The organism is Citrobacter sp. JGM124 (assembly GCF_018257795.1).
In the GTDB taxonomy this organism is placed as follows: domain Bacteria; phylum Pseudomonadota; class Gammaproteobacteria; order Enterobacterales; family Enterobacteriaceae; genus JGM124.
The window spans coordinates 57,672-288,357 of sequence record NZ_JAERJD010000005.1 but is presented as its reverse complement, the minus strand read 5'-3'; the positions used below and the strand labels follow the sequence as shown (position 1 = coordinate 288,357).

183 protein-coding genes, 2 tRNA genes, 2 pseudogenes, 1 riboswitch and 1 other annotated feature (2 of these 189 only partly in view) are annotated in these 230,686 nt (G+C 47.6%); of the genes and pseudogenes, 73 read left to right on the top strand and 114 right to left on the bottom strand.

All coding sequences use genetic code 11. The features are described 5' to 3' along the window. Both degP and dgt read right to left on the bottom strand, forming a co-directional pair. On the bottom strand, nucleotides 1-203 hold the 5' end (the start) of the coding sequence (gene degP / locus JK154_RS09130) for a serine endoprotease DegP (protein WP_211992202.1). The gene continues 1,234 nt to the left of window position 1, outside the view; 203 of the gene's 1,437 nt are visible here — the first part of the coding sequence; the start codon lies at nucleotides 201-203; the stop codon falls past the left edge of the window. Between the two features lie 140 nt (nucleotides 204-343). After that, complete coding sequence (gene dgt / locus JK154_RS09125) at nucleotides 344-1,858, bottom strand: dGTPase (protein WP_211992201.1); 1,515 nt, start codon at nucleotides 1,856-1,858, stop codon at nucleotides 344-346. Between the two features lie 238 nt (nucleotides 1,859-2,096). On the opposite strand from dgt, the gene mtnN reads away from it, so the two are divergent. Both mtnN and btuF read left to right on the top strand, forming a co-directional pair. After that, entirely contained in the window at nucleotides 2,097-2,795 is a 699-nt protein-coding gene (mtnN, locus tag JK154_RS09120; protein WP_211992200.1) for a 5'-methylthioadenosine/S-adenosylhomocysteine nucleosidase, read from the top strand. Continuing rightward, on the top strand, nucleotides 2,788-3,591 hold the full coding sequence (gene btuF / locus JK154_RS09115) for a vitamin B12 ABC transporter substrate-binding protein BtuF (RefSeq protein WP_211992199.1): 804 nt from the start codon (nucleotides 2,788-2,790) through the stop codon (nucleotides 3,589-3,591). Before mtnN ends, btuF begins: the two co-directional genes overlap by 8 nt. Before the next feature lie 191 nt (nucleotides 3,592-3,782). Here the strand turns inward: btuF and JK154_RS09110 are convergent, their stop codons facing one another. The 6 genes from JK154_RS09110 to JK154_RS09085 form a co-directional block, all read right to left on the bottom strand. Next, nucleotides 3,783-11,693, bottom strand: coding sequence for a hemagglutinin repeat-containing protein (locus tag JK154_RS09110; protein ID WP_211992198.1), 7,911 nt, complete (start codon nucleotides 11,691-11,693; stop codon nucleotides 3,783-3,785). Nucleotides 11,694-11,721: 28 nt separating this feature from the next. Next, on the bottom strand, nucleotides 11,722-13,380 hold the full coding sequence (locus JK154_RS09105) for a ShlB/FhaC/HecB family hemolysin secretion/activation protein (protein ID WP_211992197.1): 1,659 nt from the start codon (nucleotides 13,378-13,380) through the stop codon (nucleotides 11,722-11,724). A gap of 85 nt (nucleotides 13,381-13,465) precedes the next feature. Next, the gene (locus JK154_RS09100; RefSeq protein ID WP_211992196.1) at nucleotides 13,466-14,395 is read right to left on the bottom strand and encodes a fimbrial protein; all 930 of its coding nucleotides are present in this window, start codon (nucleotides 14,393-14,395) and stop codon (nucleotides 13,466-13,468) included. Between the two features lie 15 nt (nucleotides 14,396-14,410). Next, complete coding sequence (locus tag JK154_RS09095) at nucleotides 14,411-16,870, bottom strand: fimbria/pilus outer membrane usher protein (protein ID WP_211992195.1); 2,460 nt, start codon at nucleotides 16,868-16,870, stop codon at nucleotides 14,411-14,413. Continuing rightward, nucleotides 16,867-17,574, bottom strand: a complete 708-nt coding sequence (locus tag JK154_RS09090; RefSeq protein ID WP_211992194.1) for a molecular chaperone — start codon at nucleotides 17,572-17,574, stop codon at nucleotides 16,867-16,869. The genes JK154_RS09095 and JK154_RS09090 overlap by 4 nt, the downstream gene beginning before the upstream one ends. 86 nt (nucleotides 17,575-17,660) lie before the next feature. Beyond that, nucleotides 17,661-18,263: a fimbrial protein gene (locus tag JK154_RS09085; RefSeq protein WP_211992193.1), complete on the bottom strand. Its 603-nt coding sequence runs from the start codon at nucleotides 18,261-18,263 to the stop codon at nucleotides 17,661-17,663. Between the two features lie 2,205 nt (nucleotides 18,264-20,468). Between JK154_RS09085 and JK154_RS09080 the strand changes: the two genes are divergently transcribed. Then, the gene (locus JK154_RS09080; protein ID WP_211992192.1) at nucleotides 20,469-20,987 is read left to right on the top strand and encodes a hypothetical protein; all 519 of its coding nucleotides are present in this window, start codon (nucleotides 20,469-20,471) and stop codon (nucleotides 20,985-20,987) included. A 741-nt stretch (nucleotides 20,988-21,728) separates the two neighbouring features. Here the strand turns inward: JK154_RS09080 and erpA are convergent. Both erpA and clcA read right to left on the bottom strand, forming a co-directional pair. Continuing rightward, complete coding sequence (gene erpA, locus JK154_RS09075) at nucleotides 21,729-22,073, bottom strand: iron-sulfur cluster insertion protein ErpA (RefSeq protein ID WP_211992191.1); 345 nt, start codon at nucleotides 22,071-22,073, stop codon at nucleotides 21,729-21,731. A gap of 81 nt (nucleotides 22,074-22,154) precedes the next feature. Further along, on the bottom strand, nucleotides 22,155-23,591 hold the full coding sequence (gene clcA / locus JK154_RS09070) for a H(+)/Cl(-) exchange transporter ClcA (protein WP_211992190.1): 1,437 nt from the start codon (nucleotides 23,589-23,591) through the stop codon (nucleotides 22,155-22,157). A 177-nt stretch (nucleotides 23,592-23,768) separates the two neighbouring features. Here clcA and hemL point away from each other — a divergent pair, with 177 nt between their 5' ends. Further along, a complete protein-coding gene (hemL, locus tag JK154_RS09065; protein ID WP_211992189.1) occupies nucleotides 23,769-25,049 on the top strand; it encodes a glutamate-1-semialdehyde 2,1-aminomutase in 1,281 nt (426 codons plus the stop codon). 41 nt (nucleotides 25,050-25,090) lie between these two features. On the opposite strand, the gene fhuB is transcribed toward hemL, so the two are convergent. The 6 genes from fhuB to hrpB all read right to left on the bottom strand — a co-directional run bounded on the left by fhuB (nucleotide 25,091) and on the right by hrpB (nucleotide 36,326). Next, nucleotides 25,091-27,070, bottom strand: coding sequence for a Fe(3+)-hydroxamate ABC transporter permease FhuB (fhuB, locus tag JK154_RS09060; RefSeq protein ID WP_211992188.1), 1,980 nt, complete (start codon nucleotides 27,068-27,070; stop codon nucleotides 25,091-25,093). Further along, nucleotides 27,067-27,966 (bottom strand): Fe(3+)-hydroxamate ABC transporter substrate-binding protein FhuD, encoded by a 900-nt coding sequence (fhuD, locus tag JK154_RS09055; protein ID WP_211992187.1) that lies wholly within the window; start codon nucleotides 27,964-27,966, stop codon nucleotides 27,067-27,069. Before fhuD ends, fhuB begins: the two co-directional genes overlap by 4 nt. Continuing rightward, nucleotides 27,966-28,763, bottom strand: a complete 798-nt coding sequence (gene fhuC / locus JK154_RS09050) for a Fe3+-hydroxamate ABC transporter ATP-binding protein FhuC (protein WP_211992186.1) — start codon at nucleotides 28,761-28,763, stop codon at nucleotides 27,966-27,968. The genes fhuD and fhuC overlap by 1 nt, the downstream gene beginning before the upstream one ends. Nucleotides 28,764-28,808: 45 nt before the next feature. Continuing rightward, nucleotides 28,809-31,034: a ferrichrome porin FhuA gene (fhuA, locus tag JK154_RS09045; RefSeq protein ID WP_211992185.1), complete on the bottom strand. Its 2,226-nt coding sequence runs from the start codon at nucleotides 31,032-31,034 to the stop codon at nucleotides 28,809-28,811. Nucleotides 31,035-31,285: 251 nt separating this feature from the next. After that, nucleotides 31,286-33,808, bottom strand: coding sequence for a bifunctional glycosyl transferase/transpeptidase (gene mrcB, locus JK154_RS09040; protein WP_211992184.1), 2,523 nt, complete (start codon nucleotides 33,806-33,808; stop codon nucleotides 31,286-31,288). An 82-nt stretch (nucleotides 33,809-33,890) separates the two neighbouring features. Continuing rightward, nucleotides 33,891-36,326, bottom strand: a complete 2,436-nt coding sequence (gene hrpB / locus JK154_RS09035) for an ATP-dependent helicase HrpB (RefSeq protein ID WP_211992183.1) — start codon at nucleotides 36,324-36,326, stop codon at nucleotides 33,891-33,893. A 70-nt stretch (nucleotides 36,327-36,396) separates the two neighbouring features. Between hrpB and thpR the strand changes: the two genes are divergently transcribed. From thpR to panD, 9 genes are all read left to right on the top strand, one after another. Then, a complete protein-coding gene (gene thpR, locus JK154_RS09030) occupies nucleotides 36,397-36,936 on the top strand; it encodes an RNA 2',3'-cyclic phosphodiesterase (RefSeq protein WP_211992182.1) in 540 nt (179 codons plus the stop codon). Between the two features lie 115 nt (nucleotides 36,937-37,051). Further along, nucleotides 37,052-37,759: a DNA/RNA nuclease SfsA gene (gene sfsA, locus JK154_RS09025; protein ID WP_211992181.1), complete on the top strand. Its 708-nt coding sequence runs from the start codon at nucleotides 37,052-37,054 to the stop codon at nucleotides 37,757-37,759. Nucleotides 37,760-37,943: 184 nt separating this feature from the next. Further along, nucleotides 37,944-38,399, top strand: a complete 456-nt coding sequence (dksA, locus tag JK154_RS09020) for an RNA polymerase-binding protein DksA (protein ID WP_211992180.1) — start codon at nucleotides 37,944-37,946, stop codon at nucleotides 38,397-38,399. Between the two features lie 202 nt (nucleotides 38,400-38,601). Then, on the top strand, nucleotides 38,602-39,465 hold the full coding sequence (gluQRS, locus tag JK154_RS09015) for a tRNA glutamyl-Q(34) synthetase GluQRS (protein ID WP_211992266.1): 864 nt from the start codon (nucleotides 38,602-38,604) through the stop codon (nucleotides 39,463-39,465). A 76-nt stretch (nucleotides 39,466-39,541) separates the two neighbouring features. Continuing rightward, complete coding sequence (gene pcnB, locus JK154_RS09010) at nucleotides 39,542-40,936, top strand: polynucleotide adenylyltransferase PcnB (RefSeq protein ID WP_211992264.1); 1,395 nt, start codon at nucleotides 39,542-39,544, stop codon at nucleotides 40,934-40,936. Beyond that, nucleotides 40,933-41,412 carry a 2-amino-4-hydroxy-6-hydroxymethyldihydropteridine diphosphokinase gene (gene folK / locus JK154_RS09005; RefSeq protein WP_211992179.1) on the top strand — a complete coding sequence of 160 codons (480 nt, stop codon included), beginning with the start codon at nucleotides 40,933-40,935 and terminating at the stop codon, nucleotides 41,410-41,412. The genes pcnB and folK overlap by 4 nt, the downstream gene beginning before the upstream one ends. A gap of 40 nt (nucleotides 41,413-41,452) precedes the next feature. Next, nucleotides 41,453-42,247, top strand: coding sequence for a 3-methyl-2-oxobutanoate hydroxymethyltransferase (gene panB, locus JK154_RS09000; RefSeq protein WP_211992178.1), 795 nt, complete (start codon nucleotides 41,453-41,455; stop codon nucleotides 42,245-42,247). 13 nt (nucleotides 42,248-42,260) lie between these two features. Continuing rightward, nucleotides 42,261-43,115 carry a pantoate--beta-alanine ligase gene (gene panC, locus JK154_RS08995; RefSeq protein ID WP_211992177.1) on the top strand — a complete coding sequence of 285 codons (855 nt, stop codon included), beginning with the start codon at nucleotides 42,261-42,263 and terminating at the stop codon, nucleotides 43,113-43,115. A 121-nt stretch (nucleotides 43,116-43,236) separates the two neighbouring features. Then, a complete protein-coding gene (gene panD, locus JK154_RS08990; RefSeq protein ID WP_211992176.1) occupies nucleotides 43,237-43,617 on the top strand; it encodes an aspartate 1-decarboxylase in 381 nt (126 codons plus the stop codon). Between the two features lie 44 nt (nucleotides 43,618-43,661). On the opposite strand, the gene JK154_RS08985 is transcribed toward panD, so the two are convergent. The 3 genes from JK154_RS08985 to JK154_RS08975 all read right to left on the bottom strand — a co-directional run bounded on the left by JK154_RS08985 (nucleotide 43,662) and on the right by JK154_RS08975 (nucleotide 45,905). Beyond that, a complete protein-coding gene (locus JK154_RS08985) occupies nucleotides 43,662-44,099 on the bottom strand; it encodes a PTS sugar transporter subunit IIA (RefSeq protein ID WP_211992175.1) in 438 nt (145 codons plus the stop codon). A gap of 121 nt (nucleotides 44,100-44,220) precedes the next feature. After that, nucleotides 44,221-44,991, bottom strand: a complete 771-nt coding sequence (locus tag JK154_RS08980) for an ABC transporter permease (RefSeq protein WP_211992174.1) — start codon at nucleotides 44,989-44,991, stop codon at nucleotides 44,221-44,223. Continuing rightward, a complete protein-coding gene (locus JK154_RS08975) occupies nucleotides 44,988-45,905 on the bottom strand; it encodes an ABC transporter ATP-binding protein (protein ID WP_211992173.1) in 918 nt (305 codons plus the stop codon). Before JK154_RS08975 ends, JK154_RS08980 begins: the two co-directional genes overlap by 4 nt. 476 nt (nucleotides 45,906-46,381) lie before the next feature. Between JK154_RS08975 and can the strand changes: the two genes are divergently transcribed. Then, entirely contained in the window at nucleotides 46,382-47,062 is a 681-nt protein-coding gene (can, locus tag JK154_RS08970; protein WP_211992172.1) for a carbonate dehydratase, read from the top strand. 147 nt (nucleotides 47,063-47,209) lie between these two features. Here the strand turns inward: can and hpt are convergent, their stop codons facing one another. Together hpt and cueO are read right to left on the bottom strand one after the other, a co-directional pair. Continuing rightward, entirely contained in the window at nucleotides 47,210-47,746 is a 537-nt protein-coding gene (gene hpt / locus JK154_RS08965) for a hypoxanthine phosphoribosyltransferase (RefSeq protein ID WP_211992171.1), read from the bottom strand. 290 nt (nucleotides 47,747-48,036) lie between these two features. Continuing rightward, entirely contained in the window at nucleotides 48,037-49,632 is a 1,596-nt protein-coding gene (gene cueO / locus JK154_RS08960) for a multicopper oxidase CueO (protein ID WP_211992170.1), read from the bottom strand. A gap of 145 nt (nucleotides 49,633-49,777) precedes the next feature. Here cueO and JK154_RS08955 point away from each other — a divergent pair, with 145 nt between their 5' ends. The 3 genes from JK154_RS08955 (at nucleotide 49,778) to speD (ending at nucleotide 51,910) form a co-directional block, all read left to right on the top strand. Next, complete coding sequence (locus JK154_RS08955; RefSeq protein ID WP_211992169.1) at nucleotides 49,778-50,125, top strand: YacC family pilotin-like protein; 348 nt, start codon at nucleotides 49,778-49,780, stop codon at nucleotides 50,123-50,125. A 108-nt stretch (nucleotides 50,126-50,233) separates the two neighbouring features. Next, nucleotides 50,234-51,085: a polyamine aminopropyltransferase gene (gene speE, locus JK154_RS08950; RefSeq protein WP_211992168.1), complete on the top strand. Its 852-nt coding sequence runs from the start codon at nucleotides 50,234-50,236 to the stop codon at nucleotides 51,083-51,085. A gap of 30 nt (nucleotides 51,086-51,115) precedes the next feature. Continuing rightward, entirely contained in the window at nucleotides 51,116-51,910 is a 795-nt protein-coding gene (gene speD / locus JK154_RS08945; RefSeq protein ID WP_211992167.1) for an adenosylmethionine decarboxylase, read from the top strand. A gap of 33 nt (nucleotides 51,911-51,943) precedes the next feature. Here speD and yacL read toward each other — a convergent pair whose 3' ends face one another. From yacL to pdhR, 7 genes are all read right to left on the bottom strand, one after another. Next, entirely contained in the window at nucleotides 51,944-52,306 is a 363-nt protein-coding gene (gene yacL / locus JK154_RS08940) for a protein YacL (RefSeq protein ID WP_211992166.1), read from the bottom strand. A 126-nt stretch (nucleotides 52,307-52,432) separates the two neighbouring features. Next, entirely contained in the window at nucleotides 52,433-53,194 is a 762-nt protein-coding gene (locus JK154_RS08935; RefSeq protein WP_211992165.1) for a hypothetical protein, read from the bottom strand. A 387-nt stretch (nucleotides 53,195-53,581) separates the two neighbouring features. After that, on the bottom strand, nucleotides 53,582-56,179 hold the full coding sequence (gene acnB / locus JK154_RS08930) for a bifunctional aconitate hydratase 2/2-methylisocitrate dehydratase (protein ID WP_211992164.1): 2,598 nt from the start codon (nucleotides 56,177-56,179) through the stop codon (nucleotides 53,582-53,584). A gap of 268 nt (nucleotides 56,180-56,447) precedes the next feature. Then, nucleotides 56,448-57,872, bottom strand: coding sequence for a dihydrolipoyl dehydrogenase (gene lpdA, locus JK154_RS08925; protein WP_211992263.1), 1,425 nt, complete (start codon nucleotides 57,870-57,872; stop codon nucleotides 56,448-56,450). A gap of 212 nt (nucleotides 57,873-58,084) precedes the next feature. After that, entirely contained in the window at nucleotides 58,085-59,950 is a 1,866-nt protein-coding gene (gene aceF, locus JK154_RS08920; RefSeq protein WP_211992163.1) for a pyruvate dehydrogenase complex dihydrolipoyllysine-residue acetyltransferase, read from the bottom strand. 14 nt (nucleotides 59,951-59,964) lie between these two features. Continuing rightward, the gene (aceE, locus tag JK154_RS08915; RefSeq protein ID WP_211992162.1) at nucleotides 59,965-62,625 is read right to left on the bottom strand and encodes a pyruvate dehydrogenase (acetyl-transferring), homodimeric type; all 2,661 of its coding nucleotides are present in this window, start codon (nucleotides 62,623-62,625) and stop codon (nucleotides 59,965-59,967) included. Between the two features lie 120 nt (nucleotides 62,626-62,745). Further along, entirely contained in the window at nucleotides 62,746-63,510 is a 765-nt protein-coding gene (gene pdhR / locus JK154_RS08910) for a pyruvate dehydrogenase complex transcriptional repressor PdhR (RefSeq protein ID WP_211992161.1), read from the bottom strand. Between the two features lie 440 nt (nucleotides 63,511-63,950). Here pdhR and aroP point away from each other — a divergent pair, with 440 nt between their 5' ends. After that, nucleotides 63,951-65,321 carry an aromatic amino acid transporter AroP gene (gene aroP / locus JK154_RS08905; protein WP_211992262.1) on the top strand — a complete coding sequence of 457 codons (1,371 nt, stop codon included), beginning with the start codon at nucleotides 63,951-63,953 and terminating at the stop codon, nucleotides 65,319-65,321. A gap of 72 nt (nucleotides 65,322-65,393) precedes the next feature. On the opposite strand, the gene ampE is transcribed toward aroP, so the two are convergent. After that, nucleotides 65,394-66,248, bottom strand: coding sequence for a beta-lactamase regulator AmpE (ampE, locus tag JK154_RS08900; RefSeq protein WP_211992160.1), 855 nt, complete (start codon nucleotides 66,246-66,248; stop codon nucleotides 65,394-65,396). Beyond that, on the bottom strand, nucleotides 66,245-66,808 hold the full coding sequence (ampD, locus tag JK154_RS08895) for a 1,6-anhydro-N-acetylmuramyl-L-alanine amidase AmpD (protein WP_211992159.1): 564 nt from the start codon (nucleotides 66,806-66,808) through the stop codon (nucleotides 66,245-66,247). The genes ampE and ampD overlap by 4 nt, the downstream gene beginning before the upstream one ends. An 81-nt stretch (nucleotides 66,809-66,889) precedes the next feature. Between ampD and nadC the strand changes: the two genes are divergently transcribed. The 4 genes from nadC (at nucleotide 66,890) to hofC (ending at nucleotide 70,991) form a co-directional block, all read left to right on the top strand. Further along, nucleotides 66,890-67,780: a carboxylating nicotinate-nucleotide diphosphorylase gene (gene nadC / locus JK154_RS08890; protein ID WP_211992158.1), complete on the top strand. Its 891-nt coding sequence runs from the start codon at nucleotides 66,890-66,892 to the stop codon at nucleotides 67,778-67,780. A 187-nt stretch (nucleotides 67,781-67,967) separates the two neighbouring features. Beyond that, nucleotides 67,968-68,423 (top strand): prepilin peptidase-dependent pilin, encoded by a 456-nt coding sequence (gene ppdD, locus JK154_RS08885; protein ID WP_211992157.1) that lies wholly within the window; start codon nucleotides 67,968-67,970, stop codon nucleotides 68,421-68,423. A gap of 2 nt (nucleotides 68,424-68,425) precedes the next feature. Beyond that, the gene (gene gspE / locus JK154_RS08880) at nucleotides 68,426-69,799 is read left to right on the top strand and encodes a type II secretion system protein GspE (protein ID WP_211992261.1); all 1,374 of its coding nucleotides are present in this window, start codon (nucleotides 68,426-68,428) and stop codon (nucleotides 69,797-69,799) included. After that, nucleotides 69,792-70,991, top strand: coding sequence for a protein transport protein HofC (gene hofC, locus JK154_RS08875; protein WP_211992156.1), 1,200 nt, complete (start codon nucleotides 69,792-69,794; stop codon nucleotides 70,989-70,991). The genes gspE and hofC overlap by 8 nt, the downstream gene beginning before the upstream one ends. A 36-nt stretch (nucleotides 70,992-71,027) precedes the next feature. Here the strand turns inward: hofC and JK154_RS08870 are convergent, their stop codons facing one another. Continuing rightward, nucleotides 71,028-72,071, bottom strand: a complete 1,044-nt coding sequence (locus tag JK154_RS08870; protein WP_211992155.1) for a GMP reductase — start codon at nucleotides 72,069-72,071, stop codon at nucleotides 71,028-71,030. 348 nt (nucleotides 72,072-72,419) lie between these two features. On the opposite strand from JK154_RS08870, the gene coaE reads away from it, so the two are divergent. Genes coaE through yacG form a run of 3 tightly spaced genes read left to right on the top strand, consistent with a single transcriptional unit; the run spans nucleotide 72,420 to nucleotide 74,005 of the window. After that, nucleotides 72,420-73,040, top strand: a complete 621-nt coding sequence (gene coaE / locus JK154_RS08865) for a dephospho-CoA kinase (protein ID WP_211992154.1) — start codon at nucleotides 72,420-72,422, stop codon at nucleotides 73,038-73,040. After that, a complete protein-coding gene (gene zapD / locus JK154_RS08860) occupies nucleotides 73,040-73,783 on the top strand; it encodes a cell division protein ZapD (RefSeq protein ID WP_211992260.1) in 744 nt (247 codons plus the stop codon). Before coaE ends, zapD begins: the two co-directional genes overlap by 1 nt. Nucleotides 73,784-73,792: 9 nt before the next feature. Then, on the top strand, nucleotides 73,793-74,005 hold the full coding sequence (gene yacG / locus JK154_RS08855) for a DNA gyrase inhibitor YacG (protein ID WP_211992153.1): 213 nt from the start codon (nucleotides 73,793-73,795) through the stop codon (nucleotides 74,003-74,005). Here yacG and mutT read toward each other — a convergent pair. The 3 genes from mutT to secM all read right to left on the bottom strand — a co-directional run bounded on the left by mutT (nucleotide 73,996) and on the right by secM (nucleotide 77,848). After that, the gene (gene mutT / locus JK154_RS08850) at nucleotides 73,996-74,385 is read right to left on the bottom strand and encodes an 8-oxo-dGTP diphosphatase MutT (RefSeq protein ID WP_211992152.1); all 390 of its coding nucleotides are present in this window, start codon (nucleotides 74,383-74,385) and stop codon (nucleotides 73,996-73,998) included. The genes yacG and mutT overlap by 10 nt on opposite strands. A 188-nt stretch (nucleotides 74,386-74,573) precedes the next feature. Next, nucleotides 74,574-77,279, bottom strand: coding sequence for a preprotein translocase subunit SecA (gene secA, locus JK154_RS08845; RefSeq protein ID WP_211992151.1), 2,706 nt, complete (start codon nucleotides 77,277-77,279; stop codon nucleotides 74,574-74,576). Nucleotides 77,280-77,341: 62 nt separating this feature from the next. Beyond that, complete coding sequence (gene secM / locus JK154_RS08840; RefSeq protein ID WP_211992150.1) at nucleotides 77,342-77,848, bottom strand: secA translation cis-regulator SecM; 507 nt, start codon at nucleotides 77,846-77,848, stop codon at nucleotides 77,342-77,344. Nucleotides 77,849-77,870: 22 nt separating this feature from the next. On the opposite strand from secM, the gene JK154_RS08835 reads away from it, so the two are divergent. Continuing rightward, nucleotides 77,871-78,386, top strand: a complete 516-nt coding sequence (locus JK154_RS08835; protein WP_211992149.1) for a DciA family protein — start codon at nucleotides 77,871-77,873, stop codon at nucleotides 78,384-78,386. A gap of 8 nt (nucleotides 78,387-78,394) precedes the next feature. Here the strand turns inward: JK154_RS08835 and lpxC are convergent, their stop codons facing one another. From lpxC to ascF, 19 genes are all read right to left on the bottom strand, one after another. Then, nucleotides 78,395-79,312, bottom strand: coding sequence for a UDP-3-O-acyl-N-acetylglucosamine deacetylase (gene lpxC, locus JK154_RS08830; protein ID WP_211992148.1), 918 nt, complete (start codon nucleotides 79,310-79,312; stop codon nucleotides 78,395-78,397). A gap of 101 nt (nucleotides 79,313-79,413) precedes the next feature. Continuing rightward, nucleotides 79,414-80,565, bottom strand: a complete 1,152-nt coding sequence (ftsZ, locus tag JK154_RS08825) for a cell division protein FtsZ (protein ID WP_211992147.1) — start codon at nucleotides 80,563-80,565, stop codon at nucleotides 79,414-79,416. A gap of 62 nt (nucleotides 80,566-80,627) precedes the next feature. Further along, complete coding sequence (gene ftsA / locus JK154_RS08820) at nucleotides 80,628-81,884, bottom strand: cell division protein FtsA (protein ID WP_211992146.1); 1,257 nt, start codon at nucleotides 81,882-81,884, stop codon at nucleotides 80,628-80,630. A gap of 2 nt (nucleotides 81,885-81,886) precedes the next feature. After that, the gene (ftsQ, locus tag JK154_RS08815; protein ID WP_211992145.1) at nucleotides 81,887-82,726 is read right to left on the bottom strand and encodes a cell division protein FtsQ; all 840 of its coding nucleotides are present in this window, start codon (nucleotides 82,724-82,726) and stop codon (nucleotides 81,887-81,889) included. Between the two features lies 1 nt (nucleotide 82,727). Further along, nucleotides 82,728-83,648, bottom strand: a complete 921-nt coding sequence (locus JK154_RS08810; protein ID WP_211992144.1) for a D-alanine--D-alanine ligase — start codon at nucleotides 83,646-83,648, stop codon at nucleotides 82,728-82,730. Continuing rightward, the gene (gene murC, locus JK154_RS08805) at nucleotides 83,641-85,116 is read right to left on the bottom strand and encodes a UDP-N-acetylmuramate--L-alanine ligase (RefSeq protein ID WP_211992143.1); all 1,476 of its coding nucleotides are present in this window, start codon (nucleotides 85,114-85,116) and stop codon (nucleotides 83,641-83,643) included. The genes JK154_RS08810 and murC overlap by 8 nt, the downstream gene beginning before the upstream one ends. Before the next feature lie 69 nt (nucleotides 85,117-85,185). Next, nucleotides 85,186-86,250 (bottom strand): undecaprenyldiphospho-muramoylpentapeptide beta-N-acetylglucosaminyltransferase, encoded by a 1,065-nt coding sequence (murG, locus tag JK154_RS08800; protein WP_211992142.1) that lies wholly within the window; start codon nucleotides 86,248-86,250, stop codon nucleotides 85,186-85,188. Next, nucleotides 86,247-87,488, bottom strand: a complete 1,242-nt coding sequence (gene ftsW, locus JK154_RS08795) for a cell division protein FtsW (RefSeq protein ID WP_211992141.1) — start codon at nucleotides 87,486-87,488, stop codon at nucleotides 86,247-86,249. The genes murG and ftsW overlap by 4 nt, the downstream gene beginning before the upstream one ends. After that, entirely contained in the window at nucleotides 87,488-88,804 is a 1,317-nt protein-coding gene (murD, locus tag JK154_RS08790; RefSeq protein WP_211992140.1) for a UDP-N-acetylmuramoyl-L-alanine--D-glutamate ligase, read from the bottom strand. Before murD ends, ftsW begins: the two co-directional genes overlap by 1 nt. 2 nt (nucleotides 88,805-88,806) lie before the next feature. Then, on the bottom strand, nucleotides 88,807-89,889 hold the full coding sequence (mraY, locus tag JK154_RS08785) for a phospho-N-acetylmuramoyl-pentapeptide-transferase (RefSeq protein WP_211992139.1): 1,083 nt from the start codon (nucleotides 89,887-89,889) through the stop codon (nucleotides 88,807-88,809). Then, nucleotides 89,883-91,241 carry a UDP-N-acetylmuramoyl-tripeptide--D-alanyl-D-alanine ligase gene (murF, locus tag JK154_RS08780; RefSeq protein WP_211992138.1) on the bottom strand — a complete coding sequence of 453 codons (1,359 nt, stop codon included), beginning with the start codon at nucleotides 91,239-91,241 and terminating at the stop codon, nucleotides 89,883-89,885. The genes mraY and murF overlap by 7 nt, the downstream gene beginning before the upstream one ends. Continuing rightward, nucleotides 91,238-92,725, bottom strand: coding sequence for a UDP-N-acetylmuramoyl-L-alanyl-D-glutamate--2,6-diaminopimelate ligase (gene murE, locus JK154_RS08775; RefSeq protein ID WP_211992137.1), 1,488 nt, complete (start codon nucleotides 92,723-92,725; stop codon nucleotides 91,238-91,240). The genes murF and murE overlap by 4 nt, the downstream gene beginning before the upstream one ends. Beyond that, complete coding sequence (locus tag JK154_RS08770) at nucleotides 92,712-94,481, bottom strand: peptidoglycan glycosyltransferase FtsI (protein WP_211992136.1); 1,770 nt, start codon at nucleotides 94,479-94,481, stop codon at nucleotides 92,712-92,714. Before JK154_RS08770 ends, murE begins: the two co-directional genes overlap by 14 nt. 15 nt (nucleotides 94,482-94,496) lie before the next feature. Further along, nucleotides 94,497-94,877: a cell division protein FtsL gene (ftsL, locus tag JK154_RS08765; protein ID WP_211992135.1), complete on the bottom strand. Its 381-nt coding sequence runs from the start codon at nucleotides 94,875-94,877 to the stop codon at nucleotides 94,497-94,499. Continuing rightward, a complete protein-coding gene (gene rsmH / locus JK154_RS08760; RefSeq protein WP_211992134.1) occupies nucleotides 94,874-95,812 on the bottom strand; it encodes a 16S rRNA (cytosine(1402)-N(4))-methyltransferase RsmH in 939 nt (312 codons plus the stop codon). Before rsmH ends, ftsL begins: the two co-directional genes overlap by 4 nt. 5 nt (nucleotides 95,813-95,817) lie before the next feature. Beyond that, on the bottom strand, nucleotides 95,818-96,276 hold the full coding sequence (mraZ, locus tag JK154_RS08755) for a division/cell wall cluster transcriptional repressor MraZ (RefSeq protein ID WP_211992259.1): 459 nt from the start codon (nucleotides 96,274-96,276) through the stop codon (nucleotides 95,818-95,820). Nucleotides 96,277-96,920: 644 nt separating this feature from the next. After that, nucleotides 96,921-97,925 carry a catabolite repressor/activator gene (gene cra / locus JK154_RS08750; protein ID WP_211992133.1) on the bottom strand — a complete coding sequence of 335 codons (1,005 nt, stop codon included), beginning with the start codon at nucleotides 97,923-97,925 and terminating at the stop codon, nucleotides 96,921-96,923. A 653-nt stretch (nucleotides 97,926-98,578) separates the two neighbouring features. Beyond that, a complete protein-coding gene (ascB, locus tag JK154_RS08745) occupies nucleotides 98,579-100,009 on the bottom strand; it encodes a 6-phospho-beta-glucosidase (protein ID WP_283093668.1) in 1,431 nt (476 codons plus the stop codon). An 11-nt stretch (nucleotides 100,010-100,020) separates the two neighbouring features. Continuing rightward, nucleotides 100,021-101,460: a PTS cellobiose/arbutin/salicin transporter subunit IIBC gene (ascF, locus tag JK154_RS08740; protein ID WP_211992131.1), complete on the bottom strand. Its 1,440-nt coding sequence runs from the start codon at nucleotides 101,458-101,460 to the stop codon at nucleotides 100,021-100,023. Between the two features lie 249 nt (nucleotides 101,461-101,709). Here ascF and JK154_RS08735 point away from each other — a divergent pair, with 249 nt between their 5' ends. Further along, nucleotides 101,710-102,708 (top strand): LacI family DNA-binding transcriptional regulator, encoded by a 999-nt coding sequence (locus JK154_RS08735; RefSeq protein WP_211992130.1) that lies wholly within the window; start codon nucleotides 101,710-101,712, stop codon nucleotides 102,706-102,708. An 80-nt stretch (nucleotides 102,709-102,788) separates the two neighbouring features. Here JK154_RS08735 and ilvN read toward each other — a convergent pair whose 3' ends face one another. Both ilvN and ilvI read right to left on the bottom strand, forming a co-directional pair. Beyond that, nucleotides 102,789-103,286: an acetolactate synthase small subunit gene (gene ilvN, locus JK154_RS08730; RefSeq protein ID WP_211992255.1), complete on the bottom strand. Its 498-nt coding sequence runs from the start codon at nucleotides 103,284-103,286 to the stop codon at nucleotides 102,789-102,791. Between the two features lie 2 nt (nucleotides 103,287-103,288). Beyond that, the gene (gene ilvI / locus JK154_RS08725) at nucleotides 103,289-105,013 is read right to left on the bottom strand and encodes an acetolactate synthase 3 large subunit (RefSeq protein ID WP_211992257.1); all 1,725 of its coding nucleotides are present in this window, start codon (nucleotides 105,011-105,013) and stop codon (nucleotides 103,289-103,291) included. Between the two features lie 851 nt (nucleotides 105,014-105,864). Between ilvI and leuA the strand changes: the two genes are divergently transcribed. Genes leuA through leuD form a run of 4 tightly spaced genes read left to right on the top strand, consistent with a single transcriptional unit; the run spans nucleotide 105,865 to nucleotide 110,554 of the window. Further along, complete coding sequence (gene leuA, locus JK154_RS08715) at nucleotides 105,865-107,442, top strand: 2-isopropylmalate synthase (protein ID WP_211992129.1); 1,578 nt, start codon at nucleotides 105,865-105,867, stop codon at nucleotides 107,440-107,442. Next, nucleotides 107,442-108,533: a 3-isopropylmalate dehydrogenase gene (gene leuB, locus JK154_RS08710; RefSeq protein ID WP_211992128.1), complete on the top strand. Its 1,092-nt coding sequence runs from the start codon at nucleotides 107,442-107,444 to the stop codon at nucleotides 108,531-108,533. Before leuA ends, leuB begins: the two co-directional genes overlap by 1 nt. A gap of 2 nt (nucleotides 108,534-108,535) precedes the next feature. After that, nucleotides 108,536-109,936 (top strand): 3-isopropylmalate dehydratase large subunit, encoded by a 1,401-nt coding sequence (leuC, locus tag JK154_RS08705; protein ID WP_211992127.1) that lies wholly within the window; start codon nucleotides 108,536-108,538, stop codon nucleotides 109,934-109,936. 12 nt (nucleotides 109,937-109,948) lie between these two features. Then, the gene (gene leuD / locus JK154_RS08700) at nucleotides 109,949-110,554 is read left to right on the top strand and encodes a 3-isopropylmalate dehydratase small subunit (RefSeq protein WP_211992126.1); all 606 of its coding nucleotides are present in this window, start codon (nucleotides 109,949-109,951) and stop codon (nucleotides 110,552-110,554) included. A gap of 50 nt (nucleotides 110,555-110,604) precedes the next feature. Here the strand turns inward: leuD and JK154_RS08695 are convergent, their stop codons facing one another. Beyond that, complete coding sequence (locus JK154_RS08695; protein WP_211992125.1) at nucleotides 110,605-111,783, bottom strand: MFS transporter; 1,179 nt, start codon at nucleotides 111,781-111,783, stop codon at nucleotides 110,605-110,607. A gap of 109 nt (nucleotides 111,784-111,892) precedes the next feature. Further along, nucleotides 111,893-112,072, bottom strand: a complete 180-nt coding sequence (gene sgrT / locus JK154_RS08690) for a glucose uptake inhibitor SgrT (protein WP_211992124.1) — start codon at nucleotides 112,070-112,072, stop codon at nucleotides 111,893-111,895. An 86-nt stretch (nucleotides 112,073-112,158) separates the two neighbouring features. Here sgrT and sgrR point away from each other — a divergent pair, with 86 nt between their 5' ends. From sgrR to JK154_RS08665, 5 genes are all read left to right on the top strand, one after another. Then, entirely contained in the window at nucleotides 112,159-113,817 is a 1,659-nt protein-coding gene (gene sgrR, locus JK154_RS08685; protein ID WP_211992123.1) for an HTH-type transcriptional regulator SgrR, read from the top strand. A 35-nt stretch (nucleotides 113,818-113,852) separates the two neighbouring features. Beyond that, nucleotides 113,853-113,954: riboswitch (TPP riboswitch) on the top strand. A 32-nt stretch (nucleotides 113,955-113,986) separates the two neighbouring features. Further along, on the top strand, nucleotides 113,987-114,970 hold the full coding sequence (gene thiB, locus JK154_RS08680; protein WP_211992122.1) for a thiamine ABC transporter substrate binding subunit: 984 nt from the start codon (nucleotides 113,987-113,989) through the stop codon (nucleotides 114,968-114,970). Then, entirely contained in the window at nucleotides 114,946-116,556 is a 1,611-nt protein-coding gene (gene thiP / locus JK154_RS08675; protein WP_211992121.1) for a thiamine/thiamine pyrophosphate ABC transporter permease ThiP, read from the top strand. The genes thiB and thiP overlap by 25 nt, the downstream gene beginning before the upstream one ends. Continuing rightward, the gene (thiQ, locus tag JK154_RS08670; protein WP_211992120.1) at nucleotides 116,540-117,271 is read left to right on the top strand and encodes a thiamine ABC transporter ATP-binding protein ThiQ; all 732 of its coding nucleotides are present in this window, start codon (nucleotides 116,540-116,542) and stop codon (nucleotides 117,269-117,271) included. The genes thiP and thiQ overlap by 17 nt, the downstream gene beginning before the upstream one ends. A 140-nt stretch (nucleotides 117,272-117,411) precedes the next feature. Continuing rightward, a complete protein-coding gene (locus JK154_RS08665) occupies nucleotides 117,412-118,077 on the top strand; it encodes a hypothetical protein (protein WP_211992119.1) in 666 nt (221 codons plus the stop codon). A 347-nt stretch (nucleotides 118,078-118,424) separates the two neighbouring features. On the opposite strand, the gene JK154_RS08660 is transcribed toward JK154_RS08665, so the two are convergent. Beyond that, nucleotides 118,425-119,177: a glycosyltransferase family 25 protein gene (locus tag JK154_RS08660; protein WP_211992118.1), complete on the bottom strand. Its 753-nt coding sequence runs from the start codon at nucleotides 119,175-119,177 to the stop codon at nucleotides 118,425-118,427. A gap of 812 nt (nucleotides 119,178-119,989) precedes the next feature. On the opposite strand from JK154_RS08660, the gene polB reads away from it, so the two are divergent. The 3 genes from polB to rluA all read left to right on the top strand — a co-directional run bounded on the left by polB (nucleotide 119,990) and on the right by rluA (nucleotide 126,223). Next, nucleotides 119,990-122,347 carry a DNA polymerase II gene (gene polB, locus JK154_RS08655; RefSeq protein WP_211992117.1) on the top strand — a complete coding sequence of 786 codons (2,358 nt, stop codon included), beginning with the start codon at nucleotides 119,990-119,992 and terminating at the stop codon, nucleotides 122,345-122,347. 175 nt (nucleotides 122,348-122,522) lie between these two features. After that, entirely contained in the window at nucleotides 122,523-125,429 is a 2,907-nt protein-coding gene (gene rapA, locus JK154_RS08650) for an RNA polymerase-associated protein RapA (RefSeq protein WP_211992116.1), read from the top strand. A gap of 134 nt (nucleotides 125,430-125,563) precedes the next feature. Continuing rightward, nucleotides 125,564-126,223: a bifunctional tRNA pseudouridine(32) synthase/23S rRNA pseudouridine(746) synthase RluA gene (gene rluA / locus JK154_RS08645; protein WP_211992115.1), complete on the top strand. Its 660-nt coding sequence runs from the start codon at nucleotides 125,564-125,566 to the stop codon at nucleotides 126,221-126,223. Nucleotides 126,224-126,273: 50 nt separating this feature from the next. Here rluA and djlA read toward each other — a convergent pair whose 3' ends face one another. Then, complete coding sequence (gene djlA / locus JK154_RS08640) at nucleotides 126,274-127,083, bottom strand: co-chaperone DjlA (protein WP_211992114.1); 810 nt, start codon at nucleotides 127,081-127,083, stop codon at nucleotides 126,274-126,276. A 183-nt stretch (nucleotides 127,084-127,266) separates the two neighbouring features. Here djlA and lptD point away from each other — a divergent pair, with 183 nt between their 5' ends. The 6 genes from lptD to apaH are packed head-to-tail and all read left to right on the top strand — an operon-like array spanning nucleotide 127,267 to nucleotide 134,038. Next, the gene (lptD, locus tag JK154_RS08635; protein WP_211992113.1) at nucleotides 127,267-129,681 is read left to right on the top strand and encodes an LPS assembly protein LptD; all 2,415 of its coding nucleotides are present in this window, start codon (nucleotides 127,267-127,269) and stop codon (nucleotides 129,679-129,681) included. 54 nt (nucleotides 129,682-129,735) lie between these two features. After that, nucleotides 129,736-131,028 carry a peptidylprolyl isomerase SurA gene (gene surA / locus JK154_RS08630; protein ID WP_211992112.1) on the top strand — a complete coding sequence of 431 codons (1,293 nt, stop codon included), beginning with the start codon at nucleotides 129,736-129,738 and terminating at the stop codon, nucleotides 131,026-131,028. Next, the gene (gene pdxA / locus JK154_RS08625) at nucleotides 131,021-132,010 is read left to right on the top strand and encodes a 4-hydroxythreonine-4-phosphate dehydrogenase PdxA (RefSeq protein WP_211992111.1); all 990 of its coding nucleotides are present in this window, start codon (nucleotides 131,021-131,023) and stop codon (nucleotides 132,008-132,010) included. The genes surA and pdxA overlap by 8 nt, the downstream gene beginning before the upstream one ends. Then, entirely contained in the window at nucleotides 132,007-132,831 is an 825-nt protein-coding gene (rsmA, locus tag JK154_RS08620; protein ID WP_211992110.1) for a 16S rRNA (adenine(1518)-N(6)/adenine(1519)-N(6))-dimethyltransferase RsmA, read from the top strand. Before pdxA ends, rsmA begins: the two co-directional genes overlap by 4 nt. Before the next feature lie 3 nt (nucleotides 132,832-132,834). After that, entirely contained in the window at nucleotides 132,835-133,212 is a 378-nt protein-coding gene (gene apaG / locus JK154_RS08615) for a Co2+/Mg2+ efflux protein ApaG (RefSeq protein ID WP_211992109.1), read from the top strand. Between the two features lie 4 nt (nucleotides 133,213-133,216). Beyond that, nucleotides 133,217-134,038: a bis(5'-nucleosyl)-tetraphosphatase (symmetrical) ApaH gene (gene apaH / locus JK154_RS08610; RefSeq protein ID WP_211992108.1), complete on the top strand. Its 822-nt coding sequence runs from the start codon at nucleotides 133,217-133,219 to the stop codon at nucleotides 134,036-134,038. 76 nt (nucleotides 134,039-134,114) lie between these two features. On the opposite strand, the gene folA is transcribed toward apaH, so the two are convergent. From folA to ribF, 10 genes are all read right to left on the bottom strand, one after another. Beyond that, nucleotides 134,115-134,594 (bottom strand): type 3 dihydrofolate reductase, encoded by a 480-nt coding sequence (gene folA / locus JK154_RS08605; RefSeq protein WP_211992252.1) that lies wholly within the window; start codon nucleotides 134,592-134,594, stop codon nucleotides 134,115-134,117. A 289-nt stretch (nucleotides 134,595-134,883) separates the two neighbouring features. Next, nucleotides 134,884-138,114 carry a carbamoyl-phosphate synthase large subunit gene (carB, locus tag JK154_RS08600; RefSeq protein ID WP_211992107.1) on the bottom strand — a complete coding sequence of 1,077 codons (3,231 nt, stop codon included), beginning with the start codon at nucleotides 138,112-138,114 and terminating at the stop codon, nucleotides 134,884-134,886. Between the two features lie 15 nt (nucleotides 138,115-138,129). After that, on the bottom strand, nucleotides 138,130-139,278 hold the full coding sequence (gene carA, locus JK154_RS08595; protein WP_211992106.1) for a glutamine-hydrolyzing carbamoyl-phosphate synthase small subunit: 1,149 nt from the start codon (nucleotides 139,276-139,278) through the stop codon (nucleotides 138,130-138,132). Nucleotides 139,279-139,742: 464 nt separating this feature from the next. Further along, nucleotides 139,743-140,564: a 4-hydroxy-tetrahydrodipicolinate reductase gene (dapB, locus tag JK154_RS08590; RefSeq protein WP_211992105.1), complete on the bottom strand. Its 822-nt coding sequence runs from the start codon at nucleotides 140,562-140,564 to the stop codon at nucleotides 139,743-139,745. 154 nt (nucleotides 140,565-140,718) lie between these two features. Beyond that, nucleotides 140,719-141,636: a ribonucleoside hydrolase RihC gene (gene rihC, locus JK154_RS08585; RefSeq protein ID WP_211992104.1), complete on the bottom strand. Its 918-nt coding sequence runs from the start codon at nucleotides 141,634-141,636 to the stop codon at nucleotides 140,719-140,721. 73 nt (nucleotides 141,637-141,709) lie between these two features. Next, entirely contained in the window at nucleotides 141,710-142,660 is a 951-nt protein-coding gene (gene ispH / locus JK154_RS08580) for a 4-hydroxy-3-methylbut-2-enyl diphosphate reductase (protein WP_211992103.1), read from the bottom strand. Continuing rightward, on the bottom strand, nucleotides 142,661-143,110 hold the full coding sequence (fkpB, locus tag JK154_RS08575; protein ID WP_211992102.1) for an FKBP-type peptidyl-prolyl cis-trans isomerase: 450 nt from the start codon (nucleotides 143,108-143,110) through the stop codon (nucleotides 142,661-142,663). Between the two features lie 3 nt (nucleotides 143,111-143,113). Further along, on the bottom strand, nucleotides 143,114-143,620 hold the full coding sequence (gene lspA, locus JK154_RS08570) for a signal peptidase II (RefSeq protein ID WP_211992251.1): 507 nt from the start codon (nucleotides 143,618-143,620) through the stop codon (nucleotides 143,114-143,116). Further along, nucleotides 143,617-146,433 carry an isoleucine--tRNA ligase gene (gene ileS, locus JK154_RS08565; RefSeq protein ID WP_211992101.1) on the bottom strand — a complete coding sequence of 939 codons (2,817 nt, stop codon included), beginning with the start codon at nucleotides 146,431-146,433 and terminating at the stop codon, nucleotides 143,617-143,619. Before ileS ends, lspA begins: the two co-directional genes overlap by 4 nt. Nucleotides 146,434-146,465: 32 nt before the next feature. Beyond that, complete coding sequence (gene ribF / locus JK154_RS08560; protein ID WP_211992100.1) at nucleotides 146,466-147,398, bottom strand: bifunctional riboflavin kinase/FAD synthetase; 933 nt, start codon at nucleotides 147,396-147,398, stop codon at nucleotides 146,466-146,468. 328 nt (nucleotides 147,399-147,726) lie between these two features. On the opposite strand from ribF, the gene rpsT reads away from it, so the two are divergent. Further along, nucleotides 147,727-147,990 (top strand): 30S ribosomal protein S20, encoded by a 264-nt coding sequence (gene rpsT / locus JK154_RS08555; protein WP_039897887.1) that lies wholly within the window; start codon nucleotides 147,727-147,729, stop codon nucleotides 147,988-147,990. Between the two features lie 144 nt (nucleotides 147,991-148,134). Here the strand turns inward: rpsT and nhaA are convergent, their stop codons facing one another. The 3 genes from nhaA to dnaK form a co-directional block, all read right to left on the bottom strand. Further along, nucleotides 148,135-149,298 (bottom strand): Na+/H+ antiporter NhaA, encoded by a 1,164-nt coding sequence (nhaA, locus tag JK154_RS08550; protein ID WP_211992250.1) that lies wholly within the window; start codon nucleotides 149,296-149,298, stop codon nucleotides 148,135-148,137. A 312-nt stretch (nucleotides 149,299-149,610) separates the two neighbouring features. Next, entirely contained in the window at nucleotides 149,611-150,741 is a 1,131-nt protein-coding gene (gene dnaJ, locus JK154_RS08545; RefSeq protein ID WP_211992099.1) for a molecular chaperone DnaJ, read from the bottom strand. An 86-nt stretch (nucleotides 150,742-150,827) separates the two neighbouring features. Further along, nucleotides 150,828-152,744: a molecular chaperone DnaK gene (gene dnaK, locus JK154_RS08540; protein WP_211992098.1), complete on the bottom strand. Its 1,917-nt coding sequence runs from the start codon at nucleotides 152,742-152,744 to the stop codon at nucleotides 150,828-150,830. 295 nt (nucleotides 152,745-153,039) lie between these two features. Between dnaK and satP the strand changes: the two genes are divergently transcribed. Then, nucleotides 153,040-153,606 (top strand): acetate uptake transporter, encoded by a 567-nt coding sequence (satP, locus tag JK154_RS08535; protein WP_211992097.1) that lies wholly within the window; start codon nucleotides 153,040-153,042, stop codon nucleotides 153,604-153,606. A gap of 116 nt (nucleotides 153,607-153,722) precedes the next feature. Here satP and JK154_RS08530 read toward each other — a convergent pair whose 3' ends face one another. The 3 genes from JK154_RS08530 to tal all read right to left on the bottom strand — a co-directional run bounded on the left by JK154_RS08530 (nucleotide 153,723) and on the right by tal (nucleotide 156,811). Next, nucleotides 153,723-155,033 (bottom strand): MFS transporter, encoded by a 1,311-nt coding sequence (locus JK154_RS08530; RefSeq protein WP_211992096.1) that lies wholly within the window; start codon nucleotides 155,031-155,033, stop codon nucleotides 153,723-153,725. A 128-nt stretch (nucleotides 155,034-155,161) separates the two neighbouring features. Then, nucleotides 155,162-155,746: a molybdopterin adenylyltransferase gene (gene mog / locus JK154_RS08525; protein WP_211992095.1), complete on the bottom strand. Its 585-nt coding sequence runs from the start codon at nucleotides 155,744-155,746 to the stop codon at nucleotides 155,162-155,164. A 111-nt stretch (nucleotides 155,747-155,857) separates the two neighbouring features. Continuing rightward, nucleotides 155,858-156,811 carry a transaldolase gene (gene tal, locus JK154_RS08520; protein WP_211992094.1) on the bottom strand — a complete coding sequence of 318 codons (954 nt, stop codon included), beginning with the start codon at nucleotides 156,809-156,811 and terminating at the stop codon, nucleotides 155,858-155,860. A gap of 306 nt (nucleotides 156,812-157,117) precedes the next feature. On the opposite strand from tal, the gene yaaA reads away from it, so the two are divergent. Next, the gene (gene yaaA / locus JK154_RS08515; protein ID WP_211992093.1) at nucleotides 157,118-157,891 is read left to right on the top strand and encodes a peroxide stress protein YaaA; all 774 of its coding nucleotides are present in this window, start codon (nucleotides 157,118-157,120) and stop codon (nucleotides 157,889-157,891) included. 72 nt (nucleotides 157,892-157,963) lie between these two features. Here yaaA and thrC read toward each other — a convergent pair whose 3' ends face one another. The 4 genes from thrC to JK154_RS08490 all read right to left on the bottom strand — a co-directional run bounded on the left by thrC (nucleotide 157,964) and on the right by JK154_RS08490 (nucleotide 163,690). After that, nucleotides 157,964-159,250, bottom strand: coding sequence for a threonine synthase (thrC, locus tag JK154_RS08510; RefSeq protein ID WP_211992092.1), 1,287 nt, complete (start codon nucleotides 159,248-159,250; stop codon nucleotides 157,964-157,966). Between the two features lie 3 nt (nucleotides 159,251-159,253). Then, on the bottom strand, nucleotides 159,254-160,183 hold the full coding sequence (gene thrB / locus JK154_RS08505; RefSeq protein ID WP_211992091.1) for a homoserine kinase: 930 nt from the start codon (nucleotides 160,181-160,183) through the stop codon (nucleotides 159,254-159,256). Nucleotide 160,184: 1 nt separating this feature from the next. Next, nucleotides 160,185-162,647, bottom strand: a complete 2,463-nt coding sequence (gene thrA / locus JK154_RS08500) for a bifunctional aspartate kinase/homoserine dehydrogenase I (RefSeq protein ID WP_211992090.1) — start codon at nucleotides 162,645-162,647, stop codon at nucleotides 160,185-160,187. Between the two features lie 25 nt (nucleotides 162,648-162,672). Continuing rightward, nucleotides 162,673-162,793 (bottom strand) — a sequence feature (Thr leader region). Nucleotides 162,794-163,003: 210 nt separating this feature from the next. Beyond that, nucleotides 163,004-163,690: a tRNA/rRNA methyltransferase gene (locus JK154_RS08490; RefSeq protein WP_211992089.1), complete on the bottom strand. Its 687-nt coding sequence runs from the start codon at nucleotides 163,688-163,690 to the stop codon at nucleotides 163,004-163,006. 485 nt (nucleotides 163,691-164,175) lie between these two features. Here JK154_RS08490 and arcA point away from each other — a divergent pair, with 485 nt between their 5' ends. Then, on the top strand, nucleotides 164,176-164,892 hold the full coding sequence (arcA, locus tag JK154_RS08485; protein WP_211992088.1) for a two-component system response regulator ArcA: 717 nt from the start codon (nucleotides 164,176-164,178) through the stop codon (nucleotides 164,890-164,892). 151 nt (nucleotides 164,893-165,043) lie between these two features. Here arcA and JK154_RS08480 read toward each other — a convergent pair whose 3' ends face one another. Both JK154_RS08480 and creA read right to left on the bottom strand, forming a co-directional pair. Then, on the bottom strand, nucleotides 165,044-166,621 hold the full coding sequence (locus tag JK154_RS08480; protein WP_211992087.1) for a hypothetical protein: 1,578 nt from the start codon (nucleotides 166,619-166,621) through the stop codon (nucleotides 165,044-165,046). 310 nt (nucleotides 166,622-166,931) lie between these two features. Continuing rightward, nucleotides 166,932-167,408, bottom strand: a complete 477-nt coding sequence (creA, locus tag JK154_RS08475) for a protein CreA (protein WP_211992086.1) — start codon at nucleotides 167,406-167,408, stop codon at nucleotides 166,932-166,934. A gap of 192 nt (nucleotides 167,409-167,600) precedes the next feature. Between creA and robA the strand changes: the two genes are divergently transcribed. Then, nucleotides 167,601-168,470, top strand: a complete 870-nt coding sequence (gene robA / locus JK154_RS08470) for an MDR efflux pump AcrAB transcriptional activator RobA (RefSeq protein ID WP_211992085.1) — start codon at nucleotides 167,601-167,603, stop codon at nucleotides 168,468-168,470. Here the strand turns inward: robA and gpmB are convergent. Further along, on the bottom strand, nucleotides 168,467-169,114 hold the full coding sequence (gene gpmB, locus JK154_RS08465; RefSeq protein WP_211992084.1) for a 2,3-diphosphoglycerate-dependent phosphoglycerate mutase GpmB: 648 nt from the start codon (nucleotides 169,112-169,114) through the stop codon (nucleotides 168,467-168,469). The two genes, robA and gpmB, sit on opposite strands and share 4 nt — an antisense overlap. A 51-nt stretch (nucleotides 169,115-169,165) precedes the next feature. On the opposite strand from gpmB, the gene yjjX reads away from it, so the two are divergent. Beyond that, nucleotides 169,166-169,684 carry an inosine/xanthosine triphosphatase gene (yjjX, locus tag JK154_RS08460; protein WP_211992248.1) on the top strand — a complete coding sequence of 173 codons (519 nt, stop codon included), beginning with the start codon at nucleotides 169,166-169,168 and terminating at the stop codon, nucleotides 169,682-169,684. 2 nt (nucleotides 169,685-169,686) lie between these two features. On the opposite strand, the gene trpR is transcribed toward yjjX, so the two are convergent. Together trpR and sltY are read right to left on the bottom strand one after the other, a co-directional pair. After that, a complete protein-coding gene (gene trpR, locus JK154_RS08455) occupies nucleotides 169,687-170,022 on the bottom strand; it encodes a trp operon repressor (RefSeq protein WP_211992083.1) in 336 nt (111 codons plus the stop codon). A 55-nt stretch (nucleotides 170,023-170,077) separates the two neighbouring features. Beyond that, nucleotides 170,078-172,012, bottom strand: a complete 1,935-nt coding sequence (gene sltY, locus JK154_RS08450; RefSeq protein WP_211992082.1) for a murein transglycosylase — start codon at nucleotides 172,010-172,012, stop codon at nucleotides 170,078-170,080. Nucleotides 172,013-172,284: 272 nt separating this feature from the next. Here sltY and ettA point away from each other — a divergent pair, with 272 nt between their 5' ends. Continuing rightward, nucleotides 172,285-173,952, top strand: a complete 1,668-nt coding sequence (gene ettA, locus JK154_RS08445) for an energy-dependent translational throttle protein EttA (RefSeq protein WP_211992081.1) — start codon at nucleotides 172,285-172,287, stop codon at nucleotides 173,950-173,952. Between the two features lie 883 nt (nucleotides 173,953-174,835). On the opposite strand, the gene nadR is transcribed toward ettA, so the two are convergent. From nadR to serB, 3 genes are all read right to left on the bottom strand, one after another. Further along, entirely contained in the window at nucleotides 174,836-176,065 is a 1,230-nt protein-coding gene (gene nadR, locus JK154_RS08440) for a multifunctional transcriptional regulator/nicotinamide-nucleotide adenylyltransferase/ribosylnicotinamide kinase NadR (RefSeq protein ID WP_211992080.1), read from the bottom strand. A 147-nt stretch (nucleotides 176,066-176,212) separates the two neighbouring features. Further along, a complete protein-coding gene (radA, locus tag JK154_RS08435) occupies nucleotides 176,213-177,595 on the bottom strand; it encodes a DNA repair protein RadA (RefSeq protein WP_211992079.1) in 1,383 nt (460 codons plus the stop codon). Nucleotides 177,596-177,606: 11 nt separating this feature from the next. Beyond that, nucleotides 177,607-178,584 (bottom strand): phosphoserine phosphatase, encoded by a 978-nt coding sequence (gene serB / locus JK154_RS08430; RefSeq protein ID WP_211992078.1) that lies wholly within the window; start codon nucleotides 178,582-178,584, stop codon nucleotides 177,607-177,609. A gap of 105 nt (nucleotides 178,585-178,689) precedes the next feature. On the opposite strand from serB, the gene JK154_RS08425 reads away from it, so the two are divergent. Next, entirely contained in the window at nucleotides 178,690-179,319 is a 630-nt protein-coding gene (locus tag JK154_RS08425; RefSeq protein ID WP_211992077.1) for a YtjB family periplasmic protein, read from the top strand. A gap of 90 nt (nucleotides 179,320-179,409) precedes the next feature. Further along, a complete protein-coding gene (gene lplA, locus JK154_RS08420) occupies nucleotides 179,410-180,426 on the top strand; it encodes a lipoate--protein ligase LplA (RefSeq protein ID WP_211992076.1) in 1,017 nt (338 codons plus the stop codon). Between the two features lie 99 nt (nucleotides 180,427-180,525). On the opposite strand, the gene deoD is transcribed toward lplA, so the two are convergent. From deoD to JK154_RS08355, 13 genes and pseudogenes are all read right to left on the bottom strand, one after another. After that, nucleotides 180,526-181,245 (bottom strand): purine-nucleoside phosphorylase, encoded by a 720-nt coding sequence (gene deoD, locus JK154_RS08415; protein WP_211992075.1) that lies wholly within the window; start codon nucleotides 181,243-181,245, stop codon nucleotides 180,526-180,528. Nucleotides 181,246-181,303: 58 nt separating this feature from the next. Beyond that, the gene (gene deoB / locus JK154_RS08410; RefSeq protein ID WP_211992074.1) at nucleotides 181,304-182,527 is read right to left on the bottom strand and encodes a phosphopentomutase; all 1,224 of its coding nucleotides are present in this window, start codon (nucleotides 182,525-182,527) and stop codon (nucleotides 181,304-181,306) included. Nucleotides 182,528-182,576: 49 nt separating this feature from the next. Next, entirely contained in the window at nucleotides 182,577-183,899 is a 1,323-nt protein-coding gene (gene deoA / locus JK154_RS08405) for a thymidine phosphorylase (RefSeq protein WP_211992073.1), read from the bottom strand. A 59-nt stretch (nucleotides 183,900-183,958) separates the two neighbouring features. Beyond that, nucleotides 183,959-184,738, bottom strand: coding sequence for a deoxyribose-phosphate aldolase (gene deoC, locus JK154_RS08400; protein WP_211992072.1), 780 nt, complete (start codon nucleotides 184,736-184,738; stop codon nucleotides 183,959-183,961). 339 nt (nucleotides 184,739-185,077) lie between these two features. Then, a complete protein-coding gene (locus JK154_RS08395; RefSeq protein ID WP_211992071.1) occupies nucleotides 185,078-186,355 on the bottom strand; it encodes a NupC/NupG family nucleoside CNT transporter in 1,278 nt (425 codons plus the stop codon). 157 nt (nucleotides 186,356-186,512) lie between these two features. Then, nucleotides 186,513-187,295: a TatD family hydrolase gene (locus JK154_RS08390; RefSeq protein WP_211992247.1), complete on the bottom strand. Its 783-nt coding sequence runs from the start codon at nucleotides 187,293-187,295 to the stop codon at nucleotides 186,513-186,515. A gap of 137 nt (nucleotides 187,296-187,432) precedes the next feature. Further along, a pseudogene (locus JK154_RS08385) lies at nucleotides 187,433-188,374 on the bottom strand (patatin-like phospholipase family protein); the annotation flags it as partial. 239 nt (nucleotides 188,375-188,613) lie between these two features. Continuing rightward, nucleotides 188,614-188,775 (bottom strand): DUF1328 family protein, encoded by a 162-nt coding sequence (locus JK154_RS08380; protein ID WP_211992069.1) that lies wholly within the window; start codon nucleotides 188,773-188,775, stop codon nucleotides 188,614-188,616. A 139-nt stretch (nucleotides 188,776-188,914) separates the two neighbouring features. Continuing rightward, nucleotides 188,915-189,529, bottom strand: coding sequence for a molecular chaperone OsmY (gene osmY / locus JK154_RS08375; protein ID WP_211992068.1), 615 nt, complete (start codon nucleotides 189,527-189,529; stop codon nucleotides 188,915-188,917). Between the two features lie 323 nt (nucleotides 189,530-189,852). Further along, on the bottom strand, nucleotides 189,853-191,442 hold the full coding sequence (prfC, locus tag JK154_RS08370; RefSeq protein WP_211992067.1) for a peptide chain release factor 3: 1,590 nt from the start codon (nucleotides 191,440-191,442) through the stop codon (nucleotides 189,853-189,855). Nucleotides 191,443-191,535: 93 nt separating this feature from the next. Beyond that, nucleotides 191,536-192,219, bottom strand: a complete 684-nt coding sequence (gene yjjG / locus JK154_RS08365; protein WP_211992066.1) for a pyrimidine 5'-nucleotidase — start codon at nucleotides 192,217-192,219, stop codon at nucleotides 191,536-191,538. A gap of 19 nt (nucleotides 192,220-192,238) precedes the next feature. After that, a complete protein-coding gene (rimI, locus tag JK154_RS08360) occupies nucleotides 192,239-192,682 on the bottom strand; it encodes a ribosomal protein S18-alanine N-acetyltransferase (protein WP_211992065.1) in 444 nt (147 codons plus the stop codon). Next, nucleotides 192,651-193,070: a DNA polymerase III subunit psi gene (locus JK154_RS08355; RefSeq protein ID WP_211992064.1), complete on the bottom strand. Its 420-nt coding sequence runs from the start codon at nucleotides 193,068-193,070 to the stop codon at nucleotides 192,651-192,653. The genes rimI and JK154_RS08355 overlap by 32 nt, the downstream gene beginning before the upstream one ends. A 107-nt stretch (nucleotides 193,071-193,177) precedes the next feature. On the opposite strand from JK154_RS08355, the gene rsmC reads away from it, so the two are divergent. Both rsmC and JK154_RS08345 read left to right on the top strand, forming a co-directional pair. After that, nucleotides 193,178-194,209 carry a 16S rRNA (guanine(1207)-N(2))-methyltransferase RsmC gene (rsmC, locus tag JK154_RS08350; RefSeq protein WP_211992063.1) on the top strand — a complete coding sequence of 344 codons (1,032 nt, stop codon included), beginning with the start codon at nucleotides 193,178-193,180 and terminating at the stop codon, nucleotides 194,207-194,209. Nucleotides 194,210-194,330: 121 nt separating this feature from the next. Next, nucleotides 194,331-194,417: transfer RNA gene (locus tag JK154_RS08345), tRNA-Leu, on the top strand. Nucleotides 194,418-194,467: 50 nt separating this feature from the next. On the opposite strand, the gene JK154_RS08340 is transcribed toward JK154_RS08345, so the two are convergent. Then, on the bottom strand, nucleotides 194,468-194,752 hold the full coding sequence (locus tag JK154_RS08340) for a DUF1435 domain-containing protein (protein ID WP_211992062.1): 285 nt from the start codon (nucleotides 194,750-194,752) through the stop codon (nucleotides 194,468-194,470). A gap of 221 nt (nucleotides 194,753-194,973) precedes the next feature. On the opposite strand from JK154_RS08340, the gene JK154_RS08335 reads away from it, so the two are divergent. The 4 genes from JK154_RS08335 (at nucleotide 194,974) to JK154_RS08320 (ending at nucleotide 198,251) form a co-directional block, all read left to right on the top strand. Further along, on the top strand, nucleotides 194,974-196,038 hold the full coding sequence (locus JK154_RS08335) for a GGDEF domain-containing protein (protein ID WP_211992061.1): 1,065 nt from the start codon (nucleotides 194,974-194,976) through the stop codon (nucleotides 196,036-196,038). Nucleotides 196,039-196,448: 410 nt separating this feature from the next. Next, nucleotides 196,449-197,225, top strand: coding sequence for a threonine/serine exporter ThrE family protein (locus tag JK154_RS08330; RefSeq protein WP_211992060.1), 777 nt, complete (start codon nucleotides 196,449-196,451; stop codon nucleotides 197,223-197,225). After that, nucleotides 197,216-197,689 carry a threonine/serine exporter gene (locus tag JK154_RS08325; protein ID WP_211992059.1) on the top strand — a complete coding sequence of 158 codons (474 nt, stop codon included), beginning with the start codon at nucleotides 197,216-197,218 and terminating at the stop codon, nucleotides 197,687-197,689. Before JK154_RS08330 ends, JK154_RS08325 begins: the two co-directional genes overlap by 10 nt. A gap of 109 nt (nucleotides 197,690-197,798) precedes the next feature. Then, on the top strand, nucleotides 197,799-198,251 hold the full coding sequence (locus JK154_RS08320) for a MarR family transcriptional regulator (protein ID WP_211992058.1): 453 nt from the start codon (nucleotides 197,799-197,801) through the stop codon (nucleotides 198,249-198,251). Between the two features lie 236 nt (nucleotides 198,252-198,487). Here JK154_RS08320 and JK154_RS08315 read toward each other — a convergent pair whose 3' ends face one another. The 4 genes from JK154_RS08315 to JK154_RS08300 form a co-directional block, all read right to left on the bottom strand. Further along, nucleotides 198,488-199,285, bottom strand: coding sequence for a CDP-diacylglycerol diphosphatase (locus tag JK154_RS08315; protein WP_211992057.1), 798 nt, complete (start codon nucleotides 199,283-199,285; stop codon nucleotides 198,488-198,490). 95 nt (nucleotides 199,286-199,380) lie between these two features. Beyond that, a complete protein-coding gene (hldE, locus tag JK154_RS08310; RefSeq protein WP_211992056.1) occupies nucleotides 199,381-200,808 on the bottom strand; it encodes a bifunctional D-glycero-beta-D-manno-heptose-7-phosphate kinase/D-glycero-beta-D-manno-heptose 1-phosphate adenylyltransferase HldE in 1,428 nt (475 codons plus the stop codon). A gap of 49 nt (nucleotides 200,809-200,857) precedes the next feature. After that, a complete protein-coding gene (gene glnE, locus JK154_RS08305; RefSeq protein ID WP_211992246.1) occupies nucleotides 200,858-203,710 on the bottom strand; it encodes a bifunctional [glutamate--ammonia ligase]-adenylyl-L-tyrosine phosphorylase/[glutamate--ammonia-ligase] adenylyltransferase in 2,853 nt (950 codons plus the stop codon). Between the two features lie 25 nt (nucleotides 203,711-203,735). Then, on the bottom strand, nucleotides 203,736-205,034 hold the full coding sequence (locus tag JK154_RS08300) for an inorganic triphosphatase (RefSeq protein ID WP_211992055.1): 1,299 nt from the start codon (nucleotides 205,032-205,034) through the stop codon (nucleotides 203,736-203,738). Nucleotides 205,035-205,267: 233 nt separating this feature from the next. On the opposite strand from JK154_RS08300, the gene JK154_RS08295 reads away from it, so the two are divergent. From JK154_RS08295 to JK154_RS08285, 3 genes are all read left to right on the top strand, one after another. Beyond that, complete coding sequence (locus tag JK154_RS08295; protein WP_211992054.1) at nucleotides 205,268-205,888, top strand: TIGR04211 family SH3 domain-containing protein; 621 nt, start codon at nucleotides 205,268-205,270, stop codon at nucleotides 205,886-205,888. A gap of 200 nt (nucleotides 205,889-206,088) precedes the next feature. Continuing rightward, entirely contained in the window at nucleotides 206,089-207,333 is a 1,245-nt protein-coding gene (locus JK154_RS08290; RefSeq protein WP_211992053.1) for a multifunctional CCA addition/repair protein, read from the top strand. A 262-nt stretch (nucleotides 207,334-207,595) separates the two neighbouring features. After that, nucleotides 207,596-208,456, top strand: coding sequence for an N-acetylmuramoyl-L-alanine amidase-like domain-containing protein (locus JK154_RS08285; protein WP_211992052.1), 861 nt, complete (start codon nucleotides 207,596-207,598; stop codon nucleotides 208,454-208,456). Between the two features lie 307 nt (nucleotides 208,457-208,763). Here JK154_RS08285 and folB read toward each other — a convergent pair whose 3' ends face one another. After that, nucleotides 208,764-209,129: a bifunctional dihydroneopterin aldolase/7,8-dihydroneopterin epimerase gene (folB, locus tag JK154_RS08280; RefSeq protein ID WP_211992245.1), complete on the bottom strand. Its 366-nt coding sequence runs from the start codon at nucleotides 209,127-209,129 to the stop codon at nucleotides 208,764-208,766. Nucleotides 209,130-209,235: 106 nt separating this feature from the next. On the opposite strand from folB, the gene plsY reads away from it, so the two are divergent. Next, the gene (gene plsY / locus JK154_RS08275) at nucleotides 209,236-209,871 is read left to right on the top strand and encodes a glycerol-3-phosphate 1-O-acyltransferase PlsY (protein WP_211992051.1); all 636 of its coding nucleotides are present in this window, start codon (nucleotides 209,236-209,238) and stop codon (nucleotides 209,869-209,871) included. A gap of 75 nt (nucleotides 209,872-209,946) precedes the next feature. On the opposite strand, the gene tsaD is transcribed toward plsY, so the two are convergent. Continuing rightward, nucleotides 209,947-210,960, bottom strand: a complete 1,014-nt coding sequence (gene tsaD / locus JK154_RS08270; protein WP_211992050.1) for a tRNA (adenosine(37)-N6)-threonylcarbamoyltransferase complex transferase subunit TsaD — start codon at nucleotides 210,958-210,960, stop codon at nucleotides 209,947-209,949. Between the two features lie 243 nt (nucleotides 210,961-211,203). Between tsaD and rpsU the strand changes: the two genes are divergently transcribed. The 3 genes from rpsU (at nucleotide 211,204) to rpoD (ending at nucleotide 215,320) form a co-directional block, all read left to right on the top strand. Further along, nucleotides 211,204-211,419: a 30S ribosomal protein S21 gene (rpsU, locus tag JK154_RS08265; protein ID WP_001144069.1), complete on the top strand. Its 216-nt coding sequence runs from the start codon at nucleotides 211,204-211,206 to the stop codon at nucleotides 211,417-211,419. Nucleotides 211,420-211,576: 157 nt separating this feature from the next. Beyond that, nucleotides 211,577-213,322 carry a DNA primase gene (dnaG, locus tag JK154_RS08260; protein ID WP_211992049.1) on the top strand — a complete coding sequence of 582 codons (1,746 nt, stop codon included), beginning with the start codon at nucleotides 211,577-211,579 and terminating at the stop codon, nucleotides 213,320-213,322. 153 nt (nucleotides 213,323-213,475) lie between these two features. Continuing rightward, nucleotides 213,476-215,320: an RNA polymerase sigma factor RpoD gene (gene rpoD / locus JK154_RS08255; RefSeq protein ID WP_211992048.1), complete on the top strand. Its 1,845-nt coding sequence runs from the start codon at nucleotides 213,476-213,478 to the stop codon at nucleotides 215,318-215,320. Nucleotides 215,321-215,436: 116 nt separating this feature from the next. Here rpoD and mug read toward each other — a convergent pair whose 3' ends face one another. Continuing rightward, complete coding sequence (gene mug, locus JK154_RS08250) at nucleotides 215,437-215,943, bottom strand: G/U mismatch-specific DNA glycosylase (RefSeq protein WP_211992047.1); 507 nt, start codon at nucleotides 215,941-215,943, stop codon at nucleotides 215,437-215,439. A gap of 124 nt (nucleotides 215,944-216,067) precedes the next feature. On the opposite strand from mug, the gene JK154_RS08245 reads away from it, so the two are divergent. The 6 genes and pseudogenes from JK154_RS08245 (at nucleotide 216,068) to JK154_RS08220 (ending at nucleotide 224,139) form a co-directional block, all read left to right on the top strand. Next, a tRNA-Ile gene (locus tag JK154_RS08245) sits at nucleotides 216,068-216,144 on the top strand. A gap of 592 nt (nucleotides 216,145-216,736) precedes the next feature. After that, nucleotides 216,737-217,306 (top strand): TetR/AcrR family transcriptional regulator, encoded by a 570-nt coding sequence (locus JK154_RS08240; RefSeq protein WP_211992046.1) that lies wholly within the window; start codon nucleotides 216,737-216,739, stop codon nucleotides 217,304-217,306. Nucleotides 217,307-217,436: 130 nt separating this feature from the next. Beyond that, nucleotides 217,437-218,559: pseudogene (locus JK154_RS08235) on the top strand (efflux RND transporter periplasmic adaptor subunit). Further along, entirely contained in the window at nucleotides 218,559-221,669 is a 3,111-nt protein-coding gene (locus JK154_RS08230; protein ID WP_211992045.1) for an efflux RND transporter permease subunit, read from the top strand. The pseudogene JK154_RS08235 and the gene JK154_RS08230 overlap by 1 nt, the downstream one beginning before the upstream one ends. Further along, a complete protein-coding gene (locus tag JK154_RS08225) occupies nucleotides 221,669-223,030 on the top strand; it encodes a TolC family protein (RefSeq protein ID WP_211992044.1) in 1,362 nt (453 codons plus the stop codon). The genes JK154_RS08230 and JK154_RS08225 overlap by 1 nt, the downstream gene beginning before the upstream one ends. Before the next feature lie 515 nt (nucleotides 223,031-223,545). Then, nucleotides 223,546-224,139: a hypothetical protein gene (locus JK154_RS08220; RefSeq protein ID WP_211992043.1), complete on the top strand. Its 594-nt coding sequence runs from the start codon at nucleotides 223,546-223,548 to the stop codon at nucleotides 224,137-224,139. A 143-nt stretch (nucleotides 224,140-224,282) separates the two neighbouring features. On the opposite strand, the gene JK154_RS08215 is transcribed toward JK154_RS08220, so the two are convergent. The 6 genes from JK154_RS08215 to fecA all read right to left on the bottom strand — a co-directional run. After that, nucleotides 224,283-225,233: a hypothetical protein gene (locus tag JK154_RS08215; RefSeq protein ID WP_211992042.1), complete on the bottom strand. Its 951-nt coding sequence runs from the start codon at nucleotides 225,231-225,233 to the stop codon at nucleotides 224,283-224,285. A gap of 47 nt (nucleotides 225,234-225,280) precedes the next feature. After that, nucleotides 225,281-226,048: a Fe(3+) dicitrate ABC transporter ATP-binding protein FecE gene (gene fecE, locus JK154_RS08210; RefSeq protein WP_211992041.1), complete on the bottom strand. Its 768-nt coding sequence runs from the start codon at nucleotides 226,046-226,048 to the stop codon at nucleotides 225,281-225,283. Continuing rightward, nucleotides 226,049-227,005, bottom strand: coding sequence for a Fe(3+) dicitrate ABC transporter permease subunit FecD (gene fecD / locus JK154_RS08205; RefSeq protein WP_211992040.1), 957 nt, complete (start codon nucleotides 227,003-227,005; stop codon nucleotides 226,049-226,051). Beyond that, a complete protein-coding gene (gene fecC / locus JK154_RS08200; protein WP_211992039.1) occupies nucleotides 227,002-228,000 on the bottom strand; it encodes an iron-dicitrate ABC transporter permease FecC in 999 nt (332 codons plus the stop codon). The genes fecD and fecC overlap by 4 nt, the downstream gene beginning before the upstream one ends. Beyond that, nucleotides 227,997-228,899: a Fe(3+) dicitrate ABC transporter substrate-binding protein FecB gene (locus JK154_RS08195; protein WP_211992038.1), complete on the bottom strand. Its 903-nt coding sequence runs from the start codon at nucleotides 228,897-228,899 to the stop codon at nucleotides 227,997-227,999. Before JK154_RS08195 ends, fecC begins: the two co-directional genes overlap by 4 nt. A 61-nt stretch (nucleotides 228,900-228,960) precedes the next feature. Then, nucleotides 228,961-230,686: the 3' portion of a TonB-dependent Fe(3+) dicitrate receptor FecA gene (fecA, locus tag JK154_RS08190; protein ID WP_211992037.1), read on the bottom strand. Its footprint extends 596 nt past the window's final position; 1,726 of the gene's 2,322 nt are visible here — the last part of the coding sequence; its start codon lies beyond the right edge, outside the window; the stop codon is at nucleotides 228,961-228,963.

The window sequence follows — 230,686 nt, the reverse complement described above, 5'->3', positions numbered from 1 at the left end:
CGTTGTGAATTGGCCGGCGCATTACCTTCAATAGTGATACTGACGACAGATGGCATGACCGTTTCAAGCATCGGGGCCAGGCTTGGTACTGGCTGCGCCGCAGTGACAGCAGCATTGCTTTCTGCCGCTAAAGCAGACATAGGGCTCAATGCCAAGCCCAAACTCATTGCCAGTGCACTCATTGCTAATGTGGTTTTTCTCATGGATTCACTCTCAAATTTCAAGTCAATAACTCTTGTTGTTCACATTACTCTAAGAGTGATATTTAATACCGAAGTTCAGATATTAACCCACTGGAAAAAGTAAAAAAATATTGTCTGTCTTTACAAAAGGAACAGACGATTTATTCAACAGCCATCAAGCGCCGATACTCATCCCACGCATATAAATCAGTCATTCCACTCACATAATCTTGTATCAAGCGTGAACGGTAATAATATTCCCAAATACCAAAATCGTCCGCCGATGGCATCAGTTTAGCCACGGCTTCAACATATGCAACCTTATGTTTTATAGATAATTTATGGAACAACCTTGTTTCTATTGGATGTTTCGATAATCTGTCATGGCGAACTAAAAGGGAAAACTGTGCTTCTGAAAGCTCAAGTAAAGGGCTGTAAATATCCAGTAAGCCTTTGATCACCCTGTAGCCCTGGAGTTCAAGCTGTTCCACTTCCGGGTGATTAAAGACATGATGTATTGCCACCTGCTTATAAATCCCCAGTAACTGAGAAAATGGGCTGTCGTCTTCCAGTAATGCCTGATTAAACTCACCAGAATAGATGTGTTCAAGATTATCAATAAAACGTTGTGCCGCGTAGGGTACGAGCTGATTTAGGGTATTAACCCGTAAGTACATGAAAAACTGATCGACATCGCTATGGGGAATGGTAAACGTGCGCGATTTTGCCCAGGCTGCATGGATGACCTGCTCAAACAAATCTCCAGGCTGATGGTTTTGCCAGGCATTGTGCAGGTGCTGATACAGCTGTTCAACGCTAAAGATACGCTTTTCTACCGCATCTTCTAAATCCGCCACACAGTAAGAAATATCGTCAGCGGCTTCCATTATCCAGGTTAATGGGAAACGGTTAAATTCATCAAGTTCAAGTGCTGCACGCAGCTTTTCAATATAACGTTCTTCTGAAAGATAAAAGCCAGGTTTCTTCATCAGATAACTCCGGCTTTCAGGGATCGGGCCCGCAAACCACGCAGGACGAGTATATTTCAGAATACAGCCTACCTGGGCCCAGGTTAAATTAAGTCGAAGCAAACTGTGGACAAGACGGACGCCCTGAGCATTACCTTCAAACTGGCAGAGATCCTGACGCACCTTAGCACGCAGAGTATTTAATGCGGTTTCCCCCTCCCTCAGGCATAACAGGGGCACCTCACAGCGATCGTTTGGTGTCATTATGTCGTTATGCCGCAGCGGATTTAAACGCTGACAAAACCAGTCCCTAATGGCTGACTCACCAAAATGACCAAAAGGTGGATTACCGATATCGTGCATCAGGCAAGCCATTTCAACAATACTTTCAAACGGGTCTGTCAGTTCAGCCAGCCCATATTCCAGCAGTAGCTGATGCTCTTTCAAACGACTGAGGATCTCTTTCGCGATATAACGCCCTACTTGTTGAACTTCCAGCGAGTGTGTCAGTCGGGTGCGTACTGAAGCATTACGCTCCAGCGGAAAAACCTGTGTTTTCTGCTGTAAGCGACGTATTGCAGGGGAGTTCACAATACGCCCACGATCACTTTCAAACAGACGTGCAATATCATGCTCACTCTGTAACCCTTCAGGTGAACGAAAGCAGCGATGCCAGTTTATTTTTACCCGAAAATCTATGTCACCCATGCCCACTCCTGCTAGCGTGAAAGGAGGTTAAATACACTGATTTATCCCTGAATAGCCCAATGTTTTGTCGATTGATTTTAAAAAATAACTAAAAAAATCAAATTATTAAAATCAATACTGACACGCTTCAACTAAAAACATGGTATTTTTCACAGGTCACCCGCAATCTGCGGTTACATGCCATGTTAGACTATTGCCTAAAATGACATCATTTTCTATCACATTAGCGAGTATATCTATGAAAGTAGGCATTATTGGAGCCATGGAAGAAGAAGTGACGCTACTGCGTAGCAAAATTGAAAATCGTCACACTCTGAACCTTGCCGGGTGTGAAATCTATACCGGTACACTTAATGGTGTCGAGGTTGCACTCCTGAAGTCTGGTATTGGTAAAGTCTCAGCCGCCATGGGTGCAACATTACTACTTGAGCACTGTAAACCTGATGTAATTATCAATACGGGGTCTGCTGGTGGTCTGGCTCAGAGCTTGAAGGTGGGGGATATCGTCGTTTCTGATGAAGTACGCTACCATGATGCCGATGTTACTGCTTTTGGTTATGAAATCGGTCAGATGGCCGGCTGCCCGGCAAGCTTTGTCGCCGATACTAAACTTATTGCTGCAGCGGAATCCTGTATTAGTGAGCTCGGCTTAAATGCAGTACGGGGATTAATTGTCAGTGGTGATGCATTTATCAATGGTGCAGAGATGCTGGCCAAGATTCGCCATAACTTTCCAAATGCTATCGCTGTAGAAATGGAAGCCACCGCTATCGGTCACATTTGTCATAATTTTGGCGTACCTTTTGTGGTCGTTCGCGCCATTTCCGATGTGGCTGACCAGGAGTCTCATCTCAGCTTTGAAGAGTTTCTCTCCCTGGCTGCGAGCCAATCCACTCTGATGGTCGAAAAACTGGTGCAGAACCTGGCCCATGGTTAATTCTGTTTGCAGGCGTCTGGCTGGCGCCTTTCTCGTTATGTTCCTCCCGGGACAATTACTGGCCGCACCAAGGGTTATCTCGCTCTCTCCCGGTAATACTGAGCTCGCTTTTGCCGCGGGTATCACGCCGATAGCCGTCAGCACTTATTCAAACTACCCCCCGGAAGCGGAAGGTATTGAACAAGTGGCAAACTGGCAAGGACTCAACTTTGAACGTATCGTGGCACTTAAACCCGATATTGTGCTGGCATGGCGTGGAGGGAATCCTCAGCGACAAGTCTCTCAGATAGAGGCGCTGGGCAGCAAAGTTATCTGGCTGGACTTAAAGAGCGTCGCTGATGTTGAAGCCGCACTACGCCAACTGGCACCTTTCAGCCCAACGCCAGAAAAAGCCAATCAGGCGGCGGATCAGTTAGCGCAGGAATTTGCCGAGCTCAAAGCTCGCCATAAGACCAGCAAGCCGAAAAAAGTATTCCTGCAGTTCAGCCAACAGCCTCTCTTCACGACGAATAATGACTCCATCCAGAATGAAATTGTCAGTATGTGCGGTGGGGAGAATGTGTTTGCCAATAGCCGTGTACCCTGGCCGCAAGTCAGCCGTGAACAGGTATTAGTCCGTAAACCACAGGCAATTATTATCGCCGGTGACAGCAGAAAAGCTGAGGCCGTAGAAAAAAACTGGAAAGAGCAGTTATCGGTTCCAGTGATTGCCATTGATGATGATGAATTTACGCGAAGCGGGCCACGAATTATTTTGGCAGCAAAACAGCTGTGCGAGGCGCTGGATAAGCTTTAACAATGTAAAGACGCTGGCAGGGAGAAGGAATTGATGATTAAGCAGGAGTGATCGCAATACTGCTACTAAGGGATAACATTGACGCAAAATACCCATCGGGTCCTTTATAGCTTATCGCTACACCTACACATAAAATATGGCTAGAAGGGTTATTTGCCATTGTTCTAACAGGCAAATAACCCTGACTACATTTAGCTTATAACCGTCTCTTCAAGTAACTGCATCCATTTTTTATTTTCTATAGATGCCGTTTTATCAACATTAGGTGGAACAAATCCAGGCAGGCTGTTTGAGCTGCCAGGCGAAGCCACCACCGGTTTTACCGGCTGCACTTCTGGCCACTTCTTCACTCCACCATTATGATCTTTCGACGGGGTGTTTGCGCCATTATTTCCCTTGCCATCACCTTTTGGTGAAACAAATCCAGACAGGCTGCTTGAACTGCCTGGGGAAGTCACCACCGGTTTTGCCGGCTGCACTTCTGGCCACTTCTTCACTCCACCATTATGATCTTTCGACGGGGTGCTCGCGCCATTGCTTCCCTTGCTATCACCTTTTGGAGGAACAAATCCAGACAGGCTGCTTGAACTGCCTGGGGAAGTCACCACCGGTTTTACCGGCTTCACTTCTGGCCACTTCTTCACTCCGCCATTACCATTATGGTCTTTCGACGGGGTACCGCTTGAGCCATGGCTCCCCTTCCTGTCACCTCTTGGTGGAACAAATCCAGACAGGCTGTTTGAACTCCCTGGTGAAGTTACCACTGCTTCTGGCAGCTTAACTTCTGGCCATTTAGTTACTGGTTTCTCCGGTGTTGGTTTTTTCTCCGGTGTCGGTTTCTTCTCTGGTGTTGGCTTTTTATCCGAAGTTGGTTTTTTCTCCGGGGTTGATGTTGATTGATTTTTCGAGCCTGAATCAGATTTCTTCTTACTCGTGTCTATTCCGAGAGTAAATGAAATATCATTCCCAGCAACAACGACATCTTTTTTAACTTCGCTCAAATTATTTTTATCTGTATTTAAATCACCATTTACATTCTGGCTAACAGTATTACCAACGGAAATTGTTGCTTTCTGATCTTCTTGATAATCAATTTTGTCACTTGTATTAACGTAACCATTAACCGTAGGGCTACCTTTTAATGTTAAGCCGCCACCACCTCCGGCAGAAATTCCCTCTTGATTAACCGTATCGCTCAGACTGTTAGCATTGATATCGCCAGCAACATTAACGGTACCCTCCCCTGATTGAGAGATAATATTCCCCCCTGTAATATTAAGATCATTACCCGTTTTAATATTCAACTCGCCGGTAGTATTTATACCAGACTGCTCTGTTGTTGTTTTAGATTCATAATTCTCATAGCCTTGTCCATAGCTACCCGATGCTGTAGGGATAACACCAGAAGTTGAAACAGCTGCACCAATCGATGCCCCCCACTGCTCATTATTATCACCTCGATTAACCTCATCCTGAACGCTGGTAATATTTAAATTACCACCGACATCAATATCTGCAGAATCACTCTTAATATTAGCGCCAGTGAGAGACATATCACCACCAGTTTTAATATTAACTTTATCACCGGAAATCTGACTGTTTGTATGTGAAGTACCGGATTCAACTGAAGAGAGTTGTGAACCACTGTAATCAAGAGACACACCAACACCGGCACCAGTCATACCCGCAGAGGCACCAAGACTAACCCCGGCAGAATGTGATTCGGATGATGACGATTCGGTATATCCATTTTTCGCTGAATTTACGGATAAATCACCACCGATATCCATATCGATATTATTCCCTTGCATATCAACGCCATTCAACTCAGCATTATTCTTGGTATTAATTTCGATATTATTACCTTTAATAGTACTAATATTCTCACTCGATGTCGTTGACTGCGTTGTTTCAGAAGTCTGATCCCATCCGATGCTTACCGAGCCTCCGAGAGCATCACCAAAATACATATTAGAACCAGTACCAGCAAGCTCTAAACCTGTTAATAACCCATCAGTTTGTTTATCATCGACCGCTTGCTCAATTTTATTTGCTGTTTTATCTACACCATCAATCCAATCGGAATGTCCTTCCCCCTTAATACCAACAAATGTTTCTTCATGGGTAACAGTTTTACTGGTGACATCCTCATATTTAGTTGATTTTAGTTCATCAGCATCAATCTTAACTGTGTCGCCCGCCAAGTCAGCGCCACCGATATCAACAGTTTTATCAGCCTGAATAGTAAGATCACCACTAAAATTCAGTGATGCATTATTATTTTTAACACTGTTCTCAGTCGTTGTTGTTGTTTCGGTCTTAACACCTATTTTAAAACCACCCGTTTCTGTTGTCGGAGCCGCACCAGGACGGACATGGCCAGCATTAGAGATTTCAGATTCTTTGTTATCATGAGCACCTTTCTGAGAAACAGTTTCAGTATCACCCGCACTGTATGATTCATGGTTAACTGATTGGCCAAAACCATTAGCCCCGGCAGATACTAAGAAACCAGATGATGATTCAATAACTTCTGAATGGGTATAATCCTGGGTTGCCTGAAGATCGACATTTCCACCGGCAGTAATAGAACCAGATGTACCACTGTACTCCCCACCTTTCATCACGATATCGTTGGAGGAATTAATATTTAAATTACCTCCCGCTTTAACTGAAGACTCAACACTGGTCGCTGATGCCGTTGTTGTTTCTTTGCTATTAGTGGTTAACAGACCGGATGTCGAGTACTCACTATCATAAGTGGAATTAGTTTCGTATATATTATTAAAATTAACATCACCATCTTTTGCAGTAATGGAAATATCTTTATCTGATTCGATATCTACAGCATTAACATTGACATTATTACCACTTATATCAATATTGCCCCCTGCCGATACACCGTCATCATAGAGATGAGCAACTTTCTTACCGGTCTCGTCATAACCCATACCAGCCGTTAAGGTCACATCCCCTTCTTTGGCGTCAACCTTCATATCATTACCAGCCTTCAACGAAGCACCGGAATTATGAATATCTCCTTTTTCAGAGACAAGAGACAGATCGCCCCCGGCTTTAATGCCACCATTTTGGCCTACCGAAGAGTTCACAATATTGGATTCAGCATGTATATCAATGTTTCCGCCACTTTGAATCGAGCCATTAACATTATTGACTTCAGTTGCATTGATATCGATATTGCCGCCAGCAGAAACAGAAGCTGAGGCATTATTTGAATCATTGTTTATCTGCTCAATGGTCGATGGTGCTAAATAAATTCGAGGAGCAAGAACCTGAACACCATCAACTTCTTCAGTAACGAACCAGATAATATCTTTATCCAGATTTTTAACCTGTTCCTCTGTTAAAGGCTGCCCAACAACAAAATCATCAGCGCCGTTGACATCCCCCGCATTATCCATTAACTGTTTCGTTAAATCTGCGCCTTCAAGTCCATCACGTGTTAAGAAAAATGTTCCGACGGAATCATCAATTTCACGACGAATAACCTCACTAATGAAATAATTATCACCTAAAACAATTACAGGTTTGTCTGATTCATAACCTACTTGCTTAAAGAAGTAATCTGAACCATAAAATGCATTTTGATCGATAAATTCAGGGCGCGTCTCATAAAGCACATAAATATTATCCTGAGGGTTAGGGTTAGGTTGTAAATTAGCCGCACCACCTAAAATATTATGATTAGGTGCAAATAACCCGGGCATGTTGATCATATCTTCATAAGTGCCGGAAGTTGTAATACCTGACGGGCTGTCCAGCCATGCAATTTCTTTTTTACTGGTTGAAACTTCATAAGCTGAACTATTGCTTTGAATCTCCTTATCATCTACCTTTTCAGTAACGACATGAGCATTACTTTCTTTATCCAGTGCTAATTCTTTATCCAGGCCATTATTAAAACTGCCGTCTTTATGAACTAAACTGCCGCCAGCAGCAATAGAGCTATTTTGCTCCGAAACAGCATAGAACTTAAGGTTATGATATTTTGCCTGCCCGGATTCAGCATCAATTTGGTTTAACTCCCCCCACTCTTTATATAAATCCTCTTGACTCTTGGCCTTCCATGTACTACCAAACAGTTGGTTCATGAATTTATCGAGAACATTAATTTTACCTTCACTTACATCCACATTTTTTGTGGCTTTTAAGAAACCATCACTAGATTCCGGGTTTAAAATAAAATCAATGAAGCCATATAATGTATCAAATTCTCTTTTCTTACGGCCACCACTGCTCCCTAAACTATTTTCCCAGTGATATGTAAGCGTTAATGGAGGATCAAGTTTTGCATTTAAAATATAGTCATAACCGATATCCATACTAATCGCTTTATTTGTCAAATCACCACGAATAAACATATCGCCACCTGATTGAATCTGCCCCCCTTGATTCAATACCTGCTGACCGCTCTGATATTTATTATCTTTATTAATGTTAATATTTTTCTTAGCAGAAATACTTGCCTTATCTTTAATTTCGATATGGCCAATTGGTGATGGAACAGAACCAGACAGTTGGAAATATTCCGTCGAGAACCAACCACTCCCTTTTTGACTGTATTGGCTATTTATAATTTGAGGATTCTTATAACCCCACTCTGAACTATCCGCATCAATAGTTGTAATATTTTCTAAGTTTTTAGCTTCAATATTAATATCATTTTCAGAACGAATCTGGCCGCCAATATTCTTGACATTATAAGCAGTGATATTGATATCATTCATGGCCATAACACTCGCTTTCTCTCTATTAGAGAAAGTACCGTTATCAGTAACTATATTAACATTTTTACTGGAGAAAATTAAAGCACCGGAGGAGTTAGTAATATCACTGTCGGATTGCAACAGAATGTTGTTACCACTCAAAACACCTTTATTATTAGTTATACTCCCCGTAGCAACCAGCTGAATAGCGGCAGGTGACTCTAATACCTCATCAATTGTGAGCGAACCATTACTTTCTAAAGTTAACACGCCATTTTTATTTCTAACGCTAAAACTGCCAGAATCTACGTTATAAACATAGTCACTATTAATTTTGAAATAGACTTCATTAGCCGCTACAATTGTACCGCCATTATTATCAATGCTTTTATATACATTAATACTTACTTTATCATTTGAGTCTATCTTAGAATTATTATTAGAAATACTATCAGCTTTTATAGAAATGCTTTTATCAGCTTCTATTTTGGAATCGCTACTATTAGTTATTTTACCAGATGCCGTCAAGTCAATATTTTCAACTGCATATAAAATAGATTTATCATTATTTATAATATCAGCATTAATTTCTAAATTACCAACTGACATCACTGAGGAACGATCCCCCGCAGAATCCGTAGACACGTTATCGAATCGATTAACATTAAGGTAAATATTATCTGCATCGATGAAAGAGTCCTCATTTTTCAAATAGATGACATCATCAGCTTTGATATTATTTGAAGCTTCGATATGACCATTCAGCTCATTTAATATTTCACTCACTTTCTGAAATAGAATATCTTTGCCAGCAAAGATTACACCACCTTGATTAAGCAACTTGCCAATATTGATGAAAAATACATTGCTATCTGAAGAAATCTCCCCCTTATTATTAATGTCATTAACTTCATCAAAAACCATATCATTATTTGATGAAATCAAACTTCCGGTTTCATTATCTAAAGATTTGATATTTTTAAAAGAAAGCTTACCATTTTCTGATTTGATTTGTGCTTTAGCAGCATTTCTTATTTCATTAACATTCTCAATGGTTAAATCACCATCAGAATAAATACCACTGGCATTATCATTATCACCTGAGTTATCCAAATGATTAACATTATCAATTTTTATACTACCGGAAGATATAATAAAACCATTATCATTAGTGACATTGTTCACATTAGAAATAACAGTTTCACGACCAGAATTAATGCTTCCTGAATTCAAGAGAGATTCAGAGTTTGAAATCAGCAAACTATCTGTTGATGTTATTTTTGCAGCATTAGTGTTATCAATACTTTGAATATTACTTAACTCAACATTCCCGCCCTGAATAACGGCACCTTCACCATCATTTTTTAAAGTGCCCGTGTTTTCTATTATTAGATCCTTGCTTGACAAAATAGAGCCTTTATTACTGACCGACTCTAAATTATCTAATTTTACATTTTCACCTTGCAATGAACCACTATTGCTAATATTCGTAGATCCATTTCCAGAAAGTAAAAGATCATCCCCTGCCATGATGCTGCCATCATTATCTAATGAATTTACAGAAGATAAAATAACACTATTTTCTGCAGCGATTCTTTTTTTATTATCAATTAACTTAGAATCAATAGAAATATCATTATTAGACAGTAATTCACCACTATTGGTTAAACGCCCACTCTCTTGCTTGATATTTATATTGTTACCCTGTATAACGCCAGAGTTATCAATATTGCCTTTTGCTGTAATTATTAACCCACCATCTTTTGATGTCATTCTCCCATCATTTTTTACAGTTCCGGCATCTAAAATCAGACTGTCACCCGTGATAGAACCTGAATTGACAAAATTGGATAAGTTGATGCTTATGTTTTTTTGAGTACCAATAGTGCCTTTATTATTTAGCTCACCAGAAGTTATAAACATATCACCGGCTGCTGAAATAGCACCATCATTATTGAAAAGATCTTTGATATTAAAGACGATGCTATTTTTTTGGGAGATTAGTACTCCATTTTCATTGTTTAGCTTCCCTGCATTAATTTTAATATTACCAGAATCATTAATTACAGTAGCAGTTGAAGTCACTGTGGCATTATTAATTACATTTCCACTCTTGTCATACACAATATAATCACCATCATGTAAAACAATTTTTGCATCTGGTATTTTTTCACCATTACTATTTATCGCATACAGTGAACCTTTTATATTATAATCACCTTTAACATTGATGATTATAGAGTCAACTTGTGCTGAATGATCCGATTTATTAACGAAAATGCCCGCTGCTTGCTGCAAAAAAGAATCAGCTAATATAGTAACCTTCCCACTATCTGATACTAAATCGGAAGACAACAAAAGATGATTATTAGCTTCAATATTTATATCATTTTTTGCTAAAACTGCAGCTGTTCCGTTTTTACTCCCGCCAAGGCTGACATTATTTCCTTTTAATGAAACAGAATCATTTTTTGATTGTAACGATGTTAACTTAAGATCACCATTGGCTGAAATATCTAAAGATGCCTGAGATACGATACTACCAAGGTGATGTACACCAACACCGCTATCAGTACTAATTAGTTCAACTCTATTACCATAAATAGAGCCTAACTCACTCCCATCAATAGCAACAAGAGGTCGAGAATCATCCTGCCCATCAATCGCCTGATGTTTACGGGTTGATGTATTATATTTATTAGCTCCTGCTAACAATTTAACATCAGCAGCACCGGCAATCTGACCATCCAGTTGAATAGCTCGGCTGACTATATCAAAATGAGATAATCCATCAGTAGAGATTCCATTCCCAGATATTTGTACTTGGCCTTTTTTTACATTGAGTAAAAATTGCCCATTTTCTTGTTCAATACGCCCAGTGCTCAATGTAAGATTATTGGCATTTAGTGTTTTAACTCCATTGACCTGAATACCATTTTCATTAGCAATGATCAGATCAGCACTCTTACCAAATACTTCCATGGTGCCATTTAACTGAGTTCCCTTAACGCCACCAACTTCATTAATAATCACATTGGCTTCATTATTTAGGTTATTATTTTTAATAACATAACCACCAATCTGACTTACACCATCATTTTGACTATTATTAAAAATAACGCCATTTTTATCGACATTAAACTCTTGGTACTTATTATGTGAAACACCATTGGCATTTGGATCTACAATATTAATGGTTGTTGTACCATTAGCTGATTTATCTATATTGAGATTGCCTGCATTATTATCTGGCACAATAGCTGAAAACACATCGATAGGTAATATTGATGTGGCAATCGCTAAGTAAACGGGTGAGAATTTAAAGGCTTTTTTTCTAAAAGAATATGCCCGACTATTTGAATCAGATTGCTTCATTTTATATATCCTTATATTTAATTGATGTTTAAAAATTCAAACCAACACGATAATATATTGCAACATTATCAACATCTCTGTTTCGTAAACTTTTAGGCTTTGTAATTGGCCATCCTGCCGATAATGAGGATGACAGGTACTTCTGATTCAGCTTTAACCCTACAGAGCCACCAGAGATAAATTCTCCTTCGCAACTATTTACATACTTGCTGCAATTATTTTTGACATAACCGACATCATATCCGACAAAAGGAACTATACTCACCCCGCTAAATTTATTTATATAAACTGGAAATTTCACTGTGTTTGAAATATAACCACCTTTATTACCTGAAATTGAATCTTCTTTAAAACCCCTAACCGAGTATTCATCACCAATGGAAATATTTTGATCACTCACCAGAACATCTTTCGAATACTGAAAAGATGCGGTCAGGTCATAATTAACACTAAAAATATCAAACTGATGGATTTTTTTAGACCAACTGAGTAACCCATTAATTTTATGAAAATCTATATCAAAACCAAGTAAATCCGGGTCATTAACCCATGCACTGCCAAACCAGGGAGTTCCCTTCGTCAAAGAAAGATCCCAATAAGTGCCGCCATCCCAAATAGTGGTTACATCATTAATACCAAAAGTGATGTTACTATAACGCTTACTGCTAACATCAATGACTAACTCATGAATTCTGTTCAAATTATTTTTAACATCTATCGATGTGTAAGCAGATAATTTATGGTTGTTATTTCTAAATAAAACACGATTTATTCTATTAGAATAACGCTCAGAGTTCCCATCACTATTATAACCACCAAAATTACCGCCGATTATTTTTTTATATTCGGAGCGATAATAAGAAGTATCAAATGACCAATAGCCTACAGGAATAGAATATGATAAGGACCATGATTTTTGTGAGTCCGATTTTTGTTTTAAATCATTATAGCCATAATAAAAGCTTAAAATATCATTAAAACCGATAAAATTATTGAGCCCCATAGTCCCACTATATTGGTTCCAGCCTGACTCTTTTCGTCCAGAGTTATTAAGTTTCAATCCTAAATTTAAAATATCATACTCCATACCTGAGAAGTTTAAATTGGAATAGCCCTCCTCATCATCCGGGATGATTTTTATTTTGGTACCATAGGAAATTCTCAATAAATTATCTAATGCCTGATCAATATCCGAGACGTTCAGCACTTCATTTTTATGGAATGGAAATGCATCATATATCCTCATTTTTTGTGATAATGTAGGATCCTTATCTTCAACAAGAGCTTTGTTAATCTTTCCCCAAAGAACCTTTAACGTTATTTTTTGTGTCCTTAAATTCCCCTCTTTGATGGTCAGTAATGTAGTTGAATATCCTTTTCCTATGTAAAAGTCAGTAAGTTCTTTAACTAACTCTAAAATATCAGATTTACCTAATTCTTTGTTTTCGAATTTTTTTATTATTGCATTTCTTTGTTTCGAGTTTGCATACTTGTCATCGTTATCAATTAAAATCTCCTTAATAAAAAACTTTCTGCCGTTTGCAACAGCAGGGTTAGAAAGTAAGTCTTCATCAACAATATTTTTATTGTTGTTCATTATTTCATTATTGATCCATTTTTCCTTGTTAACATTTTCAAGTGTACGCTCTCGGATCATTCTATCCAGCTCACGAGTCGAGTCAGACATATTTCCCGGCTCAATAGATAATGATGCCGTTGAATATAAACAAAAAAAACTCAACACTACCAACGACTTTATTTTATTTCCCATCTTAATTAATCTCTAACAAAATAAATAAACTACCTTCAATGGTACCGGATTTAATATTACGACGGTCATCTACATTCACTGCTGTTTTTAACTTTATAGGTTTATTTTCATTGGCTAAAACACTCACGTAGTTATTTACCGTTGGTGTTAGTGATATTTTTACCTTTTTATTATCCTCATCATTTAACAGTATTGATACACCCTCAGATGTCCCAGTATTTTTTAGATTTTGATTTACACTTGTTCCTATATAAGACATGCCAACAGAAGTATCCTGCTCACAGGATAATGTAAGATCAAAGTCTATATATTTTGGTGAGTATTTTATGTTTTTTAATTCATCGGCAGTGAAATTACCGAGATCAACATATTTATCTGTATCTAACAAAACACAAGATCTGGATTTTAAAATAATGTCTTCATTAAGAACTATTTTCATATACTCAGGGTTTGTGACATTCTGACTCAAATTAACAGTAGCTAATTCAGTACCTCTTCTCATCGTGCCCGTCTTAATTGTTCCTATTTTGATGAATTCAACAATAACCAAATCCTGTAACTGACATGGTGATATACATGTCCTGTTAAAGGGAAAATATTTTAAAATACTATTGCTTGACTGATTATCTGTTGCCCAGCTAATTCTTAGCCCTAAGCCAGGTATCGGTGTTCTTATGATAGTATTCTCTTTACCGGTCATGACAGAGTCAGCATACTTGCCATCCAGATTAATATGCTGATTGTTATTATTTGTGGATATTGTTAAGTTCTCACTTCTTAGATGATATGTGTGTGATGAGAAAGTATATCCTTCAGATTGATTATGATAATCAGTTATATTAACATTGCTAACATAAAAAGTTTCACGATAATCAGCATAGCTAACACCAGAAAATAAAAACATCATCATTATTAATAAAATATTTCGCATGGCTAACTCTTTATATTAAACGCAATCAGCATTGATAATTGAACTAGAAGCATCAGGATTTGCTTTTAATTTAATCTTACATTTATAATCTTTGCTATCTTTACTCCAATTAATACCTAACTCTTTATTTTCTTCATAGCCTTGAGGTAATAAAACAAAACCGCTTTGATCCGCTATACCTAAAACATTATTTTTATCATCCATAACCTTAGCACCAAATGGTATATCATAACTCGCACTATGTATCTTAATGATATTCTTACCTATTTTGTTTACTTTGAATTCAACCAATGGAGATGAACCATTGTCTGGAATAACTAACAATCTATTCTCTTCAACTTCTGACATGTTTTTACTTTTCTTTGAGTCTAATGTAATATAATTTTTTTTGTAGGGTGACATATATGGCACAATACCATAACCACTGGAGTTTATTTTTATATTACTATTTGATGCTATATTTATATCTTCTGCACCAATAGCTTTGACAATAGCAAATGTTTTCCCTAATTCACTTGCGCTGGTAATCCCCCCATCATGTAGCACTATTGCTCCATTTATATTTCCGTAAATCATCTCACTATTTTCATTTTTAGAGTAGCCAGCTTGCTTTGTATTTCTTCCATTGTTGTAACTCAGTGAACCACCATTGCCAAAACTATTTACAGTCCCCCTGTCCATCCAAAAATTATAATTTGCCTCATCCAGAGATTTATCATTACTAACTAAGGAAACACGAGTGTTATGGCTATCTGCATAATTAATGTATGATGAAGTTAAGTTTAAATTTTTCTTTTTAGTTTCTAATGGAATATCTAAACTTATAGAAAAGGTATTATCTAATTTATTATCTCTATTCCTGTATGAGAAAAATGATATATTATAACTTAATTTACCAATATTATTATTATAACTAAGTGAATAACCATAAGTATCTGCACCACTGCCCTTCCAGGGGGTGGTGTAATACCCAGAGGCAGAAATGCCACCATAATTTTCTGGTAGTGATTTCCTTAATGATAAATTACTAACCTGTCTATTTTGATAGTTATCATAGCTTCTGTTAATATTATAGCTATATTTATTAGCCATGAAATCACTTAATTCAAAATAGTTCTTATCTAAATAACGGGTTACAGACAGGGATAAGTTAGCATCAATCAATGATATATCTTCTTCGTAATTCAGTACGATTTTATCATCGCAAAAAAGACCACAAGAAGAACCTTCAGTCATTTTTTCATCTGAGAATGATCGATAGTACTCTAAAGAAACCCCTCCTATTTTCGTATTCAATGTTCCGCCAATCATCGCCTGGGCGTAGTCATTAGGATAGATAGATTGTAAACCACTATACATGGTTAGATTATTGTTAATACCATACTTGATATCAGCTTGTGTAAGCCAATAGTTTCCAGGATACATAGAATCTAATGAACCAATATTTAAGCTATATTCATAGCTTCCGGGTCTTATCAGACTGGATATTGTTGAGATCGGAATCTCTTGCACCGTTCTGGCACCATCAGCACCAGTTAGAATAACATTTAAATATCCATTACCATAAGTCCTGGGAAGATCTTGAATATTATACTCACCAGCAGGAATGTTTTTCTCATATATGACCCTGCCATTATATTCAACACTCAATAATGAAGGTGAACTGGCTACACCTCTGATTGATGGTGCAAAGCCAGATAATGATGTAGCATTCATCCTGTTATCACTGGATAATTTTACCCCTCGATATTTCACCCAGTTAAAATAATCACCATTCGTATTTATTTCACCCACTGTTAAATTAGATTTAATACTAGCAATTGAATTTTCAGCAAATAAATCATAAAATTTATTCTTCATAGTGCTATTATTCCTTGCTGACAAAGAATTATTGCCATAGATACGCCATGAATATAAATTCAAATGCTGCTGGAAATATCCATTATAAGAGTATGTATTATCATAGTTTTTCTCTCTTATACTGGTCATATTCATATTGTATTTTAATGCATAACTATTCACACCTCTATCCCATTGCGATGGATAAATATAATCATCACTTTTAGATGATAAATATATTTGAGGGATATTGACATCTAACCTTTCATCATCAGGATCTAGTGTTGCATATGCCCCATCAAGTATATTTTCAATAAAAAAACATTCAGATGACATGCCGCCAATGAATTTCAGCTTGTCATAGTCAAGGTTAAACTTAGATATATCCTGCTGACTAAAACAGGGTGCAAGACTGTCTTTATACTGCTTGAACTCAATGTTTTCGGTACTAATTTTCTTACCATTAACATAGACTAAAACATAATGTCTTCCGGGCTTAATCATATCATCGAGATCTATTTTTTCGTTATGACCCAGATATGTTAAAAACTCAGTTTTGAAAATTTCATTTTCACTAGTGAATCCCGTTATTGGTAAAAAAAACAGTATAAATATGATATTTTTATTCAGCTTCATGTTAGATTAATTTCTTTTGATATATATGTACCAAGATCATCTATATATGAATATTCAACTATTATATTTCTTTTATTAGACATCTCCTTTGTGATTTTATATTTAGTCTCACTAAATGGTGCTATGGCACTCGAGTCTAGTTTAATTGGGATATTATTTTTTAATGCCAGCTTACCCAAACTGACATAAATCGGACTGTTATTTTTGGCGACTAAATAAATATCTTTACCTATTCTTTGGATTCCCCAACTCAATTTCTCAGCAGCTTCTGCTCTTGTAATTTCAATATTTTCTGGCATATAAAAAAATTTCATTTTGGTATGCACTGCAATATTTAAAGAGTTATTTCCATTTTCATTTTTTTGAGGAATATCTAAAAAATTCATCCATAACATAGTTTCTCTATCTTTAGGATAAAGTTTTTTTATTTCATCTGTGCCTATAATCCTTACAATCTTAGACCTTCCTGACTTTACTTTAAACATGGGTTGTGCGATGATAAACCCAGTGTCTTTAATTCTGTCATTAGCGTCGTCCTGAGATAACCAAACTTGTATTAACGCAGTTTTTATTCCAATATTATTAACCTCAACCGTTTGTTCATTCTCTGACTCTTCTAAAATAACCCTTGTTGTATTCATCTGTATTGTTCCCAATGCTGACAAAGGAATTAATAAAAATAAAACAGTTATTATTTTTTTCATTTAGGTTGCTTTTTTAAATTTAAAATATGAGTAGAATAGTAATTCATTGGAAGGACTTCATGATGTGTAGCATGAAGTCCTTTTTTTTATGGGTACACTACACTATAATAGATGTTACCCTCGACTTCCCCTCCAGTGACACTGGCAGCCGTTGAGACATATTGCACACCAAAATTGAAAATTGTCTCTGTGTCGTTCTCCCCACGGTTTTTAGTCGGTGAAGTATCATTAGTCGTGGTGAAATCAAAAGGATTCTTGTTTTCATCACTAATGACTAACTGGACATTTTTAGCTCCAGCTGCAGTTGTGTTTGTATTTTTAAGATATCCGGTCTTAGCATCGATAAAACCATTACTACTAATTCTTTCAAACTTAATCGCATAACCATTACCTGGCTTACAATTATCACCTTTTAACTTGATAAAAAAGTCAGTATCTCCTGCCTTTTCTCCCACAGATTTAAAAGCCATTGAGGAGACAGTAGGTAACGTTACAACAAAATCAGGGCTATTTGTTTCCGTACCATTAGTATTACCCCCGCTGATCTCACAAGTGGCAGCGCTTATTTTTCCGTGAAATGTTATTTGCCCATCATAAGCATGTGCCATACTCACGCTTGATAGCATCCCTCCGCTGATAATGACTATCGATGATAATATGCTCTTCTTCAGTTTAGATATATACTTCATTTTACCCTTATGATGACAGTAGGTTAATAGTGAATTTAAAATCATTGAAAAAAGACAATACGATGCCACTCTCATTATTGAATAATGAATGAGCAATCTAAAAGTATCTTTTTAATTTTAATGTATAAATACAATGCATTTATACATATAAGTACTCTTGTATTAGCACCTCCTTTAGGTTAACGTTATATGACTGGCTTGCTGTTACTCCCCTCACTCTGTGAAATAAATGTTATCAAAAAGAAAATTTCTTTATTCATGATTAGAATAATGGAGTTAGTGCCATGAAAAAATCACAGATCATTAACTAAACCACTCATTTGTTTTTATAAAAACCAATTTAATTTCAGGATAAATTCAATATTATTGAAGTACAAAAACACAGTCTGATTTTATACGTAATTCTTTCTGCTTATGCCCTTTAATGACTGAAGTACCCCGCCAGTTCCTCCTTGAATAGATAAACACTGCCTCACCCAAAAAATATCCTTGTGACCTTAGATTTTATATTTCGCACGTCACTGTACTGTAAGACTTTTTTTCCGTAAGACCCATATAACACTGCCCGTATTCAATGAAAAAATTTATATTTAATACATGCATTCAGAAACTTCATGAAATTATTAAGATTTTATATTCCATTATTCAGCAGTAGAATCCGAATAATTCCTATAATTAGTATCAAGACCGTTGTCGCCCTATTTAATTTAAACCACCTATTGGCCTCTGCCTTAATTCAGTATCAGAGAACCTTCTGCTTGTCCTGTCAGAACGCTATTGTAACTGTCTCTGGAATTATATACATTTCCTGCCCAATAGCGTTTTAGCAGTCTTACAGGCTAGCTTCAGGTATTCTTTCCTGTGAGCTACATCGGCGGCGATCATATTGTAGGGGAATAATAGTTCAGCCAGAATACTGGCTTTTCATTCGGGGAAAATGCGCATGATTGTGTCACTTCGTTACCCTCTGGCTGAAGTTTTCAGAGAGGTGACAGCTATCGTCGTACTGAGGAATATGACCCACCTTCGCTCTATGGCAGTTACCGTGATAGTCACGAAGTGATACTTATATCTACAGCTTTGGCTTTTCCCTGCACATCTAAATAGAATACTATTATCCCTTGTTTACCGATGAAAAATATTTTTTCATCCGCCGACAGTCTGAATTATACCAAGCTCCAGCATGGGAGCTTTATCCATGTTATCCAGTTGCTGCCCGTCTCTATTTACGCTGCTTACTGATACTCTCAGTCATTATGTCTCTGAGGTGTCAGGTTAATTCTGTTGACGATATCGAAAAGTATTAACTCCCATCACATAAATGGTCAAACTGTCACCAGCTCGTATCACGCGGTTGTCACCCATGATGAATTGAAGTCATCGACGTAATCCGCTCTCAACTCAGAATATTCAGGTATTCCTTCTCTCTGAGAGAGAGTCAGTAGTGATCATGTTTTAGGGGATAATAGTTCAGCCAGAATGCTGGCTTTTCGTTCGGGGAAATGCGCACGATTCGTCACTCCGTTATCCTCTGACAGAGGTTTTCAGAATGGTGACAATTCTCGTTGTACTGAGGAATATGACCTACCTTCGCCCTATGACAGTTACCGCGATAGTCACGAAGTGATACTTATATCTACAGCTTTGGCTCTTCCCTGAACATCTAAATAGAACGCTATCTATCCCTTAATTTACTGATGAAAAATACTTTTATCATCAGCTGACAGTCTGGATTATACCGAAGCTCCAGCATGTGGAGCTCCATCCATGTTATCCAGTTACTGCCTGTCTCTATTTACGCTGTTCACTGACACTCTCAGTCATTGTGTATCGGAGTATCAGACTAACCTTCCTGGTTATATCAAAAAATGTTAATTTTTGCTGCGGGAAATAATTACACTTTAACCGTTACGTGTCAACACAGTTGTCACTCACAATTAATTGGAGCCGTCTGTGTATTCTGCTCTTAACTTAAATTCAGGATAAACACGACCTCAGGTAGTTCATCTTTTGTATTTCCTGAAAAATATCTCGATATACTTTCTGGCACTTTATTTATTTGATGAAAATATACTTAACGTTATACAGAGTTCAGCCAATGGATTTGGCTAAGTTTAAATAATAAAATTTTACTTCATATTTTTTTAATTTTTCAAACATATTTGAAAGAATACTGTTCTATCTATCCCCTGCCAGGATTGCTGTGTGCTTGTAAAGCTAACAATCCCGCTGGGAATATCATTAAGGATATGTAAAAAAAGTCTAATGTTTTTTACTTTAGGTCACAAAAAAAATCACAAGACAGAGTTATGGTTTTTTTTGTCAGGAACACTGACTTATATATATGATATATCTACATCACTTGACATTCATAAACATATAATCACATCCACGATGACAGATGTTTCAACCCTCTTCTCTGTGGCCATCTTGATAAGCTTGTTATTTTTATATAAAAATCAATCAGATATAAAATTGACATGTGTTGATTGTTTCATTTTAACTTTACCTCTGCTTTTAATTCTTAAGGTGAGATTTCAGTCAGAGTTAAAAAAAACGGATGCTATTAATCGTACTTCTTCACCGGCTTTTATTACAAAAATTTCGCAGTTTTTCATCGTTAACATTAAAAACTTAATTATCGATGCAATACTTGAAAATGGCTATAATACTCCACAATCTCCAGAGCAGGCTGGACAGAACTGCCCGCATTACCACTATTGAAATAAAGACAAAATGAGTGAAAATAAATATAACTTAAGTGTGATGAACGCATGGCGGGTTTATCAAGAATAATATTATTTAGCCTTATTTCCTTTCGAAGACAACACATCATAATCAGTATTAAATTAGTTTTTTCTATTATAAAAAATTTATTTCTTATACGAGGAATACATACTTCATTGGTTCAATGAATGGGCTTTACGTGATATTTTTTTATTATTCCAGACAAGTAAACAGGCTCAACGGAACGTCCCGATAAGCGATAACAGCTATCCAGGCAATGCGGAGAGCATCATCCCTCTAAACAGGCTTCTCAGTAGTCTCTCTGCCCGTCTTATTTCAAGTGCAGAAGTGCTGGATTTTCTCTTTTTGCCCAGTAACTTACCTGAATAAGAACCTGGTTATTTACTGCAGCGTCGCCCCCAGAAATATCACGCATTCAAGCGATATAGATTCAGTGACGAATTATGCCGCTCTACGGTAGCTATTAAGCCAGCCTTACATATAAAAACAAAAAATTTACTGGACATTACATATCAATAAAATGTCATCTAAAGCTAAAAAGAGGCAATATTGAATGCCACAAATAAAAATAATACATTGATTATCAATGGAATAAATGAATAACAGGCGGTGTAAGACAAGCGGGGTAAAGATGGAAGGAGAGGGGCAGTCGCCGGACTGCTTTTCAGGGGAATCTCATAGAAAGCGCGTATGCCCCCTCTCCAGGCTGGACTCAGGTCAGATACTGAATGAAGAACCGCATCCACAAGTGCTGGTTGCATTCGGGTTCGTCACAACGAAACGTGACCCTTCCAGGCCTTCGCTGTAATCTACCGAACCCCCGACCAGATACTGCAGGCTCATAGGGTCAACCACCAGGGCAACACCTTGTTTTTCAATGGTCATGTCACCTTCGTTTATCTGATCGTCAAAGGTAAAACCATACTGAAAACCGCTGCATCCGCCACCGGTAATGTAAACACGCAACTTCAGATTAGGATTATCTTCATCGGAAATCAGGCTTTTTACTTTATTTGCTGCTGCTTCTGTAAACTGCAGGGGCAGCGCTGCGTCATCACTCATTTTTTGCTCCAAACAATGAACAAGCCGGGCCAAAAATGCCCCGTGCTTTGTGTAATATTATCCAATACCCTGGTAAATCGTTCAAGTATTCCGCTCTACTGATGCTTCAGCCGCAGGAGTCAGAGAGGCGGCATGTGCTTTACTGGCTTCTTGTTTGGCCAGTGTTCTTGCCAGGATTTGAGAGTATAACGGTTTTCCGCCAAGAAGCTGTGCGAATAATGTCGCACCAACGCTGGTTACAATCATGGGCAAAATAAGCTGATAATTACCGGTCATTTCCAGAACCAGCGCGATAGCGGTCAGTGGCGCGCGCAAGGTGGCTGACAACAACGCCCCCATTCCCGCCAAAGCAAAAACGCCCATGGGTAAATGATACTCTGGTAACCACATAGTGCATAGGGTTCCATATGTCATTCCAAGTAAAGTCCCCAGAGCAAGAATCGGGGCAAAAATTCCTCCGGGTGCGCCAGAAGAAAAGCACAACAGGCTGATAACAAGACGGGCCGCGAATAAGATAACCAGCATACTCAGGCTATAGTTTCCAGCCGTCGCAATAGGGATCATATTGAACCCACCGCCCACCGTCGCACTCTGTGCAAGCGCCAGCACCCCACACAGACCACCAATCAGGCCACCAATCAACACCCATTTAGTAGTATTACCACCATGAATGCGCTGAAACATATCCTGTACACCCAGCACGAGACGGTTAAACACCACGCCCAGAATACCAATTACCATACCCATCACCAGATAAAGCCAGAGTGTATTCAGCGCAACATCACCAACCATCCCTAAATCAATCAAAATCAGACTGGAATTAAAATACCGATAAACGACGGTCGACATAATAACGCCAATAAAAACAGCCTTAATTGAGACAAAATTGTAATGAAACTGGGTGCGCATCTCCTCAATAACGAAAAAGATACCCGCCAGGGGGGCATTGAAGGCCGCAGCCAGTCCGGCCCCCGCTCCCGTTGCCACAAGGGAATGACGAACTTCTGGTTTACGCAGACGAAACAAATCAAACACCATCTGACCGAAGCTTCCCCCAAGTTGTACTGTCGGCCCTTCACGCCCCAGTACCATCCCTGCTCCCAGGGTTCCCATCCCGCCAAAAAATTTCACCGGGATGACTCGCCACCAGCGTACCGGACGCACGCCTTCTAACGCACCTTCAATTTCAGGTATCCCAGACCCCCCTGCCTCTGGCGCAAAACGCCGTACCAGATAATAACCAAGCATCGCTAATGATGCCGATGCCAGAAAGGCCATAGGCCAGACAGTCCAGGCATCATCAGCCACTTCCGCCAGCATACCAATACGGTATTGTTGTACCCAATTGACGGCTTTATCAAACCCGACACCAGCCAGACCGGCCAGAGTACCAACAAGAGCTGCCAGCAACAGTGTCGGGACAGGCATGTCCTCCATACCAAATAAACGACGTAGAATAACCTTGCTACGTTCAAGGGCGCTATACTGTTCTGGGGCGTTAGAATTTGCTGAATTCATGGGTCTCAGTCATATAAAATGGCAAGAAAGGTATCTATCTTACCTGTTGATTAAGTGAACGTCCTATGAATATAACGGAATATCGTTCAGGACCCACGGCGTCAAATATTTCACCTCGTTCACCGTTTCACATAGACTATGCCCGTTATTCCCTATTTCCGAGTCAGGAGCCTATTCATGAGTCAGTCTGAAAGCTTGTACACCGCCGCCCGCCAGGTCATTCCCGGTGGCGTTAATTCACCAGTACGAGCCTTTACCGGCGTTGGTGGCGTACCGCTATTTATTGAACGCGCAGATGGAGCCTATCTCTTTGACGTAGAAGGCAAGGCCTACATTGATTATGTGGGTTCCTGGGGGCCGATGATACTGGGACATAACCACCCGGCGATTCGTAGTGCCGTCATTGAGGCGGTCAGCCGTGGTTTAAGTTTTGGTGCTCCGACCGAAATGGAAGTCAAAATGGCCGAGCTGGTCACTGAACTGGTGCCCACCATGGATATGGTACGTATGGTCAACTCCGGCACTGAAGCCACCATGAGCGCCATTCGACTGGCCCGTGGATTCACTGGCCGGGACAAAATCATCAAATTTGAAGGTTGTTACCACGGTCACGCAGACTGCTTACTGGTCAAAGCCGGTTCAGGTGCACTTACACTGGGTCAGCCAAACTCACCAGGTGTGCCCGCTGACTTTGCTAAACATACCCTGACCTGTACCTATAATGATCTCGCCTCTGTACGTGAAGCTTTTACTCGCTACCCTGAAGAGATTGCCTGCATCATCGTAGAACCTGTGGCCGGTAATATGAACTGCATCCCACCGAATGATGGTTTCCTGCAAGGCTTACGTTCCCTGTGTGATGAGTTCGGTGCTTTGTTAATCATCGACGAAGTGATGACCGGTTTTCGTGTCGCCCTGGCAGGTGCTCAGGACTATTACGGCGTTGAACCTGACCTGACTTGTTTAGGAAAAATTATCGGTGGCGGTATGCCAGTGGGTGCTTTTGGGGGCCGTCGTGACATTATGGAAGCCCTGGCGCCTGTTGGCCCGGTCTACCAGGCTGGGACCCTTTCTGGTAATCCTATCGCTATGGCTGCGGGTTATGCCTGTCTCAATGAAATTACCCAGCCAGGAATTTATGAAACGCTAACCGAACTGACAGATATGCTGGCGGAAGGATTACTGGATGCTGCTAAAGAAGCGGGTATTCCAATGGTCATCAACCATGTGGGCGGCATGTTCGGTCTCTTCTTTACCGATGCACCTGCCGTGACCAGCTATAAAGATGTCATGGCCTGCGATGTTGAACGCTTCAAGCGTTTCTTTCATCAGATGCTGGATCAAGGCGTCTACTTGGCACCATCAGCCTTCGAGGCAGGTTTCATGTCAGTGGCCCATTCACCAGAAGACATTCAAAAAACCATTGATGCCGCTCGTGTGGCATTTGCCCAATTATAGGCATCATAAATAAGCCGTCCCTCCTGAAGAGGGACGGTTGTTTAACGACTCTGCTTTCTCAGCAAGTAAATAAAGTAAGGCGCACCAATAAAGGTGGCTAACAACCCCGCCGGCACTTGGTTCGGGAACATCATCATCCTGCCGCACCAGTCGGCCAGCATCATCAGTAACCCACCCAGTATTCCTGAAATAACAATCTGCGGCACAGCCCGGCGGAAACCGAGCATGCTGGCAATATGGGGAGCCATTAAACCCACAAAACTCAGCGGCCCAATAATCAGTGTTGCCGCCGCCGTTAACGTGGCAGCCAGCAGCAATACCAGTAATTGAGAAGATGTCACTGCCATACCCACCGCGCTGGCTGTTGCCCGGCCGAGTGGTAAAATCACCAGCCAGCGCCGACAAAGGGGCAGGATAGCGAACAGAACCACCATCACCCCTAAGGTTTGAAGGGCTTGGGTACTACTGACATGATATGTCGAACCAGAAATCCAGGTCAGAATTGAAGACATACGAGGATCACCACTCGCCATCATCAACATCAGTAACATCATAAATGCAGTACTTAATGCGATCCCTGCCAGCAACATGCGTTGGGGAGAAAAGCCCCCCCTGCCCGCTGAAATCACAATGATCAGTAAGGTGACTGCCGCCCCAAGGCTACCCGCGGGTAACATCCAGCCGAAGGCATTCCCTGGCACGAAGAATAGCATCAGCACGACACCAAATGCCGCCCCCGAGCTAATGCCCAGCACCTCAGGGCTTGCCATGGCATTACCTGTCAAGCGCTGAATCAAACATCCTGCCACTGCCAGCATGATACCCGCAGTCATCGCTGCCAGCACTCGTGGCCAGCGCCAGGGCATGACATCATCAAACAAGGTGGCACTTATCCAGTCAAAGCCCTGTTCATTACGGCCCAGCGACAGGGCAACCGCGGAAGTGATGAGTAACAGAATCAAGCCACAGACTGCCCACGTATAAAATGCCTGCCGTTCCGGCGGGACATTATCGCCGCTCTCCATGGATGGCATGCTGTAGGTACGCAGACGGGGTAATAACCAGAGTAAAATCGGTGCGCCCATCAGAGCGGTAATAGTTCCGGTAGAGATTTCACGCCAGAAACTGGCTAACCAGATAACCACCTGATCAGAGAGCCAGAGGATCAATGCCCCTATTAGCGGGGCTAAAAACAACCGTTGAACCAGACGACGAGCCCCCAGCATTTTTGCCAGTAAAGGGGCAAACAGACCAATGAATCCCACTATTCCGACGGCACTGACTAACTGCGCGCTGAGAATAATCGCCAGGCTCAGTATTCCCAGACGGGCCAGAGACAACGCCAGCCCTAAATTACGGGCAACACCATCATCCAGCCCCATCAATGTGAGTGGGCGCAGCAGTAGCAGGGTTAAGATAAATCCCCCGAACAGGCGTGGCCACAGGGTCTGAACACTGCCCCAGTCTTGCTGGTTAAGTGACCCCGTACCCCAGAGGAACATATTCTGTAACTGGTCATAATTGAAAATTGCCAGTAACTGGTTAACCGCACCGCAATAGAGGCTCAGTACTAACCCGGCGAGGATTAATGTTACCGGGGAAAGACGCCGCCCCCAGGCCACGCCAAAAACCACCAGCCCCACCAGAACGGCACCGATTAATGCCACATAAGGCTGAACCGCTATCGGAAGAGCCCACAGGGTCGCTACCGTGATCCCCAACTGAGCCCCACTGGCAACGCCGAGGGTCGTTGGTTCCGCCAGCGGATTTCGTAAAACCTGCTGGAACATGACCCCTACCATCCCCAGCCCGGCCCCCACCAGCAAGGCAATACATACCCGTGGTAGCAAGCTGTAGTGAAATAGCATTTGATTAACTTCATCGGGGTCAGGGGCGCGCAGCGCCTGCACCCACTCAGCAACAGGCAATAAAGCCTGCATATTTCCCAGCGTTAGCCCCAATGCAGCGATGAATAGTATCAGTAAAAAAATTACTGACAGAAAAAACCGATGCCTTATCATGCTCGGCCTCCAAGGGCTTTATCCAGCACGTGCGTGAAGTGCATCGCCGAAAGGGTTGCGCCATAAAGCCAGACAGCAGGAATGCGCTGGAAACGCGCTTCGCGCACAAAAGGCATTGCCAGCCATAGTGGTGTGGAGGTCGCTTGTTGAATCATGGCATTATTGTTATGTTCAAGACACAACACATCCGCGCCTTTGATCTCGGCCAGTCGTTCAATACCAACAATCGCAGTCCCCCAAAAATTGGTCTCACCCTGCCAGGCATTTTCCAGTCCTAACAGATCCATGACTTGCTGAAACAGACTGTGTTTCCCCACCACCAGCACATGGCGATTATCAATAAACGCCATCAGCAGTAACGGACGCTGGCCACGTCCAGCAAAACGTGGCTTCATACTCTCAATAAAAACATCAAATTCATTGAGATGGTGTTGGGCCATATGCTGCATGCCCAGTGCCTCACCCAGCGTCATCAGTGAGCGGCGAGCCACATCCAGTGGTTTCCCTGAACCATCATTGAACGGAAACCCTATTCCTGGTGCAATCCGCTTTATTTTCTCTTCTGACGGGCCGTACCCGGCAGAATAAAGGATTAAAGAAGGCTTCAGCTGCGCCATAAACTCCAGATTAGGTTCCGTACGCAGCCCGACATCAATCACCGAATCCGGTAACTTAGGTTCATTAACCCAGACTTGGTAATTGGGAAGATCGGCCGCAGCCATCGGGGTAATACCCAATGCCATCAGCAATTCGATGGGTAGCCATTCCAGGGCAATAATACGTCGAGAATCAGGCAGGGTAGCCAATGCCGATGGCAGGTTAAATAATACCGGCGAGAGGGCTAGCGCTGCCAATAACCGACGACGTGTTAAAAGGGGCGGGGGAGAATAACGCATCAGTAGACAAAACTCACCGGTGCGGCACCCGCAGGGTGCGGCAGTATCCCCATAGGAATACCATAAATTTTTTCCAGGGTATCACTTTGCATCATCTCCACAGGTGAACCGGAGGCAATCATTTCACCACGGCGTAACGCAACAAGATTATCGCAATAGCGTGCTGCCATATTAATATCATGGAGTACGGCTATCACGGTCAGGCCTCGTTCCACACTGAGTCGATGGATTAATGCCAGCACTTCTACCTGGTGTGCAATATCCAGTGCTGAGGTGGGCTCATCCAGCAGCAAACAACGACTGTTCTGGGCCACCAACATGGCTATCCAGGCACGCTGACGCTCCCCGCCAGACAAACTGTCCACCAGTCGGTCAGAAAAAGCGCCTAATCCAACTAAGTGGATAGCTTCGTCAACCCGTTCGCGATCATCCGATCCAAAACGCCCAAGGGCACCGTGCCAGGGATAACGCCCCACTGCCACCAGCTCACGAACAGTCATCCCTTCTGCTGTGGGTAACTGCTGCGGCAAATAAGCGACCTGTCGGGCAAAGGCTTTACTGCTCCAGCTATCAAGTGGCTGATTATTGAGTTTAATACTGCCTTCTGACGCCCTTTGATGGCGTCCCAACATTTTTAGCAGGGTAGATTTCCCAGAACCATTATGACCAATAAGGCCGGTTACTTTACCAGGGGGGAACGTTAACGATAATGGTGCCAGCAACGTGCGCCCCGGAACCCGGAAAGCCACTTGTTGAAGACTAAATGTTGTCCCGGAATGAGCCTGTTTGTCCTGCATAGTGACCATCTTGTTAAAGGGCGGGGAACCCCGCCCGAAGAGAAATTAAAAACGGAATGTTGCCGTTGCTACGACCTGGCGTTCAGCACCCCAGAAGCAACCATAGCTCTCGAAGCAGCTGGCAACGTATTCGCGATTAAGTAAATTATTCACATTGAGGGCAATACTCGATCCACTCATACCAAACCGTCCCAAGTCATATTTCACCACTGCATCCATGACAGCAGCACTACCGACTTTAAAACTGTTCGCCGGATCACCAAAACTTGAACCGATGAAACGCCCGCCAGTACCCAGTGTTAAGCCACTTAACTCCCCACTGTGGAAAGTATAATCTCCCCATAATGAAGCCATATTCTTCGGTACTTGTGCGGGGGTATTACCTTTTAATTTAGTATCTGTCGTGTATTCAGCATCAGTCCATGTGTAGGAAGCGGTAACATTAACATTGAGATTTAATGCAGCTTTAGCTTCTAATTCTGCACCACGAACCCGGATCTCCCCTGCCGGGACTTGATTCACGATTGCAGTAGGATCAGGGTTTGCCATTAAATTATCAGTTTTGGTCAGCTGATAAAGCGCCCCTGTGATCACAATAGCCCGATCTTTCGGAACATATTTTACCCCAGCTTCATACTGCTCACCCTTTGAAGGTTTAAAGGCGTTACGAGGCGTACCGTAGAGATCAAATGCGTTTGGTTCAAATGACTGGCTGTAACTAAAATAGGGGGAAATACCATTATCAAACAGATAGTTAACACCACCACGCCAAGTAAACTGACTGTCCTTACGGGATACAGTGTCATTTTCTGCCCGAACAACGGTACTTTGTTTCAGCCTGTCATAGCGTCCGCCAAGTGTCACAACCCATTTATCCCATTCAGCCTGATCCTGGATATAAATACCGGTCTGATAGGTTTTATTTAGTTGATAAGGAATAGCGTCACCGAAATCAACAGACTCTAAAGGCCCTGGATTATTTAAATCCAATGGCGGGGCGCTGCCAAAAACAGCACGGATGTCATTACGCATCCGCATGTAATCTATCCCGGTTAATAAAGTATGATGAATATTATCAGTGGTAAATTTAGTTTGTAATTGCGTATCAACACTAAAATTCTGTAGTCGTTCCTCGCTGTGGGTGGTGCCCCGACCTAAGTAATCTTCTTTTTTCGCGCCAGCAGGTAAACTACTGCAAGTCCATGATGTGGTACATAGACCCGTACCATAAGCATTTTTTTCATCCACTTTCATTTCAGAAAAACGTAAATTTTGACGCAAAGTAAATGTGTCATTAAATCCGTGCTCTGCATTGTACCCCACCATTTTCTGGTTCCGGGAATACATATTGTTAGCAGCCGCCTCGTTAAAACTCACCGGTAATCGTCCACCACCGGGCAATGGATCAACCGTGCCTTCTCTTGGTAACCAACCGTAATACCCGGTGTTTGGTTCATTCTGAAAATAGGACAGTAATGTCAAAAAGCTTCTGTCGCTGGGCTGCCAGGTAAAAGCGGGAGCAATCGTATAGCGTTTCTGTTTGGCATGATCTTGTTGTTCATCATTAGAACGAGCAACTCCCGTCAGACGATAAGAGTAAATACCGTCATCATCAAGCGCATCACTAAAGTCAAATCCAGTCTGGTACAGGTTATCACTGCCCATTTTAAACTGAATTTCATGCAACGGTTCTTTGCTCGGACGTTTGCTTACCATATTCACAATCCCGCCAGGACTGCTTGTGCCGTACAGTACCGACGTTGGGCCACGCATTAGCTCAACACGTTCCAGCATATAAGGGTCTATAACCGCATCATTATAGAAATCACCCTTCAGTTTCAGGCCATCCAGATAATTATTCTGATTCAAGCCAACAGGAGCAAACCCACGGACGATAAGATAATCATAGGTATTAGAGGCACCGCGAGAGGCCACGGTCACACCTGGGCTATACCCCAGCGCCTCTTTGACTGAGCCAAATTGGTGAGTCTGCATCTCTTCATTAGTTACGACTGAAATAGACTGTGGCGTTTTTTCAATCGGGGTATCCGTTTTCGTCGCCGTGACAGCTTTCCTGGCTACGATGGTTGGCGTGGGCCCCCATGGACTTTCTACTGGAGCGCCCGTGGATGTGACGATGATGGTGTCTTCTTTCGCCGGTGTTTCAGCAGCAAAACTTGTCACGCTATAGCTGCCCAGCGCTGCGGCGACAAAGAGTGCAATCTTACGCAAAGTGCTGTGACCATGCGTACTGGGGACAAAACGGGCCATAAAACATTCCTAATGAAAAGACAAATAATAAAGCGAACGATAATTATTCCAGCAAGGCTGGAGATAATAGACGAAAAAAAGTCGTTGGCAAGTGCTTCCCCCCCTCCAAATTACTTCATTTTTGAGCTGAAGCCTTCTTGTTATTTCAACGTAATGAAAGGATAGAATTTTAGATAAGTCAGTGTGAAAATCTTATGAAAAAAGGCGAGTCGCTTATGCTGACTCGCCCTGGTATTTTTCACAGACAGAATTTAGTTATTGCCGAACATATCCTTAATCCAGCCAGCCACTCCATCGCTTTTTTCTGAACCTGCCACTGGGGCCTGTTGCTGTTGCTGAGGCTGTGACTGCCCCTGACTAAACGGATCCCTGTCCACCTGTTGACTCTGCTGACATAGACCTTCGGGATTTGTCGTCCAGACAGGTAACACACGATAGCCATTAGTGCTGCACTGGAAGTTACCCTCCGTATCGACACCCATATCAACAATATCCTCCGGCACGGTCAGATTCAGTGGGATCGGTGTCTGGTTCGCCAGGTAGCGCTGATACAAGGACATCGCCCCACTGGCACCATAGAGCTTGGTTGGCTGATTGTTATCACGACCAACCCACGTAATAGCCACCTCTTTTCCATCTATTCCGGCAAACCATGTATCCACGTTATTGTTAGTGGTCCCCGTTTTGCCCGCTAAATGCAGGTTAGGATATTTTGCCCCCAGTACTCGGCCGGTGCCTTTATCAATAACCTGCTGCATGGTATAGAGCGTCAGGTAGGCTGCCTGAGGCGCAACCGCTTGTTCTGCCTGTGGGAAGCTTTGATACAGTACTTTACCGTCTTCGGCAATCACTGAGCGTAAGGCTGACAACGTGGCGCGATTCCCCCCGCTGCCAATGCTCTGAAATGCCTGAGCCACTTCGATGGGGGTCAGGTTCAGCGCCCCCAATAACATTGCCGGTACCGGGTTAAGCTGCTCTTTAGGTACTCCCAGCTTCATCCAGGTATCAGTGACAGCCGTCAGGCCGAGCGCCATACCCAAGTTCACGGTAGGCACGTTCATTGAACGTGTTAGTGCATCAACCAACATAACTTGGCCACTGAACTGGCGGTTATCATTCTGAGGTGACCAGACCTGCCCACCCGAAACAGGAATCGACAGGGGGGCATCAGCAATCCAAGTGTTGAGGCGGTATCGGTCTGGCTGACCTAATGCTGTCAGATAAGTCGCAGGCTTCGCCAGAGACCCGATGGAACGCCGTGCCTGTAACGCACGGTTGAACCCTGCATATTGCGGTTCTGCCCCACCCACAATGGCGCGCACTTCACCACTCATCCGGTCAACAATCACCATTGCCGCTTCGAGATCATTAAGCTTGCGAGAGGCGCGCAGTGCTGGGATCCCTTCAGTCACCGCTTTCTCTGCTGCATCCTGAGAAACGGAATCAAAGGTGGTAAAGATTTTCACGCCAGAAAGGTCGTTCACTTTATCCCCCAGTTTTGCCTGCAACTCCTGACGTACCAGTTGCATAAAAGCAGGCTGAGGAGAAATGACGCCACCACGAGGCTGAACCCCTAATGGGCGTGCACTTAACATATCGTAGAGTTCCTGGTCGATAACCTTTTGCTCTTGCAGCAGTCGTAATACAACATTACGGCGCTCCAGGGCCAGTTTAGGGTTACGCCATGGGTTATATAGCGAAGCCCCTTTCACCATGCCCACCAGCAGAGCTTGCTGATCAAGACTCAGCTCATCCACCGGGCGACCGAAATAGTAGAGACTCGCCAGAGGGAAGCCGCGAATTTGCTCATCCCCACTCTGACCGAGATAGACCTCATTCAAATAGAGTTCAAGAATGCGATCTTTGCTATAGCGGGCATCCATGATGATAGCCATATAGGCTTCATTGGCTTTACGCCACAAGGTGCGCTGATTGGTTAAAAACAGGTTTTTTACTAACTGTTGGGTCAGGGTGCTGCCCCCCTGTACGGCACGCCCTGCCGTCAGGTTAGCCACCACTGCACGACCAATGGAGTAGAGACTAATGCCATCATGCTGATAAAAGTGGCGATCTTCCGTCGCGATCAGCGTATCAACCAGTAAGTCCGGGAAATCTGAGCGCTGAACGAACAGACGCTGCTCACCGTTTGATGACGAGAGCATAGTAATCAGGCGCGGATCAAGGCGAAACAGACCAAAACTACGGTTGTTATCCATATTCTGGATAGATTCCAGATGATTTCCACTGAACAGGAGTTTGGCGCGAATTTGCCCCTCTTTGCCGTCAGGAAAATCAAACGGACGACGGATCATTTCAATAGAGTTAGCCTGCACGGTAAATTCACCCGGGCGTGTCATACGGGTAACCTGCCGATACTGCGTCGCCTCCAGTAGCTTCACCATTTCCGCTTTGCTGTATGGCATATCCGGTTCAAGATTGACCATACGCCCGTATACTGCCGCAGGTAACTGCCAGACTTTACCGTCAATACGGCTACGAATTTGCTGGTCGAGATAAACGCCATAGATGGCCATTAATACCAGAAACAGAATAAATAGCTTTATCAGGAACTTCAGTAAGCGATATTTTTTAGACACTGGCCCTTTGGTCTTTCTCTTTTTTACTGGTGGCATCGATTCCTCGTCCTCATAGCCGTCATCGTAATCATCATCCTTGTAATCTTCGTCCGAGAGTCGAGAATTTTTGGCCTTACTTTTTGCCAAATGCGTTGATTTTCCTTTGCGAGCAATAGGCTCGCGGTCATTCCCCGCCATTATTTATCTCCACAAAATTTCAGGCACCGCGGCCTGATTCTCCATTCTCTCGCCATCTGCGAAAGAAGATATTTCTCAAAAGTCACGAGTACTTTTTAGTACGTCGCGTAGGTAGTGCCTGGGCGGGATCATCTGGCCAGACATGTTTGGGATAACGCCCTTTCATCTCTTTTTGTACTTCGCGATAGGCCCCTTGCCAGAAAGCTGTCAGATCCCTTGTGATCTGTAGTGGTCGCTGTGCAGGCGATAATAATTCAAGAACTAATGGCACTCGCCCTTCTGCGATACAAGGTGTTTGGGATTCACCGAACATCTCCTGCATCCTCACCGCCAGTACAGGAGGATTATCCACACTATAGCGAATAGTAATCTGACTGCCAGTGGGCACAGTGTAATAAGTTGGTAGCGCACTATCCAGCCGCTGACGCATCTGCCAGTCGAGTAAGTGATTTAACGCTTTATGTAAATCAATTTTTTTCAAACCGCTCAGTGAATATATTCCGTGCATCTCTGGCAGTAACCAAGTATCCAGACCAGCCAGTAATGCCTCATCATCTACTGGGGGCCAGTCAAGCTCAGGTAACCAGCGGGCAGCACAAGCCAGACGAACGCGCAGTTGTCCCGCTCCAGCCGACCAGGTTAAGCACCCCAGCCCTTTATCACGAATACCATTAAGAATCGCTTGTTGCATTTCAGCCTCAGAAGGTTTTTCCCGCTGCTGAACACTGATAATTAACTTGCCGATCTTACGTCGTTGCAAGGCTTTTAAAGCACCATGGGCCTCATGCCACTCTACCGAATTATCCGTCACGATCAGGGCTGGGCATTGTGCCGTCAAAGCTTCAATGTCTATCGGTAATGCCAACAGAATTCGCGCATCAGGCGAGGCATTGCCTTGCAATAATAATGGGGCAATCAACCATTCATAGCGAGTCAACGCATCCTCTTCATCCAGCATGGCCCCCATGCCATTCGCTAACTGATAACGTCCGGTATGATTACGCCTGCGGGCAATTCTGTCCGGAAAAGCCTGGGCCAGCAGTGGCATCACACAGCTCAGGTTTACCTTGCCTGCTTCGCCCTTTAGCCGTTTAAGTAACTGACTGGCACGTTGACGCACGGCGCTGGAAGGATTGTCGAAAAGTGATCTCAGATCACCCGCGCCGGTAACCCGGGGAGGATCTTCAAGCAGCGCCACTAACCGCGCTGCGCTAGCTTGTTGATCGGCCCCTTTCGCCGCAACCAGCAAGCTGGCTAAACGAGGATCGCTGCCAGTCTGCGCCATCCGTTGCCCCATGTGGGTCAGCCGCTGTTTATCATCAACGGCACCTAACTGGTGCAACATTTGCCGGGCCTGGGCCAGATTGACTGCCGGCGGTAGATCAAGCCACGTCAGTTGGTTAATATCGTGACATCCCCACTGGAGTAGATCCAACTGCATGCTGGAAAGATCGCTATTAAGAATTTCCGGGCTACTTTGCGCACTGGCTCTTTCAGCCTGTTCTGCACTGATCAAATGCAGACAAATACCCGGCTCCAGACGCCCTGCCCGCCCCGCGCGTTGCGTCATTGAGGCCTGACTGATGCGTTGTGTCACCAGACGCGTCAACCCCGTATTGGGGTCAAAACGAACACTTCGCTCAAGGCCGCAGTCAACCACTAAACGGATACCTTCAATCGTCAGGCTCGTTTCGGCAATATTGGTTGCCAGCACCACTTTCCGTTTTGCTCCCGGTGGTGGGAGTATTGCCTGGCGCTGTTCCACCAGGGAAAGTGCGCCATAGAGTGGGCATAATATGACATCGTCCGCGATCCGCCCCGTTAACTGCTGTTGAACACGTTTGATCTCACTGACCCCGGGCAGAAACAAGAGTAATGAACCCTGTTCTTCACGCAGTAAGGCTGATACCGCCTGGGCGACGGCATCATCAAAGCGTTGATGTGCGGGCAGCGGATTATAACGACGTTCAACCGGAAAGCTACGCCCTTGTGACACAATGACCGGGGCTAGCGGCAAACGCTGCTGCAGGCGATTGTCATCCAGGGTTGCTGACATTATCAGGATCTTTAAATCTTCCCGCAGGCCAGCCTGCACATCCAGCAACAGGGCCAGGGCTAAATCAGCCTGCAGGCTACGTTCATGGAATTCATCAAGGATGACCAGGTCAATCCCGTTAAGCTCCGGGTCTTGCTGAATCAGGCGCGTTAAGATTCCCTCGGTTACCACTTCCAGCCGGGTATCCCGTCCAATGCAACTGTCCGCACGCATTCGGTAGCCCACCGTCTCCCCCAGCTTTTTTCCTGATAATTCCGCCAGCCGTTGAGCAACGCTGCGCGCGGCAAGGCGACGAGGTTCAAGTAGCAAAATACGGCCGTTACCCATACCCTGGGCGAGCAATTGCAGGGGTAACCAAGTCGATTTCCCGGCACCTGTAGGGGCAATCAACAACACTTGCGGGGCAGAGGCAAGTGCGTCAAGCAACTCGGGCAAAACAGCAGCAACCGGTAATGACGACACAAACGGCTCCAGAGGTTAATATTCTAAAGCATGCATTGTAGCATCAGTCATTCACAACAGAGAGATAACCATGGCCGAAACGCGTCGCCTGTTTTTTGCCCTTGCCCTGCCCGAATCGATCCAGTCGGGGCTTATTTCCTGGCGTGCAGCCCATTTTTCCCAGTCCGCCGGACGCCCCGTTGTCCAGTCCCACTTACACCTGACTCTCGCATTTTTGGGGGAAGTATCCGCAGATAAACAGAAAGCGCTTTCCCAGTTAGCGGGACGTATTGCCCAGCCCGCTTTTACACTACGGCTGGATGATGCCGGACAATGGCTACGCTCAGGGGTGGTATGGGTCGGGCCACGGCATGCCCCCAGGGGGCTATTGCAGTTGGCGGATATGCTACGAGCCCAGGCGGCACGCAGTGGCTGCTATCAGGCACCGCTGCCTTTTCACCCCCATATAACCCTGTATCGTAATGCCAGTCAGCCTGTGGCATTGCCGCCACCGGGTTTTGGCTGGTCATTCCCTGTTAATGAATTTGCACTCTATGCATCAATATTTAAAAAAGGACAAACCGAGTACCGAGTACTGGAAAAATGGCCATTATCTGATAGCCGAACGTGATTAACGATTAAGCTAACGGGATTATCAGGGCGATCAATAAACTGATTTTCGACGATTAACCACACAAAGAGAGACACCCTGTTGTACGCCTCTTTGCAACCCTATGGACCCGAGGATGGAGTTTATCCCACCGTTACAATCAGCCGTTCTTATTAAGCGTTACAAACGTTTTTTGGCGGATGTTACCACTGCACAAGGAGAGGTTATCACTCTGCATTGCCCCAATACCGGGGCCATGACAGGCTGCGCCACTCCTGGAGATACCGTCTGGTACTCCACTTCAGATAACCTGAAACGTAAATATCCTCATAGCTGGGAGTTAACTGAAACACAGCATGGAGAGATGATTTGTGTCAATACGTTACGCGCTAACCAGTTAGTAAAAGAACGATTACTTACCTCGCCGCCCCCCTCTCTCGCCCATTACAGTGAGTGCCGTAGTGAGGTGAAATACGGTAGTGAAGGCAGCCGTATTGATTTTATGCTGAGTGCGACTGGTAAAGTGAACTGTTTTATAGAAGTGAAATCGGTCACACTATCGAACCAGGGCCAGGGTTTTTTCCCTGATGCGGTGAGTTTACGTGGACAAAAACATTTAAGAGAGTTAATTAATGTCGTCCAGCAGGGAGAACGAGCCGTGTTGTTGTTTGCTGTGCTGCACTCAGCCATTACTTGCGTCTCACCCGCCCGTCATATCGACACAAAATATGCACAATTATTAACAGAGGCACAGCAATGTGGCGTAGAAATTATTGCATTAAAAGCCGAACTTTCTACCACACATATGACTCTAACTACGCCGTTACCAGTTTATTTAACGTAATGTTTTATAATAGATCGAAGGTATAGCACTTTATTTATCATTGTTTTTTGCAGGTAGGCGTTTCTTCATACGATTGTCAAGAGACAGGTTTATATAATTGCCATCGTGGAGAGGTTCTGCTATTTATAGCGGCCTGATTTTACCCCAACAGGGGTTCGATAAGTGCGTGTCAAGGAGAAAAAACATGCAAGAAGGGCAAAAGCGTAAGACATCGTCCCTGAGTATTCTCGCCATCGCTGGGGTGGAGCCATACCAAGAGAAGCCGGGTGAAGAGTATATGAACGAAGCCCAGCTGTCGCACTTCAAACGTATTCTTGAAGCCTGGCGCTCACAGCTCATGGATGAGGTTAACCGTACTGTTTCGCATATGCAGGATGAAGCCGCTAACTTCCCGGATCCGGTGGACCGTGCCGCTCAGGAAGAGGAATTCAGCCTTGAATTGCGTAACCGTGATCGCGAACGTAAATTGATCAAGAAGATTGAAAAAACGCTGAAAAAAGTAGAAGACGAAGATTTCGGCTACTGTGAGTCCTGTGGCGTTGAAATTGGCATTCGTCGTCTTGAGGCTCGTCCAACAGCGGATCTGTGCATTGACTGTAAAACCCTGGCTGAAATCCGTGAAAAGCAGATGACAGGTTGATACCCCGTGCCAGCAGCCAAGGTTGGGGGAAATCTCATCCTTACCGGTAACAGAGGGGAAAATATTTTTCCCCTCTTGTTATGACTGATAGCCTGTTACGACAGGTCGTGAGTTATCACATTGTATGATCCAATCCAGAGATTCTGGTGGGTTCTTCACGCCGGGATGTCTGTTAAAAATCTGTGGTTCCATTAGCCCAAACATGCCTATTCAAGATTATATCGGCCGTTTCGCTCCCTCACCTTCTGGTGCTTTGCATTTTGGTTCTTTGGTTGCCGCACTCGGCAGCTATCTGCAAGCTCGTTCCCAAAAAGGCCAGTGGCTAGTGCGCATGGAGGATATTGATCCCCCGAGGGAAGTCCCGGGTGCCGCCAGTATGATTTTACAACAACTGGAACACTATGGTTTACACTGGGACGGCAGTATCTTGTGGCAATCACAACGCCATGAGGCCTACCGCGAGGCTCTGTATATTTTGCAGCAGGCGGGGTTAAGTTATTACTGTACCTGCACTCGCCGACGTATTCAGACCCTGGGGGGGATCTATGACGGTGTTTGCCGCACCCGCCATCATGGTTCTGACAAGGCTGCGGTTCGCTTTATGCAACGAAATCCAGTACTGGAATTCACAGACCAGCTCCGCGGCACGCTATATGCCGATACCGCTTTAGCCAGGGAGGATTTTATTATTCACCGCCGCGATGGTTTATTTGCTTATAACCTGGCCGTAGTAGTGGATGATCATTTTCAGAGGGTTAGTGAAATTGTCCGTGGTGCAGATTTAATTGAACCCACAGTGCGACAAATTTCGTTATACCAACAGTTTGGCTGGCAGATCCCTTCCTATATTCACTTGCCGCTGGCACTGAATTCACAGGGAGATAAATTATCTAAGCAAAATCATGCTCCGGCGTTATCCCAGGGGGATCCGCGACCGATAATTGTTGAAGCATTAGGTTTTTTAAATCAAGATGTTGAAGATGACTGGGCGGATTTATCCCTGGAAAGTTTGCTGAGAAGTGCCGTGGATAATTGGTCACTATTACGTGTACCCGTGAATCCATGATTCTCAAATGCTCCACACCAGGCTATGATTAGCCGCTATTTTTTTGTACCCATGATTGACATTACCGAGGTGGACTATTTTTACCCGAGTCGCTAATTTTTGCCGCAAGGTGCTTCACCGCGATAATATCGTGGTCGAGGAGAGTGAAACTTTCCCGCACATCACGGTCATTCCGCGTGACAAGCACGCTATTTCTCGCAAAGATATCAGTGAAAACGCCCTCAAGGTGCTCTACCGCCTGAATAAGGCCGGTTATGAAGCTTATCTGGTGGGGGGCGGTGTCCGCGACCTTCTTCTGGGTACAAAACCAAAAGATTTCGATGTGACGACCAATGCTACGCCTGAACAAGTCCGTAAACTGTTCCGTAACTGTCGCCTGGTCGGCCGTCGTTTTCGCCTGGCACACATTATGTTTGGGCCAGAGATCATTGAAGTTGCGACCTTTCGTGGTCACCATGAAGAGCAACCCTCCGAAGATCGCCAAGTTTCTCAGCGTGGTGAGAATGGCATGTTGCTGCGGGATAATATCTTTGGTTCAATCGAAGAAGATGCCCAGCGCCGTGACTTCACCATCAACAGCCTCTATTACAGTGTGGCTGACTTTACCGTGCGTGATTACGTGGGTGGGCTGTCTGACCTTAACCAGGGCATTATTCGCCTGATTGGTACGCCTGAAACCCGCTACCGTGAAGACCCGGTACGTATGTTACGCGCAGTGCGCTTTGCTGCTAAGTTGAATATGACCATCAGCCCGGAGACCGGTGAGCCCATCGCACACCTCGCGAGCCTGATCAACGATGTTCCTGCCGCTCGCTTGTATGAAGAATCACTTAAACTACTGCAAGCGGGTTATGGTTACCCTACTTACCAGTTACTGCGCCAGTACCATCTGTTCCAGCCGTTATTCCCGATTATTACACGCTACTTCACAGAGCAGGGTGACAGCCCAATGGAGCGCATGATTGCGCAGGTGCTGAAAAATACGGATAACCGTATTCAGAACGGTATGCGTGTTAACCCGGCATTCTTGTTTGCTGCCATGCTGTGGTACCCGCAGCTGGAAATGGCACAAAAGATCACCCAAGAAAGCGGCCTCGCCTACTACGATGCTTTTGCTCTGGCAATGAATGAAGTGCTGGATGAAGCCTGTCGTGCTCTTGCGATTCCCAAGCGTATCACCACCTTGGTACGTGATATATGGGGACTGCAACTGCGCCTGTCTCGTCGTCAGGGTAAACGTGCCTGGAAGCTGATGGAACACCCTAAATTCCGTGCGGCTTATGATTTACTGGCACTGCGTGCTGAAGTGGAAAATCATCCAGAACTGTTGCGTCTGACGAAATGGTGGGGAGAGTTCCAGGTTGCTGCACCATCGTTGCAAAAAGAGATGCTGCTCAACCTTGATGACGAGCCAGCCGTGCGTCGCCGTCATCGTCGTCCTCGTAAACGTACCCCACGTGGCCAGGCATGACCCTCGCGTATATTGCCCTCGGCAGTAATCTGGCTTCCCCACTGAAGCAAGTCTCTTCAGCGCTGGAAGCCATTGCGCTTATCAGGGACAGCCACGTAGTGGCTATCTCTTCGTTTTACCGTACCCCGCCTTTAGGGCCTCCCGACCAACCCGACTATCTCAATGCAGCTGTTGCTCTGGAAACGGCATTAACGGCTGAGTCACTGCTTGATGAAACACAGCGCATTGAACGGGAACAAGGCCGAGTCCGTAAGGCCGATCGCTGGGGGCCACGAACACTCGATCTCGATATTATGCTGTTTGGCAATCAAGTGATTAATACTCAACGCCTGACAGTCCCCCATTATGACATGAAGAACCGGGCGTTTATGCTATTACCATTAATGGAAATAGCGCCTGAATGTTGTTTTCCCGATGGACAACCGATAAGTAAGATTCTGGCGCCCCTTTCACAGGAAGGTATCACCGCCTGGTAATTTATTTGTCTATTTGTCCGCTTTTTCTGTGGAGAAGATAATGCAATCCACCACTATCTCGACCCTTCGCCAGCTAAAACAAGATAAGAAAAAATTCGCCACACTGACCGCTTACGATTTCAGTTTCGCAAAATTGTTTGCCGATGCAGGAATTGGTGTCGTGCTGATTGGCGATTCTCTGGGTATGACCGTTCAGGGTCATGACTCAACCATACCTGTCACCGTTACAGATATTGCCTATCATACCCGAGCAGTACGCCGTGGTATGCCTGATGGTCTGGTTATCGCCGACCTGCCATTTATGGCTTATGCAACCCCTGAGCAGGCATTTGCCAATAGTGCCGAAGTGATGCGTGCAGGAGCCAATATGGTCAAGCTGGAAGGGGGACGCTGGCTGGCCGATACCGTGCGGCAGTTAACCGAACGTGCCGTGCCCGTTTGCGGACATATTGGCCTGACACCACAATCCGTCAACATTTTTGGTGGGTATAAAGTTCAGGGTCGTGACGCTGATGCGGCACAAGCGCTGCTGGATGATGCACTGGCACTCGAGGCAGCCGGAGCACAACTTCTGGTTCTGGAGTGTATACCGGTAAAACTTGCCCAGCGTATTACTGAGGCACTGGTGATTCCAGTGATTGGTATCGGGGCAGGTAACGTCACTGATGGCCAAATTCTGGTCATGCATGATGCTTTCGGTATTACCGGCGGACACATTCCTAAATTTGCCAAAAACTTCCTCGCTGAAACCGGTGATATGCGTGCCGCGGTTCGTCAGTACATCGCTGAGGTGGAATCCGGGCAATATCCTGGTGATGAGTACAGTTTCCAATAACAAGAGAACGGTTATGTTAATTATTGAAACATTGCCCCTGCTACGCCAACAGATCCGCCGTTTCCGTCAGGAAGGCAAGCGCATCGCCCTGGTTCCTACCATGGGGAATCTGCATGAAGGACATTTGACGCTGGTTGAACAAGCTAAAGCCCGGGCTGACGTGGTTATAGTGAGCATTTTTGTTAATCCAATGCAATTTGAGCGGCCGGATGATTTGGCCTGCTATCCACGTACCCTGCAGGATGACTGTGAAAAACTGCATCGCCAGAAAGTCGATTTGGTTTTTACCCCGACGCCGCTTGATATCTACCCCAAGGGGCAGGAAACGCATACCACGGTGGATGTTCCTGGTATCTCAACCATGCTCGAAGGTGCAAGCCGTCCAGGACACTTCCGCGGAGTGTCGACCATTGTCAGCAAACTTTTCAATCTGGTACAACCTGATATTGCCTGTTTTGGTGAGAAGGATTATCAGCAGTTGGCACTGATCCGCAAAATGGTTGCGGATATGGGCTATGACATTGAGATTGTTGGTGTACCTGTCATCAGGGCAAAAGATGGCCTGGCGCTGAGTTCACGTAATGGTTATCTGAGTCCTGCAGAGCGTAAAATCGCACCAGCACTCAGCAAGATAATGAATACCCTTGCTGATAGCCTGCACCATGGGCAGCGTGATCTTGAGTTATTGACACAACAGGCGACCCAGGACTTAGCAGAAAAAGGTTTCCGCCCCGACTCACTGGATATCTGTGATGCGGATACACTGCAACCGCTGGATGAGACCAGTAAACGCGCTGTGATCCTCATGGCTGCCTGGCTCGGCAAAGCCCGCTTAATTGATAATCAAGTGGTTAATTTAGCCTTGTAGACAACATGATCAAAACGGGCAATACTGCGCCCGTTGACAGTTGCTACCCATTAAATTGGCTGATACAGATAACGTTGCGCGGGTTTATCACCGGCGCATTATTTACAAAAAGGTTCAGGTTATGATTCGCACTATGCTGCAAGGCAAGTTACACCGCGTCAAGGTGACTGTGGCTGATTTACACTATGAAGGTTCCTGCGCCATCGACCAGGATTTTCTTGAAGCCGCCGGTATTCTGGAATATGAAGCCATTGATATTTATAACGTTACTAACGGTAAGCGTTTTTCTACCTACGCTATCGCTGGTGAACGCGGTTCAAAAATCATCTCCGTTAACGGCGCGGCAGCACATTGCGCATCGGTAGATGATATTTTAATTATCGCAAGCTATGTCACGATGCCAGATGATCAGGCCCGTGAATGGCAGCCAAAAGTGGCTTATTTTGAGGGAAATAACGAGATGAAACGCCAGGCCAAGGCCGTACCGGTTCAGGTCGCTTAAACCCACGTCCCCGCCCTTTTCGCGGGGATACCTTTTTGTGTTGATTACCAGCCCGTTCTCTCTATCAGGACAAACGGGGGATTTTTCTGCTGTTGATGCCAAAGACTGGTCACGCCCTCTCCCCCCGCAGTCACGATATGCTCCCGGAAAGTACTACTGGAAAGGGTGGTTCGATACTCGCTCATGATACAGAGCAAAGATAAGCTGGTTCCAGAAATCACTTCACAAAAATCATGTTTATTACTGAGTAAAGCCGCCGCCCGATAAGGTGCCTCTCCGGTAATATCCGTGAGAAAAATAACACCATCCCCTGAATCACAAGCATGCAGCGCGTCACACATCATCCGTGCCAGCATGTTGGTACTGAGACCTTTTTCAAAGTTCACCGCGCAGCACTGGGGTTGGACGCCCAGACGTTTTTCCAGTGCCTCAAGCATGTCCCTTGCATAGAAATCATGTCCGGCAATAATCCAGCCAAGCATAAAACTTATCCGTTATTAAATGCACAACAGGCAACCTGAAATATGCCCCACATAATAAAAGAACAGACTTTCAGGCCGCCTCTGAGAGTTACTTCTGTAAACAGAAGGTGGTGATAAAATATCAGGAACGCAGGCCTGTCCCGCGATCAATCAGATACCAGCATAATAGATAGAAAGCCACAATGAAGCTGACCAGTACACCAACGGTCGTAACCAAAGACACGTCTGATATGCCAAGAAAACCAAAGCGGAAACCACTAACCATATAGACGATAGGGTTCAACTGTGACAGCCCCTGCCAGAATGGGGGTAATAACGTTAACGAATAGAAAACGCCCCCCAAATAAGTAAGCGGTGTTAACACAAAGGTCGGTATCAGGCTGATATCATCAAAAGATTTGGCAAACACCGCATTTAACAGTCCCGCCAGTGAAAAGAGTATCGCTGTTAATAACAATGTCAGGGCAATAAACAACCAGGAATGCACCTGAAAGGGCACAAAAAATAACGACACAATGGTCACCAGGATACCTACGCATAATCCCCGGGCTACCCCGCCTCCCACATAACCAGCAATGATAATATGGGTTGGAACAGGAGCTACCAGTAACTCTTCAATATTATGCTGGAATTTGGCGCTGTAAAATGAAGACGCAACGTTAGAATACGCGTTGGTAATCACCGACATCATAATAAGCCCAGGGACGATAAACTGCATATAGCTAAAACCGTGCATCTCACCAATGCGTGACCCAATCAAGTTACCGAAGATAACAAAATACAGTGTCATGGTAATCACTGGGGGAACCAGGGTTTGAATCCAGATACGGGCAAAACGGTGGATTTCCTTGGCCCAAATACTTTTCAGTGCTACCCAATACAGATGCATCATGACCGCTCTCCGTTAACCAAGTGAACAAATAATTCTTCGAGGCGGTTGGCTTTATTACGCATGCTTTGTACCTGAACTCCTTGTGAACTCAGTTGGCTAAATACACTATTGATTCCCTGTTCCCGCAACACTTCCACTTCCAGCGTGGACGTATCCACCAAACGGTAGCGGTATCCCTCCAGTACGGGGAGCGGGCTTTTCGGGGCTAAATCGAGGATAAAGGTTTCCGATTTTAACTTCGACAGCAGAGACTTCATGGAGGTGTTTTCCACTAATTCCCCACGTTGAATAATGCCAATATTGCGGCACAGCATTTCCGCTTCTTCAAGATAATGCGTCGTAAGAATAATTGTGGTGCCTTTGTCATTCAAATCTTTCAGAAAGCTCCACATGGATCGACGCAGTTCAATATCGACCCCGGCGGTAGGCTCATCAAGAATCAACAATTTTGGTTCATGCATTAAGGCGCGGGCAATCATCAGGCGGCGCTTCATGCCCCCCGATAACATACGTGCACGCTCTCCGCGTTTTTCCCATAAATCCAGTTGTTTTAAATACTTTTCACTACGTTTTATCGCCTCAAGACGCTCAACACCATAATATCCCGCCTGATGTACGACAATTTGCTGTACCGTCTCAAAGGGGTTGAAGTTGAACTCCTGTGGTACCAGCCCAAGCTGCCGTTTGGCATTGACCATATCTTTTTGCAGATCATAACCAAAGACCCGCACAGTACCTGAGGTTTTATTGACCAGTGAGCTAATGATACCAATAGTGGTCGACTTACCGGCTCCATTGGGCCCCAGTAAGGCATAAAAATCACCAGCTTCAACACGTAAATCTATTCCCCGTAGCGCTTTAACGCCCCCAGGGTAAGTTTTGGTTAACTGCTCCAGTTCCAATGCAATTGTCATGGGTGTTTACTTACCTTTTCGATACTGTACGCAAAATAATTTTTTAGCCGCAGGCTGGCGGCAACACAGCGAATCCCGGGAACTGACACTGGTCAGTGACCGGGGTGAGCGAGGACAGCCAACGCCCCTGCTGCCTGAACTATGACATTCATTCATACACTAAACAGTTCAAGTTGCAGGAAGGCGGCAACGCAGCGAATCCCCGGGAGCTGACACTGGTCAGTGACCGGGGTGAGCGAGGACTGCCAACGCCCCTGCTGCCTGAACTATGACATTCATTCATACACTAAATAGTTCAAGTTGCAGGAAGGCGGCAACGCAGCGAATCCCCGGGAGCTGACGCTGGTCAGTGACCGGGGTGAGCGAGGACGGCCAACGCCCCTGCAACTTGAACTATGACGTGTATATTTAAAAATAATTTAACTTGCCCTATATTAACCCTACACACCTATTCGGTTACAGGCAGTCCACCCTTAATGAAAGATATCGATACGCTCATTAGTAATAATGCACAGTGGTCTTCTTTATTAATTGATGAAGATCCTGGCTTTTTTGAACGCCTTGCTCAAGCTCAAAAACCGCGTTTTTTGTGGATTGGTTGTTCCGACAGTCGCGTGCCTGCTGAACGCCTCACGGGGCTCGAGCCTGGCGAACTTTTCGTACACCGTAATGTTGCCAATCTGGTTGTTCATACTGATCTAAATTGCCTGTCTGTTGTTCAGTATGCTGTGGACGTTCTTGAAGTCGAGCATATTATTATCTGTGGCCACTATGGCTGCGGTGGTGTTCAGGCCGCCGTGGACAACACAGAGCTTGGTCTTATTAATAACTGGCTACTGCACATTCGCGATTTATGGTTCAAGCATAGTTCATTACTGGGGCAGCTACCGCCAGAAGAACGAATGGATGCTTTGTGTGAGCTGAATGTGATGGAACAAGTCTATAACATTGGCCATTCCACCATTTTACAGTCAGCATGGAAACGAGGCCAAAAAGTAACCGTTCATGGCTGGGTTTACGGTATCCATGATGGGCGTTTACGTAATCTGGAAGTCTCTTCAACCAGTGGAGAAACCCTGGAACAAGGTTACCGCAGTGGTATTGCTAACCTTAAACAGCTCAACCGTGGTCAGCGTGAGTTAGCATCTTCTCAGTAAATGGCAGTATTGTAGTTAGCGATAACGGCCTTTAATAAAACAAACCTGAAAGAGAGAAGAAATTTTCTCTTTCAGGTTGTTGGCTAAAAGACTAAACAACAGTACAACTCAGCATTCAGGAAAACTGTTTTTAGTTTCTGGTGTCGATTACTCTTCCAGTATGACGACATTACCCACGTAGGGAAGATGACGGTAACGTTGAGCATAATCAATGCCATAACCGACAACAAACTTGTCCGGAATAGAAAACCCAACATACTCAACCGGGACGTCTACTTCCCTGCGGGTGGGTTTATCCAGTAATGTACAAATTGCCAGCGATTTTGGTTCTCTCAGGCTAAGGATTTCACGCACTTTGCTCAGTGTGTTACCTGAGTCAATAATATCTTCAACAATCAGTACATCTTTACCGCGAATATCTTCATCAAGATCTTTGAGAATTTTAACATCACGGGTGGTAGACATTCCGCTACCATAGCTGGAAGCCGTCATGAAATCCACTTCATGTGGTACCTGTACTTCCCGGCATAAATCAGCCATAAACATGAATGATCCACGCAATAATCCTACCAGCACCATGTCACTGCCACTATCACGATAGTGCTCAGTTATCTGGCGGCCCAGCTCTGCAATACGGGCTTTGAGTTCCGCTTCCGGGATCATGACTTCAACTGTATGCTTCATAAATGTAACCGTTTGATTTTAAGATAAATACATTCAGGCAGTTCAAGGTACACACTGAATAGTTCAAACCGCAGGCAGGGGAACTGCCCCTGTCAAGCGCACGATGGATATGGATTAGCCAATCCCCTGCCACCTGAACTATGACGTGTATAATACTGCGTCAAATATCAAGCCCGAAAGTATACCATCAAAAGCCTGGGATCCGTGACTAAGAACCCGACTCAGTTATAGCCAGCCAGTTGGGCAAAGCCCGGTGCCCAACCGACAAAAGTAGCCTAACGAAAGGGTTTCTACCTGACACTAAATCCAAGCATCATGCCAGTGTCTTCATGTTCCAGCAGGTGGCAGTGGGCCATATAAGCCTGTTCTGGTGTAGCACTGTGCTCAAAATGTACCAGTATCTCACTGGTTGCTCCTTCCACCTTCACCGTGTCTTTAAAGCCTTGACGATGAGCAGGCACAGGTTTGCCATTTTCAGTCAGAATACGGAATTGAGTGCCGTGAATATGAAACGGGTGCAGCATCATATCTCCTTCGCCGGATATCACCCATTTTTCCACTTTTCCTTTTGGCGCAGTGAAGGCAATGGTATCCATGGTAAAGGCTTTTCCATTGATCATATTGGCGTTATGGAAGTCAAATTCAGCCGGATGTTTTCCATGCGTCATATTCCCATGCTGCATATGGTCCATTGTATCGGTTTTCATGTCCCCGTGGCCCATTGCGGCGTGATCCATCGCACCATGATCGATTCCTGCCATAGCTTGCATGCCATATTTATCCATTAGCATCTGCATTCCAAGTTGATCAAGCTTGGGGTTCATCATCAAATGAAAGTGACGCTCCGTCAGGCCACTTGATCCCGGCAGTGGCGGAACAGGAACTAATTGATCCGGGAGCTCACCTGATGCATTCAGGGTCAACGGCTGGATGTGAACTACTGGCACTACGTCGTCAAAGGGCGCGAGGGTCATTCCTATCTGTTTAACTGGCAACGTGACAATATCAAATGGCTGTCCATCTGAGGTGTCTACCAACACCTCAAAACGCTCGCCCATAAACATCTCCAGTTGGCTGACTTTCACTGGTTCTGCCAGAAAACCCCCATCACTGGCGATCACATAGAGTGGGCGGTTATCACTGGTGGCAATCTTTAAGGATCGTGCATTACAACCATTCAGCAAGCGTAAGCGTAACCAGCCTCGTGGGTTCGCATGTTGAGGATAGAGTGCACCATTGCATAATAACGTATCGCCAAACCAGCCAACCGCCGCAGTCATGATATCGAGCTGGTAGTCAATTTCCCCCTGCTCATTAAAGCGTTTATCCTGAATAATTAAGGGAACATCATCGATTCCCCAAAGTGAGGGTAAACGGAGCATTCCGCTTTCGGTATCATCAATCAGTACCAGTCCTGATAGCCCCATCGCCACTTGGCGGCCGGTTTTTCCATGCTGATGAGGATGAAACCAGCAGGTTGCTGCCCGCTGATCCGGAGTAAAGGTGACACTACGACGGCCACCAGCAGCAATGATCCCCTGTGGCCCACCATCAACATCACCAGGAACTTCCAGCCCATGCCAGTGAACGGTGGTTTCTTCTGGGAGATGATTATACATATCAACGGTCACTGTTTTTCCCTGACGCAGTTTCAGCGCAGGCCCCAGCAGAGAGCCATTGTAACCATAGGTGGTGGCGATTTTACCCGCAAAATGGGTCGTTCCAGCCTTGATATCCAGGCGGATGCGGCTGTTGGCATCCGCAGTCAGCAACGGGGGGATGGGTAGCGCCGGGCTTGTGGCAGCCAGGGCCATACGGCTCCAGAGTGGTAATGCCCCGTAGGCTCCCAATGCTGCAGAATATTTTATAAAATCGCGACGATGCATATTCAATTCCTTTCGTCAGTCCAGACGAGGGACGATAACAGATCAACGGGCCCCGACAAGGGCAATTTTTCAACGCATAATAAATATCGTCTCGCCCCGTTTAACTGTGTTAACGTTTATTATCTGATTCAAGATGGTGGATGTGATGAACATCGGAGTAAAGACATTATTACTCAGTGCATTGCTCGGCTTTTCCGCCAGCAGTATGGCACTAAGTGAACCCGAAGCCGAAGACCTGGCTGATTTAACGGCTGTGTTTGTTTTTTTGAAAAATGATTGTGGCTACCAAAGTCTGCCTAATGACCAGATACGCCGTGCGCTGGTTTTCTTTGCCCAGCAAAATAGATGGGATCTGAGTAACTACGATCTCGTCAACATGAAAGCCTTGGGTGAAGAGAGTTACAACGATCTCAGTGGCATCAAAATTGCCACCGATAAGAAATGCAAAGCGCTGGCGAGAGACTCGCTCAATCTGCTGGCTTATGTGAAGTAATCTCCCTGCCCTGCTTTCTTGTTCCAACAATGACCGTGCATCGCCGGGCATTGTTGGCTATGATATTTTGCTTGCTTTTCAATGAGCTCAATCCTGGAGGTATCAGCAATGACGCAGAAATCGGTGTGGCAAGAGACGCTGCATGATAAGTTTGGTCAGTACTTTACCATTGATAAAGTGCTCTACCATGAAAAGACTGATCATCAGGATCTGATTATTTTCGAGAATGAAGCATTCGGTCGCGTGATGGCCCTGGATGGGGTGGTGCAAACAACGGAGCGTGATGAGTTTATTTACCACGAAATGATGGCGCACGTCCCGCTGTTTGCTCATGGGCAGGCGAAGCATGTTCTGATCATTGGTGGCGGTGATGGGGGCATGCTGCGTGAAGTGGCACGCCATAAAACTGTTGAAACCATTACGATGGTAGAGATTGACGCAGGTGTCGTTTCTTTCTGCCGGCAATATCTTCCTAATCACAATGCTGGCAGTTATGACGATCCGCGCTTTAAACTGGTCATTGATGACGGAGTCAATTTTGTAAACCAGACTTCGCAAACCTTTGACGTGATTATCTCTGACTGTACTGATCCGATTGGCCCTGGTGAGAGCTTATTTACTTCAGCATTTTATGAGGGCTGTCATCGTTGCCTCAACCCAAACGGGATCTTTGTTGCCCAAAATGGTGTCTGTTTCTTACAACAAGATGAGGCGATTAATAGCCATCGTAAACTCAGCCATTCCTTCGAGGATGTCAGCTTTTATCAGGCCGCGATCCCAACTTATTATGGGGGGATTATGACTTTTGCCTGGGCCTGTGATAATCCAGGGATGCGTCATCTGTCGAGTGAGTTGATTCAGGCGCGTTTTCATAAAGCAGGTATCACCTGCCGCTACTATAACCCCGCTATTCATACCGCAGCTTTTGCACTCCCGCAATATCTGCAAGATGCCCTGTGATTGTCACCTGTCTGAGGAGAAAAACATAAATTGAAAAAACTGAAACTGCACGGCTTTAACAATCTGACCAAAAGCCTGAGTTTTTGTATCTATGATATCTGCTATGCCAAAACAGCGGCCCAGCGTGATGGTTATATCGCTTACATTGATGAACTGTATAACGCCAATCGCCTCACCGAGATCCTCAGTGAGACGTGCTCCATTATTGGGGCTAATATTTTAAATATTGCCCGGCAAGATTATGAGCCACAGGGTGCCAGTGTCACGATTTTGGTCAGCGAAGAACCCATAGATCCACAGAGTATCGACCAGTCTGAACGCCCCGGCCCGCTCCCCGACGCTATTGTTGCCCACCTTGATAAGAGTCATATCTGTGTGCATACCTATCCAGAAAGCCACCCGGAAGGTGGGCTATGTACTTTCAGGGCAGATATTGAAGTCTCTACTTGTGGGGTTATTTCACCACTGAATGCTCTCAACTACCTGATTCACCAGCTTGAGAGTGATATTGTGACCATCGACTATCGGGTTCGCGGTTTTACCCGTGACGTACAGGGGATGAAACATTTTATCGATCATGAAATTAATTCGATTCAGAATTTTATGTCTGAGGATATGAAAGCCCTGTACGACATGGTGGATGTGAATGTGTATCAGGAAAATATCTTCCACACGAAGATGCTACTGAAAGAGTTTGATCTTAAACATTATCTGTTTAATACCAACCCGGAAGACCTCAGCCATGAGGAACGTGAAATGATTACCAGCCTGCTGTGGAAAGAGATGCGTGAGATTTACTACGCGCGGAATATTCCCGCAATATAGGCATGACAGTGTGGAGCATCAATGCTCCACCTCTTAGCGGGACAGTAAAAACTCACGGTAAGCGTGAGCTACCCGCAGAAAATCCTCAACACCACAAAATGAGAGGCTCTCTTCGTCGTAGTAGCTCATGCCTTCTTCCATTTCGTCCCCTGTAATAGCCAGTTGATTCGCGCGGATCATAACTTCTTCGCTATCCAGCCACAGGGTATATTCATGTCCCACTAACTGCCACTGGCGCTCACTCCCCTTGAGGGATAACACGGCTTGCTCAATCTCGTCCAGCAGCGCCATGTTCCCCTTAACCTCTTCATTAAACCAGTGTCCCACGACCTCATGGCCCATTGACATCCGGACACGAACCTGGCCTGTGATATCCCGTAAAAATTCATATTCCATGATGTTTTCCTGTTTCGTGTTTAACCGCCAGCATCGCCAGCACCACTGACGCCATTATCGCAAGAAAACCTTGTCGGTGCGTGGCTTTTTAGGCGTTGAAACAGGCGACTCGCGCCTGTCTGTTGATCATGGTGTTTTCGTGGATTGCGGGGCTGCTGGCTGCCCGGAGGCTGAAGCGTCACTGGAAGTAGATATTTGGGTCTGTGGGGGCGGCACGGTCTGGGATGCATCCGTGGCGGCATCAACAGCATTAGCGTCAGAAACTGCCCCCTGGGAGCTATCAGTGATTACCGGAGGAAGTGCCGGCGTCGCGCTGATCACCGCTGGCGCTGGCTGTGAAGCATTTTCCTGAGCTACTGGGGTCGGATTTGCCTCAGGAGTGGGTGTGCTGGATGTATCCGAGACGGTATTGTTCTCTGGAGTACTGAGTTCCACTATTTTGGGCTGTGGCAGAGGCTCAGATTTAGCGACCTGCTTTTCCGGCAGCGGTGCCGACTGAGGGAGTGGATCGATCCCGCGCAGCGTAAAGAGTGGATCGTATTGCGTCACCTTGTAAGCAACAAAACGCGGTACATCCAATGAGGTTGTTACCGTTATGCCAGGGATCGTCACATGGCCTATCAGTGAGCGCGCATAGCCACCGACCTCATGCTTACCTGCGGGAACATGGAGCAGTATCGCCTGCCCTACCGGCAGAAAGCCAGCATCCTTACCGTCGACAGTGATAAATAAAGCAGAGCCATCCGCCGTTGGAGAGGCAAGATGTGCCACTTTAAGCAGCGTAGACCCGTCGTTAAAATCAGCAGCACTCTGCTTATCCTGTGTGTTCGCGCATCCGTTGATGAGAAAAGTTATCCCTATCAGGAACGGGGCAATACGCTGGATCATAGTGTGTCAGTTTCCTGTTAGTCAGTTGTTATCTTTAACATAATATAACCAGGATCAGGCTTCTTCTTAATGGCATCAGAACAATCTAAGACAATTCTGTGTCAGATTATCGTTGTTCACTTTCTCAGAGACTGGCTCAAGCTATTTATATTTCATGCCCCTTTGGAGCGGGCAACAAAGTATCATGCCTGACTCGTTAGCGGGAGCCATTTTCCGGTTATTTTTCGGGGTAAACCAGGGCCTTGTAGCGGCGGGTATTAAAGGTGACAGAAACGTGATGAGTATCGGTCGGTGACAACATAGCACAGGCATTCGACAGGATTAAAAATGGCGACCTGCTGGGTCGCCATTTTATTTCAGTTTTTATTCAGTACTCGTGAGTGAGCCTCACACTCCGGTCTGAAAAATGACCCCGTCTGCTTTGTCTGTGTACTGACTGAGCTGGTCAAAGTTCAGGTAACGGTAAGTGTCTGCCGCGGTTTTATCCACCTGAGCGATATAGCTCTGATATTCTTCCGGGGTAGGCAATTTACCCAGCAGGGAAGATACCGCGGCCAGTTCTGCAGATGCCAGGAAGACATTAGCCCCCGTCCCTAAACGGTTCGGGAAGTTACGCGTAGAAGTCGACACCACTGTCGCACCATCTGCCACTCGAGCCTGGTTACCCATGCACAAGGAACAACCTGGGATCTCAATACGCGCACCACTCTTACCAAACACACTGTAGTAACCTTCTTCGGTTAACTGTGCAGCATCCATACGGGTTGGCGGAGCCACCCACAGGCGGGTTGGCAGTTGCCCTTTATAACTATCCAGCAGTTTACCCGCCGCGCGGAAATGTCCAATATTGGTCATGCAAGAACCGATAAATACTTCATCGATCTTCTCACCAGCAACAGCAGACAGCAGACGCGCATCATCAGGATCGTTAGGAGCACAGATAATTGGCTCTTTGATATCAGCCAGATCAATTTCGATCACCGCGGCATATTCTGCGTCCGCATCGGCTTCCAGCAATTGTGGATCTGCCAGCCATTTTTCCATGCCCTGAATCCGACGCTCAATCGTGCGACGATCACCATAACCTTCCGCGATCATCCACTTCAGCAACACGATATTGGAGTGCAAGTATTCTTCAATGGGTTCACGATCCAGCTTAATGGTACAACCAGCAGCAGAGCGCTCGGCAGAAGCATCCGTGAGTTCAAACGCTTGCTCAACTTTTAACGTTGGCAGGCCTTCGATTTCAAGAATGCGGCCTGAGAAGATATTTTTCTTCCCTTTTTTCTCAACCGTCAGCAGCCCCTGCCGAATAGCATACAGTGGAATCGCATGAACCAAATCACGCAGGGTGATACCGGGTTGCATTTCACCTTTAAAACGCACCAGCACTGACTCAGGCATATCCAGTGGCATGACACCTGTGGCGGCAGCAAACGCAACCAGCCCGGACCCTGCCGGGAAGGAGATACCAATAGGGAAACGGGTATGAGAATCTCCACCCGTTCCTACAGTGTCTGGTAGCAGCATACGGTTCAGCCAGGAATGGATAACACCGTCCCCTGGACGCAGGGAAACCCCACCACGGTTCATAATGAAGTCTGGTAGTGTGTGGTGCGTCGTGACATCAACCGGTTTTGGATAAGCCGCCGTGTGGCAAAATGACTGCATGACTAAATCTGCAGAGAAACCCAGACATGCCAAGTCTTTTAACTCATCACGCGTCATTGGGCCCGTCGTATCCTGAGAACCGACAGAGGTCATTTTCGGCTCACAGTAAGCACCTGGACGAACGCCAGCCACGCCACAAGCACGCCCGACCATTTTTTGTGCCAGGGAGTAACCACGAGCGCTTTCAGCCACGTCTTTAGCCTGCACGAATACATCACTGTGTGGCAGGGATAATGCTTCACGTGCTTTGGTTGTCAGGCCACGGCCGATGATCAGTGGAATACGCCCGCCGGCACGAACTTCATCCAACAGAACGTCTGTTTTTAATGCAAAAGAAGCGAGCAATTCATTGGTATCATGGTTACGTACTTCACCAAGATAAGGGTAGATATCAATAACATCTCCCATATTCAGGTCGGAGACATCCACCTCAACAGGTAAAGCGCCGGCATCTTCCATGGTATTAAAGAAAATGGGAGCAATTTTGCCACCGAGAACCACACCGCCGCCCCGTTTATTAGGAACAAACGGAATGTCTTCCCCCATAAACCACAGTACAGAGTTAGTGGCGGACTTACGAGATGAGCCGGTACCCACAACGTCACCTACATAGGCTAACGGGAACCCTTTCTGGCTCAACGCTTCGATTTGTTTAATCGGACCAATAACACCGTTGTTATCCGGCTCAATACCTTCACGGGCCGTTTTCAGCATTGCCAAAGCATGAAGAGGAATATCAGGTCTTGACCAGGCATCAGGTGCGGGAGAGAGGTCGTCAGTGTTGGTTTCACCCGTAACTTTAAATACGGTAACCGTAATTTTCTCAGCGAGCTTTGGTCGGGACAGGAACCATTCGGCATCCGCCCAGGACTTAACAACCTGTTGGGCATATTTATTGCCGGCTTTTGCTTTTTCTTCTACATCATAGAAGTTATCAAACATCAGCAAGGTATGGGAAAGAGCCTTGGCAGCAATTGGCGCCAGCACTTCATTATCAAGTGCATCAATAAGGGGATGAATATTGTACCCCCCCTGCATCGTGCCGAGCAGTTCAATCGCCCTCTCAGGGGAAATCAGTGAAGAGGTAGCTTCACCCTTGGCCAGGGCAGCCAGGAAGCCCGCTTTGACATAAGCGGCTTCATCAACACCTGGTGGAACACGGTTGGTAATTAAGTCCAGCAGGAATGCTTCTTCGCCTACCGGTGGATTTTTTAACAGTTCAACCAATGCGGCCATTTGAGTCGCATCTAAGGGTTTTGGAACAATCCCTTCAGCTGCACGCTCAGCCACGTGCTTACGGTATTCTTCTAGCACGACATTCTCCTCGCTTTCATTATCATATGGCGCAACCAGGCTTATCTCTTCACGCTCCTGTGGGCAACAGTTTGTAGGGTATCAATGCCCGGCCTCGCATCGGGCAGCATAGCAGGATTTATAGCCGCTGTTAATGTGTTTACAAAAAAGCAACATTAAATACTAGCTGAATCGTTAAGGTTAATAGATTACGTTCCGTTATACCCCATAAACAAAAAAACGACCCGTAATGGATCGTTTTTTTAGATAAAAAGCAATGTATGAACGATTACTTTTTCTTCGCTTTCGCGTTCGGCAAGTCAGTGATGCTACCTTCGAAAATTTCGGCAGCCAGACCTACAGATTCGTGCAGCGTCGGGTGGGCATGGATAGTGAGAGCCAAGTCTTCAGCATCACAACCCATTTCAATCGCCAGGCCAATCTCACCCAGCAGTTCGCCACCGTTGGTGCCGACAATCGCCCCGCCGATAACACGGTGAGTTTCTTTGTCGAAAATCAGTTTGGTCATACCGTCTGCACAATCAGAAGCGATGGCACGGCCAGATGCGGCCCATGGGAAGGTCGCTGTTTCGTAGCTTATCCCTTTTTCTTTCGCTTCTTTCTCGGTCAGGCCAACCCAGGCAACTTCTGGCTCAGTGTAAGCAATAGAAGGAATGACTTTCGGATCGAAGTAATGCTTCAGACCAGAGATAACTTCAGCAGCTACGTGACCTTCATGAACACCTTTGTGTGCCAGCATTGGCTGACCAACGATATCACCGATAGCAAAAATGTGTGGCACGTTAGTGCGCATTTGCTTATCAACACGGATAAAGCCACGGTCATCCACTTCAACGCCGGCTTTGCCTGCATCGAGATTTTTACCGTTAGGTACACGGCCGATAGCAACCAGTACCGCGTCATAACGTTGTGGCTCGGTTGGCGCTTTTTTGCCTTCCATCGTCACATAAATGCCGTCTTCTTTGGCTTCAACAGCGGTGACTTTAGTTTCCAGAATCAGGTTAAATTTCTTACTGATACGCTTAGTAAAGACTTTAACAACGTCTTTGTCTGCAGCTGGAATCACCTGGTCAAACATTTCAACCACATCAATATCTGAGCCCAGGGCATGGTAGACTGTACCCATTTCCAGACCGATGATACCACCACCCATGACCAGCAGGCGTTCAGGCACGGTTTTCAGCTCGAGAGCATCAGTGGAGTCCCAAATACGAGGATCGTGATGTGGGATAAATGGCAATTCAATTGGACGAGAACCCGCCGCAATGATTGCATTATCAAAGTTAACGGTTGTTGCGCCATTTTCACCTTCAACCACCAGGGTATTTGCACCGGTAAATTTAGCAACACCATTAACGACTTTAACTTTACGACCTTTAGCCATACCAGAAAGGCCACCCGTCAGTTGGGTGATAACTTTCTCTTTCCAGGTACGGATTTTGTCGATATCTGTTTTTGGCTCACCGAAAACAATGCCATGTTCAGCCAGCGCTTTCGCTTCTTCGATCACTTTAGCAACGTGCAGTAAAGCTTTAGAAGGGATACAGCCAACGTTCAGACAAACACCGCCCAGGGTGCTGTAACGCTCAACCAGAACGGTTTCCAGACCCAGGTCTGCACAACGGAAAGCAGCAGAGTAACCTGCAGGGCCTGCCCCAAGTACCACGACCTGAGTTTTGATTTCAGTACTCATCATGACCTCTTAATTGGTTTCCGGCAGCCTGACGTTAAATCATTATCCTAACGTCTATTCTCCACCGGGACGTTCTATCCATCGCTATTTTACAAAATGGGTAACATTTTTGAAACAACAAACGGCAAAACGTCTTAGATATGCATCCGTTAATCTCAGATAACTTGATGAGATTAACAGAAAAAAGCCGGCCGTCTGGCCGGCTTCGTCAATTACATCACCAGACGGCGAATGTCTGACAGCGTGTTATTGATAATGGTAATGAATCGAGCCCCATCCGCACCATCGATAACACGGTGGTCGAAGGAGAGCGAGATTGGCATCATCAGACGCGGTACAAACTCTTTACCGTTCCAGACAGGCTCCATCGCCGACTTGGATACACCAAGAATGGCCACTTCTGGCGCATTGACGATTGGGGCAAAGTGGGTCGTACCGATACCACCCAGACTGGAGATAGTGAAGCACCCACCCTGCATATCACCAGCGGTCAGCTTACCAGCACGTGCCTTTTTAGAGACTTCCAACAGTTCCCGTGACAATTCAATGATGCCTTTCTTGTTCACATCTTTGAATACTGGCACAACCAAACCGTTTGGCGTATCAACAGCCACACCGATATTGATATATTTCTTCAGTGTCAGTCTTTGAGCATCTTCAGACAGAGAGCTGTTAAAACGAGGCAACTGCTCAAGAGCGGCTGCAACAGCTTTCATGATAAAGACGACTGGGGTGATTTTCACGTCCAGTTTACGCTTCTCAGCCTCAACGTTTTGCTGCTTACGGAAAGCTTCCAGATCAGTGATATCTGTTTTATCGAAATGCGTAACATGTGGGATAACGACCCAGTTACGGCTCAGGTTAGCACCAGAGATTTTCTGGATACGACCCAATTCGACTTCTTCAACTTCACCAAACTTGCTGAAATCAACTTTCGGCCATGGCAGCATGCCTGGGAGACCGCCACCGCTAGCTGCTGGAGCCGCTTCAGCACGTTTAACCGCATCTTTAACATAGGTCTGAACGTCTTCACGCAGGATACGGCCTTTACGTCCGGTTCCTTTGACTTTCGCCAGGTTAACACCAAACTCACGCGCCAGGCGGCGAATCAGTGGTGTTGCGTGAACGTAGGCATCATTCTCAGCGAACTCAGACTTGCCTTCAGCTTTCGCCGCTGGGGCAGCTGATTGAGCCACAGGGGCTGGTGCAGCCGCAGCCGGGGCCGCTGCTACTGGTGCAGCACCTTCAACTTCAAAGACCATAATCAGTGAACCCGTAGAGACTTTATCACCCACGGCAATTTTGATCTCTTTTACGGTACCGGCAAATGGCGCAGGAACTTCCATGGAGGCTTTATCGCCTTCCACTGTGATCAGCGATTGTTCAGCGGTAATTTTGTCGCCGACTTTAACCATCACTTCAGTCACTTCAACTTCATCACCACCAATGTCAGGCACATTGACATTCTTCGGCCCGGATGCAGCCGCTGCGGCGGCTGGAGCTGGTGCTGCGGCAGCCGGAGCTGCTGCTGGAGCAGCGCCTTCCACGGCGAAAACCATGATAAGTGAACCCGTAGAGACTTTATCGCCAACAGCAATTTTGATCTCTTTCACGGTACCAGCAAAAGGTGCCGGAACTTCCATGGACGCTTTATCGCCTTCCACGGTGATCAGTGACTGTTCAGCTGTAACGGTATCGCCAACTTTAACCATGATTTCAGTGACTTCAACTTCATCACCACCGATGTCTGGTACGTTGACATCTTTTGCAGCACTGGCTGCAGGGGCTGCTGGTGCGGCTGATTTGCTCTCTTCTGCTTTAGCTGGCGCAGCGGCTGCTGCACCTTCAGCAGAATCAAAAATCATAATCAGTTTGCCGGTCTCAGTTTTATCACCCACAGAGACTTTGATCTCTTTAACAATACCCGCTTGTGGGGATGGAACTTCCATAGAGGCTTTGTCGCCTTCTACGGTAATAAGCGATTGTTCAGCTTCAACTTTATCGCCTACTTTGACCAGAATTTCGGTAATTTCAACTTCATCAGAACCGATGTCTGGTACTTTGATTTCGATAGCCATTATCTATATACCTCTTACGCCAGACGTGGGTTTACTTTATCTGCATCGATATTGAATTTCTTGATAGCGTCAGCTACCACTTGCTTATCGATCTCACCACGTTTAGCCAGTTCACCCAGCGCCGCAACAACCACATAAGAAGCATCAACTTCAAAGTGGTGACGCAGATTTTCACGACTGTCAGAACGACCGAAGCCATCAGTCCCCAGAACACGATAGTCACTGGCAGGAATGAAGTTACGGATCTGCTCTGCAAACAACTTCATGTAGTCGGTGGAAGCGACTGCAGGCGCTTCACTCAGAACTTGTGCAACATAAGGTACACGTGGTGTTTCAGTTGGGTGCAGCATGTTCCAGCGTTCACAATCCTGGCCATCTCGTGCCAGTTCAGTGAAGGAGGTTACGCTGAAGACATCAGAACCAACACCGTAGTCATTTGCCAGAATCTGTGCAGCTTCACGTACGTGGCGCAGGATGGAACCAGAACCTAACAGCTGAACTTTACCTTTGCTGCCTTCCAGAGTTTCGAGTTTATAGATACCTTTACGGATACCTTCCTCTGCCCCTGCTGGCATAGCCGGCATGTGGTAGTTTTCGTTCAGCGTAGTGATGTAGTAGTAGATGTTCTCTTGTTTCTCACCATACATACGCTCCAGACCATCATGCATGATGACAGCCACTTCATAAGCATAAGATGGGTCATAAGAGACGCAGTTAGGAATGGTCAGCGACTGAATATGGCTATGGCCATCTTCATGCTGCAAACCTTCACCATTCAGCGTTGTACGACCGGAAGTACCACCTACCAGGAAGCCACGCGCTTGTTGGTCACCTGCAGCCCAGCACAGGTCGCCGATACGCTGGAAACCAAACATGGAGTAATAGATATAGAATGGAATCATTGGCAAGTTGTTAGTGCTGTAAGATGTCGCAGCAGCAAGCCATGAAGAACCGGCACCCAGTTCGTTGATCCCTTCTTGCAGAATCTGACCTTTTTCGTCTTCTTTATAGTAAGCAACCTGCTCACGATCCTGCGGGGTGTACTGCTGGCCGTTCGGGCTATAAATACCAATCTGACGGAACAGGCCTTCCATACCAAAGGTACGTGCTTCGTCCGCAATGATAGGAACCAGGCGATCTTTAATACCGCTCTTCAGCATTACGTTCAGGGCACGAACAAAGGCGATGGTGGTAGAAATTTCTTTGTTTTGCTCTTCCAGCAGCTGTTGGAAATCTTCAAGCTTAGGCAGCTCCAGCTTCTCAGAGAAGTTTGGATGACGAGCTGGCAGATAACCGTTCAGCTTTTCACGCTGACCATGCAGATATTTGTACTCTTCACTGCCTTCTTCAAACTTAACATAAGGCAAGTTTGGCAGTTCAGCATCAGAAACAGGAACATTGAAGCGGTCGCGAACGTAACGCACGCCATCCATGTTCATTTTTTTCACCTGGTGAGCAATGTTCTTACCTTCTGCGGTCTCACCCATGCCGTAACCTTTAATGGTGTGAGCCAGGATAACTGTCGCTTTCCCTTTAGTGTCTTGTGCTTTTTTGAAGGCTGCGTAAATTTTCTTCGGATCATGACCACCACGGTTCAGTGCCCAGATCTGCTCATCAGTCCAGTCAGCAACCAGGGCTGCAGTTTCTGGATATTTACCGAAGAAGTGCTCACGAACATAGGCACCATCTTTAGATTTGAAGGTCTGGTAGTCACCGTCGACAGTCTCGTTCATCAGCTGAACCAGTTTACCGCTGGTGTCTTTACGCAGCAGTTCGTCCCAACGTGCACCCCACATAACCTTAACAACATTCCAGCCAGCACCTTCAAAGATACCAGCCAGTTCATTAATGATTTTGCCGTTACCGGTTACCGGGCCATCAAGGCGCTGCAAGTTACAGTTGATAACAAAGACCAGGTTATCCAGTTTCTCACGGGTCGCAATAGTGATTGCGCCTTTAGATTCTGGCTCATCCATCTCGCCATCACCGAGGAAAGCATAAACTGTCTGTTTAGACGTATCTTTAAGGCCACGGTGTTCAAGATATTTCAGGAATTTAGCCTGATAGATCGCACCAATCGGGCCCAGACCCATAGACACCGTTGGGAACTGCCAGAATTCAGGCATCAATTTCGGGTGCGGATAAGAAGATAGACCATTACCGTGAACTTCCTGACGGAAGTTATTCATCTGATCTTCACTCAAACGACCTTCAAGGAACGCACGGGCATAAACCCCAGGGGAAATGTGCCCCTGGAAGTAGACCAGATCGCCACCATCAGTTTCACTGCGCGCACGGAAGAAGTGGTTAAAGCACACTTCATAAATGGTCGCAGAAGACTGGAAGGACGACATATGCCCACCCAGTTCAAGATCTTTTTTAGACGCTCGCAGCACAGTCATAATCGCGTTCCAGCGAATAGCTGAACGAATACGACGCTCCAGATCCAAATCGCCCGGGTATTCCGGCTCATCCTCAACAGCTATCGTGTTGATATAGTTGCCGGCACCAGTACCTGCGGCGACTTGCACGCCACCTTTACGGGCTTCAGACAACAGTTGGTCGATGAGATACTGAGCACGCTCAACACCTTCTTCACGGATGACCGATTCGATCGCCTGGAGCCAGTCGCGAGTTTCGATCGGATCCACGTCATTGTGTAAACGTTCTGACATGGGGGGATTCCTTATCTGTGTTTAATACGTTAATTATCTGGAACCTGTCTTATTGCACTCTACTAACAAAACACAATAAGACAGGTTCTACCTTTAATTGCCGTGCACTAAAAATAGTGCTTAATCCTTTCTTTGCTGAACAAGACGAAGCGAGCGTTCACGACGACTCTGCTCACGACTACGTTCCAGCAATATTTCCTCAATAAATGCCAGGTGACGGTGCGAGGCTTCTCTTGCCTGCTCCGGCTGGCGCGCCATAATCGCCGCAAAAATACTGGCGCGATGGCTACTCACTTGCGCCAGCATTTCACGACGCGAGTAAAGTAATTCAAAATTCTGGCGAACATTTTGTTCGAGCATCGGCTCCATACAACGGAGTAAATGGAGTAAGACGACATTATGGGCAGCTTCCGTGACAGCAATTTGATACTGCATGACAGCATCAGACTCTGCATCACTGTCACCGGAGGCCTGTGCCGCATTAATAGCACGGTGGCAATAGCTGATACGCTCGAGGTCTTCATCCGTTCCACGCAGGGCCGCATAATACGCAGCAATACCTTCCAGAGCATGACGCGTTTCAAGCAAGTCAAACTGGGATTCAGGATGATCAACAAGGAGTTCTACGAGCGGGTCGCTCAGGCTTTGCCACAGGCTATTTTGTACAAAGGTACCGCCCCCCTGGCGACGAAGCAGCAAACCCTTCGCTTCCAGACGCTGAATAGCTTCACGTAATGAAGGGCGCGACACATCAAATTGTTTTGCCAGTTCACGCTCAGGAAGCAGTTTTTCCCCCGGGCGTAGTGTCCCTTCAAGGATAAGCGCTTCTAGCTGCTGCTCAATCACGTCGGACAATTTTGGTTGGCGAATTTTGCTGTAGGCCATCGTACCCTATCTTTGCCGGTAGCTCAGAGTTAATTGGTAAGACCAATTATCAGTTCTTGACGGTAAAAGTAACAAAGTATTCACCTTCTGTCCATAAAGGTTTGACAGGAAACCATCATGTCAGGGCATTTATCGCAGGGCATAAATAAAGCATATTTTCGGGTATAACCCAGCCCGGGCCACGAAACTGCCTGCCGATATCCTTCAATACCCCTTCGTTGTGCTGAGTATAGGGGGATTCCCTCTCGTTTCATGTACCTATTCCCTTATTTCCCTGCATAAAGCAGGTGCAAACGCTGCCATTTAACACTATTCTTGGCTTTGCGGAAGTCATAATCGCAAAATAAGAAAACCAGAAGCGTAAAGAAAAAATTACACTCTGTGGATTAATACAACAACATAAGCGGCTCAGTCGCACCAAGCTATTGTCACGAGGTTTAATAATGGAAGGTCAACAGCATAACGACACGCTGAAGCGCGGCCTTAAAAACCGCCATATTCAGTTAATCGCGCTGGGTGGAGCTATTGGCACCGGGCTATTTTTGGGTAGTGCATCCGTTATTCAGTCTGCCGGCCCGGGGATTATTCTAGGCTATGCTATTGCTGGATTTATCGCTTTCTTAATCATGCGTCAATTGGGTGAGATGGTAGTAGATGAACCCGTAGCCGGTTCATTCAGTCATTTTGCCTATAAATATTGGGGGCCTTTCGCTGGTTTCGCTTCTGGCTGGAACTACTGGGTATTATACGTCCTGGTCGCAATGGCAGAACTGACGGCAGTTGGTAAATATATCCAGTTTTGGTGGCCTGAGATCCCAACCTGGATTTCAGCAGCAGCCTTCTTCGTGATTATCAATATTATCAACCTGAATAATGTTAAAGTATTCGGCGAGATGGAATTCTGGTTTGCCATTATTAAAGTCGTTGCCGTTATTGCGATGATTCTGTTTGGCGGCTGGTTATTGTTCAGCGGTCACGGCGGCCCACAAGCATCTGTCAGTAACCTTTGGGATCAAGGCGGCTTCTTACCTCATGGAATGACTGGCCTGGTCATGATGATGGCCATCATCATGTTCTCTTTCGGTGGTCTGGAGCTGGTGGGGATAACTGCCGCAGAAGCCGATAATCCGGAAAAAAGCATTCCTAAAGCTACTAACCAAGTTATTTATCGTATTCTGATTTTCTATATCGGTTCTCTGGCTATCTTGCTTTCTCTTATGCCCTGGACCCGCGTCACCTCAGAAACCAGTCCATTTGTCCTTATTTTTCACGAGCTGGGTGATAATTTTGTAGCGAATGCCCTGAATGTTGTTGTTCTGACGGCAGCACTGTCCGTTTATAACAGCTGTGTTTACTGTAATAGTCGTATGTTATTTGGCCTGGCACAACAGGGAAATGCGCCAGCAATCTTGAAAAAAGTGGATAAACGTGGGGTGCCCGTTAATACCCTGCTGACGTCAGCTGCATTTACCGCCCTGTGTGTCTTGATCAACTACCTGGCACCTAACTCAGCATTTGGTATTTTGATGGCGCTGGTTGTTTCCGCCCTCGTCATTAACTGGGCGATGATAAGCCTTGCCCATATCAAATTCCGTAAAGCAAAACAGCAACAGGGGGTAAAAACCCGCTTCCCGGCACTGATCTATCCATTCGGGAACTGGGTATGCTTACTCTTTATGGCCGGCGTGCTGGTTATCATGCTAATGACACCAGGAATGGCTATTTCTGTCTGGTTAATCCCGGTATGGATTGCCGTTTTAGGCGCAGGCTATTGGATTAAAGAAAGAAAACGGGACATCAGCAAGGCCTAGTCTTTTAAGGTTTTTTTTCGTTGAGTCAGGCAGGGCTGGCAGGAGAGATTCTCTCTGCCAGCCTTTTTATAATTAAACCAGCGTGCCATAAATTGTCAGTAATGAAACCACAACAACAATCACCAGAGAGGCTTTTTTCGCCATTGAAACAGCGGCTTTAGGCGTTTTAATCCTGTCGTGGTGAGGCTCACGTGCGAGAGAATACTGAGCCAGCTGTGTCAGCACCTGATACTGGGAGGTATGGAAATCGGTCAGGGAGGCGAACCAGGCCGGTAATGCCTTCTCTCCATGCCCCAACAAGGCATAAACAATTCCCACCAGCCGCACGGGCACCCAGTCAACCACATGCAGAATAGACTCAATACCGGAACGCAGGCGGTCATGTGGGGTGTGAAAACGCGCCAGCCAAGTTTGCCATGCCCGTAAAAATGCATACCCCACCAGCAGTACAGGCCCCCAGGCTCCCCCAATAACTAACCAGAACAATGGCGCCAGATAATAACGAAAGTTAATCCATAACAGGGCATTCTGTAATGCCTGCAGATACTCCCTTTCACTGCACTCTGGTTGCACCCCGTGAATCAGCGTGAGTTCACTCGCCATAGCGTCATAAGCATCGGCATCCCCATGATTCGCTGCTTTAAGATAAGCATGATAGTGTAAACGCACCTGTCCGGCGCCGATGCACAACACCCCCAAGGCTACCCAGAACAGTAATAATGGGAAGTTGAACAGTATGCCATCAAGCATTTCCATTATCAGGAAGACCACCAGCATGCAGAGCCCGGTCATGACCAGGGTTCCTGCCAGGGAAAAGCGCTTAATTCGCTTAAATACGCTCCCGAGTCGGCTATCTAATTGCCAGTGTTCACCCGTTTTAAACAACCGTTCGCAGCTTAACACCAGCAACAGAGTAAACAGTGTCATGGGCTTTCCTTATCTATTATCCGGTTAATATGCTGATGAAAGTAATCCCAGTCAAACGAGGGGCCAGGATCGGTTTTACGAGTCGGAGCAATGTCACTGTGCCCAGTCATGTGTTCTGCTATCTGGGGATAGTGCTTTATAAGTAATGCTGTCAGCGTCGCGAGCTGCTGATACTGGGCTTCGGTATAGGCCACAGTATCGGTGCCTTCAAGCTCAATACCAATGGAAAAATCATTACAACGCTCACGCCCCTGATACTGGGAAACTCCCGCATGCCAGGCCCGTTTATCAAATGGAACGTATTGAATAATCTCACCATCACGGCGAATCAGGCAATGGGCTGATACTCGTAACTGGGCAATACCCGCAAAATAAGGATGGACCCGGGGGTCTAACGTGCCGGTAAACAGGGCATCAATATATGGCCCGCCAAACTCCCCCGGTGGCAAACTGATATTATGTACCACCAACAGAGATGGTGGCTCTTCTTCCGGGCGAAGGTCAAAATGTGGGGAAGGTACATGTTTAGTATCCGATAACCAACCGTCTTTCAGCTGCATGCTGGCTCTCCTTTGAGTGGTACTTAATATCGCTTCAGAGTAGCATGAAACATTACTCACTTATTCATTTGGAGTCTTATCATGCCACCGCGCATTTATAATCCCGACCACAGACGTGAGGAGCTTCTGGAGCGAATGACGCTTGATATTCCGAGAGCGGTTTCTGAAGCGCTGCGTGAAGACTTAGGAGAAGATGTTAATCCTGACAATGACATTTCTGCTCAACTCTTACCTGCGGACAGTCATTCTCATGCGGTGGTGATCACAAGGGAAGAGGGTATTTTCTGTGGTAAACGCTGGGTAGAAGAGGTGTTTATTCAGCTGGATAAACGTGTGGAACTTACCTGGCACATTGATGATGGTGACGAAATAACCCCGAATCAGCCATTGTTTGAACTGCAGGGCCCTGCGCGTATTTTATTAACCGGGGAACGAACTGCTCTCAATTTTGTTCAGACGTTATCAGGAGTCGCCAGTGAAGTTCGTTCTTATGTAAAATTGCTCGAAGGCACCAGAACACGCTTGCTGGATACCCGTAAAACCGTACCCGGCCTGCGTACAGCATTAAAATATGCAGTACTCTGTGGTGGTGGCAGTAATCATCGTCTCGGCTTGTCAGACGCCTATCTGATTAAAGAAAATCATATTATCGCGTCAGGCTCGGTACGTGAAGCAATAGAGAAAGCCTTCTGGATGCATCCTGAAGTCCCCGTTGAGGTGGAAGTTGAGTCACTGGAAGAACTGACCGAAGCACTCAACGCCGGTGCGGATATCATTATGCTCGACAATTTCGACATTGAACAAATACGTCAGGCTGTGGCAATAGCCCGCGGTAAAACACGCCTTGAAGTCTCAGGCAATGTCACGAAAGAGACGCTCCGTACTTTTGCTGACACCGGTGTTGACTATATTTCCATCGGTGCAATAACCAAGCATATTCGGGCCATCGATCTTTCCATGCGCTTCAAATAACATCATCAGGCAGGGTGAGGTTTTCCCCACCCTGCCTGATTAATTTCGTCATCGATTCCATTTTTATTGTTTTACTCTGCAACAGATCCTGATTTCATTGAAGTCCACTCTGGTTTCATTTTTTGTCATCTGGTTATCGTTAGCATCACCTGCCAGGGTATCGCTAACACACTAACTGGAGTAGACAATGCTTTATCAGAAAGGATTCACGTTAATTGAGCTGATGGTGGTCATCGCTATCATCGCCATTCTAAGTGCCATCGGCATTCCCGCCTATCAAGGTTATATCAGCAAAGCAGCACTGACGGATATGCTGCAGACTTTTGGAACATACCGTAATGCCATTGAGCTTTGTGCATTAAATCACGGTGGTCTGGAACAGTGTAATAGTGGCAGCCATGATATCCCCCACTCTTCCACTACCCGCTATATCAGTGAGATGAATGTCACTCAGGGTACCGTGGTTCTGGCCGGGCGAGAAAGCCTGCAGGGGTTGATGGTGGTGCTCACTCCACACTGGCGCAATACCGATGCCACCATACAATGGAGCCGCAACTGTATTGCACCTGACAACACCAAACTGAGTCATACCTGTGAAGAGGTATTTCGTTTTGATGATGCGACTGATGGCATGATGCGATGAAAATGTCCTCCACCCTTCACGACACTTGTCGGCAGCATAATGCATTACTGTTGGATGTCACTGATGTGGCGCTGAAAATTGCCACATCGAGTCTGACAGGAGAACCTTTACTCTCCGAATTACGTGACATTAGCAGTAAAGCCATTCATGTAGATATTTGGCCTGCTCGCCGTATCGAGTTATGGCAGGCGGCCTGTAGTCTGGCGGCCAATAAAGAGGTATCAGGACACTCACTGACCAACCTGTTAAATGAAGTATTAAGTTCAGCGATTCAACAACGGGCTTCTGATATTCATTTTGAACCGGGGCAAATGGCCTACCGTATTCGCTTGCGTATTGATGGTGTTTTGCAGCCACAACCGCCTTTGCCTTGCTCCGTAGCAGCCCAGATCACTGCCAGACTCAAAGTACTCGCGAGCCTGGATATTGCAGAAAAGCGCCTGCCTCAAGACGGGCAATTTGATTACACAGAAGGCAAAGATCACGTCTCATTTCGTGTTTCAACACTGCCTTGCCGTCATGGTGAAAAACTGGTTCTGCGCCTGATGCAAAAAACCACAACGCCTTTGAATATAACGGCATTAGGCATGCCGGGGAGAGAAGCGGCTCTCTTTCACCAGGCCCTCACCTCACCCCAGGGCTTGATCCTTATTACCGGCCCTACGGGGAGCGGTAAAACAGTCTCACTGTATAGTGCTCTGACTCAGCTCAACCAAGTACATCGCAATATCTGTACGGTTGAGGACCCAGTAGAGATCCCTTTTAATGGCTTAAACCAGACTCAGCTTCATGTCAAAGCAGGCCTGACTTATAGCACCTTACTACGGGCACTCCTGCGCCAGGATCCCGATATCATCATGATTGGTGAAATTCGGGACAGCGAAACGGCGAAAATTGCCGTTACAGCGGCACAAACAGGGCACCTGGTGCTCTCCACTTTACATACCGATTCCACTATCGGCACGCTGACACGTCTTGAGCAACTTAATATTCCCCGGGAGATTCTGGCTTCCAGTTTGCGCCTCATCATTGCACAGCGGTTAGTCAGAAAGCTCTGCCCACACTGTCGTTCAAAAAGTGACACTCCTGTAGAGCATCCCCCCTTGGGAATCTCTGTCCCCACAATACACTGGCAGGCCAAAGGATGCCGTCACTGCTATGGCGGTTACTATGGCAGAACCGCGCTGTTCGAGGTGTTATCGGTCTGTGGCGTACTTAAACGCTTAATCACCCAGGGAAGCTCCCCAGAGGAACTGGAAAGCGTCGCAAAGGACAAGGGGATGATGACCTTGCTTGAAAACGGCTTTGATGCTGTGGCTCAGGGGATCACCAGCAGGGAAGAGCTCGAGCGCGTATTAGGCCAGTGCAATGATTAATACCCTGCTCTGGCGCTGGAAAGCGATTGATAATAAAGGCGTATTGAAGAAGGGACTCATACTTATTAACAGGCGGGTTACGCTAAAAGACCATCTGGCAGAACACCAGTTGCTGCTGATCTCTGCACGGCGGGACTGGGGAAGGTTATTCACTCGCTGGTCAATGCCCCATAAAATTGAGTTGATGAAACAGATAGCACTCTTGCTTCAGGCCGGGCTCACTCTCACGGATGGATTATCTTTAATCGCTGAACAACATTCCCGGCCTCACTGGGTGGCTCTGTTGCAAGATCTGAAAAGACAGATTGTCAGGGGGATGCCCTTTGCTGAGGCATTACAAACCTGGCCACAAATTTTCCCGCCGCTGTTTGTTGCTCTGATTCATACAGGAGAGCTCACAGGGAAGCTTTCAGATTGTTGCCACCAACTGGCAATGCAGCAGGAACAACGCTACCTGTTACATAAAAGGGTCCATAAAGCACTGCGCTATCCAATACTGATTGGACTGGTAACTATACTGGTGAGTGCAGGTATGCTGTGCTTTGTATTGCCAGAATTCGCTCAAATATATCAGTCATTTAACACCCCACTCCCCCCACTGACTCAGGCTATTATTACCGGCGCTGAACAGTTAACGACCCTGGCCGTGCCGGGTACATTATCAGCAACACTTATCGGAACAGTATTTATTTTTTTCCGTAAACGTGCGCCACACTGGCAAATACAGGAGCAGCGAATATTGCTGAGGGTTCCTTTTATCGCGCCGTTATGGCGAGGGCATATACTCAGCCAAATCTTCGCCGTTCTGACAATGACACAGCATGCAGGGATTCCGCTATTAGAAGGCATTGTCGCTGCTGAAAAAACAATCCCGCAGCCACTTTGGCGTCAGCAAATCAATCGTATAAAACAACAAATAGCCGAAGGGATGCCTTTTTGGCAAGCCCTGGGCACCAGCCGTTGCTTTACTCCCCTATGCCGGCAGCTGATTCGTGTTGGTGAAGAATCTGGTGAACTGGATTTAATGCTGAATCGCCTGACACAATGGCATACTCAACAAACCCTGGAGCAAGCAGACAATTTAACGGCAATGCTTGAGCCTCTTTTGATACTGGTGGTCGGCGGGATTATTGGTTTGCTGGTGATAGGGATGTATTTACCCATTTTCCATTTGGGGGACGTCATGGGTTAAAGAAATGGCGCAGTGATACTGCGCCATAAGCGGCAATTACAGGCTGTTAAAAACGCGGTTTTCCTGCTCTGCAACGCGAATAAAGGTCGTACGCTTGGTCAGTTCCTTCAGGCGGGACGCTCCCACGTAAGTACAAGCAGAACGCAATCCACCAAGAATATCCCGGGCTGTATTCTCTACCGGGCCACGCAATGGCAGTTTAACGGTTTTACCTTCAGCTGCACGGTACTTAGCCACCCCACCCACATGACGGGTCATGGCGGATTCTGAGCTCATACCGTAGAACAACATGAATTTCTCGCCATTCTCTTCCACGATGGAACCACCACTTTCGTCATGCCCTGCCAGCATACCACCCAGCATGACAAAATCAGCACCGCCACCGAAGGCCTTCGCGACGTCCCCTGGCACGCTACAACCACCATCACTGACGATTTGCCCACCCAGTCCGTGTGCCGCATCAGCGCATTCAATCACAGCAGAGAGCTGTGGATAACCGACGCCAGTTTTAACCCGAGTCGTACAAACTGAACCGGGACCAATACCTACTTTCACTATATCTGCACCACGAAGTACTAGCTCTTCGCACATTTCCCCGGTCACGACATTACCAGCGCAAATGACTTTGTCAGGCCAGGCATCACGCGCTTTACTCACAAACTGAGCAAAATGTTCGGAATAGCCGTTCGCCACATCGATACAGATAAATTTCAGTTTCGGTGTCAGTGCCAGAATCTGTCGGGTTTTAGCAAAATCTGCATCGGATGTACCGGTGGAAACCATGACATGTTTTAACTGGTCTTCAGAAGACGTCTGAATAAACTGCTGCCACTGTTCAACGGTATAATGCTTATGGACAGCGGTCAGAATATCAAAAGAGGCCAGGACACGAGCCATTTCAAAAGTGCCAACCGTGTCCATATTTGCTGCAATAATAGGCACGCCTGACCAGGTCAGTCCTGAATGTTTGAAGGTAAATTGACGTTCGAGTTCAACATCAGAACGACTTTTCAGAGTGGAACGTTTTGGGCGGATAAGAACATCTTTAAAACCTAATTTTAAATCTTCTTCAATACGCATGTAGCAAATTCCTGGGTCGAATGGCAGTGAACAGAAGCAATACGTTCGGCGAAATAACAGCCAACTCCAGTGACTCTATCATACGCAGTAATAATGGCTTCGCAAGACTGCGAAAATACTCTTTTTTACGTTACAATCGTTTAAATTTATCCAAGGAATAGTCATTGGCGCTCTTGCGTTTTTGTGGGCTGTTTTTAAATTATTAATAATATAATCAGTTATCTAACACCATGCACTACCGTGTTCGGATAGCAAAAAGATGGCAACACAGCCTCTATCCAGGCACTGAGCCACACCGCATCGAACGCTATGACGGATAATTGAAAATAAACAACAAGGGACGGTTCAATGAAATATACCGTGGCTCTGACGGGCGGGATAGGCAGTGGAAAGAGTACTGTGGCAGACGCATTTTCCCGGGCAGGCATTACTGTTATCGATGCCGATATCATAGCACGCCAAGTGGTTGAACCTGACCAGCCAGCCCTGGCGCTAATTCATCAACATTTCGGCCCCGATATTCTATTGCCTGATGGGGCACTTAACCGCCGTGCCCTGCGTGAAAAAATTTTTAGTTCTGCTGAGGATAAACACTGGCTAAACACGCTGCTACACCCATTAATACATCAGCGTACACGTGATAAAATTGAGCAAGCGATATCACCGTATGTCTTGTGGGTCGTACCGCTATTAGTAGAAAATAATCTACAAGGGAAAGCCGATCGCGTACTGGTGGTTGATGTTCCTGTAGAACGCCAAATAGAACGCACCATGAAGCGAGACCACGTGTCTCGTGCACATGCCGAACAAATTTTAGCCGCACAAGCCAGCCGTGAGCAGCGCCTCTCTGTCGCCGATGATATTATTAATAATAATGGTAGCCCAGAGGCAATTGAGCAGCGGGTTGAAACCCTGCACCAGCAGTATCTGATGCTGGCTTCCAGAGCCGCACAACAGGACATAGAATGATGATCACTGAGGTTCTTTTTGAACACCCGTTAAATGAAAAAATGCGTACCTGGCTGCGTATTGAATTTCTTATCCAGCAACTCAATAGCGTTTTGCCTGTGAATAACAGCGCAAAGGCACTCTATTTTTTTCGTAATATCGGCGAATTACTCGACGTTTTTGAACGCGGGGAAGTTCGCACCGAAATTCTTAAAGAGCTTACAAGACAGCAGCGTAAATTGTTGAACTGGTCTGAAGTTCCGGGTGTGGACGAACAACGTATTTCCCTGTTACGCAGTCAACTGGAAAGCTGCGCTAGCGTACTCATGTCTGCGCCACGTGTCGGACAACTGTTAAGGGAAGACCGCCTGATTGCTTTAGTGCGCCAGCGTCTGAGTATTCCCGGTGGTTGCTGCAGTTTTGATATACCGACGCTACATCTTTGGCTTCATTTACCCCAGGAAAGCCGTGACAGCCAGGTTTCACAATGGCTTGTCAGCCTCGTACCTGTACAACAAGCGCTGGATTTGATCCTTGATATCATCCGTAACTCAGCCCCGTACCGTAAACAAACAAGCTTAAATGGTTTTTATCAAAACAATAGCGACGAAGCTGATCTGTTGCGCCTGAAACTGGATATGAGTGAACCTATTTACCCACAAATATCGGGGCATAAAAATCGTTTCGCTATTCGTTTTATGCCTGTAGATGCTGAACATGGTGTTGTGCCAGAGCGCCTGGATTTTGAGTTAGCCTGCTGTTAAGGAGTGATAATGCGTCAAGATGAAACCACTGTGGTGCCCTGCCCTGGCTGTGGTAAAAGTGTGCCCTGGAATGAGAGCAGCCCTTATCGCCCGTTTTGCAGTAAGCGCTGTCAGCTCATTGATTTAGGCGAATGGGCTGCTGAAGAGAAAGTGATCGCAGGGAGCCAGCTGCTCTCCGACCAGGATGAGTGGAGCGAAGACTCAGGGAAAGATCAGTTCTGAGCCAATTTTTGAATAATTAATCCGTTAGCTGGCGGAAACTCGTCAGCTAGCAATTCGTTCTGCTTCACCCAACGACCAGGCTGCCCTTCTTTACCCCAAGGTTCACCTTCCCATTGTTCAACCAAATAAAACCACAGCGTAATGTGCCGGTCAGGAAATTGATGTTCAATAGTCTCAAATAACTGATAACCCGTTGCCTGAATTCCGGTCTCTTCGCCTAACTCACGAACCAGTGCCTGCTCTGGCGACTCTCCGGCCTCAATTTTCCCCCCAGGAAACTCCCATTTATTGGCCATATGGGCATCAGCTGGACGCTGAGTAATAAAAATTTCACCTTGTGAATTGCGAATGATACCTGCTGCTATTTGTCGTATTTTCACATTTTCTACCTTTATCAAGACCCCTTTTCACCTCACAGGCACAGATTACCCGGGATAAGCGCCAGTATCTGTCCCTGAAGCGGCGGCGTTCTCTCTTTATAAAAATAAACAGGAGGGAAAACATGTTTTCCCTCCTGCCTTTGGCCTCAGCAAATGCCCTTAGTCAGCACTATGAATAGCGCTAATGCTTAACTCAAACGACCGTGACACTGCTTATATTTTTTACCTGAACCACATGGGCATGGGTCATTACGACCGATTTTACGCTCACCGGTTTCAGCTGCCAGTGACTGAGCTGCGAGTGTATCGTCATCCACATGACTCAATTGCTGCATGCTAGCCAGACGCTCCGCTTCTTCACGACGTTCGGCCTCCATCGCTTCGACTTCTTCTGGCAGACGTACCTGAACTTTACTTAAGGTACTGATCACTTCGTATTTCAGAGACTCAAGCATGGCAGCAAACATTGAGAAGGACTCACGTTTGTATTCTTGCTTAGGATCTTTTTGCGCATACCCACGCAGATGGATCCCCTGACGCAGGTAGTCCATCGCCGCCAGGTGCTCTTTCCACAGTGAGTCAAGCGTCTGCAGCATCACGCCTTTTTCAAAATGACGCATTGCTTCAGCACCGACAATCTCTTCTTTACGGCGATACAGTTCCAGCGCTTGCTGATGGATACGTTCGCGTAACGTCTCTTCATGCAGTTCGGGTTCTTTATCCAGCCACTCTTTGATGGGCAGATCAAGATCAAAGTCATTTTTAAGACGATCTTGCAAGCCTTCAACATCCCACATCTCTTCCAGAGACTGTGGTGGGATATAGGTATCAATAGTGGCTTTAAATACATCGTCACGGATACTGTCAATGGTTTCACTCACATCCGCCACGTCAAGTAATTCATTACGCTGGGTATAAATCGCACGACGCTGGTCGTTGGCAACATCATCATATTCCAGCAGCTGCTTACGAATATCAAAGTTGCGGCTTTCAACTTTACGTTGTGCATTAGCGATGGCTTTAGTGACCCAAGGGTGTTCAATCGCTTCGCCAGGTTTCATCCCCAGTTTACGCATCATGTTAGAGACACGATCTGAAGCAAAAATACGCATCAGCGCATCTTCCATGGAGAGATAGAAACGCGAAGAACCAGCATCCCCTTGACGCCCTGCACGACCACGTAACTGGTTATCAATACGACGGGATTCATGACGTTCAGTACCGATAATATGCAAACCACCTGACGCCAGAACCGCATCATGACGGATTTTCCAGTCAGCCTTGATCTGCTCAATTTGTTCCGGTGTTGGGTTTTCAAGCTCGGCGACTTCTGCCTGCCAGCTCCCCCCTAACATAATATCCGTACCACGGCCCGCCATGTTGGTGGCAATGGTGACGGTGCCCGGATAACCTGCATGAGCGATAATACCGGCTTCGTTGGCGTGGAATTTGGCGTTCAGAACGTTATGCTTGATACCCGCTTTAGTCAGCTCTTGAGAGACGACTTCTGATTTTTCAATCGAGATAGTCCCCACCAGTGAGGGTTGTCCCTGAGCGGTACGCTCTTTAATATCTTCGATAATCGCCGCAATTTTATCGGCTTCAGTCATATAGACCAGATCCGCCATATCTTTACGAATCATTGGGCGGTTAGTCGGCACAACAATGGTGTCAAGCTTATAGATAGAGCTAAACTCGAAAGCTTCTGTATCAGCGGTACCGGTCATACCTGCCAGTTTCTGATAAAGGCGGAAATAGTTCTGGAAGGTAATAGAAGCCAGTGTCTGATTCTCATTCTGAATATCAACACCTTCTTTCGCTTCTACTGCCTGGTGCAAACCATCGGACCAGCGACGTCCTGACATGGTACGCCCCGTATGCTCATCGACAATAATGACTTCACCGTCTTTAACGATATAGTCAACATCGCGCGTAAATAGCGCATGGGCGCGCAGAGCAGCTGTCACATGGTGCATTAGCATGATGTTCGTTGGGGAGTAAAGTGACTCGCCCTCTACCATCATGCCCTCTTTAACCAGCAGCTCTTCAATCAGGATCAAACCACGTTCAGTCAAATGAACCTGACGCGATTTTTCGTCTACCGAGAAATGGCCTTCGCCTTTAAAGGTATCTGAGTCCTCTTTTTCCTGACGAACAAGATGGGGGATAATCTTGTTCACTTTCTTATAGAGCTCAGAGCTATCCTCTGCTGGACCAGAAATAATCAGCGGGGTTCGTGCTTCATCAATCAGGATGGAGTCAACTTCATCCACCAGGGCATAATTTAACTGACGCTGTACACGTTCTTCAGGGCTGAAAGCCATGTTGTCACGCAAATAGTCAAAACCGTATTCGTTATTGGTCCCGTAAGTAATATCCGCAGCATAGGCAGCACGTTTTGCTGGCGCGGGCATACCCGGCAAGTTAATACCCACACTCAGCCCCAGAAACTCAAACAACGGGCGGTTATTTTCAGCATCACGTTGAGCCAGATAATCGTTCACGGTCACCACGTGTACACCTTTCCCAGTCAAACCATTCAGGTAAGCAGGCAAAGTTGCAGTGAGGGTTTTACCTTCACCGGTGCGCATTTCAGCGATACAGCGTTCATTCAGTACCATACCGCCCAATAACTGAACATCAAAGTGACGCATGCCAAAAACGCGTTTACTGGCTTCACGGACAACAGCAAAAGCTTCCGGCAACAGGCTTTCCAGCGTTTCACCTTTTTCAATACGGGCACGAAACTCATTGGTCTTCGCTTTCAGCTCATCGTCTGACAGCTTTTCCATTGCAGGTTCCATCGCATTAATAACCGCGACCTGTTTACGCATCCGGCGCAGGCTGCGATCGTTACGACTACCAAAAACTTTAGTTAATAATTTGATTAACATAATAAATTCTCAAATGCATCCGTCTTTACGGGTAATAATTAAGGTAATAATAAGAGTATAAATTAGCTAAGACGGAGGGGGCCGGCCCGGATACCTTGCAGCTGACGGATCCAAGTCACGGTATTGAAGATATCCGCTTCAGATAATGTCTGACGTGCCGTATGGCGCACAAGAACAGGAGGTTTTCCCTCCTGAGTCAGTAAGATACTGAGAGAATCAAGCAGAGCAGAATGTTGAGCCTTAAGGGGCTCATTCTGATCAGAAATGGATAACGCCTGTGGCACCATGGCGAAAGAGAGATGGCGAATAACGGTGCGAATCGCATGCTGGTGCCAGTAGTCAACGTTAAACGAAGCCCGTCTGGTATTTTCCTGTAGCAGAATAAGGCTATCGAATCTGACCTGACGAAGGGTATTATGGCCCGTCGTTGATGTGGCAGCAGAAACCCCCGGCTCCGTATTACCGCTAAGCGCAGGCAAGCCGAGTCCAGCCGCCACCATCCCCAACAGGAGGTGAGGCCAGAAATAACGTCTGCCAAATTGTCGCCAACGATTTAGAATAGTGATCAATTTTTCCGCCGGAGTTTAATACATGCGTGACAGTCGCCCGCAATCCCTGGATAATTTTTTCGACGAAAGCAGTCAAGACAGCATGTTACAAAATATCCAGCAACGTGCTGTCGCCCTGCTACGCTTAAATCGAGCAATACAGGGGATCCTCCCCGCACAGCTACACCCCTGGTGTCGGGTCGCCAACTTTCGTCAGGGCATTCTAGTCATAGAAACGGCCAATGCCAGTTGGCTAATGCGTCTACGTTATGAGCAACCAGCCCTGCTTAGTGCATTACGCGCCCAAATACTACCATCATTGACATCAATCGACATCAGGATTAATCCATCACTGGCGGGAAAAAGGGTAGAAATAGTACAAGAAAACAACACTCAAACTAATAATACCGTATACCGGGTTAATCGTCAGCTAAGTGAGCAGAGTGCAGATACGTTACTTGAAGTGGCAAAGCGGAGTCCGGAAAAGCTAAAAAAAGCCATAGAACGACTGGCTTCCCTGGCCGGAGAGAGTGCCAGTAAAACCAGTCGTAATAGATAACTTACCTGTTATGCCAGCACCAGGTTAGGTGCCTTAAATGCCAGTGGCAACTCGGCTTCATCTTCAAAGGTCGCCCATTCCCAGGCTTCCTGTTTCGCCAGTACAGCTTGCAGCAGTTTATTATTCAATGCGTGCCCTGATTTATAGGCATTAAACGCACCAATAATATTGTGACCACACATAAAGAGATCGCCGATAGCATCCAGCATTTTGTGACGCACAAATTCGTCTTCAAAACGCAAACCATCTTCGTTCAATACGCGATAATCATCCACTACGATAGCACAGTCAAAGCTGCCACCGAGGCACAGGCCACGGGACTGCAGGTATTCGATATCACGCATAAAACCGAAAGTGCGGGCACGGCTGATCTGGCGCACAAAAGCATCAGCAGAAAAATTCATGCTGTAATGCGACGTGCTGGCATCAATCGCCGGATGGTTAAAGTCAATGGTAAAATCCAATGAAAAACCATTGTATGGCAGCATTTCTGCCCATTTGTCGCCATCTTCCACACGTACCGCTTCCTTGATACGCAAGAATTTTTTGGCAACATTCAGTTCGTCAATTCCGGCATCAAGCAACAGATAGACAAAAGGTGCCGCACTGCCATCCATAATAGGAATTTCTGGTGCGTCAACTTCAATAATAATGTTGTCGATACCTAACCCAGCCAGTGCTGCGTTAAGGTGCTCTACCGTTGAAATCCGTACATCATGCTCATTTACCAGGCAAGTACAGAGCATGGTATCACGCACGGATTTGGCATCAGCCGGAAAGTCTACCGGTGGGTTCAAGTCTGTGCGACGATAGATGACCCCGGTATTTGCCGACGCAGGGCGTAACGTCAATGTGACTTTCTTGCCGGTATGTAAACCGACACCAGTCGCCTGAACGATACGTTTCAATGTCCTTTGTTTGATCATCGTATAATCTCGCAAAATTGCTGTTCTAGCCGTAAGTGTACATCACATACGGGACACTACTTTAGCACAAAGAGCGAATTATCCCAAGATCCGGTTTATTCTTAGTCAGCTTGTTTGCGTAAAAAAGCTGGAATATCCAGATAATCAGGTTCTTTTGTTGCCTGAGGTGTATTGTCATTAACGACTTTACTCACTGGCTTTTGCTCTTGTGTCAATGGAGCCATACCGTGCTGCTGGTAACGATCCATAATCGGTTGCTGAGTCTGTTTGTTCGTCACCAGGGTAATTTCCGGACGTTTGTCCATACCAATACCGGTAGCGACAACTGTCACGCGCAGCTCATCATTCATCTCTGGATCAAGAGAGGTACCGATAACCACGGTGGCGTTATCAGAAGCGAAAGCACGGATAGTGTTACCCACCGTTTCAAATTCATCCAGACGCAGGTCAAAGCCCGCAGTGATGTTAACCAGCACACCACGCGCACCGGACAGGTCGATATCTTCCAGTAACGGGCTGGAAATGGCCATTTCAGCAGCTTCTTCAGCACGGTCTTCACCGCTCGCAACACCTGAGCCCATCATGGCATAGCCCATTTCAGACATCACTGTGCGCACATCAGCAAAGTCGACGTTCATCAGACCCGGACGAGTAATCAGTTCTGCAATACCTTGCACCGCGCCTTTTAGCACGTCATTGGCAGCACCAAAGGCATCCAACAGCGAAATTCCGCGGCCTAATACTTTTAGCAGTTTGTCATTCGGAATGGTGATCAGAGAGTCAACGTGTTTGGATAACTCCGCAATCCCCTGTTCAGCAAATGCCATACGCTTCTTGCCTTCAAAATTGAAGGGCTTAGTGACGACAGCAACAGTCAGGATACCTAAATCTTTGGCGACTTCAGCAACCACAGGAGCAGCGCCAGTACCGGTACCACCACCCATACCTGCAGCGATAAAGACCATATCTGCGCCATCAAGTGCTGCGCGTAACGCTTCACGATCTTCTTCCGCAGCATTACGACCAACTTCAGGGTTCGCACCGGCACCCAGACCTTTGGTAATTCCATTACCTATTTGTATAGTCTGTCCTACTGCAGTTTTACGTAATGCCTGGGCATCAGTATTGACCGCGAAGAATTCAACGCCTTCGATGCGCTCACGCACCATGTGTTCAACGGCATTACCGCCGCCGCCGCCGACGCCGATGACTTTAATCACCGCATCATTGGTCAGTTCCATAGGTTCAAACATAATTTCTCTCCGTTTACGCCTGTTGCCTGAAGCCGGAATACTCACCGGCCTCTTACAAAAAATTAAAACTCTTTTCTCAGCCAGCCATTAAGGCGTTTAAACCACGAGCCAACTGAGGTCCTTTTTTCTACTTCAGCCTCACCACTGAGATGTGACTCTTTGCCATAGTGCAGCAACCCGACTGCCGTTGAGTAGTAGGACTCCTGGGCATAGTCTGTAAGGCCAGTGATATTTAATGGCTGCCCAATTCTTACCTGCGTGTGGAAGACACGCTGGGCACAGGCAGCCAATCCTTCAATCTGTGCAGCACCACCCGTCAGTACAATACCGGCAGCCAGATGATGTTTAACGCCTTGCTGACGAAGCTGTTCTTGTAACTGCAAAAGCTCTTCATTTACCAGATTAAGGAGCTCGGTATAACGTGGCTCAATAACCTCAGCTAATGTTTGACGTTGCAAGCTGCGTGGTGGCCGTCCACCAACGCTTGGCACTTCAACATTTTCATCTTTACCAACAATGGAACCGAGCGCACAACCATGACGGACTTTAATGGCTTCTGCGTCACTCGGGGGGGTACCAAAAGCGTAAGCGATATCACTGGTCACCACATTCCCGGCATAAGGAATGACTTTGGTGTGGCGCAAGGCACCACCTGTATAGACAGCCATATCCATAGTACCGCCGCCAATATCAACGACACAGACCCCAAGTTCACGTTCATCTTCGGTTAACACGGCATAGCTTGCGGCCAGGCCGGCAAAAATAAGTTGGTCAACTTTTAGACCACAACGTTCCACTGCCTTGACAATGTTTTTTGCCATATCGTTATGGCAGGTAATCAGATGCACTTTCGCCTGCATTCTGACACCAGACAGGCCGACTGGATTTTTAATGCCTTCTTGATAATCAATAGCATACTCTTGTGGAATCACATGCAAAACACGATGTTCATCTCTGACACGCACAGATTTTGCGGTATGGACGACATTTTCCACATCTTCCTGGGTCACTTCTTCTTCTGAGATAGGCACCATACCTATCTCATTTTGACAGCTAATGTGTTTCCCGGATAGAGCAAGATAAACTGAAGATATCTGACAGTCTGCCATTAATTCAGCCTGGTCAATGGCGCGCTGTACGCATTTCACCACCGACTCAAGATCATTGACACCACCCTTATCCATTCCTCGGGATGGACAACTCCCCACACCGATAATATTTACCACACCGTCAGGCAGAACTTCCCCTACTAAAGCGGCAACTTTGGCTGTGCCAATCTCCAGTCCCACTACCAGTTTTCTGTCCGTCGCCTTAATCATTGTTATTCTACCTGTACCTGATTCTGTTGCTTGTCCGAATTAGGGTCCGGTTTAGGAAGCGCTTCCCACCCAACCGCTGCACCTGAGTCATAACGCAGATCAACGTAAGTTATCTTTTTGTTATCCGCCTGCGCCTGTTGCTCCAACAGCGGGTAGAGTTCGATAAAACGTGCCAGACGTTTCATGGTGTCTCCCCGACCGAGATTAAGTTGTATGCCATTATTTAACGTCAATTGCCAGGAACGACGCGCCGTCATGGCGACAGCTTTCAAGGTAAATTTATCTTTTGCCAGAATAACCCCCATATCACGATAACCTTGCAGTACTTCATTTTCACTGCCTTCTGGTCCCGATAAACTGGGCAATTCTTGCTGTCCGCTATTACGTGATGATGGAATACTAAACACACTACCTTGTGCATCAACCATATGCTGGTCATTCCATCGCGTAAGCGGCACAAATTCAACCAGATGAATCTTTAATTTGTCTGGCCATTGCTTTCTTACACTTGCTTGTTTTATCCAGGGCAGACGTTCTATCTGCTGCTGAATAATATTCACGTCCTGGGTCATAAAGGTGCCCGGCGGCCCCAAGGACAAAATAGACTGCCTGATATCATCGTTACGTGTGTAATGCCTGTCCCCGGTAACCACGAGTTTTGATAGTGGTAAACGCTGTGCGTCTTCCATCCAGTTCACTACCATAAACGCCCCGACGAAAACCGTCAGTAACACAATACACAGAAAAACGATCCCAGCAAGGCGGGAGCCGTTACTGTGCCCTGAGCCTGAGCCTTTCTCTTCATCAGGTCGCTGGCGTGAATTCAGTGCAGCCTGGGACATATCAGTCAGCCAATGCCAAAATACGTACCACCAACTCAGAGAACGTCATTCCAGCCTGCCGCGCGGCCATAGGCACGAGACTGTGACTTGTCATACCCGGTGAGGTATTCACTTCCAGCAAATAAAATTGACCGTCACTGTCCTGCATTACGTCTACACGTCCCCAACCACTACACCCTAAAACGTTCCAGGCTTGCAAAACTAAGGCCTGTAACTCTTGTACTTTATGTTCGCTCAAATCGACCGGGCAAATGTATTTTGTCTGATCAGAGATATACTTAGCATTATAATCGTAGAAGCTTCCTGACGATTGGATACTGATTGGCGGTAAAATATTATTTCCCAGGATGCCAACCGTATATTCCGGGCCATTTAGCCACTTTTCAATCAGCACATCATTGTCGTGTTCAAAGGCCAGTTCCAGTGCTTCGGGCAGTGCACTAAGATTGTCCACTTTTGACATGCCCACACTGGAACCTTCACGATTTGGCTTCACTATCAAAGGGAAGCCTAGCGTTTTAATCGTCTCTTGCTGGGAAAGACTTAATGGGCCTGAAACGTCAGAGCGTCTTAATACCATTCCGGGAGCAACCGGCAGTCCCGCACCTTGCCACAGCAACTTAGTGCGCATTTTATCCATCGAGATTGCTGATGCCATCACACCGCTACCGGTATAAGGTAGCTGCATGATTTCTAACAATCCTTGTAGAGTGCCATCTTCGCCACCACGACCATGCAAGGCGATAAATACTTTGTCAAAACCCAACAATTTTAATTCTGTTACTGAACGTTGCTGAGGATCAAAGGCGCTGGCATCAATGCCTGCCTCTTTTAATCCAGCCAGCACAGCGTGTCCAGATTGCAATGACACATCACGCTCCGCGGAAAATCCCCCTAACAGAACGGCTATTTTATCAGCCATAGTGGTCATCCCCTTTCTTGCGTGGCTGAAGTTTGATCTCGGATAAGTGTCTTGCAATTTTGCCGATATTACCCGCCCCCTGGACGAGGATCAGATCATTGCCTGATAAAACCGGCGCCAGGATCTCTGGCACATCAGCATGATCGGAAACCAAAATAGGATCCACAATGCCACGCCCACGGATAGTGCGACACAAGGATCGGCTGTCAGCGCCAGGAATGGCCGTTTCACCAGCGGCATAAACATCCAGCATCAATAGCACGTCTACTTGTGACAAGACACTGGCAAAATCATCGTATAAATCACGGGTACGGGTATAGCGATGGGGCTGGAAAATCATCACCAGGTTTTTATCCGGCCAGCCTGCACGAGCCGCTTTAATTGTCGCATCCACTTCCGTCGGATGATGACCATAGTCATCGACTAATACTGCTGTACCGGGTTTCCCATTAACCGTATCGAGAGGAAACTCCCCCAAAAAGTCAAAGCGACGTCCAGTCCCCTGGAAACTCGCCAGCGCCTGTAAAATAGCGCTATCCTCGATCCCCTCTTCAGTGGCTACCGCAATCGCCGCAGTGGCATTTAACGCATTATGACGTCCTGGTGCATTCAGAACTACCTGCAGCCGAGGTTTATCCTGCCGTACCACGGTAAAGAAGCCCTGGGCAGCGGACTGGCGATAATCTTCAATGCGAACGTCAGCGTCATCACTAAAACCATAGGTAGTCGTCTGACGCCCGACTCGTGGTAATAATTCACGAATCACCGAATCATCGACACACATCACCGCACGACCATAAAAAGGCAAATTGTGCAGAAAATTAATAAAGGTCTGCTTTAAATTCTCGAAGTCACCCTGGTAAGTATCCATGTGGTCAGCTTCGATATTTGTCACCACAGAAACCATCGGCTGGAGGTGGAGGAATGAGGCATCACTCTCGTCAGCTTCAGCGATTAAATACCGACTGTGGCCGAGGCGGGCATGGGTTCCAGCCGCTTTGACTAACCCACCATTCACGAAGGTCGGATCAAGGCCCGCTTCAGCATAAATACTGGATATCATTGCCGTTGTCGTAGTTTTGCCATGTGTTCCGGCAATCGCGATACCATGACGAAAACGCATCAATTCAGCCAGCATCTCTGCCCGACGAATCACGGGAATGCGGGCTTCCTGAGCAGCAACAATTTCAGGGTTGTCTGCTGATATGGCACTGGACATCACCACAACACTGGCGTCGAGCACATTTTCAGGGCGATGATTGAAATAAATTGTCGCGCCCAAGGCTGATAATTGTTGTGTGACCGGGTTCGGAGCCAAATCAGACCCACTGATCTGGTAGCCTTCATTAGCCAATACCTCAGCGATGCCGCCCATACCGGCGCCGCCGATGCCAACAAAGTGAATGTGCCGGACGCGACGCATCTCGGGCACGATTGAACGCAGTTTCGCCAATTGTTGAGTATTCATTATCCAAACCTGAAGACGGTATTCCGTCATTACATCAAAATCATGGGGGGCATCTGCCACCCACAAAGACTATTTTCGTGTCACCTGAGCGACTTCTTTTGCGACACGTTCAGTGGCATCAGGAATTGATGCCGCACGAGCACGCTGTGCCATTGCTAATAGTGTCGGACGATCCCAGCCAGCCAGGATTGCCACTACAGCATCCACAGTAAACTGGGACTGCTCCAGAATGATTGCTGCACCCGCTTTTTCCAGGGGCAATGCATTCCAGTACTGCTGCCGATCTTTATGTTGGAAAGGCACAAATAACGCCGGTAAACCTGCGGCAGATATTTCACTCACCGTCAGTGCACCTGAGCGGCAAACCACCACATCAGCCCAGCCATAAGCTTCTGCCATATCATCAATGAATTCAGTGACGTTATGCTGTTGAGAAACCGCTTCATACGCTTTCTGCACTTGACTGAGTCCACCCTTGCCAGTTTGGTGCCAGACAGTGATATGGTCGGACAGTTGACCCGCAACCAAAGGCATAATCTGATTCAGCACACGTGCCCCCTGTGAGCCCCCCACAACCAGAACCCGCAACGGGCCATCACGGTGAGCAAAGCGCTGCTCAGGATCTGGCAGAGCCAGGACATCCGTCCGGACCGGATTACCGACAACATCGGCTTTCGGAAACGCACCGGGAAAGGCTTGCATCACTTTAGTGGCAATTTTCGCCAGCCATTTATTAGTCAGCCCCGCAATACCATTTTGTTCATGGAGCACCACAGGGATGCCCAGGGACCAGGCTGCTAATCCCCCGGGGCCTGATACATAGCCCCCCATACCCAGAACCACATCCGGTTTCCAGGCTTTCATTATTGCCCTTGCCTGACGCCAGGCTTTAAAAATCTGCACTGGCGCCATCAACTGAGCTTTAAGGCCTTTCCCTCGCAATCCAGAAATGCGGATAAAATCAATTTCGATACCATTAAGAGGTACCAGGTTAGCTTCCATGCGGTCACTGGTTCCTAACCAGCGCACCTGCCAACCTTGAGCAATCAAATAATGTGCAACCGCCAGCCCCGGGAAAACATGCCCCCCCGTCCCGCCAGCCATTACCATTAATCGTTTTGATTTGCCTGTCATTTGGCACTCCGTGTGAACGCCTGCGCTTTTGCCAGGCGAGTTTCATAGTCAATTCGTAATAACAACATAATCGCGGTCGACATGATCAATAAGCTGGAACCACCGTAACTGATGAGTGGTAACGTTAAACCTTTAGTTGGTAACATCCCCGCCGCGGCACCGACATTAACCAGTGCCTGGAAGCTGAACCAAACGCCAATAGAGCAGGCCAGGAAACCAGAGAAACGCTGGTCAATTTCCAGTGCACGCTTACCGATAGACATCGCGCGAAAAGCGACGCAGAATACCATTAAAAGCACAATCACCACACCGATATATCCCAACTCTTCCGCCAGAATGGCGAAGATAAAATCCGTGTGTGCTTCGGGTAAATACTCCAGTTTTTGTACTGAATTTCCCAGGCCCTGACCCCACATTTCACCGCGTCCGAACGCCATCAATGATTGGGTTAACTGATAGCCACTGCCAAAGGGATCATCCCAGGGGTTCCAGAAAGAGGTCACACGGCGAATACGATAAGGTGCGGCCAGAATCAGCATCACTACCGCAGCAATACCCGTGCAGATGATCGCAATAAACTGCCATAGTTTCGCCCCTGCCAGGAACAGCATCGCCAGTGTCGTGATAAACAGCACCACTACCGTGCCCAAATCTGGCTGAGCCAGTAATAACAGAGCCATCACCAGGATAACCCCCATGGGTTTTAAGAAACCACGGAGGTTATTTCGGACCTCATCAACTTTGCGCACCAAGTAATTGGATAAATAGCAGAACAGCGCCAGCTTAGAGAGCTCTGCTGGCTGCACGCGCAATGGCCCGATTGAAATCCAGCGGGATGCCCCGTTGACGGAGCTCCCCACAACCAGTACCACCATCAGCATGACAATCGATGCCAGTAGCATCGCTGTACTGTGTCGCTGCCAGAAATCCATTGGCAGACGCAGGGTTATCATCGACAGAGCAAATGCCAGGATAATATAGAGTCCATCACGTTTAGCAAAAAGAAACGGATCATTTGCCAGTCGCTGTCCGACAGGCATTGACGCCGAGGTGACCATAATAAAACCAACAGCAGTGAGACCAAACGTTAGCCACAGTAATGTACGATCGTACAGTAACTGGCTGCTCTCTGCCTCACGGCTTCCCATCACCCACCCTTTTAATGCCGACACAACCCAAGCCAGAATATTTATGCCTGGTATTCGGGGCAGCCGCAGACGAGGGAGAGACAATCGCATTACCCAAACTCCTTCGCCAGACGTGTAAAGACATCACCACGTTGCTCAAAATTTTTAAACTGATCCAGACTTGCACAGGCGGGAGACAGAAGAACCATGTCACCTGCGCTGACCCGGCCGGCTATCAGTTTAACAGCTTGCTCCATGGTTTCAGTCTGTTCAGCAATTTCCGGGCGCAATGCGACCAGTTCTGCCGCATCACGGCCAAAACAGTAGAGCCGAATATTATCAGACTGCAGGTAGCGAGCCAGCGAGGAAAAATCTGCAGATTTGCCATCCCCCCCGAGCAACAGATGGAGCGTTCCATCCACTTTAAGGCCATTCAGCGCCGCTTCAGTGCTGCCAACATTGGTCGCTTTGGAGTCATTAATCCAGCGCACACCATTACTTTCCAGTACCAGCTGAAAACGATGGGCTAAACCACCGAACTGGGTCAGGGCACTGAGACTACTGGAGATCGGCAAATTAACCGCATCTGCCAGTGCCAGGGCCGCCAGCGCATTGGTGTAATTATGCTGCCCGACCAGCTTCATCTCTCTGCTGTTAAGCACTTTTTCGCCTTTCACCCGTAGCCAGATTTCGCCCTGCTGTTGCGTCAGGTGATAATCCCCGACATCAATACCAAAGCTGATACAGCGCGCATCTGCTCCGCCAGCGGGTAAAGTCAGTGCGTCGTCCGCATTAACCACACAAACGGCGGCGTTGTCATAGATACGTAGTTTTGCTGAACGATACTGCCCCAGCCCTAAGGGATACCTGTCCATGTGATCTTCTGTAACATTAAGGATAGTGGCAGCTGCCGCTTTTAAGCTGTAAGTCGTTTCCAGTTGAAAACTCGAAAGCTCAAGCACATACAGATCACAGGCTTGCTTCAGCAGGGTCAACGCAGGCTGACCAATATTACCGCCGACACCCACTTTAACGCCGGCGGCTTTTGCCATTTCCCCGACTAAAGTGGTGACCGTACTTTTACCATTAGAGCCAGTGATTGCCACAATCGGGGACTGTGCTTCCCGGCAAAACAGTTCAATATCACCAACAATTTCAATACCCGCATCAGCCGCCGCAACCAGCGCCGGATCGGACAGTGCCATGCCGGGGCTGGCAACAATCAAGTCCGCCTGCAGTAACCATTCCAGATGCAGTGACCCTGTATGACACTCGATTTGTGGTGGCAGAGAATCCAGACCAGGGGGCGTATTACGCGTATCCATCACCCGGGGAGACAGTCCCCGTTCGACAAAAAAATTAACGCAGGACAAGCCTGTTAATCCCAGCCCGATGATAACGACGTTTTTACCCTGATAGTCAGCCATGATTAGCGTACCTTCAACGTTGCCAGGCCAATCAGCACCAGCATCAGCGAAATAATCCAGAAACGCACGATGACTCGGGGTTCAGGCCAGCCTTTCAACTCATAATGGTGGTGGATAGGTGCCATACGGAAAATACGTTGCCCGCGCAGTTTAAAGGAACCAACTTGCAAAATAACGGACAGCGTTTCCACAACAAACACCCCGCCCATAATCACCAGCAAGAACTCCTGACGTAGTAAAACGGCAATGGTGCCAAGAGCGCCCCCTAAGGCAAGGGATCCCACATCCCCCATAAAGATTTGTGCCGGATAGGTGTTAAACCACAGAAACCCTAATCCTGCGCCGACAATAGCGGTACAAACAATCACCAGTTCTCCCGCATGACGCAGATAGGGAATATGCAGATATCCCGCAAAATTCATGTTGCCGGTAGCCCAGGCAACCAGAGCAAATCCTGCGGCGACCAGAACGGTTGGCATAATCGCCAGACCATCCAGGCCATCGGTCAAGTTGACGGCATTACCCGTACCAACAATAACGAAATAAGCCAGTAAGACATAAAACAGCCCCAACTGCGGCATAATGTCTTTAAAGAAAGGAACCACCAGCTCAGTGGCAGCAGTATCTTTCCCGGCAATATACATCGTGAATGAGACCGCCAGCGCGATAACCGACATCCAGAAATACTTCCACTTGGCCACCAGGCCTTTGGTATCTTTGCGGATGACTTTACGGTAATCATCAACAAACCCCACGATGCCGTACCCGACCAAAACAAAGAGCACACACCAGACATAAGGGTTAGAAGGATAAGCCCACATTAATACCGATACGACAATAGAGGTGAGGATCATCACCCCCCCCATGGTCGGGGTACCACGTTTACTAAAATGTGACTCAGGGCCATCGTTACGAACGACCTGCCCAAAAGAGAGTTTTTGCAGATAGGCGATAAAACGGGGCCCCATCCATAAGGAGAGAAACAGTGCGGTTAGCAAACTCACAATGGCGCGAAACGTCAGATAAGAAAAGACGTTAAAACCGGAATAATACTTAACCAGATATTCGGCCAGCCAAACTAACATGCTTGTTTCTCCTGCAATGCGCGAACGACGTCTTCCATAGCCGCGCTACGTGAACCTTTCACCAAAATGGTTAATTTTGGATGCGCTTCGATTAATGCTTTCAAACGTGTAACCAGTGCAGCTTTATCCGTAAAATGCTCCCCCACACCAGAGGCATGGCTCAGAGCTTCACTCAATATACCCACACTCAGTACACAATCGATTGCTGCAATTTTTGCCGCTTCACCAACCTGACGATGGCACGCGACGGCTTCAACACCCAATTCCCCCATATCACCCACGACCAGCACTCGGTAGCCCGGCATCTCTGCCAGGACCTGTACCGCCGCAGTCATTGAGCCCACATTGGCGTTATAGGTGTCATCAAGCAGTTGTTGTTCTTCATTCAGACGCACGGGGAATAAACGACCAGGCACCGGCTGCAATCCTCCCAGGCCTACTTTTATCGCATCCAGTGAGGCACCGACTGCCGTTGCCAGTGCCGCAGCGGCCAGAGCATTAGCAATGTTATGACGCCCGGGGAGTGGCAGCGTGATGGCAATACTCCCGGCAGGAGTGCACAGGGTAAAGTCACAGCCACTGGCAGTCAGCACCACATGGTGAGCGCTAAAGTCACAGTCCGGCGCATCAGGTGAAAAACGCCATACTTTATGTTCAGTGAGTTGAGTTCGCCAGTGCGCCCAGTCATTACTGTCGGCATTAATAATTCCAATACCGTCTGGGGGAAGTCCCTGGAAAATTTCACCTTTAGCTTTGGCTACCCCCGCCAGGGAACCAAATCCTTCCAGATGAGCAGCAGCCAGATTATTGACCAGCGCCGCTTCCGGACGGGTCAGTGACACAGTCCAGGCAATTTCGCCCTGGTGATTAGCCCCCAGCTCAATAACGGCAAAGTCATGTTCCGGTGTCAGACGCAAGAGCGTCAAAGGGACACCAATATCATTATTCAAGTTACCCGCGGTATAGAGCGTGTTACCACACTGGCGCAAAATGGCAGCGGTCATTTCTTTGACTGACGTCTTCCCGGAAGACCCGGTCAACGCCACGACCCGCGCGGGAACCTGCTGACGCACCCAGGCCCCTAATTCACCCAGCGCCAGTCGTGTATCACTCACCACAAGCTGTGGCACAGAAATTTCGAGCTGACGGGAAACCAGTAATGCTCTGGCCCCTGCCTTTACCGCCTCGTCAGCAAAATCATGGGCATCAAAACGTTCACCCTTCAGGGCAACAAAAAGAGAACCCGGCGTTAGTTTCCGGGTATCGGTCGTGACATCAGTAATCTCAACATCCTGACCAAAGCGTTTCCCGCCCAGGACAGAAACAAGTCGCGTTAAAGAAATCGGGATCATGACATGCCCCCTAACAGAGCCTGTACCGTTGCCCTGTCGGAGTAGTCCAACCGGCGGTTTCCAACAATCTGGTAATCTTCATGCCCTTTCCCGGCCACCAGTACCATATCGTTCTCTCCGGCCTGCATAATTACATGGGTTACCGCTTCTGCCCGGCCCTGGATAACATGGGCCACCCCAGCATTGAGCATTCCCGCCAAAATGTCTTCGACGATGGCAGCAGGGTCTTCGGTACGTGGGTTGTCATCGGTCACTACCGCCACATCAGCGTATTGCTCTGCAATGGCCCCCATTAATGGACGCTTACCTTTATCCCGGTCACCACCACAACCAAATACACACCACAGTTTTCCCTGGCAGTGCAAGCGCGCTGCTGCCAATGCCTTTTCCAGTGCATCAGGGGTATGGGCGTAATCCACCACTACCGTCGGCCGGCCAGGGGTACGGAAGACTTCCATACGACCACAAACAGGTTCTAAGCGGGCTGCAGTCTCTTGCAGTGCATTCAGGGAATAACCCAGCGCCAGTAATGTCGCGAGGGCCAGTAGCAGGTTGCTGACGTTAAACGGCCCAACCAGCCGGCTGTTAAGCTGACCATCCCCCCAGGAAGAAGAGAAATGCACTGTGGCGCCACCATCGTGATAATCGACCCCTGTGGCGGCGACCCAGCGCCCGGCACAGTCAGGCTGGATATGATTATCCATACTCACTGCAACCGCATCAGGTAAACGACTAAGCCACTGGCGTCCCACTTCATCATCTGCATTGATAATGGCCTGACCGCATTCATGTTCAGAAAATAATAACCATTTTGCCGCGGCGTAATTTTCCATAGTGCCATGGTAATCAAGATGATCACGGCTCAGGTTAGTAAATACTGAGGCAGCAAAATGTAACGCTGCCACCCGATGCTGCACCAGACCATGGGAAGAGACTTCCATAGCGCCAAAGGTTGCCCCTTGCGCCAGTAAATGATCCAGCTCATGCTGAACATCCACCGCTGAACCGGTAGTATTTTCCGCTGCAACAACCTGTCCCAGCAAGCCATTACCCACGGTTCCCATCACCGCGCTGGTTTCGCCCAGCAACTGTGCCCATTGAGCCAGCAATTGTGTGGTGGTAGTTTTACCATTGGTTCCGGTAACGGCAACCAGACGCATGGCCTGGGAAGGCTCGCCATAGAATCGCCCGGCCAAAGCAGACAAGCGTTGTGACAACTGGCTGAGATAGATAACCGGCACACCGTGCATATGACGAACTTCACCGTCCTGTGCCTCACCTTCAGCTTCAGCAATGACAGCAGCCACACCTTGTGCAATAGCCTGTGGAATATAGCGACGCCCATCCGCCTTATGTCCGACTATCGCCACAAACAGATCGCCCGCAGCCGCAGTGCGACTGTCGAGTGTCATCTCTCGTAATACCCGCGCGGGTAGATTCGCTACCCAAGGCGCAAGAAGGTCATGCAAATTACGATCTGCCACCTGATGCCTCTTTCTGATTAATTACAAACTCGTTTTTCTCACCGGTCGTTAACGCATCCGGCTCAATGTTCATGGTACGCAGTACGCCCCCCATAATGGCGCCAAACACAGGGGCGGATACTGCACCACCGTAATACTTACCTGCTTGTGGATCATTGATAACCACAACCAACGCAAAACGTGGCTGGCTGGCAGGTGCAACACCTGCAGTATAGGCAAGATATTTATTAATATATTTTCCGTCCGGCCCCACTTTTTTAGCCGTACCGGTTTTAATAGCAATACGATAGCCTTTAATCGCCGCCTTCACGCCGCCGCCGCCTGGCAAAGCAACGCTCTCCATCATATGCAGGACCTTACGCACAGTGGCCTCAGGGAAAATACGTTCACCAGGTACCGGCGGATCAACTTTGGTGATAGAGAGTGGACGATAGATACCGTAACTGCCGATGGTTGCGTAGGCGCGTGCTAACTGCAATGGTGTCACCATCAGCCCATAACCAAAAGAGAAGGTGGCCCTCTCTATGTCAGACCACCGTTTTTGTGCTTGAGGAAATAAGCCACTGCGTTCTCCGACCAACCCCAAATTGGTCGCTTTTCCCAGTCCAAAACGAGAGTAAGTATCTACTATCGCTGAGGATGGCATCGCTAACGCCAGCTTTGACACACCAACGTTACTCGACTTCTGCAAAACCCCAGTCAGTGTCAATTCACTATAACGGGCAACATCTTTGATTTCATGGCCATTCACCCGATAAGGGATGGTATTTAATACCGTGTTTTCATTCACCACACCACGCTGGAGCGCCGTCATCACGACCATAGGTTTAACTGTTGAACCCGGTTCAAACACGTCGGTGATAGTCCGGTTACGCATCACGTCTTTTTCGGTATCAGCCAGATTATTCGGGTTATATGAAGGGCTATTTGCCATTGCCAGGATTTCACCGGTATTGACATCAACCAGAACCGCACTGCCTGATTCCGCCTTGTTAAAGGCCACGGCATTGCTCAATTCACGGTAGACAAGCGCTTGTAAACGTTCATCAATGCTCAATGACAGGTTATGCGCAGCCTGGCTGTCAGTCGAAGAGATGTCTTCAATCACCCGGCCAAAGCGGTCTTTACGCACAATACGTTCACCGGGCTGCCCGGTCAGCCATTTATCAAAGCTCTTTTCAACCCCTTCAATGCCCTGACTGTCGACGTTGGTGAAACCAATTAAGTGTGCGGTCACTTCGCCTGAAGGGTAATAACGACGAGACTCCTGGCGTAAATGAATGCCTGGTAGCTTAAGTTGCTTAATATAATTACTGACCTCAGGATTAACCTGACGAGCCAGATAGATAAACCGACTTTTAGGGTTGCTGTTCACCCTTGAAGCCAGTTGATCAAGAGGCGTATTCAAGGCATCAGCCAAGGCTTTCCAGCGACTATCCAGCTTAACCCCACCGGCATCATGCAACTCTTTCGGATCGGCCCAAATCGCATTTACCGGAACACTGACAGCCAGTGGGCGGCCAGCACGATCGCTTATCATGCCACGGGCACTGGCAACTTCCTGTACCCGTAATGAACGCATATCCCCCTGACGGACTAACATGTCAGGCTCAATAATCTGTAACCAGGCTACCCTGCCTACCAACAAGAACAGTGCCAGCAGAATACAGCCACAAAGCAACGCAAAACGCCAACCAATAAAGTTGGCCTGAACGTCCTGGCGTTTTGCTTTGGGCATTTTTGCCGCTAATTTCATCTGCTGCTGACTTCCTTATTGCTGAATAACGATATTTTCTTGTGAAGGATCCACATGCTGCAATTGCAGTTTGTCTTTGGCTATCCGCTCTACTCGGCTGTGATCACCAAGCGCATTCTCTTCCAGAATCAGGTTACGCCATTCAATATCCAGGGCATCACGTTCTACTACCATCTGTTCGCGTTGGGCCGTCAACAAACGTGTTTTATGTGCTGTGGTGACCACCACCACAGACGTGATAACAATCGCGACAAACAGGCAGACAGGGAGTTTACCGTTACGCAGTAAATCCCCACCGATAACCCCCGGTAAGGAATGACGTTCAGTGCTCCCTAACTGAGCCACTTTACTTATCTGGGCAACTTTGCCCAGCGACTCAGTTACACGGCCAATCATGCCCCGGTCCTTTCAGCAATACGTAATACCGAACTGCGTGCCCGAGGATTTTCCGCCACTTCGTCTTCACCAGGCATCAATTTACCCAATGCTTTTAACTGGCGGCCACCGAGCTGACTTAACTGGGCTTCCGTCATTGGCAAGCCAGCAGGAACTTGAGGACCTCGGCTATTTTCACGCATAAACCGTTTAACAATACGGTCTTCAAGGGAATGGAAACTGATAACAGATAAACGCCCGCCGGTGGCGAGTGCACCCAGCGATCCCTTTAAAGCCTGTTCAATTTCATCCAGTTCGCTATTAACCCAAATGCGTATAGCCTGGAAGGTGCGGGTGGCCGGATGTTTAAACTTATCTTTAACGGGGGTTGCCAGCGTGACAACTTCGGCCAGCTCTTTAGTCCGTGTCATCGGTTGTTCACGATTACGCTCCACAATGCCCCGGGCAATACGTTTACCAAAGCGTTCTTCACCATAGGTTTTAATTACCCAGGCGATGTCTGCCTCTTCTGCAGTTTGCAACCATTCAGCAGCGGACTGCCCGCGCGTGGGGTCCATACGCATATCCAGCGGTCCGTCACGCATGAAGGAAAATCCACGTTCCGCATCGTCCAGTTGTGGGGAAGATACACCCAAATCCAGCAGGATACCGTCAATTTTGCCACTCAGCCCGCGCTCTTCAACATAAGTCGCCAACGAAGAAAAAGGGCCGTGAATAATAGAGAAGCGTGGATCATCAATCGCTTCTGCGGCTGCAATAGCCTGAGGATCCCGGTCGATGGCCAGTAATCGTCCTTGCGGGCCTAATTGGGACAATATAAGGCGTGAGTGTCCGCCGCGACCGAAAGTACCATCAATATAGATACCATCAGCACGAATGTTCAGACCTTTTACTGCCTCATCGAGCAGTACAGTAGTATGTTTAAAATTTTGCATGTTATTTAAAGTGACAAATCCTGTAGACGATCAGAAAGATCTGTCGTCGACATCTGCTCAGCGTCAATATCTTCCTTAACTTGTTGATGCCAGGTCGTTTCATCCCAGAGTTCAAATTTATTGAACTGCCCGACAAGCATTATTTCTTTGGTCAATCCGGCATACTGACGCAATACTGGCGCGAGTAATAACCGTCCGGCACTATCCATCTGGCATTCGCTGGCATGCCCCAGCAATAGCCGTTGTACGCGGCGTTCTGCAGGATTCATGCTAGATAAACGAGAAAGCTTCTGTTCGATAACTTCCCATTCAGAAAGAGGATAGAGCAGCAGGCACGGGTGGTGGATGTCGATGGTACAAACCATCTGACCTTCAGAGATATGAATCAGTTGTTCCCGATATCGGGTTGGTACGGCAAGCCGACCTTTGCTGTCCAGATTGACAAGCATTGCCCCACGGAACATACCCGTCCCTCCTCTGGTGGTCAGTTCCACCACTTTACTCCACAAATTCCCACATATAAGGAGTTTACGGAGCAGAGGAAAACCTTGTCAAGCAAGGGTGACGCGGTAAAGAGAATAAATTCTACTTACCTCATAGGATATTTATGAGATGGACAAAAGCTGTCCTGCCCGGACGGGAAAATTAACACCATGAATATTTGAAAGAAAAAGACAAATAAGCACAAATACCGTTAAAAATCCGCAAAATCAGTGGCAGAAAAATATTCCTTCGCCCCCTGAGAGTACCCGTAAAAAAGCAAAGGATTTTAACTGGGGAAATACCCAAAAAGCCAGCACTGCTGCGCCCTGAGCACGAAGTGAGGATCAAAGGTGAGTCAATAACGTGCAATAACGGGAGATTAATATCAATATGAGTGTAACAAAATAATACAATGTAAACTTTCATTTACTTTGAAAGCAGATTCTGGCCATTGTAAATAATGACTAGATTAATTAACAGATGGTTAATAGTAAAATTCCTAAATACCCATAAAATAATTAGCACCGGGCGATGAAAATAATGCATTCCAATTATCTTAAAAAATGTTCCCCCAAACACAAAAAATCAGAATCAGGGCCAAAAGCAGCCGAAGCTGCCTGACAGTTTAGAGCCGATTTAAGCTTCCCCGGCGATAAAGATTACGGCGAATACGCGTCAGCCCGGCTTTAGGTTTACGCGGTTCATCAAGACTGGCGAGTACCAGCTCAAGCACCCGTTCTGCAACATCACGATGCCGCTGTGCGACAGCCAGTACTGGGCATTGCAAGAAATCCAGCAGCTCGTTATCCCCAAAAGTTGCGATGGTCAGTTCAGAAGGCAGCTGTCCTTGACGGCGTAAAGTCACATCCATCACCCCCTGTAGCAGAGGAAATGATGTGGTATAAAGCGCCTGGGGCATTTCGTGAGTTTCCAGCCAATTATCAAAGAGCTGGGCAGCGGCTTCACGTTCGTAACTATTGGTGTAGAGATAATCAACCCTACGAGGATCCCCTTGCCAGGCAGTACGGAAGCCCTGTTCACGCAAGAAGCTGACAGACAGTTCAGGCAACGCTCCTAAATAGAGAACATTATCGACCGGAAAGGTGCGTAATTCTGCCGCCAGCATCTCTGCATCACTTTGATCTGAACCGACCACGCTCGTGAAATGTTCCGGGTCCAATGCTCTGTCCAGAGCAATAATAGGAAAAGAATCCTTTGCCCAGCGCTGATAAAATGGGTGCTCGGGCGGCAATGACGTCGACACAATAATGGCATCCACCTGCCGTTGCAGCAGATGCTCAATACAACGCATCTCATTGTCCGGTTGATCTTCAGAACAGGCAATAAGCAGCTGATAACCGCGCTGGCGAGCTTGTCTTTCTAAATAGTTCGCAATACGGGTATAACTGGTATTCTCAAGATCAGGAATAACCAGCCCGATAGATCGAGTGCGTCCGGCACGCAACCCTGCGGCTACAGCATTTGGGTGATAGTTATGTTCACGAACCACCGCCATGACTTTTTCAACGGTTTTATCACTTACCCGGTACTGTTTCGCTTTACCATTGATAACATAACTCGCCGTCGTGCGCGAAACCCCTGCCAGACGTGCGATCTCATCCAATTTCACTGTAGCCCCTTATACATCAGATTTGTGGTATCCATATTACCCTCATGGTTACACTACTTACATCTATACCCTGAATAATTCAAGCAGAACAGTCGGTTTAAATATCAATAGCCTTCAGAGGTTCGCTTTATTATCTTGTCGTTAACTCGTTAGATACATTATAACTTTTCCCTAAACTCACCACCTCAATATTTACGCTTATTACACCAGCATCATTAAATCGGATGAAAAAAGGGAGCAGCAAATCAGGTGATGTGCATATCCTGACAGCCAGGGTGGCAGAATAGTAGTGAGAATAGTGACGTGTCGCTGACAAAACTCAGCCCCCCGATGATGTCAGCCAGTGATGAACTGGCGGGTACAACATCACAAGGACGGTATCGGTTAAAATTACACATCAGTGCCCATACAGGGGAAATAACGAGGGCCTGTTTTTACTTACCGACCAATATTCGGCGCATAAAAAAGCATGCTCCCCATATGATTACTGACGACAAAAAGCCAGGAGAACTCTCGTCCCCCTGATGGTGGCTCAAATCAGCCTCTGCTTTCCTGCACTGAAAGCCACAGGGGGAATGCGGCTATCCCTTTTTAGAACACGCTGACGGGAATGGCACAACTATTCTGTACGTTTCCCTTCCCTCTGCCTGACGTTAACTGAGATCGCTACCATTCGAGGCGATGACTTTCTGATACCAGTAAAACGATTTTTTCCGCGTTCTGGTTAGCGTGCCATGCCCCTGATTATCACGGTCAACATAAATAAACCCATAACGCTTACTCATCTCACCAGTAGAAGCAGAAACCAGGTCAATACATCCCCAAGTGGTATAGCCGATTATTGGCACACCATCTTTAATCGCCTCACCCATTTCATGAATATGATCACGCAGATAAGCGATACGGTAATCGTCCTCAACCGTCCCCTCACCGGTTAGTTCATCATTCGCACCCAGACCATTTTCCACCAGAAAAAGTGGCTTCTGGTAACGATCAAAAATAGTATTCATGGTAATACGCAAGCCTTTAGGGTCAATACCCCATCCCCACTCGCTGATTTTAATATAAGGGTTAGGCACCGTATTGATCAGGTTCGTTACGCTGACATTTTCATCACTCATGTTTGCTTTTGCACAACGCGATGAGTAATAGCTAAATGAAATGAAATCAACGGTGTTTTTGAGGATTTCAGCGTCCTCGGGTTCTTGATGAATCTGAATATTCTGCTCACTGAAAAAACGAGCAGCATAGGACGGGTAATACCCTCGTGACTGAACATCAATAAACAACAAATTTTCCCGGTTTTGTTCAATGGCAGACCAGACATCATTAGGGTCACAGGAATAAGGATAGAAGTCCCCCCCTGCCAGCATGCACCCGACTTGATTATTTGCATTGATTTCATGCGCTTTCTTTGTTGCCAGTGCACTGGCAATCAGCTGATGATGCCCCGCCTGGTATTTTATTTGTTGCTTATTATCACCCTCTTTAAAAATTAAGCCTGCCCCCGTGAATGGAATATGCAGCAGAATATTTATCTCATTGAAGGTTAACCAGTATTTAACCAACCCATTGAACTCAGTGAAACACGTTGTGGCGTAATTCATAAAAAAGTCGACAACCTTTCTGTTACGCCACGAACCATATTTTTCGACCAGATTCATTGGAATATCAAAGTGGCACAAGGTAACCAGCGGCTCAATATTATATTTACGACACTCATTGAACAGGTCTTTATAAAACTGAATCCCTTGCTGGTTAGGCTCCGCCTCATCACCCTGTGGGAAAATACGACTCCAGGCAATAGAAGTACGGAAAACTTTAAATCCCATTTCCGCCAGTAAGGCGATATCTTCTTTATAGCGATGATAGAAATCTATGGCCTCATGACTGGGATAGAATACCTCTGGATCAATGGTCAGATGCGGCTCATTACCTAATTTAACATTCAGGCGATCTTTGCCATAAGGAATGACATCCACAGTAGCAATGCCTTTTCCATTTTCACGGTATGCACCTTCAGCCTGATTTGCAGCAATAGCGCCGCCCCATAAAAAACTATCTGGAAATTTTGATGATTGCATGTTACTCCCCATTATTTTTTACCTGTGACAGGTGACGAGGGTATGGTTTCAGGAATATCTTCAAAACCGATTAATAATGTGACGAAGAATGAGATAATGATGGACAACAGCATCACGGCACCGACCCAAAGAATACTGGTCGGATTGTTGACATCGACAAACTGAATACCGGTAATAAAGCTGGGTGATGCCATCGAGTACGAAACAACATTCCCAAAGCCAGCAATACCGCCACAGATAAACCCGGTGATCACCGCTGCAATAAGCGGGCGTTTAAGTCGTAATGCGACGCCGTAAAGGGCCGGTTCAGTAATACCCGCAATAATAGCTGAGGCCGCAGCCGCTAACGCCGTTTGACGCAGCGCCCGGTTCCTGGTTTTCCATGCCACTGCCAGAGAGATCCCCCCCAGCGAAAGATTCGCCCCCAACTCAGCGGGTTTAACCATACTTTCCTGGCCCGTCTGAGCAATATTCTGTACCACGGTTGGCGTGAATACGTGATGCATCCCGCCCATCACTAACAGAGGCCATATTGCGCCCATCAATGCCACTGACAGCCAGCCGAGATAACCATGAATACCATAAACAATTTGGGATACAGCATCCCCAATCCAGATCCCCAGGGGGCCAATTAACAAAATGGCTAACGGTGCTGTTATCAACAAAATGAGCATTGGTTTGAGGAAGTTCTTGGTTACCGATGGGACAACCTTGTCAACCCAACGCTCAACGTAGGACATAATCCAGGTCATGAACAACGCAGGAATAACGCTGTAAGGGTAGAAAACAGAAGTCAGGCCAATACTCATGAAACTAATGGGTTGCCCTTCTCCAGCCTGCTTCATGATGTCCAGAAAAGCAGGATGGACAAAGACACCAGCAACGGCTATTGCCATCGAAATATTGGTTTTAAATTTGGTCGCGGCAGACACCGCCACCATGATGGGCAGGAAGAAAAAGGCACTGTCACCAAGTACATTTAAGATGACGAATGTGGATGATGTTTTATCGATAACGCCTGACATTTCAAGAAACATGGCCAGCAATTTGACCATAGAAGCACCAATAATCGCCGGGATAATCGGCGTCATCGTGCCGATCAAGGCATCCAGAATGCCCAGCGCAACAGTTTTAGGCGTTATCTTCTTTTTTTCTGGCACAATGGCTTGCTCGGCTTCAGCAGTCCCATTTTCACCTTTCTTACCGAGTAATGAATTGATTTCAAAGAATACATTCGCGACATCATTGCCAATGATTACCTGAAACTGTTTGTCGTTATCAACGACGCCCATTACGCCTGGGATCCCTTTGAGGCTTTCTTTATCAACGTGTTCTTTGGTTTTTAACGTAAATCGCAGCCGTGTCATACAATGAACCAGCGAGATGACATTATCCTTGCCTCCCACTTCTGCCAGAACACGTTGTGCTAATTGTTCAAATTTGTCAGACATATATAAAATCCAGCTGTTGTCATATGAATAAAATGGACTTTATCGACAGTTTTATGTCGATTTCGCTTATTTTTAACAATGTGCAACCGGTTACATATAACTTATCAGCTACGGTTCCTTAGGCAATGAGATCGCTGTAAATATGTGAGTCAATTCAAATTTAAAATATTGCGGCATGGAGTCACTCAAGAGAAAATCACACAATAGAGGTTGCCATGATGCCTGAAGAGAGAATGAAAGATGTCCACCATGCAGAAAATTGCCGATGCTATTGGGGTTTCCAAAACCACAGTATCGCGAGCATTAAATGGGACAGGATATGTTGGAGTGAAGACCCGTCAGCAAATACTTGAACTTGCTGACACTTTGGGCTATCGCCCTAATTTACTTGCAAAAAATCTATCCACCCGTCAGTCAAAATGTATTGGGCTGGTTATGGCTAATAAGATGTTTGATGGCCATTATTTTAATGAGATTGTCTCTTTCTGTGCCAGAAAGCTACAAAGCCAGGGGCTGGATCTCTTGTTGGCAGATGGCAAAAGTAGTGCTGAAGGAGAGCGGGCAGCGATTACCTTGCTGAGTGGTTTGCGTTGTGATGCCATCATTCTCTATTCTCACTTTCTGACCACTGAAGACTTGGACTCGCTCATTGCGCGTAGCACGACACCAATAATGGTCATTAACCGTAAGCTGGTATTACACCCGTCACATACCGTCTGCTGTGACCACCAGCATGATGCCTACCGCGTCGCAAACTCTCTTATTGATGCCGGGCATCAACAATTAGCCATTATTTCAGGCAATTTATGTTCGCCAACCGCAAAACTGCGTCAGGCAGGTATCAAGGCAGCCCTGCTGGAAGCAAAAATGGATAAACAGTCTACCTATGTGGAGGGTAACTGGAGTATTGAAAGCGGTTATCAGGCAATGAAAATAGCGCTGAGTGAGAACCCTAACCTGGATGCCGTTATCGCCGCAAACGATGAGATGGCTATCGGCGCCATGCGCTATCTGGCTGAAACAGGAAAAAAAATCCCTGAAGATGTCGCCATCACCGGTTTTGATGATATTCCCGCCTCATCCTACTTAGTTCCGAGCTTGTCCAGCGTCACCGCGCCAGTACGTGGAATGCTTGAAACAGCCATTGAGCAGATTTTTGCCCAACTGGAAGGCAAGATACTGCAGCCCGTCCCTCTTTTTCATTCTGAACTGACACCGAGAGAGTCGACAAAAAGTATAAAAAAATGAAGCAAAAAGCAGCGGTGACTTTATTCACCCCAAAAAAAGCCCGGTTATCAATAACCGGGCATGGATATACTGCGGTGCTTTTAGCCTTCACGCATAATCTTGTCGCCCCGGGAAACGCCCACAATACCTGAGCGAGCCACCTCAACGATCTTCGCCACATCACGAATGGTGTCGAGAAAGGCATTCAGTTTATCGCTCGTACCCGCGAGCTGTACGGTATAAAGCACCGGTGTAACATCAACAATTTGCCCACGGAAAATTTCAGCAGTGCGCTTCACTTCTTCACGCCCATAGCCGCTGGCCTGAACTTTCACCAGCATAATTTCCCGTTCCACAAAAGCCCCCTGCCCCAGCTCGCTGACACGTAATACATCAACCAGCTTGTGTAGCTGCTTTTCTATCTGTTCCAGGACTTTTTCATCACCTACCGTTTGTATCGTCATACGAGAAAGCGTCGGGTCATCCGTCGGGGCAACGGTCAGGCTTTCAATGTTATAACCACGCTGTGAAAACAGGGCGATCACCCGTGACAATGCTCCAGATTCATTTTCCAGTAACACAGACAATATTCGGCGCATCATTAGGTTCTCTCCGTTTTACTTAGCCACATCTCATCCATACTGCCACCACGTATTTGCATCGGATAAACATGTTCAGTGCCATCAACCGTGACATCAACAAACACCAGACGCCCACCGCGAACAATCTCCAGAGCTTCGGCCAGCTTACTTTCCAGTTCTTCAGGTTTGGTGATACGAATCCCCACATGTCCGTAGGCTTCCGCCAGAGCAACAAAGTTCGGTAGTGATTCCATATAAGATTGAGAGTGACGCCCGGAATAAATCATATCCTGCCACTGCTTAACCATACCGAGATAGCGGTTGTTAAGATTCAGAACCAACACAGGTAAACCGTACTGCAATGCGGTCGACAGTTCCTGAATGTTCATCTGAATACTGCCGTCACCAGTAACACAAACTACCGTTTCATCTGGCAGTGCCATTTTGACACCTAAGGCCGCCGGCAGACCAAACCCCATGGTTCCCAGACCGCCTGAATTAATCCAGCGGCGGGGTTTATCAAACGGGTAGTAAAGAGCGGCAAACATCTGGTGCTGACCCACATCGGAGGTCACATATGCCTCTCCCTTAGTCAGACGATAGAGTGCTTCAATCGCAGCCTGGGGCTTAATTTCACTACTGGTCGTATCAAAAGCCAGACAATGGCGAGCCCGCCACTGTTCAATACGCAACCACCAGTCACGAATATCATCCCCGGACTGTTTAGTTTCTTCTTGCGCTAACAGCTCAAGCAACTGTTTAAGCGCCTGTTTCGCATCGCCGACAATGGGAATATCTGCCGCTACCGTTTTCGAGATAGAGGTCGGGTCAATGTCGATATGAATAACAGTGGCATCAGGGCAATATTTCGCCAGATTATTGGTCGTACGGTCGTCAAAACGCACACCCACCGCAAAAATAACATCCGAATGGTGCATCACCATGTTGGCTTCATAGGTACCGTGCATACCCAGCATCCCCAAGGATTGCTTATGCGTCGCCGGGAATGCCCCAAGCCCCATCAGGGAAGAAACCACAGGAATATTAAGCTGTTCTGCTAATGTCAGCAGCTCACTTTCACAGGCAGAATTTATGGCCCCCCCACCCACATACATAACGGGTCTTTTGGCTGCCAGTAACGTGTGAATAGCTCGCTTAATTTGCCCTTTATGGGCATGCGTGGTTGGGTTATAGGAACGCATACTGACTGAATCAGGCCAGAGATAAGGAAACTTATTCGCCGGACTCATAATATCTTTCGGTAAATCAACAACGACGGGGCCTGGACGGCCGCTGCTGGCTAACCAGAATGCCTTCTTGATAATGGTAGGAATATCCTCAACCTGCTTCACCAGAAAGCTGTGTTTTACGATAGGACGAGAAATACCCACCATATCGCACTCCTGGAACGCATCGTAACCAATAAGAGACGTTGCAACCTGACCGGACAACACCACCATTGGAATAGAGTCCATGTAAGCCGTTGCTATTCCGGTAATCGCATTAGTTGCACCAGGGCCCGAGGTCACGAGAACAACACCAGTGTCTCCGGTGGCTCGTGCCAGGCCATCGGCCATATGCACAGCAGCTTGTTCATGGCGGACCAGGATATGATCAATCCCCCCCATGGTATGAAGCGCATCATAAATATCAAGTACGGCGCCCCCTGGATAGCCGAATACTTGCTTCACGCCTTGATCGATTAACGATCGGACGACCATTTCGGCTCCTGACAACATCTCCATTAATTTGCCTCCAGGCTCACGTTGAGGGCGATGTGCAACACCTTGCTCTACGGCGTCGCTGCCACTCATTGTGTTATTGACTGTTTCATTTTATTCATTGTAGTTGAACTAACATAACCGCTCAGGGCGGGCCAGGCAATCAAACACACAGACCTGAAACAGGGGATAATGCCACCTGCTCACTATAAAACAACCAATTAGCCGAGCAATACACTGAGAGCCAGTCAAAAAACAGATGCAATTCATTGCAACACAGTAAAAACAAAGAGAATTAACCATTTATTAACTCTGAACGTAATCAATTTTCCCGCAAAAAATAAAATCACTAAAAATGAGCCACCCATTATGTGGAAGAAAACTCAAATAACAGAATTTTGTTCTGTCTGTCACCACGAGGTTCACCCCCTAAGATTTACCTGCCTGATCTTTTTATTTTTTTAAATAAAATCATACACTCATCATTCCACCCATCCTGAACACACAGTAAATCATCATGCTCAGGATCTGTTTTACATCACTTTTCAGGCATACTTTTTATCGTCAGAAATTCATCATTTGTAGTTAATGTCACCCCTGCCCTCCCGCTGAACCATCCCGGTCATAATGCCATTGAGTGTTGACATACCCCTGCAAATCAAGTACCAATTAATACATCTTATAAATTCTATGGGGCCTGAATCATGATTCGCACTGTCCGCCTACTTGGTCTACTACTAAACGCATCTTATTTGCGCGGTAGACTGGTGGGCAGCAATCAGCATTGATTCAAGCCAACAGACAAAAAACCCGCGCCAGACGCGGGTTTTTTTATGCCTGCGGTTAAGGCAACCAGACAGGACAAGGATTACACCATGAGCGAGCAAGTCATTATTTTTGATACGACCTTACGTGACGGAGAGCAAGCCTTACAGGCAAGCCTGAGCGTGAAAGAAAAATTGCAAATCGCTATGGCGCTTGAACGTATGGGCGTTGATGTGATGGAAGTCGGCTTCCCGGTCTCATCTCCTGGGGATTTTGAATCTGTACAGACCATTGCCAAAAACATTAAAAACAGCCGTGTCTGTGCCCTGGCTCGCTGTGTTGAAAAAGATATTGATGTCGCAGCCGAGTCTTTGAAAGTGGCTGAAGCCTTCCGTATTCATACCTTTATTGCTACATCGCCCATGCATATTGCAACCAAATTACGCAGTAACCTGGATGAAGTCATCGAGCGTGCGGTGTACATGATAAAACGTGCGCGTAATTACACGGATGACATTGAGTTCTCTTGTGAAGATGCAGGCCGTACCCCGATCAGCGATTTGTCACGTATGGTTGAAGCCGCCATCAATGCCGGTGCAACAACCATTAATATACCTGACACCGTTGGCTACACCATGCCGTTTGAATTTGCCAATATCATCACCGGGTTATATGAGCGGGTGCCGAATATTGATAAGGCCATTATTTCAGTTCATACCCACGATGACTTAGGCCTTGCCGTGGGTAACACCATTGCCGCGGTTCACGCGGGAGCCCGCCAAGTGGAAGGCACACTCAACGGTATTGGTGAACGTGCAGGCAACTGTTCACTGGAAGAAGTGATCATGGCGATTAAAATACGCAAGGACATCATGAACTTGCATACAAATATTAATCATCAGGAAATCTGGCGCACCAGCCAGATGGTGAGCCAGATTTGTAATATGCCGATTCCTGCTAACAAAGCCGTTGTCGGTAGCGGAGCCTTTGCCCACTCTTCTGGGATCCACCAGGATGGCGTGCTGAAAAACCGTGAAAACTACGAAATCATGACCCCTGAGTCAATCGGGCTCAATCAAGTACAGCTGAACCTGACTTCTCGTTCGGGCCGTGCGGCAGTCAAACACCGTATGGATGAGATGGGCTATAAAGAGAACGAATATAACCTGGATAATCTGTACGCCGCATTTCTGAAACTGGCTGATAAAAAAGGCCAAGTTTTTGATTACGATTTAGAAGCACTGGCCTTTATTAACAAACAACAAGAAGAGCCTGAACATTTCCGTCTGGACTACTTCAGTGTGCAGTCAGGTTCCAATGATATCGCCACCGCTTCAGTCAGACTGGCTTGCGGTGAAGATTTAGCGAGTGAGGCTGCGAATGGTAACGGCCCTGTTGATGCTATCTATCAAGCCATTAATCGTGTGACAGGCTATAACATTGAACTGGCAAAATATAGCTTAACGGCCAAAGGCCACGGAGAAAACGCACTCGGTCAGGTAGATATTGTCGCCACTTATAATGGCCGAAACTTCCATGGCATTGGTCTGGCTACAGACATTGTTGAGTCTTCCGCCCAGGCAATGGTGAATGTGCTTAACAACATCTGGCGAGCCAAAAAAGTAGAAGAAGAATTACAACGTAAAGCTCAACAACCGAATACAAAAAAAAATCAGGAAACAGTGTAATGTCAAAAAATTATCATATTGCCGTTTTACCGGGTGATGGCATTGGCCCAGAAGTCATGGCTCAAGCGCTGAAAGTTCTGGATGCGATCCGTCAGCGTTTTGATATTCGCATTACCACCAGCACTTATGATGTGGGCGGGGCGGCAATCGATCTTCATGGCACTCCACTGCCTTCAGAAACCATCAAAGGCTGTGAAGAGGCCGACGCGGTATTATTCGGTTCTGTGGGCGGCCCGAAATGGGAACACCTGCCCCCGGCTGAACAGCCTGAGCGTGGTGCACTGCTGCCACTGCGTAAACATTTTAAACTGTTCAGTAATTTACGCCCGGCTCGCCTGTATCAAGGACTGGAAGCATTTTGCCCACTGCGTGCGGATATTGCTGCTCATGGCTTTGATATTTTATGTGTGCGTGAACTGACTGGCGGCATCTATTTTGGTCAGCCCAAAGGACGTGAAGGGCAGGGTATGTATGAAAAAGCGTTTGATACCGAAGTGTATCACCGTTTTGAAATTGAACGTATCGCCCGTATCGCCTTTGAGTCTGCCCGCAAGCGTCGCCACCACGTGACCTCAATTGATAAAGCCAACGTATTGCAAACTTCCCTGTTGTGGCGAGAAATAGTCAATGAAATCGCCAAAGAGTACCCGGATGTAACGCTGTCTCATATGTATATTGACAATGCCACAATGCAGCTGATCAAAGATCCTTCCCAATTCGACGTTTTACTCTGCTCTAACCTGTTCGGAGATATTCTGTCCGATGAGTGCGCCATGATAACAGGCTCCATGGGGATGCTGCCTTCTGCCAGCCTGAATGAGCAGGGTTTTGGCTTGTATGAGCCTGCTGGCGGTTCAGCCCCCGATATTGCAGGTAAAAACATTGCCAACCCGATAGCTCAGATTCTCTCCCTGGCGCTGTTATTACGCTACAGTCTGGGCGCGCAAGAAGCGGCGCTGGCGATTGAAGCAGCGATTAATCGTACGCTGGAAGAAGGGCATCGCACGGGTGACTTAGCCCGTGAGGGTCATGCTGTAGGTACAAGCGAAATGGGCGATATCATTGCCCGTCATGTGGCTGAAGGAGTGTAATTATGGCTAAGACCTTATATCAAAAACTGTATGATGCCCATGTGGTCTTTGAAGCGCCAGAAGAGACCCCCCTGTTGTATATCGACCGACACTTGGTGCATGAAGTAACCTCGCCACAAGCATTCGATGGCCTGCGTACTCATGGGCGCCCTGTGCGTCAGCCAGCCAAAACCTTCGCGACGATGGATCACAACGTTTCGACCCAAACCAAAGATATCAATGCATCGGGTGAGATGGCTCGTATCCAAATGCAGGAGCTGATTAAGAACTGCAAAGAGTTTGGTGTTGAGCTGTATGACTTGAACCATCCATTCCAGGGTATCGTCCATGTTATGGGCCCAGAACAGGGGATTACCTTACCGGGTATGACCATTGTTTGTGGTGACTCACACACCGCAACTCATGGCGCTTTTGGAGCACTCGCATTCGGGATTGGTACGTCAGAAGTGGAACACGTGCTGGCGACTCAGACGCTGAAGCAAGGGCGCGCCAAAACCATGAAAATTGAAGTCAATGGCACCACAAACCCAGGTATCACCGCCAAAGACATTGTTCTGGCCATTATTGGTAAAACCGGTAGCGCGGGTGGAACCGGGTACGTGGTGGAATTCTCTGGCGAAGCGATTCGTGCCTTAAGCATGGAAGGCCGTATGACGCTGTGCAACATGGCGATTGAAATGGGGGCAAAAGCGGGATTAGTGGCGCCGGACGAGACCACATTTAATTATGTTAAAGGTCGCCAGTATGCTCCTGAAGGCAGCGACTGGGATGATGCCGTCAGCTACTGGAAAACCTTCCGGACCGATGATGATGCACAGTTCGATAGCATCGTCACCCTGGATGCGTCAGAAATAGCGCCACAAGTCACCTGGGGAACCAATCCTGGTCAGGTCATTTCTGTCACTGACCTGATCCCCTCCCCCCATCATTTTAGTGATCCTGTTGAACGCGCTTCCGCGGAAAAAGCCCTGGCTTATATGGGGCTGACACCGGGCGTCCCTTTGACTGATGTAGCCATTGATAAGGTATTCATTGGTTCCTGCACGAACTCCCGTATTGAAGACTTGCGGGCCGCTGCCGAAATTGCCAAAGGACGTAAAGTCGCCCCAGGCGTACTGGCTATGGTCGTACCAGGGTCAGGCCCGGTTAAGGCCCAGGCTGAAGCAGAAGGTCTGGACAAAATTTTCATTGAAGCAGGTTTTGAATGGCGTTTACCTGGCTGCTCTATGTGCCTGGCGATGAACAATGACCGCCTGAACCCGGGTGAGCGCTGCGCATCGACCAGTAATCGTAATTTTGAAGGCCGCCAGGGTCGTGGTGGACGCACGCATCTGGTTAGCCCGGCAATGGCTGCAGCCGCTGCGGTTTCTGGTCATTTTGCTGATATCCGTACACTGAAATAAGGGGCAACTACCATGGCAGAAAAATTTATCACGCATACCGGCCTGGTCGTTCCGCTGGATGCCGCCAACGTCGATACTGACGCCATTATTCCAAAGCAATTCCTGCAGAAAGTGACCCGAACAGGTTTTGGTGCGCACTTGTTTAATGACTGGCGTTTTCAGGATGATGCAGGCCTGCAACCTAATCCCGACTTTGTGCTGAACTATCCACAATACCAAGGGGCTTCGATTTTACTGGCCCGGGAAAACTTCGGGTGCGGATCATCCCGTGAACATGCCCCATGGGCATTAACCGATTATGGTTTTAAAGTAGTGATTGCACCAAGCTTTGCCGATATCTTTTATGGTAATGCTTTTAATAACCAATTACTGCCAGTGACACTGAGTGATACCGACGTTGATACCCTGTTTAAGCTGGTTGACGAAAATCAGGGCATGAGCTTTGTGGTGGATCTGGAAGCTGGCACCGTTCAGGCAGGTGAGCACGTATTCAGTTTCACCATCGATCCGTTCCGCCGCCACTGCATGCTCAATGGTTTGGACAGTATTGGCCTGACCTTACAACACGAAACTGCCATCTCCAGTTATGAGCAAAAATTACCGGCTTTTATGCAGTAATTTTATGCAACGGGGTGCCTGAACGTTCTGGCACCCCTGCCCCAGGAAACTTAAATATCTTTTACCCGCCCAATCAGATACAACGCGACAATGGACAGCGCCGCGATCCCCCAGTAAACCGATGCATGGCCAAAATTTTGTGCCAGTGCGCCCTGCAGAAGGCCAGCCAGAATAATACCGGTCGAAATGCTATTGGTGAATAAGGTGGTGGCTGAACCGGCTTTCCCCGGCATCAGGTCCTGGAACCACAGCATGCCAAGACCAGCGACAATACCGATGAATATCGCGTTGAAAAGCTGGAGTATCAGTAACGCCACCGGACTATGGAACAGTATCAGCCCCAGATAAAACAACACCCCAGCAGCCGTGGCCATTCGCATCATGGCTCGTTTGCCAAAGCGCTTCACATAATGCCCCGCAGCAATCATGATGGGAATTTCCAGCGCCGCAGCCGTTCCCATTAACCAGCCAGCCCATTCATCTGAAAGCCCGAGATCCTGGCTAACCCACAGCGGCATATCAATGATATACATGGTATTACAAGTCCACATAAGCATTGAGGCAATGAACAGCATACGTACATGACGATTCTTAAAACCGCTGACTTCCGTGATGGCTACATCAACGGGTACGACATGTCGCACCACGGAAGGAAGTGCAAAGGTAATCAGTAATAATGAAATAATAAATATACCAGCAGCACAAAGAAACATGGTGGTAAAACCATAATTCAGCGCCAGCATAAAAGAGAGTGGTGGGCCGATAACCCAGGCCAGTGAAAGCTGGGCCCGCATCACTGAACTGAACATCACCACTTCCCGTGCGGAGTGGTCAGCATATTCTCGCGCCAGGGCAAACAGCTGTGGCATGGCAGTATTCGCCAGTGCAGCGAACATCACCCCGAGGGTGATCAGCGTCAAATAGTGACGGTTAAATGCGAACAAAACACAGTTTGCCACCGCCATTGTGCAGCAAAACATAATCAGTTTCCGTCGGTCGCCGCGCGTATCAGAACGCTTTGCCAGTAATAGACTCACCAGAATTCCGACAATGGCATTAACTGTATAAAACAATCCGACCCACAAAGGTTGAGCCTCAACCTCTCGTGTCAGAAAGAGGCTCAATGTGGGGGCCTGTAAAGCCCCGGCGATGCCCATCATAAAGGCCACGACCATGAATGAGACATACACCGGATTCAAGCGACGAATGAAAGTTGAAAGCCAGAACATAAGGGTCCTTTGCAACCGAAGAGAAAAATAAGATCGACATTGTGTAAATTACCAACGAAAAAAGCCAGCAGTAAGCTACTGCTGGCAGATGCAATGCATCAATACTCAGTCACACTTGAGTCGGTAAGTCGTGGCTCTCTTCGGATTGGCAATTCGTTTCCCACTGCATTATGTTTTCGAGCATCTCAAGCTTTTGCTCCACTGTCAGACGAGCAAGTCCTTCAGAACACACCGATTGGGTTGCTGCAAAATACTCTCGATAAAACGCTGCACAGGAAAACCGTTTCATAGTCACTCCTTACTTCATCGAGAGTGATTATTGACGTAATATGAGGAAATTAAAATTGATGAATTTTCCTCAGGAGTTCCTCTTTTATGCCATCCTCCCGTCTACAGCAGCATTTCATTCGTTTGTGGCAAGCCTGCGAAGGGATCACACAGGAGACCACCCTGGAGGCGCTGGCACACAAACTCAGTTGTTCCCGACGTCATATGCGAACACTGTTGCATGCTATGCAGACGGAAGGCTGGTTGCACTGGCAGACAGAAGTAGGACGTGGCAAACGTTCACGGCTGACGTTTATCTGTACCGGTCTGGCGCTCCAGCAGCAACGAGCGGAAGATTTACTGGAACAGGACAGCATTGAACAGCTCGTACAAATTGTCGGAGACAAGGATCAGGTACGGCAAATGCTCGTCTCACACCTGGGGCGTAGTTTTCGCCAGGGACGCCATATTTTACGCGTGCTTTACTACCGCCCACTGCTGAATCTGTTGCCCGGAACAGCAATGCGTCGCTCCGAAACCCACATTGTGCGGCAAATTTTTAGCGGTCTGACGAGCATAAATGAGGAAAATGAGGAACTCACTGCGGATATCGCTCACCACTGGCAACAACTTTCAGACTTACACTGGCGATTTTATATCCGTCCCGGGATCCATTTTCACCATGGTCGTGAGCTGGAAATGTCAGATATTATCAGCTCATTACAACGTATTACCCCCCTTCCTCTGTTTAGTCATATCACGGGGATTGACTCTCCCACGCCCTGGACACTGGATATTCACCTGAGTACAGAGGATCAATGGCTCCCTTGGCTGCTGGGCAGTGTTAACGCCATGATCCTGCCCCAGGAATGGTCGACAATAGAAAATTTTTCCCGGCAACCGATTGGCAGCGGCCCGTATGCAGTGGTGCTCAACAATCAGAATCAGTTAAAAATCCATGCCTTTGAAGATTATTTTGGTTTCCGGGCTCTCATTGATGAAGTTAATTTCTGGGTACTGCCAGAGGTTGGTGAAGAGATGACGGGCTCACTGCATTTACAAGGGATGCCAGATAGCGAAAAAGCCGTTGAAAGTCGCCTGGAAGAAGGCTGTTACTATTTGCTGTTTGATAAGCGTTCCGCTCAGGGGGCCGACCCGGCAGTGCGTCAGTGGGTCAGTCACGTTCTTTCACCTGTCAGCCTCCTCTACCAGGCACCCGAATCCTGCCAGCATTACTGGTTTCCTGCTTATGGCATGCTGCCCCGCTGGCATCATACCCCCCTCCGGCCTGTGGTACCGAAACCTGAAGGGCTAAAAAGTCTGACCCTCACCTGGTATCACTCCCATTCGGAACACCGGGTGATGAGCCGGTTGATAGGGGCCTTACTGGCCGAGCATGGGGTTACCCTGGTCGAACAGACACTCAGTTACGAGGACTGGTATCAGGGGGATAAAGAGAGTGATCTCTGGCTCAACAGTGTCAACTACACCCATCCTCTGAATTACTCCTTGTTTGCCCAGCTCTATGAAGTCCCGCTGCTACAAAAATGCCTGTCAGTAGACTGGGCACAAGACGCTCAACACTGGCGCAATAATACCCTGCCATTAGCTGAGTGGTATCAGCAACAAGTTGAGCGTTGTGATATTTTCCCACTGATTCATCACTGGTTGCGTATTGAAGGCCAACGCAGCATGCGTGGCGTAAGAATGAACACACTGGGCTGGTTTGACTTTAAGTCCGCATGGTTTGCACCACCCGCGCCTTAATACTTCCGTAATACAACAGAAATCAGTAGAATAATTCCAGCTCAACGGGGTGCCAGGACAAGTTGTTCGCGCTGAGAAAATACCCGTCGAACCTGATCCGGATAACGCCGGCGAAGGGATTTGAGACTGTTCAGTCGATTCCTTTGCCTCATTTTAATTGAGGTGCAATGTGTTCAAAAAGTTACTCCCGCTTCTGGCCCTGATTGCCATCCCTGCTTTCGCTAAACCAACACTGACTGTTTATACCTATGACTCCTTTGCTGCCGACTGGGGCCCCGGGCCAGCAATAAAAAAAGCCTTTGAAGCCCAGTGTGACTGTGACCTCAACTTCGTGGCACTGGAAGATGCCGTATCCCTGCTTAACCGGCTGCGTATGGAAGGGAAAAAGAGTAAAGCGGATGTGATCCTCGGCCTTGATAACAACCTGATTGATGCCGCGTCACAAACCCATCTTTTTGCGCCTTCCCATGTGGACACCCATGATTTGAAAATACCGGGTGGCTGGGATAACAGCACCTTTGTGCCTTATGACTACGGCTATTTCGCATTTGTTTATGATAAAAACAAACTTAAACACCCCCCTAAGAGTTTAAAAGAGCTAGTAGAAGGGGACGAAAAGTGGAAAGTCATCTATCAAGATCCCCGCACCAGTACTCCAGGGCTGGGCCTATTATTGTGGATGCAAAAAGTGTATGGGAATAACGCCCCTGAAGCCTGGCAAAAGCTCGCAAAAAAAACCGTCACCGTCACTAAAGGCTGGAGTGAAGCCTATGGCTTGTTCCTGAAAGGTGAGGCTGATCTGGTGATGAGCTATACCACCTCCCCCGCTTACCATATTATTGACGAGAAAAAAGATAACTACGCAGCCGCAAACTTCAGTGATGGTCATTACCTGCAAGTGGAAGTCGCCGGACAACTGGCGAGCAGCAAACAGCCTGAACTGGCCCAGCAGTTCCTTAATTTCATTACCTCTCCAGGCTTCCAGAGCGCTATTCCTACAGGTAACTGGATGTACCCAGTGACGGATATCCCCCTGCCTGCAGGCTTTGAGCAGCTAATAAAACCTGAAACGACGCTGGAATTTAGCCCACAACAAGTTGCCACCCAACGTGCTGACTGGATTAGTCAATGGCAACGCGCCGTCAGTCATTGATCCCTGGCTGGATCTATCCTGGTGTGCTAGCCGCCACGTTAGTGGTGGCCGTAGCCCTGGCCGCTTTTTTGGCCTTGTGGTTTAGTGCCCCCCACACCGATGTACTGGCGCTAGTACAAAACAGCTACCTGTGGCACGTGCTGCGTTTTTCCTTCTGGCAGGCCTTCCTCTCTGCACTGCTGTCGGTCGTCCCGGCAATTTTCCTGGCACGCTCACTCTACCGCCGGCGTTTTCCCGGGCGCGTCACCTTGTTACGCCTGTGCGCCATGACGCTGGTATTGCCAGTTCTGGTAGCCGTATTTGGTATTTTGACCGTCTATGGACGCGAGGGGTGGCTGGCCACCCTCTGGGGAATACTGGGCATTGAATGGGTTTTTTCCCCTTATGGTTTACAGGGTATTTTGCTGGCTCATGTCTTCTTCAATTTACCCATGGCAACTCGCTTACTGCTCCAGGTACTGGAAAATATTCCCGCAGAGCAGCGTCAGCTGGCAGCTCAGTTAGGCATCACTGGCTGGAACTTCTTTCGCTTTATTGAATGGCCCTGGCTACGCCGCCAGATATTACCGGTTGGCGCATTAATTTTTATGCTCTGCTTCGCCAGTTTTGCCACAGTTCTGTCGCTGGGAGGCGGGCCACAAGCCACCACTATCGAACTGGCTATTTACCAGGCTCTGAGTTACGACTACCAGCCTGGGCAGGCCGCTTTGCTGGCACTGGTACAAATGGTCTGTTGCCTGGGCTTAGTATTACTCAGCCAACGATTCAGTAAGGCTATTTCCGTGGGGGCCAGCCAGGGTTACGGCTGGCGTGACCCACAGGATAGCTTCGTGGCGAAGCTTACTGACAGCATATTGATTATTCTGGCACTATTACTCCTGCTACCGCCGCTACTGGCCGTTATCATTGATGGTATCAACAGCTCGTTGAGTTCACTACTTTATCAACCGGTACTCTGGCAAGCTTTATCCACTTCACTACGCATAGCCCTTGCTGCAGGCGGGTTGAGCCTTACCCTGACTCTGATGTTACTCTGGAGTTCTCGGGAATTACGTTTACGCCACCATTTCTTTGCCGGGCAAGCACTGGAGATCAGCGGCATGTTAATCCTCGCAATGCCGGGGATCGTACTCGCCACGGGCTTCTTTTTACTGTTAAACAATACCATCGGTCTGCCGCAGTCTGCAGATGCTGTAGTCATTTTCACCAATGCGCTAATGGCCATTCCTTATGCGATTAAAGTACTGGATAACCCAATGCGGGATATAGCCGACCGTTACGGGAGACTCTGCCAGTCGCTGAATATTCAGGGTTTTAATCGTCTGAGATTGATAGAACTGCGAGCGTTAAAAGTACCGATAGCCCAAGCCATGGCCTTTGCTTGTGTATTGTCGGTTGGTGACTTTGGCGCCGTGGCCCTGTTTGGCAATGAAGACTTTCGTACTCTGCCTTTTTTGCTCTATCAGCAAATCGGTTCCTATCGTAGCCAGGACGGTGCATCTACCGCGCTAGTTTTACTGTTACTGTGCTTTGTACTCTTTACTTTGATTGAAAAAATTCCTGGTCGCTATGATAACGCTCACTGATGTCACCTGGTTGTATCAGCACCTGCCGATGCGCTTTTCTGCCACTGTCGGGAAAGGAGAACGTATTGCGATTCTCGGCCCCAGTGGCGCAGGAAAAAGTACCCTGCTGAATCTGGTGGCGGGTTTTCTGCCCCCGGTTCAGGGCAGTATCACCCTGAATGGAGCTGATCACACATTGACTCCGCCTTCTGCACGACCGGTTTCGATGCTGTTCCAGGAAAATAACTTGTTCAGCCATCTGACGGTAAAACAGAACATTGCTCTGGGCATGCATCCAGGGATGAAGCTTGACCAGGAGCAACAAGCCAGGCTTGTGATGATTGCCGGGAAGATGGCCATTCAGGATCTGCTGGACCGCCTGCCAGCACAGCTCTCGGGAGGGCAGCGTCAACGTGTTGCCCTGGCGCGTTGTTTAGTCCGCCAGCAGCCAATTTTATTACTTGATGAGCCCTTCTCTGCCCTCGATCCTGCCTTACGTCAAGAGATGCTATTACTGCTGGATCAGTTATGTCAGGAACAACAACTGACATTGTTGATGGTCTCCCACAGTATTGAAGATGCTGCCCGTATCGCTGAACGCAGTCTCGTGGTAGCGGATGGTCGGATTATCTGGGATGGCGCCACTGAAGCCCTGTTACGCGGTGAAGTCGAAGCATCCTGCTTGCTGGGTATTACTCATAACCAGGGCACTTTCAAACTCATCCGTGGGTTGTAGCCTCATTTACGTGCCACAACAGGTAAGTAAGGTATCGTTTTCTATACGTCAGATTAAGAACTGTCTAACTACACTTAGCACGTTAAAAGGATTAACTCACTGAAAATAATAAGTATTAATATATCGAACAGGAAGTAACCATGCTCAGTATCCTCGCATATTCAAATAATGCCACTCTGCCCGCCCGTCGGCCTCCTTTACCCCCCAAACCCAAGCAATGGATCAACGGTTATCAAGTTTCAGGTACCCATATACAAAACATTCAGCCTGTAAAACGCGACAAATCAAGATGCAGCATCACAGCCAGTGAGCGCACTAACTTATGGCAACGATTTAAAAATATTAATCTGACGGATTATCACTGCCAAAATAACATCATACTCTCAGCCAAAACTACCGCATCTGAGCAGGATGTTCAGGGAACCTATCGCAGCATTCTGCGTAAACCAATAACGCCAGCCCACCGACAGGCTGCCATAAAAAAGAGTGTCTCTTTTTCAGATAATATGCCTGAAAAAAAGAGTATAAAACCAGACACACAGCCGGGAATAGCAACTCAGGGTAACGCCAGCCGAGCTCGACCTGCTGATCCTGTTATCTATGATATTCCCAGAACCAGACCTATTCCTGCTCATTATGATATTCCCAGAGCCATTCCGATCCCTGCTCACTATGATCTACCCAGGGCCATTCCGATCCCTGCTCACTATGATCTACCCAGGGTCATTCCGATCCCTGCTCACTATGCTTTGCCCAGAGTGATCCCAGCCCACCATAAACTGCCATTAACCGGCCATCTTAAATAACCGCTCTGATAAGCCGTACGGTATACAGTGAAGGAAAAAAGTAATGGAATAAACGTCTGGAGACACGGCTGGCATCAGCGAAAAGCGTTTAGGTCGTGACCAAAAAATTGCCCCATTTTGGGTCACGACAACCCTGGTAAGGGTGATGGTTCTGGCAGTCACCTGATCACACCATAAAATGACTCAGGCATTTCTCACCAGTGGTGCCGGAACCGGTATTTTTCGTTTCTTTTCGTTCATACATTGCCTGTTTTCATCCCTGGGCTGAACCTATCAACAAATAGAAAAATCCATAATTTGAATCACAGCATTGCTTAATACATAAAAAACACGGTTAAAAAGTCTTTCTAATATGCTTCATACTTTTTTACCTTTTCTAATTTACGAAGAAATACCCGCCAAAAAAACCTGGATATTCTCTTTTTTCTTTCTTCTTTTTTGAATAAAACATGTCTGTAATCCATACGTTTTTCACTCACTAAGGATCTTTCCATTTCAATTGATGAAGAAACTTTATCCTTATCATTTGTGCTAATGAAATGTGGTACTTTCCCATAAATGTTAACACCCGCACAGATACGAAATATTTTAAACATATCAGCTTCAAATCTAACAGGTAAAAGGAAATCCAGCATTTTTTTAGCCGCACCAATAGTTATGATATAACCCGTAGTCATTGACGCGGTATTTACAGGAAAAAACTCAAAACTTCCTATATCAATTTTTTTATTTTCAATATATTCAAAGCCACCTGTTAATAAAAAAATACCTTCATTTTTATTTTCTTTTTCGAAGGAAAGTAAAAGTTCTTTTAGCCCATCATCCAGAACGGCATCATCCTCTATAATCAACGCATACTTTAAATCATCATCAATTATTTTTTTGTACAGATTTATATGACTTAAGGCGCACCCTATCTCACCATTAGTCATAAAATTTTTTCCATAATCAAAGACATTTTCATTCAAAAACGCTTCAGACAATCCCCCACCATCGACAGCACTATAAATTTCAAAATCCAAGTCTTGCCTGGCACATTCCTTTTCAATCCACAATCTTTTATTTACATCCCGCGCTAAATTAATAACAAATACTTTCATGCCACCCTCTTCATTACTTATTATTTATACTGACTCACCAAGCAGGCAGATTTTTCAACACTATTAAACACGCTCAATTATACCATCATAAAAAAAATAGTTATTATTTTTATAAAAATAAATTTCATCATGATATGCGTTTCATCACGGACCAACCTAGATATAATGAATGATAATATCACAAGGTACTGTTATCGCTACCACCGTAAAAAAACACGTGAAAACACCTGTGAGAAATAACCTGATGGAGATCAGGCCTTAGTATTTTTATCTGGATTTTCACTATAGTATATCCTGCTGAAAAACCAGATAAATGCAGCTGTCTTTTTTACTTCCGGCATTGCCGTCGATTTTCAACAAAGATAATCATCTATACGTCAGCGCCACATATTTATTTCATTCCCTCTCATGATACTCATGCTGCTACGGCATTCTATCCCTTTCATTTCTAACTTTGAAATTAAGATTGACACATAGTATCGTTACTATGCTTCAAGCCACTTTAATGAAACAGACTGAAATGTCTCAAATTTCATAGTTTTTATATATTCATTATATTTTACTCGACACTTAAAAACACATCTCATTACTTTAAGTATCGAGCTCCCAAAATAATCACAAAGAAACCGTGCTGGAGGATAGTCAAACTAAGGCCAGTCCTGTCGCTGAACAGTAGGTAAAAATAACCATGTCGAAATCATAAACCACCGCTCTACCGTTCCCCTGTCCTGGGTTCAATACTGAATTCTCAACAGCAAGATTTAGGTTATAATCACGCCAGTTATTCTGAATGAGAGTTAAATGTGTCCAATATGCGTCAGGGTTTTTTGCTCACGCGGCACTGGCGGGACACCCCACAAGGTACCGAAGTGTTTTTCTGGCTGGCGACCAACGAAGGCCCCGTTAAAGTCACGCTTCCCCCGCAGGAGTCGGTGGCTTTTATTCCCGAATCTTATCATGCTCAAACCATGCGCCTTCTGGCGGACGAGCGTGGTTTCCGCCTCAGCCCTCTGGCATTGCGTAACTTTCAGCAGCAGCCCGTCATGGGGTTCTATTGTCGTCAGCATCGTCAGCTGATGCGGCTGGAAAAGAAGCTGAAGGAACACAGTATTCCCGTTTATGAGGCCGACATCCGCCCACCTGAACGCTACCTTATGGAGCGCTTTATTACCGCCCCCGTGTGGTTCACTGGTATTCAGCACGGCACGGAGTATAAAGAGGCCAGATTCAAACCCGCCACAGGCTATCGCCCCCCCTTGAAATGGGTATCCCTGGATATTGAAACCAACCGCCATGGTGAATTGTACTGTATTGGTTTAGAAGGTTGTGGCCAGCGTCAGGTCTATATGTTAGGAAATGAAAACGACAATACGCCTGTTCACCTGCTCGACGTTAATCTGGAATATGTGGCCAGCCGCCCCCTGCTGTTACAGAAACTCAATCAGTGGTTTGCCAAACATGACCCGGACATCGTGATTGGCTGGAACGTTATCCAGTTCGACTTCCGTGTTCTGCAAGAGATGGCTGAACGTTATCGAGTACCACTAAAACTAGGTCGTGAGCAGAGTGAAATCGAATGGCGGGAACACGGTTTTAAGAAAGGCGTTTTTTTTGCTCAACTCGCCGGGCGGGTCATCATCGACGGTATTGAGGCCCTGAAATCCGCATTTTGGAAATTTTCCTCTTTTTCTTTGGAAACTGTTGCCCGGGAGTTACTTGGTGAAGGAAAAGAGATTGATACCCCCTGGGACAGGATGGATGAGATAGATCGGTTGTTTGCCGAAGATAAACCTGCCCTGGCTCGTTACAATATTAAAGACTGTGAGCTCGTCACACGCATATTCCATAAAACCGAGCTGATGCCGTTTTTACTGGAACGCTCCAGTGTCAATGGCCTGCCGCTCGATAAGCATGGCGGTTCCGTGGCTGCTTTTTATCACCTCTATTTTCCCCGTATGCATCGTGCAGGCTTTGTTGCCCCTAATCTGGGGGAGATCCCAGCCCAGGCAAGCCCTGGCGGATATGTTATGGACTCCCGTCCCGGACTCTATGATTCGGTACTGGTTCTGGACTATAAGAGCCTTTATCCCTCTATCATCCGTACCTTTCTCATTGACCCAGTAGGGCTGGTGGAAGGTATGGCCGTCCCGGATGATCAACATTCTGTTGCTGGCTTCCTTGATGCCAGGTTTTCGCGTACCAGGCACTGTTTACCTGAGATTGTCGCCGCGATCTGGGAAGGGCGAGATGAGGCGAAGCGCCAGGGTAATAACCCTCTCTCCCAGGCATTAAAAATAATTATGAATGCCTTTTATGGGGTATTAGGGACGGATGCTTGCCGTTTCTTTGATCCACGGCTGGCCTCATCGATTACCTTGCGGGGGCATGAAATCATGCGTCAGACTAAGGTACTAATCGAGTCCCAAGGCTATGATGTGATTTACGGGGATACAGACTCTCTTTTTGTCTGGCTGAAACAAACCCATGATGAGAGCTCCGCCAAAGAAATTGGTGAGCAGTTAGTCACCCGGGTGAACCAGTGGTGGCAGCAGCATCTGCGAGAGACTCAGCAGCTGAGTTGTGCACTGGAACTGGAGTATGAAACACATTATTGCCGCTTTTTGATGCCAACGATTCGCGGCACGGATGAGGGCAGCAAAAAGCGCTATGCCGGCTTGGTCCAGGGAGCAGGCCAGCAGCATATGGTGTTTAAAGGACTGGAGACAGTCCGAACTGACTGGACACCACTGGCACAAACCTTTCAACAAACACTCTACCTGCGGATTTTCCGCCAGGAGCCCTATCAGAACTATGTACGTGAAACCATCGCCAGTTTAATGGCCGGAGAACTTGACGCGCAATTAGTCTACCGTAAAAGACTACGCCGCCCCTTACATGAGTATCTAAAAAATGTCCCCCCCCACGTGCGGGCAGCCCGCCTGGCGGATGAACAGAATCAGCGACACGGTCGCCCGTTACAGTATCAGAACAAAGGCACCATACAGTACGTCATCACCGTGCATGGTCCTCAGCCGATAGATTATCAAACCGCACCGCTGGACTATGACCATTACCTGACGCGACAATTACAACCCGTAATGGAAGGAATTTTGCCCTTTATTGACGATGATTTTGCTACACTAATGTCAGGACAATTAGGGTTGTTTTAAAAATAACGGTAACCGATAACGAATGGTGGGCAGTAGGTGACGAAAGCCCTGTCATCCATTACCATATCGCCCTTTCTTCGAATCCATAATTTCAATTTTGAATGCCCGCCTGATGTCAGGCGGTCGTTATGTTTTTGCCAGAATTTATACGTCACTGAAAAAGAGCCGAAAACTTATGCCTTTTACACTTGGTCAGCGTTGGATCAGCGATACTGAAAGCGAACTGGGACTGGGAACTGTTGTTGCGCTGGATGCGCGTATGGTCACTCTCTTATTCCCGGCAACGAGTGAAAATCGTCTGTATGCCAGAAATGACTCACCGATCACCCGCGTGATGTTTAATCCGGGTGATGTTGTTACCAGCCATGAAGGCTGGCAGCTCAAAGTGAATGAAGTTAAAGAAGAGAATGGATTACTCACCTATATTGGTACACGCCTCGATACCGCAGAAGAGCGGGTTCCCCTGCGTGAAGTGTTCCTCGACAGCAAACTGGTCTTCAGTAAGCCACAAGACCGCCTGTTCGCCGGGCAAGTGGACCGCATGGATCGCTTCGCGCTGCGTTTTCGCGCGCGTAAATACCAAAGTGAACAATCACGTCAGATTTGGAGTGGCCTGCGTGGCATGCGTACCAGCCTGATCCCACACCAGCTGAATATTGCCCGGGATGTGGGCCGTCGCCATGCTCCGCGTGTACTGCTGGCAGATGAAGTGGGTCTGGGTAAAACCATTGAAGCCGGGATGATAATCCACCAGCAATTGCTGGCAGGTAGCGTTGAGCGAGTACTGATTATCGTTCCTGAGACGCTCCAGCACCAATGGCTGGTTGAAATGCTGCGTCGTTTTAATCTCCGTTTTGCCCTGTTTGATGACGAACGTTATGTCCAGGCCCAGCATGACAGTGACAATCCCTTCGAGACTGAACAGTTGATCATCTGCTCATTAGACTTTGTGCGTCGTAACAAACAGCGTCTTGAGCATATGTGTGAAGCAGAGTGGGACTTAATGGTCGTCGATGAGGCACACCACTTAGTATGGAGTGAAGAGGCTCCCAGCCGTGAATATATGGCCATTGAACAATTGGCAGAACATATACCAGGCGTACTGTTGCTGACCGCAACACCTGAGCAGCTAGGTATGGAAAGCCACTTTGCCCGTCTGCGTTTACTCGATCCCGATCGTTTTCATGACTTCGAACAGTTCGTTGCAGAACAACAGCATTATCGCCCTGTGGCTGATGCGGTCGCATTATTGCTTGAAGGTAATAGCCTGAGTAATGAACAACTGAATGTCATCAGTGAGTTACTGGGCGAACAGGATATTGAGCCACTATTGCAGGTAGCCAACAGCGATCAGGATGGCAGTGAAGCTGCACGTAAAGAGCTGATTTCCATGCTAATGGATCGCCATGGCACCAGTCGCGTGCTGTTCCGCAATACACGTAGTGGTGTTAAAGGGTTCCCTAAACGCGAACTGAACACCATCCGCCTGCCGCTGCCCACCCAATACCAAACGGCGATAAAAGTTTCAGGTATTATGTCTGCCCGAAAATCGGTGGAAGAGCGTGCCCGGGATATGCTTTACCCTGAGCAGATCTATCAGGAGTTTGAAGGCGACACGGGAACCTGGTGGAATTTCGATCCCCGGGTAGAGTGGCTGATGGGTTACCTGACCAGCCACCGTTCACAAAAAGTTCTGGTGATTTGTGCCAAAGCGACCACTGCACTCCAGCTGGAACAGGTTCTTCGGGAACGTGAAGGTATCCGGGCCGCCGTATTTCACGAGGGTATGTCGATCATCGAGCGCGACCGTGCTGCCGCCTGGTTTGCTGAAGAAGATACCGGTGCCCAGGTGTTGTTATGTTCAGAAATAGGTTCCGAGGGGCGTAACTTCCAGTTTGCCAATCAACTGGTGATGTTCGACCTGCCATTCAACCCTGACTTGCTGGAACAACGTATTGGCCGTCTGGATCGCATTGGCCAGGAACGTGATATTCAGATTCATGTCCCTTTCCTTGAGAAAACAGCCCAGTCGGTACTGGTCGAGTGGTATCACGCGGGTCTGGATGCTTTTGAACATACTTGCCCCACAGGCCGTACTATTTACGACACGGTTTACCCTCAGTTGATTGAGTATCTTGCCGCCCCGGAAAATATCGAGGGCTTTGATTCTCTCATCACTCAGTGCCGCGAGCAGCATGATGTACTGAAAATACAGCTTGAGCAGGGGCGTGACCGCCTGTTGGAGATCCACTCCAATGGTGGTGAACAAGCCCAGGCCCTGGCGGAAGCTATTTCAGAACAGGATAATGATACCCAGCTGGTTAATTTTGCCATGAACTTGTTCGATATCGTGGGTATTAACCAGGATGATCGGGGTGACAACATGGTCGTCCTGACACCATCGGATCATATGCTGGTACCGGACTTCCCAGGACTGCCAGAAGATGGCTGTACCATCACTTTTGAACGTGATATTGCCCTGTCACGGGAAGATGCACAGTTTATCACCTGGGAACATCCGATTATCCGTAATGGTCTTGATTTGATTCTCTCCGGTGATACTGGCAGCTGTGCTTTATCGTTGCTGAAGAACAAAGCCCTGCCTGTAGGAACACTGTTGCTTGAACTGATCTATGTCGTCGAAGCCAAAGCCCCCAAACAGCTACAGTTAAATCGCTTCTTGCCTGCAACTCCGATACGTATGCTGGTCGACAAAAATGGTACTAACCTCGCCGCTCAAGTGGAGTTTGAAAGCTTCAACCGACAACTGAGCGCCGTTAACCGCCATACCAGTAGCAAACTGGTCAATGCCGTGCAGTCTGACGTGCATGCTATTTTGCAACAAGCGGAAAGCAAAGTAGCCGAAGCGGCTCAAGTTATTATTGATGCTGCCCGGAGCGAGGCCAGTGATACGCTCACCGCTGAACTGTCAAGGCTCGAAGCCCTGCGTGCAGTGAACCCCAATATTCGTGACGATGAATTAAGTGCTATTGAAACTAACCGTCAGCAAGTGATGGCAGCCCTTAGTGAAGCCAGCTGGCGTCTCGATGCCCTGCGTCTGATTGTGGTCACTCATCAGTAGTGATTTTGTCGTCTTTGCGCGAGTTCCCTGTTGCAGCAAGGCGGCATATTATCCTTCCCGAACGAGCAGTTACCTCGTTCGGGAAGTACAGACAGGCATTGCCTGCTGTGGTGTAAGAGGAAGGATTTAAGTTAATGTTAATGGAGCCATACTGTCCGCCAACCGGCCCTTGGTTAAATATCCTCTACCAGGATGAATATATTATGGTAGTGAATAAACCCAGTGGGTTGTTATCCGTTCCCGGCCGTCTGGAAGAGCATAAAGACAGCATCATGACACGCATTCAACGGGACTACCCGTCCGCAGAATCCGTGCATCGTCTGGATATGGCAACCAGTGGTGTGCTGGTGGTTGCACTCACCAAAGGTGCTGAACGTGAATTAAAGCGGCAGTTTCGTGAACGTGAGCCTAAAAAACAGTACGTTGCACGTATTTGGGGGCATCCTCAACAGGAAGAGGGGTTAATCGATTTGCCACTCATTTGTGACTGGCCTAATCGCCCGAAACAGAAAGTGTGTTATGAAACAGGTAAACCCGCCCAGACTGAATATCAGGTACTGGAATACCTTACTGATAATACCGCTCGCATTCTGTTGAAGCCAATAACCGGACGCTCACATCAGTTACGCGTTCATTTACAAGCCCTGGGGCATCCCATTTTAGGGGATCGCTTCTATGCCACGCCTGAAGCTCTGGCACTGGCGCCGCGTTTGCAATTACACGCCGCCAGCCTGACTATCACACATCCTAAGTATGGCAGCAGTATGACCTTTAAAGCTCCAGCAGACTTTTAACCCACAGGCGTTAACATTGAGAGGGAAAATACCTGTTTTCCCTCTTTTTGTTACTTAAATCCCTTTGTGGTTTTTATCAAGTCATAGGCTGCCTGAATCTCCTGCGCCTTCTGCTGTGCCATCTTCATCATTTCTGGCGGTAAACCTTTCGCTACCAGTTTATCCGGATGATGTTCACTCATCAGCTTGCGATAGGCACGTTTAATCGTGGTCGGCTCATCCGTACTTTTAACCCCCAGGACATTACAAGCATCATCCAGTGTCGGCCCACGCTGTTGACTAAAGCCCCCCTGAGACTGTTGATACTGCCCGCCACCAAATTGCTGCCCCCCTTGCATCATGCGCAAAAATTGCTCAAATTGTACGCGAGATATCCCCAGCTCTTCGGCAATAACAAACAACACTTCTCGCTCATTAGGGTGCAATGAACCATCCGCGAAAGCGGCCTGAATTTGAATTTCCAGAAACATCCGAATTAAATCAAATCGCCCAAAGCAGACCTGACGCAATTCACGCATTTTTTCACGTAATGGATAGCCGTGCTCTTTACCGATACGGAAAGCGCGCTGGGCCGCAATGCACCCTTCACCATGAAGCTGCATTCTTTCCATTATTGCCGAAGCCAGATGAATATCCGCTTCAGTGACCCGTCCTTTAGCTTTTGTGAGGTGCCCCATCACTTCAAATGTCGTGTTAAAAAAAAGTGCCTGACGCTGCTGTTGGTTAACAAACCCTGAGCGCTGCCGGTCTCTGGCTTTATCCACCATATGACCAATCAAAAGGCCTAAAACAATGGCCCAAAAGCCACCGCCTGAGAATATTCCCAGGATAACACCGAGTACTTTACCCCAATACCGCATATACTCCCCAAATCGTCATGCTGTGATTCTGAATTTGCTTTATCATACCTGTCATTGATGGCAGTTGCCTAACGACATACTGCCCAACATGCAGGATTAACACTAGCGCTGTGATGATGAGTGCGCTAGTCTCTGACCGTTTGCCTTAGCTATACCCTGATGACGGAACAACGAATTAACCGTATGAAAAAACGTATTCCTACTTTGCTGGCCACCTTGATTGGTTCAGCCCTTTATAGCCAGCAAGGTATGGCTGCTGATCTTGCTTCACAGTGCATGCTGGGGGTTCCTGCCTACAATCGCACACTGGTCGAAGGAGATGCCAATAACCTTCCGGTAACTATTCAGGCAGATAACGTTACCGGCGATTACCCTACCAGTGCCGTCTTTAGCGGTAATGTTGATATTCAACAGGGGAACAGCCGTCTGCAATCAAATGAAATGCAGTTGCACCAGAAAGAGGTTCCTGGAAACCCCGAACCGGTGCGTACTGTCGATGCCTTAGGTAATGTGCATTACGATGATAATCAGATAATCCTCAAAGGCCCCAAAGCCTGGTCAAATTTGAATACTAAAGATACCAATGTCTGGAATGGGGATTACCAGCTTGTGGGCCGTCAGGGCCGTGGTAATGCAGACGTCATGAAACAGCGGGGAGATAACCGCTATACCATTCTGGAAAATGGCTCTTTTACCTCTTGCTTGCCGGGTTCAAATACCTGGAGCGTGGTCGGCAGTGAAGTGATTCAGGACAGGGAAGAACAGGTTGCTGAAATATGGAATGCCCGCTTTAAACTTGGCCCGGTACCCGTATTTTATAGCCCTTATCTTCAGTTACCTATTGGTGACAAGCGTCGTTCAGGCTTTTTGATCCCGAATGCGAAGTACACCACGACGAACTATTTTGAATTCGCGCTTCCCTACTACTGGAACATTGCCCCGAACTTTGATGCCACCATCACCCCTCATTACATGCATAAGCAGGGGGGCGTTCAGTGGCAAAATGAGTTCCGTTATTTGAGCCATGCCGGGCAAGGGCTGATTGAATTCGACTATTTACCTTCTGATAGCCAGTATGCTAACGACAACAGTACTAACGCCGAGAAGAGAGAGAAACGCTGGTTATTCTACTGGAATCACAGTGGCGTATTAGACCAAGTCTGGCGTTTTAATGTTGACTATACCAAAGTCAGCGACTCACGCTATTTTAATGATTTCTCTTCACAGTATGGTTCCAGCACGGATGGCTACGCCACACAAAAATTCAGTGCGGGTTATGCCAGCCAGAACTTTACTGCCACCTTGTCTGCCAAACAGTTCCAGGTATTTGCTAACCAGCTAGGTAACACCACGAGCTCTTATCGTGCAGAACCTCAGCTGGATATCAATTATTACCAAAATGATGTTGGTCCGTTCGACACCCATATTTATGGCCAGGCGGTAAAATTCACTAACGTGAATGAAAATATGCCAGATGCAACCCGTTTGCACCTGGAACCAACAATAAACCTGCCATTATCCAACGGCTGGGCCAGTCTGAATACAGAAGCCAAGCTGATGATGACCCATTATCAACAGGATAATTTAGGCCGTTACCGGGACTATACCCGCCAGCTCTATCAGTCTAACCCGTCAAGCCAGAGCTACCAGGAGCTGAATGAAAGCGCCAATGGCCTGTCCTCGTCGGTGAACAGAACACTGCCACAGTTTAAAGTTGACGGTAAGCTTGTCTTTGACCGGGATATGGAGACGGCAACAGGCTGGACTCAGACTCTGGAACCACGCGCACAATATCTTTATGTGCCTTACCGTAACCAAAGTAGCATCAATAACTACGACTCGGCATTCTTACAATCTGACTACAATGGACTGTTCCATGATCGTACTTACGGCGGTCTGGATCGCATTGCTTCAGCCAATCAAGTCACAACAGGTGTCACATCCCGTATTTATGATGATGCATCGATTGAACGTTTTAACGTTTCTGTTGGTCAAATCTACTACTTTAATCAATCCCGGACAGGTAATGATAATATCAACTGGGAAAGAGACAAGGAACGAGGCTCGATGGTATGGGCTGGTGATACCTACTGGCGCATGACAGATCGCTGGGGCCTTCGTGGTGGCTTAGAGTATGATGCCCGGTTAGCAAACTTCGCAACCGGTAATGCAGCCATTGAGTATCGTCGTGATGAAGACAGACTGGCACAGCTGACTTATCGTTATGCAAGCCCTGAATATATTCAGGCGACGCTGCCATCCTTCTCTAATGCGAAGCAGTATAAAGAAGGTATTGCACAGGTTGGTACTGTTGCCAGCTGGCCATTTGCCGATCGCTGGTCTGTTGTGGGAGCGTATTATTATGATACTAATACCCGTCAGACTGCTGATACCATGCTAGGCGTACAGTATAGTTCTTGCTGTTATGCTATTCGTATAGGTGTGGAACGTAAAATCAATGGTTGGGAAAATAATCAAAGTCAGTACGATAATGTATTCGGCTTTAACATTGAGTTACGTGGCTTGAGCTCTAACTACGGTCTGGGCACTCAGCAGATGCTGCGTTCTAACATTCTACCGTATCAAAGCTCGCTGTAATTCACTTTGATTAAAAACGTAATCCGCTTTGCGGCTAAGTAAAATGGAAAAAGTATGAAGAACTGGAGAACCCTGTTTCTCAGCATTGCCTTGGTGACAAATACAACCTTCGCCGCACCGCACGTTGTGGATAAAGTCGCTGCCGTAGTGAACAACGGCGTCGTACTGGAAAGTGATGTTGATGGTCTGATGCAGTCTGTAAAAATGAACGCTCAGGAAGCCCGTCAGCAACTTCCTGACGACGCCACTCTGCGTCATCAGATTATGGAACGTCTAATCATGGATGAGCTGGTTCTGCAGATGGCGAAAAAAATGGGGGCAACAGTCAGCGATGAAGAGCTGAACCAGGCCATCAGTAATATTGCACAGCAAAACAGAATGACGCTGGATCAACTACGCAGTCGTCTGGCTCAGGATGGGATTAACTACAATACCTATCGTAACCAGATCCGTAAGGATATGACGATTTCTGAAGTGCGTAACAATGAAGTTCGTCGTCGTGTCACGATCCTCCCTCAGGAAGTGGATGCTTTGGCCCAGCAGATTGGTAGCCAGAATGACAGCAGTACTGAGCTGAACCTCAGTCATATCCTGATACCACTGCCAGAAAACCCAACGTCAGCCCAGGTAGATGAAGCAGAAAGACAAGCATCCTCGGTTGCCGCTCAGGCGCGTAGTGGTGCAGATTTCGGTAAGCTGGCCATCAGCTACTCTGCTGATCAGCAAGCCCTGAAAGGGGGACAAATGGGCTGGGGACGTATTCAGGAACTGCCTTCTTTGTTTGCCCAGGAATTAAGCTCGGCGAAAAAAGGCGATATTATCGGCCCTATTCGTTCCGGTGTGGGTTTCCATATATTAAAAGTTAATGACTTACGCGGTCAGACACAGAATGTCTCTGTGACGGAAGTCAAAGCACGTCATATCTTACTGAAGCCGTCCCCTGTACTGACGGATGCTCAGGCTCGTCAAAAACTGGAGCAAATCGCTGCAGATATTAAAACGGGTAAAACGACTTTTGCACAAGCGGCTAAATCCTTCTCTGAGGATCCTGGTTCTGCCAATTTAGGTGGTGACTTAGGCTGGGCATCTCCTGATATCTATGATCCTTCCTTCCGTAATGCGCTGCTGAAACTGAATAAAGGCCAAATTAGTGCGCCTGTACATTCTTCCTTCGGCTGGCATTTGATAGAACTTCAAGACGTGCGTAATGTGGACAGGACGGATGCGGCTCAAAAAGATCGTGCCTACCGTATGCTGCTAAACCGCAAAATGTCTGAAGAAGGCCAAAGCTGGATGCAGGAACAGCGTGCTGGTGCTTATGTGAAAATTATAGGCAGCAATGAGTAAAACTTCACGTGTGGTCATCACTCCCGGCGAACCCGCCGGGATTGGTCCGGATCTGGTCGTCGCGTTAGCCCAGCGGGACTGGCCGGTGGAGTTAGTTGTCTGTGCCAGCCCGGAGTTACTGACCGAACGGGCAGCACAATTAGCTCTTCCCCTGAGTTTACACCCTCTGGAAGCAGATAAACCTGCCACTGCTCAACGTGCAGGCACACTCACCCTCTTACCCGTCCCTCTGAAAGATAAGGCTATTCCCGGTCAGCTAAATGTTGCCAACAGTGCTTATGTGGTTGAAACCCTGGCCCAAGCCTGTGATGGTTGCCTGAGCGGCAAATTTGCAGCGTTAATTACCGGGCCGGTACACAAAGGGATCATTAACGACGCGGGAATTCCGTTCACAGGCCACACAGAATTCTTTGAAGAACGTTCCCAAAGTGAAAAAGTGGTGATGATGCTGGCAACTGAAGCCATGCGCGTGGCTTTAGTGACAACCCACCTCCCCTTAAAGGCGGTTTCAGACGCAATTACACCGGATTTACTACGCCAGATTGTCAGCATCCTGTATCATGACTTACAAACCAAGTTTGGTATTGCTCACCCGCATGTTTTAGTCTGCGGTCTGAATCCACATGCCGGTGAAAATGGGCATATGGGCACTGAAGAGATAGACACTATCATTCCTGTGCTAAATGAACTGCGTCAGCAGGGAATGAATCTTTCTGGTCCACTCCCGGCAGATACGCTGTTCCAGCCCAAATACCTCGATACTGCTGATGCTGTATTGGCTATGTATCATGATCAGGGTTTACCGGTATTAAAATACCAGGGCTTTGGTCGAGGGGTAAATATCACTCTTGGCTTACCCTTTATCCGTACTTCTGTTGACCATGGTACTGCTCTTGAGCTAGCAGGCCAGGGAACAGCCGATGTCGGCAGTTTTATTACGGCGCTTAATCTCGCCATCAAAATGATTATGAATAGTCGATGAATACTCGAGTTCACCAGGGTCACCTTGCCCGCAAACGTTTTGGACAAAACTTTCTTAATGATCATTTCGTTATAGACAGTATTGTTTCTGCAATAAATCCACGTCCTGGACAAGCGATGGTGGAAATCGGTCCGGGTCTCGGTGCATTAACTGAACCCGTTGGCGAACGTATGGATAAACTGACCGTGATCGAACTCGATCGCGATTTAGCCGCTCGCCTGCAAAGTCACCCATTCCTTGCCCCTAAGCTGACAATTTATCAGCAAGATGCGATGACCATGGACTTTGGTAAACTGCGGGATGAGATAGGCCAGCCATTACGTGTATTCGGAAACCTGCCCTATAACATCTCAACACCATTGATGTTCCACCTTTTTAGCTATACTGATGCTATTGCAGACATGCACTTTATGCTGCAGAAAGAGGTCGTTAACCGTTTAGTGGCAGGTCCAAACAGTAAAGCCTATGGTCGCCTTTCCGTTATGGCACAATATTACTGCAATGTGATCCCGGTGCTGGAAGTTCCCCCAAGTGCTTTTACACCAGCCCCTAAAGTGGATTCTGCCGTTGTACGTCTGGTACCACATGCCACCATCCCGCATCCAGTGAAAGATTTACGCACGCTCAGTCGGGTCACTACCGAAGCGTTTAACAAGCGTCGCAAAACTATCCGTAATAGCCTTGGCCATGTATTTAGTGTTGAGGTTCTGGAACAAATGGGCATTGATCCCACACTACGAGCGGAAAATATCTCTGTTGCTCAGTACTGTCAATTGGCAAACTATCTGTCCGACAACCCGCAACAACAGCTGGAGAGTTAACCGATGCTTAATTCGCCCCGTGTATGTGTTCAGGTACAAAGTGTCTATATCGAGGCACAGTCCTCACCTGAACAGGAACGTTTCGTTTTTTCCTATACCGTCACGATCCGTAATCTGGGGCGAACAGCAGTACAGCTTCTCGGCCGCTATTGGTTAATAACCAATGGTCACGGCCGTGAAACGCAGGTTCAGGGCGAGGGAGTTATCGGTATTCAGCCATTAATTGAGCCGGGTAGCGAGCATCAATATACCAGTGGCGTCATTCTCGAAACGCCATTGGGTACTATGGAAGGGCATTATGAAATGATTGATGCCCAGGGCAATGATTTCCGCGTTGCTATTCCTGTCTTTCGTTTAGCCGTATCAACATTTATTCACTGATCCCATGTCTACATATCTGATTGGCGATATTCATGGTTGTTTCCATGAACTGACCGCGTTGTTAAAGCAGGTAGATTTTTCACCTGAACAAGATACCTTGTGGCTGACGGGTGATTTGGTCGCCCGGGGGCCTGACTCACTGGCTGTACTGCGCTACGTTCAGAGCCTTGGCTCAAGTGTCCGCATGGTACTGGGGAATCACGACTTACACCTGCTGGCAGTCTATGCCGGTATTAGTCGCAATAAACCAAAGGATAAACTGACACCGCTGCTCGAAGCAGAAGACGCTGACAGTTTAATTAACTGGTTACGTCGTCAGCCGGTATTGCAAGTTGATGATGAAAAAAAGCTGATTATGTCCCATGCAGGTATCACCCCACAGTGGGATTTGGACACGGCTCGTACCTGCGCCCATGATGTTGAAGCTCTGCTATCCAGTGACAGCTATCCACTGTTTCTCGATGCCATGTATGGTGATCTGCCTAATAACTGGTCAACGAGTCTGAGTGGTTTATCCCGCCTGCGTTTTATTACTAATGCCTTTACCCGGATGCGTTATTGCTTCCCTAATGGGCAGCTTGATATGTACGCAAAAGAAGCGCCAGGAGATGTGCCTGCACCGCTTAAACCCTGGTTTGATGTACCCAGCCAGATGCCGGCAGACTATTCCCTTATTTTTGGACACTGGGCATCATTGGAAGGAAAAGGAACACCGCCTGGGGTTTATGCCCTGGATACCGGTTGCTGCTGGGGAGGGGATTTAACCTGCTTACGCTGGGAAGATAAGACCTATTTCAGACAGCCACTGATTAAGCCGGCAGGATAATACCCTTTACAATACCCACGGTGTTCGCCAGTACAGGTGAGGGATGAATAGACAGACCTCACCCCCAACAGTATAACTAGCGACGCTCTAAAATTTCAAAACAGTAACCATGGGAATTGCTGGCATCCGCATCATGGAATTCACTAAAGGTGGACTGCCATTCGTCTGGTGAGTAATCGGGAAAATGGGTATCCCCTTCAACTTCTGCGTCAATATGGGTCAGATACAGGCGTTGAGCAAGAGGTAAAAACTGCTCATAAATACTTCCGCCACCAATAACCATGATCTCTTCTGCATCACCACAAGCCGCGATAGCCTCTTCCATTGAAGAAACCCACTCAACACGTGGATCTTCACCCGGAGTACTACTCAGCACAATATTTTTGCGGTCAGGCAATGGACGACCAATAGACTCCCAAGTCAGTCGCCCCATAATCACTGGTTTATTTAAAGTATTACGTTTAAACCAAGCCAAGTCGGCTGGCAAGTTCCATGGCATGGCATTTTCCATACCAATTACGCGATCTACTGCCAATGCAGCAATCAAACTGATCATCTCTGTCATCCAAGTCCTGAGGGGAAAATTTTCGCCACTATACGGAAAGCGCAATACTTCGTCGATAGGAGCAGGCTGCACAATGAAAATTTTTTTATCGTCGGGTGGGTAACGATGCTTTCATTTAACATACATCGCCAAAAAAAACACAACACATTAATATTATATTTCAAATGATAAAAATATTTTTCATTTAGCATAAACACTGTTTTTATAGCCTCGCAATAAAAAAGCCCACCGTAGTGAGCTTTCAGAATTTTCATATCAACGGGCTAGCCCGGGCACATGCTTATCTTGATGACTTAATCAAGTTATGCATCTCCTGAACTGAAATGACTTTCTCAGTCGCATCCGCATTCAGAGCCATTGCCGTGGCAAAACCGCCATTCAGCGTGGTGTCATAATGCACTTTATACTGCAGTGCACTGCGGCGAATGAGTTTTGAATCTTCAATCGCCTGACGACCAGCTGTGGTATTGATGATGTAGGTATACTCACCATTCTTAATACGATCCTGAATATGAGGACGGCCTTCATGCACTTTATTGACCAGGCGCGGGTTAATCCCTGCCTCACCCAGCACCACTGCAGTGCCATGAGTGGCATCGAGATCAAAGCCCTGCTTCAGCAGTTTCGCCGCCAGGTCTACCACACGCTCTTTATCACCCTCACGTACCGACAACAACGCACGCCCAGGTTTACGCATCGTGGACTGGCTACCCAGCATCGCTTTAGCGAAGGCTTCAGCAAAAGTGCGTCCAACGCCCATGACTTCACCCGTAGAGCGCATTTCAGGCCCTAACAGAGGATCCACACCCGGGAACTTGTTAAAAGGTAATACCACCTCTTTCACCGAATAATACGGTGGAATAATCTCCTTGGTGGCTCCTTGCTGTGCCAGGGTTTTACCTGCCATGACACGCGCCGCAACTTTAGCCAGAGGCAGCCCCGTCGCTTTAGAGACGAACGGCACGGTACGGGCTGCTCGTGGGTTCACCTCTATCAAATAGACTTCATTATCTTTAACCGCGAACTGGACATTCATCAGCCCACGCACCTGCAGCTCAAAGGCCAGCTTCTGAACTTGCTGACGCATCACATTCTGAATCTCTTGACTCAATGTGTAAGCTGGCAATGAACAGGCAGAATCACCAGAGTGAACCCCAGCTTGCTCGATGTGTTCCATAATGCCGCCAATCAGGACGGACTCACCATCACAAATGGCATCCACATCCACTTCAATCGCATCATCAAGGAAACGGTCAAGCAGCACTGGAGCATCATTCGACACACTGACGGCCGTCTGGAAATAACGACGCAGGTCGGCTTCATCGTAAACGATTTCCATCGCCCGTCCCCCCAGAACATAAGAAGGACGAACCACTAATGGATAGCCAATCTGAGCCGCTTTCTCCACTGCCTGGTCTATTGCTGTTACGGTAGCGTTCGCAGGCTGCTTTAATTTCAGGCGTTCAACCGCGTGCTGGAAGCGTTCGCGATCTTCTGCCCGGTCAATGGCATCCGGGCTAGTACCGATGATTGGCACACCAGCGGCTTCCAGAGCCCTGGCCAGTTTCAGTGGCGTCTGACCACCGTACTGCACAATGACACCTTTCGGTTTTTCAATGCGGACAATTTCCAGTACATCTTCAAAAGTAACAGGCTCGAAATAGAGGCGGTCAGAAGTATCGTAATCCGTTGACACTGTTTCAGGGTTACAGTTGACCATAATGGTTTCATAACCATCTTCACGCAGAGCCAGAGAGGCATGGACACAGCAATAGTCAAATTCAATACCCTGACCTATACGGTTTGGCCCCCCTCCCAGCACCATAATTTTATCTTTATCATGGTTAGGATTCGCCTCACACTCCTCCTCATAGGTGGAGTACATATAAGCCGTGTCAGTAGAAAACTCAGCCGCACAGGTATCAACACGCTTATAGACCGGGTGAAGATTGTACTGTTCGCGCAGTTTACGAATTTCTGTCTCACGCACGCCAGCGAGTTTCGCCAGACGGGCATCAGCAAAGCCTTTACGCTTGAGCACTCGCAGAAATTCAGGGTTCAGGCCAGTAATACCGACTTCTGCAACCTGTTCTTCTAAGCGGACCAATTCCTCGATTTGTACCAGGAACCAACGGTCGATATTGGTCAGGTTGAATACACCATCGACTGACAGGCCAGCACGGAAGGCATCCGCCACATACCAAATACGCTCCGCACCCGCATCTTTCAGTTCCCGGCGGATCTTCGTCAGCGCTTCCGGGTCATCAAGGCTAACTTTAGGGTCAAAACCAACTGCCCCAACCTCAAGACCACGTAAAGCTTTTTGCAGTGACTCCTGCTGAGTACGACCAATCGCCATCACTTCACCCACCGATTTCATCTGTGTGGTCAAACGATCATTGGCACCAACAAACTTCTCAAAGTTAAAACGTGGGATTTTGGTCACGACATAGTCGATTGATGGCTCAAAGGAAGCAGGAGTCCGCCCCCCCGTGATATCGTTCATCAGCTCATCAAGGGTGTATCCCACCGCCAGCTTGGCTGCAATTTTAGCAATCGGGAAGCCGGTTGCTTTTGAGGCCAGGGCAGAAGAGCGGGAAACACGCGGGTTCATCTCGATAATAATCAGACGTCCATTTTTTGGATTAACCGCAAACTGGACGTTAGAACCACCGGTTTCTACACCAATTTCACGCAGTACCGCCATAGAAGCGTTACGCATGATTTGGTACTCTTTATCAGTCAGCGTCTGAGCTGGAGCCACTGTAATGGAGTCACCAGTGTGAATCCCCATCGGGTCAAAGTTTTCGATGGAACAGACAATAATACAGTTATCATTTTTGTCCCGTACGACTTCCATCTCATACTCTTTCCAGCCAATCAGCGACTCATCAATCAGCAGCTCTTTGGTTGGCGAAAGATCAAGACCCCGTTCACAAATCTCTTCAAACTCTTCACGATTATATGCAATACCACCGCCACTTCCCCCCATGGTGAAAGAAGGACGGATAATGCAGGGATAACCCACGTCGGCAGCAACAGCGAGTGCTTCTTCCATATTGTGGGCAATGCCTGAGCGCGCAGTATCAAGGCCAATTTTTTTCATGGCGATGTCAAAACGGCGACGATCTTCTGCTTTATCGATGGCATCAGCCGTGGCACCAATCATGGCGACACCAAACTCTTCCAGAACGCCCTGGCGTTCCAGCTCCAGAGCACAGTTCAGAGCTGTTTGCCCCCCCATTGTTGGCAAAACAGCATCGGGACGCTCTTTTTCTATAATCTTACGCACAACTTCCCAGTGAATCGGCTCAATATAGGTCGCATCAGCCATTTCTGGATCAGTCATGATGGTCGCAGGGTTAGAGTTCACCAGGATAACGCGATATCCCTCTTCGCGCAGGGCTTTACAGGCCTGAGCACCGGAATAGTCAAACTCACAAGCCTGGCCAATAACAATAGGGCCAGCGCCGAGGATCAGGATGCTTTTTATATCAGTACGTTTTGGCATTTTTTAAGCTCCTGATTATTTGGCGGTAGCACGATAGTGCTTAATCAAATCAATAAAGTGGTCAAAAAGCGGTGCTGCATCATGGGGGCCAGGGCTTGCTTCTGGATGTCCCTGGAAGCTGAACGCCGCTTTATCCGTACGATGAATCCCTTGTAATGTGCTATCGAATAAGGATTTATGTGTAACACGCAGATTAGCAGGCAGGCTTGCTTCATCGACGGCAAAACCGTGGTTCTGCGCTGTAATCATCACACAGTCCCGGTCGAGATCTTTAACAGGATGGTTACCACCATGATGACCAAACTTCATTTTCACGGTTTTAGCACCGCTTGCCAGCGCCAGCAACTGATGCCCAAGGCAGATACCAAACAGCGGAATATCCGTTTCAAGCAGCTGAGAAATGGCATTAATCGCGTAGTCACAAGGAGCAGGGTCTCCCGGACCATTGGAGAGGAACACACCATCTGGATTCAGTTTGAGAACATCTTCGGCAGAGGTCTCGGCCGGTACGACGGTCAAACGGCAGCCTCTGTCCACCAGCATACGCAGGATATTGCGCTTCACACCGTAGTCATAGGCAACCACATGATATGGAAGGTCAGCTTCCGGGGTAGCCTCAGGCAAGTTGCCGGTCAACGTCCAGCTCCCCTGCTGCCAAGTGTAAGCTTCTTGTGTCGTCACCTCTTTCGCCAGGTCCATACCATTCAGACCCGGGAATGCCTGAGCTTTGGCTAACGCTTGTGCTGCATCCAGGTTATCTCCCACGACGATACAACCGTTTTGTGCCCCTTTCTCTCTCAACAGTCGGGTCAGCTTACGAGTATCAATATCCGCTATCGCCACAATGTTATGACGCTTCAGGTAGCTGGAAAGATCTTCGGTATTTCGGAAGTTACTGGCAATGAGCGGCAGATCACGAATGACTAAACCTTGAGCATGTACCTGGGAGGATTCAGCATCGGCTTCGTTAGTACCAACATTACCAATATGGGGATAAGTAAGAGTGACGATCTGGCGGGAGTAGGAAGGATCAGTGAGGATTTCTTGATAACCGGTCATAGAGGTGTTGAAGACGACTTCCCCCACTGCCGTACCCGATGCCCCTATGGCCCGACCGTGGAATTGGGTTCCGTCTTCCAGAACCAACAGCGCTGACTTAATCAAAACGTCCTCCAGGAATAATCATTCAATTTATTCGCATATTAATTCAAAACAAGGGTGTGAATCAATTGCAAAAAACGTCTGCCCTAAGGATTTTTGGCAAACGGCGGCATTCTAGAGATAAGTCAGGCAAAAGTCTAGCGTATCCCAGAGTTTTTATACTAATTCAACAAACATGGAAAAAATAAACGAATTAATGGCCAAAACCATCAGACAACAAAGGAAAGTAATCGGTTGCCAGACCAAAAACAGGGTAAAAAAAACCAGCACGGTCAATAAACAAACTATTTTGAAAAAAAAACTTATTCAACCATTAAATAAAACATGGAAATACAAACAAAAATGAACTCCAAAGCAAAAAACAAACAAAGCAGATGAAAAAACAAAATAAAAATGGGTGACATAAAGTCACCCATATAAATCAACACATTACAAAAATAAACACTGCTTAAAAAATGAAAAAAATACTAAATACTTGCTAAATCAAGCACATCCCTCATGTCAAATAGCCCACTTTTCTTGCCTTTCAACCAAAATGCCGATCTTACCGCACCATTTGCGAAGGTCATACGGCTGGATGCCTTATGGGTAATTTCAATTCGTTCACCTAAGTCAGCAAACATCGCCGTATGTTCACCAATAATGTCCCCGGCACGAACGGTGGCAAAACCAATGCTGCCAGGCACACGCTCCCCGGTATTTCCCTCGCGGGTATATACAGCACAGTCTTTAAGGTTTTTATTCATGGCTTTTGCAATGGTTTCCCCCATCGCCAGTGCGGTACCTGAAGGAGCATCGACTTTATAACGATGATGAGCTTCAATAATTTCAATATCAGTCTCTTCACCAATCACTTTGGCTGCATTTTCCAGCAGCTTCAGCATCACATTGACACCAATACTAAAGTTAGCTGCAAAAACAATCGGGATCACCTGTGAAGCGTCAGAAATAGCCTGCTTACCTGCATCGTCAAACCCTGTGGTACCAATGACCATGCCTTTACCGTGCTGACGACAAAAAGCCAAATGGGCCAGGGTACCTTCCGGGCGGGTAAAATCGATTAATACGTCAAAATCATTCACTACACTGTCCAGGCTGTCATGAATCAGGGTATCGATACGCCCAAGGCCAGCTAATTCACCCGCATCGGTGCCCACAAGGGAAGATCCCGGACGCTCAAGTGCCGCACCGAGCACCACACCATCCCGCTGCAATGAAGCCTGAATCAACTGACGCCCCATACGTCCACCAGCTCCTGCGATAGCCACTCGAATCTGTGCATCTTGCATATTTTTACTCTTTATTAAAATTGGCAAAAAAACCTGTACAGGTTAACCAGCCCGTTAATGGGCTACCAGCCGAAAGCAGTAATAATTAGAATTTACTGTCAGCGGGTACGTATTATCAGTAAAAGCATTGTCATTTTGCATGAACCTCATGCCGTTACGGTGCCAGCGCCAGAACATCAGCCACCCATTTTTGAAAGCCAGCGACATCAATATCTAAAGCGACCTCTGCATTCGCCGATTTTCCTGAATGCTGCTCAATATCCACTACTGTGGTGCCACTGGTGTATTCGCCCTGGGTCTCAACCGCCACAAAACAAGCCTGAGTACGAAATAGCGCCGGCCTAACCAGGAAGGCAATCGCCGTCAAATCATGCATACGTAAGCCGGTTTCCATACTGCCACTGCGATAATGACTAAAAATATCATGCAACATTTTTCCGGTACGGTTAAGTACCGGTAGCCTTGCCAGGTACTCTGGTGTAAGTATTGCCCGGTTAGTCACATCCAGTCCGCACATCACAATGTCCAGCCCACTGTTAAACACATGGGCTGCCGCTTCCGGGTCAACTGCCATATTAAATTCGGCAGTCGGGGTGAGATTACCGCGCCCAGACGATCCCCCCATCATAACGACGCGCTTAATACGCGACTTACATTCAGGATATTGGGTCAGCAACAGGGCGATATTGGTCAGGGGGCCAATGGTCACAATCGTCATGGCGGTATCACTGGCCATCAGGCAGTCATAGATAGCCTGAAAAGCTGGTTTATCTATCGTGTTGTACTGTGCCGGCTCAAAATGATAACCCGCCATCCCAGATTCACCATGAACGCTGGCGGCATCACGGGCAGGGCGTAATAAGGGCGCTGCAGCACCGCGGGCAACCGGGACCGACTGCTGCCAGAACGTCATTAATTGCAATGCATTGCGTGTGGTTTTTTCGACCGACACATTTCCACAAACCGTGGTCAGTAGTTTAACGTCGAGTTCTGGAGAATAAAGGGCGGCGGCAATGGCCACCGCATCGTCAATACCTGGGTCTGTATCAATAATGACAGGAAGCTTATTCATGCTGTTCTCCATAAAAAAAATGCCAGCTGATATTAACCAGCTGGCATCGTCTCATAATTTGCCGTTCCCGGCGTTAATCCACTTCACGAACATCAACACGTAGCTCGCGCGGGACTTCAAAAACAATATTTTCTTCTCGCCCGCTCAACTCCCGGACAGTTTCGCCGCCGAGTAAACGCAAGCGAGCAATGACGTTCTGCACCAGAATATCCGGAGCAGAAGCCCCTGCTGTGACACCAACGCAGCGGGCACCTTTCACCCATACTTCTTGAATGTCATCAGCATCATCGATGAGATAAGCCGCTTTCCCCATACGTTGAGCCAGTTCTGCCAAACGATTCGAGTTGGAAGAATTTTTGGAGCCAACAACCAGTACTACGTCAGACTCACCAGCCAGTGAACGGACGGCTTCCTGACGATTAGTGGTCGCATAACAAATATCATCTTTACGCGGACCAATAATTTTCGGGAAGCGCTGGCGTAAAGCATCAATAACATCGGAAGTATCATCCACCGACAAGGTGGTCTGAGTCATAAAGGAGAGGTTATTTTCATCTTTAACATCCAGTGTAAAAACATCCTCTGGAGATTCAACCAAGTACATGCCCCCTTTCGGGTTGCTGTATTGCCCCATGGTTCCTTCAACTTCAGGGTGTCCCGCATGCCCGATAAGGATTGACTCCTCACCACGACGGCTGGCACGTGCGACTTCCATATGAACTTTGGTTACTAATGGGCAGGTTGCATCGAATACCGTCAGTTCCCGGCATTTCGCTTCATTGCGCACTGCCTGAGAAACCCCATGAGCGGAAAAAATCAGGATTGCGCCATCAGGCACTTCACTGATCTGCTCAATGAAAATGGCCCCACGCTGACGCAAGCTATCAACCACATAGCGGTTATGTACGACTTCATGGCGCACATAAATGGGTGCACCATAGAGTTGTAACGCATTCTCAACAATGCTGATAGCGCGGTCGACCCCAGCACAAAAACCCCTGGGATTAGCCAACAGGATCTGCATTTACGCCTCCAGTACCGGATCGACTTCCAGTACTTCAATGTCAAAGTGAATAGTCTGCCCAGCCAGGGGATGATTAAAATCAACGGTGATTGAATCGCCATTGACTTCACGCACCACTCCCGGCATTTCACTACCATCCATGGCGGTAAATAACATAATCGCCCCCGCTACGGGTTCCCCCGTATCGGCAAACTCACGCCGCGAAAAATACTGAATCATGTCAGGATTAGGGATACCAAACGCAGACTCAGGGGCCAAAAAGAAAGCCTTTTTTTCGCCCGCTGTCAATGCTATCAATTCAGCTTCCAGCCCTGGGGACAGACTCGTATCCCCAAGACGGAACAGTGCAGGCTTACCGCTACTACGCGTAGACTCTGCGACAGATCCGTCCTCAAGTTTGAGGATAAAATGCACCAGTACGGTGCTGTTTTTTTGTACAGATCCAGTCATGGATTACCTTTTTTGCTGATCGACTTTTTTAGAGGGTACAATAAACCCCTCAAGGACGATAAGTGCCGCACCAATACAAATAGCGCTATCGGCAAGATTGAAGGTAGCAAAATGCCAGTCTCCAACATAAAAATCGATCATATCGACCACAAAACCATGCCATAACCGATCAAAAAGGTTACCCAGAGCACCACCGATAATCAGTGCGTAGGCGATATTATTCAGCTTCTGGCTGACCTTACTGCGGTACATCAGCACCACTAGCACCACACAGATGCCGATAGCAATCCCCGCGAAAAACCAGCGTTGCCAGCCTTCTTTATCGGCAAGGAAGCTAAATGCTGCGCCATAATTACGTGCATAGTGCAAATTCAGAGAAGGGAACAGTGGCACGGTTTCCCCCAGCATAAAATGCTGGAGGACCAGAAACTTACTGCCCAAGTCAATAGCAAGCACTGCCACAGCCAGCCACAGCCAGCGTAACCCGGTAGAGAGTAATGGTTTCATCAGGCAAACTTACGCTTTTCGCCATCACCGGCGACGTTACTGACACAGCGGCCACATACTTCAGCATGCTCCGCTACCAGGCCAACGTCGGTGGTATAGTGCCAGCAACGTGGACACTTCTCACCGTCGGCTTTGCGCAGTGTGATCTTCAGTCCTTTCAGGACGTCGCTCTGCTGGGCATCTGCACTGGCAGTTGCATAATCAGCAACGGTGGCACCAGAAGTCAGCAAAACAAAACGTAGCTCATCCCCCAGGCTATTCAGTTTGGCAGCCAGGTCGCTGTCAGCATACAGGGTAACGGAAGCCTCAAGAGAACCACCAAGCACTTTATCCGCTCGAGCTTGTTCAATCACTTTGTTCACTTCGCCACGAACCGTCAACAGAGTATCCCAGAAGTCATTCCCCATCGTTTCATCGGCTGCCAGCCCAAACAGGCCGTCATACCATTCCCCGGTGAAGACATACTGATCGTGCTCACCTGGCAGGTAGTTCCAAATTTCGTCAGCCGTGAAAGACATAATAGGTGCCATCCAGCGTACCAGTGCCTGGGCAATATGGTACAACGCAGTCTGACAGCTACGACGTGCCACACTGTCAGACTTGGCGGTGTACTGACGATCCTTGATGATATCAAGATAGAATGACCCCATTTCCACAGAGCAGAAACGCATGAGACGTTGCACCACTTCATGGAAGTCATAACTTTCATAAGACGCCAGAATGTCTGCCTGAGCTTCCTGGGCACAGCCGACTGCCCAACGATCCAGCACCACCATATCTTCAGGTTTTACACTGTCAGTCGCAGGGTTAAAACCATTCAGATTCGCCAGCAGGAAGCGGGCTGTGTTACGGATACGACGATAAGCATCGGCGGAGCGTTTAAGGATCTCATCTGAAACAGCAATTTCACCGGTATAGTCAGTGGAGGCAACCCACAGGCGCAAAATATCAGCACCCAGTTTGTTCATCACATCTTGTGGCGCAATGGTGTTGCCGATGGATTTGGACATTTTACGTCCCTGACCATCAACGGTAAAACCATGAGTTAATACCTGACGGTATGGAGCTTTGCCTTTAATCGCGGTTGAAATCATCAGTGATGACATAAACCAGCCACGGTGTTGATCGGAACCTTCCAGGTACATATCAGCAGCATGACCTGCAAACTCCGGGCGAACATCAACCACGGAAGAGCTGGTGGAACCGGAGTCAAACCAGACGTCCAGTGTGTCAGGCACTTTCACATATTCATCAGCCTCGTCACCCAGCAGATCACGCGGGTCAAGATCCCACCATGCCTGGATACCGTCCTGCTCAACCCGTTTAGCCACCTCTTCCATTAATTCCAGGGCGCGGGGGTGCAGTTCTTCGGTATCTTTGTGCACAAACAGCGACATTGGGACGCCCCAAGTACGCTGGCGAGAGATACACCAATCCGGACGGTTCGCCACCATCGACTCGATACGTGCCTGACCCCAATCAGGGATCCACTGAACGCTTTTAATCTCTTTCAGTGACTGTTCACGCAACCCTTTCTTATCCATGCTGATAAACCACTGGGGAGTTGCACGGAAAATAATAGGAGTTTTGTGACGCCAGCAGTGCGGGTAGCTGTGGCGCAATTTTTCAATATGCAGTAACGCGCCTTTATCTTGTAACAGGGCAACAATCAGGTCATTGGCTTTAAATACCATCACGCCATCAAGACCGGGGAACGTGCCAGGAAGGTAGCAACCATTAGGCCCGACGGGGTTGGCTATTTCCAGCCCATATTTCTGACTGATAACATAGTCATCAGGGCCATGGCCCCCTGCGGTATGAACGGCACCGGTACCCGCGTCAAGAGTGACGTGATCACCGAGAATTGCTGGCACATCAAAATCCATAAATGGATGTTTGAAGCGCACCAGTTCCAGAGCTTCCCCTTTCACGCTTCCGAGTACCTGATAATCAGTAATATCAGCACGTTTCATCACACTTTCGACTAAATCTTTAGCCATGATGAGCGCCTGGCCTTCAATCTGTACCAGAGCGTAATCAAATTCCGCCGCCAGAGAGATGGCACGGTTTGCGGGCAGCGTCCAGGGAGTGGTAGTCCAGATCAGCAGTGAAATGGGGCCATTAACCTGTGCCACACCAAATTTTTCTTCAATGCCTTTTTTATCGACAGCATGAAACATGACATCAATAGACGGGGACGTTCTGTCGTCATACTCAACTTCAGCTTCAGCCAGGGAAGATCCACAATCCACACACCAGTGAACAGGTTTAGCCCCTTTATGCAGATGGCCGTTACCAATAACTTTGCCCAAAGCCCGGATGATGTTGGCTTCAGTTTTAAAATCCATGGTCAGGTATGGATGAAACCAGTCGCCCAGAATACCTAAACGAATAAAGTCATCACGCTGGCCGGCAACCTGCTCGGATGCATATTTGCGACAAGCAGCACGAAACTCCGCCGCGGTGACCTTCTCACCAGGCTTACCAATCAGTTGCTCTACTTTCAGTTCAATCGGCAGACCGTGGCAGTCCCAGCCGGGAATATAAGGCGAATCGAAACCTGACAAACCTTTTGATTTAACAATAATATCTTTCAGAATCTTGTTAACTGAGTGACCAATATGAATGCTACCGTTCGCATAAGGAGGGCCATCATGCAGAATAAACGTCTTCTTGCCTTTTTTAGCCTGACGAATGATGTTGTACAAGTCGTCACCATTCCAGCGCGCCAGCATACCTGGCTCACGTTTGGCCAGGTCGCCACGCATGGGAAAACCTGTTTCCGGCAAATTCAGGGTAGATTTAAAGTCACTCATTAGATTCTCAGTTCCGTATTTCGGTTAGCCATTCAGGCGGTTGACCCAAAAAATTCGCGGGCTGTCGCGACATCTCTGGCAATTTGTGCCTTAAGTTCATCAAGCGATGCAAATCGCTGTTCATGACGTATTTTTTTACGCAACACCACATTGATGTGGCGTCCGTACAGGTCCATTACAACGTCCAGTAAATGGACTTCTAACTGCTGACGGATACCTGACACTGTCGGACGTGTCCCGATGTTAGCCACTCCCATAAGGGGAGTATCACCAAGCCCCGTCACTTCGACTGCATACACCCCTTTTACTGGGGAGACCTGGCGCCTTAATGGTATATTCGCGGTTGGGAAACCGATAGTCCGCCCCAGCGCGTCACCATGAACCACGCGACCGGAAATCGTAAACGGATGTCCCAATAAACGCTCGGCCTGTTGCAGATCGTCGTCAGCCAAAGCCTGGCGCACTGCCGTGCTGCTGATACGGAGCCCCTGACTGTGAAAAGTATCAGCACTGGTGAGATCGAAGCCAAACTCTTCACTCGCCTTCTGTAATAACAAGAAATCCCCAAGGCGACCAGCACCAAAACGGAAATCATCACCCACAGCCAGGTATTTAACACCCAACTGCTTCACCAGCAGGTCATTGATAAAATTCTGGGCTGTCAATGCCGCAAAACGGCGGTCGAAACGCACACATAACACCGCATCGACACCAGATTCAGCCAGATAACCGAGCTTTTCACGCAGGCTCGTCAGGCGGGCTGGCGCATGGTCTGAGGAGAACAGTTCAAGCGGTTGCGGTTCAAAAATCATCACCATCACCGGCAGGTTGCGCGCTCGCCCCTCTTCGCACAAGACCTTTAGCAGCGCCTGATGACCACGGTGTACCCCATCAAAATTACCAATGGTAAGGACACATCCGTGATGCTCATGGCGCAGATTATGTATACCGCGTATCAGCTTCATGCCTGACTCAAAACAGTGGGAATCGGCGGATTATACCAACTACCGGGGATAAGGTTAACCGACGATTGTTGCCTTTATCGTAAAGGTTTCGGTAATTTATACGTTATGGCAGTGATATTTACCTCTCATTCTTCTTTTCCCGAGTAATTTTGATGCGAAAGACTGTATTCGCACGCCCGATGCTGATAGAATTCGCGCCATCACAACGTAAGAAGCATCGTGATGTTAACGACGCTTATTTGCACAAATCCATTGACAAAAGAAGACCAACGGGGCATATTCCTCGGCCTTTGAATTGTCTACATAGATCATATTTGGGAGTTGGACCTTGGCTAATATCAAATCAGCTAAGAAACGTGCTGTACAGTCTGAAAAGGCTCGTAAGCACAACGCAAGCCGTCGCTCTATGATGCGTACTTTCATCAAGAAAGTATACGCAGCGATTGAAACTGGCGACAAAGCTGCTGCACAGAAAGCATTTAACGAAATGCAACCGATCGTGGATCGTCAGGCTAGCAAAGGTCTGATCCACAAAAACAAAGCTGCGCGCCATAAGGCTAACCTGACTGCGCAAATTAACAAACTGGCTTAATCACCCGTCTGTTATTGCTTTGTTAAAAAAACCGGCTTATGCCGGTTTTTTTACGCCTGTCGCTTATACCCAGCATAATGGCAAGCCCTACCTCTTAATAAATCCCCCTTGCCGGGCCAGCAACAGCCCGACAATATTTCTGTACTAAACAGGTTTGAAGCGTGCTCTTAGCATCGTATATCCAATCACGGCAGAGAGTAATGATCCCAATAAAATACCCAGTTTAGCCAGGATAACCCACTCCCCTTCTCCATCGCCAAAAGCCAGCGACGTAATGAAAATAGACATAGTGAAACCAATCCCGCACAGTACACCTATCGCCATAATATCGCTAAACTTGGTACCTCTGGGTAGCGTGGCGAGCTTCAGCTTAATAGCAAGCCAGCAAAATAAACTGATACCCAATGGTTTACCAATTAACAGCCCAGCCATAATGCCCAATGGCAGATGGGAAGACAGAGACTCCAGGCTGACACCTGACAGCACGACCCCGGCATTCGCGAAAGCGAACAACGGCAATATCAGGAAAGCGACCCAGGGCTGAAGCACATGTTCCAGCTCGCGTGACGGTGAGCGTCCCTGATGCGTTTTAAGTGGGATGAAAAAGCCCAGAATAACTCCGGCCAGCGTCGCATGTACTCCTGATTTTAAAACTGCGACCCACAGAACAATACCAACCAGTATATAAACCCCAGTACGTCGGACATTAAATAGATTGAGTAGTGCCAGTACTCCAATAGCCCCTGCCGCAACACTCAAAGAGAACAATGAAAGGGAACTGGTGTAAAACAAGGCAATAATCACAATTGCGCCAAGATCGTCAATAATAGCCAATGCCATCAGGAAGACTTTTAAAGCTACCGGGACACGGCTCCCCAGCAAGGCCAGAATACCCAGTGCGAAAGCGATGTCTGTCGCTGTAGGAATTGCCCAGCCGTTTCGGGTGACAGGATCCGCGAAGTTGAATGCTAAATAAAGTAATGCCGGTAGTAACATGCCCCCCAGCGCGGCGATCACAGGAAAGGATGCTTCCCGTCGACTGGCCAGTGACCCCTGTACCATTTCCCGTTTGACTTCCAGCCCCACCAGCAAAAAGAAGACGGCCATCAGGGCATCATTTACCCATAACAAAATATTTTTACTCATGTCCAGGGGGCCAATACGTACCGTTACCGGTACATCAAGAAAGGCCTGGTAAGCAGAACGGGTAAGATGGTAGTTAGCCAGGATCATTGCCAGGATAGCGGCAATAATCAAGCAAACACCACCCGCAGCCTCGTTCTGGAAAAAGCGCTGTAGACTCTTAATCATTGTGTAACTCAATTATCCAAAAAAGGGATTTCACGTAAAGGGAGCTTCTCTTCACACACCAGAGCGTTTGAATTGCAGGCTGGTATCACTACCGCTGCCGCCCGGCTAATGAATGGCATAAGCGAGCATACCAACACATCCGGGACTTGAACTCTGAACTGTATAACAGCATAACGAGAATAATAGCGTACTAAAAGCCGGTTATATTGCCAGAGCGCCTCGGGGTAACCAAGTCATAGTATTAATGTAAAAAAAAACCTGAACCGCTTATGCCCGGCTCAGGTTTTTAATAATCGGTACAATGATTAATTAACGAGTGATGTCTTCAAAGAATTTTTTAACACCATCAAGGAAACTTTTGGCTCGCGGGCTATTATGCTCCCCTGCGGTACCACCAAAGCTTTCTTCAAGATCACGTAGCAGTTTTTTCTGTTTTTCGTTCAGGCTGACTGGGGTCTCAACCAGTACCCGGCATAGCAAATCACCCTGGGCACCACCGCGTACGGATTTAACGCCTTTACCACGCATCCTGAACTGCTTACCCGTTTGGGTTTCGGCTGGAATTTTCAGTTTTACCCGACCATCAAGAGTCGGCACTTCAATTTCACCACCCAAGGCTGCCATAGCAAAGTTAATTGGAACTTCACAGTAGAGATCACTGCCATCACGTTCAAAAATAGCGTGAGGTTTAACCTGGACCTGAACGTACAGATCACCCGCTGGCGCGCCTTGTTCACCAGCTTCGCCTTCACCAGTCAGCCGGATTCGATCCCCTGTATCAACACCTGCCGGGATCTTCACTGACAGCGTTTTCGTTTTCTCTACCCGGCCGTGCCCGTGGCAAGAATTGCATGGATCTTTAATTATGGTTCCACGTCCATGGCAGTGCGGGCAACTCTGCTGCACCGTAAAAAAGCCCTGACGCATATGAACCTGACCCTGGCCATGGCAGGTTGGACACGTCTGTGGTGTTGAACCTGATTTGGCCCCACTGCCGTGGCAAACTTCACACTCTTCAAGTGTCGGAATACGGATCTCTTTGGTTACGCCACGAACGGCCTCTTCTAACGTCAGCTCCATATTATAACGTAAGTCTGCGCCGCGGGAGGCCCGCTGGCGACGACCACCGCCGAAGATGTCGCCGAAAACGTCACCAAAGATATCGCCGAAATCAGCTCCCTGACCAAAACCACCGCCGCCGCCCATACCGCCTTGCTCAAACGCCGCATGACCGTATTGATCGTAAGCTGCACGTTTCTGGGAGTCGATCAGAATTTCGTAAGCTTCTTTAATTTCTTTGAAGCTCTCTTCTGTATCTTTATTCCCCTGATTACGATCAGGGTGATACTTCATCGCCAGACGTTTATATGCCTTTTTGATTTCACGCTCTTCCGCAGATTTCGGAATGCCTAAAACCTCGTAATAATCTCTCTTAGCCATCTCTTGTTTTAGCCCTAAATATGCATAAACGGGCGTGGAGGATAAACCTCAACGCCCGTGTCAGGTATTAACCGCTCTGAGGGCGATTATTTTTTGTCTTTAACTTCTTCAAACTCAGCATCAACAACGTCATCGTCTTTGCCTGCCTGACCAGCATCATGGCTGTTACCCGCTTGCCCTTCAGCATGTTGCTGTTGAGCCAGCTCCATCAGCTTGGCAGAAACTTGCGCCAGTTCCTGAATTTTCGCTTCGATATCTGCTTTATCTTCACCTTTCAGAGAAGTTTCCAGCGCGCTCAATGCTGATTCGATAGCAGTTTTGTCTTCAGCTGGCAGTTTATCGCCTGCTTCTTCAACTTGTTTACGGGTGCTATGCAGTAAGTGATCACCCTGGTTACGTGTCTGTACCAGTTCTTCAAACTTACGGTCAGCTTCCGCATTCACTTCTGCGTCACGAACCATTTTTTCGATCTCGTCTTCATTCAGACCAGAAGAAGCTTTAATGGTAATTTTCTGTTCTTTACCGCTGTTTTTATCTTTAGCGGAAACATGCAAAATACCATCAGCATCAATATCGAAGGTCACTTCAACTTGTGGCATACCACGTGGTGCTGGCTGAATCCCATCCAGGTTAAACTGGCCCAGTGATTTGTTATCCGCAGCACGTTTACGCTCACCCTGGATAACATGAATCGTTACCGCAGACTGATTATCTTCCGCTGTAGAAAACACCTGGCTATGTTTAGTCGGGATAGTCGTGTTTTTGTTAATCAGTGCAGTCATTACGCCGCCCATGGTTTCGATACCCAGAGACAATGGGGTAACGTCCAGCAGCAGGACATCTTTAACTTCACCAGTCAACACACCACCTTGTACCGCCGCACCCACTGCAACCGCTTCATCCGGGTTAACGTCTTTACGTGGCTCTTTACCAAAGAACTCAGCAACTTTCTTCTGAACCATCGGCATACGAGTCTGACCACCGACCAGGATAACGTCGTTCACGTCAGAGACAGACAAGCCAGCATCCTGCAGCGCGACTTTTAATGGTGCAATAGAACGGTTAACCAAATCTTCAACCAGTGACTCCAGTTTCGCACGGGTCACTTTGATGTTCATATGTTTAGGGCCTGTCGCATCAGCAGTGATATACGGCAGGTTAACGTCAGTCTGCTGTGCAGAAGACAGTTCAATTTTTGCTTTTTCAGCAGCTTCTTTCAGACGCTGCATCGCCAGCGGGTCATTACGCAGATCAATACCTTGATCTTTCTTAAACTCTTCCACCAGATAGTTAATCAGACGGCTATCGAAGTCTTCACCACCCAGGTGGGTATCACCATTGGTAGCCAGAACTTCAAAGGTTTTTTCTCCATCGACTTCATCGATTTCGATAATAGAGATATCAAAAGTACCACCACCCAAGTCATATACCGCAATGGTACGGTTGCCGACTTCTTTGTCCAGCCCATAAGCCAGCGCTGCTGCGGTAGGTTCGTTGATGATACGTTTTACTTCCAAGCCTGCGATACGGCCGGCATCTTTCGTTGCCTGACGCTGTGCATCATTGAAGTAAGCAGGTACAGTAATAACAGCTTCAGTCACTGGCTCACCCAGATAGTCTTCTGCTGTTTTCTTCATTTTTTTCAACACTTCTGCAGAGATCTGCGGAGGTGCCATTTTCTGGCCTTTTACATCAATCCAGGCATCACCGTTATCTGAACTGATGATTTTATATGGCATGATCGCTTCATCACGCTGCACTTCTTCGTCCTGAAAACGACGTCCAATCAGACGCTTAATTGCAAAAAGAGTATTTTGCGGGTTGGTCACGGCCTGGCGTTTAGCCGGCTGACCTACCAGGATTTCACCGTCTTGAGTATAAGCAATGATGGAAGGAGTGGTACGGTCACCCTCAGCATTCTCCAGAACGCGTGCAGTAGTCCCATCCATAATCGCGACACATGAGTTAGTTGTCCCCAGGTCGATACCAATAATTTTACCCATCTGAACGTCTCCACTAAAAATTCGTCATCATGAAGTTGTGAACCTGTTATATGGGCAAATATCTGTCTTTCAACTGCCCAAAGCGTTTTTTTCAGGTCCCACAACACTGTTGCTTACAAGATGGGGTCAACAGACTCCTCATCAAGGGGGGAATGAAAAAAATTTCATTCTTTACCCTCTTTAGATCATAGACGGCAACTCACAGTCTGCTTATTATGCCGCCCCCGCTCACGGATCAATCGGGAATGGGTCATCACTTATTATTGTATTTCAGATAACTTTTTTTAGAGGAATTATGGGTAACACTAAGTTGGCCAACCCTGCACCCCTTGGCCTGATGGGCTTTGGGATGACCACGATTTTGCTCAATCTCCATAATGCTGGTTTCTTTGAACTTGACGTTATCATTCTGGCGATGGGTATTTTTTATGGTGGAATCGCACAGATTTTTGCAGGGCTACTTGAATATAAAAAAGGAAATACTTTTGGCTTGACCGCCTTTACCTCTTATGGCGCTTTCTGGTTGACCCTGGTCGCCATTTGGTTACTGCCAAAAATGGGCGCTGGTGCGGCTGCCGATACTCACTTCATGGGAGCCTATCTTGGCCTGTGGGGTATCTTTACCCTGTTCATGTTTTTTGGCACGCTCACGGGTGCACGCATGCTACAGTTCGTTTTTGGCAGCCTGACTGTTCTGTTTGCCTTACTGTCTATTAGCCATTTTGTCGCCAGTGAAACGCTCGCCCATACTGCTGGCTGGGTTGGGATTATCTGTGGTGCCAGTGCTATTTACCTGGCAATGGGTGAAGTACTCAATGAACAATTCGGGCGAACTATTTTACCATTAGGCGATAAAAAATAATCTGCGAATACACATCATCAAACGCAGCCGCTGATCATCGCTAACGTTAAAAAAGTGAGGGCAAAACGGGGAATGCTGTTCCCGGTTTTGCCCTGTTAATATTCGGCCACTATCTGTTATGACTGGACAGAAGGCTGGCTACGTACCGTATTCTCATGATTAATATCTTTCCGCAACCAGATCCCCACCATCAGACCTACGCCACCTAAAGCCAGGACATACCATGCGGGTGCCAAGGGTGAAGCCCCCATGAATAGCATCACAACTATCGGTGTTAAACCGCCAAAAATAGCGTAGGACAAATTATAGGAAAAAGAGAGCCCGGTAAAACGAACCTCAGCCGGGAAGGCGCGAACCATAACATAAGGGACTGCCCCTACAATACCAACACTCAAGCCCGTTATCCCATAGAGTACAAACAGATACTCTGGGTATACAGCCACCATGTGGTAAAACATCCAGCTGCAAACAGCAAAAAACAGGCTGCCGCAGATAAATACCTTACTGGCACCAAATCGGTCAATCGCCATACCGTATCCCAGACAACCAAGACTCAGCATGACTATCGCAATGCTGTTTGCCTTTAAGGTCAAGGCTGGTGAAATATGCAACTGGGTTTGCAGCCAGACAGGTGCCATCAAAATCAGAACGACAATCCCTGCGGATAACATCCAGGTCAGTAACATGGAAACGATCACCGCCCGTTTATGGTTAACAATAACGGATTTTAAGGGCAGCTCTTCAGCGAGTGCTTTTCTTTTCTGCATTTCAAGGAATACAGGGGTTTCCTGTAACCAACGACGTAAATACATCGCAAACAGGCCAAAAATCCCCCCAATGAAAAAAGGAATACGCCAGCCACCATTATGGATAGCCTCGCGGGTCATGGAGGTATTGATCACGGTCGCAACAATTGAGCCCAGCAGGATCCCAATAGTTAATCCCGCAGTGAGGGTGCCACAAGCAATCCCGATTCTTCGGTAAGGAACATGCTCTGCCACAAAAACCCATGCCCCGGGGACTTCACCACCGATGGCAGCACCTTGTAATACACGCATGAGCAACAACAAGATTGGTGCCAGTATCCCTAATGTTTCGTAGGTGGGTAATACCCCAATCGCCAGTGTCGGCAAGGCCATGAGCAGAATGCTCAACGTAAACATTTTTTTGCGACCAAGCAGATCGCCAAAATGCGCCATGACTATACCGCCCAGAGGCCGTACCAAATAACCGGCAGCAAAGATCCCAAACGTTTGCAACTGGCGAATCCACTCAGGAATATCCGGAGGGAAAAAGAGTTCACCCAATACCGTGGTAAAGAAAACAAAAATAATAAAATCGTAGAACTCAAGCGCACCGCCAAGGGATGCCAGCGATAACGTTTTATAGTCCTGAGAACTCAAAGGCCTTGCATGAATTTGCGACATAAGCAACCATAAAATAGATAAGAGTGTTAAAAAAATTACCTGGCACGCGTAAAGAAAAAATTACTATAACAGTTAATTATCAACACTCCACCACGGCGATATTTTATGCCATCAATTTATTATATTTGCTATTTTATTTCCTTTACTGCACTTTTTGGGCGAAAAGAGGCGACTACCTGAGCGTTCGTCTCAATGTAAGGGCCGTCAAGTAACTGTATACAATACGCTACACTTGCGAACACACCGGCCAGAATCACCTTACCTGACTCATCTTTAACCCCTTCCAGGGTCTCTTTGATGGATTTCGGTTGTCCCGGCAAGTTAAGGATCAAAGCCTGTTTGCGAATAACACCCACCTGACGTGACAGAATCGCGGTAGGGACAAAGTGCAGGCTGACCTGACGCATCTGCTCACCAAACCCGGGCATGATACGATCAGCAATTGCCAGGGTCGCATCCGGGGTGACATCACGCCGGGCCGGCCCCGTTCCCCCTGTGGTAAGAACTAAGTGGCAACCCATCTCATCAACCAATTCACAAAGCGCTTGCTCTATCATGGGTTGCTCATCAGGGACGAGGCGGGTTTCTATGTGAAAAGGGGATGTTAACGCTTGTGCCAGCCACTCAGCGAGTGCAGGGATGCCCTTGTCCTGATAAACACCGCTTGAAGCGCGATCCGAGACTGACACTAATCCAATGCGTAGGGTATTCATATCATTTCCAAGCTTTAGGAGAACATTAACTGGAATGATACATCGGGAAAGGCGGGACAAACAGATGAAAGGGCTAAAAGCGTGGCCAGCCGGGGCTGGCCACATTGATGATTACAGCAGATCGCCGATCATTTTTTCCAGTTTTTCCTGGTCGATAGCAAACTTACGGATACCTTCCGCCAGCTTATCTACCGCCATAGGGTCCTGGTTATGCTGCCACAGGAACTGGGATTCAGTGATACGAGCCGGACGTGCTTTCACTTCGCCGGTATAGCTCAGTTTACGTTCCAGCCCACCAGTGCTTTCTGAAAGCTCTTTCAGCAGTGCAGGAGCAATGGTCAGGCGATCACAGCCTGCCAGCTCGATAATTTCACCGATGTTACGGAAGCTTGCTCCCATTACGACAGTTTCATAACCGTGCTCTTTGTAATACTGGTAGATCTCGCTGACAGAAACGACGCCTGGGTCTTCGTTCGCCACGTACTCTTTTTTGTCAGTATTCGCTTTGTACCAGTCAAGGATGCGACCAACAAAAGGAGAGATCAGGAAAACACCGGCTTCGGCACAAGCGCGAGCCTGCGCGAAGGAGAACAGCAGAGTCAGGTTACAGTTGATCCCTTCTTTTTCGAGCTGTTCTGCCGCACGGATGCCCTGCCAGGTAGAGGCCAGTTTGATCAGAATACGGTCATTGCTGATACCCGCATCGTTATAGAGTTTGATGAGATGCTTGGCTTTAGCAATGCTGGCTTCGGTGTCATAAGACAGGCGTGCATCGACTTCGGTAGAAATACGGCCAGGAACCAGTTTCAGAATTTCCAGACCGATATTTACCGCCAGCTTATCAGTAGCATCAACCACTTGTTGTGCACGATCGTTGCTTTGGTTACGTGCAAAGGCAATGGCATCATCAATCAGTGGGCGGTATTCAGGAATTTGTGCGGCGTTAAGGATAAGTGAAGGGTTAGTCGTCGCATCTTGCGGTTTGTACAGTTTCATCGCCGCAATATCACCAGTGTCAGCTACCACGGTGGTCAGTTGACGCAGAGCAGTTAATTTATCCGTCATAGTCAGTATGTCTCGTTGAGTCTAGCAGTTAGGGATAGGTAAGTAATATCTATTGATAATATCACGCCTTAGAGGAGGTGCAACCGCGATACCACCACGTCTGTTACAAAGAGCAGAATTGCACAAATTCTGAGGATCACAAGCAACCATACCCGTTATCGTGGCTAAATCGCCCACCAGTGTACTTGATGGGTATATGGAGAATAGAGCCAAACTGAGATTCATGCCTCTGACTTATCGCAGCTATCGACCGATTAAGGTAAAAAATTTGCTAAAATAGCCTCTCACACCAGCAAGGAGCGAACAATGTTAATTCTGATTTCACCGGCCAAAACACTGGATTATCAAAGTGATTTAGCGACTGCACGCTATACACAGCCCGAGCTGCTGGCGTATTCACAACAATTGATAGAGGTAGCACGCTCGCTGAGTGAGCCACAGATCGCCTCCTTAATGAGTATCAGTGACAAGCTAGCCTCTTTAAATGCAACCCGGTTTCACGAGTGGCAGCCTGACTTCACGCCTGATAATGCCCGTCAGGCTATTCTCGCCTTCAAAGGGGATGTCTATACCGGCCTACAGGCGGAGAACTTTAGTGAAGATGATTTCGATTTCGCTCAACAACATTTGCGTATGTTATCAGGTCTCTACGGTGTCCTGCGCCCCCTCGACTTGATGCAACCCTATCGCCTGGAAATGGGCATTCGATTGTCTAATCCCAAGGGGAAAGACCTGTATCAGTTCTGGGGTTCTATTATCACTGAAACACTGAATCAGGCCCTGGAAGCTCAGGGAGACAATGTGCTGATCAATCTCGCTTCTGACGAATACTACAGGTCAGTCAAACCACAGCAACTGAATGCCGGGATCATCAAACCCGTATTTCTTGATGAGAAAAATGGCGTTTTTAAAGTGATTAGCTTCTATGCGAAAAAGGCCCGGGGACTGATGACGCGCTATATCATCCAAAATAGGCTGACGAATCCCGAACAACTGAAAGGATTTAATCTTGAAGGGTATGGCTTCGATGAGTCTGCTTCAGGCAAGAATGAGTGGGTGTTTAAACGACCGGCACAATAGCCACGAACTCAGCAATAAGCGGTCGCTGCCAAAGACAGCGACCGCGCTGATGATATCCTGCCTCGTCAGCGGTCAGGCTTTGTTCATCATTAAACCACGCAGAGCCGTATAATCTGCCGGTAACTCATGTGACAATAACGGCAGATCTGCACGGGATGCCAGCTCTTCTGGCAGAGGTAGCGTTTGGCCGAGGATAGCCTCCACACTCTCTTTGAATTTCGCAGGGTGCGCCGTGCCGAGAAACAGGCCGAATTCATCCGCTTGTAACTGGTCACGTAACGCACGATAGGCAATCGCGGCATGGGGCTCGGAGATATAGCCTTTCTCCAACAATTCGCGCATTGTCTGCTGGGTGGTATCATCACTCACTGCTTCATAACCCAGATCACTCAGAGCCCAGCCTTTACGGCGAAATAACTCCTCGACACGAGGCCAGTTATTTGGCTGACTGACGTCCATCGCATTAGACAAGGTAGCAATGGTCTCTTTTGGCTGCCACTGCCCTTCAGCCAGGAAACGGGGCACAGTGTCGTTGGCATTGGTCGCAGCAATAAAGCGTTTTACTGGCAAACCTAATGATTTCGCCAGCAAGCCAGCTGTTAAATCGCCAAAGTTACCGCTGGGTACCGAAATGACCAGTTTATCCCGAGTTTCGGCAGGCAACTGGGCAACTGCCTCAAAGTAGTAACAAATTTGCGCTAACAGGCGACTAATGTTGATAGAGTTAGCGGAGTTCAGCCCCAGGGCTACTTTTAACTCTTCATCGTCAAAGGCCTGTTTCACTAACGCCTGGCAAGCATCAAAATCGCCATCAATAGCAACAGTTTCGATATTCCCCCCCAGAGTACAGAATAATTTCTCCTGTAACGGGCTGATTTTGCCTCGAGGGTAGAGAATCACCACTTTAACGTTTTCTAAACCATAGAAAGCGTGCGCTACGGCAGCCCCCGTATCACCCGATGTGGCGGTTAAAATAGTCACGGGTTTCTCACCACTGACATGGGTGAGCATCTGGGCCATAAAACGACCGCCGAAATCTTTAAATGCCAGTGTCGGGCCATGGAACAGTTCCAGGCAGCCGACATCAGGCTCGACCATTTTTACCGGTGCAGGGAAAGCAAAAGCAGCCGCAACACGTGCAGCCAGTATTTCTGATGGGATCTCTTCACCAATAAATGCCGAAAGAATTTTGCTGCTACGGCTGACGAAGTCCATTTCCAGCATAGCGTCTATTTCGGCACGCGAAAATTCAGGCAACGCATCAGGAAAAAATAGCCCTTGTTGTCTGCCAAGACCTTGGGTAAGGGCTTGTGCAAAAGAGACCTGCTCAGTGTTATCTTTAAGGTTATACAGTTTCATTCGTTATCCCAAAACTCGTGCGCCAGCCGTATCCAAACGGCAAATATGTACAAAACCTTCCTGGTTCTGCAAATAGTGTTGGCCAAGCCAGTCAGCCGTGCGTTGTGCAGTTTCCAGGTTATCACAGAGTGCAAATAAGGTTGGACCGGAGCCAGAAATACCGCTCGCCAGTGCACCAATATCCGCCACCCCTTTCCGTGCGTCATCAAAGCCGGGTAACAGTTTTGCCCGGTAAGGTTCGGCAATCACATCCTGCATTAGCTTTGCCGCCAGCTGTGGCTGACGGGAATAGCAGGCATGAATAAAACCGGCCAAGTGGCGCCCATGACTGATACAGTCCTGACGGCGATACTGGGCAGGCAGAATCGCTCTTGCTTGTGCCGTTGAGACTTTAATGCCCGGGTAAGCCAGCACCCACAACCAGTCATCAAAACAGGGAATGGACTGGCTTATTATCCCCTCTTCTTCAATCATCAACTGCATACCGCCAAGAAAACAAGGAGCGACATTATCATAATGAACGCTGCCAGAGATTCGTCCTTCCAGCTCCCCCATCATTGCCAGCAATCGGTTATCACTGACCGGCTTACCACAGAATTCATTCATCGCCACCAGACCAGCCACAACGGAGCAAGCACTGGAACCAAGACCTGAACCAATCGGCATATTTTTTTCAAGAGTCATGGCCACGGGGATTTCTTTACCTATCTCCCGGCAAAACAGGGCCCAGCACTGGTAAACAATATTCTGATCCTGTTCAGTTGGCAGATTACGGGCAAAACGGCCCAGATTTGTCAGGCTAAATTGATCAGCGGCCTCAACGGTCACATAGTCACCGAGGTGCTCTCCCCCGATGGGGGATACTGCCGCGCCTAACACATCAAAACCAACGCTCATATTAGCACTGGAGGCGGGAGCATATACTTTAACCATTTTAAACTCCTAACTTCCATGACAGGGTACGTAACAAGTCGGCAAACACACCGGCCGCGGTAACATCGTTCCCCGCACCATAACCACGTAGTACCAGCGGGATCGGTTGATAGTAATGGCTGTAAAATGCCAACGCATTCTCACCATTTTTAACTTTATACAGTGGGTCATTGCCATCAACTTCAGCAATCTTCACACAGCACAGACCATTCTCTTCAATCATGCCGACATAACGCAGTACCTGCCCCTTTTCACGGGCCTTATCTACACGCTGGGCGAATTCACCATCAAGCAACTGGAGACGGTCCATGAAACTCTCAACGTCACCACTGGTATTGAAGTAATCGGGCAGTACCGGCTCGATAATAATATCTGACAGTTCCAGCTCGCGCCCTGTTTCACGGGCAAGGATCAGCAGTTTACGTGCGACGTCCATCCCGGAAAGGTCATCCCGTGGATCTGGCTCGGTATAACCCAGTTCACTGGCCATACGTGTCGCATCTGACAAGCTCATACCTTCATCCAGCTTACCGAAAATAAAGGAGAGTGAGCCGGACAAGATACCCGAGAAATGTTCCAGTTCGTCCCCTGCATTCAGCAAGTTCTGTAGGTTTTCAATAACGGGAAGCCCGGCCCCGACATTGGTGTCATACAGAAATTTACGACGTGATTTAGCCGCAGCGTTACGCATCTGGTGGTAGTAATTCATACTCGATGTGTTCGCCTTTTTGTTCGGCGTTACTACGTGGAAACCTTCACCCAGGAAATCAGCATACTGGTCTGCAACCGCCTGGCTGGAAGTACAATCGACAATCACGGGGTTTAACAGGTGATACTCTTTCACCAAACGAGTCAGACGCTCCAGATTCAGTGGCTCTTTCGCCTGTTCCAGCGCTTGCTGCCAGTTATCCAGGTTCAGGCCATGAACACTGGTCAGCAGGGCTTTTGAGTTGGCAATACCACAAACACGTAAATCAATGTGTTTACTCTTCAACCGGGCTTGCTGACGTTTAATTTGCTCCAGTAGCGCGGTACCCACGCCACCGATACCAATCAGAAAAACTTCAATCACCTGATCAGTATTGAACAACATTTGGTGAGCTACACGAACCCCGGTAGTGGCATCATCATTGCTGACAACCACGGATATAGAACGCTCAGAAGACCCCTGGGCGATGGCAATAATATTGATATTCGCCCTGGCAAGAGCAGAAAAGAATTTTGCCGAGATCCCCCGCACGGTACGCATACCGTCACCCACCACGGAGATAATCGCCAGGCGCTCCATCACAGCCAGCGGCTCCAGTAACTCGTCTTTTAGTTCCTGGCTGAACTCGTCTTCAATCGCACGGCGGGCGCGGGCGACATCACTCTGATGCACACAAAAACAGATGCTGTATTCAGACGAAGACTGGGTAATCAGCACCACCGAGATATTCGTGCGCGACATGGCAGCAAAGACACGTGCCGCCATACCCGGCATGCCTTTCATACCCGGGCCTGACACGTTAAACATTGCCATGTTATTAAGATTAGTGATCCCCTTCACGGGTAAGGAGTTATCTTTGCTGTCAGCACCAATCAGTGTGCCTGGTGCCTGGGGGTTACCCGTATTTTTGATTAGGCAAGGGATCTGGAACTGGGCAATGGGGGAAATAGTGCGAGGATGAAGAACTTTAGCGCCGAAGTAAGAAAGCTCCATCGCTTCCTGGTACGACATGGACTTCAGTAACCTGGCGTCCGGTACCTGTCGCGGGTCACAGGTATACACACCGTCCACATCAGTCCAGATCTCACAACAGTCTGCCCGCAAACAGGCCGCCAGTGCAGCTGCTGAGTAGTCTGACCCATTTCGTCCCAGTACAACCAGTTCACCTTTGTCGTTACCTGCGGTAAAGCCCGCCATCAAAATCATATGGTCATCCGGGATACGACTGGCAGCAATCCGACGAGTGGATTCAGCAATATCAACGGTAGACTCAAGGTAGTGGCCTACAGCAAGTAATTTCTCAACCGGGTTAATCACAGTAACAGCATAACCACGGGCCCGTAGAACGGCCGCCATGATAGCAATGGAGAGCTTTTCACCACGACAGATAATAGCCGCATTGATACTGTCAGGGCATTGGCCTAACAAACTGATACCGTGCAATTCATGCTTAAGCTGGGCAAACTCCTGGTCTACCAGCTCGCTTAATTCCGCCTCTGGAAAACCCGGCTGCATTTCAGCCAGCCCTTTTATCAAGTCGGCAAAGATTTGCTCTGCTTCTGTGATATTCGACAGGGCATCCTGGCCACTGATGGTCTTTTCAATCATGGCCACCAGATGGTTGGTAATTTTTGCCGGGGCAGACAGCACTGTGGCTACCTGTCCCTGTTTGGCATTACTTTCCAGGATGTCAGCAACACGGAGGAAACGCTCCGCATTCGCTACTGAAGTACCGCCGAATTTCAACACTCGCATGCTATATTACCCCTTGATTTTAATCGAAAAAAAAGCCCGCACTTTCTTGGGTGCGGGCTTTTTTTATGAACTCTTGTACGCGTCAGCCCGCACCGTTACCTGTGGTAATGATGATGGTAATAATCGTTGTTGTCAGAAATTGACGACTCATGATTGCCGGACGCTCTTAAAATTTTTTATACTGAATACCCTACTGGTTAAAGTAATCCTGTCATTAAGTCAATTTTTTTTAGTTTTTTACTGAAGACCACCACTGGGCAACTTCACTAACAATTAATAAAATATCAGGGTAAACACCAACATAAAAAATCGCCACCCCTGTTTTTTATATTGAAAATATACGATTTTACAGTGTTTTATTCTGTTATGTTTTTTTCAATATCATGGAGTAAACGGTGCAACATTGCCGTATCTCGTTGCTCAAGCAGCCCGAGCCGTTGCTGAAGCCAGTCCACCATTTTTTGGTCATCGCTCACACTGAGCCTGGCCAGGAGTCGGGATACACGATCGCGTAGCGCATATAACTGTGCGCCATCTGCCGGCTCTTGCTCTGAAGATGCTGAAATCATTAAGGCTGATAACTGATAGCAATAAACCATCACAGCCTGTCCAAGATTTAATGACGGGTAGTCCCCTTTCATGGGAATACCCGTCAGGATATCGGCCAGGGCTAACTCTTCGTTGGTTAAACCTGAATCTTCACGACCAAACACCAACGCGCTGCGGCCAGCCCACTGTGCTTTCTCTTCCAGTAAGGGGAGCAACTGCACTGGCGTGGCATAATAATGGAATCGAGCGCGGCTCCTGGCTGTGGTCGCCACAGTAAAATTAACATCTTTCAGCGCTTCAGCCAGTGTATCAAAATGGCTGGTGTTATCGAGAATGTCACCCGCGCCATGCGCAACCCAGCGTGCGGCAGGCTGTAAATGGGCATCACTGGCAACAATCCGTAGATCGGTAAATCCCATGGTTTTCATGGCCCGGGCTGCCGCACCGATATTTTCAGCTCTGGCAGGAGAAACCAGAATAATAGACAACTGCATTTAATGTTTTCCATCTATCAACAGATTAAATAGTGCTTATCACCAGGAGCATAACTAAAAATAGCCAAAACGTCTGAATAATCTGTTTGCCTGATAGCCTATTTTTTTCTACGCTTTAAATTGTTAATTATTTGTAATAATCATCAAGGTAACATGGTGATCCCTTCAGTAAAGCGTTAACGTGCTACAATTGAATTTGATATATGTCAACGATACATAGCATTATTAGGGACTAAGCGTCGGACAGCTTGTTATGTTGCTGTTAAAATGGTTAGCATTAGCCCATGCGCTATTGAGCATCCATGATAAACAGAATGGAATCACTGCCTGACGAGTTATCTTGTTGACGTTGAAAAGTAATGCATCACAAAGAAATTATCGACTTAAGTCATGCTAGCTCTGGCGTGTTAATTTATCACAATGTTGCCAGACCAGGACTTGAGTACTTCCTGTTTCGATTTTGTTAGACATTTTAGGTAGCAAATATGCAGACGCCGCACATCCTTATCGTCGAAGACGAAGTAGTAACACGCAACACCTTAAAAAATATTTTTGAAGCGGAAGGATATGATGTTTTTGAAGCAACTGATGGTGCTGAGATGCATCAGATTTTAGCTGAAAATGACATTAATCTGGTCATTATGGATATCAACCTTCCCGGAAAGAACGGCCTCTTACTGGCTCGCGAACTCCGTGAGCAAGCAAATGTCGCACTCATGTTCCTCACCGGGCGCGACAACGAAGTGGATAAAATTCTCGGGCTGGAAATTGGTGCTGATGACTACATCACGAAGCCATTTAACCCACGTGAGCTAACGATTCGTGCTCGTAACTTGTTGTCACGGACAATGAATCTGGCAGTAATCAGTGAAGAACGCCGTAGTGTTGAAAGCTATAAATTCAATGGCTGGGAACTGGATATTAATAGCCGTTCTCTCGTGAGTCCACAGGGCGAGCATTATAAACTGCCCCGCAGTGAATTCCGCGCCATGCTGCATTTTTGCGAGAACCCCGGCAAAATTCAGTCTCGTGCTGAATTACTGAAAAAAATGACAGGGCGGGAGCTAAAACCACACGATCGCACGGTTGACGTCACCATCCGTAGAATTCGTAAACACTTTGAGTCAACACCTGATACACCAGAGATTATTGCGACAATTCACGGTGAAGGTTACCGCTTCTGTGGTGATCTGCAGGAATAATATATCAGAACGTTCCCGTTTTTTCTGGTAACAGTATCAGAATAGAGAATGAGGCAAATTTCAGGGCTTTATTCTCTATTTTATTTTATGGCAACTTAATAGAAGGAGTTGATTACGCTGTCTGAGTGTTCCCTGCCTTTTTACAATTATATTAATTACTTAGCGCAATAGCCGTTTCCACTACTTTGTTATATGAATGCGTAATCGCAATTTCGCTCAGTAGACTTGATGTTTTTAATTCGTTGAAAGATAAGGGCTTAAAACTTCCCTGACTCATAAAACTGAACACCGAATACGCCTCATTGAAAGAGTGTCCACCGCTGTAACTGAGCCAGGATGCGGTTGCCAGTTTGGCATCATCTTCAGGAAAACCTTCATATTCTAATTGTAGTTTTTTAAAAAGAAAATTCAGGATATTAGAAGAACCGGATACCCCTATACCAATCGTTCTTTCATTACTTAAAGCAATGGCATCATGTTCATTTAATTCCACTCCGACTGTCGGCCGCATGTATTTATCAATAGGACGAATACCAGCCCCTAAAGAGGGAGGGTTACTTAAAAGATAGTTCTTTTGATATGGGAGCAGTAATCCATATGCTGAATTTTTTATATTTCTACTGTCACTTAACGAACTAAAAATTTGTCTCTGAGGCAATATTTTATGAATGTAATATTTTGTAGCCTCGTTTTTTAACGCAACGGTCCCCTGCGATGAAATAATATATTTCACGGCCACCGAGAGTATGAGAGGAATCGAATACTTGCCTGAATACTTTATCATTTTAACAAAACATTCAGGATCAGGCTCTCTAACAAAATGATTGGCACAGATTAATTTATCGCGCCATGCAGGTGGATCAGAAAACATTCGATTGGCAAGACAGGCACACAGTGACAACTGATCATCACTAGATAAACATTGAAAGTCATCAAGAATAAAAGACGAAATAGTATCACGTACTTTTAGCATATTCATATTAGGATGGTCGATAATAAATTTTGACAGTTCAGTTTCAAACAATCGCCCATAGTAATTATCATTCCGCTTGGTAATAAAAAAATTATTTTCAAGCAATTGTAGCACTTCGTCTATTTTATTAATTATTTCTGGATAATTATTAATTTTAATCTTTATTAACTCAGCCATATTATACAAAGACTGCCGGGATAACGAACCATCCAGCCATGTTTTTTTTATTATTTCTTCAAGTTCTTTTTTGTTCATTATATCATCAGGTGCTTCTTTTATTATCCCGGCGATACTTATGATGATCTCCCCCGGTGTTTTTATGCTTTCTTTTGTGATCTGGGGCGTTTCATTTAATGGCCTTATTATGTTATTGACTAATACATTATAGTCTTCTCTTTTTATATTTGTTGATTTCAATGCGTTAACCACACCAACACCACTAAAATCTATTTTATCCTGGTACTTCGAGGCAATATGAGGATGAATAGTCGTGCCAATGAGTTGCGGTGCTTCAGAATACATTGTCACATTGTTACGCGTTATTTTCTTGATCATCCTATTGAATACTGAACTTACAGTGGACTTAATCCTTCTGGTTATTAATTTAAAACCTGAAACGTGAGTGTTTTCTGCTTTATCTATTGCTGTCAGCAGTGATGAAGATGAGATCAGTGATGACTGTGAATTATAATGTTCAGCTGGAAAGAGAGGTCGGGGTTCAATAGCCGAGTTTAAAGAAGAATTTGTTGTTAACATAGTTTTGTTCCGAAATAAATTTTACAACTAATAAAAAGCATAATATTTTGCTTTAACTCCTAATAGCAAAATGTATTTCTAACATATCATTTTATCTTTTCTATCAAAAATCATTTGTTTTAATTCATCAACACATTCACTTCACAATGATATTTGTGATTAAATTAATGCTGTTAAATATATTATATTTAACTTTCGACATCAGGAAGGGGAAAGGCTACAGATAAAAAACCAATGAAGAATTAAGAGAATATTATGAGGCTATAACATGACAAAGAAGGAACATTCCTTCTTTGTCAGAATACACTGATTAACCATTATTCCATGGCATAATAGGTACTGCACTCAGGGCATTTTTTGGTGAACCATCAATAATTTTATCTGAATAACTTAAATAAATAAGTGCATTCCGTTTGGCATCATAAAAACGGACAACTTGTAATTTTTTGAAAATAAGCGACGTGCGCTGACGAAACACCACGTCACCGTCTGACTTACCACGTTTAATCTTATCCGTAAGTTCAATATGGCCTACTTGCTGACAAGAAATCGCCGCATCTGCTGTGTCTTCAGCCAGACCCAGCCCCCCCTTGATCCCGCCGGTTTTCGCCCGGCTGATATAGCAGGTGACATTCTTGATATCAGGATCGTCAAAAGCATCAATGACAATTTTATGGTCAGGCCCCAATAACTTAAATGCCGTATCTACCGATCCGACCTGCTCACCGAAAGTAAATGGACTAAATACTAGCAAACTGCTCAAAATCGTTAATACTTTAAAATTCATAGGATTACCATAGTTTATTATCGTTGCGTCTAAACCAGATATAGTGAATAAAGCTTTAATTAACAATAGTAGTGCTAAAATTTATCTTAATCTCAAGGTGTTGAACACAGTTTGTTAAAAAAAACGCCCCCCGAGAAAAGTAGAAAAAATGCTATCATCTGGCATCTGTCAGGTAAGGATTAAGAGGTTTTTATGGATCAAACAGGGATCATTCGTGATCTACTTTCCTGGCTGGAAAGCCACCTGGATAAGCCACTATCAATTGATAATGTGGCAGCCCGGGCCGGGTATTCCAAATGGCATTTACAGCGAATGTTTAAAGAAGTAACCGGTCAGGCCATCGGTGCCTATATCCGTGGCCGGCGTCTCTCAAAATCAGCCGTCGCCTTGCGCTTAACAGCGCGTCCTATTTTGGATATCGCCTTACAGTATCGCTTTGATTCACAACAGACCTTCACCCGGGCCTTTAAAAGGCAGTTTGCCCAGACGCCTGCATGTTATCGCCGTTCCCCTGAGTGGAGCGCTTATGGAATTTGTTCGCCATTACGTCTGGAAGATTTCACGCCTCCCGAGGCAAAATTCATTACATTGCCAGAAACCCGCCTTATGGGAACAACCCGGAGTTACAGCTGCACACTGGAAAAAATTTCTGACTCTCGCCATGAAATGCGTATGCAATTCTGGATGAAGTTTCTCAGCCATTCTCCGGCCATACCAACAGTGTTGTATGGCCTGCATCAGCCACGCCCGAGCAGTGAAAAAGATGATGAACAGGAAATCTTTTACACGACAGCACTGCTTCCTGAGAGCATTACCGGCATTCTTCCCGATGCCCATCCCGTAATACTGGAAAGCGGCGACTATGTTCAGTTTGAATATGAAGGCCCTGTCACCGGGTTACAGGAGTTTATCCTGACGGTTTACGGCACTTGTATACCGATGCTCAATCTTACCCGTCGTCAGGGGCAGGATATTGAGCTATTTTATCCTGAGAAAAAAGAAAGGGATCATAAGCCACCAACACATATTCGTTGTCACTACTTGATCCCTATACGGCATTAACGCTGAATTTCATCCAGTGCAGGGGCATCAAGATGCGCGATGTCACCTGCTGTTTCCACTACCCAGCCAGGCGCCAGCCATGGACTTTTCTGGTAGTCAACGCGAGAAATAGAGCAGTTACGTAAGCGTAGACGGCGTTCAGACCAGGCGGGCAAGCCCAATATGGTACTGATTAAACACCCCAATGCCATTCCATGGCCGACAAGCAATGGCCGGCTGCCTGCAGGAAGTTCAAGGCATGCATTGAGGGCATCATGCATGCGATTACTTAGCTCCAGCATACTTTCGCCTTCTGGAATACGCCCATCAGCGGAACCGTTCACCAGGCTACGACGCCATCCCTCTTCTTCTTCTGTCAATGAGTCCATCAGGCGGCGTTCAAGCACCCCCATATCCAGCTCTCGTAGGCGGGGATCCAGAGTGACAGATAAGCCACAAATGTCGGCAATAATCTCAGCCGTTTGCCGCGTTCTCCCTAAGTCGCTGGAGATAATATGGGTAATATTAAGTTCTTTCGCCCGTCTGCCCACTAACTGAGCCTGGTGTTCTCCCTGTGCAGTCAGGGCACTGTTTGATTGCCCCTGAAGGCGACGTTCTGCGTTCCACAGTGTTTCACCGTGACGAACAAGGTATACCTGTACCATGCGTTTTATCCGTTATACTGGGATGTAAAAATGATGAGGTTCCAATCTATTATGTACCAAGTAGTCTGTGCGACAACCAATCCTGCCAAAATTCAGTCAGTTTTGCTGGCTTTCACACATATTTATGGTGATGGTGCATGTCAAATAGAGTCTGTTGTCGTCGATAGCAATGTTCCAGAGCAGCCTTTTGGCAGCAGTGAAACTAAACTGGGCGCACAAAACCGCATAGATAATGCAAGAAAATTAAAGCCTGAAGCCGACTTCTGGGTAGCTATTGAGGCAGGCATTGACGAGGGGAGTACTTTCAGCTGGGTGATAATTGAGAGCACGACTCAGCATGACGAATCTCGTTCAGCTTCACTGCCATTACCAGGGATTATGCTCAAAAATGTGAGCGCAGAAAACACCTTAGGGATGGTCATGTCGGAATATAGCGGCATTGATAAAGTGGGCCGTAAAGAGGGGGCGATTGGCATATTTACTGCGGGGACGCTGACCCGCAGTACAGTCTATTACCAGGCAGTAATACTCGCCCTGAGCCCGTTTCATAACGATATCTATCTTCGTTAATACTAAGAGGCGTTGTTACCCTCTAATAGCACCTGCTCAAGCCAGGCGCGTAATTCGGGCGGGGCGGATTTAAGGCTGTTCGATCCCCGGGTGATCGTTGCAATGCCCGCACCAAGTTCATTTTTCAATTCACGCTGACTCAAATTCCCCCGTAAGAGCTCTTCAATGATACGAACGCGGGTTCCAAGGGCCGTACGCTCATCGGGTGTCAAAAAGAGCATCAGTAAAGGAAGGTGGAGCTGTTTGTCGAAACCTTGTTTCATCAGTTCAACGAAACGAAGCCACTCCTGGTGGCTTTGTTCAGCATGTTCGGCTGAATATTGAGAGAGCTGAGTCATGTTAGGCCACCATACTATTTAACTAGTACAGTAGCATAACATATTCTTCCCGCAATCAATAACGCCGTTGCCACTCATTATCCATCATGATGTGGTCAGGCTTGCCAAGAAAATAACGATAGTATGCGTCATACGCGAGGACATTTTTGACATAACCACGAGTTTCTGAAAAGGGAATGCTTTCCACAAAAGCGACGGCATCGATTCTGCCTGCGCTATTTTTTACCCACGTATTCACACGCCCGGGGCCGGCATTGTAAGCCGCCGCAGCAAAAATACGGTTGTTTTCAAAGCGTCCAAAAACATGCTGGAGATAAGACGTGCCAATATTAATATTCATCTGAGGATCAAGCAGTTGTGCCTGGCTGGTATAGCCAAGGATATTGAACATCTTCACCGTTTCTCTTGCGGTTCCTGGCATCACTTGCATCAGACCACTGGCTCCCACCGGTGAACGAATTTTCGGATTCCAGGCACTTTCCTGGCGTGCTATTGCCATCGCAAAACTTTGTGAAATGTTTTTGTCTCTGACATAGCCGTCAAAGAGTTCCCTGTAAGCCAGGGGGAAACGCTCTTCCAGATGATCCCAAAGTTTACCGGCGATAGTCGCCTGAACGCTCAGATCCCACCAGTCTTGATCAAAAGCATATCGTGCGAGCCCTGCTTGCTCCTGAGAAGTACGGCTGGTTATCAGGTTTGCCCATTCACTCCGGGCAATGTTATCCAGCCCCCAGTACATTAATTCACGGATACGTGCCATTTCAGCCCCTTGAATCAGGAGCGGATCGGCTTTACCCGCATTGTCGACACGCAGCACATAATTCATACCCAAGCGCTGCGCCGCAACCATGGGATAAAAGCCTCGTTGCTGCATCAAAGACTGCAGAATGCTTCTCGCATCTTCCTCACGCCCACGTTCCAGCAATAGATCAGCTTGCCAGTAACGCCATTCATCCTTCTGCTTGGCTTCCATAGGCAAGCGAGCAATCCAGGTATTGAGACCATTACGATCCCCTTCCCCCAATGCCATACGGATACGACGCTCTATCAGGGTTTCTGATCCTGAACGCATGATCACTTTATCACGCCAGTTAGCCTGTTCCGGAGTAACGTCGTTCCCCATTAAACGCCAGGCCACCATATCATTAAGTTCCTGCACCTGCTCTTCCGTAAACTGCTGTGCCGTTTGCAGCGCAGGGATCATCAGCCGGGCATTATCCACATCCTGACGCACCAATTGACTAAACGTCGTCATCACGGCCTGACGGGTGAAATCTGTGGGTGCCATGTCTCGGGCAAAACTAAGCACCGTATTGGGATTTTTTTGCAGCGTGATGATGGCAGTGGTCAAAGACTGATCCACTGTCGGTAAGTTCTGTGCCAGGGAAGTGACCAGGCTGCTATTGCCCGCTTTCATCGCTAAACGGATACGATCCATATAGACATCAAGCGGTTGTGCTCCGGCAGCCCGCCAGGCTGAGAACAGGGTGTCACAGCTTGCTGGTAAATTTCTGCCAGTAAGCCAGAGTGTTTTTGCGCCAGCCCAGGCGTCCTGAGTCGCTCCCGTATTCCACTTGGCATTGTAGTAATTACACTTTGCATCAACCGTGGCTGGGGGCTGTGGACTGAAGGCAAGTAAACCACGCCAGTCCTGGCGACGAGCAAGTTCGTTAACAAAACGCGAGGTTAAACTACGGGCCGGGGGCAATGTCGGGTGGGCCCGGATAAACTGCTGCACAGCAATAGCGGGCTCATTCATTAAATTTCCGGAGATTTGCCGGTATTCCAGATAGGGATACAGGGGGTAATCACGCAGGGTCGGCATCAATTGAAGTACCACATCTTGCTGATTGTTATCCCAGGCTTGTTTAATTTCTGCGTAGCGAACGCGTTGTTCTGCTAAAGAGTCAGCATGGGCAACATTGCTCAATATGAGCAGCCCCATACCTGTTGCCAGACAATGCCATGCTACCTTTTTCGCTTTCAACATGCTTATCCTCTGTTTACCTAATGGCATCATGCCAACGCAAAATGAATGAACCCTTATATGCTAACCAAGAGAGAAGTTTTACGCCAAATCATCGCCCATATTTCGGTTCCATGCCCCTGAAACCACACTTGAATACTCTGCCCGCTGGCCCGCCGGGATTAGATACAAGTATCAGAACCTCGAGCACCTACTGGGATTAGCCCCAGAAAACGGCTACACTCCGCGTTGGTTATGTATCATCTTACTTCTTCATAAAGAGGCAAAGTCGCACTGTGGCTCAATTCGTTTATACCATGCATCGTGTCGGCAAAGTTGTCCCGCCGAAACGCCATATTTTAAAAAATATTTCACTCAGTTTTTTCCCTGGAGCCAAAATTGGCGTACTGGGTCTGAACGGTGCCGGTAAATCCACTCTCTTACGTATTATGGCAGGTATTGATACTGACATAGAAGGCGAAGCTCGCCCACAACCGGGGCTGAAAATCGGTTACCTGCCACAGGAACCTAAGCTCAATCCGGAACATACCGTCCGTGAGTCTGTTGAAGAGGCACTGTCTGAGGTCGTTAACGCCCTCAAGCGTCTGGATGAAGTATATGCCCTGTATGCTGCACCTGATGCTGATTTTGACAAGCTGGCGGCAGAACAGGGTAAGTTAGAAGAAATTATCCAGGCACATGATGGCCACAATCTGAATGTCCAGCTGGAGCGTGCTGCTGATGCCCTGCGTCTACCGGACTGGGATGCAAGTGTAGCCACCCTGTCAGGGGGGGAGCGTCGTCGTGTGGCATTATGCCGCCTGCTGCTGGAAAAACCAGACATGCTGTTGCTCGACGAACCAACCAACCACCTGGATGCGGAATCCGTTGCCTGGCTGGAACGCTTCCTGCACGACTTTGAAGGAACTGTGGTGGCAATTACCCACGACCGTTACTTCCTGGATAACGTCGCCGGTTGGATCCTTGAACTTGACCGTGGTGAAGGCATTCCATGGGAAGGTAACTACTCTTCCTGGCTTGAGCAAAAAGATCAACGTCTGGCTCAAGAAGCGTCCCAGGAAGCCGCCCGCCGCAAGTCAATTGAGAAAGAGCTGGAGTGGGTACGTCAAGGAGCTAAAGGCCGTCAGTCAAAAGGCAAGGCTCGTCTGGCCCGTTTTGAAGAGCTCAATAGCAGCGAATACCAGAAGCGTAATGAAACCAATGAGCTGTTTATTCCACCTGGCGCTCGCCTCGGGGATAAAGTAGTCGAAGTCAGCCATCTGAGAAAATCCTATGGGGACCGCTTATTGATCGATGATCTCTCCTTCTCTGTGCCGAAAGGAGCGATCGTTGGCATCATCGGGCCAAACGGGGCGGGTAAATCTACCCTGTTCCGTATGATGTCCGGTCAGGAACAGCCTGACAGCGGTAACATCGAGCTGGGTGAAACGGTTACGCTGGCTTCTGTTGACCAGTTCCGTGATGCAATGGACAACAGTAAAACCGTCTGGGAAGAGGTCTCTGGTGGGCAGGATATCATGCGTATCGGGAATACCGAAATGCCGAGCCGTGCCTATGTCGGACGCTTTAACTTTAAGGGTGTTGATCAGGGGAAACGTGTCGGAGAGTTATCCGGTGGTGAACGTGGCCGTCTGCATCTGGCGAAGCTGCTGCAAGTGGGTGGCAACATGTTACTGCTCGATGAACCGACCAATGACCTGGATATCGAAACATTACGCGCCCTGGAGAACGCCCTGCTTGAGTTTCCTGGCTGTGCCATGGTTATCTCCCATGACCGTTGGTTCCTGGACCGTATAGCCACCCATATCCTTGACTACCAGGATGAAGGTAAAGTGGAATTCTTCGAGGGTAACTTTACTGAGTACGAAGAGTATAAAAAACGGACTTTAGGTGCCGATGCACTGGAGCCTAAGCGTATCAAATACAAACGTATTACGAAGTAATACGCTTTAAGTTTGTTGACTCACTGATATGTAAAATAATTCAAGCTGCAGTAAGAAAAACAAGCCCGAATCACTTATCCCGATAAGTGATTCGGGCCAGTGAGTCAACCGTGTTATTCGTTTATATCGCTGTAGTCCCCCAGATCACTGAACTTTGCTGTATACATTTTCCAGCATATATAATAGAGATTCATACTTATCAATACGTTCTCTTATCTTCAGACGCTGTTCATTATTAGAACATTGGTTAGTTAATCGGTAATGTGCATTTTCATTTTTTACATTAAGAAGCTTACACGCAAAGCCCATATATTTATTGTTGTCTACTGCCAGGTAAAAAGCCGAAGAACTGCTATTAAGTACTGATGCTCGAAAAAATTCCACTACGTGCATAACAACCATCCTCTGGAGAAATAGATCCATAATTAAAAATAATTTATTCCTTCAATATATAGCCTTGTTAACCCTCGGGAAAAACGAATACTATATTATTCAGCAACATACAACACAGCACGTCAAAAAGACATTTAAATATCAATCATTGTCACATAAAACCTGGAGACGAGAAGCCATCCATTTAATTAACGCTACAAATTACAGTTTATTATTCAATAAGCTTCACACGACCTAAATATCAGTCAAATATAAGATGAAAAGAATTAAAATAATCTTCTATGCAGAACATCCATAGTTATCACTAATTCGCTTATAAAAATGGGGTGATTACTTCATGAAGACTTACAGTGGTTATTTTATTTCCTCTACGGAATAAGAAAATATCACTTATATAATTAACGAAGACTAAAAAGAATGTTAAATATCTCTTCCTATTCCGGTAGCAGGCCATCTTTGGCCTGCTACCGTGGGAAATACCTTATGCTAATTACTCTGCATTAAGCATCTTTTTCACTAACTCCACACAACGCAGGAAACGGCTGTCATAGTCAGATTCCTCGACATGAATAAAAGAGATATTATTGTCTTTTAGCATCTCAATGAGCAGGTTCTGAAACCCTCTACGGTCAACATCACTCCCCAGACTACGTAAACCGTCAGCAACCCATGGAGTATTATTCTCAAGCAATATTACTAAATCAAAACGATATTCATCGATCATTGCCTGAATAAAAGGATGCTCACGGCCTTCATATTTTTTACAAAAAGCCTGTGTAGTAACAAAATCCGTATCAATAAATGCGACTTTATTGGCGTGTTTTACTGCAAAATCGACATACTGTGCGTGACCGATGGCGATTTTATCGTAATCAGAATATTGCAACGCCATTTCATCGCCACCGAGATGAGAGAAAACATAGTCACGACCATATTCCCAGGCACTGGTCGTATTGAAAATGTTGGCAAGCTTATTCACCATCCATGATTTACCACTCGACTCCCCACCAAGAATCGCTACCGTGCGCACAAAGAAGGGCTTAACTTCGGTAGGAATATACTCCCAGTAGCGGAACGGATCTTCACGAATTTGCGTACCGCTGATATTCATAAAAGTCCGTTTGGGGTCAATCACTACCGTTTCAATACCCAGCTGTTGGCTAAACTGCGCCGCGTCGCTTTCTTCTGAGGTATAGATACAATCAGGGGTAATTCCTTTGCTATTCATAAAAGCTTTAACACCATGGCTCCAGACATCCCAGCCATGAGGATAAGGTTCCATGCCTTCTTCGTTAAAAGAGTGGATATGAATATTTTTTTGATACTTAAAGGTTTGCAGTAACCAGCGTAAACGATCGCCAGTCGTCGGCTGCTGTGACATCGCGCTATCATCAAACAAGGCTTTATCACGCGGTTCATCATAACCCATGATGATATGCAGTTCGTCAACCTGGCTACAGGCACGTTGTATTAGATAAATATGACCAGTATGAAGGGGGTAAAACTTGCCGAAGACGACCCCTACTTTCTTATCTCGTCGCGGAAACTCCAGCCCGAGGAAGCGATGCAATGCTTCAAGCTTTTGTGCACTCGGACTTTTAATTTTCGCATTTAATAATTGACTCAGGTAGCCTTTGGTCATCCCACTGGCATCCGCAACTTGCTGTAGTGTATGACCCTGTTTGCGAATGGCTGTTTTGATATATTCGAATGACGACATGCACTGTCTCCCAATGGCTCATATGTCCGGACAAACCTTTTCCGGATTGATACCTGCTAACGTTCAAGTTACCGACAACCAGAACGTTCAGGGTAATGACTTAATAACAGAAATCAGGCAACTGATTCCACAAACAGCCAGTATTCATTATAAGTCGTCAAATACAGAAAGCGCATCAACAAGCTTTTTCACGGGAAAAATCTGCATGCCTTCGGGCACTTTTTTCGGCACATTTGCCTGGGGAACGATAGCACGTTTAAAACCATGCTTTGACGCTTCGGCAATGCGTTCCTGGCCACTTGGCACCGGGCGAATTTCACCGGCAAGACCTACCTCGCCAAAGACCACTAAATCATGAGGCAGAGCCCGGTTACGTAAACTGGATACCATTGCCAGCAACAACGCCAAGTCAGCACTGGTTTCTGCAACTTTCACGCCCCCGACGACATTAACGAAAACATCCTGATCCGCCATCTGTAAACCACCATGTCGGTGTAACACTGCCAGCAGAATGGCCAGTCTGTTTTGCTCAAGTCCGACGGCAACACGCCGCGGATTAGCCATCATTGACTGGTCAACCAAGGCCTGAATCTCCACCAGCAAAGGGCGTGTTCCTTCCCAGACTACCATGACAGAACTTCCTGGTGTCACTTCGTCCCCACGACTCAGAAAAATGGCAGACGGATTACTGACTTCCCGGAGGCCCTGTTCAGTCATGGCAAACACCCCTAGCTCATTCACCGCCCCAAAGCGGTTTTTATGGCTGCGTAAGGTACGAAAACGTGAATCCGCATCGCCGTCAAGCATGACAGAGCAGTCAATACAGTGTTCCAGTACTTTCGGCCCCGCGAGGGAACCATCTTTCGTCACATGACCGACCATAATGATCGCCACCCCTTTCGTTTTCGCAAAACGAGTCAGGTAGGCGGCAGTCTCACGGACCTGGGCGACACTGCCCGGCGATGACTGGACATCAGCCATATGCATCACCTGAATAGAGTCAATGACCATCAACTTGGGCTGCTCTTCTTCAGCTATCATACAAATCTGTTCAATGCTGGTTTCCGACAGCATATTCAAATGCTGTGTTGGTAGCCCCAGACGATGTGCTCGCATGGCTACCTGCTGTAACGACTCCTCACCGGTGACGTACAGTGTTTTCATCTGCGCACTGAGTTTACAAAGGGTTTGTAGCAACAGGGTCGATTTACCAGCCCCCGGGCTTCCCCCTATCAGAATTGCGCTCCCGGGCACCACCCCACCGCCCAGCACACGGTCGAACTCCTTAAAACCGCTGCTAAAGCGTGGCAGCTCTTCAAGACTAATATCAGAGAGCTTTTGGACCCGGCTAACACCAGCACTCCCCGCATAGCCCGATAATCGTTCATTACGAGCAACTTGGGGTGAGGCGGCAATGCGCACTTCAGTAATGGTATTCCATGCATGACAAGCGCTACATTGCCCCTGCCAGCGTGGGTAATCAGCACCACACTCGTTACAAACAAATGCGCGTTTTGGAGCTTTTGCCACCTTAATACCTCTTAACCTTCTTCCTGAATCAAGCTGCCTGAAAGAATGCAAAATACACCGGTCAAATCCGCATGATGTATCGTCACTTCAGCCTTTTCATTCACTTTAGGTTTCGCATGATACGCAATCCCCAAGCCTGCGACTTGAATCATTGGCAAGTCATTTGCCCCATCACCGATCGCCAGGGTCTGGGTGTTCGGGATAGCATATTGTGCTGCTAACATTTTTAGCGTTTCTGCCTTAAAACGAGCATCGACAATTTGCCCTTGTACTTCACCGGTTAATTTACCATCAAAAATTTCCAGCTCATTCGCAAACACAGCGTTTAACTGTAACTCATCACGTAAATATTCAGCAAAGTAAGTAAAACCGCCAGAAACGATGGCAATTTTCCAGTCCAGCGTCTGCAGTTTGGCCACTAAAGATCGCAGGCCAGGCATCAATGGCAGCCTGTCACGTACCTGGCGTAAAATATCCGCATCGGCTCCTTTCAGTGTCCCGACACGCTCGCGCAAGCTGGCAGAAAAATCCAGTTCCCCGCGCATCGCTCGCTCCGTGATTGCGGAAACTTTTTCGCCTGTCCCTGCAAGCGTAGCTATTTCATCGATACACTCAATTTGAATCGCGGTAGAGTCCATGTCCATCACCAGTAATCCCGGTGTATGCAAATGAGGTATTTTACCCAGTGGCGCCACATCCAGCCCTGCCTGATGTGCTAACTTAGTCGCTCGAGGAGTCAATGTCCCAGCCAGACGAATAACTTGATATTCGTCCACGCACCAGGCGTTGACTATCACCATTGCTGCCCCCAGCTTACGCTGGTATTTCGTCAGGCACTGTTTATCAAGGTTTCTGCCATAAAGCAGCCAACCCGTGCGCCCGGCACGGTAATCCAGTGGCATCACTTCATCACCACTGAGTGAAAGCGGCAGTCCTGGCCACAGAGAGACATCATTAGGTAGGTCGCACCAGGTCAAACTATTTAGCATTACAGCTCCAGTATCAGGCAAGGGAGGGTAAAAACACCGCAAGAGGCTACCTTGTCAGCCAGGCTTCTGGCAACATTAATGTCAGCAATTTTCCAAAGGTGCATCATGTCACGAATAAAATTTAAATTTCGCTTACATAAGGCAGTGATTGTCTTGTTCTGCCTGGCACTCTTAGTGGTAATGATGCAAGGCGCATCCTGGTTTAGCCGCGGGAGTCAGCAGGCTCGTTCCGATCAGCTGGAAGAACTGGCTCGCACCCTGGCCCGTCAGGTAGCATTTAATCTGCTTCCGGCGATGAAGCCCGAAAACCCGGATGAAAAACGCATTGTTGCCGCACTCAGTATGTTAACCAAAGATAGCCGGATACTCGATGCTGCTGTTTACGATACCGCGGGGAACCAGGTGGCAAGATCCGGGGAACCCATCAATGTTCGTGACCGTCTGGCGCTGGACGGGGCGAAAGCAGGAAGTTACTTCAATAAACAAATTGTTTCACCGATTGAAGATAAAAGTGGCCCCATTGGTTATCTGCGTCTGACGCTCGATACGCATACCCTGGCAACAGAAGCCAAGCAGGTCGATAATACCACCAACATTCTGCGGCTCATGATCTTACTGGCTGTAGCTATCGGTATTATCCTCGCCCGGACTCTGCTCGGGGGCAAACGAAGCCGCTGGCAGCAGTCCCCTTTTCTGCTTACTGCCAATACCAAAGTAAAAGAAGAGGAAGAGTAAAGCCACCAACATGACACAATTGATAGATTGACTGAATGGCCTGAGCTACATGGGCGTTATTCCACTCTTTTCAGAAAAAGGAGTTCTGCTATGCCTGGTTTGCGTTTACTGATTTCTGACACCTATGATCCCTGGTTTAACCTCGCTGTTGAAGAAACTATTTTTCGTCAGATGCCCACAACTCAACGGGTGCTGTTTCTATGGCGTAATGCAGATACCGTGGTGATTGGACGTGCCCAGAATCCGTGGAAAGAGTGTAATACTGCTCGTATGGAGCAGGACAATATCCGGCTGGCTCGTCGTAGCAGTGGTGGGGGGGCAGTATTTCACGATTTAGGTAATACCTGTTTCACGTTCATGGCTGGCAAGCCTGAGTACGATAAAAGCATCTCAACAGGGCTGGTTATCAACGCGTTACAAAATCTGGGGATTACTGCCACGGCTTCCGGACGTAATGATTTAGAAGTCGAAACGCCTGATGGGGTGCGTAAAATTTCCGGTTCGGCCTATAAAGAAACCAAAGATCGTGGTTTTCACCATGGCACATTACTGCTGAATGCGGACCTTACCCGGCTGGCAAACTACCTGAATCCTGACCCCAAAAAGCTCCAGGCCAAAGGCATTACCTCTGTCAGGGGACGTGTGGCGAATCTTAGTGATTTAGTCCCCGGTCTAACCCATGAACAAATTTGTGACAGCATCATTGAGGCTTTTTTTAGTCTCTACGGTGAGCGCGTTCAGGCAGAACATATCTCTCCCGATGCATTACCAGACTTACCCGGATTCATGGAAACGTTCACCCGCCAAAGTAGTTGGGAATGGAACTTTGGCCAGGCCCCCGCGTTTAGCCATTTACTGGATAACCGTTTTAGCTGGGGCGGCATTGAGCTGCACTTTGATGTGGAAAAAGGCCATATATCCCGGAGTCAGTTATTCACTGACAGCCTGAATCCTGCCCCGCTGGAAGCCCTGGCTTCAGATTTGCAGGGGGTACTTTATCGCAGCGACGTTCTGCAAAAAGTATGTGAGTCATTAATCCCGGCTTATCCTGAACAGGAAAAAGAGCTACGCGAATTAGCCAGCTGGATAGCAGAAGCCGTCCGTTAAGCTCATAAAGGTAATAAAAAAGGCACGGGAGATGATGTTTCCCGTGCCTTTTTTATGAATTCGAGGCACAACTCATGCCTCTTTAAGCAACCCAGTTAATCAGGCTTTATCACCCAATAATACGGATTCCAGAGCAATCTTAATCATATCATTAAAGGTGGTCTGGCGTTCCGCTGCAGTCGTCTGCTCATGAGTACGGATATGGTCAGACACGGTACAGATGGTCAGCGCTTTAGCACCAAATTCTGCTGCCACACCATAGATACCCGCCGCTTCCATTTCCACGCCCAGGATACCGTATTTTTCCATGACGTCAAACATGGTTGGATCCGGGGTATAGAACAAGTCTGCAGAGAAGATGTTGCCTACACGGGCATCAACACCCAGAGCCTTAGCGGCATCCACGGCATTACGTACCATCTCAAAATCTGCAATAGCAGAAAAATCGTTGTCTTTAAAACGCAGGCGGTTAACTTTGGAGTCAGTACATGCCCCCATGCCGATAACTACATCGCGTAGTTTTACATCTTCACGCACGGCACCACAGGAACCCACACGGATGATTTTTTTCACACCAAAATCGGTGATCAGCTCTTTCGCATAGATGGAGCAGGATGGGATCCCCATGCCATGACCCATAACAGAAATTTTACGTCCTTTATAAGTCCCGGTGTAACCCAACATGCCACGCACGTTGTTCACTTCACGCGCATTTTCCAGGAAAGTTTCTGCAATATGTTTTGCACGCAGTGGATCGCCAGGCATCAAAACGACGTCAGCAAAATCACCCATTTCGGCGTTAATATGTGGAGTGGCCATAAGTTAATCCTTATCTTAATGTGACAGCTATTGGGCGGCAGTCAGCCGCCCTGCAGAATTACAGAATGTTTTTGCCGTAATCCATATCAGAAAGACCGAAGTATTTAGCCAGTGTCTGGCCAATATCGGCAAAGGTTTCACGATGCCCACGGGAACCTGGTTTAACTTTATGGCCATAGATCAGTACCGGAATATGCTCACGGGTGTGATCTGTGCCATGCCAGGTTGGGTCACAGCCATGGTCAGCCGTCAGAATAAGCAGATCATCTTCTTTCAGCAGCGCCATCAATTCAGGTAAACGGCGGTCAAACAATTCAAGACCACCCGCATAACCGGCTATATCACGACGGTGTCCCCATGAGGAATCAAAATCAACGAAGTTGGTGAAAACGATAGTTTCATCACCGGCTTCTTTGATTTCTTTAATCGTGGCATCAAACAGCGCATCCAGGCCTGTTGCTTTTATTTTTTTAGTGATACCGCAGTTAGCATAGATATCAGCAATTTTACCGACAGAAACCACATGACCGTGTTTCTCTTCAACCAGTTTCTGCAGCACTGTCGGCGCTGGCGGCTCAACAGCCAAGTCATGACGGTTCCCCGTGCGTTGAAAATGACCCGCTTTATCGCCCACAAATGGCCGGGCAATGACACGACCAATGTTATACCCACCTTTGGTCAGTTCTTCACGCGCGATTTCGCACAGTGCATAGAGTTTGTCCAGGCCGAAAGTTTCTTCATGACAGGCTATCTGGAATACGGAGTCAGCAGAGGTATAGAAAATCGGTTTTCCGGTTTTCATATGCTCTTCACCTAACTGATCCAAAATGACTGTACCCGATGAGTGACAGTTACCCAGGTAACCCGGCAAGTTAGCGCGTTTCACCAGGATATCTAATAACTCTGGTGGGAAGCTATTTTCTTTATCAGAGAAGTAACCCCAGTCAAACAGTACTGGCACCCCTGCGATTTCCCAGTGACCTGATGGGGTGTCTTTGCCGGAAGAGAGCTCATGCGCCCAGGCATAGGCACCAATAACTTCGGCATTACCATCCATACCGGCGGCAACGTGACCAGTCGACCCTTCATGGGCTTTTACCAGACCCAGACGGGTCAAGTTAGGAAGATGCAGTGGGCCTTTACGACCAATATCTGCTTCACCTTTAGCACATTTTTCTGCAATGTGACCCAGTGTATCAGCACCGACATCACCAAATTTTACTGCGTCTTCAGTTGCGCCAATACCGAAAGAATCCAGTACCATAATAAATGCACGTTTCATAGTATTCTCCGCATCTTACGATCGAAAAATTCGATCAGAATAGTATACGTTACTGACTTATTCTGCGATAGACAGTCGGTGTTTCCTGTGGTGCTTTATCGTCAAATTTAATTGCCGCTTTCACCGACGCAGCCGCCTCTTGCCAGCTTGCCTCATCTTTCGCATGAATAACCGCCAACGGATGTGATGTATCAACCTTATCGCCCAGTCGTGCCATTTCGGTGATACCAACACTATAGTCGATAATATCGGAAGCCTGACGACGACCACCGCCCAGGGACACGACGGCGAGACCCAGATCACGGGTATCCATCGCGGAAACAAAACCCACATCATCGGCATAGACGGGTTTACGAATAGCGGCAACCGGTAAATATTTATCCGGATTTTCGACAAAGTCCCCTGGTCCACCTTGGGCCGCAACCATACGACCAAAAACTTCCGCCGCTTTACCGTTATCCAACACTTTTTGAAGTTTAGTTCGGGCTTCCGCATCGTTCTGAGCAAGATTACCGGAAAGCAACATTTCAACACATAATGCCATGGTGACATCATACAAGCGTGGATTACGGTACTCCCCCGTCAGGAACTGTACGGATTCACGCACCTCAACAGCATTACCGGCACTGGAGGCAAGAACCTGATTCATATCTGTCAACAAGGCTGTAGTACGCACGCCAGCCCCGTTGGCAACCCCGACGATCGCTTCTGCCAGCAAACCGGAAAGCTCATAGGTTGGCATAAATGCCCCATTACCCACTTTGACATCCATGACCAGGGCATCTAATCCCTCAGCCAGTTTCTTCGCCAGGATAGAACCGGTAATCAGCGGGATAGAGTCCACCGTCGCAGTAATATCCCGGGTAGCATAGAAACGTTTATCCGCAGGCGCCAGAGAGCTGGTTTGGCCAATGATCGCAACCCCCACCTCTTTAATAATTTTCCGGAACCGATTGTCATCAGGGAAAATATCAAAACCGGGGATGGCTTCAAGCTTATCCAGCGTACCTCCCGTATGCCCCAGACCTCGCCCAGAAATCATCGGAACATAACCACCACATGCCGCAACCATTGGCCCCAGCATCAAGGAGGTCACATCCCCCACCCCACCCGTTGAATGTTTATCAACAACAGGCCCATTGAGATGCAAACTTTTCCAGTCAAGGACTGTGCCTGAGTCACGCATCGCCATGGTCAGTGAGACCCGCTCCGGCATGCTCATGTCATTAAAAAAGATGGTCATTGCCAGGGCGGCGATCTGCCCTTCAGAGATAGTATTATCGCGAATGCCATTGATAAAAAAACGGATTTCTTCATCGCTTAACGCATGGCCATCACGTTTTTTACGAATGATTTCTTGTGCGAGAAACATAGGAATCTCCAACGAAAAGTCGAGGTAAATGGCGGCGTATATTACGCCGCACAGAGGGCTCAGTAACTGCTGGCGCTTTTCCCGTCACCGTGGCCCAGTGCTTTGAGCAGGCTGGCCAGTAAGCTGGATGCGCCAAAACGGTAATGACGCGCATCAGCCCAGTCACGACCAAACATCTCATCAGCCATCGCTAAGTATTCTGCAGCATCTTCAGCAGAACGAACCCCACCCGCAGGTTTAAAACCTACCGTTTTCTCTACCCCAAGGTCACGAATGACCTCGAGCATAATGCGTGCGCTTTCCGGTGTCGCATTAACGGGTACTTTACCCGTAGAAGTTTTAATAAAGTCAGCCCCTGCCTTAATGGCAATGGTTGATGCTTTACGAATCAGTTCTTCCGTTTTTAACTCACCGGTTTCAATGATCACTTTCAGCAACACATTGGCGCTGGCACAAGCCTCTTTACAGGCTTTAACCAGGTCAAACCCCACCTGCTCATTACCGGCTATCAGAGCGCGATAAGGAAACACGACATCCACATCATCAGCACCGTAAGCAATCGCCGCACGGGTTTCTGCCAGGGCGATATCAATATCGTCGTTACCGTGCGGGAAGTTCGTTACCGTCGCGATACGAATGTCAGGCGTACCCTGTTCTTTTAGCGTCTTACGTGCGATCGGGATAAAACGAGGATAAATACAAATGGCGGCGGTGTTTCCCATCGGGGTTTTTGCCTGATGGCAAAGTGCGATGACTTTTTCATCTGTGTCATCAGTGTTCAGCGTGGTCAAGTCCATCAGTTTCAGCGCACGCAGGCTGCTGGTTTTTAAATCGCTCATAATGATCTCCAACAAAAGGGCTAGATGTCTCCGGCCTGGCAACTCAAACACAGTAAAGTGGACTTGATTCCATGAAGAGGAGAAGCCAGCCTGCTGCCTCTCATACTAAGGTCCCTCTTGCCACCTGTTTACCACCAGCCTGAATGTTATAATTCTAACATTCACACACAGAGTGAATTGTGTCCTGAATCACAAAATCCGGAGTATATATTGCATTCATTCAGTCATTATAGGTGACGCCGATAACAAAACAAGCCAAATGATACTGGCCTGATAACAAAATGGTCGGTGAATAACCGACCATTTTAATGTTACAATTATAACATTATTCACAACATGCTAGAGCGCCAAAAATATTCCTGCAATAGTGGCACTCATCAGGTTTGACAGGGTTCCGGCGATAACGGCTTTTATACCAAGCTGGGCAACATCGTGACGACGATTGGGAGCCATACTGCCTAACCCACCAATGAGAATAGCTATAGACGAGAGGTTCGCAAATCCGCAGAGGGCAAAAGAGATAATAGCTTTCGTATTTGTGGATAATACCTGCAACCCTGCTGCGGCCACCTCAGCTTCATCTTTCAGATAGGCACCAAAGTTAAGGTAGGCAACAAACTCATTAATAATCAGTTTCTGACCAATGAATGACCCTGCGATCTGGGCCTCAGCCCAGGGAACCCCAATCAGCCAGGCGACTGGGGAGAATACCCAGCCCAAAATGAGCTCCATCGTCAGTTGCGGATAGTTAAACCAGCCTCCCACACCAGACAAAATACCATTCAGCAGAGCAATCAAAGCCACAAATGCCAACAGCATCGCCCCTACATTCAGAGCCAGTTGCATACCCGATGCGGCACCAGAGGCCGCAGCGTCAAGAATATTCGTTGGGCGGTCAGGATCGTTTTCCATTGATTCAAGATGCGGCGAATCATTCGGCTTTTCGGTTTCAGGCATCATCAGTTTAGAAAATAGCAGTCCCCCGGGCGCCGCCATAAATGACGCCGCGATCAAATATTCCAGGGGCACTCCCATCTGGGCGTACCCGGCCAGAACGGAACCGGCCACCGAAGCCAGCCCCCCGCTCATCACAGTAAACAGTTCAGATCGTGTCATGGTCGCAATATAAGGGCGAACCACCAGAGGGGCTTCGGTTTGTCCAACGAAAATATTTGCCGTGGCAGAAAGAGATTCTGTACGGGAGGTTCTCAGCAATTTATGCAAGCCACCACCCAAGATTTTAATCACCCACTGCATAATGCCGATGTAATACAGCACGGCAATCAAAGAAGAGAAAAAGACGATAACAGGCAGGACACGCAAGGCAAAAACAAAACCACCGCCACCAAAAACTTCAAACATTTTATCCGATACTAACCCGCCAAAAAGGAAGGAAATCCCGGCATTACCATAACCGATAACGTTTGCTACCCCTTCAGACATAGCAAGTAAGACCTTGCGTCCCACCGGGACATAAAGAACCAGTGCACCAATGCCTATCTGAAGGACCCAGGCCCCAATAACGGTACGGAGATTGATCGCTTTGCGATCCGTGGATAGGAGAAAGGCTACCAGTAATAAAACAAGCATGCCAATTAATCCGATAAGGATTTGCATACAGATTCCCTGTCTATTTTAATAAATATCGCGGCGAATTTAGCCAATGAATTACACAGGAAATTATAACGTTAGGTAATAATAACAGGGGCACACTAATCACACACAAACAGAAATAAATAGAAATATTTACAATTATAAGTGACAGAGATCACACTTACGGGCCAAAAGTGAAGAGCGTTTCTGTATTGTTTTTTATTGCGATGGCGATCTCTTCTGGCGACTCGGGGCGTAATTCACACAGTGTCTGAAAGACACCTGCAACCCGTTCAGGGCGATTCGGCTGCCCTTGCCAGCCATTAAGTGGCATATCTGGAGCATCTGTTTCCAGTAGTAATGCAGAAAGTGGTAACTGGGCGATGACGGCTCGAGTCTTGCTGGCCCGTGGATACGTAATTGTCCCACCGACGCCAATCTGATAGCCCAGGGCAATAAAACGCTCTGCTTGTTGAAGACTGCCAGCAAAACCATGAACAACACCCGTGCGGGGAAGACGATGACGCTTTAAATGCGCGGCTAAAACGTCATGACTACGACGAGAATGCAGGATAACCGGCAAATCATGATGTTTAGCCAGTTTCAATTGTGCGTCCAGGAACTGCTGCTGCTTATCAAACTGGGGGGTATTCATATACAAATCCAGCCCAATCTCCCCTATGGCGACCAGCTTGCGAGTTCTGTTCCTGAGATGATGGTCCAGTAACTCTATATCTGAGAGCTGATGCTGCTGAATAACAATGGGATGTAATCCAAGAGCAGCATAAAGAGGGGGGTAGTTATCGGCCAGTGAGGTGACTCGCTGAAAATATTCAGCCGCGATCGCAGGAACAATGATTTTCGTTACCCCGGCTTCTGCCGCCAGGGTGATACTACCCTGCTCATCGCCCTGGAATGGTGGGAAATCAAAATGACAATGGGTATCGTAAAATTCCATACTTATGTTAAATCCTGCTCATTGCCGGGTGTTCTCGTCACGGAGCCCGGGCCTATTAATGGATTTTTTTCAGAATCACTCACCTGTTTTTCCTGCTTCACCTGCGCTTCCAGCACGGCTCTTGATATGCCTGCCGGGGCGGTATAACGTTTCACCGGGGGCTTATCAATCAACAGTTTTCCTACCGTCGCCAAAAAATATCGGCCACACAGCCGCCCCATTTTGTAGTCAATATTAAGCGCAGTTTGTCGACTTCCCAGGGCACTACTGAGTAACGCCCTGGGCGGGTATATTTCAAAAATTCGCAAGTTATCGGGTGGATTATCAATATAGTGCTGAATACTGCTGTAACTGGCTTGATGGTGTTGAGCCATCATAAGCAACTGCTGTAAGCTCCCCTCGCTAAACCAGTTCTCCATATGTTTCAACCAGCGTGCAGGGTAGATAACCTGTGAAGGAACGGTACGAATCACCACGACCGTATCCGCCCCCTGCCTGACCGCTTCACGAACGGGTATCGCGTCGCTGATACCACCATCAAGATAATTAACGCCGCCAATCTCTACCCCGCTACGATAAAAACCAGGAATAGCACTGGAGGCTTTCAGAATATTAAGCCAGGTATCACGAGTCGGGGAAAAGTAATCTGCTTGATAGTTATCACTGCGGCAGGCGCACATAAAGAATACCTTGCCCAGATCAAACAGCTTTTCAGCATGAGGGATGGCCAAAGGACACTGGCTGGATGTTGAGTCAATGAGCCAGTCCAGATCGATTAAGTTTCCACCACGGACAAAGCGCAACGGATTAAAGAACTCTCGCCGGGTGGTGTAGTTCATTATCACATTACGGGCATAACCACGTTGATTACAGAGATAGGCAGAGAGATTCTGCGCCCCTGCCGATGTCCCCAGCAGTAGATCAAAAGGATTAAAACGGGCTCGCATAAACTCGTCCAGGACACCGGCGGTGAAGATACCTCGCTGGCCGCCTCCTTCACAAACAAGCGCTATTTTACTGCTGTCAAAGGGTGTCAGCGCCAGCGGCGCAATATTGCCTATGGTAACGGGAGTACGATGCCCCACAACAGCTTCCTCATGATTCAGTAACGATTGTTGAGCACTATGCACTCTGGAACGAACGATGCACAACCAAAAATAGTCGCTGCCGTCTGTATCGGTTTAAACCTTAAAGACAACATGGCGACACTTCCTGGCTAAGGGACGGGCAGGAAAAATAAAATGGGATGCAAAAAGTATGCTGAAAACAACTCAGCCAGTTAACGAAACTGGCTGGGAAACCGTGTTGATTCAGGCCATGCGCTCTATCGTCGCCCACGCCCCGTGAACAGGCTGACCAGAAAGAGAATAATACCCACGACAAAGACTATTTTTGCAGCCCCGGCGGCAGTACCAGCAAGACCACCGAAGCCTAATGCCGCAGCGATTATCGCAATAATCAGAAAAATAATTCCCCAACGAAACATAAGTACCTCCTGAATCCTGGTAAAATATCTCACCCTGAAATGGGCAGTGCTAATACCGCCCACCAGATGCTATTCAGTTATTATCAGGCTCTGCTGTTTATAAGACACAAACCGCAGACGAAGTGTTCTTAAAACCGATTTATGGAACCACTTTCAGATCATTTTTTACGCTTTTAACACCCTCAATGGTCTTGGCAACACTTTCCACATGGGCTGACTGTGCGTTAGATTTCACTTCCCCGGTCAGCTGCACAATGCCATCGGTGGTTTTCACTGCTATTTTGTTAGAAGCAATATTCTCTGTAGAGAGTAGTTTTGTTTTCACTTTACTGGTGATAACAGTGTCCCCGGTGTAGTTCCCTACGGACTCTGAAATGGTTTTATTGTCATCCTCACCCACATGCAGCTTATCGCTGACGGCGCTGACACCCTCTACATTCCTGGCGATGTCCACCGCCTGTTCAGCTTCTTTCTGGCTTCTGACAAAACCGCTTAATGTCACGACTTTGTTCTCAGTGTTAACCGAGATATCGGTACTTTTAATACTCTTCTGGTCAATAAGTTTGGCTTTTACTCTGGCAGTAATCTCACTGTCATCCATAAAGTGCCCCACCTTGCCCATCGAGCTATCAATTTTTTGCCCCAGAGTACTGGATTGATGATTTGCCGAATCTTGTGCATAAGCACCCATACTGACCAGTGACGAACCTAACATGATAGCCAGTAGCGTTTTTGAAATAGTCTTCTTAGTCATCGCATTACTCCTGTAGGTTTAGTCATCATTGTCATTGAAGCCTGCTTCCGGTTGAACGAAAGAACCATTAGTGATTAATGTTGTGATAACGCGAGAAGCAAAAATTAACTTGCTGCAAATGACAGTATTACTAAATTATTCATCCAACAAAATTGTCATCACGATGTTAAATATAGCAAAGATTCGTGATCAATTCTGAAAATAAGCTCAAAAAACAGACAAAAAAAGAAAACTGGCAGGTAATTCGGAATGTTCTGCAATGCATAAAACAGGCTGGGGAAATTAAAGAGCGCGGTGAATACCGCGCTCTGAAGAGGTGTAAATCAGTGCTCCCGCGTTTTACGGAAACTCACTTCAGGATAACGTTCCTGGGTCAAGTTGAGGTTAACCATTGTAGGGGCAATATAAGTCAAGTTATCGCCACCATCCAGTGCCAGCTGCATTTCGTTTTTACGCTGGAACTCGTCAAATTTCTTCAGGTTATCGCTCTCAACCCAGCGGGCGGTAGCAACGTTAACAGACTCATAAATGGCTTCAACGTTATATTCGCTTTTCAGGCGAGCCACAACCACATCAAACTGCAGTACACCGACCGCCCCCACAATCAGATCGTTATTCGCAATCGGGCGGAAGACCTGAACAGCCCCTTCTTCGGACAACTGAACCAGACCTTTCAACAATTGTTTCTGTTTCAGGGGATCACGTAAACGAATGCGACGGAACAGTTCTGGAGCAAAGTTCGGGATACCGGTGAATTTCATCATTTCCCCTTGAGTGAAGCTGTCACCGATCTGAATAGTACCGTGGTTATGCAACCCGATAATGTCTCCCGGATAAGCCTCTTCTACATGGGAACGATCACCCGCCATAAAAGTCAGTGCATCAGAGATAACGACATCTTTACCCAGGCGAACCTGACGTAACTTCATCCCTTTTTCGTACTTACCAGAAACCACGCGCATAAAAGCAACACGGTCACGATGCTTCGGATCCATATTGGCCTGAATCTTAAAGACAAAGCCACTGAACTTCTCTTCCTGTGCAGTCACAGTGCGCGTATCAGTATTACGAGGCATCGGCGCCGGAGCCCATTCAATTAACCCGTCCAGCATGTGGTCAACACCGAAGTTACCCAGAGCGGTACCAAAGAATACCGGGGTAATCTCACCGGCCAGGAACAGTTCCTGATCAAATTCATTAGAAGCGCCCTGCACAAGCTCCAGCTCATCCCGTAGCTGCATCGCCAGCTCTTCACCCACAGCACTGTCCAGTTCTGGGCTATTCAAGCCTTTAACAATACGCACATCTTGAATGGTATGGCCTTTACCGCTCTGATAGAGGTAAGTTTCGTCTTTATAGAGGTGGTAAACCCCTTTGAAAAGTTTGCCACAGCCAATAGGCCAAGTGATGGGAGAGCAGGCAATTTTCAGTTCGCGTTCGACTTCATCCAGCAACTCCATTGGGTCACGGATATCACGATCCAGTTTGTTCATAAAAGTAAGGATCGGCGTATCGCGCAGACGGGTAACTTCCATCAGCTTGCGGGTCCGGTCTTCAACACCCTTGGCCGCATCAATCACCATCAGACAGCAGTCTACCGCCGTCAAAGTACGGTAAGTATCTTCAGAGAAGTCTTCGTGCCCGGGGGTATCCAGCAGGTTAACCAGACAATCATGGTACGGGAACTGCATCACCGAGGTGGTAATCGAGATCCCACGCTGTTTTTCCATTTCCATCCAGTCAGATTTGGCATGCTGGCTGGAGCCACGGCCTTTCACCGTACCTGCTGTTTGAATCGCGTGTCCGAACAATAACACCTTCTCGGTGATCGTCGTTTTACCGGCATCCGGGTGGGAAATAATCGCAAAGGTGCGACGTTTCGACACCTCTTGCAAAAAAGGAGACAAAGTCATGTTGATATCTTCTTTGATAGACGCGCAGAGAAAGACTACGCGTCGAGTAAACGTTAACTGGGGTTATTTTACCCCCCATTCGGGGCTAAATGATCAACTATCTGATTTACACAACAGTTGCTCCAATTCACTTAATGTAGAAACTTGCCAGGTGGGTTGAATACCTTCCGGCAAGCTACGTCCATTCATATTCAGCCAGCAGGTCGCAATGCCCGCATTGATTCCCCCCAGAATGTCAGACTCTGGAGTATCTCCAACCATCAGGATACGCGAAAGGGGCGGATGTCCCATTTTGTCAAACGTATACTCGAAAATCTTAGTGTCAGGTTTGGCTACACCCACTTGCTCAGAAATAACCAGTAGGTCAAAGTGATCGCTCAAACCCGTGCGCTCAAGCCGGCGCTGTTGTAACGCAGTAAAGCCATTCGTGATGATACCTATTTTCACTTTTCCCTGAAGAGAATCAAGTAAAGAGACGGCACCAGGTAATGGCGCACAAATATCCGCCATGGCGGATAAAAATGCCTGATTCAGTTCACTGGGCGGGACATCAAGACGCCCGGCCCAGCCTTCAAAGCGCTGGAGCTGTAACTGCGTCGCGGTGATAGTACCATTCTGGTAGTCGACCCACAGAGGTTTATTAACGGCCTGATATGCCTGGAAATCATTCTCAGTAAAGGTCACGCCATAATGCAGAAACATCCGTTGTAAGCCACCGAATGAATCAAAGGTAAACAGCGTTTCATCCGCGTCAAATAAAATCCAGTCCCAGTTCATTAAGAATCCTTTTGTTGCATCAACCTAAAGGTAAAGCCATGACAATAGCATCTTCCCGCCCATCTTTAGCCGGGTAGTAGTTTCTGCGAATCGTCACTTCATTGAAGCCCAGACATTCATAGAGCGCGATAGCCGCCTGATTAGAAGCACGCACTTCAAGCCACAATGTGGTGACTGCCCGCTTTTCAAGCTCGCTGATAAGATGTTCCAGCAAGGTACGGCCCAAGCCACGGCGCTGATAATCAGGGCTGACAGCGATATTGAAGAGCGTCGCTTCATCGAGTACAACCTGAGTCACGGCAAATGCAGCCATCTCGCCATCAACATCCAGTCGGAGATTGAAGTAACGCTCCCCCTGATTGCTGGCAAAGGTTTTTTCACTCCAGGGAAAAGCATGACTGCGTTGCTCTATCCCATAGGCTGCTGTCAAATCACTCGGCTGTAGAGAATAAATCATGTTCATAGCTGCAAATTTGTTGCCACAAAGCGCGTCGTGCCGCGCTATTTAAATAAAGCTCATCCAAGTCTACAGAGTGTAACTTAGCCCCGGAAAGCGCTAACGGGACCTCAACACCCAAACACCAACTATTACAGTGCTTATCTGCCGGCAGCATAACGGCACGTTCAGGTGCAATCTGAAGCACCTGATGGCTATGCACACCCAGACTGCGCAAGACGTCCATAACAAAGGGATCGCTTAATGCATTTACTCTTTCGGTGACCAGCACTAACCGCGCATCGGGGGGAAGCGTAACAGCAATTTCACCTTGTAACACCGCCGGACGTCGTAATACCCACTGAGTCATCCCCAGTTGTTGTAATTGCCAGTCGCGTCGGGTAGGAAGAGTCATGGCAAGTCCCATCGATAACAATATTCGGGGCGCAAATATAGCAAATTCATCGAATCCACGCCATTAAAGCTCTATACTTACGTTTCTGTTTTCCCAGGAGTGATTTGATGAGTGCGTTAACCCCGGCGAGTGAAGTTCTGTTGCGCCACAGCGATGATTTTACCGAGTGCCGCGTATTGTTTGCCGGTGACCTACAAGATGACCTGCCAGCGCGTTTTACAACCGCAGCCAGTCGCGCCCATACCCAGCAATTTCACCACTGGCAGGTATTAAGTGCGCTAATGGGTGACCATGCACAATTCGGCCTGATTGCTACACCAGAGGCGGTTGCTGACAGCAATACTCTGGTTTATTACTGGCCAAAGAATAAACCTGAAGCACAGTTTCAGCTCATGAACATCTTATCAATGATGCCCGTCGGCAGTGATGTTTTTGTCGTGGGTGAAAACCGTAGTGGTGTACGTAGCGCAGAACAGATGCTCGAAGACATTTGTCCACTGACTAAAATTGACAGCGCCCGGCGCTGTGGTCTCTACCATGGTCGCCTGGAACACCAGGCGATTTTTGATGCCAGCAACTATTGGGGCGAATACCAGACAGAGGGCTTGACGGTAAAAACATTACCCGGCGTCTTCAGTCGTGATGGTTTGGATGTCGGCAGTAAGTTGCTACTCTCCACGTTGTCTGCCCATAGCAAAGGCAAAGTGCTGGATATGGGATGCGGCACAGGGGTACTTTCTGTAGCCCTGGCCACACACTCCCCAAAAGTTCGCCTGACGCTGTGTGATGTCAGTGCCGCTGCGGTTGAGGCGAGCCGCGCAACGCTTGCCGCGAATGCTATCGAAGGTGATGTTTTCACCAGCAATGTTTACTCAGAAGTCAACGGTCGATTTGATATGATACTTTCGAATCCACCGTTCCATGATGGTTTGCAAACCAGCCTTGATGCCGCATCGCAACTGATTCGTGGTGCCGCACGTCACCTTAATATTGGTGGTGAATTACGCATCGTGGCTAATGCATTCCTGCCTTATCCGGCCATACTGGATGAAACATTTGGCCAGCATGAAGTCCTGGCTCAGACCGGCCGATTTAAAGTTTATCGGGCAGTCATGGGGCGTGGTGCGAAGAAGCGTTAATTAACACAGAATGCCGTTTTTTCCAGCGATCAATGAAACGGCACGAAATTAACAGTTGACGAAGCTCAGAAAACATCTAGAATTCGCCTCCGTGGTTGTGATGCTTCGGCATGACAGGTATGCGAAGGTGGCGGAATTGGTAGACGCGCTAGCTTCAGGTGTTAGTGTTCTTACGGACGTGAGGGTTCAAGTCCCTCTCTTCGCACCAACTTGCTTAATTTATTTTCCCCATCCCCTTCGTTATATACCTCGTTGTTTTCACGCTATGCTCCCTCCGCTTAGTCGCATAATAATCAACAGTAATCCGCTGGCAAATGCAATGCATGATGGTAACAGGACAAAATGCCGTAACCGTTTGTGATACAACATAATTATTGTCATCAATAAACCTGCAGTCACCAGCAATCGCCACTGTTCAAAACTTAACTCCAGACAAGTCAATAACGCAACCGCGAGTGCCGCTACCGTCATCCCCCACCCACTTTGAAGCTGTCTTTGTAGCATTATGTTGCTTTCCGCCATGATAATGATAATCACTATCATATGACAACTTTTCTCACTTGTCAGCGAAATAATCAGGCCTTGATGTAAACTATTATCAGCATTTTCTTAATAGCTAATGACATTAAATTTATAAAGTGATAAATTTAGCCGCAACCAGTACTGGTTTAATAAAAACACTAAGAAAGTACCTATTATAATTTGTATTAATTTTAAATACACTGGCGATTAACAGTACATTATTCTATGAAAGCATCATTGCTATGACATCACACATCTGGCATGCCTTACTTAAAAGTAACCATATGCTTTCGTTATGTTTATTTGTATTACTTAATGGCCTTTCCGCCATGGCCTCCCTGTTTTTTCCTTTTTATTCTTCACAAAATCTCACGTTACCTGCGATAGCGATTTTAGCCGGCAGTGTTATTCTCTTCATGCTGGGCTTATCCCATGTTAATCGTCTGATTAGCTTAAATATAACTGCATTCTGTTACGGGCTATTGTGGGCGGCACAGATCCTTATTAAAGATAATTTGTTAATACAGCACCATCATCCTGTCCTGATGATGAGCCTGATGTCCGTTTTATTGGTTGCAACCCTCTCTTTTATTAATAATATTTCTGCATTTATTCTCTACTGTTTGCCTGTCTACTTGGTCGTTTTTTGGCTGAACCATAATGAATATGGCCTCTGGCTGACATTTACGGTAGCCCTGCCTGCGCTGGGTATTGCTATTCAGCACCAGATACAAAAACGTCATAGAGAGTATATTCAGCGAGTTATGCATAAATTTAAAGAAGAGCGAGAAAGGCTGAGTGATCTCAGTATGTTAGACCCGCTTACCGGCTTATATAATCGTCGTGGATTCCAGCATCGCTTCGACAGCACCATGGCAAAAAAAGAGGGTAATCACTATATTCTGTTGCTGGATATTGATCGTTTTAAATCCTATAACGACCACTATGGCCACAGCATGGGTGACCAGACATTGACGCGGGTCTCTGCAGCTATCCGCAACGCGGTACGCGCCAAAGATATCGTCGTTCGCTATGGGGGAGAAGAGTTTCTGGTGATGCTGACCAATATTAACAGTGAACAGGCTTTACAGACGGCCGAACGTATCCGCCAGTATGTTTATGACCTTAATATTGTTCATCAATTTAATAATGAACTGAGCGGTAATATTACTATCAGTATTGGGCTCACCCCGCTCCACGGTAATAATATTGAACAGGCTCTGTTACAGGCAGATAAGGCACTGTACCAGGCCAAAAATCATGGCCGGAACCAAATATTAACGACGGAGTCATTCGACCAGTCTTAATCCATAATGAATCGCCTGTATTAGCATGCCGCAATGTATCAACAAGATAGTTATATTACTGAATGATGACACGAGTGATAATCATAATACCGGCTCCCCCCAGGTGGCCCCGGCATTATTGTTGAACACTCATACTTGTCAGAAAAAATATGTGCCTGGTCATTAAGAAAATCAAATAAAAACCAGGTTAACAAATCTGAGTTAATGTAAAAATTATCGTTAATTATATGATTACTTCTTAGTCAGGTAACGTACTTCGCGGATATAAGTATGAGTTGTTATCGTGCCACTATCTTGCGTATTGAAAAATTTGCTTAAACCTTGATCTCATACCAATAGGCAGTCCTATTGGTATATGTTAATAATAAAGCAAACAAAAACGCCATTGCTCATCTCTCTTAGGGTTCGCTATGCAAAATGAAATATCTCATCAGCAGGAGGTCACTCGTTTATGTATCCAGTGTGCGATTTTTCTACTCCAGCATGGTGCAGAAAGTGCATTGGTTGAAGAACTGTCTACCCGTCTGGGTAAAGCATTAGGTATGGATAGTGTCGATTTATCTATCTCCGCAAATGCCATCGTACTCACGTCAATAAAGAATAATCACTGCATAACGACCACCCGCAAAAATAACGACCACGGTATAAATATGCATATCGTGACAGCCGTTCAGCATATTGTGATCATGGCTGAACATAAACTTCTGGACCATAAAGATGTTTTAAAACGTTTTGCCCATTTGAAGCCTTTACGTTATCCACGCTGGTTAATGGTCCTCGTCGTCGGGCTTTCTTGCGCCAGTTTTTGCAAATTAAATAAGGGAGGATGGGACGGCGCGTTGGTGACATTTATTGCCAGTGCTGTCGCCATGTATTTCCGCTTACTGCTCACCCAACGACGGCTTCATCCACAAATCACGTTTGCTATCACAGCCTTCGTCGCCACCAGCGTGTCTGGTTTACTCATTGGCAAAGGCATATTTCCCCATACATCAACCATCGCTATCGCTTCCAGTGTGTTATTGCTGGTACCAGGATTTCCGCTGATCAATGCCGTCGCCGATATGTTTAAAGGCCATATCAATACCGGGCTGGCACGCTGGGCAATGGCAAGTCTACTCACGCTGGCGACCTGTATCGGGATTGTTATCTCTCTCGCTTTCTGGGGGCTCAACGGATGGGCATAATGGAATTTATCCTCGCACTGCTCGAGGATATGCTGCTGGCGGCTATCCCGGCACTGGGCTTCGCCATGGTCTTTAATGTCCCGGCTCGGGCTCTGCCCTATTGCGCTTTGCTGGGAGCAATAGGCCATGGCTCACGCATGATTTTGTTGGCGTCAGGCCTTAGTATTGAGTCAGGAACCTTTCTTTCCGCTATTCTGATAGGCACTATTGGGATTCAGTGGTCTCGCTGGTACCTTGCCCACCCTAAAATTTTCACTGTGGCAGCCGTCATTCCAATGTTTCCCGGAATTTATGCTTATACCTCGATGATCTCTATCGTAAAACTGAGCCAGTCGGGTTATAGCGGGGTGCTCTTTGCTCAGGCGGTGACAAGTTTTCTTAAAGCATCTTATATTGTTGGTGCGTTATCCATAGGATTATCGCTTCCCGCGTTATGGTTATATCGTAAGAAACCACGCGTATAATTTGCACGCAGGATAAGCTGCTTACGGCGTGACGGGGATACAAGACAGTGGAGAATAACCTTGTCTTGTGTCGGAAAAATGTGCTCTTCAATTCGGTATAATGACGTCCATGACAATAAAAATAGAGTTATCTGATCCGAGTGCAGTGCGGTTAGAAGACCAACTCTGTTTCGCAGTGTATTCCGCAAATTTAGCTATTAATAAACGTTATCGCCAGTGGCTGGCACCATTGAAGCTGACTTATCCACAATATTTGGTGATGCTGATACTGTGGCAACAAGACAATATCACCGTATCGCAAATTGGTGAGCAGCTCTTTCTGGATTCAGCCACATTAACCCCACTCCTGAAAAGGCTGGAAAGTGCAGGCCGGATAATGCGCTACCGTTCCCGCGACGATGAACGCCTGGTGGTTATAACACTAACGCCGGAAGGTCTCGCTCTGAAAGAACAGTCCAGGCATCTGCCTGAAATACTTCAGCAAACATTAGCGGACAGTAGCGATAATCTCCTGCAGCTGAAAACACAACTTGAACAACTGCGCCAGCAACTGAATAAATAGAACAGGGCAAGCAGCCAGCTACACCAGATAATGTAAAGACAGATGCTACCGATGTTCGTTAAGTAAAAAACACACAATGTTTGCTCTTTTCCAGACTTCGGGCGACAATGCCATAGCACACTGTTTTATCGGTAATCATCGTGTAAACACACAACTTATTAAAAAAAACAGATATAAATAGCGCACTATTCTATAGCCCACACTGCTCACTACTCATTCCCGAATATAGTCCAGAGCTATCCTGTAACCTGGGCCAGATGACAATCAAAATCCAGAAGCGCCTCGGCGCTGCCTAAGCTTAGTGCTGTAAGCCTGAATCGGGTTGCCAGCAGGATAACTTCATTGTTATCCGGTGCCAGACGCACTAAACCGTAATTATCTATCCTGTCATTATGGGCTTCAATATATTGCCCGAGAACCATAAATGGATTCGCAGTAACAGGCACCCTGATGGCAAGGTACTGTTGCCCTGATAATGGAGTATGGAGTCTTTGCCATTGATGCCCCAGATGATCTTTTTGCTGTGAAATCACCTGATAGACTTCTGGTTTCAGGCATGCCAGATGAAGATGGAGTTGATTCTGAGTACGGCCGTATCGTGAATTGACAGCCAGGGCCAGGTAACGATCCGGTACAGGAAAAGCCGCTTGTTGCAGTAAAAAGTGGCGTGTGTCCCAGCCATACTGGAAGTAGTTTTTCGCTGTGGGTTCTCGTAATGCCGGACTTTCGATACCGGACGTTTTTTCTGTCGGGATCAATAAGGTGTGCAGTGGGCCATGAGCATCATTGAACACGGCATAGTGTTGCCCCAGATTCACAGCCAGACAGTGTACCGACTTCCCCTGCTGTAACTGCTCAGGCACACAATACTGACTCACCTTATCCCACAATTGGTGACTGTGGTACTGCAACCATGCCAGGCACAACGCCGCGAGTAAAATGCCAATAACACCGCAGCCAGCAATAACAGGCAGTATTTTTATCAGTAATCGGGCGGCAAGTAATGCAAACAAGAAGACGTTACGTAACACCATGATGACCTGGCTATATACCCAAAGTCAGGCCTGAGTGGCTGGTCAGGGGCGAACTGAATTGACCTTCGTCCCTGACCTGATACCTGACAGCAAGTTTAGTTATGATTTTGAATTTTCTTAATAATATTCGTTGTCGAGCAACCATCTTCAAAATTCAATACCATCACTTCCCCGCCGTTTGCCCACACTTCAAGACTACCGGCGATTTGGTCTGGCTTATAGTCCCCCCCTTTCACCAGGCAATCAGGCAGAACTTCGCCAATCAAACGCTGGGGGGTATCCTCTTCAAATAGTACAACCCAATCCACGGCTTCCAGAGCAGCCAGTACAACCATTCGCTGATCCTGTGGATTAACTGGGCGGGTTTCACCTTTCAGACGGCGGGTAGAAGCATCGCTGTTGACTGCAACAATAAGACGATCGCCGAGCTTACGCGCATTAGCCAGATACGAGACGTGGCCGGCGTGAAGAATATCAAAGACGCCATTGGTCATGACAACGCGCTCACCCCGTTTACGGGCAGCTGCCACAGCGACTTTCAACTCAGTTTCGCTCATTACGCCAAAACCGGTTTCAGAACGCCCACGTACCGCATTTTCCAGTTCGACAGGCGACACAGTGGAGGTACCCAATTTACCGACAACCACACCGGCAGCTGCGTTGGCAAAATAGCAGGCCTCTTCCATTGAGTGGCCAGATGCCAGTGTCGCAGCCAGAACCCCGATTACCGTATCTCCGGCGCCAGTAACGTCATACACTTCCTGGGCCTGGGTAGGTAAATGGAAAGGCTCAACATCAGGTCGTAGCAAGGTCATCCCCTGCTCTGAACGGGTTATCAACAATGCAGATAAGTCATAATCATCAATCAGCTTCATGCCCCGCATCACGAGATCATCTTCATTGAGACATTTCCCAACTACAGCTTCAAACTCAGTCAGGTTTGGTGTTAATAATGTGGCTCCCCGATAGCGTTCAAAGTCCGTGCCTTTGGGATCGATAAGCACAGGCACGTTGGCAGCACGAGCCAGGCCAATCATATGTTGCACGCTTTCCAGTGCACCTTTCGCATAGTCAGACAGCACTAATGCGCCAATCAGTGGCAATGCCTGGCTAATACGTTCATGCAGTGGATTCGGGTCTATCCCTGCAAATCCTTCTTCAAAATCCAGCCGAATAAGCTGCTGGTTACGAGACAGTACCCGCAGTTTAGTGATTGTCGGGTGGGTCGGGACTGAAACAAAATCACACTTTACGTTTACCTTAGTCAGCGTCTGGCTGAGTGCACGTGCGGCATCATCAATCCCGGTTAACCCAACTAAACGCGAGGCTGCACCGAGAGAAGCAATATTCATTGCAACGTTGGCAGCCCCCCCTGGGCGCTCTTCAATAGTATCGACTTTCACAACCGGAACCGGGGCTTCCGGTGAAATACGGCTCGTGGGACCATACCAATAGCGATCCAGCATAACATCACCAACCACCATGACACCTGCACGACTGTATTCAGGCAGTGTTACCTTCATTCCTGACTCTCCAGCGAGGGATAAAATTTTGCGAAGGATGATACCATAATTAGCTCCCCACGCGCGTTTGCGACTCACCAAGCCAGATTTTCCAGCTGTGAATAACCTGCTGGCGCTCTTCAACAAACCTATCCAGCGCAACATGTCCCGGCATGGTCTGCAAAGCTAAGTGATGCAGTTCGTCACGCAACGTCACGTAAGCATGGGTGAGTGCCCTCGCTTCTTCTTCAGGGAGAATATTATCCTCAGCCATTAATGCCAGAATACGCACATTGTCAGGCCAGCGAGTTAAATCCGGGCGAGTAGCTGCATAACGTAATACCAGGTACTGGGTAATAAACTCAATATCGGTAATCCCCCCTTCATCAGCTTTAATATCAAAGCGATCCCGGTGCTTATTCCCCAGATGGGCACGCATTTTTTCACGCATTTCTCGCACTGCTGTTTTCAGGGTTTCCCCCTCCCTGGGCTGGCATAGCACTTCATAGCGGATAGCTGCAAATTGCTGATTCAGAACAGGATCACCGTAAACGACACGGGCTCGAACCAGCGCCTGGTGTTCCCAGGTCCAGGCCTCATTTTTTTGATAATCAGCAAAGGCTTCCACGGTGGTCACCAGCATTCCGGCAGCCCCGGAGGGACGTAATCGAGCATCAACTTCGTACAGTATTCCTGAGGACGTCCGGGTACTGAACAGGTGTAAAATCCGCTGGGCCAGTCGCAGATAAAACTGGATACCATCAATTTCACGTTCACCATCAGTGGTCACTTCCGCCGGGCAATTATGCAGAAACACCAGATCGAGATCGGAGCTATAACCCAGCTCCAGCCCACCCAGTTTGCCATAGCCCACGACAGCAAATCCGCGATTACTCTCCCCTTGTAAATGACGTGGCTGACCATAACGCGCCACCATCTGCGTCCAGGCCTGTTGCACCACGGCATCAATGATGGCCTCGGCCAGCCAGGTTAGGTGGTCACTGACTTTCATCACGGGTAAGGTGCCGGTGATATCCGCCGCAGCCACGCGTAATAGCTGTACCTGTTTAAACTGCCGTAATGCTTCCAGCAGCTGCTCTTCGTCATCATTAACACGCAGTAAATACTGCCTCAGCTCATCAGGATAGGCATCGGTTGCCGTGGGTTGATACAAAGTGGTAGGGTCCAGCAACTCATCCAGTAACAGCGGGTAACGTGCTAACTGTTCCGCTATCATGGGTGAGGCGATACAGAGCCTCACCAGTTGCTTAAGCGCCCCGGGATATTCGGTGAGGAGTTCCAGATAGGTGGTACGAGTCACAATACCCAAGAGTAGCGGGATGACACGCGAAAGTGCCAGTGGGGCACTCTCATGCTGACAAGATTCACGCAACAGACGGGGCATCAGTTGGTCCAGAACTAAGCGCCCACGAGCCCCCAGGGTCCGCTTATTGGTATCTTCACGAAACTCAGCGAGATAGCACAGAACTTGACGTTGTACTTCAGGTGTCAGGGAGTTAAGCACGGGGACGGTTTCCTCCCCGTCGAAGGTATCCAGCCATAGTTCACGCCAGCCTTCGGAAAGCGTATCGTCCCCGACATCCGGCTCATCGTCACCAATCAGGGCATTAAATACCTGGCGCACAAGAAGCATATGTGATTGCAGCACTTGCTGTAACTCATGCCAGTCGGCAGCCCCCATCCCCCACACCAGCCGCTCACGATTAAGCGAATCGCTGGGTAACGTTTGGGTTTGCTCATCGTTAATACTCTGCAAGAGGTTTTCCAGCCTCCGCAGGTAAAGATAAGCCGCACGCAACTTTTCAGCATCATCTGCTGGCAGCAGGTTAAGCTGCGCAATGGCATCCAGGGTTGGCAATAATGCCCGGGACTGTAACAGGGGCTCCCGGCCGCCGCGGATTAACTGGAAGACCTGAACGATAAACTCCGTTTCACGGATCCCCCCCGCGCCGAGTTTAATGTTGTCAGTCAACCCACGGCGTCGTACTTCACGGGCAATCATTCCCTTCATATTACGCAATGACTGGATCACGCTAAAATCGATATAGCGACGATACACAAAAGGACGCAACATTTTGCGTAACTCCTGGCTCCAGATATCGTCGTTATCACCCATCACCCGCGCTTTCACCATGGCGTAACGTTCCCAGTCACGCCCCTGCTCCTGGTAGTAATCTTCCAGCGCGGCAAAACTCAATACCAAGGGGCCACTGTCCCCAAATGGCCGTAGCCGCATATCGACACGATAAACAAAACCATCAGCAGTGGGTTGATCAAGGACTTTAATCAGTCGCTGGCCAAGGCGGGTAAAGAACTGCGCGTTGTCCAGCTCACGACGACCACCCGTCGTTGATCCTTTTTCCGGCCAGGCAAAGATCAGATCAATGTCAGAAGAGAAGTTGAGCTCCCCCCCACCCAGTTTTCCCATCCCTAAAATCAATAACGGCTGAGCGATGCCCGCATCATTAACGGGGGTGCCCCATTCACGGCAACAAGCCTCATACAGCCAGTCTCTGGCGGCAATAATAAGCGTTTCAGCCAGCACACTAAGCTGCTGAAGCGTATCAAGGGTCGTGACCTGACCCAGAGCCTGGGACCAGGCAATACGCACCATAATACGTCGACGGAACTGACGTAATGCCTGCATTAGTGCGGCTTCATCACTAACTTGTTGCAGGTCACTCCGCAGCCAGTCACCATATTGCTGCCACTCGGCAGGCCGGGGTGGCAACTGTGATAAATCCTCGAGCCATGTGGGGTTGGCCGCCACACTGTCGCTCACAAAATCACTGACAGAGAGTACCGCACGGGCCTCTGCTGTGAGTTTCCGGACATCTGTCTGTTCTGGAAAATGTGATAACACAACCTGTAAATGGTGTTGCAACAACGGTGTAAGCGGCATCATGGTGGAGTTCCTTGCCTGTCAGTTATTTTCCGCTATGTAACCAAAAAGGTACCTGCGAAATGGCTTCATTACGATAGTGTTCAATTTCAACGGGTTGCCTTGCCACAATAGCGTCGTTCAGCCCTTGCCAGTTTTCCAGCCATGTGGATGCTTGTTCTGTATGGTAGATCCCGGCCAGCAAACGTGCGGCATCTAACTCACGGGCCAGGCGCGTCAGTTTGTCCGCATAGGTGTCGCCCAGAGGACGCTGGAAAATATCTTTTAACTCAGATGCATGACGTGACAAATTGATATCTGCAAAGCGCTTTAACGATCCCGCGAGTTTAGCCCGTCCTTTATCATCAATAAAATTGCGCCACTGGGATTCAAACAGCCAACGGGTTAACGCAAGCTTAGTCGCACTCGCCTGGGGACTGAACAGAATATCAGCCCCTTTGTCATGCTCTGCAAGACGAGTCTCAGAAGTGAGCAATAAGTCACGTAATTGTGAACTGGCTTTACGGGGAATAATGCCCCCAAACAGGGCTAAAATGTGACGGATATTTTCCACGGCCAGCATGATATGACGTTTCGCCGCTCCGTTACCACGCAGCCAAAGTTCCTCGTGGTAGAGCCAGCTATCCAGCGCCTGAGACAACCCGGCGGCTAAACCTTGCTCAACGGTCGTTTTAGGTGCAAGAGACAACAAACTGAGCGGCTTAATCTGACGTTCAGGGGCACCCTGTGCCAAATGATAACCGCGGGCCGCCTTGCTCAGGCTCCCCATACGTAACCCCGTCTGGTTGATCAGCTGTCCGGCGAGAGTTAACAGTGCACTGGCTTCACCTTCCAGCAATTCCAGTTCCAATTCGCAAATCGGTTCCTGTAACGCGCCTGCAACGACGTCGCCCTGATCCAGCGCCAGCTCAATGCGGCTGGTATCTTGCTGCAGTACCCACGTTTCACGGTTGAAGTTAGTGCTAAAAAGCGGGTTCAACTGTTGCTGAAGTACGGCGACATCTAAACCCTCTGGCCAAATGTCTGCAGGTAACAGTGCCAGATCAAGGATGGGTTCATTCAGTGCCACGTTATACTCTGGACGCTGATGTAAACCACCGGTGACACGACCCGAGGTTTTCATGGTCATTTCATACTGATCGCCATTGCCGCGAATGCGCAATCCCATATTGTGACGGCGTAGAAAATTATCAGCCGTTTCATAGTAGATATTCACCAGTTTACGAACGTCGTGTTGTTCCTGGGACATTGCATTCAGTTTTTCACGCAATGATTCAATACGTTGTGGGTCAACGATAAATTTTAGTTCAATTTCCTGAGCCATATTTTTTTACTTTGCCGTGATGCACACCAAGTGTTACCCTGGCACGCGAAATCTTAATAATGAGGTAGTAGATAGTACGATAAAAAAACCTGTCAGGTCGCGTAATTACCAGCAAGAAATTGCATTTAGAAACCAAATTCATACCCGGATGATTCTCATTCCTGTTTATCCGTTGCACCTGCAGACTGTTACCACTACTATCATTTTACAACTCATGAAAAAATGTCGATCTAATGCTTAATTTACGTTTAATTTGTTTCGCTTTGCTGTCTATTAGTATTTCTACCGCGGCCAATGCCGATGAAAAACGTTATATTTCTGACGATCTCAGTACTTGGGTGCGAAGCGGCCCGGGTGATAGCTATCGTTTAGTGGGTACTGTTAATGCCGGTGAAGAAGTCACCTTACTGCAACGTAATGAAGGGACCAAATATGGTCAAATACGAGAAAGTAATGGTCGTACCGTCTGGATCCCATTGGCACAATTAAGCAACACACCGAGTTTACAAACTCGCGTTCCCGAATTAGAGAGCCAGGTCAAAACGCTGACCGATAAACTCAGCAATATCGACACTACCTGGAACCAGCGTACCGCTGAAATGCAGAAAAAAGTGGCGGGAAGCGATCAGGTCATCAATGGGCTAAAAGAAGAAAACCAGCAACTGAAAAACCAGCTGATCATCGCCCAAAAGAAAGTCGATGCCGCCAATATCCAGCTGGATGATAAACAACGTGCCATTATTTTACAGTGGTTTGTATATGGCGGTGGCGTTGCCGGTTTCGGTTTGCTAGTGGGATTACTGCTGCCGAGAATGCTGCCAAGACGCAAGAAAAAAGACCGCTGGATGAACTAACCCCCTGCCAGGAAAGGATTATCCCTTGTCTCCTGCCCCTGTATTATTCCCATCACTTTCAGGGGCAGGGTCCAGTCAGCCGAGCCATATGACCAGCCTCCTTCATTCGGCTGGCCAGCAAAACAGTTCACCCAAGTCACTTGAAGTCGGGTGAGTATGCACTTAACATTCAGGTTAACAAAAAGTTACAGGGGGTGCGGGTGGACATTTATCTGGTCGGTGGTGCAGTACGAGACAAATTACTCAATCTACCGGTGAAAGATAAAGACTGGTTGGTCGTTGGTAGCACACCGCAACAAATGCTGGATGCGGGGTTTCAACAGGTTGGCAAGGATTTCCCGGTCTTTCTGCATCCTGATACGCATCAGGAATACGCGCTTGCCCGCACCGAGCGTAAATCCGGCCAGGGGTATACTGGCTTTACTTGCTATGCCGCTCCCGATGTCACCCTGGAACAGGATCTACTGCGCCGCGACTTAACTATCAATGCTATTGTTGAAGACGAGCACGGCAGGTTAATTGACCCTTATAACGGGCAAAAAGACTTACAACTTCGTATCCTGCGTCATATTTCACCGGCATTTAAAGAAGATCCGTTACGTGTTTTGCGTGTGGCGCGTTTTGCCGCTCGCTTTGCCCATCTTAGCTTTCGTATTGCGCCTGAAACATTACAGCTAATGCGTGATATCACTGCTGATGGTGAGTTGGCACACCTCACTCCAGAACGGATTTGGAAAGAAACAGAGAAAGCCTTAGCCAGCCGAAACCCACAAGTTTACTTTGCCGTATTACGTGAATGTGGGGCACTGAAGTGTCTATTTCCAGAAATTGATGCGCTGTATGGCATTCCTGCACCTGCCAAATGGCACCCAGAAATTGATACCGGCATTCATACCCTGATGACCCTGTCCATTGCGGCTCAACTGAGCCCGGAAATCGACGTACGATTTGCGACATTGTGTCATGATTTAGGCAAAGCCCTCACCCCACCAGAAAAGTGGCCGAGTCACCACGGACACGGCCCGGCAGGGGTTAAGCTGGTAGAACAGTTGTGCAAACGGCTCCGCGTCCCAACAGAAATTCGTGATCTGGCAAAACTTGTCGCTGAATTTCACGACTTGATCCACACATTCCCTGTTTTGCAGCCTAAAACGGTGATTAAACTCTTTGATAACATTGATGCCTGGCGCAAGCCCTGGCGCGTTGAGCAGATAGCCCTGACCAGCGAGGCTGATGCCCGTGGGCGTACCGGGTTTGAAGCTAATGATTATCCTCAAGGAAGAATGCTCCGATCTGCCTGGCAAGCGGCTTTACAAGTCACTAATAAGGAAGTGATTGATGCAGGGTTCAAAGGCCCTGAAATTCGTGAAGAGCTAACAAAGCGCAGGATCCAGGCCGTCAGCGCCTGGAAGCAGCAAAATGGTCTGGTGACACCGGATCTCTGAAACTTATTTTTCCACGATGTAGGGCCGCACACATACCTGGTTATCAGGTTCGGGGCTCACATCGCCAAATTTTATTTTTCCCGGACAGGGCAGTAACACAGTCCGTTTGCAGAAACCATTAAATACATCCCCCTGCAAACTTTGTTTTTACAAAAAACGATACAAGCAACAGAATAGTGGTTGTACTCTTCCCATAACTACAATGAAATAAAAACATTCTTATTATACCCAGAAAATAACCCAATAAACCTCAGGATGTTTTATGTTTATTTATAGTATAGAAAGAATTATGCAAGGAGGGGTGTTACTTAGCATTATCTTCACCCTTTCAATAGAGTGCCGTTTTCAGGAACCAACGATCTCGCCACTTTCACAAAAAAAGGAAGACGTCGCGATACCATTCCCGGAGAGGGCGAATATTGATGCATATACGTTACATAAAATAAATAGCATCATTCAGGATGTGTCAAATAAGAAAGATCTGAGCCAGGGGGATAAACTGTCGATGATTTCAGCACGATTTCTCGGTACACCTTATCAAAGTAACAGGCTTCATGGTTCAGAACGTATTCCCGAACAGCTAGTGATTGATTTTAGAAGCGTGGACTGTTTTACCTATTTAGACTACGTGGTTGCACTACAAGCATCACACTCGCCACATGAATTCTTCACGAATATTGTTAATACCCGCTATATCAACAGTGAAATCCATTTTTATAAACGGAAACATTTTTTCACTGACTGGGCTAATAGCCAGCGGCCCATCGCGGAGGATATTACCCCCACGCTGGCCCACAACGCGATCAAAAAAATCAAACACCTAAACAAAAAAAGCGATAAAAAACAGCATATTGATGGGATTCCCGTGATATCACGTCCTGTTGTTTATATTCCCGGCGAGGCAATTGATATGCATTTAGTCAGTAAATTAAAATCCGGGGATTTGATTGGTATCTATACTCCACTGGCAGGGCTTGATGTTTCTCATGTGGGAATGTTCATCATGACGCCACATGGGCCTGTTCTGCGTCATGCTTCATCAACAAAAGAGAATCGTGGCGTGGTAGACAGCCCTTTTATTTCTTATGCATCAAAAAACCTGGAATTATTGTCCTGCGTGTAACAGGATCATCATCACATGAACAACAAGGGACGCGAATAAACATGAACAAACAATAAATAAAAGAACATCAAGAACTTTGATTTCATAGAAATAAACTTACTCGCCACCCTTTTAAATAATTATTAATAGCAGTAGCTCTGTACGTTAAAAATAATTAATAACGCTAATTATTTATTGAATAATAATAAGCCAGTGAAGATTAATTCAGGTTACGCTATGGCAAGATAAATTTTACCCGACAACATGCATTAGCCCCGTAAATACCACCTTATAAAAAATTTACGGAGCTAATAATATAATAACTTAATCAGTTTGGTGAGGGACGTTTCCCGCGTTCAATAATGACCCCCACGGTAGCCGCCTGAGCAACCGCACCTGGTTTACTGACTTTAATACGAACCCAGGGAGAGCTAAATTTCGCCAACAGAATGTATGCCAGTTCTTCAGCCACGCGCTCTACCAGAGCAAAACGACCATTGCATACATGGTCTGTCACCGTGTCACTGATATCCGCATAGCTTAAACAATCTGCCACATCATCACTGGCTGCCGCGGGACGATTATCCCAGGCCATTTCTATATCGAAAACCAGTTTCTGCTGAATCTGTTGTTCCCAGTCGTAAACACCAATGGTGGTAATAACCGTAAGTTGTTCTATAAATACAATATCCATTATCCCTGCCTTGTTTTTAGCGACGCCGGATACCACTTCCGGCGAAATATGCGTATTATCCACAGATGCACAGAAGACTTCGACACTTTCAAAATGGAACAGCGTTATGAGTGCAATCGCGCCAGCTATGATTCTCATTGCGTATCTTTGCGGCTCAATCTCAAGTGCCATTCTAGTCTGCCGTATTGCCGGTCTCCCTGATCCTCGCGAGAATGGTTCTGGCAATCCCGGGGCTACCAATGTATTACGCATTGGGGGTAAAGGCGCTGCCGTAGCGGTACTATTTTTTGATGTTCTGAAAGGTATGCTTCCCGTATGGGCCGCTTATGCTTTGGGAGTTTCTCCCTTCTGGCTAGGCCTGGTTGCCATCGCTGCCTGTCTGGGGCATATCTGGCCTGTATTCTTTCACTTTCGTGGGGGTAAAGGCGTCGCGACGGCTTTTGGTGCTATCGCGCCAATTGGCTGGGATTTAACCGGTGTGATGGCTGGCACCTGGTTACTGAGTGTCTTACTCAGTGGTTACTCCTCCCTGGGGGCGATTATCAGCGCGTTGATTGCGCCGTTCTATGTCTGGTGGTTTAAGCCCCAATTTACCTTCCCTGTTGCCATGCTTTCTTGTCTGATTCTGCTACGCCACCACGACAATATTCAGCGCTTGTTTCGTGGCCAGGAAAATAAAATTTGGCCCAAACTGCGGCGGAAAAAGCCTGTTGCTCAGGCCGAAAAAACGGAAAAAAAGTGAAAGTTTTGCCTCAGACACACACAAGGGGAAAACAGTGTTTCCCCTTGTGTGTGTTACCCGCACATCAGCGAGATATTAGGCAGGGGGAAGTTCAGACAGCGGCCAGCGAGGTTTAACCGTGACGCTAAGTTCACTGTTTGTTCCCGCTTTAAGGCGGATCATCCCGGCATAAGCAATCATCGCACCATTATCGGTACAAAACTCGGGACGGGCATAGAACACCTCTCCCTGACGTTTTTTCATGACCTCTTCCAGCCTGGCGCGCAAGGTACGATTAGCACTAACCCCTCCGGCCATTACCAGGCGACTGAATCCCGTTTGATCCAGTGCTCGCTTGCATTTGATAGCGAGTGTATCGACGACTGCATCCTCAAAAGCCCGAGCAATATCAGCACGGGTCTGGTCATCAGAATCATTTTCACGAATGGTATTCGCTGCAAAGGTTTTTAAACCTGAAAAACTAAAATCGAGCCCTGGTCTGTCAGTCATGGGCCGTGGGAAAGTGAAGCGCCCAGCCACACCTTGTGCTGCCATTTTCGACAATAAAGGTCCGCCCGGATAATCCAGTCCCAATAGTTTGGCTGTTTTATCAAAGGCTTCGCCCGCTGCGTCATCGACAGACTCACCCAGTAATTCATACTGACCAATGCCTGTAACGCTGATCAATTGGGTATGACCGCCAGAAACCAGCAGCGCGACAAAAGGAAAATCAGGCGGTGTCTCTTCCAGCATTGGAGCCAGAAGATGTCCTTCCATATGGTGGACAGGAATAGCAGGAACATTCCAGGCAAAAGCCAGAGAGCGACCGATAGTGGCCCCGACTAACAGCGCCCCCACCAGACCCGGTCCCGCCGTATAAGCGACACCATCAATATTGGCGGCTTCCAGTCCGGCCTCTTTCAGTGCTGCCTGAATAAGTGGCACCGTTTTACGGACATGGTCGCGGGAAGCCAGCTCTGGCACAACACCGCCGTAGTCTGCATGCAGTTTGACCTGGCTGTACAGTTGGTTCGACAGCAACCCTAATTCACCATCATAAATGGCGATGCCTGTTTCATCACAGGATGTTTCTATACCCAATACTCGCATGGCTGTTTACCTCATTGACCCGGCGCGAAGTTTAAGCCGACTGGCTCTTTTTGTAAAACGTTGCTGCCTATAACATTGCATATCGTGTATACTCTCGCCCCTGGAAGATATCGGCCTTAAAAGGCGGGTTTATCGCGTTCGGTGCTTTACAATGCGGCAAGAGTTGCAGTAAAATTCCGCACCATTTTGAATTAAGCTGGCACGTGGCCAGCAGCAAACCGAATTATTAAAGGTGAGAGTTACATGCCGGTAATTAAAGTACGTGAAAACGAGCCGTTCGACGTAGCACTGCGTCGCTTCAAACGTTCTTGTGAGAAAGCAGGTGTTTTGGCAGAAGTTCGTCGTCGCGAGTTCTATGAAAAACCAACGACTGAGCGTAAACGCGCTAAAGCTTCTGCTGTGAAACGTCACGCGAAGAAATTGGCTCGCGAAAACGCACGCCGCACTCGTCTGTACTAGTCTCCTGAGGATTTCGTCCTCTTTTCAGACAGAGTAGTTGTTATAAAGGCCGTGCTTCCGAAAGGAATGCGCGGCTTATTCTCGTTTATACACACTGACATATCCTTGAGCTTTCCGGCACCCGCCTGAAAGATGACGGATATAGCATATGGGGCCTATGGCTGGACGAATTCCGCGTGTTTTTATCAATGACTTAATTGCTCGCACCGATATCATCGACCTAATCGATGCTCGTGTGAAGCTAAAAAAGCAGGGTAAAAACTATCATGCGTGTTGCCCATTCCATAACGAGAAAACCCCCTCTTTCACCGTAAATGGTGAAAAGCAGTTTTATCACTGCTTCGGTTGTGGTGCTCACGGTAATGCGCTCGATTTTTTAATGAATTACGACAAGCTGGACTTTGTCGAAAGCGTTGAAGAACTCGCGACGATGCATAACCTTGAAATCCCCTATGAAGCCGGTAATGGCCCCAGTCAAATTGAACGTCATCAGCGTCAAACGTTGTATCAGTTGATGACGGGTTTGAGTGAGTTTTATCAGCAATCGTTAAAGGTTAAGCAGGCTGAAAAAGCCCGTCAGTATCTTTCCGCTCGTGGATTAAGTGCTGAAGTTACGACACGTTTTGCCATTGGTTACGCGCCAGCAGGCTGGGATAACGTCCTGAAACGTTTTGGTGGTGATGCTGAAAATCGCCAGTCATTAACGGATGCTGGAATGCTGGTCACTAATGATCAGGGGCGTTGTTACGATCGCTTCCGCGAACGCGTAATGTTTCCAATACGCGATAAACGAGGAAGAGTTATTGGTTTTGGCGGCCGTGTGTTGGGCGATGCTCAACCGAAATATCTGAACTCGCCAGAAACCGATATATTTCATAAAGGTCGTCAGTTGTATGGCCTTTATGAAGCGCAGCAAAGTCATCCGGAACCTGCTCGGCTGCTTGTTGTCGAAGGCTATATGGACGTAGTGGCATTGGCACAATACGGCATCTCCTATGCAGTTGCTTCACTAGGAACCGCCACCACTGCTGAACATATTCAGCTACTGTTTCGTGCAACAGATAATGTTATCTGTTGCTATGACGGTGACCGCGCCGGACGCGACGCTGCATGGCGTGCACTGGAAACCGCTCTGCCTTATATGACGGATGGTCGTCAGCTACGTTTTATGTTCCTGCCTGATGGCGAAGACCCGGACACCTTGGTGCGAAAGGAAGGAAAAGCGGCTTTTGAGGCCAGAATAGAGCAAGCTCAGCCGCTCTCTACCTTCTTATTTAATACCCTGTTACCACAGGTTGATTTAAGTACGCCGGACGGTACTGCACGTTTAAGTACGCTGGCACTGCCGTTAATTGGGCAGGTTCCCGGTGACACCCTGCGTATTTATCTGCGCCAGGAATTAGGTAATAAACTCGGTATTTTAGACGATAACCAGCTTGAAAAATTGCTCCCAAAAAATACAGAAAGCACTTTTTCTCGCCCGACTCCGCAGCTAAAACGTACAACCATGCGTATACTTATAGGATTGTTACTGCAAAATCCTGAATTATCCCAGCTTGTACCATCGTTGAACGGACTGGATACCCAGAAACTTCCTGGGCTGGGGTTATTTATTGAACTGGTCAATACTTGTTTAGCCCAGCCAGGAATCACCACAGGGCAACTTATTGAGCAGTATCGCGGCAAAAATGAAGCCGCGACCCTTGAAAAACTCTCAACTTGGGACGATATAGCTGATAGGGACATTGCAGAACAAACCTTTACTGACTCACTGGATCACATGTTTGACTCAGTGCTTGAGTTAAGGCTGACAGAATTAATTGCACGTTCTCGTACTGGCGGATTAACGCCATCAGAACGTGAAGAAGTTCGTGTGATAACAGAATCACGCGCTAAAAAGTAAAATTCGCGGCTTTACTGCCGAACATTGATCGGGTTTAACCCGAACGCCGCACAGACGGGCTGCGGCAATAAAATAAATCAGCCCTCGTAATGCTATTGTTGGTGGCAATCTCTACCAACTCAAACCCTAATACTGAAGTGTGGATACCGTCTTATGGAGCAAAACCCGCAGTCACAGCTTAAGCTTCTTGTCCAGCGTGGTAAGGAGCAAGGCTATCTGACCTATGCCGAGGTCAATGACCATCTGCCGGAAGATATCGTCGACTCAGATCAGATCGAAGATATCATCCAAATGATCAACGACATGGGCATTCAGGTAATGGAAGAAGCCCCTGATGCCGATGACCTGTTGCTTGCTGAAAACTCCAATAGTACCGACGAAGATGCAGAAGAAGCCGCTGCTCAAGTTCTGTCGAGCGTAGAGTCTGAAATAGGACGCACTACGGACCCTGTGCGCATGTACATGCGCGAAATGGGGACTGTTGAGCTGTTAACCCGTGAGGGTGAGATCGATATCGCGAAGCGTATCGAAGAAGGCATTAACCAGGTACAGTGTTCAGTTGCTGAATACCCAGAAGCGATCACCTATCTGCTGGAGCAGTATGATCGCGTCGAAGCAGAAGAGGCTCGTCTTTCGGATCTTATTACTGGTTTTGTTGATCCTAATGCCGAAGAAGACTTGGCGCCAACAGCAACCCACGTCGGCTCGGAGTTGTCCCAGGAAGATATGGATGACGACGACGATGACGATGACGATTCTGACGACGATAACGCCGATGATGATAACAGCATCGACCCGGAACTCGCTCGTGAGAAGTTCGGTGACCTGCGTCGCCAGTATGAGCTAGCACGTGACACTATCAAGGCAAAAGGTCGCAGCCACGCGGATGCCGCGGCTGAAATCTTGCAGTTATCGGAAGTCTTTAAACAGTTCCGCCTGGTACCGAAGCAGTTCGATTATCTGGTAAACAGCATGCGTACCATGATGGATCGCGTTCGTACTCAAGAACGTCTGATCATGAAGATGTGTGTTGAACAGTGTAAGATGCCAAAGAAAAACTTCATTACACTGTTTACCAATAATGAAACCAGTGAAACCTGGTTCAATGCCGCTATCGCCATGAATAAACCATGGTCTGAGAAACTGCACGACGTTTCTGAAGATGTGCTGCGCAGTCTGCAAAAACTGCAAGGTATTGAAGAAGAAACCGGTCTGACAATTGAACAGGTTAAAGATATCAACCGTCGTATGTCTATCGGTGAAGCGAAAGCACGCCGGGCGAAAAAAGAGATGGTTGAAGCAAACTTACGTCTGGTTATTTCTATTGCCAAGAAATACACCAACCGTGGTCTGCAGTTCCTCGATCTGATTCAGGAAGGTAACATCGGCCTGATGAAGGCAGTTGATAAGTTTGAATACCGTCGCGGTTATAAGTTCTCAACCTATGCAACCTGGTGGATTCGTCAGGCAATTACCCGTTCTATTGCTGACCAGGCACGTACCATCCGTATCCCGGTTCATATGATTGAGACCATTAACAAACTCAACCGTATCTCCCGTCAGATGCTGCAAGAAATGGGACGTGAACCAACACCGGAAGAGCTGGCTGAACGTATGCTGATGCCGGAAGACAAAATCCGTAAGGTGCTGAAAATTGCCAAAGAGCCAATCTCCATGGAAACACCTATCGGTGATGATGAAGATTCGCATCTGGGGGATTTTATCGAGGATACGACCCTCGAACTGCCGCTGGATTCGGCCACCTCCGAAAGTCTGCGTTCTGCAACTCATGACGTTCTCGCTGGCCTGACTGCTCGTGAAGCAAAAGTCCTGCGTATGCGTTTTGGTATCGACATGAACACTGACCATACTTTGGAAGAAGTTGGCAAGCAGTTTGACGTTACCCGTGAGCGTATCCGTCAGATCGAAGCGAAAGCACTGCGCAAACTGCGTCACCCTAGCCGTTCAGAAGTCCTGCGCAGCTTCCTGGATGACTAGTTTTCTGACATATCGCTGAACAGAGCCGTAAACATTCAGCATTAAAAAAAGCCTGACCCTGGTTATCCTGGTTCAGGCTTTTTTATTTTCCCCTTATCATGACGATACTTGCCTTCTCACCTTCCCCGGGCCACTAACGAGTCTTCCAGTTCCCGATAAGCACTCACCAGCTGCTCAAACGTCATTCTGCTAAGACCACTGGTCGAAGGTAACACCCACACTTCCGTTTCCCCAATCACTAACGACTGCTTTCCCCATTTAGCACCGCGCTGATTAAATGCCTGCTCAAACGCCTGTTTACCCAGAACCGCCAACACACCTGGCTGGTACTCCAGCATCTTTTGTGTCAGCGTCTGTGCACCAGCACGCAACTCCGCAAGTTTTACCTCATTCGCCTGAACCGTTGGACGTTCTACCAGCACGGTAATACCACAACGCGTATCCAGAAGGTGTTGTTCCTCCTCAGGCGCCAGTAATCTGTCAGTAAAACCGGCCTGGTAAATCACCTTCCAGAAACGATTACTGGCATGAGCAAAATGAAAACCCGTATGTGCAGATGTCTTGCCTGGATTAATGCCACAAAACACTACCCGTAGCTCTGGTACTAAAATATCACTGATCATGACCACATCCTTTCATCACATTCTGCCAAAGTATAAGATTCTGATTCTTATTTGTTTATAAAACCAGCAGATAAACACGAAGCGCTGGATTGCTGCTATCAGTTACATTATAATCCTGCCCCACGGCCCCTTAGCTCAGTTGGTTAGAGCAGGCGACTCATAATCGCTTGGTCGCTGGTTCAAGTCCAGCAGGGGCCACCAAATTTTAGCTGATCAATCAGCATATTAAGCCACTCTGCCGAGTGGCTTTTTTATTGCCTCATGAATTATTAACTACAAAGTGGCGACAGAGTTTTTAAACTCTGTTGATAGCCACCCAAACGTTTCCAGCACATCACACGCTCACATTCTGCTTACTCTTTTTTAGCCTGGGATCGCTGGCCACATCATCAGCTTTTTACACCGTTATTTAGGGCTGCAATACATCTCGTCTTTCATCCTGTTTGCGTTACCCGCCCTGTCCACCGAGTCATAGACGTGCACCAGCGATTGGCCGTATGCCCAAAATCAGCACTGGCCTCCAGGGCCCGGCTAATACCACGCTTTTGCTGAAACGTTGATAAGCCCATGCCGACCGTCGTCCACGTATCACCGCCTTTTCCCGCATCAGGCATTTATCAGGTTCTGTCTTTTTTCTCTCCATCAATAATTCTTTTTGTCTTCATTAATTATTCTTTTTTCCCCACTAGATTACATGAAATGTAAAAACCATTTTTCGTCACTGTAGAAGGTCGTATAATTCAAAAGTGAGAATGATCATTCTCACTTTTGAATTGCAGATACGGAAAACACTATGAGCACGAAAATTGATGAACGGAAAAAACACCGCCAGGACGAGATTATCGCCGCAGTACGTCGCTGTTTCCGGATCAGTGGATTCCATGCCGCAAGCATGTCGCAAATCGCCGCCGAGGCGAGGTTAAGCGTCGGGCAAATCTATCGCTACTTCAGTAATAAAGAGGCAATCATTGAGGAGATGATCCGGCGGATCATCGACCATCGTATCGCCAGTCTGGATGATAAAATGCAGACCAGCATGATGCCCAAAATGCTGGCATGGCGACAAACGTTAAACAGTGAAGATGATGCACTACTGCTCGAAATGTCTGCCGAGGCTAGCCGTAATCCGCGGGTTGCAGCCATGTTTGCTGAAGCGGACAGTCGCATGTTCAACAAAGCTTTCAGCCACCTGAAAGCACAGTACTCGGAGCTGAGTGACACGCGTCTGCGCTGTGCCGTTGAAGTGATGGCCGTCATGATGGAGGGGTCTACATACCGGAGACTGACCCCGCAGAAAGTGGATCCGGAAGATCTGGAAATGCTTTATCAGGGCATCGTTGAACGGCTCTTGCAGCCTGATTAATCAGACCTGTCCCGTCTTGAGCGTCCCCATCGCCCGGTGATGATTTTCCCGTCTGGAAGATGGGGCGCAGTATTTAGCCATGCCGTTTGTTCCTTTATGGATAGCTATGCACGATTCACTTGGAAATAATATGAGAACCATTACCCTTTCTGTTGTCGCATTATGCCTTCTGGCAGGGTGCGATGATGCACCAATCCCCCCCCCCTTCACAGCCCCTGACCGAGGTAGGCGTCGTGACCATCACCCAACAGCCCGTTGCCGTGGTCAGCGACCTGATTGGCAGAACCGCCGCATCCCTCAGCGCAGAGATCCGCCCCCAGGTCAGCGGCATTATCCAGAAGCGTCTGTTTACCGAAGGAGCCACCGTCAGCGCTGGGCAGCCCCTGTACCAGATTGATCCGGCAAGTTATCGTGCCGCTTTTGATGAAGCGACATCAGCCGTAAAACAGGCACAGGCGCTGGCCGATACCGACTGCCAGAAAGCCCGTCGTTATGCACAGCTGGTAAAAGATAACGGGGTATCTCGGCAGGATGCGGAAGATGCTCAATCGGCCTGTCTTCAGGACAAAGCCAGTATTGCGTCAAAAAAAGCAGCGCTGGAAAGTGCGCGTATTAACCTCAACTGGACTACGATTACCGCCCCGATTTCAGGACGGATAAGTATCTCCACGGTCACACCAGGTGCCCTGGTTATTGCACAGCAGACAACCGCCCTTACCACGATTCGCGGCCTTGATACCATGTATGTCGACTTAACCCGGCCGATGGCTGAATTACTGCACCTGCGTAAACAGGGCCTGGCAACAAACAGCAATACCCTGGATGTGACCCTGCCCCTGGAAGATGGCAGTGTTTACAGTGAAAAAGGTAAACTTGAACTGACGGAAGTTGCCGTGGATGAGTCAACGGGCTCGGTAACCTTACGGGCTATTTTTCCGAATCCTCAGCACCAATTACTGCCTGGGATGTTTGTCCGTGCCGGTGTTGATGAGGGAATCATGAATAATGCCATTCTCGCCCCCCAGCAGGGCATCACTCGCGATGCGAAGGGCAATGCCACCGCCCTGGTGGTCGACGCACAAAATAAAGTGGAACGGCGTCAGCTGGAAACTGGAAACACCTATGGAGATAAGTGGTTGGTTCTCAGTGGGCTACAGTCCGGTGACCGCCTGATTGTCGAGGGCACTGATAAGGTCTCTGTGGGACAGACGGTCAAACCTGAAACGGTTAATGAAAACGGAGGTCAGTCCTGATGTTTTCCCGTTTTTTTGTTCGCCGCCCCGTTTTTGCCTGGGTCATTGCCATTTTAATTATGCTGGCCGGGGTCCTGGCGATCCGTACCTTGCCCGTTTCTCAATATCCGGATGTGGCTCCGCCGTCGATCAGGATCTCCGCTACCTATACCGGGGCTTCAGCCCAGACCCTGGAAAATAGTGTAACCCAGGTGATTGAGCAACAACTCACAGGGCTGGATAACCTGCTGTATTTCACCTCCACCAGCAGCTCAGACGGCACAGTCAGTATCAATGTCACCTTTGATCAGGGGACCGATGCAGATATTGCCCAAGTTCAGGTCCAGAATAAAGTACAACAGGCCGAATCCCGATTGCCAACAGAGGTGCAACAGGCCGGTATCACAGTCCAGAAATCCCAGAGTAACTTCCTGCTGATTATGGGGATCTACGATAAAACCGACAGCGCCAGCAGTTCGGATATTGCCGACTGGTTAGTGAGCAACATGCAGGATCCGCTGGCGCGTGTCGCCGGGGTCGGCAGCCTGCAAGTCTTTGGGGCAGAGTACGCCATGCGGATATGGCTGGATCCCGCGAAGCTTGCAACCTATTCACTGATGCCATCAGATGTGGAAAGTGCCATTGAGGCACAGAATGTGCAGGTCTCTGCCGGTAAAATTGGCGCACTGCCGTCATCATCCACACAGCAGCTGACCGCGACGGTTCGAGCCCAGTCACGCCTGCAGAATGTGGATCAGTTTAAAAATATTATCGTTAAAAGCCAGTCGAATGGGGCCGTGGTACGCCTTTCCGACATTGCCCACGTTGAAATGGGCAGTGAGGATTACAGTGCGACAGCGAAACTAAATGGTCACCCGGCTGCGGGGATGGCGGTGATGCTTGCCCCTGGTGCCAATACGCTTGATACCGCCACCGCTGTTAAGAATAAAATTGCCGAGTTCAGAAGCTCAATGCCAACTGGCTACGACGTGGCCTACCCCAAAGACAGTACTGAATTCATTAAAATTTCCGTTGAGGATGTGATTCAGACCCTGTTTGAAGCTATTTTGCTGGTCGTGGTCGTGATGTACCTGTTCCTGCAGAATATTCGTGCCACACTGATCCCCGCCCTGGCCGTGCCAGTGGTGCTGCTGGGCACATTCGGTGTGCTGGCCATGTTCGGTTACTCCATTAACACACTGACCCTCTTTGCCATGGTTCTGGCTATCGGCTTACTGGTGGATGACGCCATTGTCGTCGTTGAAAATGTGGAACGCATTATGCGCGACGAGGGCCTGCCCGCCCGCGAAGCGACCGAGAAATCGATGGGCGAAATATCTGGTGCACTGGTAGCTATCGCACTGGTACTGTCGGCTGTGTTTCTGCCCATGTCGTTCTTTGGGGGGTCCACAGGGGTTATCTATCGCCAGTTTTCTGTCACCATTATTTCAGCAATGATGCTGTCAGTCGTGGTTGCACTGACACTGACCCCAGCGCTATGTGGCACCCTGCTCCGACCACCGGTGCCACATAATCACGGTTTTTTTGGGGCATTCAATCGCTTTTATCAACGGACAGAGCACAGCTATCAGAACAGATTACTGCGTGTCCTGCGCCGCTGTGGTGGAATGTTATTGATTTATATGCTGCTGTGCGCAGCCATGGGACTGACGATGTTAAAGCTGCCAGGCAGCTTCTTGCCTGCTGAAGATCAGGGCGAGATCATGGTCCAGTATACCCTGCCAGCAGGTGCCACAGCCGTTCGGACTGCAGAAGTCAGCCGCCAGGTTCGCGACTGGTTCCTTACCAAAGAAAAAGCGAATGTCGATGTTATCTTTACTGTCGAGGGGTTCAGCTTCAGTGGCAGCGGCCAGAATGCAGGAATGGCTTTCGTTTCTCTGAAAAACTGGTCTCAGCGTAAGGGAGATGCCAACACCGCCCAGGCGATAGCCCTGCGCGCAACACAGGATCTCAGTAAAATCCGTGATGCCAGTGTTTTCGCTATGACGCCACCGGCGGTCGATGGACTGGGGCAAAGTAACGGTTTCACCTTCGAGCTGATGTCGACGGGGGGCACGGATAGGGACACATTACTTCAACGCCGTAATCAGCTGATCCGCGAGGCAAGTCAGGATAGTGCATTGCATGCTGTGCGTGCCAACGATCTGCCGCAAACACCACAGCTGCAAGTCGATATTGATAACAATAAAGCCGTCTCAATGGGGCTTTCTCTGAGTGATGTCAGCGCGACCCTTTCCAGTGCCTGGGGCGGAACCTATGTTAACGATTTCATCGATCGCGGTCGGGTAAAAAAAGTATACATTCAGGGTGATAGTGCATCACGTGCTGCCCCGTCAGACCTGAGTAAATGGTATGTGCGCGGCAGCGACAATTCGATGACCCCGTTCTCTGCTTTTGCCACCACACACTGGGAATATGGCCCGGAAAGTCTGGTACGTTACAACGGTGCCGCGGCCTATGAAATTCAGGGAGAGAATGCCAGTAATACCAGTTCTGGTACCGCCATGTCCCGTATGGAAGCGCTGGCAAATGCCCTGCCCGCTGGCACAACCTGGGCATGGAGTGGCCTCTCCCTGCAAGAGAAAATGGCCAGTGGTCAGGCTGTCACCCTGTATGCTCTCTCCATCATGGTGGTCTTCTTGTGCCTTGCCGCACTGTATGAAAGTTGGTCAGTGCCAGTGTCCGTTATTTTAGTGATACCACTCGGGGTCCTCGGAGCCGCCCTGGCGGCATCAGTACGGGGACTCAATAATGATGTCTACTTCCAGGTAGCCCTGCTGACCACCATCGGACTGTCATCGAAAAATGCCATTCTTATTGTTGAGTTTGCCGAGGCCGCTGTTGTCGAAGGTTATTCCCTGTCACGAGCTGCGATCCGAGCCGCCCAGACGCGTCTGAGACCTATTCTTATGACCTCACTGGCATTTATTGCCGGGGTTATGCCACTGGCTGTCGCCACTGGCGCAGGCGCCAACAGTCGGGTTGCCATCGGGACAGGTATTATCGGCGGGACGCTGGCGGCCACCATTCTGGCTATTTTCTTCGTGCCGTTATTCTTTGTACTGGTGAAACATCTGTTCTCCGGTAAATCCGCTAACCGGAGGCCATAATGTTCCGTCTTTCTTTGGTGATGATCATCCTGCTAAGTACCGGGTGTGTCTCATTAGATCCTACCTATCAGCGTCCCGTGTCCCCCATCCCTGCAACACTGCCGGGTGGGCAGGACGAAAACCGCCAGTTGGCCAGCCGCTGGCAACAGGTGATGAATGACACACGGCTCAACCGTCTGATTACCATGGCGCTGAACAGCAACCGTGATGTCCGCAAAGCGATTGCTGATATTGACGCTGCCCGGGCACAGTATGGTGAAACACGATCCTCCCTTTTCCCGACCCTGGACGCAGGACTCAGCCATACACGTAGCAGTACCCTGGCCAATGGGATCAGCACCAGTGATCAAGCCAGTGGCACAGTATCCAGCTTCGAGCTGGATCTGTTCGGCCGTAATCAAAGCCTGTCACGTGCGGCACGGGAAACCTGGCTTGCCAGTGAATTTACTGCCCAGAATACTCGGCTGACAATGGTCAGTGAGCTAACCACGGCCTGGATCACACTGGCAGCCGATAACAACAACCTGACGCTGGCCCAATCAACAATGAACAGCGCGGGTCAGTCGTTGGATATTGTCCGCCGCCAGCAGGCTGCCGGTGTTGCCGCCGCGACAGATATTAGTGAAGCCATGGCGGTTTACCAACAAGCCCGGGCCAGTGTCGCCAGTTACCAGACCCTGGTGACGCAGGATAAAAATGCCCTGAATTTGCTGGCCGGGGACACAGTGCCGGCAGAACTGTTGCCAGGCACCCTGGACAGCCTCCCTGACAATGCGATTCAGCTCGTTCCGGCCGGTGTCAGTTCCGCCGTGCTGCTACGCCGGCCAGATATTCAGGAGGCAGAGCACAACCTGAAGAGTGCCAATGCCAGTATCGGCGCGGCACGTGCCAATTTCTTTCCCACAGTCTCCCTCACCACCAGCGCGGGTGTGGGTAGTGACTCACTGTCATCCCTGTTCAGTCATGGGATGAAGATCTGGTCATTTTCCCCGTCAGTGACGCTGCCGCTCTTCAGTGGCGGCAACAATATGGCACAATTGCGCTATGCAGAAGCAGAGAAAACAGGCCTGATTGCCACCTATGAAAAAACGATCCAGAGCGCCTTCAAAGATGTCGCTAACGCCCTGGCTCGTCGTGAAACACTGGGTGAACAGCTCGATGCTCAACGCCAGTATGTGGCTGCAGAACAGACCACTCTGGATGTGGCGACCCGCCGCTATCAGGCAGGTAGCGGCGATTATCTCACCGTGCTGACAGCACAACGCGCCCTCTGGACGGCACAGGCATCATGGATAACCCTGCAGCAGGCTGACTTTGATAACCGGATAACACTCTGGCAGTCATTGGGAGGCGGCATGTGAGCGCATTGTTCACCAGGCAGGGCAAAATATTAGCGTTAGATATCACAAGCCTGCACGGAGTAAAGGCTGCCCACAGGTCATGATGTTCAGACGCCATCATTCTCTCCTGTCTCAGGGCTGGGCAGTACACTTCCCGGCCCTGATTGTTGAGGGGTTCAGCGCAAGGCGGGGCCAGTTTAGAGCCGACCCCACCCGGTGCTGTTATTACAGAGAGGTTGGCCACGAACAGTGAGGAAGACGTGCTGTGCACAGGCAGTACCTGAGGTTACTGAGCACGGCCCGGGGTCAAAGTGGAAAATAAGATAGCCCGGTGAGACAGACTCTTAATCCGGCCTTATGTTTATGCCCTGACGGCCAGGCCGGATACCCGATACAGGTGAGTCCTGTCGTTCACAACAGAGGCCTCTTTCTGTGCCACTGGGGGCCGTCAGTTGATCACCCACAGGAATATTTAAACAGTTTCCCTCGGAGAACATATCCTATACCGTTAGGACTCTCTTACCAGGCAGCGGGAAATGAGCATACTGAAGATGGAAAATTCAGCGTATCAATACAGTTTGCGGGAACTGCTTTGCCTGCAGGTGTTTCGACATAAGGTTGGGACCATCACATCAGACGAGTTTTGCCATGCCGTTATCGCCTGGGCAGAAAGGGAGGTTATTGCCGGTTCAGACTCGACTCTGCTGCTCATCCTTGCCTCATTAGGGCTGGACTCAACACCCGATATCACTGCAGTGGACAAATATTTACTGATGTACCTGCGCGAGAAAGGGATTCAGAGCCCATCCCTGTATGAGAGCGCAATGATCTGGCTTCGTTTGCAGTTAGACCACTTGACTGAGGCCAGCTCCCGCCTGGAAATTGAGGCTCGACTCACGCTCTTTACACAATATTGTCTTGATAATCCGCCTGGCGCTTTTGCACGTATGACAAGTATGCTTTCAGGCTTGTACTGGGAACTTTTCGACGAGGCCATTCCGGTGTTTAACGCCAGGGCTTCTGAAATGAGCGAAAGTGCATTGATAGAATATGTAAGGGGGCGTTTGCGGCCATTGGTGCGAGTTTTAAATAATCCGGACTGGGTGCGCTTATTAACTTGTGAATATTGAAGGGATACACTCCAGCCCTATGGAATACCGCGAATAGCCGGCAGGATCAAGCCCCCACCATCCAGGGGGAACGTCCTGTATTGTATGGCTCACAGCAGGAGCTTTAACCTTGCAGATGCGAATCAGAAAATATCAGGGAGGGGCTAATTGAGCTTTTCACAGAAAAACCATTGCTGATCGCGGTTTAAAGCGATGACATCGGTATAGGGTGCAAAACCTGCTGTGTTGCGCGTCGTATTAGAACGTCTGAGCAACTGTGTAATATCAATTTTCAGCCGATCATTATTATATTTCTGAGTGACAATGGCATATTCAGTCAGATTGCCACCGATATCCTTACACATCGTTGACCCTTCAAGAGTTTTACTGGCCAGCAAACTACGATACTCAGCATATCTTTTCTTTAAAAAATTCTGCCCAGCGAGCCATTCATTATACTTTTTATCGCGCTCTTTGGATCTGGCAATAAGATTGTTATATTTGGTCGCCTGCTGTAGCTCTGCCGGGGAAAGAGTAGCCCCCCCACCATACTTGGCAATATAACCTAACATTTCATCGGTACCTTTTATTCCGACAATAATCGAAATGTTCTGAATACCTGACGATACATAGGAATATATTTCCTCAGTGTCTCCTGTGCAGCGAACACCTCTGTCGACGGCAATAAATTCATCCGTGGTTTTGATCGTTTTCATGCCATTCAGCAGACAATAGTCTTTAATACTGGAATTAAATCTGGCGGTCCACACCGCACCGGCATAAGCTGCAATACCGTTCAGATTATGTTTCAAGTTCTCTGCCTGGTAGATCTCAACATTCTCAGTGCCCAAGTCATTACGCCTCTCCACACTATCAGCATTAACCAGCTTTGCAAAATATGACTGGATAGGCTCTCCCTTGGTGGGAGAAGGGAAAGAATGAATCCCCTGCCCTTGAGTGCATCCTAATGTTAAAAAAGGAAATACGATAAGAGATATTTTTGAGATCCCTTTGTTCAGCATATATGCCCCTGTATAAATATTTATCGTTATCTGCCTGGTCATAGTCAGCGTTTGTAATATATGTATCATATTTTTAACAATTAAGCCTTTCATCTGATGGCGCACTGCTCCCCTGCTCTTACTCTTGTGGGGTAATATCCTCACACCACCACGCACATAGGCCGGCCTGATATTGGTTCAGGGTGTATTTCTGCCTCCACACTAAACACGGTTTTTAACAATTCAGGCGTCATCACTTCCTCCGGTGCCCCCTGGGCGATAACACGCCCACTTGCCAGCACCACCAGATGATCACAGTAACGGCTGGCCTGGTTCAGGTCGTGCAATACGGCGATCACACTTTTCCCTTGTATTTTGAGTTCTCCCATCAGCCTCATGAGCTCGACCTGGTGGTTAATATCCAGATAGGTGGTAGGCTCATCGAGCAAAACCAGCGGCGTGTCTTGTGCCAGCACCATTGCCAGGAATGCCCGCTGACGCTGCCCGCCGGAAAGCGCCGTTAAACGACGATCCGCCAGATGACACGTCTGGGTCTGACTCATGGCGCTATTGATAAGGGCATGATCCTCAGATGAAAGACGTCCCCAAAGAGACTGCCAGGGACTACGCCCATAAGCAACCAGCTCACGGACGGTGATGCCCTCAGGAGTTAAATGGTGCTGGGGTAACAACGCAAGGCGACGGGCCAGCTGACGGGAGCTATAGTCATGAATCAGCTTACCTCCCAGTGTTACCGTGCCAGACTGGGGATCTAACAGACGTGAAAAGCAATTTAGCAGGGTCGACTTTCCACAACCATTGGGGCCGAGGAGCGCCGTTATCTTCCCTTGAGGTAGCGTGATTGAAAGATCATCCAATACCCTCTGAGTACCGTAACTGACGGTTAACTTTTTAGTTTGTAATATCATTTATCGCATTCTCACAAGCAGCCAGACAAACCAGGGGGCACCGATGATCGCCGTCAGTACTCCGGCTGGCAGTTCCAGTGGTGGGTGGATCATGCGTGCCAGCAGATCGGCTATCACCAACAATAACGCCCCTGTGAGTGCAGAAATCGGGAGTAACCAGCGGTGACGCCCACCTGTCATTTTGCGTACGATATGTGGCACCACCAGACCGATAAAACTTATCGGGCCACAAACAGCAACCCCGGTTGCTGTCATAGCCACAGCCAGAAAGAGTCCCCAAAACTGACAGCGACGGACGGATACCCCAAGTGTCGCGGCACGAGCATCCCCCAGTGCCAACAAGTCCAGGTCACGACTAAACCGCAGGCTGAGTGGCAAGAGTAAGATAAGCACCGGGACTGCAATTTTAACAAAACTCCAGTCGCGCCCCCACAGGCTCCCGGTAAGCCACAGTAACGCACTGCTGACATCCTGAGGACGCGACAGCATTAAATAATCTGTCAGGCTCGCCCAGCAGGCGGAAAGTGCCACGCCCGTGAGTGCAAGTGTCATCGGCTGGGAAGTATTCGCCAGTAGTCTGAGTAACATCAAACTCACCATTCCTCCTGCAAAGGCGACCAGTGGCAGCATCGCCACAGGCAGTGAAGGCAAGAAAAGTAGTGAACCGACTGAGGCAAGACTGGCGGCATGATTGACACCAAGAACATCAGGTGAGGCTAGTGGGTTACGAACAATCCCTTGCACCAACACTCCTGCAACGGCAAGTCCGGCCCCCACAAAGATTGCCAGCAGTAGCCTTGGCAGGCGGTAGTCCATCAGCACATAATAATGTTCGCGACCGGCTTGCCAGTCAGTCAGTAAGGCGTGCCAGGGGACCTTAATCACCCCTGATTGTAGCGACAGGATAGCGCAGCCTGTCAGCATCAGAACGATAGCCATAACCAGTGAAATTCTCACCCACGCCTCCTGACAAGCCAGACAAAACACGGGGCGCCAATCAGTGCCAGTACGGCTCCTGCCGGGAGATCACCAGGGAACGCCAGCGCTCTGGCCAGCACGTCTGCCAGTAGCATCAGCATGGCCCCGAGTAACATACACATGGGTAAGACTTTTCGTTGGTTGAATCCTATCCAGAAACGGGCAAGATGTGGCACCAGTAATCCAATGAATGCCACTGGGCCAGCCACACTCACGCAGGCACCGACCAGCATCAGTACCAGGACATTAATAATCACCCGTAGCTTCAGCAGATTAACTCCCAAGGTGTGGGCAGCACTGTCGCTGACATTAAGCAAATTCAACTGATGCGCGAGCAGTAATATCACTGGCATGATTATCACCACAACGGGAAAAAGCTGCCAGAACTCTTGCCAGCGCGCATGAGACACGCCCCCTGCCAGCCAGTAAAAAATGCCATAAGCGTGATCTTCTGCCAGCAGGAGCGTGATACGGGTCAGAGCCATGCAAAAAGCCGACAAAGCAATTCCCGCCAGTACTAGTTTGTTTCTCTCCTGGGTATGACGAAATCCCCCTCCAGCACTCATGACCAACAACCAGATAACACCGCCCCCACAGGCGGCGATAAAAGAGAGAGGATATCCCGCTATCGGGGATGGGCTCAGGGCACTGGTCAGTGCCATCGCCAGGGCGGCACCACTATTAATACCCAACAGTGAGGGCGAGGCCATGGCGTTATGGGTCAGAGTCTGTAGCAACGAGCCCGCCAGGGCCAGACTGGCACCAATCAGAATAGCCACCAGGCTTCTTGGTAAACGCAAATTTTGTACCAGGGCTTCCGGGAGACTGGGAGAATGCCCCGGGAATAAAGCACGCAAAGCATCAGAGCCAGAAACAGGAATGGCTGAGTAGCAAAACAGACTCAGCCAGAAAAGAGTAATAAGTGCCACAATGGGTAGCCCCCACAGTAGCACCGGATGCCTGAAATGCGTCATTTCAAACTTTTAACAGGCTGATGATTAAAGATATTTACAGTATCACTCGCTATTCTTTCGGCGGCAAAAATCCCCCGCATCCGTGCCCAGGCATTACTGTCAACAGAGGCGACTTGTTGCTTTTGCGCCGCGGTTAGCATTTGCCAAAGTGGATCTTGTTCCCAGCGTTTCACAATACTCTCCTGGCGATAATGCGCGACCAGCAACCAAGAGGGATTAATGGCCAGTAACTGTTCAAGTCCAATGGATGGCATTGAGGCTCCACCTATCGGCGCAGGGACATTTAATCCCAGAGAGGCCAGGACACTGCCCGTGTAAGTATCCTGAGAATGCAGGTTGAACTGCTGCTCACGGGAAGTACCAAATACCACCAGGCTTCCCTCAGGCAACTGACTGGCCCATTGGGCCATTTTCTGCTGGTGTTGTTTCAACCGTGAATCCATCTGGGCATGTCGCCCCACAACATCACCAATGATCGCCGCGGATCGCACGTTGTCATTATAGGTTTCGTTACGCGATTTAAGCAGTAATACCGGGGCTATCTGCTGTAATGCACTGTAAATGCCGGAATGGCGGCTACTGTCAGCAATAATCAGATCCGGTTTTAACGCACTGATAGCCTCCAGGCTGGGTTGAGCACGTGTCCCGACGGATTGCCAGGGTTTCAAGTGCGCACGAACCTCAGGCAGGATACGACTCGCATCGTTGTCGTCAGCAATCCCGACCGGGCTGACATCAATTGCCGCAAGCGCATCGGCAAAAGAGAGTTCCAGCACCACAATCCGCTGGGGTGTTTTATCGAGCGTAAAGGTGCCATGTTCGTCCTGAACCGTCACGGCAAAGGCGTGACTGGTTACTAACAGTAAACCTGTAAAAAGAAACCGGCAAAATGTGAACATACGGACTCCTGAATGCGGGGCAGCGTTCTTACTGCCCAGCCTGAAAATCATGTGTCAGTGATTAGAACTTCAATGACCCTTGCATATATAACGTGCGGGGCTGACCTGCATAAATGCCTTTGTTATTGTCATCAGAACGGGTGAAATACCGCTGATCGAAGAGGTTTTTTACCCCGAAAGACATGTGCAAGTTTGCCATTTGTGGGCCAAAATCATACGCCACGCGTGCGCCCCACAACATAAAACCAGGGATGCGCCCGATACTGCCACTGCTGTTCTCCTGAACGGTATTGGCGTTATCGGCAAACTGACTGGACTGAAAATCGCTGTTCAGGTTAAACGTCCAGTTACCGGGTTTATAGTCCACACCCAAGGTGCCTTTTTGCTTCGGTGAGAAGGGAACCTGATTACCGTAAGTATCACCATGCTCAATAATCTTCGCATTAACATAGGCGTAGCTGGTGTAAACAAAGACATCATCCAGCTTAGGCGTCAAGGTGCCAAGATCGTATCTGGCCTGAGTTTCCAGCCCGGTATGGCGCGTTTTGCCCCTTGCCGTCACGGTATCATCGGTCTGGTTAGAGTCGTACTGATTACTAAAGTTAATCATAAACAGTCCAACCTCAGCCGTTAACGCACCGTCGTCGTATCGGGTTCCGAGTTCCCAAGTTCGCGCTTTTTCCGGCTCCACATCACCGCTTTGCACGGCTTTGCCAATTTGGCTGTACTGTACTGTGCCAAAGGAACCTTCGGTATTGGCATAAATATTCCAGCTATCTGTCAGGTGATAAAGGACATTTAGTGCAGGAAGCGAGGCATTATAACTGACATCCGTATAGGTATGTTTGGTGCTGTTATCCTGATGGGACTGAATATGCTCGAAACGCATGCCCGGGGTAATAGTCCAGTTACCCAGATCAATTTTATCATCCAGATACCAGGCATGGGCCTGGGTGCCAGAACGGATATCGCGGTCATAAGGACTCGAGTTGGATGGCAACTGCCCACTTTCGGTTGGGGTGTAGTAACGCAACTCATGGGTTGATTCATTCACATAGCGGTACCCGACACCTACCTCATGAGCAGAGGATCCCAGCATAAAGCTCTGGCTGTAACGTGGCTCAATGCCGCGAACCCAGTAAGTTCGTGGTGAAAGGGTCAGAATTTTTCCTTGTTCCAGATAGCCGCTACGTAGCGTTTCGGTATAGAACCCCAGAAGATTAAACTTATGCTGGCTGTCTGGCTGAAACTGGTAACCCAGGCTGGCCAGTTTACGCCGCCCCCAGAAACGGTCATAAGGTCGGGTTGATTGCCAGCGATCGGCGTCATAGTCTTCCCGAGACAGGCCACCTGGCATATCGGCCTCGCCATCGTAGTACTGCAATAAACTATTAAAGCTGTGCACGTCATTCGGGGCATATTTACTTTTTAGCATGATGTCGTCAATGCGGGTGTCGCTGTGCTGGCGCCAGTCACTACCACGAACACCGGAATAGAGCACTGCCGCACCAAACCCGTTATCTGCCGTGCCGCCAACCATCAGGTTATGCGTCTCTTTCGGGTTATGCTGGGAAGAAGAGGGGCTGAGTTGGCCCTCCACCCCGGCGGCAATACCAAAGTCCTGGGGGATAGCGCGGGTGACAAAGTTAATCACCCCACCAACACTCTGGGGACCATAGCGTACTGCGCCCCCACCACGAACGACATCAATGGCATCCATGTTCCCAAGTGATACAGGGGCCAGTGAAAGCTGTGGCTGACCATAGGGTGCAAAAGGCACAGGGATA

Coding starts and splice junctions, on each gene's coding strand:
- dgt (WP_211992201.1), bottom strand. CDS start 1,858: ATGGGTGACATAGATTTTCGGGTAAAAATAAACTGGCATCGCTGCTTT.
- mtnN (WP_211992200.1), top strand. CDS start 2,097: ATGAAAGTAGGCATTATTGGAGCCATGGAAGAAGAAGTGACGCTACTG.
- btuF (WP_211992199.1), top strand. CDS start 2,788: ATGGTTAATTCTGTTTGCAGGCGTCTGGCTGGCGCCTTTCTCGTTATG.
- JK154_RS09110 (WP_211992198.1), bottom strand. CDS start 11,693: ATGAAGCAATCTGATTCAAATAGTCGGGCATATTCTTTTAGAAAAAAA.
- JK154_RS09105 (WP_211992197.1), bottom strand. CDS start 13,380: ATGTCTGACTCGACTCGTGAGCTGGATAGAATGATCCGAGAGCGTACA.
- JK154_RS09100 (WP_211992196.1), bottom strand. CDS start 14,395: ATGCGAAATATTTTATTAATAATGATGATGTTTTTATTTTCTGGTGTT.
- JK154_RS09095 (WP_211992195.1), bottom strand. CDS start 16,870: ATGAAGCTGAATAAAAATATCATATTTATACTGTTTTTTTTACCAATA.
- JK154_RS09090 (WP_211992194.1), bottom strand. CDS start 17,574: ATGAAAAAAATAATAACTGTTTTATTTTTATTAATTCCTTTGTCAGCA.
- JK154_RS09085 (WP_211992193.1), bottom strand. CDS start 18,263: ATGAAGTATATATCTAAACTGAAGAAGAGCATATTATCATCGATAGTC.
- erpA (WP_211992191.1), bottom strand. CDS start 22,073: ATGAGTGATGACGCAGCGCTGCCCCTGCAGTTTACAGAAGCAGCAGCA.
- clcA (WP_211992190.1), bottom strand. CDS start 23,591: ATGAATTCAGCAAATTCTAACGCCCCAGAACAGTATAGCGCCCTTGAA.
- hemL (WP_211992189.1), top strand. CDS start 23,769: ATGAGTCAGTCTGAAAGCTTGTACACCGCCGCCCGCCAGGTCATTCCC.
- fhuB (WP_211992188.1), bottom strand. CDS start 27,070: ATGATAAGGCATCGGTTTTTTCTGTCAGTAATTTTTTTACTGATACTA.
- fhuD (WP_211992187.1), bottom strand. CDS start 27,966: ATGCGTTATTCTCCCCCGCCCCTTTTAACACGTCGTCGGTTATTGGCA.
- fhuC (WP_211992186.1), bottom strand. CDS start 28,763: ATGCAGGACAAACAGGCTCATTCCGGGACAACATTTAGTCTTCAACAA.
- fhuA (WP_211992185.1), bottom strand. CDS start 31,034: ATGGCCCGTTTTGTCCCCAGTACGCATGGTCACAGCACTTTGCGTAAG.
- mrcB (WP_211992184.1), bottom strand. CDS start 33,808: ATGGCGGGGAATGACCGCGAGCCTATTGCTCGCAAAGGAAAATCAACG.
- thpR (WP_211992182.1), top strand. CDS start 36,397: ATGGCCGAAACGCGTCGCCTGTTTTTTGCCCTTGCCCTGCCCGAATCG.
- sfsA (WP_211992181.1), top strand. CDS start 37,052: ATGGAGTTTATCCCACCGTTACAATCAGCCGTTCTTATTAAGCGTTAC.
- dksA (WP_211992180.1), top strand. CDS start 37,944: ATGCAAGAAGGGCAAAAGCGTAAGACATCGTCCCTGAGTATTCTCGCC.
- gluQRS (WP_211992266.1), top strand. CDS start 38,602: ATGCCTATTCAAGATTATATCGGCCGTTTCGCTCCCTCACCTTCTGGT.
- folK (WP_211992179.1), top strand. CDS start 40,933: ATGACCCTCGCGTATATTGCCCTCGGCAGTAATCTGGCTTCCCCACTG.
- panB (WP_211992178.1), top strand. CDS start 41,453: ATGCAATCCACCACTATCTCGACCCTTCGCCAGCTAAAACAAGATAAG.
- panC (WP_211992177.1), top strand. CDS start 42,261: ATGTTAATTATTGAAACATTGCCCCTGCTACGCCAACAGATCCGCCGT.
- panD (WP_211992176.1), top strand. CDS start 43,237: ATGATTCGCACTATGCTGCAAGGCAAGTTACACCGCGTCAAGGTGACT.
- JK154_RS08985 (WP_211992175.1), bottom strand. CDS start 44,099: ATGCTTGGCTGGATTATTGCCGGACATGATTTCTATGCAAGGGACATG.
- JK154_RS08980 (WP_211992174.1), bottom strand. CDS start 44,991: ATGATGCATCTGTATTGGGTAGCACTGAAAAGTATTTGGGCCAAGGAA.
- JK154_RS08975 (WP_211992173.1), bottom strand. CDS start 45,905: ATGACAATTGCATTGGAACTGGAGCAGTTAACCAAAACTTACCCTGGG.
- can (WP_211992172.1), top strand. CDS start 46,382: ATGAAAGATATCGATACGCTCATTAGTAATAATGCACAGTGGTCTTCT.
- hpt (WP_211992171.1), bottom strand. CDS start 47,746: ATGAAGCATACAGTTGAAGTCATGATCCCGGAAGCGGAACTCAAAGCC.
- cueO (WP_211992170.1), bottom strand. CDS start 49,632: ATGCATCGTCGCGATTTTATAAAATATTCTGCAGCATTGGGAGCCTAC.
- JK154_RS08955 (WP_211992169.1), top strand. CDS start 49,778: ATGAACATCGGAGTAAAGACATTATTACTCAGTGCATTGCTCGGCTTT.
- speE (WP_211992168.1), top strand. CDS start 50,234: ATGACGCAGAAATCGGTGTGGCAAGAGACGCTGCATGATAAGTTTGGT.
- yacL (WP_211992166.1), bottom strand. CDS start 52,306: ATGGAATATGAATTTTTACGGGATATCACAGGCCAGGTTCGTGTCCGG.
- JK154_RS08935 (WP_211992165.1), bottom strand. CDS start 53,194: ATGATCCAGCGTATTGCCCCGTTCCTGATAGGGATAACTTTTCTCATC.
- lpdA (WP_211992263.1), bottom strand. CDS start 57,872: ATGAGTACTGAAATCAAAACTCAGGTCGTGGTACTTGGGGCAGGCCCT.
- aceF (WP_211992163.1), bottom strand. CDS start 59,950: ATGGCTATCGAAATCAAAGTACCAGACATCGGTTCTGATGAAGTTGAA.
- aceE (WP_211992162.1), bottom strand. CDS start 62,625: ATGTCAGAACGTTTACACAATGACGTGGATCCGATCGAAACTCGCGAC.
- pdhR (WP_211992161.1), bottom strand. CDS start 63,510: ATGGCCTACAGCAAAATTCGCCAACCAAAATTGTCCGACGTGATTGAG.
- ampE (WP_211992160.1), bottom strand. CDS start 66,248: ATGACACTGTTTACTCTGTTGCTGGTGTTAAGCTGCGAACGGTTGTTT.
- ampD (WP_211992159.1), bottom strand. CDS start 66,808: ATGCAGCTGAAAGACGGTTGGTTATCGGATACTAAACATGTACCTTCC.
- nadC (WP_211992158.1), top strand. CDS start 66,890: ATGCCACCGCGCATTTATAATCCCGACCACAGACGTGAGGAGCTTCTG.
- ppdD (WP_211992157.1), top strand. CDS start 67,968: ATGCTTTATCAGAAAGGATTCACGTTAATTGAGCTGATGGTGGTCATC.
- gspE (WP_211992261.1), top strand. CDS start 68,426: ATGTCCTCCACCCTTCACGACACTTGTCGGCAGCATAATGCATTACTG.
- hofC (WP_211992156.1), top strand. CDS start 69,792: ATGATTAATACCCTGCTCTGGCGCTGGAAAGCGATTGATAATAAAGGC.
- JK154_RS08870 (WP_211992155.1), bottom strand. CDS start 72,071: ATGCGTATTGAAGAAGATTTAAAATTAGGTTTTAAAGATGTTCTTATC.
- coaE (WP_211992154.1), top strand. CDS start 72,420: ATGAAATATACCGTGGCTCTGACGGGCGGGATAGGCAGTGGAAAGAGT.
- zapD (WP_211992260.1), top strand. CDS start 73,040: ATGATCACTGAGGTTCTTTTTGAACACCCGTTAAATGAAAAAATGCGT.
- yacG (WP_211992153.1), top strand. CDS start 73,793: ATGCGTCAAGATGAAACCACTGTGGTGCCCTGCCCTGGCTGTGGTAAA.
- secA (WP_211992151.1), bottom strand. CDS start 77,279: ATGTTAATCAAATTATTAACTAAAGTTTTTGGTAGTCGTAACGATCGC.
- JK154_RS08835 (WP_211992149.1), top strand. CDS start 77,871: ATGCGTGACAGTCGCCCGCAATCCCTGGATAATTTTTTCGACGAAAGC.
- lpxC (WP_211992148.1), bottom strand. CDS start 79,312: ATGATCAAACAAAGGACATTGAAACGTATCGTTCAGGCGACTGGTGTC.
- ftsZ (WP_211992147.1), bottom strand. CDS start 80,565: ATGTTTGAACCTATGGAACTGACCAATGATGCGGTGATTAAAGTCATC.
- ftsA (WP_211992146.1), bottom strand. CDS start 81,884: ATGATTAAGGCGACGGACAGAAAACTGGTAGTGGGACTGGAGATTGGC.
- ftsQ (WP_211992145.1), bottom strand. CDS start 82,726: ATGTCCCAGGCTGCACTGAATTCACGCCAGCGACCTGATGAAGAGAAA.
- JK154_RS08810 (WP_211992144.1), bottom strand. CDS start 83,648: ATGGCTGATAAAATAGCCGTTCTGTTAGGGGGATTTTCCGCGGAGCGT.
- murC (WP_211992143.1), bottom strand. CDS start 85,116: ATGAATACTCAACAATTGGCGAAACTGCGTTCAATCGTGCCCGAGATG.
- murG (WP_211992142.1), bottom strand. CDS start 86,250: ATGACAGGCAAATCAAAACGATTAATGGTAATGGCTGGCGGGACGGGG.
- ftsW (WP_211992141.1), bottom strand. CDS start 87,488: ATGCGATTGTCTCTCCCTCGTCTGCGGCTGCCCCGAATACCAGGCATA.
- murD (WP_211992140.1), bottom strand. CDS start 88,804: ATGGCTGACTATCAGGGTAAAAACGTCGTTATCATCGGGCTGGGATTA.
- mraY (WP_211992139.1), bottom strand. CDS start 89,889: ATGTTAGTTTGGCTGGCCGAATATCTGGTTAAGTATTATTCCGGTTTT.
- murF (WP_211992138.1), bottom strand. CDS start 91,241: ATGATCCCGATTTCTTTAACGCGACTTGTTTCTGTCCTGGGCGGGAAA.
- JK154_RS08770 (WP_211992136.1), bottom strand. CDS start 94,481: ATGAAATTAGCGGCAAAAATGCCCAAAGCAAAACGCCAGGACGTTCAG.
- ftsL (WP_211992135.1), bottom strand. CDS start 94,877: ATGATTGGCCGTGTAACTGAGTCGCTGGGCAAAGTTGCCCAGATAAGT.
- rsmH (WP_211992134.1), bottom strand. CDS start 95,812: ATGCAAAATTTTAAACATACTACTGTACTGCTCGATGAGGCAGTAAAA.
- mraZ (WP_211992259.1), bottom strand. CDS start 96,276: ATGTTCCGTGGGGCAATGCTTGTCAATCTGGACAGCAAAGGTCGGCTT.
- ascB (WP_283093668.1), bottom strand. CDS start 100,009: ATGCAATCATCAAAATTTCCAGATAGTTTTTTATGGGGCGGCGCTATT.
- ascF (WP_211992131.1), bottom strand. CDS start 101,460: ATGTCTGACAAATTTGAACAATTAGCACAACGTGTTCTGGCAGAAGTG.
- JK154_RS08735 (WP_211992130.1), top strand. CDS start 101,710: ATGCAGAAAATTGCCGATGCTATTGGGGTTTCCAAAACCACAGTATCG.
- ilvN (WP_211992255.1), bottom strand. CDS start 103,286: ATGCGCCGAATATTGTCTGTGTTACTGGAAAATGAATCTGGAGCATTG.
- ilvI (WP_211992257.1), bottom strand. CDS start 105,013: ATGGAGATGTTGTCAGGAGCCGAAATGGTCGTCCGATCGTTAATCGAT.
- leuA (WP_211992129.1), top strand. CDS start 105,865: ATGAGCGAGCAAGTCATTATTTTTGATACGACCTTACGTGACGGAGAG.
- leuB (WP_211992128.1), top strand. CDS start 107,442: ATGTCAAAAAATTATCATATTGCCGTTTTACCGGGTGATGGCATTGGC.
- leuC (WP_211992127.1), top strand. CDS start 108,536: ATGGCTAAGACCTTATATCAAAAACTGTATGATGCCCATGTGGTCTTT.
- leuD (WP_211992126.1), top strand. CDS start 109,949: ATGGCAGAAAAATTTATCACGCATACCGGCCTGGTCGTTCCGCTGGAT.
- JK154_RS08695 (WP_211992125.1), bottom strand. CDS start 111,783: ATGTTCTGGCTTTCAACTTTCATTCGTCGCTTGAATCCGGTGTATGTC.
- sgrT (WP_211992124.1), bottom strand. CDS start 112,072: ATGAAACGGTTTTCCTGTGCAGCGTTTTATCGAGAGTATTTTGCAGCA.
- sgrR (WP_211992123.1), top strand. CDS start 112,159: ATGCCATCCTCCCGTCTACAGCAGCATTTCATTCGTTTGTGGCAAGCC.
- thiP (WP_211992121.1), top strand. CDS start 114,946: ATGGCAACGCGCCGTCAGTCATTGATCCCTGGCTGGATCTATCCTGGT.
- thiQ (WP_211992120.1), top strand. CDS start 116,540: ATGATAACGCTCACTGATGTCACCTGGTTGTATCAGCACCTGCCGATG.
- JK154_RS08665 (WP_211992119.1), top strand. CDS start 117,412: ATGCTCAGTATCCTCGCATATTCAAATAATGCCACTCTGCCCGCCCGT.
- JK154_RS08660 (WP_211992118.1), bottom strand. CDS start 119,177: ATGAAAGTATTTGTTATTAATTTAGCGCGGGATGTAAATAAAAGATTG.
- polB (WP_211992117.1), top strand. CDS start 119,990: ATGCGTCAGGGTTTTTTGCTCACGCGGCACTGGCGGGACACCCCACAA.
- rapA (WP_211992116.1), top strand. CDS start 122,523: ATGCCTTTTACACTTGGTCAGCGTTGGATCAGCGATACTGAAAGCGAA.
- rluA (WP_211992115.1), top strand. CDS start 125,564: ATGTTAATGGAGCCATACTGTCCGCCAACCGGCCCTTGGTTAAATATC.
- djlA (WP_211992114.1), bottom strand. CDS start 127,083: ATGCGGTATTGGGGTAAAGTACTCGGTGTTATCCTGGGAATATTCTCA.
- lptD (WP_211992113.1), top strand. CDS start 127,267: ATGAAAAAACGTATTCCTACTTTGCTGGCCACCTTGATTGGTTCAGCC.
- surA (WP_211992112.1), top strand. CDS start 129,736: ATGAAGAACTGGAGAACCCTGTTTCTCAGCATTGCCTTGGTGACAAAT.
- pdxA (WP_211992111.1), top strand. CDS start 131,021: ATGAGTAAAACTTCACGTGTGGTCATCACTCCCGGCGAACCCGCCGGG.
- rsmA (WP_211992110.1), top strand. CDS start 132,007: ATGAATACTCGAGTTCACCAGGGTCACCTTGCCCGCAAACGTTTTGGA.
- apaG (WP_211992109.1), top strand. CDS start 132,835: ATGCTTAATTCGCCCCGTGTATGTGTTCAGGTACAAAGTGTCTATATC.
- apaH (WP_211992108.1), top strand. CDS start 133,217: ATGTCTACATATCTGATTGGCGATATTCATGGTTGTTTCCATGAACTG.
- folA (WP_211992252.1), bottom strand. CDS start 134,594: ATGATCAGTTTGATTGCTGCATTGGCAGTAGATCGCGTAATTGGTATG.
- carB (WP_211992107.1), bottom strand. CDS start 138,114: ATGCCAAAACGTACTGATATAAAAAGCATCCTGATCCTCGGCGCTGGC.
- dapB (WP_211992105.1), bottom strand. CDS start 140,564: ATGCAAGATGCACAGATTCGAGTGGCTATCGCAGGAGCTGGTGGACGT.
- rihC (WP_211992104.1), bottom strand. CDS start 141,636: ATGAATAAGCTTCCTGTCATTATTGATACAGACCCAGGTATTGACGAT.
- ispH (WP_211992103.1), bottom strand. CDS start 142,660: ATGCAGATCCTGTTGGCTAATCCCAGGGGTTTTTGTGCTGGGGTCGAC.
- fkpB (WP_211992102.1), bottom strand. CDS start 143,110: ATGACTGGATCTGTACAAAAAAACAGCACCGTACTGGTGCATTTTATC.
- ileS (WP_211992101.1), bottom strand. CDS start 146,433: ATGAGTGACTTTAAATCTACCCTGAATTTGCCGGAAACAGGTTTTCCC.
- ribF (WP_211992100.1), bottom strand. CDS start 147,398: ATGAAGCTGATACGCGGTATACATAATCTGCGCCATGAGCATCACGGA.
- dnaJ (WP_211992099.1), bottom strand. CDS start 150,741: ATGGCTAAGAGAGATTATTACGAGGTTTTAGGCATTCCGAAATCTGCG.
- dnaK (WP_211992098.1), bottom strand. CDS start 152,744: ATGGGTAAAATTATTGGTATCGACCTGGGGACAACTAACTCATGTGTC.
- satP (WP_211992097.1), top strand. CDS start 153,040: ATGGGTAACACTAAGTTGGCCAACCCTGCACCCCTTGGCCTGATGGGC.
- JK154_RS08530 (WP_211992096.1), bottom strand. CDS start 155,033: ATGTCGCAAATTCATGCAAGGCCTTTGAGTTCTCAGGACTATAAAACG.
- mog (WP_211992095.1), bottom strand. CDS start 155,746: ATGAATACCCTACGCATTGGATTAGTGTCAGTCTCGGATCGCGCTTCA.
- tal (WP_211992094.1), bottom strand. CDS start 156,811: ATGACGGATAAATTAACTGCTCTGCGTCAACTGACCACCGTGGTAGCT.
- yaaA (WP_211992093.1), top strand. CDS start 157,118: ATGTTAATTCTGATTTCACCGGCCAAAACACTGGATTATCAAAGTGAT.
- thrC (WP_211992092.1), bottom strand. CDS start 159,250: ATGAAACTGTATAACCTTAAAGATAACACTGAGCAGGTCTCTTTTGCA.
- thrB (WP_211992091.1), bottom strand. CDS start 160,183: ATGGTTAAAGTATATGCTCCCGCCTCCAGTGCTAATATGAGCGTTGGT.
- thrA (WP_211992090.1), bottom strand. CDS start 162,647: ATGCGAGTGTTGAAATTCGGCGGTACTTCAGTAGCGAATGCGGAGCGT.
- JK154_RS08490 (WP_211992089.1), bottom strand. CDS start 163,690: ATGCAGTTGTCTATTATTCTGGTTTCTCCTGCCAGAGCTGAAAATATC.
- arcA (WP_211992088.1), top strand. CDS start 164,176: ATGCAGACGCCGCACATCCTTATCGTCGAAGACGAAGTAGTAACACGC.
- JK154_RS08480 (WP_211992087.1), bottom strand. CDS start 166,621: ATGTTAACAACAAATTCTTCTTTAAACTCGGCTATTGAACCCCGACCT.
- creA (WP_211992086.1), bottom strand. CDS start 167,408: ATGAATTTTAAAGTATTAACGATTTTGAGCAGTTTGCTAGTATTTAGT.
- robA (WP_211992085.1), top strand. CDS start 167,601: ATGGATCAAACAGGGATCATTCGTGATCTACTTTCCTGGCTGGAAAGC.
- gpmB (WP_211992084.1), bottom strand. CDS start 169,114: ATGGTACAGGTATACCTTGTTCGTCACGGTGAAACACTGTGGAACGCA.
- yjjX (WP_211992248.1), top strand. CDS start 169,166: ATGTACCAAGTAGTCTGTGCGACAACCAATCCTGCCAAAATTCAGTCA.
- trpR (WP_211992083.1), bottom strand. CDS start 170,022: ATGACTCAGCTCTCTCAATATTCAGCCGAACATGCTGAACAAAGCCAC.
- sltY (WP_211992082.1), bottom strand. CDS start 172,012: ATGTTGAAAGCGAAAAAGGTAGCATGGCATTGTCTGGCAACAGGTATG.
- nadR (WP_211992080.1), bottom strand. CDS start 176,065: ATGTCGTCATTCGAATATATCAAAACAGCCATTCGCAAACAGGGTCAT.
- serB (WP_211992078.1), bottom strand. CDS start 178,584: ATGCTAAATAGTTTGACCTGGTGCGACCTACCTAATGATGTCTCTCTG.
- JK154_RS08425 (WP_211992077.1), top strand. CDS start 178,690: ATGTCACGAATAAAATTTAAATTTCGCTTACATAAGGCAGTGATTGTC.
- lplA (WP_211992076.1), top strand. CDS start 179,410: ATGCCTGGTTTGCGTTTACTGATTTCTGACACCTATGATCCCTGGTTT.
- deoD (WP_211992075.1), bottom strand. CDS start 181,245: ATGGCCACTCCACATATTAACGCCGAAATGGGTGATTTTGCTGACGTC.
- deoB (WP_211992074.1), bottom strand. CDS start 182,527: ATGAAACGTGCATTTATTATGGTACTGGATTCTTTCGGTATTGGCGCA.
- deoA (WP_211992073.1), bottom strand. CDS start 183,899: ATGTTTCTCGCACAAGAAATCATTCGTAAAAAACGTGATGGCCATGCG.
- deoC (WP_211992072.1), bottom strand. CDS start 184,738: ATGAGCGATTTAAAAACCAGCAGCCTGCGTGCGCTGAAACTGATGGAC.
- JK154_RS08395 (WP_211992071.1), bottom strand. CDS start 186,355: ATGCAAATCCTTATCGGATTAATTGGCATGCTTGTTTTATTACTGGTA.
- JK154_RS08380 (WP_211992069.1), bottom strand. CDS start 188,775: ATGTTTCGTTGGGGAATTATTTTTCTGATTATTGCGATAATCGCTGCG.
- osmY (WP_211992068.1), bottom strand. CDS start 189,529: ATGACTAAGAAGACTATTTCAAAAACGCTACTGGCTATCATGTTAGGT.
- prfC (WP_211992067.1), bottom strand. CDS start 191,442: ATGACTTTGTCTCCTTTTTTGCAAGAGGTGTCGAAACGTCGCACCTTT.
- yjjG (WP_211992066.1), bottom strand. CDS start 192,219: ATGAACTGGGACTGGATTTTATTTGACGCGGATGAAACGCTGTTTACC.
- rimI (WP_211992065.1), bottom strand. CDS start 192,682: ATGAACATGATTTATTCTCTACAGCCGAGTGATTTGACAGCAGCCTAT.
- JK154_RS08355 (WP_211992064.1), bottom strand. CDS start 193,070: ATGACTCTTCCTACCCGACGCGACTGGCAATTACAACAACTGGGGATG.
- rsmC (WP_211992063.1), top strand. CDS start 193,178: ATGAGTGCGTTAACCCCGGCGAGTGAAGTTCTGTTGCGCCACAGCGAT.
- JK154_RS08340 (WP_211992062.1), bottom strand. CDS start 194,752: ATGATAGTGATTATCATTATCATGGCGGAAAGCAACATAATGCTACAA.
- JK154_RS08335 (WP_211992061.1), top strand. CDS start 194,974: ATGACATCACACATCTGGCATGCCTTACTTAAAAGTAACCATATGCTT.
- JK154_RS08330 (WP_211992060.1), top strand. CDS start 196,449: ATGCAAAATGAAATATCTCATCAGCAGGAGGTCACTCGTTTATGTATC.
- JK154_RS08325 (WP_211992059.1), top strand. CDS start 197,216: ATGGGCATAATGGAATTTATCCTCGCACTGCTCGAGGATATGCTGCTG.
- JK154_RS08320 (WP_211992058.1), top strand. CDS start 197,799: ATGACAATAAAAATAGAGTTATCTGATCCGAGTGCAGTGCGGTTAGAA.
- JK154_RS08315 (WP_211992057.1), bottom strand. CDS start 199,285: ATGGTGTTACGTAACGTCTTCTTGTTTGCATTACTTGCCGCCCGATTA.
- hldE (WP_211992056.1), bottom strand. CDS start 200,808: ATGAAGGTAACACTGCCTGAATACAGTCGTGCAGGTGTCATGGTGGTT.
- glnE (WP_211992246.1), bottom strand. CDS start 203,710: ATGCCGCTTACACCGTTGTTGCAACACCATTTACAGGTTGTGTTATCA.
- JK154_RS08300 (WP_211992055.1), bottom strand. CDS start 205,034: ATGGCTCAGGAAATTGAACTAAAATTTATCGTTGACCCACAACGTATT.
- JK154_RS08295 (WP_211992054.1), top strand. CDS start 205,268: ATGCTTAATTTACGTTTAATTTGTTTCGCTTTGCTGTCTATTAGTATT.
- JK154_RS08285 (WP_211992052.1), top strand. CDS start 207,596: ATGTTTATTTATAGTATAGAAAGAATTATGCAAGGAGGGGTGTTACTT.
- folB (WP_211992245.1), bottom strand. CDS start 209,129: ATGGATATTGTATTTATAGAACAACTTACGGTTATTACCACCATTGGT.
- plsY (WP_211992051.1), top strand. CDS start 209,236: ATGAGTGCAATCGCGCCAGCTATGATTCTCATTGCGTATCTTTGCGGC.
- tsaD (WP_211992050.1), bottom strand. CDS start 210,960: ATGCGAGTATTGGGTATAGAAACATCCTGTGATGAAACAGGCATCGCC.
- rpsU (WP_001144069.1), top strand. CDS start 211,204: ATGCCGGTAATTAAAGTACGTGAAAACGAGCCGTTCGACGTAGCACTG.
- dnaG (WP_211992049.1), top strand. CDS start 211,577: ATGGCTGGACGAATTCCGCGTGTTTTTATCAATGACTTAATTGCTCGC.
- rpoD (WP_211992048.1), top strand. CDS start 213,476: ATGGAGCAAAACCCGCAGTCACAGCTTAAGCTTCTTGTCCAGCGTGGT.
- mug (WP_211992047.1), bottom strand. CDS start 215,943: ATGATCAGTGATATTTTAGTACCAGAGCTACGGGTAGTGTTTTGTGGC.
- JK154_RS08240 (WP_211992046.1), top strand. CDS start 216,737: ATGAGCACGAAAATTGATGAACGGAAAAAACACCGCCAGGACGAGATT.
- JK154_RS08230 (WP_211992045.1), top strand. CDS start 218,559: ATGTTTTCCCGTTTTTTTGTTCGCCGCCCCGTTTTTGCCTGGGTCATT.
- JK154_RS08225 (WP_211992044.1), top strand. CDS start 221,669: ATGTTCCGTCTTTCTTTGGTGATGATCATCCTGCTAAGTACCGGGTGT.
- JK154_RS08220 (WP_211992043.1), top strand. CDS start 223,546: ATGAGCATACTGAAGATGGAAAATTCAGCGTATCAATACAGTTTGCGG.
- JK154_RS08215 (WP_211992042.1), bottom strand. CDS start 225,233: ATGAAAGGCTTAATTGTTAAAAATATGATACATATATTACAAACGCTG.
- fecE (WP_211992041.1), bottom strand. CDS start 226,048: ATGATATTACAAACTAAAAAGTTAACCGTCAGTTACGGTACTCAGAGG.
- fecC (WP_211992039.1), bottom strand. CDS start 228,000: ATGACGCATTTCAGGCATCCGGTGCTACTGTGGGGGCTACCCATTGTG.
- JK154_RS08195 (WP_211992038.1), bottom strand. CDS start 228,899: ATGTTCACATTTTGCCGGTTTCTTTTTACAGGTTTACTGTTAGTAACC.